This is a genomic window from Glutamicibacter sp. MNS18, from assembly GCF_026107515.2.
GTDB lineage: Bacteria > Actinomycetota > Actinomycetes > Actinomycetales > Micrococcaceae > Glutamicibacter.
The window spans coordinates 1-210,647 of sequence record NZ_JAPCHW010000002.1 but is presented as its reverse complement, the minus strand read 5'-3'; the positions used below and the strand labels follow the sequence as shown (position 1 = coordinate 210,647).

Genomic DNA, 210,647 nt, shown 5'->3' with positions numbered 1-210,647 from the left:
ATGTCTGAGGCGTTTTCCATGCTCTGTTCGGCCTGGTCTTTCTGGATGGTCATATCGTGTTTTCCTAGTCTCTTTCTATCAATTGACTAGGGGTCTTACACAATCCATCTGACAGGCTCTTACACCGGCATTATCGAGGGCTCCTCAGCCCTCCGGACGAGTTCCGCGTCGCGGCCGGGTGTGGCAGGTGTCAGGCAACCAGCAAGGCGACCACCACATAGGAGGTCAATGCACTGGCCAGTACCCACTCCGCGTTGGATCCGGTCTCCCCCAACACCGGAACCGCGATCCGCCCGTTGGCCTTCCAACATCCACCGACCACCGGAAGCCGGCGGAACCAGCGCGGCGCCCTGATCTTGATTGGCCACAGCCAGTTCACCCCACCGACGGTGAGCATGTCCCCCACGATATGCACGGCGGCGCCAAGCACCACGGCCAGGAAGAACCAGGACCGCTCATCGGGGGCGTTGACGCCCACGAACCCGGCACCGGCCAGGGCGATGACCCAACAGAACACTGCCGGCATGAACTTCATGGTTTTCACGGCGAAGGAGATCAGCAGGACCGCTAGCACGGCCGCACCCGGATAGACCACGCCGAACACTTCGGTGGCCATCGACCACTTGTCCGCAATCCAGGCCAACAAGGCAATGGCCAGGATCCCGATAATCGAGTGCGTGCCATTGCGGTGTCCCCCGGACACAGTGGCCACCACCTTGGTCACCACATTGGAAATCGGAGGCAGGGACCGGGCAATGGTCGCCGACTGGTGGTCGGCGTCCGGAAGCATCGCGGCACCGGCACAGACCATCGCCCCGGCCAGGGTTTCCCATTGGTTCATGTCGAACAGTCCAAAGCCCAGGTCCACCGGTCCAAGACTCACATTTGTCGTTATTGCCAGCCATGCGGCTGCGCCGCTCATGGCGTGGTGTCCACCCATCATGAGTTCAACCTTAGAACGTATGTACGACACTTACGGTGCACCGGCCGGGGTAACCTTAAACACATGTCAACCCTGAGAAAAGCGCGTAAAGAAGACTGTGCCGGAATCCTGGAGCTGATCCATGAACTGGCCGTCTATGAAAAGGAACCTGAAGCGGTGAAGAACACCGTGCGGGATCTGGAGGACCATCTGTTCGGGCACTCCCCGCAGGTCTTCGCCCATGTTGTCCAGGACGAGGCGGGACAGATCGTGGCGGTGGCCATCTGGTATCTGACGTATTCGACCTGGGAAGGACGCCATGGCATCCACCTGGAAGACCTGGTGGTCCGCGAGGCCGCCCGCGGCCAGGGTCACGGCACCGCCCTGCTGACCGAACTGGCGCGGATCGCCGTGCAGCGTGGCTACCGGAGGGTGGAATGGTCCGTCCTGGATTGGAATGAACCGGCCATCAAGTTCTACGACTCGATCGGCTCCTCCTCCATGGATGGCTGGACGGTGCGCCGTCTGGACGGAGAAGCCCTATTGGAGGTGGGAAGCCAATGCGCTACGGAGGAATGACCGTGACCGACCATTGGGTGCAGGTGCCGCTGGACCATGCGGCAGAAAACGGCGAGACAATCCGGGTGTACGCCCGGGAGGTGTCCACCGACGAGTCCAAGCCCTGGTTGCTGTACCTGCAGGGCGGTCCGGGCGGCAAGTCGCCGCGACCGGCGACCCTGTCGGGCTGGCTGGCCGAAGCGGTGAAACACTTCCGGGTGCTGCTGCTCGACCAACGGGGCACCGGGCTGTCCACCCCGGCCAACCGCCAGTCATTGGCGTTGCGTGGCGACGCGGCCGCCCAGGCGCATTACCTGGGGTTCTTCCGGGCCGATTCCATCGTCCGGGACGCCGAACTGCTACGCAACCAGCTGGGCATCGACAAGTGGAGCACCCTGGGGCAAAGTTATGGGGGCTTCTGCACGCTGACCTACCTGTCGCTGTTTCCGCAGTCCCTGGAGCGTTGCCTGGTGACCGGTGGACTGGCTTCCCTGACGGCGGATGCCGACACCGTGTACCGGGCCACCTACCAGCGGATGGCTGAACGCAACGAGGAGTATTTCTCCTGGTATCCGCGGGACCGCGAGGTGCTCGAACGCATCTACACTCATGTTCGCACCTTCCATGACGAGAGACTGCCCGATGGTCGGCTGGTGACCGTTCCGTTGGTGCAGATGCTGGGGCAGTACCTGGGTGGGAATACCCGGGTGCATTCGCTGCACCATGTGCTGGAGGAAGCCTTTGTCGACACCCCCGGCGGCCCCCGGCTGTCGGATACCTTCCTGGGAGTGCTCCATGAGCAGGCCAGCCGGGCAGCGAACCCGCTCTACGCGGTGATGCACGAGTCGATCTATGCCCAGGGCGCGGCCACCCGGTGGGCCGCCGAACGTGTGCTGGCCGAATTCGACCAATTTAACCCGGAAGCACCATGCCCGCTGTTGACCGGGGAAATGGTGTACCGCTGGTATTTCACCGAGGATCCGGCACTACGTCCCTTGGAGGAAACCGCGCGCCTGCTGGCCGAGCATGAGGGTTTCGGGCCGCTTTATGATCTGGAAGTGCTGGCAGGCAACACGGTTCCAGTGGCCGCGGCGGTGTACCACGACGACGTCTATGTCGACCGGGAGCTCTCATTGGACACCGCCGGCAAGGTCAGGGGTCTGCAAACCTGGGTCACCAAGGGGTTCCATCATGATGGAATCGCCGATGAAGGGGCCTACATCGTCAAGCGGCTGTTGGATATGACCAATGGCCAGGTACCGGCGGCCGAGCCGGAGACCAAGCCGGTCCAGGGGTAGGCAACGATCCGGGTCACCGCGAGGTTGAACCGTCCACGTGACGGGTCCGGAACAGGAAATGCCGGGTGGAATCATGGGATCCCACCCGGCATTTCCCTATCTGACGACGTTGCGGACTACTCGCCGTCCTTCAAGCTACCCTCGACTGTGGCCTTCTCGGCAGCCTCGGCTTCAGCCTTGGCCGCCGCGCGCTTTCCCAACGGCGTCCACAACGAGAGAACGGTGGCGATCACGATGGTCGAGGCGATCACGATCAGTGAGAACCCGGTGGTGATCTCCGGAACCCATTCGATCGGCTGGCCGCCGTTGAGGAAGCCCAGCTCGTTGTGGGTCAATGCGTGGAAGATCAGCTTCACACCGATGAAGGCCAGGATGAAGCTCAGTGCGTGCTTCAGGAACACCAGGCGGTTCATCAGCCCGCCGAGCAGGAAGTACAGCTGGCGCAGACCCATCAGGGCGAAGATATTCGCGGTGAAGACGATGAACGCGGACTGGGTCAAACCGAAGATCGCGGGAATCGAGTCCACGGCGAACAGCAGGTCGGTCATGCCGATGGTCACGAAGACCATCACCATCGGGGTGAACATGCGTTTGCCGTTCACGGTGGTGCGCAGCTTGTTTCCGTCGTAGTCCTTGGCGATCGGCAGCTTGCTGGTCAGCTTCTTGACGATACCCGATTCGCTGTCTTCTTCCTCGTCATCGTCCTTCATCTGGTGCCATGCGGTCCACAGCAGGAAGGCACCGAAGATGTAGAAGATCCACGACAGATGCTCGATCATCGCGGCACCGAGCAGGATGAAAATGGCACGGAGTATCAGGGCGATGATGATGCCGAACATCAACACTTCCTGCTGGTACTTACGCGGCACCGCAAAGCGGGTCATGATGATGATGAAAACGAACAGGTTGTCGATGGACAACGAGTATTCGGTGATCCAGCCGGCATAGAATTCCTGGCCCAGCTGGGGACCGGCCTGCCACCAGAGCACCGCACCGAAGATGATGGCCAGAGCGACGTAGAAGGCGACAAAAAGGCCGGCTTCCTTCATCGAGGGTTCGTGCGGCCGGCGTACCACGTACAGCAGATCCAAGAGCAGGATCACACACAGTGCAGCCAGCGAGATGATTTCAAATTGAAGGGTTAACCCTGAAGCGCCCACAGATGAGCAACCTTTCGTCGTAAGGGTATGGAAAAGGAACCGCAAGTCTCTCCGCCGTCATGGGCCCGGCCCATGTTCGGCTGCTGCATCCGGCGAAACTTCATTGTTGCGCGTGTTGACGTTCACAGCATTCGGGATACTCCCCTACGTACAAGGGTTCATTGTAGCCCACTTTCACACCAGTGGACACACGGCGATGCGCCGGCCCGGTGGTGTGCGACACAGGGCCGGACGCACTCTAGGATGGAATAATGGAACAGATCGAGACCGACGGCAGCGCGAATCTCAATGTCAGGCGCGGAACGCGGATCCATCTGCGCCTTCCTGTCACGCCGGGCAGTGGTCATCTCTGGACCTTGAGCGAATGCGGTTCGGGCTTAATGGTTGAACGGGATCGCCATCCCGACATCCCCGAAGCCGAACAGCACAAGAACACGGCAGGCTCCGCCCATGTCGCCGCCTTACGCGCCATCAGTGCCGGCTTCTGGCAGGTCGAGCTGCAACTGTCCAGGGCTTGGGAACGGCAGACCGCCGAAGTCCGGCGCTTCACCATTACCGTGACCTGAGGCGCACGGTTTTTCCTCTAGCTGTTCCGCTGGGAATGAGCCGCGATGCCATCGTGCACATCGGCATTGGACCGTTGCGTGTACCCGTTGGAGAAGGACTCACTTCAGCGAACTGCATGACCCCCGGCCCTCACGGGACGGGGGTCATGCAGTATCGGGAATCACAAGGCGGGCTGCGAGGCCTGTTCACCGGCAATGGTCGTGCCGGGTCGGTTCACGCCACCTGTCCTCCAGGTCACCGAAGAACGATCGTGATGGATTTATCGGCCCGGTTCACGCTGATGTGGTCTCCTTCGACTTGTCCGTTGGGCATTCCATTGGTATCCACCACCGGTTCCGTGGTCTGCGACGTGCCGCGGTCTTCTCCGGTGACCGTTTGGCTGTTGTCGCTGGTGCCCTGGGATTCATCCAGTGGGCCGGCGACGACCGGCTGCTCGGCACCCAGCGGGAACAGAGGTGCCCCCGGACGCCAGAAGGTGTAGCCCCAGTTGGCCGACCACGAGTACGACCAGCTCGACCGGTTGCCGTTGGCCTTGAGTAGCACGTTCGTGAATCTCACGTCGTTTCCACTACGGGCCAGCATGACCGGGCCTGGGTTTCCGGTGAAGCCGAACTGGTCGATCACCGTACCGTTGGTTCCGTGCGAACGGAACGTCAGCCCGTTGAGCCGGATGGTGTTGATGCCCGGGTTGTACATCCGGATGGTAGCCCTGATGTAGGTGTCACCGCCGGTTCCGAGGAACACCGGCGTGACCTGGATCGAGTACCAGATCTTGGCAGCCGCCTCCAATGCATGGCGCACATCAATCCGACCGAAGCCGAAGTGCTGGTCCCGGCCAGCCGAACCCAGGTCGCGGGCGGTCAATTTGATGATGTCTTCGACCTCCCAGGACCTCAAGGACGGATCCACCGAGAGGATCAGCGCCATGAGCCCGGCCACATGAGGGGTTGCCGAGGAGGTTCCGTTGAACGTGTTCACATAGTTGCCGGACGTGTAACCTCCGGCTCCCATGATGTCGGTCGTGGGAATCTTTACCCCCGGTGCCACCACGTCGACCTGCGGCCCGTAATTCGAACCCCACCAGTTCTCCCCGTCCAAACTGGTCTTGCTCTTGCGCTGGTCCCATTGGTTGCTCGCGCCAACGGCCATGAAGCCGCGGATGGATGGAGAGAGGTTCGCCGGGTAGATCACCCCGAGTACGTCGCTATTGCCGGTGGCCGCCGCGATCGGGGTGCCCCTGCCGCCACGCCCATTGGTCTGCCCGTAACGGAAGGCGTTGGTCACCACGGTGCTGGCGCCGCCACCGCCCCAGGAGTTGGAGAGCACATCTGCACCCAGGTCGACCGCCTTGCGGACACCGGCGGCAATGATGGCATCGGTTGTTGACCAGCTTTGACCCACTCCGTAGGCGATCCGGATATGCCGTACCCGGCAATTCGGCGCTACGCCGGCCACACCCTTGCCGTTGTTGGCGGTGGCCGCCGCGATTCCCGCACAGGCCACCCCGTGGCCGTCGCTCGGATTCGGTGTCGGGTCAGAATCGTTGAACCTGGCATCCCACCCGGGGGCCAGGGCATAGTCCTCATGGGCATTGCCACCTTCGTCGATGACGGCGATGGAGATCCCGGAGCTTCCCCGGGAAATATCCCAGGCCTCCGGGCAACGGATCTTGCTGATTCCCCACTGCAAGGACAGCAGCGGGTCGTTCGGGGTGTATGCCGGGGTACTGGCGTCCTCGACCTCTTCCCCGGTTTCCTGCGCCTGGGCCGCAAGCCGTGGGGTGACCCGAACGAAGTTCGGTACCGCGTATTCCACCGCTTCCAGCTCATGCATTGCGTTGGCCACGGCTACCGCCGAATCCTGTTCCCGCTCGGTGCGCACCAGCTGTGCCCCGGGTTCCGGGTAGTCTTCCTGGAGCGTGTGCAGGTGATACTTCGCCAGCAGTTTTACCGCTGCGTCGCTACCGGATTCGAATTTGACGATGAGTTCGCCGTGGTCGATCAGGGCACTTGTGCCCGGTTGTTCATGGGCCTCGGCGACCTCGTAGACGGCCGGGCCGTTGCCCTCTGCTGCCTGTACCTTCGCCGGCAATGCCAAGGGCGCGGCTCCGTCGGGAACCTTGAACAGGACAATGCCCTGGTCTTCCAAATGCATCGTCTCGACCGGGTCACGAAGGTCGGCTACACCCGCGGTGGACTGTGCGACCATGGCTGCGGCTTGCTCGCCGGTTGCGCGCACCGCCATGAAGTGGCTTGATGCCTGCAGCGGTATCCGCTGCCCGTCGGCGTAGTAGTAGGCCGTTGTCTGGTTGGTTTCAGACATTGTTCTGCTCCTTCAGGAGATTGGGTTCGTGGTGCGTCATTGCGCCACGTACTCCTAAGAGCCATCAGCCGCGCCTTTGATACATACCGGGAAAGAAATCCGGAAAATTCCAGCCCCGGATTTCAGGCGGGGTGTTCCAACTGCCAGTTCCCGCCAAACCAGCAGAAACTGCGCGCCAGGGTTTCCCGGCTGGCCGCGGCCAGGGCGGCGGGCCCGTTCTGCCCGGCTGCCAGTCGGCGGTGCAACTCGAGCATCGTGTCATGGGCCATGTCATCGGGAATATCGGTGAGCGGGGCAACGACCGCCTGGACGCCCATGGCCAGCAGGGAGGCAGTCAATCCCAGTGCCTCGTTTCCTGGGCGAAGCACTCCCTGTCCCATACTGCAGGCCGGCAGGACAACCAAGGACGCACGGATGTTGACCTGTTCCAGTTCGTGGGCAAAGAGTGAGCCGCCACGCAACTGCAGCGAGGAAAACAGGGGGCTTTCCTGGCGGTGCCGGCCATGGGCTGCGAGGTGGATTATGTCGCAGGTGGCCAGAGCGTGCTTGATCACGGCGGGTTCCGCCGGGATCTGTTGGGCGTCGGCCCAGCTGTCCGCCACGGCCATGCACTCCCGGGCGGCGTGGCGCAGGCCGGGTCCGGCGGCCACCGCGACCCGAGGCCGGGTGGAAAGCCTGACCGAGCAGGACACCCAGTCCCCGACGGAACGGCTGACCGTCACCGGGTGGTCTGCCAGCCGGGGCAACATCCCCCAGGGGAGGCGTTTGAGTTCGCCACTGGGCACCACGAGTAGCGGTTCGGGACCGATGTCCCCGGGCAGGAGCATGCGGTCAAGTTCCCGCATTGATCCGTCCAATGACTTCTGGACCCCCAGCGCCAGGGGTCCAGGCCGAACCCGCATTGCCGCGGTGGCAGCGGAAATCCCCTGCTGCACCAATCCGGCGATCTTCTCACGCGATCCAAGACCCTGCAATACCGCCGGCTGGCCCGGTTGAACGTGCACCAGGTGCAGTTGCCCGGAAGACCAGAAATAGCTGAGGACCTGAGTGGTACCAAGTTGCCGACGAGTCAGCCGACCTCTTTGCCCGGCCTGTTCGCTGGCGCGCCGTGTCCAGTGGATCTCACGCAGCTGCCTTTCGGACTGGCCGATGGCCCGACCCAGGTCGCTGGCATCTCGTCCTTTGGCGGTACGAAGCTGTTCGTGTTGGCGGCGCAGGTTGACCCAGAGAGCGGCTTCCTCGTTGTTCGACGGGGGCAATACCGAAGGGACCATGCCCAGGGCCGAGCGCCAACGTTCGGTGGCCATCAGCGCCGCCCAGCCCCGGGAAGTGGCCGCATGCTGGAAATCGAGCTCCATCAGGGGCTGCAGGTGAATACCCATGGCTGTTCGCAAGTCCAGGCTGGCCATCCCCGCTCGTGCTGCCCCGATATCCTGGGTTGCGGTGTGCAGCAGACGGCTCCGGGCCCTGGTAGTGGTTGCCACCGTCAGCTGGGCGTGCAATGCCAACAGCCTGGTTGAGAGGCTTGACGAGGAACGCATGCGGCGCAAGCTGTCCACGACCTGCCGGTCCGGGAGCAGCGGGGCATCTGCTCGTGCTGCCAGCACCAGCTGCAAGGCGGTGGCCTGATCCGCGATCCGGCCCCTTCCCGCTGCCCGGGCATCCACGGCCAGTTCGACGGCCTGGTCGACGAGGTTCCCGGCCTCCGCAACCGTGTCCGTTTCCGTGGCCATGGCCAATGCTTCCAGTTGCACCACGCGGGCTTCCAGTGCCCGGGTGGTTTCCCCGCGCTTGTCGCTCTCGATGACCACGTCCCTGGCCAATGCCGCGGCTTCACCGCTCTGGCCAAGGAGTACCAGGCAGCGGGCGTGCTCCAGCCTGGCCGTGGCCCATTCCTCGGCAAGTCCTCCCCTCCGGAGTTCCACACCGGCCCGTTCAAACAACTCGGCGGCTTCCTGGGCCAGACCGGCTTCCCGTAACACGCGGGCCCGATCGTGATGCAAGACGGCCCGATCAACATCCGTGTCCAGGGCATCGGCTTGGGCCATATACCGCAGTGCCTTGGGCAGATCCCCGCGCAGAAACTCGGTGAACCCGAGGTTGTGCATGGCGATGAAACGGTAGACCGGGTACTGTCCGGCCAGGGTCTCGGCCTGTTTGAGGTCTTCCACGGCTTCGGACAGTCTGCCCGCTTGCGAACCGATCGTACCCTTATTCAGCAACAGCCTGATCCGCTCATCAAGTGGTGAACTTTTCGAGTGGGCCAGCGCCAGGCGCATCTGTTCGAGAGCTTCCTCGTGATTTCCGGCGCGGGAGCTGAGCACCCCGGCCTGGATATGGGCCAGGGACCGCAGATCGTCGCGCCCCTGCAGCACCGGGTCCGAAAGGACACCGGCGATTTCCTCCAAGGCAGCCGGAAGCCCCAAGCGGTCACAGATCAACCAGGTGCCGCTGAGCCTGATGCGTAGGCCAAGCTCCATGGCCGCTTCGCCGGGCACGGTGGCCAGGAAGTTCCGGGCCTGGGCTAACAGGTCCTGCGCCTCGGCCAGACTGTATTTGGCAATGGCTTGGCGTGCCTGTTCATAGGCCGCTTGGGCCGCCGCCAACCGCTCCATGGTCGCCACCTCAAAATTCGACCACCGGGGTCAACACTGGTTTGGATTCCGGGTCCATGGGTTGGATCAGGAATCGGATCCTGCCGCGGGGAACCTTCCGCCAGGCCAGACGCCCGTTTGCATCGGACACGGCCCAACGTGACTCAGCGCCGAGGTACAACGCCACCTCGACTCCGCCACCGGTCACCCACGCATCAATCCTCAAGGTCCCTGCGCCATCGGTACTGGCGTTAACCATCAGCTGCATGGCGGAACTGGTGAACGTGACACTTTCAACGACCTCGGTTTCCGGCGAGCGCAGCACCCGGGCCTCGTCATCGAGTAGCGTGGCAAGTTCCGCGTCGAGTTCGGCCCACGTCAAGGCAACCAGCACACCCGCATTGAGTGATGCCGGGGGCGGGTCCAGGGAATCATACAGGTGGGCAATGCTGTCCAGGACGGCCGCGTCCTGTTCGTCCATGGGCTGTTCATGTGGATACTGGCTCATTTCGCACTCCAATGTGCGTCCGTTGATAGTGAGTTCCGCAAGGCTGCCAGGCAGCGGCCCCGGGTCGGTCCAATGGAACCGATCGGTATCCCCAGGATTTCCGATAGTGCCGCATAGTCCGGCGCTCCCCCGCGGCTGATGACGCGCAGGATCTGCTGGCAGCGTGGCGACAGCCTGGAGACGTGATCCCAGAGCATGCGTTGGGTCTCATCCTGGAGCAACAAGTCAACCGGGCCAACGCCGGGATCGGCTGGTTCGCAGCCGGTGTCCTGGTCATCCCAGGACTGCGATTTTCTCTCCATCCGGCTGATCTTCCACGCTTCTCGTCGCACCGTCGTTCCCAGCCAAGCCACCACGGCCTTGGGTTCGCGGATGTTCTCGGCATGATCAACCAGCAGCAGCCACGCGGTTTGCACGATATCCTCGGCATCGGGTCGTTGCAGGTTGCAGGAACGGGCCACGTGCCACAGCAAGGGATTAAGCAATCCCACCAATGGTTCGATCTTCTCCCGCTGCCCATCCCTGAACTGCTCAAAAAGTTCGGCAGCCTGGTCGACCAGCCGTCCCTGTCCGGTCATGGCCGATCCCACTCCAGACAATTCCCCAAGGCCTTCCAGGCGTGCTTCATGCGATCGGACAAGTCCGTGGAGGATGACCCACGCAAGTAACCGGCCAGCTGCGCGGCCAGCACCGGCGCGGCGAATGAGGTACCACTCCAGGACGCGAATCCACCGGAAAAGTCATCCACGTTCAACGTGGCGCGTTCGATCCCGGCATAGATCTGGGACGCGTAGGTCTGCCTGGCACCGATCAGGTTCGTGGGGATGGTTGAGATGACCGCTGCACCGGGACGGAAACAGCTGACCCAGGGCCCCTGGTTGCTGAAGTAGGCGATTGTGCGCAGATCCGGGTTCATTGCGCCCACGGTGACCAGGGGCAGGATCCCGGGGTCCGTGGGCCCCACGGCGAAGGCCGCGGGGAACATCGGGGCCGTCGTGCCGTTGTTGCCGGCCGAGGCAGTGACCAGCACCCCGTGACGGCCAAAGCCCTCCAGCAGGAGACGCAATGGGCCGTCGGACAATTCGTCTTCGGGGGCTTCGTGGTAGTAGCCCAACGAGAGGTTCAGTACGTCAATCAGCTCGTCGTCGTTGCCCGCAGCCAGGGCGCTGGCCTGACGGTGCAGCAATGCCGTCAGCGTCGCGAGCAGGCACGATTCGGCGACCACCCCGTCCCCGGTCATCACCGGGATGCCAAGGATCCGCGCCTCCGGGCAGATCTGGCGGATGACACCAGCGATAAACGTTCCATGCCCGGCACAGGGCGGAATCGACCCGTCCAGCGGGTTGCGCACCGGTTCTTGGACCTGGCAGCCGGGAATCGGTCCCTTCATTCCCAGTAGCTGCGGTCCTTGCCCGGGCATATTAACCAGGTCACCGTCCACATAGGCTTCCTCCGTGGCCGAGAACGGGTCCCCGTACCAGTCATGCGGCCCCAGGCCGGTGTCGGGCACCACGATGACCGGCGCGCGTTCGCCCCGCTGCGGTTTCCTGGCCGGGTCGGGGATGAGCAGGTGAACCGGGGCTCGGCCGCCGGTGCCCGGTAGCCCGTAGCTGGCTTCGGGAGTGGAGGCGACCCCCACATAGTGGGGAACCCCCACGTAGTAGGGAACCCCCACGTAGTAGGGGACGCCGCTGATGTTGTTCGCGGCGACCACGATGTGGTTCAGTCGCACACCGCGGGCAAATCTTCCGTCATGGACATGTCGCAGGTGGACCAACATGTCAAGCGCCTCGACCCCGCCAGGTTCGGGCCGGTCCTCTGCCAACGTCCATTCGAGTTTGTAGATCGGGGCCGTAACCTGTTCCAGGCGCGGGGCGCTACCGTCATCGCGTGGTTCCGCGGCAACACCCAACCTGGTGGCATTGAGGATCAATCCCTGCTCGCCCATGACCCTGCCGATTCCCGTAAGTTGGGAAACCGCTTCTTCAACCGTTGGCATGCTCAGCAACAGGCTGTCTCCGATATATGCCGTCGGGTTCCCCCCTGCTTGGCCGGAGAGGTGAATGTTCCATGCGAGGGAAACGTCCGGGGCAATCGGCAGGATAGGGTTGGGCGGCAGACCAGGTTCCTTGGAATCCCGCGGGATGTCGGATGGTTCAGACATGGTCGTTCCTCTCACATAGGCGTTCCATGTGATGAGGAGTGACTAGAACAGCAGTTGATACATCCGGGAGGAACTTTCCCGAAGCTGTCCCTGCTCCCTGGAATCGGGCCGGAACACCATTGGGGGTGCCGCGTCCCCGAACGATCTCCAACCCCTGTTCAAGAACACCGACGGGCAGTCCGGTTCAGGTCGCCGATCCGGGATCGCGCAGAATGTGGTTGTCGCTGCGAACCATACACCTCCCCGTCGGCAGTGCCGTGGCCGATTTCAGCTTCCGGTCCAAGGACCGAAAGGATATCGAACCGGTCACGCATTGCTCCACACTGTCTGGATACGTTCATCTATACCACGACGCCTCCATGGAGGATAGCGGATCCCAGCAGAACGACGGATCGGTGTATTGTGGCCAAGACCATCCACCAGGGTGGTCGCCACCCGCCCGGGCGGGGCAGGTACGCCAGCCGGCAGCGTGAGCACCGCCGATGATACACACAGCGGTTCAGCCCGTATCGGCTCAGGCGTGCCCGGCGCTCTTCATCTGGCGCAGTTCCTTCTTCAGCTCGGAAACCTCATCACGGATCCGGGCGGCCAGTTCGAACTGCAGCTCGGCGGCCGCCGCGTGCATCTGTTCGGTCATCTGCTCGATCTGTGACAGCAGGTCCTCGGCCGGCGCCGCGGCCAAACCGTCCTGGCGAACCTTCGAGGAGGCCGAGGTACGCTTGGCGTTCTTCGCCAACCGGTTGTTGTTCAGTAGTTCCTGGGTGTCCGCGTCCTCCCGTGCCAACTGGTCGGTGATATCCGCGATCTTCTTGCGCAACGGCGTCGGATCAATACCGTACTTCTCGTTGTGTGCCCGCTGGATCTCGCGGCGGCGGTTGGTCTCCTCGATCGCCTGGCCCATCGCGTCGGTGATCTTGTCCGCGTACATGATCACCTGGCCGGACACGTTACGTGCGGCACGGCCGATGGTCTGGATCAGGCTGGTGGCCGAGCGCAGGAAGCCCTGCTTGTCGGCATCCAGGATCGTCACCAGCGAGACCTCGGGCAGATCCAAGCCCTCACGCAACAGGTTGATGCCCACCAACACATCGAAGGATCCCATGCGCAGTTCACGCAGCAGTTCCACCCGTCGGATGGTGTCGACGTCCGAGTGCAGGTACTGCACCCTGATCTGGTGTTCTGTCAGGTAGGTGGTCAGGTCCTCGGCCATCCGCTTGGTCAGCGTGGTGACCAGCACGCGTTCATCACGCTCCACCCGGATACGGATCTCGTCGAGCAGGTCATCGATCTGGCCCTTGGTGGGCTTGACGATGATCTCCGGGTCGATCAGCCCGGTGGGACGGATGATCTGCTCCACCACACCATCGGACTTGCCCAGCTCGTATTTGCCAGGGGTGGCCGAGAGGTACACGGTCTGGCCGATGCGTTCCAGGAACTCGTCCCACTTCAACGGCCGGTTGTCCATCGCGGAGGGTAGCCGGAATCCGTGCTCCACCAGGGTGCGCTTGCGCGACATGTCCCCCTCGTACATGGCACCGATCTGCGGCACGGTCACATGGGACTCGTCGATCACCAGCAGGAAGTCGTCCGGGAAGTAGTCCAGCAGGCAGTGCGGGGCGCTGCCCTGTTCGCGGCCGTCGATATGCCGAGAGTAGTTCTCGATCCCGTTGCAGAAGCCCATCTGCTCCATCATTTCCAGATCATAGGTGGTGCGCATGCGCAACCGCTGGGCCTCAACAAGCTTATTCTGCTTCTCCAATTCGGCCAGCCGCTGCTGCAGCTCGTCCTCGATGGATTTGATGGCCCGGCCCATCCGATCGGCACCGGCCACATAGTGGCTGGCCGGGAAGATGTACATCTCGGTTTCCTCGCGGATGATTTCCCCGGTCACCGGGTGCAGGGTATGGATTGCCTCGATCTCGTCCCCGAAGAACTCTATGCGCACCGCCTGTTCCTCGTACATCGGGATGATTTCCACGGTATCCCCGCGCACCCGGAAGGTACCGCGGTGGAAGTCCATGTCGTTGCGGGTGTACTGCATAGCCACGAACTGGCGCAGCATCGCATCCCGGTCCAGTTCCTCGCCCTGGCGAACGGTGACCATTCCGGCCACATATTCCTCCGGGGTTCCCAGACCGTAGATGCAGGAGACCGTGGCCACCACTATGGTGTCACGTCGGGTCAGCAGGGAGTTCGTTGCCGAGTGCCGCAGGCGCTCGACTTCCTCGTTGATCGAGGAGTCCTTTTCGATGAAGGTATCGGTCTGCGGCACATAGGCCTCGGGCTGGTAGTAGTCGTAATAGGAGACGAAATACTCCACCGCGTTGTTCGGCATCAACTCGCGGAACTCGTTGGCCAGCTGCGCGGCCAGGGTCTTGTTCTGCACCAGCACCAGGGTGGGGCGCTGCACCTGTTCCACCAGCCAGGCGGTGGTGGCGGACTTGCCGGTACCGGTGGCACCCATCAACACGATGTCCTTTTCGCCGGCCTGGATCCGCTGGGTCAATTCGGAGATCGCCTGCGGCTGGTCACCTGCGGGGGTGTACTCGCTGATGACTTCAAACGGGGCAACGACGCGCTTGATCGGCTGTGCAAGACTCATGAGTCCAGCCTACGCCTTGCAACGGACGCTTGGGGCGGTAATCGCCATGGGTGAAGCCAGCCACCTGAAACCGGCCATTGGCCCGGAATAACGCCGCTGTAACACCCTGGTAACGGCTGTTTGGGAACATTGGACGCGGGCCGACTCGACGATGGATTCGGGAGGGTGGTCGGCGTGTCAGAGTTCAGCGTGATCCACGACGTGACAGTCCAGCTGCGCAACGATATCTTCAACGCCCTGCAAACTACCGCGGACACCGACTTCGGACTGGGCGGGGAGATCGAGCGGATCACCCTCGGCTCCCCTGCCGCGGAGCTCGATGATGACTGCGTGGCAAGCCTGTATCTCTACCGATTCGGAGTCAACCCGTCGCTGCGCAACCAGCAGGCCCAACCCGACAGGAACGATCCGGCGCTATTCCATTACCCTCCCCTGCCGTTGCAGCTGCATTACCTGTTTACCCCGCTGCTGGAGGATGAACGAACCAATCTGTTGCTGCTGGGCCGGGTCCTGCAATACGTCCACGACACGCCAATCGTCCGCACCCTCAACGGGGAGCTGATCGATGACAGCCATGGAGCGGCTCCACGGGTCCTTCGCCAGTTCCCCGAGGAACTTGAGCTGGAGCATCTCAATGGCCTGTGGGCGGCGTTCACCACTGCCCTGCGCCTTGGGGCCGGCTTGCGGGTGGAAACCGTGGCAATCGACAGCGCCCTTCCGCCACGCCAGCTGGCCCGGGCCATGCAGCTTATCCAGGCCACCGGATTGCGGGAGGACCGGCGATGACCCGTTTCCCCGATGCGGTGATCGGCATCCGCCAGGCCGTGGCCAGCGGACGAGTCAGCGACGCCATCAGCGATGAAGGGGTCGGGGGCTATGCCGCCAGCGTGCACTATCGTACGGATCGGGCCGAGGGCACTCTCCCACTGGTTTTCTCGTCTCTGTCCAACGGCTGGTTTGCTGCCCACCTGGCCTCCGGTTCGCTAACCCCGGAGCTGTCCGGGGCCGGGCAGGTGGAATTCACGCTCACCGTCGCCGCGCCCGGCTACCCTCCTGCCGAGGAGATCCTGCGGGTGCCGGGTAGCAGGTTCACGATCGAGGACGTCGATATCGAACAGGTACCGGGACTCGGGATCCGCAGGCTGGTTGGTCCCGCACTGGAATTCCGGGTGCAACTGCAGCCTGCCGCGGTGGCCCTGCGCGGAAGCGTCATCTACGAGCATGACCCGGAGCGCCCGGTCCCCGGTGCGAGAGTGACCGTGGCCCCCGCAGCCCCGGTGATTGCCGACGCGCACGGGCGCTTCACGATCCCGGCGCTACCGCTACTCGGCCTGGTCGAGGTGCAGGTCGAGGACGGCACCGATTCACAAACCCACCACCTGCCGGTCGACTACGGCCAACCGGTCAACGTGGCCACCTTGTCCCTGACCCCTTCGAATGTGGAGAACGACCATGGCTGAATATCTGGCGCCAGGCGTCTATGTTGAGGAAATCCCGTCAGCCAACAAACCCATCCAGGCGGCAAGCACCTCCACCGCGGGCATGGTGGGGATGACCGCCCGTGGGCCGGTAGGACGTCCCGAACTGGTGACCAGCCTGGGTGCCTACGCCCGGCTCTTCGGCGGCCGGCTGGACCCGGGAGCCTACCCTCCGGGCCGCGCCCTGCTTCCCTTTGCCGTGGAGGGCTTCTTCGCCAATGGCGGTTCACGGCTCTACGTGGTGCGTGTCGTCGGTGGCAATGCCCAGCATGCCAGCGCACCCTGCCATGTCCCACCGGCCGGTGCGTCCGGCACCGCCCTGCGTGCCCCCGCCGGTACCGGGGCGACCCAGATCGTGGTCGCCGACAACACAGGTTTCGAGGCCGAGACCCGGGTGCTGGTCGGCGGCGAGTCGCCGGAGATCGCCCGGATCGGGTTGGCGGACGCCGGGGACCGTCATGTCCTGGCCCGTGCGTTGCGCAGGGCCTTCCCGGCCACCAGCACGGTGACGGTCCAGGAGCTCACCGAGCTGCCGGTGCTGCTGGCCGAAGCGGCCGCAGCCGGTGCAGGCCAGCTGACCGTTGACGACAGTTCCCCGTTGGCCGCCGGGATGGATCTGGTGCTCTCGGCTCCCGGCGGAACCGGACCCGGTGAGGCGATCCAGCTGGCTGCGGTGGATGGCGACACGCACCGGCTGACCCTGGCCTGGCCGCTGTCCCACGGATTCGCCCCCGATGCCACCCTCTCGACCCTGGACGACTCGACGGATGCGGCCGAGGAGACGACCCTGGCCTCACGCGCCCTGGCCGGGTTGGATCCCGGCGTCCTGGAACTGCAGGAACCGGACGCCGCCGCCGAAGGAGCCTACCTGCGGCTTGGCGACGGCTCCGTCAGCGAAATCGTGCGGGTCCACTCCGTTGCCCACGCCATGTCATTGGCCGAACCATTGAGGTTCACCCACCAGACCGGCGGGCTGGTCACCACCCTGGCCGAGGCGTTGAGGGTCCATGCACGATGGCCGGGAGCATGGGGGGACAACCTGCGCATCACGGTGCGCCCCGCGGCGCTGGCCTCCACCTCCCTGGCCGAGGACCTGGAAACCGGCCAGCGGATCATGCGGGTCGGGAACGCGCTGGGCATCCATCCCGGATCTGTACTGGTGTGCTACCCCGCCGGGGCGGAACCCACAGCGGATGCCGAACGTGAGGTCCTGGTGGTCCAGGAGGTCGACCGGGGCGCCGGATCGGTCACCCTACGCGAAGCCCCGGCCATGCTGCACCCGGCCGGTACCGTGGTCAGCAGCCGCGAGTTCACCCTGCAGGTGGATCTCATGCAGGACGGGCGGAGCGCCGAATCCGAGACCTTCAGCAACCTCAGCCTGGATCCGCTGCATCCGAACTTCGCCGCGGCCGTGGTCGGCACCTGGGATCCGGAAGGCGCCATGGACGCGGGCCAGTCGGCGCTGGTGCGGCTGGCCGTAGCCGCCGCGGATCCACCCACCGCGGCACTGGTCAGCGGGCTTGAGCAATTCCTGCGGGACGGGGACGATGATGCGGCCTCGGTCGGCGAGGAGCAGTATGTGGGAACCGCCGCGGTCGATCCCGGACGACGCAGCGGCATCCAGGCGCTGGAGAACGAACCGACGCTGTCGCTGGTGGCCGTCCCGGGGATCACCGGGCTCGGGGTGCAACAGGCCCTGGTCGCGCACTGCGAGAAGATGCGCTACCGGTTCGCGGTGCTTGACGTGCCGGAGGGTGCCACACTGAATGAGGCCCGCGCCCACAGGCAGAATTTCGACTCCACCCGCGCGGCAATCTACTACCCGGATATCAGGATCGGCAATCCATTCGCCCCGGCCGGCTCGATGCTCTCCATCCCGCCCTCCGGGCATGTGCTGGGTGTGTATGCACGCACCGACACCACCCGCGGGGTGCACAAGGCCCCGGCCAACGAGGTGGTGGTCGGGGCCTTGGGCCTGGAGGTGGCGCTCACCAAGGGCGAGCAGGACATCCTGAACCCGATCAACCTGAACGTGCTGCGCGACTTCCGCAGCGAGAACCGCGGCATCCGCATCTACGGGGCCCGTGTGGCGACCAGCGACCCGGAGTTCAAGTACGTCAACGTGCGCAGGCTGCTGCTGTTCATCGAGCAGTCGCTGGACACCGGATTGCAGTGGGCGGTCTTCGAACCCAACGACAAGCCGCTCTGGGACGGGGTCAAGCAGTCCATCACCGGGTTCCTGGACACGGTGTGGCGTTCGGGGGCGTTGGAGGGCACCAAGCAGTCCGAGGCCTTCTTCGTGAACATCGGCTACAACGTGACCATGAGCCAGGCCGATATCGACAACGGGTTGCTGGTGGTCGAAATCGGGGTGGCACCGGTGAAGCCCGCCGAATTCGTGGTGGTGCGCATCAGCCAGAAGACCCGCGAAGCCACGGCCTAGCACCGGTGCACTAGCCAAGGAGTGAAGAGATGAGTCCACGCAATGACCCCTACGCCCAATTTAATTTCCTGGTGCTGCTCGACGGGGTCGCCTCGGCCGGTTTCACCGAGGTGTCCGGGCTGAATACCGAGTCCGACATCGTCGAGTACCGGGAGGGCAACTACGTCGGAGGGGTACACAAGCTTCCGGGTCTGGTGAAATTCGGCCAGCTCACCCTCAAGCGCGGCTACACGCTCAACCAGGATTTGTGGTTATGGCGCAAGACCACCCTGGAAGGTGCCACCGAGCGGCGCAATGGGGCGATCGTGCTGCTCGATGAGGCGCGCGAACCGACCCTGCGCTGGGAGTTCTTCGAGGCCTGGGTGTCCAAGTACGAGGGACCGGCCTTGAACGCCACCACCAGCGAGGCGGCCATCGAATCCATCGAGTTGGCTTTCGAGAACCTGCAGCTGGCCGAGTAGCACCATGGGCACCCTACCGCTGACCCCCGGCATCTACCGCCAACCCCTGGCTCCCGTACGGAGTCCGGGCCGGTTGGCGCGCGGGGATGTGCCCGCACTGTTGGGGTATACGCGGCGCGGACCGGTCGGAGCACCGGTGCGCATCTATTCCATGGAACAGTTTGAGCAGGTATTCGGTGCGGCCCCGGCACATGGGCACCTGTGGCCGGCAACCAAGGGGTTCTTCGAAAACGGCGGGCAGAGCGCCTACGTGATCCGGGTGGCCACCGACAGGGCGCACGCGGCATCCCTGTCCCTTCCGGCCAGCGGACCGGTACGCTGGCAGGTGGCCGCGTCCTTCCCCTGGTCCATGATCGATCCTCGGCGCCTGGCGGGCAGCGAACGGCTGGAAGCCGCAGGGTGGCTGGCGGTATTCGGCGAACAGCTGCGCCGCAGCGGCCCGCGCAGCGAAGATCCGGGAATCTGGGGGAACACGGTGGGCTTGCGGATCCGTCGCACCTCCGCCGCCCGGAGCCGGACGATTCCCGACACCCTGGATCGCGGTGCGGTCAGCCGGGTGACCACCCTGGCCTCGATCAGCAGGTATTCGGTACTGCAGCTGACCCAGCTCGCGGACTCCGGGGAAAGGCTCCAGGCCTACGCCCTCCCGGCGGCGGTCGATCCGGCGCGCAGCCTGATCCATTGGGAATCGGAAGCCTCCGTCCTGCCGTGCCGGCTGGACCGGGAGATGCGGATTGCCTCGGTCGATTTCTCCTTCGAATTCACCCGCGATGCCGTGGCCACCCAGCGTTTCGAGGCCCTGGCGGTGCACCCGCTGCACCCGAATTCCATCCTGCGCGTGCTCACCGGGCAGTGCAGGGACGCCGGGTTGCGCGCCATCCCGCGGCAACTCATCGCCGGCAACTGGGTTGAGACCGCGGATGAAGCAGCAGCCGGGGCCCTGGCGGGGATCGATTGGAGGAACGAGCTGACCTGGCCAGCCGAGGGCCAATGGCAGCTGGCCGGTGGCACCGACGGGTTGGAACAGGTCGCCGCGGCACACTGGGTGGAGGCCTTGGAAGAAGTGGCCCGGTTGGAGGATGCGGCCCTGCTCTGCTGCCCCGATCTGGTATTGGGCGGTACCGCGTCCCAGGCCATCGTCCAGGCTCTCCCGCATCCGGTGGATTGCGCGGACCTGGGCGAACGGCCCACCGCGATGCTCAGCGGTATCGTCAATGGGATCGAGGCCGATGGCAGGTCGCAACCACTGGCCGGGGTTCAGGTCCAGGTCGCCGGAACCGACCGGCGCACCAGCACCGGGGCCAACGGGCAGTTCACCCTGGGCGGTGTCCCCGATTCGGTGATGCTGCTCAGGTTGCGCCACCGCGACTACACTCCGTTGGACGTCCCGGCCCAGGGCACGCCCTTTACCAGCACCCCGCTGCTGGAACTGGCCATGTCCCGGTTGACGCTGCCGCGCGTGCTGGATCCCGATCAGATCCGTGAGGTGCAACGGGTGATGCTCGATTCCGGGGTGGTTGGCCCCTACAAGGTGGCTTTGCTTGATCCTCCCACCCCGGAGGCGACCATTCAACAGCTGGTGGCCTGGCGGGATCGGCTCGGGGAGGCTCCACGCGGGTTTTTCAGCGTGCCATGGCTTGTGCTGGCCGGCGCGGACGGGCAGGCCCAGTGTCCGCCCAGCGGACACGTGGCCGGGGCCTTTGCCGCCGCCGAGCTGGCTGCCGGGATCCACTATCCCGCCGCCAACCGGACCCTGCGCCACCTGCAGGCGGTGACGCTGGACATCGACGAGGTCATCCAGCAGGAACTGAACCCGGTGGGGATCAACCCGGTGCGCAGCTTCGAAGGACGCGGCCTGCGCCTGCATGGGGCCAGGTCCCTGTCCTTCGACCCGCAATGGCGGTTCATCACGGTACGCCGGCTCATCGACGCCATCGAGAAGTCGTTGCTTCGGTTGCTGGAACCGGTGGTGTTCGAACCTCACAACGAGCTGCTATGGCACTGCGCCAGCACCACGATCGAATCCTTCCTGGCCCGGCTGCACCGCGAAGGCATGCTCGCCGGGGCGAGCCAGGCGGCGGCTTTCGCCGTGCGCTGTGATGAACAGGTCAACCCGCAGCCATCCCGGGACGCCGGAAAACTGGTCATCGAGGTGGCAGTGGCTCCCACGGTCCCCTATGAATTCATCACCTTCCGCATCGGGCACGCCTTTGATGCCCTGTCCATCACCGAGGAGGCATGATGCGCCCGCTGCCGGCCTACAATTTCTACATCGCCCTGGCCGAGGCCGATGCGCCGGCCTACGCCCCGGCGCTGGCCGGACTAGCCGCAGTGGTGCTCGGTGGATTCAGCGAAGCCAGTGGACTGGAAAGCGAAATCCAGGTGGAGGAACGCCGGGCCGGCGGGGTGAATGACCGGGTCTTCCAGTTCCCCGGCCCGGCCGCTTTCCCCCATCTGGTCCTCACCCGCGGGGTCGGGTTCGGCGAGGACCTGTACCTGTGGCATGAACAGTTCCTGCGTGGTGAGGGGGTACGTCGCCACGGGATGGTGTTCCTGGCCAACGAACAGCGTATTCCGATCAAGGCCTGGAAGTTCGAGCACGGGATCCCGGTGAAATGGTCCGGCCCGGCGCTGAATGCCGCCAGCTCGGCCCTGGCCATCGAGAAACTGGAAATCGCCCACGAGCACATGTCGCTGGTGCTCAGCCCCGGCAAGGCCCTGGCCGCAGCGGCGGATGCGTTGGGGGTGTGAGATGGCGGTGGACCTGCGGATCAACAGCATCGAGGCGAATGTGACGCAACTCGATGACCGGCTGCTGCGCGATCCCGAATTCATCAGCAGGCTGGCCGCCGCGGTGCGTCGCGAGCTGGAACGCGATCAGGCACAGCTCAAACAGCGTGAGGCCGACCAGTCCCCCCGGGTGAAGAGGAGGCTGTAGCACCATGAAACAGCTGCAGCTGCAGGCCGTGGACGTGGACCGGCGCCCGGTGGGCGAACCGATCGTGGTGCCCTTTTCCCCCACCGAGCTGTCCTTCACCAAGGGCGCGAACTACGCCGAGGTGGCCATCCCGGGACTGGAATTGCCGTTGCTGCAGTTCGTGCGCGGTGAAGCCGAAACGATCAGCCTGGAATTGTTCCTGGACGCCTCGGCAGGCACCACCAGCGTCACCGAACTGGCGCGCAAGCTGTACAAGCTGGCCACCATCTCCCCCGAGCACCACAGTCCTCCGCTGGTAACACTTTCCTGGGGTTCCGGTTTCCCCGGCCCGTCCCTGGGCTCAAGCAACGAGGCGGAGAACAGCTTTACCGCCGTGGTGCTCTCGGTTACCCGCCGCTTCACCTATTTCGCGGCTGACGGTACCCCGCTACGAGCCGTGGTCACCCTGTCCCTCAAGCAATTCCTGACCTTGGCCGAACAGGTGACCGCACTGAACCTGCAGTCGGCCGACCACACCCGGATCCACGTGGTGCAGCAGGGCGAAACGCTGCCGCTGATCGCCTTCGACGCCTATGCCGATGCCGGGGCCTGGCCCGTCATCGCCACCCACAACAACCTGTCCGCCGTTCGCGACCTGCGGCCGGGCACACGTCTGGAGCTGCCGCCCCTGGGGGTGGGACCATGAGCCAGGGATTCTACGAGGACAGGAAATTCCACACCCCGGCCTTCCAGTTGCTGCTCAACGGGCAGGATCCCGGGCGCACCGTGGCCGGTGACGTGCTGGAGGTGCGGTTCACCGAGGAGCTGGGGGCCATCTCCTCCTTCGAGTTCACGCTCTATGACTGGGATCCGCACGCCGTGCGGCCGCGCTATTCCAGCCCGTGGGATGACCAGGGACGCCCGCTGCCGCAGTTCCCCGGTGACAGCCAGATGGTGCCGAATTTTGAGCCCGGGGCCCGTGTCGACCTGCGCTTCGGTTATGTCGAGGACGGGGATCTGCCGCTGATGCTGCGCGGGGAGGTCATCACCATCAGCCCCTCCTTCCCGGCCTCGGGTACCCCCACCTGCCAGGTGCGCGCCCTGGATGCGTTCCTGCGTTCCCTGCAGAAGGTCCATGTCGAGGGCAACTACGACGGCACCGACAAGGCCATCGTCGACCAGCTCTGCCGCCAGAACCAGGTCAACGTCAGGTGGGTGGAACCGGAAAGCGAGGGCGAGGAACAGCACAGCGTCGTGGTGGATGGCACGCTCTATGACGAGATCCAGACCCGCGTCGAGAACTACGGGTATGTGCTCTCGACCACCGGCGCCGAGGACTCCGAACTGCTGCTGGCCCCGTCCACGGCCGCCGGCAGCGAGCCGGTCCTGGAACTCCGCTGGGGCCGCACGCTCAAGGAGTTCACCCCGGTGCTCTCGGCCGCCGCCCAGATCTCCGAGGTGGTGGTGCGTCTGGCGGACCCCAACGCGCCGGAGGGGGAACGCCAGCTCGAAGTGGTGCGCCGGTTTTCCGATATCGGCGTGGATCCCGCGGCCATCGGGCCGGCCTCCGTGGCGGATCTGGAATCGGCGGTCACCGGGATTCGCGAGATCATCAAACCCGACGGGGCGCTGACCGAGGCGGACGCCATCAAGGCCGCCGATGCGCACCTGCACGAATTGGCCGGGCAATTGATCACCGGCACCGGTTCCACCGTGGGCCTGCCGGCCTTGCGCGCCGGCCAGGTGATCAGCCTGGCGGCCCTGGGTGCCCGTTTCGACGGGAACTACCGGGTGTTCAAGACCGTGCACACCCTGGGCGGCACCGGGTACTCCACCAGCTTCGAGGTGCGCAAGGAGGTGCTGGCCCCATGAGCGAGAACCTCTCACCGTCCCTGGTATTGGGTACCGTGGCCGAAATCCAGCGGGAAACCGACGGCCTGCAGGTGCGCCTGCAGCGGCTGGACCATCCCGAGGGGGTGTTGACCGACTGGCTGCGGGTGGCCTCGCCCATGGCCGGCAATGGCTACGGCTTCTGTTTCGTCCCCGAGGCCGGGGACCTGGCCGTGGCCGCCTTCCAGGGAGTGCGCCCGATCGTCCTCGGTTTCATCTACGGCGGCGGGTCCGCCACGGCCAGCACCGACCCGGTCGAACGGGTCATCTCCTCGGTGGACGGCAACGCCCTGGTCCTGGTCGACGGGCAGAACAGCGGAATCACGCTGCGTGACAAGCACGGAAACCAGATCGTCATGGACTCCTCCGGAATCAGCATCACCACCGACAAGGACCTGAACATCAGCGCCGGCGGCACCACCACCGTCCAGGGCACGACCGTGGAGCTGAACCCATGATCATCCAGCTACCGAACCAGCCGCACCTGGCCGCCAGCCTGGCCGCCGGGCCGGTGCAACGCGGGCAGGCACCGCACTACGCGCTGATCCTCAAGGGCGCCTACCAGCTGCCCGCGGCGGACGGGGACGGCATCCGCCAGATGGTCCCGGCCCCCGACCCCGCACATGCGGCCATCACCTTTGCCGACGAAGCGGGCACCGTGCACGGCACCGGCTACCAGTCGGATATGGCGCTGCGCAAGGCACGCTGCGACATCAGCATCGCCGGGTGGCTGGACACCCCGGCCGCCGGATCCCGCGGGATGGAAGGGTCCCTGTCCGTCGCCTCCCGGGTCTGGTTCACCCGCCGCACGGCGGACACCACGGCACCACCCGATGACCCGGACGCGGTGCGCAACCTCTTCGGCTGGCAACCGCGCACCCTGCCCCCGCGGGCCATCACCCCCGCGCCACCGGACGATGACCCCGTGCTCCCGGCCCACTACACGGCAGGGTTCGAAAACTCCCACCGCCGCACCGCCCCCTCGCATTCCCCGCACTTCCGGACCCCGGGTAACAACAACACCGCAGACCTGCCGGCGGGAAGCCTCATCGACATCCGCCAATGGCGGCACGGGAATGAAACGGAAGCCGCCAGCTACCGGCTGCGCTCACCGCACGCGCTGCTGTACACCGCGCAATTGCGTGCCTGGTGCGGCCACGGGCCGGATAAGGCCCGGCATTGGACGGTGGTCACCCAATGCCCGCTACGCTGCGACACCCTGGCCGTGTACCCCGCCGCACACCGCGCCGTGCTCCTGTGGCGCTGCGACTGGGACTCGACGCTGGTCCCGGCCGCCCACTGGCGCAAGGTCCAGGTCCTGGAAGGAAGTGGATGAGATGGGACAGCCGATCACGGTCACCGATGGGATCTGTTTCGCCTTTCCCGACATGCTGCTCACCCCGTCCCCCGGTGGGACGGATATCCCCGTGCCCTACCCGAACATCGCCCGGCTCTCCGAGGCGGAAGGCACCTCCCCCGATGTGCTGGCAGGCGGCAAGCCGGTGGTCCTGGAGGACAGTACGATCCCCAACTCCAGTGGTGGCGAGGCCGGAACCAGCGGGGGCGTCATCAGCGATACCCAGCTGGAGGAATGCAGCTTCACCGGATTCTCGGCCACGGTCAAGGCCAACGGCCGGGGCGTGGTGCGCCAAGGCGATCCCACCGAGCAGAATTCGGGCAACACCGTGGGCACCGTCATGGCCGGGGTCCCCACCGTCCTGGTGGGAGGCTGAGCATGAACGACATCATGGGCACCGGCTGGCGCTTCCCGATCCGGGTCAACGCCCGCGGCTCGCTGGACTGGTCCACCGGCGAGCAATCCGTGGCCGAAGCGGTGTGGATCATCCTCTCCACGCCACGGCGCTCGCGCATCATGGAGCCGTCCTTCGGCTGCGGCATCCACGACCGGCTGTTCACCCCGGACGGCCCGGGCACCCGGGCCGCCATCGAGGACGAGGTACGCCAGGCGCTGGTGCGCTTCGAACCGCGCATCGATGTGCTGCGTGTGGGCGCCACCGCCCACCAGGACCAGCCGAACATGCTGCTGATCGAAGTGGACTACCGGATCCGGGCGAACAACGCTGAAATGAACATCGTCTACCCGTTCTACCTGAACGAGGGATCGGGATGAGGAGTGCGAGATGACCCTGCCTGACCCGCCACTGGATACCCGCAGCTTCGCCGACCTGGTTGCCGAGGCGCGGGCCCGCATCCCGCGGTACACCCCCGAGTGGACGAACCTGAACGACAGCGACCCGGGTATGACCCTGGTCAAGCTGCATGCGTGGATGACCGAAACGATCCTGCACGAGCTGAACCGTGTCCCGGAATTGAACTACCTGAAGTTCCTGAAATTATTGGGTGTGCACCTGCGCCCGGCATCTCCGGCACGCGCCGAGGTGTGTTTCACCCCCGCCAAACTGGACAATCCCGATGACCCGCTGGTGGTACCGGTGCCCGCCGGGGCACAACTTGCCGTGGATGACCCTGATCTTCCCGTCGAGGTCCTGTTCGAGACCAACCGCACGCTCATGGCCCTGAACGCGCGGATCGCGGCACTGTTCGTGCCCTCCGGCCAGCCCGAACACCCCCACGTCATGGTCACCAGGTATACCGAGGACCTCTCCTGGCTGCCCGGGTTCCGGGCCGTCGACCCGCAGCAGCCGACACCGCTCTACCTGGGACTGCTGCTGCGTCCCCTGTTGGCCGGAGGCCAGCAATCGGCAGACTATGCCCTGGACCGGCTGCCGGCCGGCCCCCTGGACCTGTATGTCAACGCGGTGGCGGCCAACGATCCGGATCCGGCCGATCCGCTGACCCTGCCGGAACGGGCCACCCACACGTGCCCGCGCCCCGGGACGGACATCACGGCCGGGCACCTGCGCTGGCAGGTGTACACCGGGGGCATCCCCGCAGCGGCGGAATTCGGGGATCCGGACTCGCACAACTGGCAGGATGTCGCCCTCTCCCACGACGATTCGGGGGACTTCGCCCGCTCCGGGCACCTGGTCCTGGAGGTACCGGCCGGTGCCACCTCACTGAACCCGGCCTTGCTGCCCGAGGAATTCTGGGACTCGATGGGAGCCACCCGGCCACCGGGGGACCTGGGAGGATTGCTGGACATCCTGTCCGAGCCCGGGGTTCTGCAGGGCCTGGCCGACAAATGGCAGCGCCTGGGGGTGGCCGATGCCGAGGACACCCTCGCCCTGGCAGCCTGCGGGCAGACACCCACGGACGTCGAGGACAAACTCACGGCCCTGCCACCGAATACCGTGGATCCCACGGTGCTGACGCACGCCGAGTGGGTCGCGCTCTCCGAATCCTTCGAGGTGCCGCTGCCGCTGCATGACGGGAAACTGCGCGACCTGTACTGGTTCCGTGCCCTGCCGGTGCGCCCCTGGACGCTGGTCGATGCGCCACCGGTGCCGTTGGCCGGCTTGCACCTGAACACCGTGCCCGCCACCCAGGCGGTCACCCGGTTGGATGACAACCTGGGACGCACCACCGGCAGGCCGGGGCAACAACTGGTCCTGCCGCGAACCCCGGTCTTGGTCGATGCGCGAACCGGGACACCCGAACTGGAACTGGAGCTGGCATCCGGCACCGAGCGGCTAAGCTGGCGGATTCAACCGGACTTCACCCTCTCCGGGCCTGAGGATCGGCATGCGGTCCTCGATGCCGCCACCGGGACCATCACCTTCGGGGACGGCGAGCGCGGGTTGGTTCCCGAGGCCGGGTTGCAGGTCATCGCCACCCGCTGGCGCACCGGAGGCGGGGCGCTGGGCAATGTCCCGGCAGAGACCATCAGCAAGATCAAGGGCAGGATCCGCAATATCCAGGCGGCCGGCAATCTGCGGGCCTCCCGGGGTGGCGCGCCGGGTGAAACCCTTGAGCAGCTGATCCACCGGGCCCCGCAGCTGCTGCGGATCGGCGGGTTGGCGAACACCGCCGAGGACTTCGCGGATTTGGCGCTGCGCACCCCCGGCCAGAATTTCCATAGCGCCTATACGCTGGCCCGCCGGGTACCGGGCCGCCCGCCGGCGGATCCGCCGGGAAGCTTCGTGGAAAAGGACGGGGCCATCACCGTGGTGGTGTTGCCCGACTCCCCCGAACCGGCCCCGCAACCCGATGCCGAAGCGCTGCGTGCCCTGTGCGCCTGGCTGGAACCGCACCGCCTGGTGACCACCGAGCTGCACTTCACCGGACCGAGCTATACCCCGGTCACCCGCCTGTCGGTGCGTGTGGGCATCCGCCCCGGGCACGAACAGGCCCGGGTCATCGAGGACCTGTATACCGCGCTGCTGGACTTCCTGCACCCCTTGCGCGGCGGACCGGCCGGCACCGGATGGCCCTTCGGCTACGACATCCTCTACTCGGACCTTTTCGACGTGATGCTCGCCGTGCCGGGGATCCACCGGGCCCGTGAGCTGGTCGTCGAGCTGGCCGACACCACCCCGGTTCTCCCGGACGTGCTTCCCCTGGCCGCGGGTCACCTGCCGCTACTGGGGCGCAGCGCCATCGAGGTGGTGAGCGGTTATGAGTAGCCCGGTACGTCGCACGACGCTGCCCTACCTGCGGCTGGGCGGCAGCAGCGGCTGGAAGCCGCTGCTCGGATCCACCGCCCTTCAGCTGCGCGGCGAAGGCGTAACCCTTGGATACCCCGGTGCCCGGCGCATCCCGCTTTCCGAGGAACGGGGCAGCTTCGGTGGCGCCACCCTGGTGCGCGGCACCGCCATTTCTCCGACCGGTGAGCTGCTGGTGGCCGACCTGGCCCGGCGTACCATCGGGATCCATCGCCAGCCGGTTCCCGGGGCCGAGCCACCCGAAGCGGACTTCACGGATCTGTGGCCGGCGCGTCCGCTGCCGGTGGAACCCGGTGCCGGGCTGGACGAGCCGACGCATCCGCCCACCGACCCCTACACCCTGCTCGAACCGCTGGATCTGGCGTTCACCCCCGGCGGGGACCTGGTCATCGCCGATGCGGCTGCCGGCAGGCTGCTGGTGCTGGCGTGGCCGCGGGCCGCAGTGCGGGCGGTGATCACGCTGCCCGGCTGGCGGCCGGTGGCCCTGGCGGTTGATGCCGCCGGTGCCTGCCATGTGGCTGATGCACGGCACCACACCGTGCACCGTTTCGATTCCCGGTGGCGTCATGACCCCGGTTTCCCGCACCCGGATACGGTCCTGGGTGACCCGTGGCAGCTGGCCGCCGTCGCCCCGGCCTGCGCTCCGCCCGCCACCTGCACGGACTGCGGCTGCCAGGCAGGTTCCCACCCTGCCCGGCCGGTCCTGGCGGTGCTCGACGGAAAGCGAATGGTGTTGCTCGATTCCCGCGGACGGATGCTGCCCGGGCACACCCCGCTGCCGCCCCTGGTTCCCCCGGCGTTGCAGCGGGACGCCACCGGGGCACTGTCCTGGCCGGACCCGGCCTGGCCCGGACACCAGCCGCTGCGCTTCGGGCAGCTGGTGGTGGACCGCACCGGCAGGCATACCGGAACCGGGCTGGCGTTGTTGGCGGTGGCCCGCACCATGCGCCTACCGCAGGCCGGACGGTTGCGGCTGGGACCGCTTGCGGGCCAGGCACCGGGCTTCGCCTGGGATCGATTGGTCCTGGATGCCCGGATCCCGCAGGGCACCGAAATCCTGGTCAGCACCCTCAGCTCGGACAGCCCCCTGGAGCCGGAATCCCTGGATGAGGCGGGCGCCAGCTGGAGCCAGCCCATGGCGCTGGGTAGCGGCCAACCCACGGAACTGCTGGTGCACAGCCGGCCCGGCGCGAACCTGTGGATCGAGATCGAGCTGCGCGGCACCGGCTCGCTCACCCCGACGCTGCGTCGACTCGACGTGCACGCCCCGCGGCACAGCTCGCTGGCCATGCTACCCCCCGGCTACCGGCAGGAGCCGGACAGCGCCGACTTCCTGGACCGCTTCCTGTCCTACTTCGACACCGTGTTCGCCGAGGTGGAGGCCACGCACCGCAACGTCGCGGAGCTGCTTGATGCGCGCAGTGCCCCGGCCGGCGCCGCCCTGGACTGGCTGGGCAGCTGGTTCGGCCTGGACTTCGATGTGACCTGGGATGAGCCCACCCGTCGCCGGGTCATCGGCGAAGCGATGGCGTACCGCACCGAACGCGGCACGGTGCCCGGGATCCGCCGGCTGCTGCGCTGGCATACCGCACTGCCCGAACCCTGGCCGGCGGTCATCGAACACTTCCGGGTCCCGGCCGAGGCGGTGCCACCGGTGGGCGGCAGCGCCCTGGAGGATCCGGGTGCACCGCACCAGTGCACCATCGTGCTGCCTGCCTGTGCGGCACCTGCCGAGACGGACCGGCAACGGATCCGGGGCCTGTTGGCCGCCCACCTTCCGGCGCATGTGCGTGCCAGGGTGCGCTATATCCACCCGGGGGTGGTGATCGGGGCGCAATCCAGCGTCGGCGTCGATACACTGCTCGGCGGTGTCCCCGACGGAAACCTGGGCACCGGGCAGCTGGGCATCGATGCGGCCACCGCCCCGGGAGAACAACACGGTTTCTTGCCTGCTAGGAGTACATCATGTTGAACGAACCGAACGGTTCCTGCCTGCCCTGCGGCCTGCACGAACTCACCCGCAACAACTACTTCCCGGGCAAGTTCCTCACCGACCGGGACTTCGGCAACGAGCAGGACTACCATCGCGGCCACCGCCACCTGCACAATTCGCTGCTGCACGGCACCGGCACGGTCTGCGGGCTGAAGCTGATCCAGCATCCGGCGGAAGACTGCCGGCGCGAGTTCCTGGTCCTGGAACCGGGTATGGGGCTGGACTGCTGCGGCCGGGAAATCGTGGTGCCCGAAAGAACCCTGATCCCGGTGGCCGGGATGCTGGCCGCGGATGCGGACCTGGCCGCCCGGCTGGATGGCACCCGGCATCTGGTGGTGGGGCTTCAGGCCTGCGATGCGGGGGTGGAACCCGTCCCGGCGATCCTTCCCGGCTGCACCTCCGAAGGGGAAAACACCGATTACGGGCGCATTGCCGAACGCTACCGCCCGGTGTTGCGCGCGGTGGATCCTGGCGACCTGGTTCCCGACGACAACCCGGCGGTGGCCCGGCTGTCCTGGGTGCACACCATCACCCTCGGTGCCCAGCTTCCCCGGGCCCTGCATGCCAACGAGTCCGAGAACTGGCTGCAGCTGGGGGCCGATGCCCACACCGGCGGCTCGCACCTGTACCTGCATGCCGAACCCACCGGGGACCTGAAGGCGTTGCTGGAAGCTCCCGGGCAACTCAGCGACACCGCCTCGATCCGCGAAGCCCGGCTGCTGCTGGCCGCCGGGCAGGATCCTGCGGGACTGCCCGAGGGGTCGGCCGGAGGGATCGGTTTCTGGCATGCGGACACGGTCCGTGCCGACGGTGCACGCGCCGGGCTGCTCGCCCTGCAGGCACCGCTGATCCGGCTGGCCGTCTCACCCGGCAGCGGGGTGCTGTGCGTCCTGGAACTGATCAACGAGGACAGCGCACGGCTCAGTTCCTGGGCACCGGACCAGCTGATCGAATGGCTGGCTGCCGGCGGTGCCCCCGAGGACGCCCCGGCACCGATCGGCACCATGGACTTCGACCACGGTTTCGGGGATGAGCACAGTGCCGCGGCACGTGGCGCCGGTATGCTGCGTTTCAGCCACGACGGGCGGTTCCTGGCCCTTGCCGCCCCGGCCACCGAGGGCGAACAGCGCTGTTACCTGGTGGATGTCTCGGCCCTGAACGCCGGAGGCCTCACCCAGCAGCTTGCCGTGGCCACCGCGATTGAGGCGGGCACCAGCGTGGTCGCCCTGGACTGGAGCCTGGATGATTCCTACCTTTATGCGCTGTCCACCACCGAGGCCGAGGCACAACCGGCCATGGAATTGCACCGCTATGCGCGGACCGGGGAGGGCACCGAACTCGAACGCAGCGGACACGGGGTCCGGCTGGCGGGCACGCCGCGGGACCTGCGTATCGCGCCCACCGAGACGCGCGCCTACCTACTGCTCCGCGACCCGACCGGAATCACCCGGTTGACCACGGTGGACCTGGAACGGGTCAAGGCGGTGGAACCGGCCGAACCGGATGAGGTGCAACCCTCGGCCGATGCGATCCGCATCGACGGGGACGGGCGCAGCCTGGAGTTGACCGCCCACGGGTCCCGGTTGTACCTGGCTGCCGGGGATGCGGACGTGGAGCAGCCCCCGGACCGCGGGCTGGTGGCGGTGATCGAGATCCACGAGGATGACTGCTCGATCCACCTGGACCGGCAGCTCGATGGCTGCCCCGGTTGCCGGGGTGCATCCAATGGCTGCGGGTGCGGCGAGCCATCCCCGGAGCCGGGGCTCTCGATCATCCTGGGCCACCTGGCCAACTACCCGGCCGCTGAGCAACCTGTCATGGCCGATGCCGACACGGCCCAACCCGGCCAGGTGCCCATCGACAACTTCGGCTACCGCACACTGGTTCCCTCCGCGGCGACGTTGCGGGAAATCGTCAACTGCATGCTGCGCCGCGGAATCGATGTGGGTCCTCCCGGACCACGCGGCGATCCCGGCCGTGACGGGGCCGACGGCCAGGACGGAGCCGACGGCCGGGACGGAGCCGACGGCCGGGATGGAGCCGACGGGCTCGGTATCGACGGGGTGACCCTGGACTACCATGAGGAGCTGACCGACCCGAGGGTGGCGATCGTGGTCAGGGACCGGCTGAGGATCCTGGACATCGATCTGCCCGCACCGCGTGGCACGGGGCAAACCCCGGCGAATCCGATCATCGCGGCCAGCTGGGTCCACGGGGAAGCGTATGTGCCGCACTTCGGGAATTTCTTCGAGGACATGCACCAGATGGGCATCGCCCTGGCGTTCGAGTCGCCGGTGGACGCCGGGCCACTGATCCGTGAGGCGCGCCTGCAGCGCAATACGATTGCCTACCTGCAACGCCGTGTCGCCATCGATCATTCCAACTATGTGTGGGCCAATATCGATCGGGTTGAGCCCGTGCCATTGGCCCCGGACCTGGAAATCGACGGGACGCTGCTGCTGGACTGGGAGATTGACCGGGACAACGAGCACAGCCCGGGGTTGGCCCTGCTGGCCAACGATGTGAACTTCGAGCCCGGTGAGCTGTTGCGCGTGGAATTCTACGCCGATTTCCTTCTCGACGACCACGGGCGCGCGGTCGCCGGCGCCCACCTGGGCGGGACGCTGCCCACCGGCGGCGGTGGTCCGGGCGGCAGCTTCCGTTCCTGGTTCACCGTGCCGGCTGATCTCTAGGACCCGGCCATGGAAACCAACGACTACACGCCGGCGGCCCGTACCCATAACACCGTGAGCACCCCGTTGTACGCCGACGGCCAGGTCCTGAAGGCCGAGGACCTGGCCTTGGGGCAAACCGCCCGGGATGCCGAGTTCGCCCGGCTTCGCACCATGCTTCATGGCTGGGGTGTGGTCGCCGGTCTGCTGCCCCTGCAGGCCGATGGTGACCTGGTGATTTCCCCGGGGTACGGGGTGCTGCCCGGCGGCGGCGAACTGTACCTGCCCACTCCCCTGAGCATCCCGATGCCCTCTGCCAGCGAGCTGGCCAGACATTGCGGGGAGGTCTCCGGGGCCTGCGACTTGCCTGCCGGGGATAAGGTGCGCCCCGAAGCCGAGCTGGGTCCGCTCTGGCTGGCGGTCGGTGCCGGTGGGCAACCGGCCGAACCCCGGGCGGTGATCGGCAGGGATTGCGAACATCCCGCCAACGCCGCGCAGCCTACCCGCTTCTGCCACCAGGTGGGGCTGTATATCCTGTGCGAGCTTCCCGAAACCCACCGCGCCGTGGCCCAGCAGTGTGCCGACCTGTCGAGGTTCCTCTGTGCCGATCCCCCGTCCCCCGTGCCGCTGCCCGAACCCCTGGCGGACGGAGCGGATCTGTTGGTTCTCGGGCGGCTGGTCCCCGACGGCGAGGAAGTGACCGTGGACCTGCTCGACCGTCGCAGCCTGCTGCCCAACCACCTGCTGCAGGCCTGGTTGCAGTCGTGCCTGTGCCCGTTACTGGAAGAGCCCGACCCTGACCCGGATCCCAGGCCGGACCCCGAGCTCGTTTGGGATGGCCTGCTGGTGGAAATGCGCAGGCTGGGGCTGGACAGGCTTCCGCCCCGCACTCGCCCCGCCACGGTTCTGGGTTTGTACCTGCCTGACCCCTTCGAGCGGACCACTGCCGTGGAACGGTTGGACACCGCCGGAGTCCAGGGACCGGCCAGCTTCCTGGAATCCGATCCGGGGCTACTGACCCGGGTTGCGCGGATCACACCGGCCGAAGTCGATACCGCAGTCAAGGAACTGCACTGGATTCACCGACAGGTCAAGTTCTAGCCCACGGATCGGGACGCACGGAAGGTAGGTGAAGTCCATGGAAGAGCACCGGGTCCGCATCGGCCTGCTGGACACGCAGTTGCTCACCGTCGGCACCGGGCGGACGCTACCGCATGCCCTGGGTGATTCCCTGAACTCCGGGCTGCTGACCCTGCTGCCGGGCATGCTCGAGCCCATACTCGACCCACACCACGGCGTCATCCGGATCAAGTCGCTGTCCCTGGCTGTTTCGGCGGCCGGGACCGCGGACCCGGCCCACCTGGCAACCCTGCTCGCCGAGGCAATCACCCGGGGTGTGGACCAGGCCCTGGCACTGCACACACCGATGCTCGTCGCCTGGCCGACGCGGGAAAGCTACCTGGCACACTATGTCCGATACCGGTGGGGTGAGCGCCGGTTTCCCGCATGGTGTTTCGAGGAGTTCGCCGCTTTGGATGAACTGACGCCGGCCCAGGTACTGACCCACCTGGTGGGCTCGGATCCGGGCCTGCTCAGGGTCCTTGCGGCAGAGGATCCACGGGCCAGGACGCTGTCCCTGCTGGCTGGAGAGGATTGCCGCCAGTTGCTGGCCGAGCTGCTGCGGGAACCGGCAGGAACCCTGGCGGTGCCGCATCTGCTGCCCGGGCAATTGACCCTGCGGATCACGGGCACCGCACCCGGGGTCCTGGCCCGTCACACCCTCGAACTGCTCTTCGGTGTCCTGGCACGCCAGCCCTCTACCGTCCCCTGCGCACCGGCGGATCTGCTGCCCGCGGTGATGGCGGTGGTGGCGCTGGCGGCCTTGTTGACCCGGGATCCCCCACTCCCCACGGCCAGCCCCGATCCACCGGTGGATCCTGTCGACCGGTACCTGCACCGGATCGGCGACCTGCCGGCAGCGTTTCGGCAAGCCCTTCGCAGGGCCGGGTCCACGCCGGCGTTGCGCCAGCTGCTGCAACGCCAGCTACGTCAGGTGCGCGACCAACACACCCACGGCAGCCAGTCCGATAGCGCACCAGCGCACGCACCCCTACCTGGCCCGCCGACCTGGACCTCACCCCGTGCCGGCTGCGCCCTGCTGCTTCCGAGCCTGGTCGGCCACGGCTTCCACGAACTACTCGATACCCGGCAATTGAACCAGCTGGTGGTGGGAACCCTGGAGCCCGGGGACCGGAATACGGCCGGCAGCGACCCGTTGCTCACCGCGCTCATCCCCGCCGATCCGAGGCAGCCGGCCAGCCCGTGGCCGCCGATCCCCGCCCGGCTGGTCGAGCGGGTCCACCCCGACGCACGGGCGGTAGCCGGGCTGCCCGGTGCCGGTGGCTGGTCCGGGTTGCTGCTGGCGTTGTTCGCTTCCGGGCTACCGGGCCTGCGCCACAGTTCCGCCGACTACCTGCGCCGGCAGTTCCTGGCGGTCCCCGGGACGCTGAGGCTGACCGACCACGAGGCGACGGTGGAACTTGTCGGCCCGGACCTGGCCGTGGTGCTGGCCATGGGTGGGCTGCAGGGGCCGCAATTACCCATCCCGTGGTTGGCCGGGCGCCGATTGCAGCTGATCCTGGGTGGGCTGCGCCCATGAAAGAGGCCCCGGGTTCCACCGCCGACTGGCTCGGCCAGGCACTGCGCGTACTGGCCCTGGCATTGCGCCATGAGGTCGCCCTGGCCCGGACGCTGCGCGGCGACGGGCATACGGAGGGCTTCATGGGCCTGCTGCTATCCGCCGACGAGGCCGAGGCGCTACTGGCCGAAGCCAGCGGTCGCCTGCGCGTCTCGGGTACCGCGGCCTGTGCAGCCACCCTTGCCGGGCTTGAGGCACAGCTTGATGCCGCGCGCCGCACCGCGAGCTCAGACCCTTTTTGCACCCTGGCGCAGCACCTGGGCTTGGACGACCAGGCGAGCGATCTGCTGCTGCTGGCCTGCGCGCCGGCGCTGGACGCCCGCTTCGGCACGGTGTACGGCTACCTGAACAATGACATGGCCCGCCGGTACCTGACCCCGGAACTGGCCTGCCGGGTGCTCGAACACCGCGGGGCAACGCTCGGTTCGATCCGGGCACAGCTGGGCGAGGATAGTGCGCTGGGTCGCTGCGGGGCACTCCAGGTCGGCACCGAACGTCCCTGGATCCAGGCCCCGATCAGGCTCGATGAGCTCCTGCTCGATCGACTGCTCGGGCTGCCTGGCCACGGGTTCCCCCCGGCCGCTGGGGGAATTCCGCTGCCGCTGGCGGCCGGCACCACAGGTTCCCCGCCGCCGGCAGCTGGCATCTGGTTGGCCGCCGACACCCCCGACGGCTCCGGGGCGCTGACCGCCCTGCAGGCCGCCCAGGCGCTGGCTGACGGGCTGCTGCTGCTGGAACCCGAACAGTTCACCTCGCAGCCCGCCGAGATGCTGCCGTGGCTGCGCTCGGCCCTGCGCGAGGCCACGTTGAACCGGCTGCTGCCGGTCCTGCGGGGTTTCGACACCTTGCCACCGGCGCTTCGTACCCGGATCGCGGGTCTGCTTCGCCCCCCAGTGTTGATCCTGGCTCAGAGTCCCGCCGCATGGCAGGATGCCCAGCTGCGTTGCGATCCGCTGCCGGGCACCACCCTGACCCGCGCCGAGGCGGTGGACCTGTTGTTGGCCGCCTACCCGCACGGCAGCGAGCCGTTGCGCGGTTGGCTCTCACGCCTGCAACGGCTCGACCCGCTGGTGCTCGGACTGCTGCTTCAAACCCACCGGGACGAGGCCCAACTGCGCGCCGCGCTGCGCCAACGGCTGGGCCAACCTTTGGCCAAGCTCGCCGATCAGCTCACCGTCGGATACACCATGGATGACCTGGTCCTGCCCCCACGCACCCGCCAGGCGCTGGTCGAGTTGGCCACCTGGCATGGCACCGCACAGGTGGTGCGCGAACAGTGGAGGTTCGGCCAGGTCTTCGGACGCGGCAGCGGCACCACCGCGCTGTTCAAGGGTCCCTCCGGCACCGGCAAGACCATGGCCGCCGCGGCGGTGGGCGACGCGCTGGGGTTGCCGGTCTTCCGGGTGAACCTGGCCGGGCTGGTCTCCAAGTACATCGGCGAAACCGAGAAGAACCTGGACAGGCTGTTCGATGCCGCCGACGGCAGTGATGTGGTGCTCTTCTTCGACGAGGCCGACGCGATCTTCGGCAAACGCTCGGAGGTACACGACGCCCATGACCGCTATGCGAACCTGGAAACCGCCTACCTGCTCCAGCGGATCGAGCGCCACGCCGGGATCTGCATCCTGGCCTCCAACCTGCACCAGAACATCGACGAGGCCTTCGTCCGACGGCTCGACCTCGTCGTGGATTTCCCGGCCCCGTCCCAGGCGGCCCGAAAGCGGATCTGGCAACGCCTGAACCAAGGGCTGGCCCCGTTGGATGAACGGATCGACTTCGACCTGCTGGCCGAACGCTTCGAACTGACCGGCGGGGAAATCCGCAACTGTGTCCTGGCCGCTGCCCACCTGGCGGCCGCCGACGGGGCGGTGATCACCATGGACCTGCTGATGGCCTCGATCGCCCGGGAACTGGCCAAGGCGGGCAAGCCGATCAGGCGCACCGATTTCGGCGAGCACTACACCCATTCGCGCACCGGAAAGGGGGCATGATGGCTGGCGAGCAGGGCACCGGCACCCCACCGGTCCACGCGCCTTTACCACCGGCGCCGGCCCCGACACCCGGCACCACCACGGCGCCCACCCCGGCCACCGACACCGGTGCCGCCGGCACCGTGTACGGGTTACTGGAGGACGGGTCGTTTGTTGCCAAACTGGGCTCCGGACTGCGGCTGGGTGTCGAACAGCTCGCCCGACGCGAGGTCGATCTGTCGGCGCTCCCGCAGCCGCTCCCCGGGGTCAGGCTGTCCACGCTGCGCAAGGTCCGTGACCTGTACGAGTTGCACGGCAACCTGGTGGTCCCCTTCCTGCCGGCCACCGAACTGAGGATTCGCGTCAGGCCAGACGGGAGCGCCCGAATCCATGGACGGCTCAGGACCCGGCTCGCAGTTCCCGCGGTGGGCAATCCGCAACTGGAACTGGGGCTGGATGACACCGGGCAGCTGACCGGCTCCGTGGATTTCAGCGCGCTCACCCTGGTCCCCCGGGCCTGGCGTGCCACGGTCACCGGCTCGGGTCGACTCGAACTCGTGGCGGGCCGCTTCAGCGGCATGCTCCACGCCGATGTGGCCTACCCCAGGCTGGGGACGGCGAGCGCGGACATCGGGTTCGGCGCCGGGGGCGTGTTTACCGGTTCAGGGACCGTGAGCCTGACCCCGCCGTTCCTGGACGCTGTGACCGCCGTGCTGGCGGCGGATGCCGAGGGCAACCTCACTGGCGAACTGCAGCTTCAGGCCGGTGCCGCCACCTCGCCGTTACCGGGACTGGTGTTGGAAGCCGGGAGCATCCTGCTGGGCTACCGCAACCAGGAACCCTCGTTGTCGATCACGGACTTCGCCGCCAGCTACGCGGGTGTCGGCCGGGTGCAGGTGGCCTCCCTGGCCCTCTCCCGGCGTGCCCGTTCCTTGTCCGGCCGCGGTACCCTGGTGCTGGCGATCCCGGGGATGAATGAGGTCACCGGCCAGGTGCGGGTCAACGATTCCCAGGTCAGCGGGAGGCTGCGGCTGGGGGCCCGGGATTTCCCCGAGGGCTTGCCGCTGCGCAATGGGCAGATCACCATCACCCTGGCCGAGGACGGGCAACTGGGTTTCCGCGGACAGGTGGGCATCACCCTGGGCCCGGCCGGGGAAGGACAGCTGCAAGCCGGGTACGAGCAGGGTGTCCTGTCCCTGGGTGCCCAGGTGCGCTTGAGCGTCCCGGGCACCGAGGCGGTGAATGTCACCGTCAACTACGTGGACGGCGCGCTGACCGGGTCGGCTGATGCCGCGATCGACCCGGGGCTGGTTCCGGGTCTGTCCGGTGCGGTGCACATCGAATACTCGCAGGATCTCTGGAGCGGCTCAACAACCCTGAACTACTCGGCCGATGACGGCAAGCTGTCGGGCACCATCACCGTCACCGTCACCCAAACCGAGGACGGCACCCTCCAATTGGGCGGCAGCGGACGGGTCACCGCGCAGTTGCTGCCCAACCTGGCCGGTACGCTCACCGCCACGATCCTGCCCGAGGGCGGGGTGGACGTCTCGGGCACCATCGAGGTCACCGAGCCGATTGAACTCTTCGGCGAGAAGCGCACCGAGAAGGAACTGTTCTCCCACTCGCAGAACATCCCGCTGTGGGCCATGCTGGTCGCGGTCATCCGCATCCGGGCCGGGGTGCGCGCCGGCATCGGCCCCGGCGTGTTCCGCAACATCACCGTCACCGGTTCGTACACCATCGGCTCCACCGAAGCAGACCCGAGTTTCGTTCTCTCCGGAGAGCTGTTCATTCCCGCTTTCGTCGAAGGCTATGTGGCGTTCGGTGCCGGGCTGGGAGTGGATGTGCTCCTCGGGTCGCTGACCGGCGGCATCGAGGCCATGGGCACCGCCGGGATCTACGGGGCGATCAGCGTGATCCCGGAACTGGCCTACCGGGACGGCCAATGGTCCATTTCCGGGGTGGCCACCCTGGCGGCCGGGGCCCGGCTGAAACTGAGCCTGAACGCCTGGGCGGAGATCGAGGCGCTATGGATCACCGTGTGGGACAACACCTGGGAACTGGCTTCGGTCACCATGCCGATTGGCCCGGATCTGGCCCTGCAGGCCCGGATGAACTACATCTTCGGCCGGCCCGAACCACCCGAGCTGGAGTTCTCCTCCTCCGACATCGACTCCTCCTCGTTGATCCAGTCGGCCATGCCCGAGGATGGCCCCGCCCCGTCCGGGGCCCGTGAAGCCCTGGAGAACAAGGCAGAATGGCAGGGGGCGCTACGCGAACAACGGGCGGCAGCGGTTCCACCGGAGTTGGCCGCCCAAGCCCAACAGGGCGAGGCGGCACCGGCCGCGCCCCCGCGCCCGCCGCAGGGCAGTGGCCCACCGCCGGGTGCAGGCGCGGGCACGCCCGATGGCGAGAGCACCCAGCCGGAGGCCCCCGCCGAGACCGGGCCGGATGGCTCGCCGGGCACCCCGCCGGATGCCCCCGATGCCAACAACCCGGTCGCCCAGGCGGCGGCAACGGATGACACCCTGCCCGCCGCGCTGCCCGAGGAACAGCTGCCCAACACCGACCAACCCCGATTCGCCGGACCCATCACGCTGGCCACACTGGATGAGCCCCCGGTGCCCGCCGAACGGACAACACACCAGATGCACGAAGACCTCGAAGCGGCGGGCAAGACCCTCGACCTGGCCATCGCCGCATCCGCGGCCAGCGACGAGCTGGAGGGCTATTTCCCGCGGATCAAGAACCGCTTCCGGCTCGCCAGCCTGGGATACGAGGGAAATTTCGAGTCCGGGTTCGACATCGTGGCCAGGATCAATCCCGAACTGCACCGGACCACGCTGAAGGAACCGCTGCGTGGTACCGGGATCCTTGACGCGGCCGGTGACAACCACGTCACCAATGTGAGGTTCTCGGTGGACAGCAACGTCGGCGGCGGAGTGGTGGGTACCGAAATGGTCGCCAACCCGCTGGGCCCCGACCACCCCATGGGCACCCCTCCCTCGGGCAAGCAGGAGGTCATGGACCTGTTGGGAAGCCAATACATCCGCGGGCACCTGCTCAACGAGAATCTGGGTGGTCCCGGGGAGAACAAGAACCTGTTTCCCATCACCAGGAGCGCGAACGCCTTGCACAACACCCGGATCGAGACGGCGGTGAAGGATTGGGTGAACACCCAGCGCTACTGGGTCTGCTACGAGGTGCGTGTCGGGAACTACAGCGGCGTCCAGACCTCGGCAACCAGCGGGGAGAAATACATCAATGCCACACTGACCGCCAAGGCCCAGATCCTTGACCTGGATCTGAACCCCTGGCGGACCATCACCGCCACCATCGCCTCAACCTTCGATGCGCGGGCCGAGATCACCGGAGAATCGGATACCACCACCCCGGCCCACAGCCTGGCCGAACAAAGCCGCCGCGAGGTACGGGATGCGGATCGGGATGCCACCGTCCTGGTCCAGGCCGGTGATGCCAACGCGTTCCCGCAGAACATCAGGGACAACCTGGGCGACATGCTGAAGGTACACAAGAGCTGGGACAAGCTCAGGAAACACCTGGAAAAGGCTCCCACGATCGGCCCGTCCACCGCGTTGGTCCTGCAGCGTGCCTACCGGCAGACGGCGGCCAATTACGATGGAAGTACGGTGCATCTCTCGGATCCAACGGAGAAACGCCTGCTCACCATGGCTGTGGGCCATTGGGATTTCATCATGGCCGAACTGGCCAAATTGTAGCTTCCGGCCGCACGGGATCGACCCCGATGAAACCCGGCCGGACACCGCTACTTCCCGCGGCGCATCCCCTGCCGGATGACGACCCGCTTGGCGGTATTGGACATGAACCCGCCAAAGAACCCGCTGGTCAATACGGTCGCGGCGATCAGCCCGGCCAAGGCCAGCCAACCCGAGATATACACCACCGGTGAATACGGTCCATCCGAGGCGATGAACTCGCTGCGTCCACCGAAACCCAGCCACAGCACCAAGGCGGTGGCGAAGCAGGCCAGCATCAACCACTTGGAGATCTTCAGCGTATTTTTCATCAGGCCAGCTGGCTTTCGTAGATCTCGGTGACCTTGGCGTTCAGGTCCTCGATGCTCCCGTCGTTCAGGATCAGGATGTCGGCCACGGCGGCACGCTGCTCATCGGTGGCCTGGGCGGCCATCCGGGCCACCGCATCGGCCCGGTCCCAGCCGCGGTCCTCGATCATCCGGCGGATCCGCTCGTCGTGGGGGGCCTGGACCACCATGATCGTCTCGAAACGGTCCAGCTGGTCGCTTTCCACCAGTAACGGGATGTCCTCAACCACCACCTGGACACCATTGGCAATCGCCGCCTCGCGCTGCCGGTCGACTTCGGCGCGGACCAGCGGGTGGACGATGGCGTTCAGTTTCGCGCGTTCCCCCTGGTCGGCGAAGACCAACGCCCCCAATGCGGCACGGTCCAGCGTCCCGTCGTCGGCGAAGATGCCCGGGCCGAAGGTGTCCCGGATCCGTTCCAGCGCCTCTGTTCCGGGCTCGACCACCTGGCGGGCGATCACATCGGCATCGATGACCACCGCGCCGAGTTTGGTCAATTGCGCGGCGACGGCCGATTTGCCCGAGGCGATGCCACCGGTAAGTCCAACATGCTTCATGTCCCCCACCCTATAAACTAAGTCCAATGAACAGCAACGTTTCCGTGGCGAGTCGGTACACCACTCTTGCCGATGATCTGGCGCACGAGGTGGAGATCAAGCGCTCGCGCTTCATCACCTACCTCTACCGCGTCGAGTCCGAGGCGGCGGCGCGCACGAAGATCGCGGGCCTGCGCAAGACCCATTTTGATGCCCGCCACCACTGCAGCGCCTTCGTGCTTGGCGCGGACCGGATGGTCCAGCGTTCCTCGGATGACGGCGAGCCCTCGGGCACCGCCGGCATCCCGATGCTTGAGGCCCTGACCAAGCGGGATACCGGGCACGGCACCGATCTGAGCGACATCGTGGCGATCTGTGTGCGCTACTTTGGCGGGATCAAACTCGGCGCCGGCGGGCTGGTGAGGGCCTACTCGGATTCGGTGTCCCAGGCCCTGGATGCCGCCACGCTGATCACCCGGCAACGGATGCTGGTCCTGAAGGTGGCCGCCGCGCATGCACACGCCCCGCGTTACGAGAACGAGTTGCGCACGGCCGGATACCAGCTCGGAGCGACCGAATGGACGGCGGAGCATGCGCTCCTGGAGGTCGCGGTGGATGATGTCGCCGGCGCGCACCAGGATTTTTCGCAGTACCTCGCCACCCTCAGCGCCGGCATCGCGACCGCGGAAACCTGGGGCCACGAATGGGTCGATATCCGGTGAATGAACTACTCTCCGCCCTGAGCCGCTACCCGGATGTCCAGGCACCGAACCTGCACGCCGTGGACGCCGCCGACCGCCTGGTCCTGGATACCGTGCAGTCCTGGCCCGCCGAGGTGAGCGTACTGGGTGACAACTATGGTGCGTTGACCCTCGGCGCCCTGTCCCAGGGGGCCGCCCGGGTTCGGGTGCATACCGACTCATTGACCGCCCAACGGGCAATCACCGCCAACCTCGAACGCCTAGCACCTCAGTGGTTGTCCCGGGTCCAGCTGCTGCCCGCCGCCGAGGCGCTGGCCGGCGCCACCCTGGTACTGATGGTGCTGCCGCGCGGCCTGGATGTGTTGGATGAGTATGCCGCGGCCATTGCCACGCACGCCGATGAGCATGTTCTCGTCCATGCCGGGGGTCGGATCAAGCACATGAACCTGGGCATGAACCAGGTCCTCTCGGCCCATTTCGGTGAGCTCGACGTCTCCTTGGCCCGGCAGAAGTCGCGGGTACTCACCGTCCGCGAACCCCGGGAGGTGCGGCCGGCCGCGAAATATCCCGTACGCGCTACGCACACCGTGGCAGGGCACACGTTGTCCCTGGTCGCCGGAGCCGGCACCTTTGGCCAGGCGCGGCTGGATCCGGGGACCCGCCTGCTGTTGGAGAACCTCCCGGACCTTTCCGGCCACCGGGAACTGGTCGACCTGGCCTGCGGCAATGGCAGCATCGGCGTGTATGCGGCGCTGCTCAACCCGGAGTTGCGGGTGCAGGCCTCGGACCATTCGGCATCCGCCGTGCAATCAACGCTGGCTGCCGCCGAGGCCAACGGCCTGTCCGCCCGGATCACCGCCGTGCAGGATGACGGGCTGTCCCGGCTACCGGCCGCCAGCTCCCGACTGGTCACCCTCAATCCCCCATTCCACATGGGCAATACGGTGCATGCGGGGATCGCACTGAAATTGATCGACGAGGCGGCCCGGGTCCTGGCCGACGGCGGCAGGTTCATCTGCGTCTTCAACTCGCACCTGCGCTACCGTTCGGAGATCTCCCGCAGGATCGGGCCGACCAGCCAACTGGCACGCGATGCCAAATTCACGGTGCTGGCCGCCACCCGCGAACGTTAGGCGAGGCTCGGCCAGCTCGACGATGTGATCCACGTGGGGTCGGTGGATGCTCTAGGGCGATGCGGCCGCGCCCGGTGGGACACCGAAGCCCGTCCGGTGGATTCCCGATCGTCGATGAGGTGCTGAACTGCCGGGCAGACGCAGCCGGCCTTGCCCGAGCGGGCAGTGCCCTTTCCGCCCAGGCACGCATACGACGGATTCCACGGCGTGTTCCCGCGCTTCCGCTTCCGGCGACCGCTTCGTTCTTCCGAGGGGAACCGAACTACCTACCGGCGGAACGGTCCTCCGGTACGAAATAGGGGCGTTCACCCTCGACCCTGACCATCGCGCCCGCAATCCGGGCACCGGATAGCGGTGTACTGTTGAGCATCTCGCCCCGCGGCCCGGCGTCCCAGCTGACCTGCTCCAGCGATTCGTTGCCGACCCCGCGCCAGCGAATACGGCGGCCCTGACGGTTAAGCACCTCGCGCACCCGGTACGGGTAGATGTTGCGGCCATCGCGACGGTGGCCTGGTGCTGGATCGGTTCCTTCCATGAGCCGCACGGGACGTGATCCCCAACCGCTCAGCCCAAGGATCCGGATCGTGGAACCGACCGGGATCAGCTCGTCGTGGACGTGTTCGCCGAATATCCAGGGCTGGTTCGCCTGCTGGATCAGTTCACGCTGCCCCAGGGAGTTGACCGCCTCGATCCCGTGGGTCTCACAGTTATCGTCAACCTTGACGAAGCTATTGAGGAACTCATCATCCTCCTCGGGCTTCCGGTCTGGCTCCGGGGCACACGCACACCCGGCGGCCGCGGCCTCGCTACGCAGCACCACCCCACTGAGCGCACCGAAGCGGATCGGGGAGCCGAGCGCCGTGTGCACCGGAACACTGAGCACCAGGTGTCCAACGAAACGCCTGGCGATCACCCGGATCAGCACCAGCAGCACCCAGAACAGCAGTCCGGTCAACCCGTACACCAGGGTTTCCAGGTGCTCGGGATTGATCAGCTCCACCTGTAGCCGCGCGTCGCCCAGGAAACTCACCATTGCCTTGATGGCACCGAACGCTACCGCACCCGAGGCCAGTTTCGCCAGGCCCCGGTTGACCTCGTGACGGGCCGTACAGCGTTTGAGCTCGCCGGCGTCAATGGACAACTGCCGTGAAGCCTGCAGTCGCCAGCCACGGAGCAGCAGACAGAACCGGAAACCGGTTATCGCCGCGGCCAGTCCCAGGGTCAGGAAATACACGGCGAGCACCTGCAACGGGACGGCGAAAGGACCGTCCCGCAGCCCGGTGATATACAGCAGTGCGCCGGTGATGACCAGCGCCACCCACGGGGCCAGACGGCCTGCGGCCAGGCCCACAATGCTCAGGGTCACCAGGCCCACGATCATGGGCCAGGAACCGATGCGCCCGGAGACTGGTTCCATACCACCGACCATGAAGGACCAGATGAACAATCCCAGCAGGGGTATCCAGCTACCCGCAACCAGCACCCAGTCGGGAATGGTCCGGGGAACGGCCTGCCACTGATCCACGCTGACTTCATGGTAGGGGACGGTGAGACGACCGGGGGGACCTGCCACCCCAACCGATACCTGCTGGAGCATCGAACCCGCCCTTCCACTGGATGTGTCACCCGGTTTTTTCACCGGAATATACTAAGTTCAGGATAGTCGGGGCCTTTGGGTTGGGTGGTCAGCACGAAGGGCGATCTTTGAGAGGGTGACGGATCAGCATTCGGGATGATGAGCCGAGGATGCGGACCATACCGGAGGCTCCTTCGGGACCGGGAAGGATCACCGGCGACGTCGTGGGGCCCCCGGTTCCGGCCCACGTCCGGCATCGGGGGTTTCCCAGGTTGCGGTTAAAAGACCGATGGCGGGCCCCGCCCCGCAAGGGGGTGGACCCGCCATGGTTCAGCTGGCGTTACCTGCCAGCCGGCAACGACTAGTTGCCGGTCAGCTTCTCACGCAGTGCGGCAAGTGCCTCGTCCGATGCCAGGGTACCGGCATCAGCGGTGGCCACCGGCTCGGAGGAGTACGAAGCCGGAGCCGGCTCGGCCGGAGCCGATTCGGCGGTGGCGTCGGCGTTGAGGGCCTCGGCAACCTGCTTCTTGTGGGCTTCCCAACGCTCCTGCGCGGCAGCGTACTGTGCTTCCCATGCCGAACGCTGGGTCTCGAAGCCTTCGAGCCATTCGTTGGACTCCGGGTCGAAGCCCTCCGGGTACTTGTAGTTGCCCTCGTCGTCGTACTCTGCGGCCATGCCGTAGAGTGCCGGATCGAATTCGGTGCCCTCCGGGTCCACGCCTTCGTTGGCCTGCTTGAGGGACAGCGAGATGCGGCGGCGTTCCAGGTCGATGTCGATGACCTTGACGAACAGCTCGTCGCCCACCGAGACAACCTGCTCGGCCAGCTCGACGTGGCGCACGGCCAGCTCGGAGATGTGCACCAGGCCCTCGATGCCGTCTTCGACGCGAACGAACGCACCGAATGGAACCAGCTTGGTGACCTTGCCCGGGACAACCTGGCCCAGGGCGTGGGTGCGGGCGAAGGTCTGCCAAGGATCTTCCTGGGTGGCCTTCAGCGACAGCGAGACACGCTCGCGGTCCAGATCCACTTCCAGGACCTCGACGGTGACTTCCTGGCCAACTTCGACAACCTCTGATGGGTGGTCGATGTGCTTCCAGGACAGCTCGGAAACGTGCACCAGGCCGTCGACGCCACCCAGGTCCACGAAGGCACCGAAGTTGACGATGGAGGAAACAACGCCCGGGCGAACCTGGCCCTTTTCCAGCTTGTTGAGGAAGGTGGAGCGGACCTCGGACTGGGTCTGCTCAAGCCATGCACGGCGGGACAGCACCACGTTGTTGCGGTTCTTGTCCAGCTCGATGATCTTGGCTTCGATTTCCTGGCCGATGTATGGGGCCAGGTCGCGCACACGGCGCATCTCGACCAGCGATGCCGGCAGGAAGCCGCGCAGGCCGATGTCCAGGATGAGGCCACCCTTGACAACCTCGATGACGGTACCGGTAACGACGCCGTCCTCTTCCTTGATCTTTTCGATGTCGCCCCAGGCGCGCTCGTACTGTGCGCGCTTCTTGGACAGGATCAGGCGGCCTTCCTTGTCTTCCTTGGTCAGGACCAGGGCTTCGACGTTGTCGCCGACGGTGACAACGTCACCCGGGTCAACATCGTGCTTGATGGAAAGCTCGCGGGAAGGGATGACACCTTCGGTCTTGTAACCGATGTCGAGCAGGACTTCGTCGTGGTCGACCTTGACGACGGTGCCTTCGACGAGGTCACCATCGTTGAAGTACTTGATGGTGGCATCGACGGCGGCGAGGAAGTCCTCAGCAGATCCAATGTCGTTGATGGCAACGACTGGGGTGCTGTGCTTCTCGTTCGAGGTGATGGTCATGTAGTAGGGACTCCGATGTGGATAGATTATGGTCAGTCGAAACCCCGGAAGCCCCGGAATTTCGAACGGGTCAAGCGTACATGCGGACATGACAAGGCCATGACGCGCTGTTCAAGTCTACGCGCCCGGCGGACATCGGGTCAAAGCGGAATCCGCCAACAACGTCCCACCCTCTTTGTGAAGTTAACCACAATTGCGGAGGGTTCGGCTCCCGATGCCTCAGGCTTTCCGCACATCGCTAAGCCGCAGCAGGGCCAATTCCTGCTCCTGCAGCGATTCCAGTAACCTGGGCAACCCGGCGGCCATCCCTTCGCCGGTGTGCCCGTCCGGCTGGTTGAAGTGCCCGATCCCGACGTCGCCGGCCCCCATCGACCGCACCTGGGTCGCTACGGTGCCGGCCGGGAACGTCGCCCCGGCATCCAGGTTCACCGTGAAGTTCATCGGTACCAGTCCCAGGGCACGGGTGAGCTGTGCGCACAACTCGTCCATATGCGCGGTGCCGCAGCGGAAGAACCGCGCCTGGATGCCGAACTCCCCCGCCAGGTAGCGCTGGTTTTCCATGACCTCGTCATAGGCCTCGGCGATCGATCCGGTTCCCGGGATACCGTAGGCGCTCTGGCCGCGACTGGCCAGCGGTTGATGGGTGCTGCCGTGGTTGGCGATCTCGAACAGCGGGTCCGCGGCCAACTCGGTCACCAGGGTGGGGTTGGCTCGGGCCCAGCGCTGGTTGAGAAACAGCGTAGCCGGTGCCCGGTGCCGGCGCAGGGTGTCGAGCAGTTCCCCGTCGTACCCGTTGCCTTTCCCGCCCCCACAGGCATCGAAAGTCAGGGCCGCCCCGCGGGCGCCGTCCGGTAAGCCCAGTTGCACCCCGGTGACCTCCAGGCCGAAATCGCCTGCCGGACGCGAAGCGAACCGGTCGATGGCCGCTTGGCGCCCCAGCGGCTGCGGGGTGCTGCTGGCCGAGGGCCCGGGTGCGGGACCGGAGCTAGATGCTACCGGCAGCTGCGGTTCGGTGGTGCAGGAGGCCAGGGCCAGGGCGCCGACACCCAATGCGGCTCCCAGCAGGCTGCGGCGGCCCAGTCCGGTAGCGGGTAGGTCGTTCTCGGTCATATCCCTAGAAATCGGTGTAGCAGTACGGGGTCGTGCGGGTCGAAAAGATCCTATCCAGGGTGTCCAAGATCGCTGGATCTCCAGCTTCCAGCACCCCGGCGCCGGCCAGGTGGCTGGCGCTGCGGGTCCCCAGATAGAGGGTGGCCAGGTCCCGCACATCCAGTTGCGCATCAAAATCGCTGGCTTCCGGCAGGCGCGAGGCGTTGCCCTGCCCCTGGGATACCTCGACCAGCCAGGTCCCCGCGGCGTGGCCGAGCCGGTCCACCACTTTCAGCCGGATACTGCCATCGTTCAGGTAACCTCGCCCGGCCAGCGCCGCCGGCAGATCCAGGATGCGTAGCCAGAGGTGGTCCCAGAGCGAAAGGACCTTGTAGCTACGCGAATCAACCAATGCACTGGGCAGGACGTCACCCACCGGACCGTATCCGGTGACCTTCTTGATCAGGTCGTGGTCGCCCAGGTACTCGACCAGGTCACGGCGCACCGCGGGCGTGCTGGCACACAGCATGGCGATTTTCATCTGCGCCGGTTCCTGGTCCCAGCCGGCGAATCTGTAGGTCATGAACCCGTCGGGCTGCCCTTGGCCGTCCAGGTGCAGGGCGGCGCGCAGGTCCCTGGCCGGTTTCAGATCCTGGTAGTTTTGCCAACGCCCGGTGGCTTGCCCGTAGTCGAAGCTGGCGTTGCTCAGCGACCCGTGTGTGTTCCGGTGCTGTGCGGCCAGCAACTGGCAAACCTGCCCTTCCAGGGCGGAGGGGGCCAGCTCGATCACCGTACCGGTGCTCGGTGCCCGCATTCGCGCCCCGGTGGACACGTCCAGTTCGAAACGCACCCGTTCGGTGACCCTGCCGAAGCCGAAGCGTCCGTAGATGGTCGCCTCGGAGGCGGTCAGCGCCGCCAACGGGATCCGCGCGTCCACGGCCCGCTGCAGGTCCGCGGTGATCATCGCCCGCAGGATCCCGCGGCGACGGTAGGCCGGGGTGACGGTCACCGCACTGATCTGGTTTACCGGCAGCAGTGCTGGCCCTCCCACGTTGATGGTTCCGGGAAAGGCCAGGTAGGTGCCTACCGGCACGTCGGCGTGGAGGCTCGGTGCCACCGCGTCCTGGTCGTAGGCGGCGATGTAGACCGTCTGGTCGGCGACGTCCAGTTCGGTGAGCGTTTTCTGTTCCGCGTCATCGGACTCCGGCTCGTAGAACCCCCGGGCTATCGCCCGGGAGAAGGACGCGGCGCGGGCGCTGGGCACCCCGTCGGGCATTTCGGGCCCAAAGATCTCCACCCGGATGGTTCCCGGTTCGCTGCTGCCCATCTGCCCGCCCCTTTGGAGGTTGCCGATCATGGCTGGCCACGCCATCGCTTGCGTGGCCAGCACCTGGTTTCTAGTGTCCCGCCTCGTGCCAGGACCTGCCAACACCAGGCTGGACATCCAACGGGACCTTCAGCTCGGCGGCCCGGCCCATTTCCCGGGTCACCAGTTCCTGGACCGGTTCCAGCTCGCCCGAGGCGATCTCCAGGACCAGTTCGTCATGCACCTGCAGCAGCATCCGTGAACTGTAGCCGCCGGCCCGCAGTTCCTCGTCGATGCGCAGCATGGCCAGTTTAAGCAGGTCCGCAGCGGACCCCTGGATCGGGGCGTTCAGTGCCGCGCGCTCGGCGATATCACGCAACCGGCGGTCCGAGCTGTTCAGTTCCGGCAGGTAGCGGCGGCGACCGAAGATGGTCTCGGTGAAACCGTCCTTGCGGGCCGCGTCCACCACCGAGCGCAGGTAGGTGCGCACCGCACCGAAACGGTCGAAGTAGTCCTTCATCAGGGTCCGCGCCTCGTCAACCGAAATCTTCAGCTGCTTGGACAGCCCGAAGCTGCTCAGCCCGTAGGCCAGACCGTAGCTCATCGCCTTGACCTTGGAGCGCATTTCCGAGGAGACCTCTTCCGGATCCACGTTGAACACCCGCGAACCCACGTAGCGGTGCAGGTCCTCGCCGTTCTGGTAGGCCTCGATGAGCCCCTCGTCGCCGGAGAGGTGCGCCATGATGCGCATCTCGATCTGCGAGTAGTCCACGGTCAGCAGGGTTTCGTAGTCCTGGCCGACAACGAACACATCGCGGATGCGCCGACCCTCCTCGGAGCGGATCGGGATGTTCTGCAGGTTCGGGTTCAGGCTGGAAAGCCGTCCGGTCGCGGCGACCGTCTGCGCGTAGGTGGTGTGGATGCGCCCGTCATCGGCGATGGACTTGCGCAGCCCCTCCACGGTCTGGCGCAGCTTGATCGCATCCCGGTAGGACATCAGCGCCACCAGGAACGGGTGCCCGGTCTTGACCAGCAGGTCCTGCAGCGATTCGGCATCGGTGGTGTACCCGGTCTTGATCTTCTTGGTCTTGGGCAGTTCCAGTTCCTCGAAGAGCACCACCTGCAACTGCTTGGGGCTGGAGAGGTTCACTTCGTGGCCGATCGCCGCAAAGGCTTCGGTTGTCGCCTGCTCCACCTGGCCGGTGAAATGGTCGTACAGTTCATCGAGTTTCGTCCGGTCCGCCGCGATACCGGCCCGTTCCATATCGAACAGCACCTTGACCAAGGGCAGTTCCATATCCTTCATCAACTGGGCCGCGTGCTTCTCCTCAAGCCGTGCGGCCAGGAAACCGGAGAGTTCGTTGACCGCCTGGCACTGGGCCAGGGTGGCGGCCTTCAGTTCCTCGTCCACCCCCAGCCCGAGGTCGAGCTGGCCCTTCTTGTCGGGTTTGACCACCGGCACGGTGAGCTTCAAGTGGTACTGGGCCACATCGGCCAGGTCGTGGCTGCGCCGGTCGGGCTGGATCAGGTACGCTCCGATCAGGGTGTCATCCACCACCCCGTCCAGTACGAGCCCGCGGTCGGCCAGCAGGTGCATGGTGGCCTTGGCATCATGCAGCACCTTCGGCGCCGTGGCATCGGCCAGGTAGGCGGCCAGGGCCGCGTCAGTCTCGGCATCCGCCTCCCCCAGGACCACCCAGGCCGAGTCGGTGCCGTGGGTCAACGCCAAGGCGGCGGCTTCTCCCCCGGACACGGCCGGGTGGATCGCCACCTGGTTCCCGTCGGTGGCCTTCAGGAATTCGGCGATCGCCGCGGCCGAGGACAGTTCGGTGAGCGTGAACTGCACGACCTCGCGGTCGTCCTCCGCCTCATCCGCGGCAAACAGGTCGAACATGCGTTTGCGCAGGGTATTGAATTCCAGTGCGTCGAACAGGTTCTCAATGGCTTCGCGGTTGGGGTTTTCCAGCACGGCCTCGTCCAGGGTCACCGGCAACTCCAGGTCGCGGCGCAGTTCGTTCAGCCTGCGGTTGCGTTTGACGTTCTGAACGTGCTCACGCAGGCTGTCGCCGACCTTGCCCTTGATGGAGTCGATGTTCTCAAGGATTCCGTCCAGATCGCCATAGAGCCCCAGCCATTTCGCGGCCGTCTTGGGGCCCACGCCGGGCACGCCGGGCAGGTTGTCCGCGGTTTCGCCCACCAACGCGGCCAAATCCGAGTAGCGTTCGGGGCGTACGAAGTACTTGGCCTCCACCGCGTCGGCGTCCATCGGCGGGATATCGCTGATGCCCTTTTTCGGGTAGAGCACCAAGGTGGTCTCGTTGATCAGCTGGAAGGCATCACGGTCACCGGAAACCACCAGCACCTTAAAACCGGCGTTCTCGCCCTGGTGGGCTAGGGTGGCCAGGATGTCATCGGCTTCGTACCCGTCCAGGGTGATCGAAGGGATGTTCATCGCCTTCATGACTTCCTGGATCAGGTCGATCTGGCCGTAGAACTCCTCCGGGGTCTTATTGCGCCCGCCCTTGTACTCGGTGTATTCCTCGGAACGGAAGGTCGGGGTGTCCAGGTCGAAGGCCACAGCCACGTGAGTGGGCTTCTGCTGGCGGATCATGGTCAGCAGCATGGAGACGAATCCGTGCACTGCATTGGTATGTTGCCCGGTACTCGTTGCGAAGTTTTCCGCGGGCAGGGCATAGAAGGCACGGAAGGCCATTGAGTGCCCGTCGATAATCAGCAGTCGGCGGTCCGTGTCGGACGTCAAATTGGTTGTTTCACTCACCCTGCCAGCCTAGTGGCCATGGGCGACAATTTCACTTCCCGCACCGCGTGATCTTCGGATGGTGTCGGCTACCTGGCCAACCGGTAGCGCACCTCGCTCACCTGGCCATCGCGATCGATCCGATTAATGAACTCGAACCGGCTGCGGTTGCCGGAAGTGAACAGGTTGATCCCATCGCCCAGGACCACCGGCACCGTCACCAGGTGCAGCTCGTCAAGCACCGCTGATTCCAGGAACTTACCGGCCAGCTGCGCCCCACCGACAATCCAAACATCCTTGGTTCCGGCGCTTTGGGCGATATCTCGGGCCCATAGGGCCACGTCCCCGCGGACGAATGTCAGATCCGCGCCTTCGGTGGAGGGCAGTTCATGGTGGGTGAAAACCCATACCGGTTTGTCCCCGTACGGCCAGGGTTCACCGTCGCTGGCGAGCTTCTTGACCAGCCACAGGTAGGTTTCCCCGCCGAAGACCAATGCGCCGACGCCCGCGAAGAATTCCTCGTAGCTTTGACGCACCCCCGCCTCGTGGTTGAAAGCCTCAAGCCAGGACACGTCTCCGGTGGAATCGGCGATGAAACCGTCAATGGAGGCACCCACATAGTATTTGAAGCTCGTCATGGCTCTACTATATGGGTGCCTCCACTGCCGAAGGAAGTTCAGGTTACCTAGGCGATTTATATACCCAGGATGTTCCGGCTGAGTACCGGGACGATCAGCACGATACCGAAGAGCACGATCAGTCCGCAGACCCCGAAACTGGCGAAGGCGCCGGCGCGGTTCAGCTGCTCATGGCGGTGCTCGTCGCGGGCCACCGCCAACAGGCGCACCCCGAAGGAGTAGGCGCAGACGATCAGCAGTGCCGAAATCCAGGTGGTGATGGCGACAATCAGGAATGCTCCCCAGTCGATGCTCATTTCTTACCCCCCAGTTCTGCCTTCTTCTTTGCCTTGGCCGCGGCCTCGGCGGCGCGTGCCAGCTTGCGGCGTTCCTTCTTTGAGCGGATCTTCACAGCGGAGCCGGAGGTGTCGATATCCGAGATCGCGTTGTCATGGCCCACCACCTCGCGGCGCGAGAGGATCCAGAACAGCAGCAGGATACCCACACCCAGCACGCTGACAATGACCGTGCCGGAGGCACCCAGGCGCATCACCAGTGCGGCTACGGCGCCGACCACTGCGGCTGCCGGAAGCGTGAACAGCCAGCCCAGGCCGATGCGTCCGGCGGTTCCCCAGCGAACCGCGGCACCCTTGCGCCCCAGACCGGAACCGATCACCGAACCGGAGGCGACCTGGGTGGTGGACAACGCGAACCCCAGGTGCGATGAGGCGAGGATCGCGGAGGCGGTGGACACCTCGGCGGAGAATCCCTGTGCCGGCTTCACATCGGTCAGGCCCGAACCCATGGTGCGGATAATCCGCCAGCCACCGGTGTAGGTGCCCAGGGCGATCGCGAAGGCGCAGGTGGCGATGACCCAGAAGTGGGGCCCGGTGCCGGCTTCCTGCATACCAGCCGCGACCAGGGTCAGGGTGATGACGCCCATGGTCTTCTGCGCGTCATTGGTCCCGTGCGCCAGCGCCACCAGCGAGGATGAGAAGATCTGGCCGTATCGGAAACCGCCGCGCTTCGGCGAGGCGCCGGCCTGGCGTTTGGTGATGGCATAGGCCATCTTGGTGCACATATATGCCGACACGCCGGCGATCAGCGGGGCGCACAGGGCAGGCAGCAACACCTTGCTCATCAGCACGCCACCGTCGATGGCACCGAACCCGGCGCCGACAATTGCCGCACCGATCAGGCCGCCGAACAAGGCATGCGAGGAGCTGGAGGGCAGGCCCAGAAGCCAGGTCAGCACATTCCACAGCACCGCTCCCATCAGGCCGGCGTAGATCATTTCGGGTGAGATCAGCACACCCGAGTCGCCTTCCTTGATGATGCCACCGGAGATGGTCCGGGCAACCTCCGTGGACAGGAATGCACCAACGAGGTTGAGGACAGCAGCGAGCAGCACAGCCTTTTTGGGTGTGATTGCGCCGGTCGCGATTGGAGTGGCCATCGCGTTGGCCGTGTCATGGAAACCATTGGTGAAGTCAAAGAACAACGCCAGGGCAATGACCAGGACGACGATGAGCGTCAAATCCATTGAATACCAGCCTGAGGGTCGAACGGCTAAGGAAAATTTCTATCGGTCCCAACGCGCGCAAATCCCCCGAGAATGTAGGCGGGGCGGCAGAGGGCCAGTTCAATCATATGGCTCTGCGCCGATGAGTCAATCCGCCACTGCAACCGCCAAGGGGCAAACTTTCGGTGAAGTTCCGGTGAACACCGCCGATGTTATGAGGAAGCTAACACGGCTTCCGGGCCCAACCCGTGATCGACAGACGGTCGAGGATTCCCTGCCGACCAAAAAAATCCCCGGCAGAACAATCGAATGTTCTGCCGGGGATCAATGGCTTGGTGCCCAAGGTGGGACTCGAACCCACACATCTTTCGATACCGCATTTTGAGTGCGGCGCGTCTACCGATTCCGCCACTTGGGCTGGCACTTCTAGAATATTACTGGACGTTTTTTGGATTTCCTAATCGACGCGACCGAGTCACCCGCGATCTGTTTGCGCCAGCCAAGTAGAATTAGAAGAGAAACCCAAGAAATCTTGCCACACGCCAGCCAACGTTGCCTTCCGTGAGCCTGGACACAAACCCGTCAGTAGAAAAGGAAACACCATTGAGCGAGCTGCCTGACATCACCAAGATCCCCGCGGAAACACCAAGCCAGGCCCGTCGTGTCCTGGTGGCCGAGGACGAGACCCTGATCCGCCTGGATATCGTCGAGATCCTGCGCTCCGAGGGTTACGATGTGGTGGCCGAGGTCGACAACGGGGAAAGCGCCATCGAAAAGGCCCGCGAACTGAAGCCTGATCTGGTGCTCATGGACGTGAAGATGCCGGTGCTCGATGGCATCAGTGCCGCGGAGACTATCGTCAAGGAACGGATCTGCCCGGTGGTCCTGTTGACCGCCTTCAGCCAGAAGGAATTGGTGGACAGGGCCCGCGAGGCCGGGGCCATGGCCTATGTTGTCAAGCCGTTTACCGAGGCCGATCTCACCCCGGCAATTGAAATCGCCATTTCCCGCCATGACGAGTTGCGCGCCCTGGAAGAGGAAGTCGGCAACCTGGCCGAGCAGTTCGAGACCCGCAAGCTGGTGGATCGGGCCAAGAGCCTGCTGATCACCAAGATGGGTCTGACCGAGCCCGAGGCGTTCCGCTGGATCCAGAAGACCTCCATGGACCGCCGACTGAGCATGCGCCAGGTGGCCGAGACCGTGGTCGACCAGGTCAAGTAGGCCCACTGGGGCATCCGGCCGCCGGCCGGGCCATGAAGCCAGGCTGCGGCCTTCCCACCGGTAGCGGTGGGAAGGCCGCAGCCTTTTTCGCTACCCATCGTGCCCGCAGGCACGATGGCCATCGAGAGAACACAAAACCCCAGGCTTGTTGTCGATCAGCCGGGCCCGGAAGGTCACCTTAAAAGACCGCGGGTACCACACCCCCGTGTCAGGGGGCTGGTACCCGCGGATGCCCTGGGCTAGATGGAGGTGCCGCGCACGTTCTCCGGGGCCCATGGCCCGACCTTCTCGCGGTCCGGCATCGGCTTGCCGTCCACCAGTTGTCCGGCATCGGCCAGGTCACCGACCTTGTGGATGCGCAGCGAGTTCGTCGACCCGGCCTGTCCCGGAGGGGAACCGGCCGCAATGCACACGATGTCGTTGACCTCCGCCAGCCCCTCGGACAACAGCCGCTGGTCCACCTGCGCGGTCATCTTGTCGGTGTGGTCGGCGTATTCCACCAGGCGGGCCTGCACACCCCACATCAGGGTGAGGATATTGTAGGTCTGCGGAAGCGGGGTAAAGGCCAGCACCGGACGGTGCGGACGCAGGCGGGACAGGCGACGTGCCGAATCACCGGACTGCGTGAAGGCCACGATGTACTTCGCTTCGAGCTGGTCGGCGATTTCCACCGCGGCCCGGGTGATGGCCCCGCCACGGGTCCTCGGCTTGGAACCCAGGCGTGGAATCCTATCCAGCCCGTGCTCCTCGGTCGAGGCGATGATCCGCGCCATGGTGGCCACGGTCTCCACCGGGTACTTGCCCACCGAGGTCTCCCCCGAAAGCATGACCGCATCCGCGCCATCGATGACCGCGTTGGCGCAGTCCGAGGCCTCGGCGCGGGTCGGGGTTGGTGACTCGATCATCGATTCAAGGACCTGGGTGGCCACGATCACCGGCTTGGCCCAGCGGCGGGCCAGTTCGATGGCCCGTTTCTGCACCATCGGGACCTCCTCCAGGGGAAGTTCCACACCCAAATCGCCACGGGCGACCATGATCGCGTCGAAGGCGTCGATGATTTCCTCCAGCGCCGCCACGGCCTGCGGCTTCTCGATCTTGGCGATCACCGGAAGGCGGCGGCCTTCCTCGTCCATGATCTCGTGAACGCGGGAGATGTCCCCGGCGTTGCGCACGAAGGACAGGGCGACCATGTCCACCCCGGCGCGAATCGCCCAGCGCAGGTCATCCTCGTCCTTCTCACTCAGTGCCGGAACGTTGACCGCCACCCCGGGAAGGTTGATGCCCTTGTTGTTGGACACCTCCCCGCCGACGACGACCTCGGTCTCCACACTGGTCCCGTCCACGCCGACCGCGCGCAACTGGACCTTGCCGTCGTTGACCAGGAGCATGTCCCCGGGCTTCACGTCGCCGGGCAGACCCTTGAAGGTGGTGGAGCACAGGTTGCGCTCGCCTTCGATGTCCTCGATGGTGATGGTGAACTTCTCGCCGGGTTCCAGGATGTACTTCGCGTCGTCACGGAAACGACCGAGGCGGATCTTCGGGCCCTGCAGGTCGGCGAAGATGCCCACGGCGCGGGAAATTTCCCGTGCCGCGTTGCGGACATTCTCCAGGTTCTTGGCGTGTGTCGGGTGATCCCCATGGCTCATGTTCAAGCGGGCCACATCCACACCCGCTTGCAACACCGCCACGGTGTCCTCGTAGCTTGAAATCGAGGGTCCCCAGGTAGCAACAATCTTTGCGCGTCTCATACCGTCAGCCTAATTTGCCTTTCAAATTTCACGGTACGCCACGACCAACCACGGTGTGATCGAGTTCGTGGCGTACCTGTGATACTCACATGATGCTGATGGCACTATCGGTGGGTGCGACCGGAGCAGGCAACATGGTGCTCCCGGTAAGTTCGCGGTCCACCGCCGCGGCAACTGAACGTCCCTCGGCGATGGCCCACACGATCAGGGACTGGCCCCGACCGGCATCTCCGGCCACGAACATCGAATCGGTGTTCGTCCGGTAGTAGCCATCACGGGCGACGTTGCCCCGGTTGTCGAAATCGATACTGGCCTGTTCATCCAACCCGGAGGTTTCCGGTCCGGTGAACCCGAGTGCGAGCAACACCAGGTCCGCTTTGATGACCCGCTCGGTTCCAGGCTTCGGGAGGCGCTTGCCAGCGACAAATTCCGTCTCTGCAACTGTAACACCGATCACGCGTCCATGCTCACCATTGAAACGCACGGTGGAGGCCAAATAGGTGCGTTCACCCCCCTCCTCATGTGCCGACTGGACCTCGAAAAGCACCGGGGTCATCGGCCAGGGGTGGGCTTCACTGCGCTCGGTGGGCGGCTGCTTGCCGATCGCCAGGGTGGTGACACTGGCTGCCTGCTGGCGCAAAGCGGTGCCGATGCAGTCGGCCCCGGTGTCGCCCCCGCCCAGGATCACCACATGCTTGCCCTTCGCGTCGATCGCCGGGGCGCTCTTCGCTCCGGCCACCACCCGGTTGTTCTCGGTCAGGAACTCCATCGCGTGGTGTACCCCATCCAGTTCACGGCCCGGGACCGGCAGCTCGCGGGGTACGGTGGCCCCGGTGGCGACGATCACCGCGTCGTAGTCGCGGCGCAGCTCATCCCAGCCGATGTCCTTGCCGATGTCGATCCCGGTGCGGAAGATCGTACCCTCGGCACGCATCTGCTCCAGCCGGCGGTCGATGATGGCCTTCTCCAACTTGAAATCCGGGATGCCGAAGCGCAGCAGCCCGCCGATCGCCTCGTCGCGCTCATACACCGCCACGGTATGCCCCACCCGGGTCAGCTGCTGGGCCGCAGCCAGCCCGGCCGGTCCGGAGCCGACGATCGCCACCCGGTACTCGGTATGCCGTTCGGGCAGCACCGGGGTGAAGTCCCCGCCGTCCATCAGGTGCTCGGCCAGTTCGGCTTCCACCTGCTTGATGGTCACCGCAGGCTGGTTGATCCCCAGCACACAGGCCGCCTCGCACGGGGCGGGGCACAGCTTGCCGGTGAGTTCCGGGAAGTTGTTGGTGGACAGCAGCCGGGCGGCGGCCTCGTCCATGCGTCCCCGGTAGGTCAGGTCGTTGAACTCCGGAATCAGGTTGCCCAAAGGGCAGCCCTGGTGGCAGAACGGGATCCCGCAGTCCATGCAGCGTCCGGCCTGTGCCTTGAGCGTGCCCGCTTCCTGGCGCTGCACCACTTCCTTGTAGTCCATGATGCGCACCGGCACCGGGCGCTTGGGCTGGGTCACGCGTTCGCGTACCTTCAGAAAACCTCGTGGATCAGCCACGGGTCACCTCCAAAATCTTGCTCCACACTACCGGCGAGTCCGGGTTCTGCCCCGATGCGGTCGCCTGGTTGCGGATTTCCTCTACGGCCGCGAAGTCACGCGGGATGATGCTGGTCAGTCGCTGGCGGGTTTCGGCCCAGTCCAGGACCAGGCGTTGGGCCAGCGGTGAGGCGGTGCGGGCGATGTGCTCGGAGAGCAGCTGGTAGATCTGCCCTGCCTCGGCCTCGTCGATTGGGCGAACCAGCAGCTCTCCCCCGGCCGCGGCCAACGGGTTGAGCCGGGAGGGATCGAAGTCCAGCACCCAGGCGGCACCGCCGGACATGCCGGCCCCGAAATTGCGGCCCGTGGGTCCCAGGATCAGGACCCGGCCACCGGTCATGTACTCGCAACCGTGTTCGCCGATGCCCTCGGCGACCAGTGTGGCTCCCGAGTTGCGCACCGCGAAGCGTTCACCCACCTGGCCGTTGATGAACATCCGGCCACTGGTGGCACCATAGCCCAGCACATTGCCGGCAATCACCTGTTCATGCGGTTCGGAGGTGGTGGCCATATCCGGATGGATGGCGATCTGTCCGCCGGAGAGGCCCTTGCCCACGTAGTCGTTCGCGTCCCCGGTCAGCTCGATGCTGACCCCGGCCGGCAGGAACGCACCCAGCGACTGGCCGGCCTGGCCGGTCAGGTGCACCCGGATGGTGTCATCGGCCAGTTCCTCGATGCCGAAGGCCCGGGTGACGTGGTGTCCGAGCAGGGTGCCCACCGATCGGTCGGTGTTGGCCACCGTCGCGGTGATGTCCACGGTGCGGCGGTCGGCCAGCGACGACTGCGCCTGGGCGAGCAGCCGGGTGTCCAGGTGGGTCTGCAGCCCGTGGTCCTGGATGGTGGTACGGCGCCGGGCGGCCGGGGCCGCGGCCGGGACGTGGGTGATCGCCCCGAGGTTCAGCCCCGCGGCCTTGTAGTGCTCGGTGGCCGTACGGGTATTGAGCAGTTCGACCCGTCCGATGACCTCGTCCAGGGTGCGGGCCCCGAGCGAGGCGAGCAGTTCGCGCACCTCCTGGGCGATGAACTCGAAGAAGTTCACCACGAACTCGGCCTTGCCGGAGAAGCGCTCGCGCAGTTCCGGGTTCTGTGTGGCCACGCCCACCGGGCAGGTGTCCAGGTGGCAGACGCGCATCATGATGCAGCCGGAAACCACCAGCGGGGCGGTGGCGAAACCGAACTCCTCGGCCCCCAGCAGCGCACCGATGAGCACGTCGCGGCCGGTCTTCAGCTGCCCGTCCACCTGCACGGTGACCCGTTCGCGCAGGCCGTTGAGGATCAGCGTCTGCTGCGCCTCGGCCAGCCCGATTTCCCAGGGGGTCCCGGCATGCTTGAGCGAGTTCAGCGGGCTGGCCCCGGTGCCGCCGTCGTGCCCGGAGATGAGCACCACATCGGCCTTGGCCTTGGCCACCCCGGCCGCGACGGTACCGATCCCGGACTCGGAGACCAGCTTCACATGCACACGGGCGGAGGGGTTGGAGCATTTCGCGTCGTGGATCAGCTGGGCCAGGTCCTCGATCGAGTAGATGTCGTGGTGCGGTGGCGGGGAGATCAACCCCACCCCCGGGGTGGAGTGCCGGGTCTTGGCGATCCACGGGTAGAGCTTGGCGGCCATCAGCTGGCCACCTTCCCCCGGTTTGGCGCCCTGGGCCATCTTGATCTGGATGTCATCCGCATTGGACAGGTACAGGCTGGTTACCCCGAAGCGGCCGGAGGCGATCTGCTTGACCGCGCTGCGGCGTTCGGGGTCCAGCAGCCGCTCGGGATCCTCACCGCCCTCCCCGGTGTTGGATTTGGCACCCAACCGGTTCATCGCGATCGCCAGGGTCTCATGGGCCTCGGCGGAGATCGAGCCGTAGCTCATCGCCCCGGTGGCGAAACGCTTGACGATCTCGGACACCGGTTCCACCTCGTCGATGTCGATCGGCGTGATGCCCTCGGTGTTGAATTCCAGCAGCCCGCGCAGGGTCTTCAGTTCACGGTCCTGCCCGTTGACCGCATCGGTGTACTGCTTGAACACGTCGTAGCGGCGGGTACGGGTCGAGTGCTGCAGCCGGAACACGGTCTGCGGGTCGAACAGGTGCGGCGGTCCTTCGCGGCGCCACTGGTATTCACCCCCGGTTTCCAGTTCCTGCAGCTCGCTGGAGCCGAAATGCTCGGGGTAGGCCCGGGCATGACGGGCACCGGCCTCGGCGGCCACCACATCCAGTTCGATGCCGCCGAGCTTGCTCGCGGTACCGGTGAAGTACTGGTCCACCACACGCTGGGACAGTCCCACCGCTTCGAAGGTCTGCGCCCCGCAATAGGAGGAGACCGTGGAGATGCCCATCTTGGACATGATCTTCAGCACGCCCTTGCCCAGCGCCTTGATCAGGTTGGTCGCCGCCTGCTGGCCGTCCACCCCCGGGATCTGCTCGTCCAGGGCCATCTCCTCCACGCTTTCCAGGGCCAGGTAGGGGTTGATGGCGCTGGCCCCGTAGCCGATCAGCAGTGCGATGTGGTGCACCTCGCGGGCGTCCCCGGATTCGATGATCAGCGAAACCCGGGTGCGGTTCGAACTCTTGAGCAGGTGGTGGTGCACCGCGGAGGTCAGCAGCAGCGACGGGATCGGTGCCCAGCCTGCCGAGGAGTCGCGGTCCGAGAGCACCAGGTAGCGCACGCCACGGTTCACCGCGGCGGAGACCTTCTCGCAGATCTCCTGCAGCCGGGCGCGCAGCTCGGATTCCCCGCCGCCGGGACGGTAGAGACCACGGACCTTCAGGGTGATCTTGCTGCCCGTCTCGTCGCGCAGGTTGCTGATCTTGGCCAGCTGGTCGTTGGTGATCACCGGGAAGTCCAGGGCGATCTGCTGGGTATTGACCTGTTCCAGGCTCAGCAGGTTGCCATCCGGCCCGATGGAGGTGGCCATCGAGGTGACCAGTTCCTCACGGATGGCGTCCAACGGCGGGTTGGTGACCTGGGCGAAGGATTGGGTGAAGTAGTCGAAGAGCAGCCGGGGGCGTTGCGAAAGCACCGCGATGGGGGTGTCGGTGCCCATGGCGCCCAGCGGTTCGGCGCCGGTGGCAGCCATCGGGGCCAGCAGGATGCGCAGCTCCTCGGTGGTGTAGCCGAAGGTCAGCTGGCGCAGTTTGACCGAGGCGGAGGTGTGCCGCACATGTTCCAGGTCCGGGTAGTCGTCCAGGGTTTTCTTGTTCTGCGCCACCCACTGCGCCCAGGGCTTGGAGGCAGCCACCGCGGACTTGATCTCGTCATCCTCGATGATCCGTCCGGCGTCCAGGTCCAGGGCGAACATCTTGCCCGGCGCCACCCGGCCCTTGGACAGGATGTGTTCCTCGGCCAGGTCGATGACCCCGACTTCGCTGGCCAGCACCAGCAACCCGTTATCGGTCACCCACCAGCGTGCCGGGCGCAACCCGTTGCGGTCCAGCACCGCCCCGGCGATCTTCCCGTCGGTGAAGCAGACCGCGGCCGGCCCGTCCCAGGGTTCGATGAGCATCGCATTGTATTCGTAGAAGGCGCGCAGGTCCGCGTCCATGGCCTCGTCGTTTTCCCAGGGCTGCGGGATCATCATCATGATCGCCTCGGTGACATCGCGCCCGGAGAGCAGCAGCATCTCGGCCACCTCGTCGAAGCTGGCCGAGTCCGAGGCGCCGGGGGTGCATATCGGGAACAGTTCCTCGGGCACCTCGCCCAGCAGTTCGCCGGCCAGTTGCGACTGGCGGGCCCGCATCCAGTTGCGGTTGCCCTTCACGGTGTTGATCTCGCCGTTGTGCGCGATGGTGCGGAAGGGCTGGGCCAGCGGCCAGGAGGGGAAGGTATTGGTGGAGAAGCGCGAGTGCACGATCGCGCAACGCGAGGCGAACCGGGTATCGGAGAGGTCCGGGTAGAACGGCTCGAGCTGGGCGGTGGACACCATGCCCTTGTACACGATCGACTGCGAGGAGAAGGAGGCGAAGTAGATACCCAGCTTGTTGTGGGCGCGGCGGCGGATGCGCCAGCATGCGGCATCCAGGGCCCGGTTGCCCGGTTCCCCGTCTGCCGGGCCGACGAACACCTGGGCGATGTACGGCATGCAGGCCGCGGCGGAGGACCCCAGTACGTGGCGGTTCACCGGCACTTCGCGCCAGCCCAGCACCTGGAGGTTCTCGTCACCGGCCAGCAATGCCAGCTCGTCGACGGCTTCGGTGCGGGAGGCCGGTTCCTGGGGCAGGAAGGCCATGCCCACGGCGTAACCGCCGGGTGCGGGAAGGGGGAAGTCGGTGACCTGCCGCAGGTAGGCGTCGGGCAGGTGCAAGAGGATACCGGCGCCATCGCCGGTCCCGGCGTCGGCGCCGATGGCGCCGCGGTGTTCCAAACGGCGCAGGGCCGTCAATGCGTGGTTCACGATGTCATGACTGGCCTCGTTGTCGAGGCTGGCAATCATCGCCAGGCCGCAGGCATCCTTTTCGGCGCCGGGGTCGTACAGACCCTGGGCGCCGGGAAGCGCGGCGAAACGGGTGTAGGGCGAGGATGGCTCCCCGCCAAACCCTGGCGAGGCGTTCAGCTGGACTCCGGTCATACTCATGAAAGTGCCTTTCGTGCATGGTGCGCCGGGGAAGGGCTGCCAACGCACGACGAAGGGCTTTTCAACAACTTCTGCCTGGCGTTGCACGCCATTGCTCCAAGGACCCCGCAAGGCCGGTATCCCGGCGGGCCAGGATGTGCTCTGCCCGGGTGCACCAGGGGTCTTGGAACTTCCCCACCGCGTTGTGGTTGTGGTGCAACGTCACGCAAACCCGTCAGGGGTGTGGCTTGCCACACGCTGCATTGGGTCTCAAATATACGCCCGTTTTATTTCTTGGCGGTGACCATTTATGTTTCAGGCGTGTTAAAAACCCCGCCGCGGTTTCGATGGGATATCGAAACCGCGGCGGGGTCCGGGCCAATGGGGCCGGCCGGTCAGGACCGGGTCGGCGGGTCGTTCTCGGTGGGGTCCGCCTGATCGGTGGATTCGGTCTGCTCGACCCCACTATCCGCCGCCGGTACCGGGGAGCGCCCGGGCAGGTGGAAGTCATCGGCCTGCTCCCCGCGCAGCCGGCCCAGCGAGTAGGCCAGGCCGATCAGGGCGCCGATGACCAGCAGGATCGCCAGCAGCTGGTGGATGCGCAGATCCAGCGGCCCCACTCTGATCACCTCGGCGGCATCGATGCGGAACACCTCCATGATGGTGCGGCCGATGCCGTACCAGATCACGTAGCAGGCGAAGAGCGCACCGCGGCGCAGCCGGTACCTCTTGTCCAGGGCCAGCAGCAACACCACCCCGGCCACGTTCCACAGCGATTCGTACAGGAAAGTCGGGTGGAACAGGGTTTCGGCCGGCAGCCCGGGCGGGAAGTTGTAGTGGTCCGGGTCGATGCGCAGACCCCAGGGCAGGGTGGTGGGCGAACCGAAGAGCTCCTGGTTGAACCAGTTGCCCCAGCGCCCGGCGGCCTGGGCCAGCAGGATCCCGGGAGCCGCCGCGTCGGCGAAGGCCGACAGGCGTACCCCCGCACGTCGGCAACCGATCCAGGCGCCCAGGGCGCCGAAGGAGATCGCCCCCATGATGCCCAGTCCGCCAAGCCACAGCTGCGGGATCTCTGCCAGGTGCGCGCTGCCCCCGCCAAGCCCCAGGTAGTACTTCGGGTCGGTGATCAGCACATGGTAGAGCCGCCCGCCGATGATGCCGAAGGGGATGGCCCAGATCGTGATGTCCCACAGCGTGTCGGCGGTGCCGCCGCGGGCCCGCAACCGGCGGCCGGTCAGCCACAGTGCCAGCACGATGCCGGCCAGGATGCACAGCGCATAGGCGTGGATGGTCAGCGGCCCCAGGGAGATCTGCGACCATTCGGTGGGTGGGGACGGGATCGCGGCAGGGATCATGCCCGGGCGCTTCCGCTCAGTTCGGCGGCCAGGGCACCCACGGCAGGCACCCCGCCATCACGCAGCGCGGCGACCAGGGCGGTGCCCACGATGACACCGTCGGCGTACGCCCCGATCTCCTCCACGTGTTCCCGTTTGGATACACCCAGACCCACGCAGGCGTATTCGGCGCCGGCGGCATGGGCCGCGGCCACCACACCCTGCGCGGCGGAGGACACCTCGGAACGCGCCCCGGTGACCCCCATGACCGATACGCAGTAGACGAACCCGCTGGAGGCCGCAACGGTCATCTCCACGCGTTGCGCCGAAGAGCTCGGGGCGACCAAAAAGACCCGTTCCAGATCGTACTTCGCACTGGCTTCCAGCCACTCGCCGGCCTCGTCGGGCACCAGGTCCGGGGTGATCAGCCCGGCACCGCCGGCCTCGGCGAAGCGCCGGGAGAACTCGTCCACGCCCATCCGCAGTACCGGGTTCCAGTAGGTCATGACCATCACCGCGGCATCGCAGCGCGAGGTGATGCCCTGGATGATCTCGAAGATCTGGTTGACCTTGAACCCGTCGGCCAGCGCGGCGGTGGTGGCCTGCTGGATGACCTCGCCGTCCATGACCGGGTCCGAATACGGGATGCCGATCTCGATGATGTCCACACCGTTCTCGGCTACCGCCACGGCGGCCTCGATGGTGGTGGCCGCGTCCGGGAACCCGGCGGGCAGGTAGGCGATCAACGCCGGGCGGCCCTCGGCCTTGGCGGCGGCGATCTTCTGGGCACTGGTGATACGTGACATCTACTTGCCTTCCTGGGCGTCGGCGGCTTGGTCCTGCGCGTCATCAAGCAGGCCGAACCACTCGGCCGCGGTGTGTACGTCCTTGTCCCCGCGTCCGGAGAGGCTGACCACGATGACCACGTCCTGCGGCTTCGCCCCGGCAGCGATCTTGCGCCCGGCGACCTTGATGGTCCCGGCCAGCGCGTGGGCCGACTCGATGGCCGGCAGGATGCCCTCGGTGCGGCACAGCGCGCGGAAGGCGTCCATCGCCTCGGTATCGGTGATCGCCTCGTAGTGCACCCGGCCGATGTCTGCCAGGTAGGCGTGTTCCGGGCCGACGCCCGGGTAGTCCAGGCCGGCGGAAATCGAGTGCGATTCCACGGTCTGCCCGTCCTCGTCCTGCATCAGGTAGCTCTTCGCCCCGTGCAGCACCCCGGGACGCCCCAGGGTGATGGTCGCCGCGGTGCGTTCGGTGTCCACCCCGTCGCCGCCGGCCTCGAAACCGTAGATCTCCACCCCCGCGTCGTCCAGGAACCCGTGGAAGATGCCGATGGCGTTCGAGCCGCCGCCCACACACGCGGTGACCGCGTCGGGCAGCCGGCCGGCCTGTTCCAGGATCTGTTCGCGGGCCTCGTCGCCGATGACCTGGTGGAAGTAGCGCACCAGGGCCGGGAAGGGGTGGCCTCCGGCGGCGGTGCCCAGCAGGTAATGGGTGGAATCCACATTGGCCACCCAGTCGCGCAGGGCCTCGTTGATGGCGTCCTTCAGGGTCTGGCTGCCCACAGTCACCGGGATCACGGTGGCTCCCAGCAGCTCCATCCGGGCCACATTCAGCGCCTGCCGGCGGGTATCCTCGGCACCCATGTAGACCACGCATTCCATACCCATCAGTGCTGCCGCGGTCGCCGAGGCAACCCCGTGCTGGCCGGCACCGGTCTCGGCGATGATCCGGGTCTTGCCCATGCGCTTGGCCAGCAATGCCTGGCCGAGCACGTTGTTGATCTTGTGGCTTCCGGTGTGGTTCAGGTCCTCGCGCTTGAGGAAGATCCGCGCCCCGCCGCAGAACTGCTCGCCGAAGCGCTTGGCCTCGGTCAACAACGAGGGCCGTCCGGAGTAGTTCTTGTTCAGTTCGCGGACCTCGGCGATGAAGTCCGGATCGTTTTTCGCATCCTCGAAGGTGCGGGTCAGTTCGTCCATGGCTGCCATGAGGGACTCGGGCATCCATCGTCCACCGTACTGACCGAAGTACGGGCCACTGGCGTTTTTCAACGAGCCGTCGGAAGTGCTCATTGGTTCCCTCTTTTCTCGCAATATATGGGCAATGCCCCCACGGCGTTCGATGTTCGCAACGGGGGCATTACTGTCGTCCTTCAGTTCTGGCGCCGCGGCTTGGCTGCGCTGCCGGCCGCAATGAATTCCGCGACGGTGGCGCGCGGTTCGGCGTGTTTCACCAGCGCCTCGCCAACCAGGATGGCATCGGCACCGGCGGCCGCGTACTGCCTGACCTGCTCGCTGGATTCCACCCCGGATTCGGCGATGGTCACCGCGTCGGGTGGCAGCAGCGGAGCGAGCCGGGCGAAGGTGTCCGGGTCCACGTCCAGCGTCTTCAGGTTGCGCACGTTCACCCCGATGATCTTCGCCCCGGCCGCGACGGCCCGGCGGATCTCCTCCTCGGTGTGGGTTTCCACCAGCGCGTTCATCCCCAGCGACTCGGTCAGTTCGATGAACCGCAGCAGCGTGGCGTCATCCAGCGCGGCGACGATCAGCAGCACCAGGTCCGCACCGTGGGCGCGGGCCTCGTAGATCTGGTACTCGTCGACCGTGAAGTCCTTGCGCAGGACCGGGATCCGCACCGCGGCGCGCACCGCGTCCAGGTCCGCCAGCGATCCCTTGAAACGGCGCTCTTCGGTCAGCACCGAGATCACGCTCGCTCCTCCGGCCTCGTATTCCGCGGCCAGCTCGGCCGGGGCCGGGATCTCGGCCAGCGCGCCCTTGGACGGGGAACTGCGCTTGACCTCGGAGATCACCCGCAGGGTGGTATCGCGCTGGTCCTGCCGGGGGTGACCGCCCAACGCCGCATAGGCATCGAGCGCAGGGGCCGCGGCGGCGGCGCGCTGGATCATCGACCCGAGGTCGGTACGTGCACGTCGGGCGTCCAGGTCTTCCCGGACGCCCGCAATGATTTCGTCGAGAACACTCAACTTAGTGGCTGGCTCCGCTACGCGAACCGCCGACGCCGAAGCCGGCCTTCTTCATGACCCAGCCCATCAGCAGACCAAGGACCACCACGCCGCAGCTGATGTAGACCAGGGTGTGGGCGTGGTTGGCGAATGCGATGCCACCGACAATGAAGCCGATCGTCATGATCAGGACGCAGGTCCAGGCTGCAATCGAGTTTCCGTGCCCAACCTCTTCGGCAAAGATCGGGTCAATCTCGGTCTTCTGCGACATAACAGAACGTCTCCTTGGTTCTTACTACTTCTCATCCGCGCTTTTGGCACAAGGCGGGGGTTTAAGCTTCCGGCTCTATTCTGCCACCAGTTCGCGGCGAAGACACATTCAGGCTACGAACGTGTTGCGTTCACCGCGGCCGGTTCCTACCGTCCGGCGTCGGTGGGGTCCTCTCCGGAGGAAAGCTGCTCCCAGTCCGAAATGCTGTCGCGGCCCGCCGCGGGGCGTTCGGCCGCATTCGCCTCGGTGGGGGTGCGCTCGTATTTGGTGTTCTTGACCCACGACCCGGCAGCCAGCAGTACCGCCACCCCCTGGAGCAGGATCAGCACCCCGGCGACCACGGCCAGCATGGGCCAGGCGGTGGCCTCGTAACTGCCGGAGATGGTGCGCAAACCGGTGGCTTCGGCCACGGCGCCCGCCGCGGCGGCGGCCGGGTCCAGCGTGGCGCCCAGCCCCGCAGCGAGTACCCCGCCGCCGGCCAGCAGGTTAACCACGCCGATGATGTAGCGCGCCACCTTCCGGCCGATCAGCAGCGCCAGCGCCCCGGCCAGCACCACCACGCACAGCGCGGTGACCGCGGGTGCGGCCTGCGATCCGTCCACCACGATCTGCGGCATCTGCACCGTGGTGGCATCCACGGTGACCAGCACCCAGGTGCGTGTGGCCGCCCAGAGCCCGATCAGCGCGGCGGCCACCCCGAACAGGGCCACATTCTTCAGGCTCAACAATTTCGGCATTACAGTCCCCTGGTGGCGTCGGTGGCGTTGCGCATGGTGGCCGAGGCCCAGACCGCCCGCAACGGGGCGGCGGCCTTGTTGATGGTTTCCAGGGCCTCATCGGCCAACTGCGAGTCGTTAACGATCCCGCCGCCTGCCTGGACATAGGCCCTGCCGTTCTTCAGCAGCGCGGAACGGATGGTGATGGCCATATCCATATCCCCGGCGAAGTCCAGGTACCCCACGACCCCGCCGTAGACCCCACGCCGGTAGGGTTCGTACTTGTCCAGAAGTTGCAGGGCCCGGGGCTTGGGGGCCCCGGACAGGGTTCCGGCCGGGAAGGTCGCGGCCAGCACATCGTAGGCTTCCACATCCGGGCGGGTCTTGCCCACCACGTTGGAAACCAGGTGCATGATGTGGCTGAACCGTTCGACCTCCATGAACTGGGTGACCTCCACGGTCCCGGCCTGGCAGACCTTGGACAGGTCATTGCGCGAGAGGTCCACCAGCATCAGGTGCTCGGCGCGTTCCTTCTCGTCGTTGACCAGCGACTTCTCATGCAGCTGGTCCTCCTCGTAGTTGGCTCCGCGCGGTCGCGACCCGGCGATCGGGTGGGTGACCACATGCCCGTCGTTCACGGTCACCAGCGCCTCGGGCGAGGAGCCGACCACCTGGAACGGTTCACCGTTCTCGTCGACGAAGTTGTACAGGTACATGTAGGGGCTCGGGTTGGTGGCCCGCAACACCCGGTAGACATCCAGAGCACTGGCCCGGGTTTCCAGTTCGAAACGGCGCGAAACCACGATCTGGAACACCTCCCCGTCCACAATCGCCTGTTTCGATTCGCGGATCGCCTCCAGGTATTCGCTTTCGTCCCAGGAGTGGGTGACCGCGTCCATCAGCTGATCGCGTGGCACATCCGTTCCGGAAAGCACCGATGCGTTGGTGGGCAGGTGTTCATCGAGCTTGGCCAACATCGCATCCAGCCGGGCCACCGCGTCGTCGTAGGCTTCCTCCACGCGTTCATCGCTGCCGTCGAAGTTGATGGCGTTGGCGATCAGCGTCACGGTGCCCTCGGCCGCATCGTGGGCGGCCATATCCGCCACCAGGTTCATGCTCAGTTCCGGCAACTGCAAGTCGTCGGCAGGCGGGTTGGGTAGCTTCTCCCAATGCCGCACACACTCCCAGCCGATGAATCCGACCATGCCACCGGTCAGCGGCGGCATACCGGGAATCGGTTCGGTACGCAAGGTGCGAACGGTATCGCGCAACACCTCGACGCCGATCCCCCCGGTAGGCAGGCCAGCCGGGATATGCCCCTGCCAGTAGGCCTGCCCATCGCTGCGGGTGGACAGGGTGGCCGGGGAATTGACCCCGATGAAGGAGTGGCGTGACCAGACCCCGCCGGCCGCCGCGGACTCCAGCAGGAACGTGCCAGGACGACCCCCGGCGAGCTGACGGTACAACCCGATGGGGGTCAACGAATCAGCCAGCACCCTCACGGTCACCGGAATGACTCGACGGGTCTTGGCCATGGTCAGGAACTGCTCGCGGGTGGGTGAAATGCTACCGAGGTTATTCATCGACTTCTTCTTGAGGTGTTGATTTCGCTGGTTACCGGGGACGGGCAAATGTTAGTCCGGGCGCTGCCCGGTGACCACCGGCAGGTCGCGGCCGGTGAAGCAGGTGGGTGCACCGGTATGGCAGGCTGCGCCGACCTGGTCGACCCGGACCAGCAGGGCATCGCCATCGCAGTCCAGGGCCGCACCCTTGACGTATTGGGCATGGCCGGAGGTGTCGCCCTTGCGCCAGTACTCCTGGCGCGAACGCGAATAGAAGGTCACCCGTCCGGTCGTGAGCGTACGACGCAGCGCCTCGTCATCCATCCAGCCGAGCATCAGCACCTCAAGGGTGTCGAACTGCTGGACGATGGCAGCGAACAAGCCATTCGCATCACGCTTGAGACGGGCGGCAATTTCGGGGTCAAGCTGCGCTGGTTCAGAATCCGGAACCGCGCTTGAATTCGAAGTAGACATCCCCACAAGCATACTTGCTGGGCACGTCGCCGCAGCCCCGTGTGACAAGTCGCAAACCCTACCAATCAACGCAACATGGGCGGTTCGGCCCACACCGGGCAACAAGGCGTGCTAGGTTCAGAGGTGATGCACCTGGTACATGCTTCTCGACTCGCACTAGCTGAGGCCCTCTTGGCCGCTGGCCCCTCAGCCGATACCCTCTGTGCAGGATGGCAGGCCCGCCATCTGGCCGCCCATCTGGTTCTCCGGGAGAATTCCCCGCTCGGTGCAGGAGTACTGATCAAGCCGCTTTCGGGAAAACTCGAATCACGGCTGCAGGAACTGGCGAACGACGCCCGCAAACCGGAGAATTACATTGGCCTGGTCCGACGTTTCCGCGCCGGCCCGGGCAAGTACTCGCCATTTTCCATTGAGCGCATCAGCTCGGCGGCAAACCTGTCGGAATTCTTCATCCACACCGAGGACATCCGCCGTGCCCGAACCCAATGGGCCCCGCGTGTGCTGGACCGCGAATACACCGAAATGCTATGGCACGATCTGACCAAGCGGGCACGGATCTACTATCGCCACAGCCCGGTAGGTGTCATCCTCGCCCGTCCCAACGGCGAACATTGTGTGGCGAAGAAGGCCGCCAACCCGGTGACCATCACCGGCCCGGTGGCCGAGCTGCTACTGCATGCCTCAGGGCGTGGCGATAGCGCCCTCGTAACCTTCGAGGGCAGCGACGAATCGATCAAGTCGCTGAAAAAGGCCAAAATCGGTTTCTAAAGTACCGGCTGATAACTGGGATTAAGGCCTCGTGCCGAAAATCCAGTGCAACTGCGGAACCAACGGAGTCCCGACAGGTTATCAACAGTTTTCGACATACCCTCCCCATCGCGGTTCTTCCGGTCTAGGATGACGTTCAATCAAGGCGCCATGCGACGGCAACGGAGGTTCACTGATGTCCCACAGACTACGAAAGCTGCGTCTCCTGACGTTGCCCGCCGTTGCCGGTCTTGCACTTGCCTCCTGCCAGCAGGCAGACCCCGCCCCGGAACCTTCGGTAACAGCCACCGCTGCCAGTCCCAGTCCGGAAACCCCTACCCCCACGAGCTCCCCGGAACCAACTCCGAAGCCAGCGACTGCGGAAGGTCCTGCCGAGAATATTCCAGTTCCGGAAATGCCCGAGCTAGCCAAAGAGAACAGCAAAAATGGGGCCATGAGTTTTGCTGAGCACTATTTCGACATCATTAACTACAGCACGGCAACGACAACATCTGGCGAAATGAAGAAACTAACCAGCCGTGAGTGCGAACTCTGCGGTGAGAGATTCATTGACCCACTAGATACAGCTATCCTGAACGATGCATGGCAAGTAGGTGGAGAATATGAATTCCGACTAATCGACTTGTTGCAACCTTCGGAGAATAGAGCAGTAGCCATATTCGAATATTCATCTGAACCGCAGGCCATCTATCTCGATGCAAACGATCCTGTAGTTGAATGGGAAGCAGTAAACAATCGCGTTGTCTCCTTCGAGTTGGAATTCGACGATGGATGGGAAGTGGTGGGACTTGTTACTTCCGAAAATGAATAGTTTCGCACTAATAGGAGTCTTGTCTTTGATCATTCCCCACGTGATTGAAACTTACGAAGTTAAAGAGTTGCCGATCGAGTGCAGATTTGGTAGCCAGATGTCACCCGACGCTATTAAAAGCCAGGAAAAAACGTTGTCCCAAATTGAATATCAATCCTGATCGTTGGCACTATGAAAATAACCGGCAGATAAATCAGAATAATCCCAAGTACCGCGTAGAGCATTCCGAATCCTGCGGTAACAGTCCCGAAATCTTTGAAAATTGCTCAACTAATCCCGATGCGCAAAGATGTGCAGACGGGAGTTTCCCATTCATAGAGACAATTTTCGGCGTTGAAGGCGACGACGAAGGTCGGCTTATTTCGCAAGGTCCTCGTTGTCCGGGTGACCCGGCTCCAGGAGTTCCGTTCGACGAGATACTGGAAGAAATACGTATTACACCCGAACAATTTCGAAGCTTCCCCATCCAACCCGCAGAACTTATTAGCGATCCAGAACAGTTTTCGTTGCGCAACGGTCACACGCACCTTTGGGCGGAAAGCGAGACACAGAACTTCAACACAGTTATAGAAGGAATTTCTGTCGAACTCCGTGCCATCCCAATTCAATGGATGTGGGATTACGGCGACGGAACGAAGCGGAATCTGAATCACCCCGGCGAACCGGCACCGAACCACACGCTCCACCACGAAACCCCGACAAGCCATTCGTATACGGAAACCGGGATCTTCCAAGTCAATCTCACTACGCTCTACCGTGGGGAATTCAGGATCGTCGGCGAAGGATGGCAGTCCATCCCCGGCCAGGCCGCCGTACCCAGTGAGGCGGTCCCCATTGATGTGTGGCGCACCGAAAAGGAACTGGTTGCACCCGATGGGCAATAACCACGGCGTTAATATCGACAAGGCGCTGACCCCTTGTTCGGGGTACAGCGCCTTGAATCACGATTGCTTCTAGCGAACCGGGAATCCTGCTTCTCGAATCGCGTCCTTGACCGTGGCGATCATGTCGTCGGGACCGAAGTGGAAGATCGATGCGGCCAGCACCGCATCGGCCCCCGCCTCGATAGCCGGTGGGAAGTCCTCGGGTTTGCCCGCTCCCCCGGAGGCAATCAACGGAACACTGACCTCTGCGCGGACGGCACGGATCATTTCCAGGTCGAAACCGTCTTGCGTTCCATCGGCATCGATCGAGTTCAACAAGATCTCACCGACACCCCGCTCGGCCGCTTCCTTTGCCCACGCCACGGCGCAGGTACCGGTACCTGTTCGCCCACCATGGGTGGTGACTTCGTACCCGGAGGGGATTTCCGGATTATCCGTTCGCCGGGCGTCCAGGGACAACACCAGCACCTGGGAACCGAAGCGTTCGGTAATCTCGTTGATCACATCCGGTCGGCTGACCGCCGCGGTGTTGATCGAGGCCTTATCCGCTCCGGCACGCAGCAACCGGTCGACGTCTTCGGCGGTGCGTACCCCGCCCCCCACGGTCAACGGGATGAAGACCTCGTCAGCGGTACGGCCGACCACGTCGTAGGTGGTCTCACGATCCGAGCTGGATGCGGTGACGTCAAGGAAGGTGATCTCGTCGGCACCGGCCTCGTTATAGCGGCGCGCAAGCTCTACCGGGTCACCGGCGTCACGCAGCCCTTCGAAGTTGATGCCCTTCACAACGCGTCCGGCGTCGACATCCAGGCAGGGAATGACACGAATTGCAACGGTCATCGTTGTCTCCTTTGAGGTATGCCCAAACTAGATGCGGCAGGCGTGGATCTGGCTGACCAGGATCGCACGGGCACCCAGGTCGTAGAGCTCGTCCATGATGTTATTGGTCTGCGACTTGAGCACCATGGCCCGTACCGCACACCACTCCGAATCCTGCAGCGGCGAAACCGTCGGTGATTCCAATCCGGGAGTCAGGGCCGCGGCCTGGTCAACCTGGTCCTTGCGCACGTCGTAGTCCAGCATCACGTACTGGCGGGCAACCAGCACACCGGACAGGCGGCGGATCAACACCTCCAGGCCGGCGGGTTGATGAGCAGTACGACCCAGCAACACGGCTTCGGATTGCAGCAACGGCGGACCGAAGATCTCCATACCGGCGGCCTTGATGGTGTTGCCGGTCTCCACCACATCGGCGATCGCGTCGGCCACACCCAGACGGACCGAGGATTCCACGGCGCCGTCGAGGCGGACCACCGAGGCGTTGATGCCCGCTTCCTTCAGGTAGTGGTCAAGCAGGACATCGTAGCTGGTGGCAATGCGCTTGCCCTCCAGTTGTTCGGCCGTGGTGTAGGTTCCCACCGGGGCAGCGAATCGGAAGGCCGATTTGCCGATGCCCAGCGGTAGCAGCTCCTCGACCGCCTCGTCCACATCGGCATCCCGGTACAGGTCCCGGCCGGTGATACCCACATCCAGGATGCCGCGTCCGACATAGACCGCGATGTCGCGCGGGCGCAGGTAGAAGAACTCGACGTTGTTGTCCGCGTCGGTGATGACCAGTTCGCGGTTGTCGCGGCGCTGGAGGTAGCCCGCTTCCTTGAACATGGTCGAGGCAATTTCGGAGAGAGCACCCTTGTTGGGTAGTGCTACGCGAAGCATGTGAAACTCGTTTCTGTGCCGGCGCCTGGCAGGATGCTCACCTGCGGCGCCAAGGAAAGTGGATTGGCCGATGTCTGTGGCCGTCGTGCGTTGCCTGCCGCAGGCCCGTTAGGGGCACGCAGTGGCCGCTCGACGGCTACAAATGCTTGTAGATATCGGGAAGGTCCAGTCCCTTGGCGATCATCATCACCTGGAGGTGGTAGAGGAGCTGCGAGATTTCCTCGGCTGCCGCCTCGTCACTTTCGTATTCGCAGGCCATCCAGACTTCGGCGGCCTCCTCGACGACTTTCTTACCGATGCCGTGGATACCGGAATCGAGTTCAGTGACGGTACGAGAGCCTTCAGGGCGGGTTTGGGCCTTGAGCTTCAGTTCGCTGAAGAGCTCGTCAAAAGTTTTCACGAGATCTAGCCTAGCGTTTTTGGGTGCGCCGGTTCACTTCGGCGCACCCAATGTGACATTTTCGCCGCTGTTCTCCGGTCGGCTCAGGCCAGGGCGGCAACCGTCATCACGGCGGCGGAGAACGCCTCGTAGCCCTTGTCCTCCGCTGATCCTTCCAGCCCGGCACGGTCCACTGCCTGGGCCTCGTCGTCGCAGGTGAGCACCCCGAACCCGATCGGGGTGCGGGTGTCCAAGCTCACCTGTGTCAGGCCCATGGTGGCAGCCTGGCAGACGTAGTCGAAGTGCGGCGTCCCACCGCGGATGACCACGCCCAGCGCGATCACCGCATCGTACTTCTCGGCCAGCACCCGGGCGGCCACCGGCAATTCGAAGGAGCCCGGCACACGGACCAGGTCCACGGTGCCGATGTTCGCGTCCTTCGCCGCGCGCTGCGCACCGTTGATCAGCCCGTTCATGACCGTCTCGTGCCAGCTGGCGGCCAGGATCGCGACCTTCAGGTTCTTCCGGTCCAGTGCCTTGAGTTCCTCGGCGGTATTGGTCGGTGCTCCGTGCTTGCTCATATCGTCTCTGCTTTCAGTAGGAATGTGGTGGTGTCGGTGTTCGGCGGCACCGGGGTCAGAAGCTGGTCTTGGTATCCGGCAATTGCAGGTTGTGGCCCAGCCGCTGCTGCTTGGTGCGCAGGTAGCGTTCGTTTTCGGCCCGTGGGGCGATGTGGCTTGGCACCCGCTCGGTGACCTCGATGCCCGCCGCGCCAAGCTTGGCGACCTTGTCCGGGTTGTTCGTCAGCAACCGCACCCGCTCGATGCCCAGGTTCTGCAGGATCGAGACCACCGCGTAGTACTCGCGCGAGTCCACCGGCAGACCCAGGTGTTCGTTGGCATCGGCGGTATCCAGCCCGGTTTCCTGCAGCGAATAGGCCCGTAGTTTGTTCAACAGCCCGATGCCGCGCCCCTCATGGCCGCGCACGTAGATCAGGTGTCCGCCCTCGGCGGCGATCTGCTCCAGCGCCGCGTCCAGTTGCTCCCCGCAGTCGCAGCGGTAGGAGCCGAACACGTCCCCGGTGAGGCATTCGGAGTGGATGCGCACCAGCGGCGTACCGTCGGCCTGCGGGTCCAGCCCCGGGTGCGAGAGCACGATGTGCTCATGCCCCTCGACCATCGTGCCGCGGGCGGAGAACTCGCCGAAGGCGGTGGGCAGGCGCACCGGTTCGGTCAGTTCGATGGCGTCGTTGACCCGGCGCCAGCGGGCCAGGTCCTCGATGGAGATCAGCGGCAGGTCGTGTTCGGCGGCGAAGCCGCGCAGGTCATCCAGGCGCATCATGGATCCGTCATCGTGCACGATCTCCACCAGCACACCCACAGGTTCCAGCCCGGCACCCACGCACAGGTCCACCGCGGCCTCGGTATGCCCACGGCGGGCCAGCACCCCGCGCTCGTTGGCACGCAACGGGAAGATGTGGCCGGGGCGGGAGAGCTGCCTGGCGGTGGTGTCCGGCGCGGCCAGCAGCCGGGCGGTCAGCGCGCGGTCCGCGGCCGAGATCCCGGTGCTGATCCCCTCGGCGGCGTCACAGGAGACCGTGAACGCGGTACCCTTGGCGTCCTGGTTGATGCCCACCATGGGGGCCAGCCCCAGCTCATCGGCCCGTTCCGCGCCCATCGGCACGCAGATCACGCCCGAGGAGTAGCGGATGGTGAACCCCATCAGCTCCGGGGTGGCGAATTGGGCGGCGAAGATGATGTCGCCCTCGTTCTCACGGTCCTCGTCGTCCACCACCACCACGGCCCGGCCGGCGGCCATGGCGGCCAGTGCGGTCGGAATGGAGTCGAATTCCTTGGTGCTCATTGTGCGGCCTTTCCGAAGGCGGTCAGGCGTGCCACGTATTTGGCCAGCACGTCGACCTCGATGTTGATGTTGTCCCCGACCTGCCGTTCGCCCATGGTGGTCTCGCGCAGCGTGATCGGGATGATGCCCACTTCCACCCAGTGTTCGGGGGCGTCGGCCGGGGAAACGGCGGTGATGGTCAGCGAGATCCCGTCCAGCGCGATGGATCCCTTTTCCGCGGTCAGCGCCGCGTATTCGGCAGGCAATCCGATCCGGAAGGTGGTCCACTGGCCGTGGTCCTCACGCAGCAGCACGCTGCCGACGGTATCCACATGCCCCTGCACCACATGTCCATCCAGCCGTCCACCGGCCGGGGTGCAACGCTCGAGGTTGACACGTTGGCCTGGGCGCAGTGTCCCGGTGCTGGTGCGGCGCAGCGTTTCGCCCATCACGTCCACGGTGATCCGCTCCCCGTCGATGGCGGTGGCCGAAAGGCATACGCCGTTGATGGCGATGGACCCGCCGTGGGCGAAGTCCGCGGTATGTCCGGGGACCTGCAAGTGCAGGACGGCACTGTCCGTTTGCGGGTCGGCGGCCAGCTCCAGCACGGTTCCGGTTCCGCTGATGATTCCGGTAAACATGGTTCTACTCCTTCGGGTGGCTGCCGTTGGCCACCGGAACCGGCAGGGGTTCCAGGTGCAGCAGCACGTCGACTCCGAGCCGTTTGACCGCATCGTTCTGCGCGGCATCCAGCCGGAAATTCCGGGCTTGGCTAAGGGTGGTGACCGAGGGCAGGTTCACCGAGGCGGTGCCGCCGCCGATGATCACCGGGGCCTGGTAGCAGTACAGCTCGTCGGCCAGGTCCGCCTCGATGAAGGCGCTGGCCAGGGTGGCCCCGCCCTCGATGAGCAGGTGGCCGAAGCCCAGGTCCCGGGCGCGCGCCACCACCTCGAACACGTCATGGGTGCGCAATTGTTCCCAGTTCCCGTCATAGGCCAGGGCCAGCTGTTCGGGCAGCTGCCGGTGTCCGGCCACGATCCGGTACGGCTGGTGCTCGTGCAGTCCCCCGGCCGCGGTCCGGGCCGTCAAGCGGGGGTCATCGGCCAGCACGGTGCCGGTGCCCACCACGATCGCATCCACCTGGGCACGCAGCGAGTGCGCGTGGATCCGCGAGGCGTCACAGGTGATCCACTGGCTGGTTCCGTCCGGTGCGTTGATCCGCCCGTCCAGTGACTGGGCGGTCTTCACCGTGATGAACGGGCGGTTCTCCGCCTGGGCCTTGAACCAGCGGTGGTTCAGCTCCCAGCTGGCTGCATCCGCGGCATGGCTGACGGTGACCCCGGCCGAGCGCAGGTAGTCGGCCCCGCCGCTGGCGGCGGTTTCATCACGCACCGCATAGTGCACATGCCCGATGCCGGCCTCGGCGATCGCCTGCGAGCACGGGCCGGTCCGGCCCTGGTGGTTGCATGGTTCCAGGGTGACCACCATGGTCAGCCCGGCGGCGGCCTGCCGGCTGAGCAATCCCAGCCGACGCAGTGCATCGATTTCGGCATGCGGGTGCCCGGCACCCAGGTGGAATCCGGTGGCGATGACCCGGGCCTCGGCATCCAGGATGCAGGCGCCCACCAACGGGTTCGCCCCTCGTCGGCCGCGACCGGCGGCCTCCAGTGCGGTGCGTAATGCGCCCTTGAGCTGTTCGGCGGTGATCATTTGCTGCCCGCCTGGATGCGTGGATCGGGCATTTCGGTTTCGATGCTGGGTTTGTCGTTGTTCTTGGCCCGCATCCACACGAAGAATCCGACCAGGGTGAACACCCCGTAGAAGAGGTACATGAAGGCGCTGGCATAGTAGCCGGCGGAGAACAGCAACGGCACACCGACCACATCCACCGCCACCCAGATCAGCCAGAACTCCACCCAGCCCTTGGCCATGCCCCAGGTTGCAAGCAGCGACCCGACGAAGGTCCACGCGTCGGCCCAGACCGGCTCGTAGGAGCCCAGCATCCTGAAGAGCGGGGTCAGTGCGATGGTGCCGACAATCATCGCGGCAACCAGCCCGATCCGGGTGTGCTTCGAGGCCCAGCGCGGGGTGACGGCGCTGCCACCGGCATCGGCGGCCTGCTTCCAGCGCACCCAACCGTAGACGGCCACGGCGATGAACATGATCTGGCGCCCGGCCTGGCCGAGCAGGTTGGCGGTGTCGGCGTTGCCGAAGAGGCTGCCCAGGAATACGGTCAGCAGCAGCAGGTTGCCGATGATGCCCACCGGCCAGGCCCAGACCTTGCGGCGCATACCGCCAAAGGCACTGGCCAGACCGAAGATATTACCCACGACCTCACGCACCAGCAGCGCGGAGGAACCGATCGTGATATACGAATCGAAAGCTTCAATGAGCCACCGCAGAAAATCCATCATTACCCTTCTCGAAGCGGCGGCTCCGGGGGTACCTTATTTGATGTCCTGCGGTCGGCTAGACGAAACAGCTGCGCCACGGCAGCTGCCCGAAGAGGGACCAGTCAATCAAATTCGTGCTTCTCCCATCCAGACTTTAACTGTCGGTACCGGAATTCCACCGGTTCAACCAATCCGGTTCCCCTGTGGGGGTCCCGGCTCGGGTCGCGGACTATCACCGCCGGTTCGGACTTACACCGACCCCGGAGCACGTATTTTTCAGTTTGCTACTGTCGATTATGGCACACCTAGTGTGCCCCAAGCGCAAGATTGCGTAACACATCGATTTCCACCGATGGCTCCGGGGCGGAATACACCGCCGACCCGGCAACGAACACATCGGCCCCGGCTTCCACGGCCCGCAGGATCGTGTCCCGCGAGATCCCTCCATCCACCTGCAGGGCAATCGGCCTGCCGGAGCCCTCGATGGCGGCCCGTGCCCGGCGGATCTTGGGCAGCACCAGGTCCAGGAACTTCTGACCACCGAAACCCGGTTCGACGGTCATCAGCAACAGCATGTCCAGCTCGCCGAGCATATCCAAGTACGGTTCGACCGCGGTGGCCGGGCGCAGCGCCATCGAGGCCTTGGCTCCGGTCGCCCGCAGTTCGCGGGCCAGACGCACCGGAGCGGTGGAGGCCTCGGCATGGAAGGTCACCGAATCCACTCCCAGCTGCGCGTATTCCGGGGCCCAGCGGTCGGCGTCGGCGATCATCAGGTGGATGTCCAGCGGCAGCCCGGTGTTCGCGGCAATGGCTTCGACCACCGGCTTGCCCAGGGTCAGGTTCGGCACGAAGTGGTTGTCCATCACATCCACATGCACCGCATCGGCGGTGTGGATGCGTTGCAGTTCACTGGCCAGGTTGGCAAAGTCGGCCGACAGGATCGAGGGATTGATGCGCACCGGGTTGCTCTCCTTGGGGTGGGCCGCCGGCGTGGGCGGGCGGGGTGGTCGGTTCTAGGCGGTCTTGGTCAGCAACGCCATGAACATGGCGTCGGTGCCGTGGATGTGCGGCCACAACTGGACGGTGCTCCCCGCCCCCAGGGCCATGGCGGCCGGCGGGGTGCCGGGCAGCATCACCGAGGCCACCGCAGCCCCGGTGTCCAGCAGTGCTGCACTGGGATTCGCCTTCAGGAAATCCTCAACCACCAGCCGGGTTTCGGCCTGGTGGGGTGAACAGGTCACGTAGCCGACGACCCCGCCCACCCGCACCGCGTTGAAGGCAGCCTCCAGCAGCGAAAGTTGCAGTGCGGTCAGCTCCGGGATGTCCCGGGCGTTCTTGCGCCAGCGGGATTCCGGGCGCCGGCGCAGGGCGCCCAGGCCGGAACAGGGGGCGTCGACCATGATCCGGTCGTAGTCCCCCGCGTAGTCCGTGCCTGCGTAATCCCGCCCGTCCGCGCTGGAAACCATCCAGAAGTCCGCAGGCACCGCGGCCAGCGACTTCTCCACCAGCCGGGCCCGGTGTGCGGATGGTTCATTGGCGGTCAGCCGGGCATCGCGCTGCACCGCATAGGACCCGAGCACGGCGGCCTTGCCACCGGGGCCGGCGCACAAATCTAGCCAGTACCGGTCCTCGCCGGGCTCGGGCAGTGCCACCCGGGCCAGGGCGTGGGCCATGATCTGGCTTCCGGCGTCCTGCACCCGGACCGTACCTTCATTCACCCCCGGGACCCGGCTGACATCGCCGTGGCTGTACGTGGCCGAACCTTCGACCATGGTGCCGGGCTCCGCCCCGGACTCCAGCACGGGTGCCAACTCCCCCAACCCGGGCAATGCGATCAGGTTCACCACCGGGGCGGCGTTGTCCGCCTCCAGCAACTCGGTGATTTCCGTCGCCGGGCGGCCATGGGCCACCAGCCCCTGGCGCAGTGCACGCACGATCCATTCCGGGTGGGCGTGTTCCAGTCCGAGCCGTTGGCTTTCGCTGGTGGCACTGGCACCGACTTCCGCGCGCCAGGTATCCACTTCCTTGGCGCTGACCCGTCGCAGCACTGCGTTGATCAGCCCGGAGGGACCGGCACCGATCTGGGCGCGGGCCAGGGACACGGTCTCGTCCAGGGCCGCATGGTTCGGCACCCGCATCGCCAGCAACTGGTGGGCCCCAAGCCGGAGCGCATCGAGAACGGCCGGATCCAGTTCGGACAGCTCCCGGTCCACCAGGGTCGCCAGGATCGAATCGTAGAACCCCTGGGCGCGCAACGCCCCGTAGGCCAGTTCGGTGGCGAACCCGGCGTCGCGCTTGTCCAGGTGGTGGTCGCGGATCGCCTTGGGCAGCACCAGGTTCGCGTAGGCGTCCGCCGAGGAAACCTCGCGCAGCACCTTGAAGGCCACCAGGCGGGCGGGGTCGGAGGACCGCTTGCGCTGCGACGGGGCGGAGGTCGAATAGCGTCGCGGTCCGCCCTGCCCCCGGTTGCGGGTCCGCCCGCGCTCATTACGTCGTGGTTCATGGTTATTCGGCTGGCTCATGCGAAGCTCACTTCCGTGCCGTTCGCGAGCAGGCCACGGGCCCAGTCGGAGGCGTTCATCATCTTCTTGCCCGGGGGCTGAATGGTGGTCAGTTCCAGGGCCCAGGTGGCGGTTCCCACCAGCACCATGGGCTGCTTGCCCGGCTCGATGCGCAGCTGCCCGGCACCGAGACCGGTGACCTCACGGCGTTCGCGCAGCGGGCCGAACTTGTAGCGGGTGGTCCCGACCTGGGTCCACGGGCCGGGGAACGGGGTGGTGCCGTGGGCGCGGCGCCGGATCTCGGTGGCCGGGCGGGTGAAGTCCAGCTGCGCGTCAGCATCGGTGATCTTCGGCGCGTAACTGCCCGATCCGCTCTGCGGTACCGGCCGAGCCACCCCGGTCGCGATCGCCTGCAAGGTGTCCACCAACAGCTTCGAACCTGAGTGGCTCAGCCGCTCAAGCAGCACCCCGGCGGTGTCCATTGCGCCGATGGGCTCGGTCACCTGCCCGAAGACCGGACCGGTATCCAGCCCGGTTTCCAGCTGGAAGGTGACCGCACCGGTGATGTCATCACCGTAGATGATCGAGTGCTGCACCGGGGCGGCCCCGCGCCAATCCGGCAGCAGCGAGAAGTGCAGGTTGACCCACCCGTGGACGGGAACGTCCAGCGCCTTGTCCGGCACCAGTCCGCCAAAGGCGACGATGGCCGCGGCTTCCAATTCCAGTGCCGCCAACTGCGCGGTGACCTCCTCGTCGATCCGCGCGGCCTTGATGGTCCGCAGGCCCAGATCCGCGGCCCGTGCCGCCACCGGCGACGGGGTCAGCACACGTTTGCGCCCCAGCGGGGCATCCGGGCGGGTGAGCACCGCCGCGATCTCGAATCCGGCCTCGACCAGGTAATCAAGCGAGGTCACGGCCACTTCAGGGGTTCCGGCAAACAGGATCCGCATGACTTAACCCCCCAATCCGGCGCCGAAGCTGGAACCGAGGGCACCCGAGCGCTGCTGCACGGTGCTGGCCGTGGTCAACCGGTAATCGGTGGCGCGCAGCTTCTTCCACGCGGCCTTGCGATCCGCATCGGACAGGCGCTCGAGAAACAGGATTCCGTCCAGGTGGTCGGTCTCATGCTGGATGCAGCGCGAAAGCATCCCGTCGCCCTCCAACGTGACCGGATTACCGAACTTGTCCGAACCGGTGGCCCGGACATGGCGTCGCCGGGGCACCGGGGCCGAGATGCCGGGGATCGACAGGCAACCTTCGGCCACATCCGGCTGGAAGTCCTCGCTGAGTTCGAGGACGGGGTTGATGATATGCCCGCGCACACCATCGATCTGGTAGGTGAAGACCCTCAGGGAAACACCCACTTGCGGTGCAGCCAGACCGGCCCCCTCCACGTTTTCCATGGTTTCGTCCATGTCGTCAACGAGTTTTTGGATCTCGGGGCCGAATTCGGTGACCTCTTGCGCCCTGGTTCGTAGAACAGGATCCCCGATGATTCGAATTCCCAATACCGCCATAATCCGTGTGACGTCCTTTCAAGGTTGGCTTCAACGCAGTCCTTGGGGCCCAAAGCCCACCGAACCAGTCTACGGGAGTTGTTCTACGGTTCCCGGTGGCGGACCGATCTCGGTCAGGCCCTGACCGCTGCGCGCCAGCTCGTAGTGGGCCTTCCAGCTGCGGTGCAGGGCCCAGAACTTCGACCAGTATCCGGGCAAGGAAGCCGGTGGTGCCATGAAGGTCCGTGAACCGCCCTCGCCCAGCGCCACTGCCAGCAACATCACATCGGTGCCATAGGGCCAGGCTTCCCAAAGCCCGGCCACCGGGTCCACACTGCGTTCCTCCGCCTTGGCCGCGGCAACCAGCTGCATGATGACCTTTGCGTCGGGGCTCTTGACCTGCCCATCACGGTCGGTGCCCTTGGTTTTGTAGTCCACCAGCGCCAGCCGGCCACCGACCCGGGCGATCAGGTCGATGGTCCCGGCATAGCCCACCGTTTCGTTCCACACGGTGACCTCGGCAGCAATCGGCTCAACCCGGTAGTCCTTCCACCATGCTTCGAGGCTGCGCGCAAAGCCCAGTTCATCCTTCGCGGCCAGCTGTTCCCGTGAGGACCGCAGCTCATTGGGTTCGCCGAGTACCCCGAGCGCGAACTGCTCGGCATAGTCGTGGACCCGGTCTCCGCGGGTCGCGGTCTGGTCCCGGTACTGTTCCGATGCCGACGCCGATTCGCGCACCAGGCGACGCATTCGCGTCTGGTCACCCAACGCCTCGGCCAATTGCCCGTGCTCCGCCAGTGACTTGGCCGCCATATATCCGGCCCACCCGGTGAGGTCCATGTGCTCCACGCCGATGACGGTGGTTATCGAGGGCACCGATACCTGTCCGCCGACCTGCCGCGCGTACATGCGACCGAGTTCCGTTTGAGTTGCAAGTTTGGGGGTGGTCATAAATCGATCATGGCACATGCCGCGGCCCCTTCTCCCCAAGTCCGTGGGGAAATTCCGGAAGTTTTTCGCGGATTCCCGGGGCGGGATGGGGTTGTGAACCAGATCTCAGCCTTTCGATTTGGCGCTTCGGCATGATCTCGTATAGAGTTTTTACTCGTTGGAAAGACGCCGGAAACGGCAGATGAACAACCATTTTTTGCGGACATAGCTCAGCTGGTAGAGCGCAACCTTGCCAAGGTTGAGGTCGCGAGTTCGAACCTCGTTGTCCGCTCGCAAAAAGATCACCGAATCGGTTCGCCGATTCAACCCGGTTTCCGACCGGACATGGTGGGGTGGCCGAGAGGCGAGGCAGCGGCCTGCAAAGCCGTATACGCGGGTTCGAATCCCGTCCCCACCTCGCGTTTGGCGTGAAGCCAAAAGCAGTAGTCTTTTTTGCGCGATTGGCGCAGCGGTAGCGCGCTTCCCTGACACGGAAGAGGTCACTGGTTCGATCCCAGTATCGCGCACGGAACATTCATCCTCGGATGATTGCTCATGCGGACATAGCTCAGCTGGTAGAGCGCAACCTTGCCAAGGTTGAGGTCGCGAGTTCGAACCTCGTTGTCCGCTCGGAAGTTCCTGGGGTATCCTAGGTTCTTGGCCGAAGTTCTTCGGAATATCGGCGCGATTGGCGCAGCGGTAGCGCGCTTCCCTGACACGGAAGAGGTCACTGGTTCGATCCCAGTATCGCGCACGGAGCATTCATCGTATGATTGATGTTCTACATAATGCGGACATAGCTCAGCTGGTAGAGCGCAACCTTGCCAAGGTTGAGGTCGCGAGTTCGAACCTCGTTGTCCGCTCCAAAGCACAGAGGACCATCTGGATCAGGTGGTCTTCTTTGCTTTTCCGGCAGTATTCTCACCTCCTCCCGCAGTTCTGGAATCGCGCACCCGCAGCCGAGGGGACCTCCGGATTCTCGCGCTGAGCTGAATCTCGAAACGAAATTGTCGAAGTCCTTCCGGAGTCGTAAATATCGGTCTACGATTACCAGAGGAGTGGGAACGGCAGGTGTTCCCAGCGTTGATAAGGAGGTGGCCTTTTTGTCAAAATTTGACGAGCTAAAGGGCAAAGCCGAAGGACTAGCGCAAAAAGCTGGCCAGTTCGCCGCCGAGAATTCGGAAAAGGTATCCGAAGGCATCGAAAAAGCCGGGGACTTCGTCGACGCGAAAACCGGTGGAAAGTTCGCCGATAAAGTGGACGGTCTCCAGGACGGTGCCCAGGGCCTGCTGAATAATCTCAAGGGCGACAAAGCCTAGACTTTTTTGACGCGACAAGTCGGGCATCGCCCACAGCGCGTAGGGAGGCACCGGACCAGCGGTCCGGTGCCTTTCGCGTGCCCGATGCCGTATCACCTCCGGAAGTTGTTGCGATGCCCGGACATGAAGTTCACCAACCCGGCAATGACGGGCTAAGAATGTACTCATGCCCAAACAATGGTCTGCCCGCCGCGAGTCCCTGTTCTCCGCGGTGCTCGCAGGATTCATCACCACGCTTGTTGGTTTCACCTCGTCATTCGCCGTAGTCCTCACCGGATTATCCAACGTGGGCGCCACCGCGTCGCAAGCGGCCTCGGGGTTGCTCGCGCTGTCGGTGCTCACGGGATTGAGCAGCATCGTTCTTTCCCTGCGCCACCGCATTCCCGTGAGCATCGCCTGGTCCACTCCCGGAGCAGCCATGCTTGCCAGCATGGGGGCAGTGAATTTCGGGTTCAACCATGCCGTCGGAGCGTTCCTGGTCGGCGCCGGACTAATCGTCCTCTCCTCGTTGCTTCCGTTCATGCAGCGGCTTTTGGCCGGAATCCCGGTTCCGATCGCCCAAGGAATGCTGGCCGGGGTACTGATCCCCCTCTGCCTCAAGCCGTTCTCCGCTCTCGGCTCCATCCCGCTGCCTGCCGTCGTCATTCTGTTGGTGTTCCTGGCGACCCTTCGCCTGCTTCCACGGTATGCGGTGGCATTGACCATGCTCGCCGCGGTTCTAGTGGGGGTCTGGCACATTTCCACCACCGATACCTGGCATCTGGTCTCGACGATACCTTCGCTCCAATGGGTTGTCCCCGAGTTCAGTGTCGCGGCCATCGCGAGCATCAGCCTCCCGCTATTCATCGTTACCATGGCCTCGCAGAACATCCCAGGTGTGGCGGTGATGTCCTCGTTCAACTACCAGGTTCCCTGGCGTTCCTCGATGCTGGTCACCGGAACCGGTTCCGCGCTCGGCTCGGTCTTCGGCGGGCATGCAATTAATCTCGCAGCCATCACCGCGGCGATTCCCGCCGGTGACCAGGCAGGTCCCGACCGGAGCCTGAGATGGCGTGCGTCGGCCAGTTCGGGGGTGTTCTACCTGGGCTTCGCTGCCGCCTCGGCCCTCATCGCCTCGGTGGCCTCCGCATCACCGGCCGGCCTTTTTGAAGCCGCCGCCGGGTTGGCGTTGGTGGCAACGTTGGGTAACTCCTTGGCTGGTGCCGTACAGGAACCGGGATGGAGATTGAGCAGCCTAGTCACCGTGCTGTTCGCGGCCGGCAACGTGACCATCTGGGGTATTGGAGGAGCTTTTTGGGCGCTGGTCGCCGGCTTGGCAACGCACTGGATCGTCGAACGCCGCAGCACCGTACGGTAGTCCTCGGCGCAAGGAGTCCTGCCTCGTGTGCGGCATCCATTCGCGGTTTCCGCGCAGTTCTCCACAGCTGGTGCCCTTGTCTGCCAGTACTGCCGGTTCGGGCTTCAGACTCGATGGCATGGCACCGATTTCCCTATCCACCGCACTGGCCGTCCTCCGCGACGCCGTTCACGCCCACGGCGTGACATTCGATAGTGCCTTATTGAGTGAGCTCGGGAGCCTGGACACCGAGCTTTTCAGCTCCCTTGTCCAGGCCATGTCCGGCACCACGGATCCGCGGATCGCCCTGGAAATGGCCGAACTGGTTGAACGGCAATACCGTGCAGTACTTCGTGCCCAGCTATTCGCCATCGCCGCCTTGGAGGCCACCGGAGCGCACACCCTGACCATCGACGAGTACGACGCGATCCGAAGCGGCACCACCGACACCGCCGAGCCACCCGAGCACGTCAGCGGACGGGCGCACTACGTGGATACCAGCAGCCTGGTCGAATCCTGGCTGGGCATCAACCACTGGGAAGCCGACACCCGGGTGCAGGACACCCACCGGATGGTCGCCCGACGCACCATGTCCGGAACGGACGCCGCACCACGTTATGAGCGTCTGGCAGCGCTGTTTAACGACCCGGACCGGGATCCACGCCCAGCACGCGATGCGGCCCGGCGGATCGACAAGTTCGAACCCGCGGATCAGATCGACCAGGGCATCGCCCTGGCTCCCACCGCCTGTACCCCTGATGGGGTGCTCCTGGAAGAACACGCTGCGCGTATCCTGTCCGACCACCAGCTCACCACTGCTTCAACCAGGCTCGGTGAGCTCTTCACCGCCTACACCAAGACCCAGTCCGAGGTCGCCAAACCCGAAATCGGGATATTCAAGCGGCGGACCGTCCAAGGCGTCGACCAGTATCTGGTGCGCGTTGAAGGCACCGATGCCGAAGTTTGGCGGTCGATGCTGGCCCAGGCCGATAACCGTCGAACCCGGGCCGGACAGGCGGCCCGCGCCACCCAGCAGGCTCTCGAAAGCACGCCTGTCACCGAAGAATACACGGCGTCCGGACGTGAACCGGCTGACTCCGCTGGGCCGATCTCCAGCACGGCCGATGCTCCTCCCAGCCTTCGATCAGGGGAATACAATGCCACGCCTGCACCGGATGATGCCCCATGGCTGGTCAGCACGGATGCGCCACCACCATGGGCCGCCGCGGCCATCCAGGCAATCGTGCCGGAAGCCGCGACCGGCCCTGATCAGACCCCGGCAACCACCGATCCCGGGGCCACGGCGCCAGACTCTGCCGTTGCTTCCCCGATAGTTCCCGATGGCGAACACAACGTGAAAGACGAACCCGGACTTCCTGACCGCGAGCCGGAGCCGCCCCGGCGGCGACTGAATGCGATCATGGCACTGCTGACCCAGCGGTCCACTGGCGATGGGAACACCGCAACCATCGTTCCGAGCATCATCGTGACCATGACGCTCAAGCATCTGCTGGATCTGGCCACCGCGCACGGAATCACCACCCACGGGGTCAGGCTGGATGCCGGCGAACTACGCCAGATTCTGGTCAAGGCCAGAATCCTGCCGCATGTGCTCGGTGGTCAAAGTCAGGTCCTGGATGCCGGGCGTTCAAGACGATTCCACAGCAAGCCCATGCGCACGGCCTTATACGTCCAGGACCGGGGTTGCATCATGCCAGGGTGCACCTGCCCGCCGGAATTATGCGAGGCGAACCACTGGCCGGAAGGCGGCTGGGCAGGCGGCTGTGGGACCAGCGTGCGTGAAGGTTCACTGCTCTGCCCCCGCGAACACGACGATTTCCACGCAGGGAAGTTCAAGATGGTCATGCATAACGGGCTGCCCCATGTCCTGTTGCCACCGCATCTGGATCCGACCCAAACGCCCCAACGCAACAGATATTGGTTCCCCAACACCTTTGACGGCTCAGACCTGGTCGACGGGCCACCAAACCCGCCTGCGGATGAGGACGCGAGAAACGGCCCGTCCAGCGATCCCGCACCCTGCAGCTAGCGCCCATCTCGGCTAGCCTCTACCCGATAACAGCTCGGAACCCGGCAACTTCTGCGGTAGTGCGCTCCCGAGGGTCTAAGCCGCGCTTTCTCCGACTTGCCCCTCGCGCGCCAACGCGGTCAGGCGAGATACCGCGCGGAAGTACTTCTTTTGGTATCCACCCGACATCATTTCGGGAGTGAACAGGTCGCTGAAGGGCTTGCCGGAAGCGATGATCGGCACATCCTTGTCGTACAACCTGTCCGCCAGCACGACGAAACGCAGCGCGATGGACTGATCGGTGATGGTATCGACATTGTGCAGTACCAACACATCCGTGTCCGCCAGTAACTGGCGGTATCGACTGGGGTGGACCTTGGACATATGGGTCACCAGTTCATCGAAGTTGTCGACGGCCAGGGTGGCTTCGGGGTACCGTTCCCGGGCAAACTGCTCGATGTTCGAATCTTCCAACGGTTTTGGGGCCTCGGGCAGGCCGCGGTGGCGGAAGTCCTCGCCATCAACACGGTGCACATCGAACTGGTCCGATAGCGCCTTGATCTCACGCTGGAAATCAACTGCAGCGAACCGGCCTTCGCCCAACGCACCGGGCAAGGTGTTGGACGTGGCGGCCAATTTCACCCCGGCATCGGACAGTTCACGCATCAGGCGGCTCATCAGCACGGTGTCCCCCGGATCGTCCAGCTCGAACTCGTCGATGCACACCAGCTTGTATTGGCTCAGTACTTCAACGGTTTGCCGGAAGGACAGCGCACCGACCAGGTTCGTGTACTCCACGAAGGTGCCGAAGGACTTGGGCCCGGGGCTGGCATGCCATAGCGAGGCCAGCAGGTGGGTCTTGCCCACGCCGAAGCCACCGTCGAGGTAGATGCCGTTCTTGGCGGCCTTCTTCTTCCCGAACAGCTTCGACAGCACGCCACCGCCAGCGTTTTTCCCCACAGAATCGGCAAACTGCTGCAGCTTGGACACCGCCTCGGCCTGCGAGGGCTGCGACGGGTCCGGACGGTAGGTGTCAAAGGACACTTCACCAAAACGATATGAGGGATGGAAGCCGGCCAAAAGTTCCTCAACCGAGACGTTCGGGGTTGTTTCGGTCAGGTGGGTAATCGTGGCCATGCGCTCCATATATTCCTTCAATCCCGGTGCTCAACAGTGGTTCGGTCGCCTCACGGGCAGGTCCATCGGCCATTTTACCCCGAATATTCTGGGGATTTGTGGATGGATGTGACGTATGACTGCGCCACATGCGCGGTGTGGGGACTAATCTAGATAGCGAGTCCATCACTGGTGGGGCCCACCTATGAACCAGTGTCACAGCAATGCCGTAAGGAAAGTGAGCAATCCATGTCGCTACCCGTCGACTCGAACCCTGCCTATGCACAGTATGCGCATCCCGAGCGGTTGGTCTCCACACAGTGGCTGGCCGACCATCTGGGTGCCGAAGGGCTGGTGGTTCTTGAATCGGATGAAGACATCCTGCTGTACAACACCGGACACATCCCTGGCGCCTTGAAAATCGACTGGCACACCGAGCTGAATGACGAAGTGACCCGCGACTATGTTGACGGCGAGGGATTCGCCGCACTGATGTCGGCCAAGGGCATCACCCGTGAGAGCACTGTCGTTCTCTACGGGGACAAGTCCAACTGGTGGGCTTCCTACGCCCTGTGGGTTTTCACCCTCTTCGGCCACCGGGACGTTCGACTGGTGGATGGCGGGCGGGACAAGTGGATCGCCGAAGGACGTGAACTGGTCACCTCGATCCCCGTCCCCGCTGCCGCGGACTACCCGGTGATCGAACGCGACGATTCGAAGATTCGCGCCTTCCTGCCCGAGGTGTTGGACCACTTGGGTAAGCCGTTGATCGATGTTCGTTCGTTGGAGGAATACACAGGTGAACGCACTCATATGCCGGCCTATCCGGAGGAAGGTGCCTTGCGTGGTGGCCATATCCCGACGGCCGCCTCCGTGCCTTGGGCCCGTGCCGCTGCCGAGGACGGGACCTTCCGATCACGCACGGAACTGGAGCGGATCTACCTTGATGAGGCCGGGCTGTCCGCGGGTGACGAGGTGATTGCCTACTGCCGTATTGGTGAGCGTTCAAGCCACACCTGGTTCGTGTTGCAACACCTGTTGGGCTTCGAAAACGTTCGAAACTACGACGGGTCCTGGACCGAGTGGGGCAATGCCGTGCGGGTTCCGATCGTCAAAGGTGAAGCAGCCGGTGAACTACCAACCGGATTCGGAGAACGCCGATGAGCCCCATGCCGCAGAACCTGCGCGAGATCGTAGAGGAATTCACCGAAGTCCCGGAAGCCCAGCGCCTGGAACTGCTCTTGGACTTCTCCCGTGAATTGCCGCCCCTCCCGGAGCGCCTAGCCGATCATCCTGAACTCTTCGAGCAGGTTGTCGAATGCCAATCCCCGCTGTTCCTCGTGGTGGAAGTGGCCAACGACGCTGCGCACACCACAGGGTTGTACTTTTCCGCTCCCCCGGAGGCCCCAACCACCCGCGGCTTCGCCTCGGTTCTGGCCGCCGGGTTGCACGGCAGCAGCGCTGCGGAAATCCTTACCGTTCCCGAGGACATGCCCCAGCAGTTGGGCCTCACACGGGCACTGTCGCCATTGCGAATGCGCGGTATGAGTGCCATGCTGGCCCGCATCAAACGCCAGATCACCGAACAGTTGAACAGTTAGGTCGATGACGAGGAAAACCAAGCCCGCCACCACCCCGGCCACGGTCCAGCTGGACGAGGCCGGGGTGGTGTATGTGGCCCACAGTTATGATCACGATGCACGGTCCACCGAGTACGGTGCGGAAGCGGCCAGCTTGCTCGGGATAGACCCCGCGCAGATGTTCAAGACCCTCATAGTCAATTCCGGTCGGGATTTCGCCGTCGCGTTGGTGCCGGTGGCCGCTCTGCTGGATATCAAGGCCCTGGGCGTCGTGCTGAGCTTGAAGAAGCTGGGCATGGCGGATCCCGCCGCGGCGCAGCGGCGTACCGGTTACGTGCTGGGCGGGATTTCCCCGCTGGGGCAACGTACCATTTCGCCCACGGTAATCGATGCCTCGGCGGCGGACTGGGCGGATATCTATGTTTCCGGTGGACGCCGGGGTCTGAGCCTGCAGCTGTCCGCGCGGGACCTGGCACTGGTCACCGGCGCGCGTTTGGCGCCCATCGCCAATTTCATCGGCTAGGGGCGGCTATGATCGGCCAGCCGACCGGCCAGGAATTGGCTGATCGCCTCGTCGAAACCGTCCGGATCCACATTTGGTTCACGAGTGTGCCCGGCTCCGCTAAACGTTCGCAGCGTCACCAGATCGGGGCGCAGGCGAGCCAGCCGTTCGCTGGGCCCGATAGGTACGAATTCATCGTCGCGGCTGTGAATGATCAGGATCTGGTGTTGCAGTTCCGCGGCCCGCTCGACCCAGTTCAGGCGTTTCAGGTTGACCGGGGCAGCCAACCCGGTGATCCAGCGCCCCGCCCGGTTGCTGAGCAGCCATTGGGCGAATAGCCCCACCGTCTGCGGGATGCGGTTCAGCCGGGCCTGGTGCGAGAGCACATCCACCCAGTTGATTACCGGTCCGACGAGCATAATCGAATCGATCTGGTCGGCCAGGAATGAGCGGTTCGCCGCTTGCAGACTAATTGCCCCGCCCATGGACCAGCCCAGAAGAACAATCTGTTTCGCCCCCTGTGCCTGGGCGTAGCTGATTCCGCTCTCAACATCGTGCCATTCGGTGTCTCCCAGTCCGTAGCGTCCGTCGCCGGCGTTGGGGGCCAGACCGTCATTGCGGTAGCTCATAAGCAAGGCGCTGACCCCGAGTTTTTCGAAGGTGGGTAGGGCTCGAATTGATTCGGTCCGGCGTGCTCCGCGCCCATGGACACAGATGACCCAAACATCCGGATGGCTTTGGCCGCGGACCAGCCATGCCGGAGCCGGGCCCACTTCCAGCTCGATGTCCACCTCTTCGGCAGTGATCCCGATGTCGGAAGGATGTTCATAGAGGCTCCCGGACAAGTTGCCCCTCCGTGCCCCTTCCAACGTCCCGTAATAGGTGTGCAGCACCTTGCGGGCCACCAGGCGGGGTTTACCGGCCACAGGCTCAGGCCCCGAAAGACGCACGCAGCATTGCCCCGAATGTGTGAAGAGGCTATGCGCCCCAGCGGCCGCTGTTTCGGTGTCCCTGGCAAAGTGGACCCAGGTTTCGCCATCGGCATCGGTCACGATGTCCCGGATGATGTCGCGCCCGGTGTAGTTCAGTTCAGGTGTCACCACCCGTCGGGCAAAGTAGGCAGCCAAGGCCGACACACTGGCGGCAACCAGTGAGCCCGCGATCACTCCGATGCCGGTGCCCAGCAGGGTGGCGGGCACGGTCTTTCGTGGTTCCAGGGTGGTGACGATCTTAGCGGCCATGGTTTTATCCTCTCAAAGGATTCTGCGGGAATCATCCATCGCTTCATTGCGTTAAGTCAGGTATGAGTTCACAGTCAGATCGTAGCGATATCCAGTGGCAGGAGATCCTCACGCCCGAGGAATTCCATGTATTGCGCCAAGCAGGCACCGAACGCCCCTTCACCGGGGAATACTGGGACACCACCACTGAGGGGGTCTACGCCTGTCGCGCGTGTGGTTCCGAATTGTTCACCAGCAGTACCAAATTCGACGCCGGTTGCGGCTGGCCCTCCTTCTTTGCACCATTGGCCGAAGAGCGGGTTCGCTATATTTCCGACCAGTCCATGGGCATGAAACGGGTAGAGGTGCGGTGTGCCAGCTGTGATTCCCATTTGGGTCATGTCTTCGAAGGTGAGGGATTCGGCACCCCAACTGACTTGCGCTACTGCATCAATTCCCTGTCTTTGAGACTTCGCGGTTTCGAAGGATAACCGCCTGTGGTGGTCCCCGGCCGCAGCTCCCAAAATGGGTAAGAGTTACTTACTCTAACTAGGCTGAGCATTATGCATTCTTCTTTTGAGGCGTAGCGTGGAAGGTAATCGACTTCATACCGCCACGAATCGCTAAGAGGTGAAAACGTCATGACTCAGACTCCAATGCACCCGCAGGCCCAGGCCGCGGACCTAATCGAATCACGGGCCTGGACTTCCCTGAAAACTGCGGCCACCACGTTCCAGTCCCTGCAACAGAAGGACGGCTCGCTGGCCGACAGCGGACAGCTGACCGTTGCCCGGGGACTGCTTGACACGGTCATCGCCTCGGTGAGGGAACTCAGCGCACACTTTCCCCATGACGAGCGCTACCTGCACCAGCTGGTCCTCGATTTGGAACGCTGGTCCGCGGAAGGACTAGGAGTCCCCGACTTCCTGGACTCGCTGCTTGAGTTCCAGCCCCAGACCCAGCGTGTGGACGGGCTTCTGCACCTGGTGGTGTTCCCGATGTACACGCAGAACGGTTCAACCAACCGTTACCTGGAAGCGGTCCTTGTCCAGGTGATGTGGCCGGAATTCATTGCACAGCTGGAAGCATCGAACTATTCCAATGCCTTGTTTGTGCCGCTGCGTTTCCTGGATTTCACCCCGGGTTACGACACCAATTCAGCGGTCCTGTTCCCCGAATCCGTCGCCATCCGCCAGACGCCGAGCTTTACCTGGGGCGCGATCTTCCAGGATCGTGAAGCCGTTCGTTTCCGCAAGGTCCTGAAGGATGCGGCCGCGATCACCAACCTGGCTCTTCCCCCCGAGGCGTCCGAGCTGCTGGAAGACCAGAAGCTGGCCGAAGATACCTTCATCATGTGGGACTTGATCCATGACCGCACCCATATGCGCGGGGATCTGCCGTTCGACCCGTTCATGATCAAGCAGCGTATGCCGTTCTTCCTGTATTCCCTGGAAGAGCTTCGTTGCGATCTCACGGCGTTCCGGGAATGCGTGAAGATTTCCAGCGATGCCACGACCGATGAACGGACCCGTAAAACGGCCAGGCTGGTTCAATACGCCGTCGTGTTCGACCGCATCTTCCGCTTCGCCATCACCGGCAAGCGCGTCCGGAACTACGACGGTCTCGGTGGGCAGCTGCTCTTCGCCTGGTTGCACCAGAACCACGTGCTGCACTGGACCGATACCACGCTGAGCATCGATTGGGAACAGGTACCGGAAGTGGTGACCGCCTTGGGTGATGCCATCGACGAGCTGTACTGGAAGTCCATTGACCGGCCCAAGCTGGCCCACTGGTTGGCGGCCTACGAACTGGTCTCCGCCACGCTCACCCCGCATCCGGCATCGGTCTGGGCCAAGGGCCCTGATGCCCTGCCGTTGACAGCTCCGTTGCGTGAAATCACCGACCAGGTGATGGACGACGAGTTCCCGTTGTCGATGTTCTACGAGGCGCTGGAGAAGAAGATGAGGGCCACCATCGACTCCACCCGGGGCATGTACGGTGTGAGTTCGGTCTAGGCTCGGAGCATGGGACAACGCACACAATCACAACGAACCGTCTTGGTGGCCGGGGCGACCTCGGCCACCGGCATAGCCATCGCCCGGGCGCTGGCGGATCAAGGCTTCCGGGTATTGGCCGTCGGTTCTGATCAGCAACGCCTGGACGAACGCCTGAATTTCGTTACCGCCCGATACCAGGCGGACTTGGGGGACGAAACCCAGGTGGAACATTTGGCGCAACGGATCCACGCAGACTACGGACCGATCGATGCGCTATTCCACCTGGTAGGCGGCTGGCGCGGCGGCAAGGGCATCACCGGGCAGTCCACCGAAGACTACGAATACCTGCACCGCTCGGTCATGATGACCTTGCGTCACACCACCAAGGCCTTCTACCAGGACCTGGTCGACTCCCCCGCCGGGCGGCTGGCCATTATCAGCTCGCAGGCGGTCGCCACACCTATGCCGTCCAATGCCAACTACGGTTCCGTGAAAGCCTCCGCGGAATTCTGGGTCCAGGCCGTGGCCCGGGCCTTTTCCAAGCAGGCCCCGAACGCGGCAGCGGCGATCTGGGTCGTCAAGGCGCTCACCGACCAGCTGCCAGAGCACCCCGGCGGCCCGCTGTCCGGGTACACACACGTCGAGAGTGTGGCGGCGGCGGCGCTTGCACTGATCACCGCCGATCCCGCCACCGTCAACGGGCGCAGACAGACCCTGCCCGGTCTCGAATAAACCGGATTTGGTGATGTAGCGTGTCCTTGGAACCACACGAGCACTGACCGCCAAATCCATCCACTGCCCCCTGCTGCACCGCAAAGGAATGCCCACCAATGAGCCTCACCCACGACAGCACCATCCGCGGATTCGCCTCGGACAACTATTCCGGGGTTCATCCCGAAATACTCGAGGCCATTGCCCGCGCCAATGGCGGCCATCAGGGTGCGTACGGCGATGACCATTACACCGCCAGGCTCGATGATCTGGCCCGTGATTCGTTCGGCTCGGAGGCAGCAATCTTCCCGGTCTTCAACGGCACGGGGGCCAACGTCATCGCCTTGCAGTCGCTGTTGCCCCGGTGGGGCGCCGTGATCTGCGCGGCCAGCGCCCACATCAATGTGGATGAGAATGGGGCTCCGGAACGCATCGGCGGCATGAAGCTGCTTCCCGTCCCGACGCCCGATGGCAAGCTCACCACGGACCTGATCGACCAGGAAGCCTGGGGGTGGGGCGATGAACACCGCGCGCAGCCCCTGGCCGTGTCCATCACCCAAGCCACCGAGCTGGGCACCGTGTACACCCCCCAGGAGATCGAGACGTTAACCGCGCACGCCCACGCCAAGGGGATGCGTGTCCATATGGACGGTTCGCGTTTGGGGAACGCTGCGGCCTCGCTGGGTGTTTCGTTACGCGAACTGACCACCGACGTTGGGGTGGACATCGTCTCCCTGGGTGGCACCAAGAACGGCATGCTGCTCGGCGAAGGCGTGCTGACCCTGCATGCCGAATTGGCGGCAGACATGAAGTACCTGCGCAAGATGAACATGCAACTGGGCAGCAAGATGCGCTTCATCTCCGCGCAGTTGCTCGAGCTATACGGTACCGACCTCTGGCACCGTTCGGCCTCCCACTCCAATGCCATGGCGGCACAACTTGCCGACGCGGTGCGCGCAACCCGGGGTGCCGAACTGGTCTATCCGGTGCAGGCCAATGGCGTGTTCGCCCAGCTTCCCAACCCCGTTGCCGACCGGCTAAGGGAGACGTTCCGCTTCTACGACTGGGATCGGGCGGCCGGACATGTGCGGTGGATGTGCTCGTTCGACACCGCAGAATCCGACGTGCAGGCGTTCACCGCGGCCTTGGCCACGGAACTGGCTGCCCACAGCGGCAAGTAGGCGGTTCCGGCGTGCCGTAACCTGTCGCCGGGAAGGGTGCGCTTTAGACTCGAAGTGTGAACCGCGAGCAACAGCGTCCCCCAGTTCCTCAGGCCTTCACCCAGGCCCTGGCGGGGCTGTCGCGCGCCAAGGTGCGACAGGAACTGCGCATTATCGAGATCCCCGCACCACAGCGCCTGGCACCTTTCGCCTTGGCCCTGAGCGGTGAGGTCACAGCGGTCGCCCATCCGCGACACGGCGAGTACGGCAAGGAGTTTTCCAGGACACCCTTTCTGAGCGTTGATCAGGATCTGGCCACCGGCCGTTTTATCCTGCTCTATGACCCGGAAAGCCAGGACCTGTGGAACGGGAACTTCCGGGTCGTGACCTACATCCGTGCTCGACTGGACGAGGACATGGGGCAGGATCCAATGCTGGCCTCGGTGGCCTGGAGCTGGTTCGAAGATGCCTTGCGTGGACGCGAAGCGCCATACCACTCGGCCGGAGGCACAGCCACCCGGGTGATCTCCGAGTCCTTCGGCCAGCTGGCGCACGAGGAGACCAGCGTCGACGTCGAATTGCGCGTATCATGGTCACCCTCCGGCACCGACCTCGGGCCGCACCTGAGCGCCTGGGCCGATATGGTCTGCACCTTTGCCGGCCTGCCACCGCTACCGGATGGTGTGCAGCAACTGCCGATGCGCCGCCTTAGCTGAGTTCCGGGTGCAGGCAGGCATATGATGGAAAGATCATGAGCAGTCCTGAAACCGAATCCACAGAGCCAGTACTCACCGATCTGACTGCCCCCAGCCAGGGCATTCCCGAAGTGATCAATACCGCCCCCGGGCTGGATCGCGCGGTGCGATCCCTCAAGGCCGGTCGTGGCGCATTGGCGGTGGATACCGAACGCGCCAGCGGGTTCCGCTACGGGCAACGAGCTTTCCTCATACAAATCCGTCGGGAAGGTTCCGGCACCTGGCTGGTGGATCCCGAGGTCCTGGATTCGCTTGATCCGCTGGCCCGATTCATGAACGGCGAATCCTGGGTATTACACGCCGCCACCCAGGATCTCCCCTGCCTGAACGACGAGGGATTGTATCCACCCGAGCTGTTCGACACCGAGTTGGCCGGTCGATTGGCCGGTTACCCCCGGGTCGCACTGGGTACCATGGTGGCCGAACATCTGAACCTCAAGCTTGCCAAGGAGCATTCCGCTGTCGATTGGTCTACCCGCCCGCTGCCGGAATCATGGCTGAATTACGCGGCACTTGATGTGGAAGTGCTCCTTGAGCTGCGCGACCGGGTCAGCGATGTGCTTGACCAGCAGCACAAGCTGGAATTCGCCCGGCAGGAGTTCGATTACCTGCTCCAGCTTCCTGCCCCTGAACCGGTTGCCGAACCGTGGCGCAGGCTCTCGGGCATCCACAAACTGAAGAACCGCCGTTCCCTGGCCATTGCGCGCGAGCTCTGGCTGGCACGCGAGGCACTGGCCAAGTCCCGCGATGTCGCCCCTGGACGCCTGCTGTCCGACTCGGCGATCATGGTGGCAGTGGAGCACCGGCCGGGCTCGGTACCGCAACTGCTGCAAACCCGTGGCTTCCACGGACGCAGCGCCAAACGTGATGCCCCGCGCTGGCTTGATGCCATCTCCCGAGGCAAGAGCAGCAATGACCTGCCCGACGTGCGCCAACACGGTAACGGCTTACCCAATCCGCGGGCATGGACCGAAAAGAACCCGAAGGCGGCAGAACGCCTGGGTGCCGCCAAGCCGCTGGTCACCGAGGTCGCCGAGGACTGGAACATCCCGGCCGAGAATCTGCTGACCCCGAAGTTCCTGCGCCAACTCTGCTGGGAACCACCCGCGGGCATTTCCGCCCACTCCGTGGACGAGGCGCTGGCCGAACTCGGCGCACGCCCGTGGCAGCGGGAACTCCTGTCGGCCAAACTTGCCGCGGTCTTGGCCAAATAGCCCTTACCCGGCTCCGGGCTGCCCGCAATCCGTCCCGGATACCCCTGCCCAGTGACGCAAGGCACTTGCGCTTCAAGTTACCGATGAGTAACGTATGTTGTGGGTCACATGATCTACGTCCTTCCGATGTATCGGACCAATGGAACACAACAAGGAGCCACAACGGTGAGTGCTAACGATCCGAGAGTGCACACGGCGCTGAGCGACCGCGACGTCGTCTTCATCGACGGGGTGCGCACCCCCTTCGGCAAGGCCGGTGACAAGGGCATCTACCACGGAATGCGGGCCGATGACCTGGCCGTGAAAACCGTGCGTGAGCTGCTGCGCCGCAACCCCAACGTACCGGCACAGAAGGTCGACGAAGTGGCCATGGCCGCCACCACGCAGACCGGCGATCAGGGACTGACCATCGGACGCACCGTCGGGCTGTTGTCGGGGCTGCCCAAATCGGTTCCCGGTTACGCCATCGACCGGATGTGCGCCGGGGCGATGACCGCGGTCACCTCAACGGCTGGCGGCATCGCCTTCGGTTCCTACGATGTGGTCATCGCCGGCGGTGTCGAGCATATGGGCAACCACCCGATGGGAGCCGGCGCCGATCCCAACCCGCGGTTCCTGGCCGAAAGGATCGTCGACCCACAGGCCTTGAACATGGGAAATACCGCCGAGAACCTGCATGATCGGTTCCCGGCAATCACCAAGGAACGCGCCGACCGGTACGCGGTATCCAGCCAGAGGAAATTGGCCGCCGCCTACGAGGCAGGCCAGATCCAGCCCGACCTGGTGCCGGTGGCTTCCCGTCGCCCGGGCGAAGGCTGGAAACTGAATACCGCCGATGAACCCCCGCGCCCCGGAACCACCCTCGAAGACCTGGCCGACCTGCGCACCCCCTTCCGCGCCCACGGCCGGGTCACCGCCGGCAACGCTGCAGGGCTCAACGACGGTGCAACCGCGGCACTGCTCACCAGTGGCCAGGCGGCACGCGAATTGGGCCTGGCAGCGAGAATGCGCATGGTCTCCTTCGCCTTCGCCGGCGTCGACCCCGATGTCATGGGCTACGGCCCGGTGCCGGCAACGGAGAAGGCCCTGGCCAAGGCCGGGCTCGGGATCCAGGACATCGGACTGTTCGAGATCAACGAGGCCTTCGCGGTCCAGGTGCTTTCCTTCCTGGACCACTACGGTATCGACCAGGACGACCCACGGGTCAACCGCTACGGTGGCGCCATTGCCGTGGGCCACCCGCTGGCCTCCTCCGGGGTTCGCCTGATGACCCAGCTGGCGCGCCAGTTCGCCGAGGACTCCTCGGTACGTTACGGGATCACCACCATGTGCATCGGCCTGGGTATGGGCGGCACGGTGATCTGGGAGAATCCGCATCACCAGGATTTTGGGACCGAGGCTTAGGAATTTGGACATGACACATGACTTTGCGGCTGTCGCCGAACTGATGAAAGACGAGATCGTCACCCATTCGCTGGCCGAGGAGATGACACTGCCCAGCGGCAAGACGATCGTGCTGATCACCCTCGACAACGGGCTGGATCACACGAAGCCGACGACCCTGGGGCCGAACTCGCTGCTGGAACTGCGCGAGGTCCTCACCGGTTTGAAGCAGCGCGCCGCCGCCGGCGAGATCGATGCGGTCGCCCTCACCGGCAAACCCTACTTCCTGGTTGCCGGGGCCGATTTGTCGGCGGTGAGCAACCTGAAACGGGCCGAGGACGCGCGGGCGATGGCCGCTCTGGGGCATGCCACCTACGACCTGCTGGCCGATCTGGGCGTTCCCACATTCAGTTTCATCAACGGCCTGGCCCTGGGCGGCGGTTTGGAAATCGCTTTGGCCTGCACCTACCGCACGGTTTCGGCGGCGGCCGGTGCCCTGGGGCTACCCGAGTCCTTCCTCGGGCTGATCCCCGGGTGGGCCGGGATTTACCGTCTGCCGCGGCTGATCGGCCCGGAGGCCGGGCTGAAGGTCATCATCGAAAACCCCTGGAACAACAACCGCACGCTGTCCGGTCCGGCCGCCTACAAGCTCGGCGTTGCCGACGCATTGTTCGAACCGGCTGATTTCCTGGAGCAGTCGCTGCAGTTTGCGGACTCCGTGCTGACCGGGGATCACGTGGTCCAGCGCCCCAATACCGTGGATGACTCCACCGTGGAAGGAGCAGCACGGTTCCAAGCCGCGGCCGAGGTTTCGTACAGGTTCATCGAAACCAAGGTTTCCGGTGCGGCACCGGCCCCCTACAAGGCCATCGAGGTCTTCCGCGCCGGAATCGGGCGCTCCCAGCGCGAATCGGCGCGCCTGGAAATCGATGCGCTGACCGAGATGATGGCCACTGCCCAGTTCCATAACACCATCTACGGGTTCCTTGATCTGGTGCAGCGCCGGTCCAAACGACCGGCCGGTGCCCCGGATGCCAAGCTGGCCCGCCCGGTCACGAAGGTGGGCGTAGTCGGCGCAGGACTGATGGCCAGCCAGCTGGCGCTGCTGTTTGTCCGACGCCTGCAGGTACCCGTCGTGCTCACCGACCTTGACCAGTCCCGGATCGACAAGGGTCTGGGATACATCCACGGGGAACTGGACAAGCAATTGGCCAAGGGACGCATGAGCCAGGACTCCGTGAACCGGGCCAAGGCCCTGGTCTCGGGGTCTATCACCAAGGACGTCTTCGCCGATGCCGACTTCGTGATCGAGGCGGTATTCGAGGAACTGTCGGTGAAGAAGCAGGTCTTTGCCGAAGTCGAGGACGTGGTCCGCCCGGACTGCATCCTGGCCACCAACACCTCCTCGCTATCGGTGACGGAAATGGGCCGGGACCTGAAGCATCCCGAACGGCTGGTCGGTTTCCACTTCTTCAACCCTGTCGCCGTCATGCCGCTGCTGGAGATCTCCGGCACCGAATGGACCGACGACTCGACCCTGGCCACGGCCTTCAGCATGGGCAAGACTCTGCGCAAAACCTGCGTGCGCACCGCCGATTCCGCTGCGTTCGTGGTCAACCGCGTGTTGCTGCGACTGATGAGCGAAGTCCAGGCCGCATTCGACGAAGGTACCGATGCGCTTACCGCCGATACGGCGCTGAAACCGATGGGTCTGCCCATGACTCCGTTCACGCTGTTGGCCATGGTCGGTCTGCCGGTGGCCCAACATGTCAACGAGTCGCTGAATGCCGCCTTCGGTGAACGATTCACCGTCTCGAAAAATCTGCAGTCGCTGATCGACCACCAGATCAAGGCGTTGTGGATCGAGGACCAGAACGGACAGCAAGTCATCGATCCGAAGGCGACCTCGGTCATGGAATTCGGAAACAACCCGTCCTCGGCCGAGCAGGTGCTCATCCGGGTCCAGGATGCGTTGGCGCAGGAAATCGGCCTGTTGCTGGACGAAGGCGTGGTCGCCGAGCCGCAGGACGTGGATTTGTGCATGATTACCGGGGCCGGCTGGCCTCTGCATCTGGGCGGGATCACCCCTTACCTGGACCAGGTGGGTGCGTCCGAACGCGTGAACGGGAAGAAGTTCCACAGCTGACCCACACGCTACCCATGTGCCAAGGCACCCGGTGCAGCCGAATCGACGCGGCCTGCACCGGGTGCATTTCGGTTGCCGGCGAATCCTCTGCCAAGATGGAACATATGACTGAAGTACCTCACCCAGCGCGCCGCACCATCATGTGCGCCGCCACCCTTTTGGGAGCCACCGCCACACTCGCTGCCTGCGGAAACGGAGAATCCGAAGCCCCGGTCAACACCCCCGCCCCGATTCCGCAACCCATGGGCGAGGGTCAGGCTGTATTGTCCGCCGAGCAATTGCCGGTCCTGTCCCGTGCCCAGGTGGCCGCGAAGGACCCCGCGACCGGCCACGATATCGGGGTGCTGCTCTTCCGCAAGGACGAGCAGACCGTGCTGGCCTACTCCAACATCTGTACCCACCAGGGATGCGCGGTTGGTGTCAAGTCCCCCTCCAAGGACGACTTCTACTGCGCCTGCCACGGATCGCATTTCGAGCCCGATGGGGGAACCGCCACCGCGGGACCTGCCATGGGAGCATTGGTCCGCTACGGGTGCGCCATCGAGGGGCCGGATATCGTAGTTTACATTCCGGTCGAGGACGCCTAGACGGACGCGGGCGGGGACCCCGACCGCCGGAAATCCACCACGGTTCACAGCTTGGCCTGCCAAGATTATCGTATGAATAATTCGACGCCGCCCACCCGACGACTGGTTCTGGGCTCATCCGCGCTATTGGGCGGCACCGCCCTGATCACTGGTTGCGAGGGCACCTCCTCCCCCGCGCCTGCAACGGGCATCCCTTCACCCGCCGCAAGCGCACCCGAACCGTCCGGCGCTGGGCTGCCTGTCCTGCCCGCCGCCGAACTACCCGTCGGTTCCCGGCGGTCGGTCAAACTCACCGATCCGGACAGTGGCCGTGAACCCACAGTGCTGGTGTACCGCAGCACCGAACAGGACGTGGTGGCCTACTCCAATGAATGCCCGCACCAGGGGTGCGCGGTGAGCGGAGACTCCCCCGGCGAGGAGTTCCGCTGCCCCTGCCATGGATCGCGTTTTGCGCTGGCCGACGGTTCGGTTTTGGCCGGCCCTGCGCGAACGGGCCTGACCCGGTATGCGGCAGTCATCAGGGACGGGCAGGTCCTCGTTTTCCTCGGCGAATAGAACCGCGCAGGGCCTTGGCACGTCAGAACAGGGCCACGGCAGGTGGCGCGGCGAAAATTCCGTCCAGTTCGGCCCGTTCGGCTTCCGTGGGCACCCACCGCACCGCTTCGGCGTTGGCCCTGATCTGCTCGGGACGGGTCGCGCCTGCGATGACCGAGGCAACCGGTGTCTGTGCCGCCAACCAGGAAAACGCCAGTTGGATCGGGCTCAGGTCGCGTTCGGCAGCGAAGGAGGCGAACTTCTCCAATTGGTCGAAGTCGCTGGTCTGGACCAAATGCTGTCGGGCATGGGTCAGCCGGCTGCCTTGCGGGGCATGGCCCTTGGAGTACTTGCCCGTCAACAACCCATTGGCCAGCGGGAAGTAGGGAAGGACCCCTAAACCGAACTCCCTGGCCGCGGGTAATACCTCCAGTTCGGCCCTGCGGTCGATCAGGTTGTAGTGGTTCTGTGCCGAAATGAATCGCTCGGTGCCCATCTGCCGGGCCACGTATTCGGCTTGGGCGATCTGCCACCCGGTCCGGTTCGAATGTCCGATATATCGGACCTTGCCCGAGGCCACCAGGTCGTTGAGCGCACTCAGGGTTTCCTCGATGGGGGTGTTCGGGTCCGGCGTATGGAATTGGTAGAGGTCGATGTGCTCGGTTTGCAGTCGCCGCAGCGAGGCTTCCACGGCCCGGACGATATAGCGTCGGGAACCACGCGCACCGAAATCCGCGCCATTGACCCCTCCCATGTCCATTCCGAATTTGGTGGCCAGCACCACCTCATCGCGCCGCCGACCCAGGGCGCGGCCGATCCTCTCCTCCGACAAACCGGGCCGCTTTCCGTAGGTGTCGGCGACATCGAACAACGTGATGCCGGCGTCCAGTGCCGCGTTGATCACCTCGTTGGTGCCAGCCTGGCTTTCGGTGGCCGTGCCGGCACGGCCCAGGTTGTTGCACCCCAAACCAACGACCGATACGCTCAGGCCACTACGGCCCAGCTGGCGGAATTCCATCTCTACCCCTCTTCTTCCATAGTCCGTGCCGCGCGGTAGGTGCCGACACTCACTTCCAACCTAACCCCTGATCAGTGACTTCGAACTTATTAACGTCAAAATTCACTTCATTGCATATTTATCCATTAGACTGGGGGCATGTCTAAAGTCCTCACCAATCTCCCTGTTGGCGAACGCGTCGGTATCGCCTTTTCCGGCGGCCTCGACACCTCGGTCGCAGTCGCCTGGATGCGTCACAATGGCGCCATTCCCTACACCTACACCGGTGACCTCGGTCAGTACGACGAGCCGAATATCGATGCAGTCCCGGATCGCGCCCTGGAGTACGGCGCCGAAGCCTCACGCCTGGTGGACTGCAAGCCGGCGCTCGTCGAGGAAGGTTTCGCCGCACTGGCCTGCGGTGCCTTCCATATCCGTTCGGGTGGCAAGTCCTATTTCAATACCACCCCACTGGGCCGTGTCGTCACCGGCACGTTGCTGGTCCGCGCCATGCGCGAGGACGGAGTGGACATCTGGGGCGACGGGTCGACCTACAAGGGCAACGACATCGAGCGCTTCTACCGCTACGGACTGATGGCCAATCCTCGCCTGCACATCTACAAGCCCTGGCTTGACCCGAATTTTGTCACCGAACTGGGCGGGCGCCAGGAAATGAGCGAGTGGATGGTGGCCCACGGCTTCCCGTACCGCGATTCGGCTGAGAAGGCCTACTCCACCGATGCCAATATCTGGGGTGCGACCCACGAGGCCAAGACCCTGGAACTGCTGGACACCTCGCTGGAATCCGTTGAACCGATCATGGGCGTGAAGTTCTGGGACGATGCCGTCCAGATCAAGAGCGAAGACGTCAGCGTCACCTTCGAGGCCGGCCGACCGGTAGCGATCAACGGGCAGGAATTCGACAGTCCGGTGGCCTTGGTCAACGAAGCGAACCTCATCGGCGGCCGTCACGGCCTGGGTATGAGCGACCAAATCGAAAACCGAATCATCGAGGCGAAGTCCCGCGGTATCTACGAGGCACCCGGCATGGCGCTGCTGTTCATCGCCTACGAGCGCCTGGTCAACGCCATCCACAACGAGGACACCGTCGCCAGCTACCACAATGAAGGCCGCCGCCTGGGCCGCCTGATGTACGAGGGCCGCTGGCTGGACCCGCAGTCGCTGATGCTGCGCGAGTCGATCCAGCGCTGGATCGGTTCGGCCATCACCGGAACCGTGACCCTGCGCCTGCGCCGCGGTGACGACTACACGATCCTGGACACCGCCGGTGAGAACCTGAGCTACCACCCGGACAAGCTGTCGATGGAACGCGTCGGCGACGCGGCCTTCGGCCCGCTGGATCGTATCGGACAGCTGACCATGCGCAACCTGGACATCGCCGATTCCCGTGGCCGTCTGGAACAGTACGCGAACCTGGGCCTGGTTGGCGGGCACACCGCGGACCTGGTCGGTGCCCTGGAGACCGGTGGTGCCGAGGCCATCGCCGATGTCACCCCTGTCGCCGGGAATGAATTGGCGCAGGACCGCATCATCGAAAGCGCCGCTTTCGATGCCGGTACCGACTAGTTTCGGACCGAATCAGGCCAGTGGGGCCGGGATCGTCTACCTGATGATCCCGGCCCCACTTTTTGGTGCCGCACTGCTGTCCCGTGACACGGTATTGCCGGAGACGGAACGGATGGAACCGCCACTGCGCCGGAGCAGGTGTGTAGCCAGGCCGTTGCCGTGACCGGAGGCGGACGCGAAAAGCCCACGCCCAGACCCCAGGGCTCCCGTTTCAGGGGCCAGGCGGGCGCGTGTCTTCACCCGCCACGGGCCAGACCGGTCCGCCTCCGCCCTTAGGCTCCCGTACGTCTGCCCATAAGCCCGGTCACCAGCCGTTGAGCACGGCCAGCGATTGCAGGGCCAGCATGAATCCGATCAACGAGATCATGCGCAATGATCCATGGATCAGCTTTCCGCCGCGGCCTTCCCGGGACGGCAGCTTGAACGCCTCGTCGGCCAGCCAGGTGACCAGGGTCGTGAGCGTACCGACCAGCGCCTTCTGCTCCTCGGGCAGGTCCATGAGTCTGGCCAATGCGATGCCCAGCACGATGCCGAGAACGAGCTGGCCGGTGGTCAGCAGCGCTTTCCGGTGGCCCGGCCACCACTGGCGCCAGTGATCCGCTGCGGTTCTACCTGTCATCCGGTTCATTGGTCGATCCTGCGCCCGGCCCTAGGCGGAGACCAGGCCCACCAGCGAACTGACCGAGATGGTGAAGCCGATCAACGCCACGAGTTTGAGCAGCAAACCGATCCGCCCGGCCGTGCGCAGATTCCTGCTCGAGAAGTCCACCCCGTGTTCGATAACCCAGGCCACGATGCTGATGACCACACCGGTCAGCGCCAGTTGCGCGGCGGGCAGGTCGATGACCGAAGCCAGCCCCAAACCGAGGATGACACCGATGCTGGCCTGGAACACCAAGTGCATCGGTGTGCGGCTTTCCCCCAGACGCGATGTCTTGCGCCCGGTGCCGCGATCGTGCGAATTGCTCTGCAACATGTCTCCTCTTAGCTCGGGATGGGCCGAAACCGGCCGGGATTAGTCCAGCGAGAACGGCTTGGGTGGCAGCGGGTGGACCACCTTGGCGCGGTCCAGTCCGTCGTAGGCGGCGGTGGCAATGGTCATCTTGGTGAAGTCCAGTTTCGCTTCGCGGATGCAGACCTTGACGGCGGCCACGGCCAGCTTGGGTGCCGGGGACAGGATGCGCAGGTTCAGCTTGAAGCGGGCGAAGTCGCTGGATTCGACGGTACCCAGCCCGCGCCAGGCCAGGTGGGAGGTGAGCGCGTCGCTGGCCTTGTGCTCCAGGTAGCGGTCCCGTTCGGTGCCTGTCGCGCTCTTCAATGCGTACTGGACGATGATCCATGACTGCTGCTCGGCGGGGATCTCGGCGTACCCGTCCTCGGCGCATTGTTCCAGGAAGCCGGCGAACAATTCGTCGGCCCGGTCCATATCGACATCCTGCACCGTGCTGGTCTTCGACTGGTGTCCCACGGTGCCGTGGTTGATCACGAACTGGCCCAGGTCCTCGTTCTCGAACTGCTGGTACCAGGCCTCGCGGAACTGCAATTCGTTCTTCTCGTTCTCGCGGTAGGTACGGATGATCGCCATGTTTGGGTCCTTTGCGGGTCGTGGAATTCAGCGTTGGGTCGACAGCTTGCTGGCCCTGTCGAGCCACTGCCGTCGAAAGTCCTGGTTGAAGGGCGGCTCGTTGGTGTGCACACGGGCCAGGAGCTCATCGGCGGCCGTACGCATCGAAGATTGGAGCTCCTGGGGGTAGCGCATCTGGCGCGCATGGTCGATGAACTCGTCCTCGTCGTCCAGGTACAGCCCGCGGGACCCCGAGCGGATGACGTCCAGGTCCATGTCGATGGAGTTGACCTCCCAGCCGCCGGTGGGAAGCGGCTGCCAGCCGATCCTGGTGGACACGTCCAGATACAGGTCCATGTCCACGGCGTCGCTTGCGTAGAAGGTCCCCAACCAGGATCCTTCACGGGGAACCAGGCACAGGGCGGCGCAGTCGGCCAGGTGGGCCCGTCCGGGCCGGGAGACCAGCGAGCCCTCGGGCTGGTGGATCCAGTAGCCGTGCTCGTCGGAACCGAGCAGGTACCCGGGAACCACCCAGTGCGGGGCGCCGTTGTACTTCCAGGCCCGGGCGACGACCAGCTCGCCGGGGACAGAGGTGGACGGGTGCCGTGGCAACCCGTCGGGGCAGGCGTTGGCGCTCACAGCTTGGGGATCTGTCCGGTGGGCAGGTCCTGGCCCGGCAATGGGCGGGCGAAGGGGACCTTGGTCCCCAGCACCTGGGCCAGGGTGTCCTGGGCGACCTGCTGGGCGGTGAGTCCGACGCGTTCAAGCACCTCGGCGCGGGTTCCATGGGCCAGGAACTCGGTGGGAAGGCCCACCTCGTTCAGTGCCGTATCCACCCCGGCGGCACGCATTTCGGTGCGCAGCCGCGAGCCGATGCCGCCGGCGCGCACCCCATCCTCGATACAGACCACGATGCGGTGCCGCGCGGCCAGGGACACCACGGCCTGCGGGATGGGCAGGACCCAGCGCGGGTCGATGACGGTGACCGAGACCCCCTGGCTGTCCAGCCGTTCGGCGACATCCAGTGACAGTTCGCTCATCGCCCCGATCGAGACGATCAGCACATCCGGGGCGGACCGGTCCCCCATCCGGGCCAGGACGTCGATCCCGCCGGGCAACCGGTCAACTGCCTCGATTTCCGGGCCGACCGTGCCCTTGGAGAAGCGCACCACGCTGGGAGCATCCTCGATCGCCAGGGCCTCACGCAGTTCCTCGCGCAGCCGGGTGGCGTCACGCGGTGCGGCCAGATGCAGGTTCGGGATGATCTGGGTCAACGCCATATCCCACATACCGTGGTGGCTCGGCCCGTCCGGCCCGGTGACTCCGGCACGATCCAGCACGATGGTCACTCCGGCCTTGTGCAGGGCCACATCCATCAGCAGCTGGTCGAAGGCGCGGTTCAGGAAGGTGGCGTAGACGCAAACCACCGGGTGCAGACCGCCGAAGGCCAGACCGGCGGCGGTGGTCATGGCATGCTGTTCGGCGATGCCCACGTCGATGACACGCGAGGGGAAGGCGTCGGCCATTTTCTTCAATCCCACCGGCTGCAGCATCGCCCCGGTAATCGCCACGATATCCGGGCGTTCGGCGGCGATACGGGCGATTTCCTCGCCGAACACGTTGGTCCAGGACTGCGCCCCGCTGGTGGCCACCGGCACACCGGTCTGCGGGTCGATCACCCCCACCGCGTGGAACTGGTCGGCCTCGTCGCTGACCGCCGGGGCGTAACCGTGGCCCTTTTCGGTCAGCGCGTGCACCAGCACCGGGCCGGCGAACTGCCGGGCCTGGAGCAGGGCCTCCTCAACGGCCGCCTGGTTGTGCCCGTCGATCGGGCCGATGTACTTCAGCCCCAGGTCCTCGAACAGCCCCTGCGGCGCCCACCAGTCCTTGATGCCCTTCTTGGTGGCATGCAGGGACTTGTAGGTGAACTTGCCCATCGGCCCCGAGTCCTTGAGCTTGCCCTTGAGCTTGTCCATGGCGGTTTCGTAGGCCGGATGGGTGCGCACCTTGTCCAGTTGCTGGCGCAATCCGGAGAGCTGGTTGGCCAGCCCGCCGATGGTCGGTGCGTAGGAGCGGCCGTTGTCATTAACGACGATCACGGCCTTGCGGTCCTTGTCCGCGGCGATGTTGTTGACTGCTTCCCAGGCCATCCCGCCGGTCAGGGCGCCGTCGCCGACCAGGGCCACCGCATAGCGTTCGTCTTGCCCGTTCAGCGCATAGGCGCGGGAGATCCCGTCGATCCAGGACAGCGAGGAGGAGGCGTGGGAGGATTCGACGATGTCGTGTTCGGATTCGGCACGGTCCGGGTAGCCGGACAGGCCGCCCTGCTGGCGCAGCGTGGAAAAGTCCTGGCGCCCGGTGAGCAGCTTGTGCACATAGGACTGGTGGCCGGTGTCGAAAACGATGGAATCGGTCGGCGAGTCGAACACCCGGTGGATGCCCAGGGTCAGTTCCACCACGCCCAGGTTGGGTCCGAGGTGGCCGCCGGTCCGTGCCACGTTGTCGATCAGGAAGCCGCGGATCTCGGCGGCAAGTTCCTCAAGTTGTTCCAGGGTCAGCGCCCGCAAATCGGCAGGCTTCTTGATGGCCTTCAATAAAGACACTTACATCCCCTTCACATACTCGTCCTCGGTGGACCGGCAAAGTCCCCGCGAAACCTTAAGTGTAGCTTTGCCGGACCACTTCATTATCCGCCACCGGTACGCGGCACGGCGAATTGACGGGCCATGAGTTTGGCTACGCCGCGGGACTTCCCCTATCCAGCCGGACAGCGGCGGAACCGCACGGCCCACGGTGCTGGTCTTGCGCCTCGGAGTTCCGTGCCCGGCGCTGCTAGTAGACGTGGATGCTTCCGCCGTATCCCGGGGGTAGTCCGTGCCCCGAGGCCCAACCGGCCAGCAGCTCGTAGACCTCGGCCGTGGTCAGCGACTGGTCGCCGATGACATCCTGGTCCGGGGCGCTGGAGAGCCTGTCGGCCCGGACTCCGCGGCCCAGACGCATGTTGTAGGACCGCCCCTCGGCGATGATCGCCAGCTCCAGGCTGAGGTTCCCGTCGTTCAGGCGCTGACCCTGGGCGTAGCAGGTCACCGGGGCGTCGTCCTCGATCTGGTACATCTGCCCCGGCCCGGAGGCAAGGGCCAGCACATCGGCAAGCTGTTCGATCGATTCAAGGTGCGTCCACGGCGGCTCGTTCCCGGCCCACCAGTACAGCTCGCGGACCGGTTCATGGGCGGCCAGCAGGAGATTGAGTTCGTCGGTTTCATACCAGGCGCGGCCCTGCCCCAGCTGCAGGTCACGGGTGATGTGTAGGAGATTTCGCATGACCCGAGACTACCCGCGGACACCGACATTTGGCTTTGCCCGGGCGCAGACCCCTGCACCGGGCATTTTTCCTTCCCCCACCGGGCTCCGGTGGGTAAACTGTGCCTACCTCGGGCGCCGCGACAGGTGTGCCCGCTGGTAGCCAGGACCATCCGGGGGTGGGGTACATGGCAGGATCCCGGGCAGGGGAAGCATCGACCGAGGACACCGATGTGCTGGTGGTCGGTTCCGGGTTCGGCGGTTCGGTGGCCGCCTACCGGTTGGCCGATGCCGGCAAGCAGGTGGTGTTGCTGGAGCGCGGCCGCCCCTACCCGCCGGGTTCCTTTGCCCGCACCCCGGCGCAGCTCTCCCGGGCTTTCTGGGACCCCAGCGAAGGGCTGTACGGGTTGTTCGATGCCTGGACCATGCGCGGCTTGGAAGGCCTGGTCTCCGCGGGGCTCGGCGGTGGCTCGCTGATCTACGCCAATGTGCTGTTGCGCAAGGACGAGCACTGGTTCGTGCACGATTCCCCGTTGCCCGGCGGCGGCTACGAGAACTGGGCCTTCAGCCGGGCCGACCTGGAGCCGCACTACGCCCGGGTGGAACGGATGATCGGCACCAGCCCCTACCCCTACCAGGACACCGCCAAGACGCGGGCCTTCGAGGCCGCGGCCCGAAGCGCCGGCCACCGGCCGTTCCGTCCCCCGCTGGCGGTGAGCTTCGCCGCCGATGCGCACAGCGTCCCGGCGGCCGGCCGCGAACTGGCACCGGGGCCCTACCCGAACCTGCACGGCGCCATCCGGCAGACCTGCACCCTGTGCGGCGAATGCGACCTGGGGTGCAACACGGGGGCGAAGAACACCCTGGACCATACCTACCTCTCCGCCGCGACGGCCACCGGCCGTGCCGAATTGCGCACGCTGCACGAGGTCCGGGGTTTCAAACCCGAGTCCGATGGGCGGTGGCTGGTGCGGTATGTGGTGCACGACCCGCAGCAGCCACAGCCCACCGCTGCGCTACCCGAACACCTGATCCGCTGCCGGAAGCTGGTCCTGGCGGCCGGGAGCTTCGCGACCAGTTGGCTGCTGCTGCGCAACCGGGCCAGCCTGCCGGGAATCAGCCCGAGGCTCGGCACCGGGTTCTGCGGCAACGGGGACCTGCTCGGACTGGCGTTGAACGCCACCGAGAACCGGCACGGCGAGCGCGTCCCGCGGTCACTGGACGCCGGGCACGGCCCGGTGATCACCACGACTATCCGTGGCGCCGATACGGCGGACGGGACACCGGGTGCCGGGCGCGGGTTCTACCTGCAGGATGCCGGCTATCCCGGGTTCGTCAACTGGCTGATGGAGGCGAGCCAGGTTCGCTCCGCGCTGCCGCGTGTCGCCCGGCTCTCGGCACGGCTGATCGGCAACAGGCTGTTCATGGGGCACCGCAGCAATATTTCCGCGGACCTGGCCGCGGCGTTGGGGCCGGGGGTGTTCTCGGATACCTCCCTGCCGCTGCTGGGCATGGGGCGCGATGTGCCCGATGGGAGGATGTTCCTGCGCCGGGGACGGCTGGCCGTCGACTGGACCGTGGCCAGTTCCGAGGACTACTTCAACCGGGTGCGTGAGGCGATGACGGGGTTGGCCGGGCAGCTCGGTGCCGATTTCCAGGACAACCCGCTGTGGTGGGCCAAGCGCGTGATCACCGTGCATCCGCTGGGAGGCGCCCCGATCGGTGCCACATCAGACCAGGGGGTGTGCGATCCGTTCAACCAGGTGTTCGGGCTACCCGGATTGTATGTGGTGGACGGGGCGGCGATGCCAGGACCGGTGGGGGCCAATCCGGCATTGACCATCGCGGCGCTCTCGGACCGGGCCTGTGATCGGATGCTTGAGTGCTGGGACTCCGATGCGTCCCGGGTACACCCTAGCCCGCATCCCGGCCCCGACCCCGACGTTGACCTCGACCCCAAATTGGATCCGGGGCCGTCGCCGGCAACCGAGGCCACCGAGGCCACCGCCTCGAGCCTGTCCGAGCGCCGTGGGTTCCCCGGGCACCGCGAACCTACCGGGGCGCGCCCGGCAGTCTCGGACTCGCCACGGACCGTGGCCTTCACCGAGCAGATGAAGGGGTATTTCACCCTCGGGGTAGGTGATCCGGTACGGGCCGTGCAGGTGGCACGGTTGCGTGATCAGCGGATGATGTTCGAGCTGGTTATCGATACCGGTCCGCTGGAGCGGTTCCTGTCCGATCCCGCGCATCCGGGTACGGCCAGCGGCTTCGTGGATGCCGACCAGCTCGGTGGGCGCGTCGAGGTCGAACGTGGCTGGTTCAACCTGTTTGTCCCGGTCAGCGCCCGGCGCCGGTTGATGCTCTACCGCCTGCAGCTGACCAGTCCCGGAGGTCGGGAGCTGACCCTGGTGGGCTACAAGGACATCCACAACGACCCCGGACTGGATCCCTGGGCGGACACCACCACCTTGTATGTGCAGGTCCTTGACGGTTTCATCACCCCGCTGCAGCAGATGGCCGGTCCCGGCACCGGGTTGTTGCCCGCGGACGATGCCCGCGTGCTGGGTGCCGGGGTACTGCGGATCCGGCCGTTGGACTTCGCCCACCAGCTGACCACATTCAGAACCACCGGCCCCCGATCGGCCGCATCATTGGCCGACTTCGGCAGGCTGTTCCTCGGCTCGCTCTACCGCAGCTACCTGCGGCCTGGCCTCGCGAAGGTGGAGCCATGAGCCGGGCCGCGGGTGCCGAACCCGGTCTGCTGCTTGAACAACTCGCGCACCATGAGCGGCGGCTGGGTTTTAAACCCCAACCGGCGGTGCGGTGGCTGTCCCCGCCGCAGCTGATCCGTACCGGACTGCAGGCCCTGGCAGCCCATACCATCGCCGGCTACCTGGATAACCGCGAGACCCAGGCCGCCCTGCCGCAAGGGCTGCTGGACCTGGCCGGAGAGGAACCGCAGTCCCGCTGGATCGACTACGTGGCGGATTTGGGTGACGGTTTCGATGCAACCTACACCATTGCCTCGCTGCTGGCCCAACCCCGGCTGGCCGTGCGGGGCCCGGGACAGCCGGCCACCGTCCTGCCGCAACCGTTGCCACGGGGCAGCCTGCTGGTCATGGGCGGGGACCAGGTGTATCCCAGCGCCTCCAGCCGGGCCTACGAGGACCGGCTGATCGGCCCCTACCGGGCCGCGTGCGGGAGCGACCCGCCGACCGGGGCCCGGCTCCTGGCGTTGCCGGGCAACCACGACTGGTACGACGGGTTGGGTTCCTTCCTGCGTGTCTTCGGCCAGAACGCCAACATCGGACATTGGCAGACCTGGCAGTCCCGCGGCTACTTTGCCGCGCGGCTGGCCCGCTTCGGCCCGATGCGCGCCAACAGCTGGTGGCTGATCGGGTTGGACAGCGAACTGGGCAGCTACATCGACCGGCCGCAACTGGAGTACTTCGAGCGCGAGGTCAGCTCCCAGTTGCGCCCCGGTGACGCGCTGATCGTGTGCACCGCCACCCCCACCTGGGCGGCCACTGCCGGGGCTCCGGCACCGGATCCCGAGGCGAACAACTCGCTGCACTACTTCGAGAACCACTACCTGCTCAGGCGCCACACCGCCGACGGGACGGGTACCGAGCCGACCGGGGCGCGGATCCGGTTGCGGCTCAGCGGGGACAAGCACCACTACTGCCGGTACGTCGAACAGCATCCGGGCGCGCGTCCCGATGACCCGAGGGCCGAGCAGCTGGTCACCTGCGGGTTGGGCGGGGCCTATCTGATGGCTACCGACCAGCTGGCCGGGCAGCTCATCCTCCCGTCGCCCGAATCCCGGCTCCCCCACCCGGAGGCGGGCCGCATCGGCTACCGCCTGGCCGGAGCCCGTTTCCCCGACGCCCCGCAGGCCCGGAAACGCTACCTGCAGCTGCTGGCCCTGCCCGGCAGGTACGGGTTGCTGCGCCGCAACCCGTGGTTCGGGTTCGCCCTGGGCAGCGTGCACCTGGCGCTGTTCATCCTGCTCACCACGGTGCTTTCGGTGCTCACCGGGGATTCGCTGATCGAGCTGATCGGTTCCGGACGCGCCGGTGATGCCCTGTGGCTGCTGGGGTACTTCTACCTGCTGCCGATGCTGTTGCTGGGGGTGCTGCCGCGCTTCGGGCTGCTACCCCTGCCACGTCGCGGTCCCCCGACCGCGCCACCCAGGGACCCCCAGCCGATGCTGTTGCTTGCCGGGCAGCTGCTCGTTTCCGCCGCACTGTTCCTGCTGGTGCTGGCCCAACCCGTCACCCACCCGTTGCCCGATCGTGTGGAGGCGCTGGTGCTGGCCGTCACCATTTGGACCCTGGGCTACCTGGCCGGCTCGCTGGTCTTCGCCGCGCAGCTGGTGCTCGCCACCCCCGGCGAGGTCGGCAAGCTGAAGATGACCGGGCTGGCCTACGAGGGCGGCAAGGGCTTCATCCGGATTCGCTTGGACCCGGATGGCACCCTGACCCTCTATCCGCTGCTCACCGAGCAGGTCGTCCACCGCTGGGAGCTGGAGGAACTGCCTGGCACGCTGGTGGGAAGCCCCGGCTCGGTGCGCCCGGTTCCGGCCACTTCGCTGCCGGTCATGCACCTGCTCGAAGCGCCCGTCGTGATCAGCCCCGAGGGCTTCGCGGCACCGGAGGGGGCATGATGGACACCGAGATCATCCCCTTTCCCGCCGATGACGGTCTGCCGCTGAACCTGGTGCACGTCACCGGCCCGGGTCCGGCACCACGTGGCCCGGTGCTGCTGGTGCACGGGGCCGGGGTGCGGGCCGAACTGTTCCGTCCCCCGCTGCCGCGCACCCTGGTGGACGCGTTGCTGGAGGCCGGCTGGGATGTGTGGATGCTGAACTGGCGGGCCTCGATCGACCTGGAGCCGGTGCCCTGGACCCTGGATGAGGCAGCGGTCTTCGACCACCCGGCGGCGGTGCGAACCGTGCTGGCCGCCACCGGGGCCAGCGACCTGGTGGCCTTCGTCCACTGCCAGGGATCCACGTCCTTCACGATGGCGGCCGTGGCCGGTCTGCTGCCGCAGGTGCGCACCATCGTGAGCAATTCGGTGTCGTTGCATGTGCGCCTGCCGCCGGCCTCGCAGCTGAAGATCACCCGGCTGCTCCCGCTGCTTGGCGGATACACCGCAGCCCTGTCCCCGCGTTGGGGCTACAAGTCCGACGGCTACTTCTCACGCACCGTACGCGCCGCGGTACGCCTGACACACCGCGAATGCGACAACACGGTGTGCCGCCTGGTGAGTTTCACCTACGGGGCAGGCCGCCCGGCATTGTGGTCCCATGCCCAGCTGGATACGGCCACCCACGACTGGCTGGCCGGTGAATTCGGCGGCGCCCCGCTCAGCTTCTTCCGGCAGATGGCCCGCTGCGCGAGAACCGGATACCTGGTGCCCACCGGCACCCTGGAGCAGCTGCCGCGAAACCTGGTGGATCACCCTCCGGCCACCGAGGCCCGCTTCGTGCTGCTCTCCGGAACCGAGAACCGGTGTTTCCTGCCGGCCAGCCAGCAGCTCAGCCACCGGTTCCTGGACCACCACCGTCCGGGATACGACGCATTGCACCTGCTGCCCGGCTACGGGCACCTGGATGTGATCTTCGGGAAGAACGCCTGGAAAGACACCTACCCGCTCATCCTCAAGGAGCTGGCATCATGAGCCTGCTGTTACCCCCGCTGCGCGCCGCGCTGAACCTGCTTCCCCCGGCCCTGCCTCCCCGGCAGCGCCGGTTGACCGGGCAACATGCCACCGTCGACGGCATCAACTACGTGCTACCGGTGAACTCCGAGCCGTCCCCGGTGTTGATGACCGCATTCCCGGTCGATGCCAGGGCCGCCGCCCAGCTGCTGCCCAGCCCGGAGCTGCACCCGCTGCGGCTACCCGGGGGCAAATCGGTGCTGGTGGTCACCGTGATCAACTACCTGGCCACCGACATCGGCGCCTATATCGAGTTCTCGCTGGCCCTGGCGGTGACCCGCGGCCCCCGTCCGGCGCCGGCGCTGCTGCCGATGTTGCTGCAGAAGAGGCTGAACATGGGCCAGTACGTCATCGACCTTCCGGTCAGCACCGAAATCTCGGTCAAGGGCGGCAAGGGCATCTGGGGCATGCCCAAGCACCAGGCCAGCCTGGACTTCCTGGTCGACCGGGAGAGGATCTCCAGCGCCTACGAGATCAACGGGGTCAAGGGCGCTCTGGTGGACATCGACCGGCCGGCGGCCACGGCATTGCCGTTGAAGGTCGCGGCGGTGAACTACTGCAGTTTCCGTGGCATGCTGTACAAGTCCTCGATCTACTTCCAGGGCACCGCCGACGTATCCATCGGGCGTCGGGCCAGGGCACGGCTGGAGTTCGGGGACCTACCCCAGGTCGCGGCGCTGGCGCGGCTGGACTTCGAGGAACAGCCGCTGTTCACCTTGTACATCCCGGATTCCCACGGGGTGCTCGACGACCATTTCGAGGCGTGGTTCCAGTACGGGCCGGACGCGGCACCCCGCGGCGGTGACGGCCTGGAGTCGGTGGTGGACCTGGGGTTGGGCGAGGAATGGCCCGACCCGCCCCGACGTGAACGCAGCGTACGGCCATGACCACCGCCGTAGCCTGGGTGGCACTGGCCGTGGCCGTGGTCAACGCCTTCGGGGCATCGTTCTACATGGGCCTGATGCTGGTGCTGCGTTTCGTGTTGGGCACCGCGTTCCGCTCGCTGGATCCACACACCCTGCCGGTCTTCTTCAGCCAGCCGATCATCGGGGCCACGCGCTTCCTCAAGCGCATGTTCACCGTGTACTTCCTGTGTGCCCTGGCACTGCTCTGGTTCGGCTGGCCCGACCCCGCGGCGACCGGTTTCGCCGCCCTGTGCGTTCTGAGCTACGGCTACCTGGCCGTGTGGTTCATCTGGAAGATGCAGCCGGTCAACGACGAACTGATTTCCGGAACCGTCACCGATCCCGATGAGCTCGCACGGAAGGTGGACACCTGGATCTCGCTGAACCGGGTGCGGGTGGTGACCACCGTCATCTACTGGCTGGCCGCCATGGGATTCCTCGTCGCGGCCCACGACCTATGGGAGATACTGCCATGACAAACCGCGTGAAACAGGCTGCCGGGACACCGCCACACCGGCTACGGACATTCTCTGCCGGGATCGGGGCGGCGACCGTAGTCACCGGGGCCACCCAGGCCGCGGTCCCCGGCACGATGTTGCGTCTTGTCGGGGCGCAGGATTCGCCGGGAACCCGCCATCTGTTCGCCACCGTGGGCATGTTCATGGTGGTGGTCGGCGGTGCGCTGGCCCACGCCGCCTCCGCCCGCCGGGGGCCGCGCATCGTGTTGTTCTGGGCGATGCTCCAGAAGCTGGGGGCGGTAGCCGCGGTGGGCCTGGGCGTGCACCGCGGGGTCTTCGCCCGCCGGGCGCTGCTGGTGGCCGCCTTCGACCTCGTTTCCGCCGGGATTCTGGCCGCGCACCTGGCCAGCCGGTTGCTGGAAAGGCCCACCGGGAAGGCTCCCGGGGCATGAAACGCTCGCTGGTGCTCGCCGGGGGCGGCATGCGTGTAGCCTGGCAGGCCGGGGTGCTCAAGGCGCTGGAAGAGGTGGGCCTGGACTTCGACCATGTGGACGGAACCTCCGGGGGCATCCTGACCACCGCAATGTACCTCAGCGGGCAGGATGCCGATGAGATGATACGGCGTTGGACCCGGGTCAACGTGCGGGACTTCTCCGCAGCGCTTGCCCCCCGCCAGTACCTGCGCGGCCCTTGGAACCTGCCGGGGCTCAGCAGCCTGGCCGGGCTGACCGGCAAGCTCTTCCCGGCCATGGGTGTGGATATCGGCGCCATCAGGAACAACGCCACCCCGGGCACCTTCAACGTCGCCAATTTCACCGAAAAGCGCAGTATCGCGTTGCCGCACACCGCCGTCGATGCCGAACTGCTGGCCGCGGGCATGGCGCTGCCGGGCTTCATGGTGCCCTTGCACCGGGACGGGGCCACCTGGACCGATGCCGCCTGGATCCGCGATGCGAACATCACCGCCGCCCTGGAGCACGGGGCCGAGGAAATCTGGTTGATCTGGTGCGTGGGCAATTCCGCCTACTGGGGCGATGGGCCCCTGGAACAGTACGTGCACATGATCGAGATGAGCGCCACCGGCGGCCTGCTGGCCGATTTCGAACAAGCCCGCGCCGCCGGGAAGGACTTCATCCTGCACGTGGTCAAGCCGGAGCACCCGCTGCCCTTGGACCCGGTGTTCTATCTTGGGCGGATCAGCTCCTCCACGCTGATCTCCATGGGCTACCGGGACGCGGTCGCCTACCTTGAGGCGTGCACCCCGGACGGTGTACCGGCGGACTACACCTGCACAGCCATGACCGATGGACCGGTTGGCGTCAGCTGGAACGAGCAGCTGTCCGGGCGCTGGTTCGGGGTGCGGCTGACCGTGTGGCTGCCGCTGGATGAGGCAGAGCCCGGAACCGTCACCGGGTTCCTCACCGGGCGGCGAGGGAAGCCTCCGGTGCCCTTGGCCGCCGGATGCGTGGTGCGCACCTGCACCAGCTGGGAATACCGGGCGCGGGCCAGGGTCGATGGCCGCTGGGTTCCGCTGGTCATCCGCCGCGAGATCCCCGCCCAGGGGTCGATCTTCGACCAGCTCCCGCGGGCCGCGGCGGAGCTCGGCACCCGACGCGCGACGTTGCGCATGGGGCTGCGTGGACGGATCCGCATGGTCATCTCGCTGGAACCGTTCGGCGCGCATGGGGTCCGGCAGCGGATCTTCGCCGTCCGGGACACCCTGAGGATGCTGCGCTCCAAGAGCGGCTGAAATCCGGGATCCAACGGGTGGCCTTCAGCCCTCCGCGAGTCCCAGCGCATGGCTGAGCATACGCTGGGGCTGGCTTCAAAGTCCACGGCGCCAAGGCGGTGGGCGTAGATGACCGTGCCGATGGCTTCGTGCAGGCATTCGACCGGCCAGCAGCGTTTCTGCCGCGGGTCTCCGCCTGACCCTGCAGGAAGGCAGCCTCAAGTTCAAGGCTCCCAAGCCGTTGTTGGTTGGCCAGCCGGACCAGGTCGGTGGATGGTGCGCGGCAGTCGAAACGGCCGAAGTCGATGACCTTCAGGTTTCCGCGATCGCTCAACCAGTTGCGTGACTGCCGGTCGCCATGGGTGGTTGGTACCAGCAGGCCCGGTTGCGGCTGGTAGGCCCTGAGGACGTCGTAGGCCCGGCGTTCGTTCCCCGGGTCGATCCGGTGTTCCTGTCCCAGTCGTTGGAAGCTCACTGCCAGCAGCATCGACTCGTTCCCTGCGTCGAGCCGAGGTGTTCCCTGGTGCAGGATTCGCAGGGCGCGCCCGGCCTGCCGGTGGAATTCCGGGTCCAGTTCCCGCGTGGTGTGCTCGCTCAGGCGCCCGGGCAGGTAGTCGAGGATCATCAGCCTGGCCCGGGAATCGGAGAAACGCAGCGCGGCTCCGGCGCCTTTCAGGATGTAGTCGGCTCCCGGGGTGCGCAGTTGCCGGACCAGGGTATCGGTCTCATGCCAGGAGAGGTCGGCGGCCAGGGAGCAGCCCGGCAGCCAGCGTTCGACCACGTCCAGTGGCGCGGGTCCAGGAACTGCTCAAGGCGGAGTTCTCGACTCGTCATATCGCACGTCACTGCTTTCACCGTGGCAGGGCTGGTTGGCGGGCCCGGCGCACCTGGGCTGGTATTCGGTGCCCGCCAATTCTTGCACCATTAAATCCGTGAGACCCAAGGCCGGGGCCTTGGGTCTCACGGTGTTCCGGTGATGCGGAACTACCTGGGGTTCACGTCGATCAATGATCGAAGCGGGTTCCTTAGTTGGCGGCTGCGATCTGGCGCAGCACGTACTGCAGGATGCCACCGTTGCGGTAGTAGTCCGCTTCACCCGGGGTGTCGATGCGCAGGTCGGCATCGAACTCGGTGACCTTGCCGTCTTCGGCGGTGGCGGTCACCTTCAGGGTCTTCGGGGTGGTGCCGTTGTTCAGCTCGGTCACACCGCTGATCGAGAAGACCTCGGTACCGGTCAGACCCAGCGAATCGGCGGATTCGCCCTGCGGGAACTGCAGTGGCAGCACGCCCATGCCGATCAGGTTCGAGCGGTGGATGCGCTCGAAGGACTCGGTGATCACGGCCTTGACACCCAGCAGTGCGGTGCCCTTGGCTGCCCAGTCACGCGAGGAACCCGAACCGTATTCCTTGCCGCCCAGAACCACCAGCGGGGTGCCGGCGGTCTTGTAGTTCTCCGCGGCGTCGTACACGTACGACTGCGGGGCACCGTCCTGGGTGAAGTCGCGGGTGAAACCGCCCTCGACACCGTCCAGCAGCTGGTTCTTGATGCGGATGTTGGCGAAGGTACCGCGGATCATGACCTCGTGGTTGCCACGGCGCGAGCCGTAGGAGTTGAAGTCCTTGCGGTCCACACCGTTCTCGATGAGGTAGCGTCCAGCCGGGGTATCGGACTTGAACGAACCGGCAGGCGAGATGTGGTCGGTGGTGACCGAATCGCCCAGCTTCAGCAGCACGCGGGCGCCGTCGATGTCGCTGACCGCATCCGGGGTGGCCTTCATGCCCTCGAAGTACGGGGGCTTGCGCACGTAGGTCGAGGTTTCGGCCCACTCGAAGGTGTTGCCCGCCGGGGTTTCCAGCGCCTTCCAGCGGTCGTCGCCCTCGAAGACACCCTCGTAGCCCTTGGCGAACATCGCCTCGTCGATCGAGGAGTCGATGATCTCCTGGACCTCGGTCGGCGATGGCCAGATGTCCTTCAGGAAGATCTCGTTGCCGGCCTCGTCGATGCCCAGCGAGTCGGTTTCGAAGTCGAAGTCCATGGTACCGGCCAGGGCGTAGGCGATGACCAGTGGCGGGGAAGCCAGGTAGTTCATCTTCACGTCCGGGTTGATACGGCCTTCGAAGTTGCGGTTACCGGAGAGCACCGCGGTGGCGGCCAGGTCGTTGGCCTGGATGGCCTCGGAGATCTCGGCATCCAGCGGACCGGAGTTACCGATGCAGGTGGCGCAGCCGTAGCCGACGACGAAGAAGCCCAGCTCCTCCAGGTACGGCAGCAGGCCGGACTTCTCGTAGTACTCGGTGACGACCTTCGAGCCCGGGGCCACGGAGGTCTTGACCCATGGCTTGGACTTCAGGCCCTTCTTGGCGGCATTGCGGGCCAGCACGGCGGCGGCCAGCATCACCGAAGGGTTGGAGGTGTTGGTGCACGAGGTGATCGATGCGATCGATACCAGGCCGTGGTCCAGGGTGAAGCTGGTGCCGTCTTCCTTGGAGACCTCGACGGCGACCGACGGGCGGCCGGCGTTCTGGGTGTCGTTGGCGTCGGAGACGTAGTTGTGGATGTCCTTGCGGAACTGTTCCTTGGCGCTGGAGAGCTCGATGCGGTCCTGTGGGCGCTTCGGGCCGGCAATCGAGGGAACCACGGTGGACAGATCCAACTCGAGGTACTCGCTGAAGCGGATCTCGCGGTTCGGATCGTGCCACATGCCCTGTTCCTTGGCGTAGGCCTCGACCAGGTCGATGTTCTCCTGGCTGCGGCCGGTCAGGCGCAGGTAGTCCAGGGTGACCTCGTCGATCGGGAACATCGCGGCGGTCGAACCGAATTCCGGGGACATGTTGCCGATGGTTGCACGGTTGGCCAGCGGCACCGCGGCCACGCCTTCACCGTAGAACTCGACGAACTTGCCCACCACACCGTGCTTGCGCAGCATTTCGGTGATGGTCAGCACCACGTCGGTGGCGGTTGCGCCGGCCGGGATCGAGCCCGCCAGCTTGAAACCGACAACACGTGGGATCAGCATGGAGACCGGCTGGCCGAGCATTGCGGCCTCGGCCTCGATGCCGCCAACACCCCAGCCCAGCACACCCATGCCGTTGACCATGGTGGTGTGCGAGTCGGTACCCACGCAGGTGTCCGGGTAGGCGCGGAGCACGCCGTCCACCTCACGGGTCATCACGGTGCGGGCCAGGTACTCGATGTTGACCTGGTGCACGATGCCGGTGCCCGGGGGGACGACCTTGAAGTCGTCGAACGCGGTCTGGCCCCAGCGCAGGAACTGGTAACGCTCGCCGTTGCGCTGGTACTCGATCTCCATATTGCGCTCAACCGCACCGGCGAAGCCGAAGGTGTCGATCTGCACCGAGTGGTCGATGACCATCTCGGCCGGTGCCAGCGGGTTCACGCGGGTCGGGTCGCCGCCCAGGTCCTTGACGGCCTCACGCATGGTGGCCAGGTCAACAACGCAGGGAACGCCGGTGAAGTCCTGCATGATCACACGGGCCGGGGTGAACTGGATCTCGGTGTTCGGCTGGGCGTCCTGGTCCCACTGGCCCAGGGCGTTGACGTGGTCCTTGGTGATATTGGCGCCATCTTCGGTGCGCAACAGGTTCTCCAGCAGAACCTTCAAGCTGTAGGGAAGGCTTTCGGAACCCTCCACCTTGTTCAGTCGGTAAATTTCATACTCGGCTCCATTGACGTTCAATACGCCCTTGGCACCGAAGCTGTCCACATTGCTCACTGGGACTCCTCTCGCCAGACTTCATCTTGATGCACGCGCACACATTCATTCCAGTTAGGAATCCCTAACTGAGATCGTCATGCTTGTTCCGCGGCAGAGCTAGCTTCAGTCTAGCGTCTCAGCGGGATTTTTCCCTGCCGGACGGACCAAATCACGTTAAATTCGATGCGAAACGGCGAAAAGTGACATTTAGCGGCGGACAAACACGCCGATCGACTCCATATGGTGGGTATGCGGGTATAAATCGTGAACTTCGATGTGCCGTAATTCGTACCCGCGGGAGGTCAACCGCGCGGCATCCCGGGCAAAGGACGCCGGGTCGCAGGAGACATAGCAGATCCGCGGGACGGCGCTGGCGGCCAGTTCGGCGGCCACCGATTTGTCGATGCCGGCGCGTGGCGGGTCCAGGACCACCGCGTCGAGCCGTTCGCGTGCCACCGAGCGCAGCACCCGTTCCACCCGTCCGCGGATCACCCGCGCCTGCTGGAACTGGCGCAGGTTCTTCTTCGCATCACGATGGGTTCCCGGGGCCCCCTCGATGCTGAACACCATGCCCCGGTCCCCGACGGCCTGGGCCAGATGCGCGGAGAACAGACCCGCCCCGGCGTACAGGTCCGCGATCCGTTCCCCGTCGGTCGGCTCGCACAGCGCCAGTACGCGTTCGCTGAGCAGCGTGGCCGCCTGCCGGTGGATTTGCCAGAATCCCTCGCCGGTGATGCGGTAGTCGTGGCCGAGCACCCGTTCACCCAGCCAGGTCCGTCCGCGTTCCCGACGCAGTTCGCCTTGTCCATCGGCGGCGGCTCCCACGCCCTGGGAGAAGGCGGCGATACTGACCGTGGCGGGCAGCTGCGCGGCAACCCGGGCCGCGGCCCCCGGTTCCCGTTCGGCCAGCAGCACCAGCACGTCCTGCCGCCCGTCGCCGGAGACCGCCACCTCCACCCGGTCGATGCCGTGGTAGCTGGCCGCGTAGATCCCGCTGGCCTCGATCCCCCGGTGGGCCAGGGGCATCGCATCCAGCGTGGTGAGTCGGTGGCTGCGGTGGGCGCTCATGGCCAGCCGTCCGGCGGCATTCACCGTGTAGGCCATCCTGGTGCGCCAGTGCAACCCGTCGGTTTCACCCGGAGCCGGCTGCACCCCGGTGAAACCGGCGTCGGCCGCATCCAGCGACCCCAGGCGCCGCAACTGTTCGATGACGATTGCGGATTTCAGCTCCCGTTGGTGTGCCAGGGTGATGTGCCCGAATTCGGCGCCGCCCACCGGGTCCGCTCCGGCCAGCGCATTGGCCGGTTCCCAGAAGTGTGCGACCCGGTGGTCGCTGGGTTCGATGACCTCGGTGACATCGGCACGCCAGAAGGCGGCCTGCGGATCATCCTCGGTCAGCCGGGCCTTCACCAGTTCCCCGGGGATCGCATGGCGCACGAAGATCACCCGTCCCTCGTGACGGGCCACGCAGTGGCCCCCGTGGGCGATCGGGCCGATACGCAGTTCCAGGGTGTTGCTCGGGGGCATGAATGTTCCTTCGACGTGGTGAGAGTCTCGTGCTAGTGGGCGGAGGATTCCTCGGTGGTGCCGGCGGTCGTGCTCAGCAGCCGCCACGGTACCGAGGCGACCACCACCCCGGGCTCATGGTGCAACCGGTTCTTCACCCGCAACGCGGTCTGGTTGTGCACCAGTTGCTCCCACCAGTGGCCCACCACGTACTCGGGGATGTAGACCACCACCAGGTCGCGCGGGGATTCGCGGCGGATCGAGCGGATATGGTCGATCAGCGGATCGGCGATGGTCCGGTACGGCGAGGCCAGTACCGTGATCGGCACCGGAATTCCCAGCCGCTGCCAATCGGCAACGGTTCGTTCGGTCTTGGCCGATTCCACATCGACCATGATCGCCTCAAGCTTAGATGGTCGCGAGGCCCGGGCAAAGGCGATGGCCCGCAGCACCGGTTTACGCACCGTGGACACCAGCACCAGCGCGTGCACGCGGGAGGGCAGGGCCGCGGCTTCCTGGTCCTCGCCAACGGCCAGTTCACGGTCGACCTGCCGGTAGTGGCGGCTCAACGACTCCATGACGGCCATCAGCAGCACAATGCCCACCACGGCCAGCCAGGCACCGTGGGTGAAGCGCGTGACCAGCACCACGAGCAGCACCAGTGCCGAGAGCACCAGGCCCACCAGGTTCAGCAGGCGTTTGCGTTGCACCGAGGCGCGGGCCGTCCGGCCGGTGACCTGCACCAGCAACCGCGACCAGTGCCTGAGCATGCCGGCCTGGCTGAGCGTGAAGGAGACGAACACGCCCAACACGTACAACTGGATCAGGATGGTGACATCCCCGTCGAACGCGAAGATCACCGCGATCGCCGCCAGGCCCAGGGACAGGATCCCGTTGGAGAAGCCCAGCCGGTCGCCACGGGTGCGCAACTGGCGCGGCAGGTAACCGTCCCCGGCCAGGTGGCTGGCCAGGTTGGGGAAGGAATTGAAGGCGTGGTTGCCGGCCATCAGCAGCACCCCTACGGTCAGTACCGCCACCACCACCAGCCCGAGCCCGTAACCTCCGAACACCGCCTCGGCCAGCTGGGTGAGCACCGGAGCCTGGACGTAGTCCGCGCCCACCGCCTGGCCGTCGAGCAGCAGGCTGGCCTGCGGGTCGCTGACCACCTTGACCCCGGTGGCCCGGGCGAGCAACAGCGTGCCGAAGGTCAGCACGCCGGAAAGCAGGCCGATGGCCAGCAGGATACGCCCGGCGTTGCGGGCCCGCGGCTTGCTCAGCGTGTGCACATTGGAAATCGGCACCTCGATGCCGGTCAGCGCCGCCGAACCGGTGGAGAAGGCGCGCAGGATCAGCAGCGCCCCGGCCAGGCCCTGCAGTCCGGTGGCGAATTCCTGTTCCGGGCGGATTTCGAAGGCGGCGCTCGGCGCCTGCCCGAGTGAACCGGTCAGCGCCAGTACCGCGCCGACCGCGATCATCGCCAGCATCCCGCCGACAAACAGGTAGACCGGGATGGCCAGGGCCCAACGCCCCTTGCCGCGCCCGCGCAGGTTGCCGATGACCAGCACCGCCACGATCAGCGAGGCGATCACCGCCCGGGAATCGTTTAACGCCGGAAAGACCGCGGCCACGTAGTGCGCGGCGGAGGTACTGGAAACCGCCACGGTGAGCACGAAGTCCACCAGCAGGGCCGCGGCGACGGCGGTCCCGGATCTCGGCCCCAGGTTGGTGCGCACGATGTCGTAGTCCCCGCCGCCGGACGGATAGGCCGCCACCGACTGCCGGTAGGAGAAGACCAGCACCAGCAGGACCGCCAGCACCGCCAGCCCCACCAGCGGGGAGAGCAAGGTCGCCGCGACCCCGGCCATCGCCAGGGTCAGCAGGATTTCATCCGGCGCGTAGGCCAGCGAGGACAGGGCGCTGGAGGAGAAGATCGGCAGGGCGATCTTCGGCGGCAGCGGCTTGCGTTTCAACCGTTCGGTACGGAAGGGCCGCCCCACCAGGATCCGTTTGAGACCGTCGAACAAAGCAGGCACGCTCCCACGGTATAACAGCGCAGCGATCAGGCAGTAGTGACGCGGCGTGTGAAGTTTGCCGGGGCAAAACGTGGCACACTGTTTGCGTGCCGCAATTCGAGGATTGGCACGCACGGCGTAAGGAGTTTGGTGATGGCCCACTTCGTAATCATGGGCTGCGGTCGGGTGGGGGTGAGCCTGGCCCATACCCTGGACGGCTCGGGACATTCGGTCAGCGTGATCGACCAGGACGAACGGGCCTTCAACGCGTTGGGTGAACATTTCGGCGGGCAGAAGGTGACCGGGGTCGGATTCGATCGCGACACCCTTCAGGCCGCGCGCATCGAGCAGGCCTACGCCTTCGCCGCGGTCTCCAGCGGCGACAACTCCAATATCCTGGCCACCCGGGTGGCCCGCGAAACCTACAATGTTCAGCACGTGGTGGCCCGCATCTACGACCCGGGCCGGGCCGAGATCTACCAGCGGCTGGGAATCCCGACGGTCGCCGCGGTGCGTTGGAGCGCGGACCAGGTGCTGCGCCGGATCCTTCCGGAACATTCGATGCGCGGGGATTTCCGCGAATCCTCCGGCCGGCTGATGCTGACCGAGGTGGCCCTGCATTCGGCCTGGTACGGCCACCGGGTCAAGTCCCTGGAGCAGGCCGCCGGGATCCGCATCGCCTACCTGACCCGTTTCGGGGAAGGGATCATCCCGCAGGGCGATTCCCGTTTGCAGGGCGGGGACCTGGTGCACGCCATGATCCCCGTGGACCAGGTCAACGAGGTGGAAAAGATCCTGGCCGGGGCACCGAAACCGGCTGGCGAGCAGGAGGGGAACTTTCCGCGATGAAGGTCATGATTGCCGGAGCCGGCTCCGTGGGTTCGTCCATCGCCCGCGAGTTGCTGGGCAACGGGCACCAGGTGCTGGTCATCGACCGCAATGTCCGGCCCGAGGGCGATGCGATGTTGGCCCGGGCCGATTGGATCAGCGCCGATGCCTGCGAGCTGAGCACGCTGCAACGCGCCGGCCTGGAGGATTTCGACGTGGTGGTTTCGGCCACCGGCGACGACAAGGCGAACCTGGTGATCTCGCTGCTGGCCAAGAGCGAGTTCGGGATCCGGCGCACCGTGGGTCGGGTGAACAGCCCGAAAAACGAGTGGCTGTTCGACGATGCCTGGGGTGTGGATGTGGCAGTGAGCACTCCACGGCTGATGACCGCCCTGGTCGAGGAGGCGGTGGAGATCGGTGACCTGGTCCGGTTGCTGAGCCTGCACAGCGGAGCGGTGCACCTGATGGAGTTCACCGTGCCGCATGATTCGGCGCTCATCGGACGCACCATGGGACGGGTCCCCTGGCCTGCGGACACCACCATGGTCTCGGTGATCCGCGACAAGGCGCCGTTCCCGCCCAGCCGGGATGACGTGATCGAAGGCGGGGATGAGTTGTTTTTCCTCACCACCGAGGCCTCCCACGGGCGGTTGCGCGAGGTCTTACGCGAAACAGCGCGTTAGGGCCCCTGTACCCGGTCGGCCGACGGGGCGGCCGGACGTGAAATCATCCAGGCGAACCAGAGCCCCGCGGCGTAGAGCGGCACACCCATCACCAGCCGGCTGATACCCAGGGCCACCACCTGGTCGGTGAAATACAGCGGCAATTGCACCGCGAGGCGGGCGGCGAAGACCCCGACAAGGATCCAGGTGGCAACGTTGTAGCGTTTCAGCCTGGCGGCATCCTTGCGCCATTCGGTACCTTCCTGGCGCAGGAAACCGTAGAGCACCCCCACGAGCGGCCACTTGATCATGATGGAGACCAGCAGGGCCAGCAGGTAGGCGGCGACGATGAAGAACCCGGGGACATAGTAGTCCTTCGCCTCACCGGTGCTGCGTGCCGCGAAGGCGCAGATCAGGATGCCCACCAGGCCGCTGATCGATTGGGTGAGCGTCGAGCGTTTGGCCAGCCGCAACACCATGAACACCACGCCCACCACCACGGCCGCGATCAGGGCGGTATCCAGTTCTCCGGTGAGCGCGAACAGCAGCACAAACAGGAAACCGGGCAGGACGGTTTCGATGACCCCGCGCAGCCCGCCGATGCTGGCCATCACGTCGATCTGGCCGCTGGCGGTCTTGCTCAGGTGTGTGGACGAGCCCAGGCGTTCGGCCAGCGACGGCTCCGGCTCCCGGTCGCTGTGCTGGTCCTCGGGCTCTGGGTTGTGCTTCATGTTCCTCGTCTCGGCAGGCATCGGCGGGTTTACGGTTCAGTCGCGGCGGGAAGGATCAGGTACCGGGGGTTGTGGACGGTGGGGATGCGGTCGACCTGGCTGAGCATCCCCGAGTAGCGGATACGCACCCCGGGCTTGATACCCGGCACCTGCCTCTGCCCCATGAACAACAACCGCACATGCGGTATGGTTGCCCGCCGGGCACCGGGAGCGGAAAAACCGTCAACCACGGTGGCCAGCAGCCTGGGCTGCTCCCCCGCCGGCCCGTGGGTGACCGACTGGACGTAGCCGGTGTGTTCCACCCGGCCATGCGACGGCAACCGCTCCAGGTTCTCCAACGTGATCACCGGTGGGCCGGTGACCGGTTCGGCAACCCAGTGGTCAGGTTCCGCGTTCTTGCGCATACCCTTCCCCTTCCCCCAGGTGGATCGGGTTAGCCGATCTGGGTGATCTCCGGGCCTCGCTCGGGCCGTTGCACGGATGGTGCACCGGCAACCGGTTCGGCGCGGGTGGTGGCGTTCGACGGGACGTTCAGCGGCAGCAGTTCCTGCGGCGGCAATGGTTTCTCTCCGCGGTTCACCACCACACCGCGAACCAGTTCATCAACGATGCCGGCCGCCTGCTCATTGCTGATGGCTGCCCCGCCAATGACCACGCGCAGGAACCAGCGTGGACCGTCCACCCCGATGAAGCGCAGTGCAACGTGTCCGGCCCGCCCATCGGGCAATTGCTGTGGCACCTTGGCCAGCAGTTCCTTGCCCAGTTCACCCTCGCGGGTGAACAGTTCCCCCTTCTGCTTGCTGATGTCCTCGGCGATCTTGTTGCTGATCCCCGGCCAGAGTTCCTGGCTCTTGGAGCGGGCGAACGCCTGCAACTGAATCCGGGATTCGGCCACTTCCAGTGACAGGGAGATCACGCGCTTGGTTTTCTCCTCGACGTCCATCCGCACCTTCAACCCGGTCATCGGCTTGATCAGCAGCGAACCGAAATTCAGGTAGTCGTCGGGATTCTCGATGTCCTTGATATCCCAGGGGCCGGTGGCCGGCTCCTGGGGGGCGACCTGCGGCGCATCGGCACCGGCCTGCGCCGCCTGCTGTTCCTCGTCGGCGTCCGGTTGCACCTGGTTGCGCTTCTTACGCTTAAAAATCATTTCGTCCTTAAATCGCTTGGTTACAACCAAGGGTACTTAGTTCCCCTGGAACCCGCCTGTTGATCCGAATCCACCGGCCCCGCGTACCGACTGTTCGAGCGATTCGACGACGTGGAACCGGGCATGTTCCACCTTCTGGATCACCAATTGGGCGATCCGGTCCCCGCGGTTGACGGTGAAGCTGCTATCGGTGTCGGTGTTGAGCAGTGTGACCATGATTTCCCCGCGGTACCCGGCGTCCACGGTACCCGGCGCATTGACCACGGTTATCCCGTGCTTGGTCGCCAGCCCACTGCGCGGATGGACCAGTCCGACATACCCGTCGGGCAGAGCCATCGCGATGCCGGTGGGAACCAGTGCGCGCTGTCCCGGGGCGAGCTCAACGGATTCACGGGCGTGCAGGTCGGCCCCGGCATCGGACGGGTGCGCGTAGCTGGGGATCGGCAGCTGCTCATCGAGCAGCAGCAGCGAGATTTCGAGGGTCGGTTCACTCATCGGTGGTGTGTCATCTCCCGGGAAAGGCTTTGGTTCTGGTTGGTGGCGCCGTTCATCCGGTGTGACCGGCCGGGCCTACCTGAATAACTCTAGCGCGTTGTCTGGGTCACCAGCGGCGGCAAGGACACAGCTTGAGCGCCTAAGCTTGGAACCATGAGTACTGCGAGCCCAGCCGAACCAACCGTGCTGTATAACGAAAAACTCTGGCCTTCGGCCGGAACCTGGATCTGGCCACTGTTGCTGGCAGCGACCGCTGGCGTGGCGTTTGCCCCGATTGCCACCGGCTGGGGGATCCTGGCCGGGGTTGTGACCCTGGTGGCGCTGTGTGTGATCATGCTGCTCAATATCCCGCGGATTACCGTGACCACGGAGAGCGTACGTGTGGGACGGGCCACCATCGAGCGCCAGTTCATCGGTGAGGTGACCGGCTATCGCGGCGACGAGGCTTTCAAGCAACGTGGCCAGAAGCTGCACGGGTTGGCTTTCATGAACCTTCGCGGCTGGCTGGATGCCGTGGTCAAGTTGGAGGTCGTCGACCCCCGTGACCAGACCCCCTACTGGCTGACCTCCACCCGCCGCCCGGAGGAACTGACCCGTGCGCTGGGTGGGCTGATGGACGAGTACCGCCAGTCCGATGAGGCCGAACTCACCGAGTCCGATGCGGGTGAATCCCGGCCCGACGAATCCAGCTAGATACCGAACCAGGAATGCTTGACGGACAACCCGTCAAGCATTCCTGTTCGGGGATTGCCTGGATCCCCTGCCGTCCGGGAAACCCCGGGGGTCAGTCCTCGCATTCGGCACAGAAGAACTGGGCACCGTCCTGGCGGGCCAGCAAGGAACGGTGACGTACCATGAAGCACGAGGCGCAGGTGAACTCGTCGGCCTGTTCGGGCATGATCTCGACGCTGACCTCGTCCTGGTTGACTTCCGCTCCGGGTAGCAGGAAGCTCTCGGCCAGTTCGGCTTCGTCCTCGTCAACCAGGGATGCCTGGGTGGCCGTCTTTCCGGCATTGAGGCCAGCCAGCTGCTTGGCGGCTTCCTCGTCCCGGGAGGTGTCGCGCGGTGCATCGTAATCGGTGGCCATCGGGGTTACGTTCTCTTTTCCTTGGGAAGGTGCAACTGCTCGTTGCGGCAGATTACACCACGGTGGGCCTGCCTGTATAACCGAACCGGTGGCCAGGAATTCCCGGTGCGGCGGCCGGAGCATGCTTTTGGCCTCAAACTGCGAGGAATGTTTCGCCACACCCCTTGCGGTGGTAGGAATTCACGTCTATGAGTGGCAAAGTTTTATTCAGGCAATAAACCGGGTGGAGGGTAGTGATGCGTCAGCTGAGACTGGTAGGGATTCATGAAAATGGTTCCAGCCTGCAGGTCAGCAGTGACGACGGGATGAGCTTCGAGCTGCCCGTCGATGATGCGCTGCGTAGCGCCATGGCAGAAATTGCCCGGGCCCGTACACCACGCAACCGTGACCAGTCCCCGGATCACTCACCGCGTGAAATCCAATCACGGGTGCGGGCCGGGGCGTCGGCCTATGATCTTTCGGTGGAATGGGATGTGCCCATTGAGCAGATCCTGAAATACGAGGGCCCGGTTTTGGCCGAACGTGCCCATATCGCGGAACTGGCCCGCAGGGTCGAGGTCTCCGGACCGCAAACCGATGCCGAATACCGTGAGGCCTTTGGTGAAGAACCCGCCGACCTGGGATCGATGGTCTCGCACCGGCTGGGCCAACTGGGTATCGATCCGGACAATGTGGAATGGGACTCGTGGAAGGATCCCGAGGGCCAGTGGATGGTCACCGCGAAATTCTCCTCGCCGCTGCATGAGAGCAATGTCGAATCCCTCTCCGAGGGCAAGCAGTCCGATGACCATGACGTAGCCAAGTGGTCCTTCCACCCGCAACGCCGGACCCTGCGGAATCTGAACCGCTGGTCCCAGACCCTGAGCGAACAGGCTCCCCCGGAGTACTTCTCCGCCATCACACCGGTGGCCGTGGAACCCGAATCCGAAGCGGACAAGGGCGACGGTTCGGGCGAATCGGCGCAGAGCGAAGAACTGGTCGAGCTGCTCAACGCACGTCGCGGACAGCGCTCGGGCAAGGACGAGGGAACCGACGAACGGCTCAACGAGATCATCGACCGCAACCTGAACAAGTTCAACCAGGACGAAGACGATGAGGGTGTGCCCCACCTGCCGCAGACCATCTCCACCCGGACCTCGCAACTGACCGTGGTCTCCCATGAGCCCGGCTCCGGTGAGGACAAGGCAGAGACCGAGGATGACGCCAACCAGCGCAAGTCCAAACGCTCGTCGGTACCCAGCTGGGACGACATCATGTTCGGCCGGCGCAAGAAGGACTAGGTCGAAAACTGCCCCTGATGGGCAAAGCTCCCCGCAGGGCGGTCAGGAAACCACTCCGCGGGGAGCTTTCCTGTCGCGGTGCGCCCCGGTTAGGTGCGATGAACCAGCAGCGGGACCAGGCGTTCGGCAGCGGTCAACGAACCATGCTGCCCCACCATCTCGAAGGCGGTGGGGGCCACTCGCCGACCATCGTAGAACGCCACCGGTTCGCACGCCAGGATCATCAGATCCCCCAGACGACCGGCGACCCCCTCACGCAGTGAGCCGAACAGGCCGTAGTCGATGGCTTCCTTCCGGGTCAGCACCCAGGCCTTGGTTCCGTAACGGCGCAGCCATGCCTCGCGGACTGCGGACCTGGTGGCGTCGCTGGTCGAGGTGGCAAAGCTGAGCTGTACGCCGCGCGGCTCGCCACTGGTCAGTTCAACACCCTCGATCAGTTCCGGTTCCCGGCTGTAGTCGAACCGCTGGGATTCGGCGACGTCGACCATCCCGTGGTCCCCGGTGATCAACACGCTGGTGCCCTCCGGAAGCCGGGAAACCATGGTCTTGATGGTGTGGTCCAGTTCCTCCAGTGTTTCACGCCAGGCATCGGAATCCACCCCCGACTTGTGTCCCGTCTTGTCCAGCTCGTTGAAGTAGGTGTACACCAGCGCCTCCCGGTGCCTGGCGAACACCTCGGTGGTGGCCCGTGAACGTGCAGCCAGCGACGTGGCTGCGACGAACTCCGGCCCGCGCAGCGCCGCCCGGGTCAACGCCGACTTGGCGAAGATCCCCAACGACACGGTCGCCACGTGCAGTCCGTGCGCGGCGATCTGTTCGAACATGGTGGAATGGGGTTGCCAGGCTTCCGGATCCAGATCCGAGGGCCATCCCCCGAGCTGGTTCACGACCCGGCGGCGTGCGGGGTCAACCACGTCGTAGCCCAGCATCCCGTGGTCTCCCGGCGGGAGGCCGGTACCCAGGGTGCTCAACGAGGTGGCGGTGGTTGACGGGAACCCCGTGGTCAGCCGCTGCGCACGGTCAAAGAGACCGCGCAGGAACGGTGCATGGGCCAGGTTGGCCTTGAGCTGGTTCCAACCCAGGCCATCGACCATCACCAGATTCACCCGGCGGGTCCGGGCCAGGTTGAGGGTGTTGCCGAACCCCGGGATGCCCAGGGCGCTTGCCGCCGACGGCAGCACCTCAGCCAAGGTGTCCCGACCGTAGCCGGGCGGTGGGGGTAACTTCGTTGCAGGGGAGGGCTGATGCTGCTCGACCACGAAGTGCGCGCTCCTAGAAATCGGTTGCCTGCCGCAGGCGGACCGCGAAGCCGCGTGCCTTGTTGACCGCGCTCTGCCCATCGGCTTCGGCGCTGACCCGGATGACCAGGTCCTCGGGCTGGGCGGTACCGGTGGCCCCATGATCGGCGTCGCATTCCGGGTCCCCGCAACCTGCTGGCGCGATGTCCAGCCGGGTGGTGCCGTTCCAGGACAGGCCGAAGGTCAACTCGCGTACCTCTTCACCGGTACGGTAATGCTGGGGCTGGTGGAAGACGTAGCTGGTAGCCACCGAGGCGATGCGCTTGAGCGCGATCATTTCGGTGGATACCTGCGCCACGATCTCGCTACCGTGCTCATCGAGCTGCTGGTCGTCGACGTGGATGATGAACAGTGCCGAGTCGCTCAACACCAGCACGGTGATGTGGCGGTGGACTTCGGTGCGGTCGAAATGCGTTTCCAGGTGGACATAGTGGTCCAGCACCGGACGGGCGAACATCGCTTCGGCGAGTACGTCCTGGATCATCTGCGGATAGAAGCCTGCACGGATCAAGTCCTGCTGCAGGTCTGCAGCTGCGGTCGTCGGATACGATGGAGAGCTCATGGTTTAAGTTTACCCAGTTACCCCGACCATTACCTATGCGGATCTTCGGGCGGTGCGCCCCGCTGCGTCGAAAACACCGTATCCACCGGGGATTCGGGCTCCCCTGCCGGCTCCGGATGCAGTGCGGATCACCTTCCGGGCGCCACCGCGCGCTAGCTGCGCAGGGCCCTGCGGACGGAATCGGTGCGCTGTTCGGGGTTGCCCACCTGCACCTCGACAGCCAGCACGCTCAGCGAGTCCGCCGAGACCGTGACCGGCGAGAATTTCAGGATCGCGACCTCCGGGTGGTTGTCCTTGAGCAACGCCACCCGGTTCAGCAGGTCCTTCAGCCGATCCAGGTCGACTGCGGGCAGCCCCTGGTAGCCGAACAGCCGGGCGCTGCTGCGCGGACGGTGGAGCAGCGCATTCAGGTCCTGCACGGACAGCGGGGCCACGCCATGGGCCCAGTCATCCAGCAGGTTCACCGGGTCCCCGGCCAGGCCGAAGGAAAGCACCGGCCCCAACAAGGGGTCCTCCACGGCCCGGATCACACAGGCCTGACCCGCATCGGCCATCGACTGCACTTCCAGGTCGGCAACCCCCCACTGCCCCATGGCCTGCGACATGTGCTCGAAGTTGGCGCGCAGGGTCGACTCGTCGGTGATGTTCAACCGCACCCCACCCAGGTCAAGGCGTTGGCGCAGGTATTCGTCATTGGCCTTCAACGCCACCGGCCAGCCCAGCTTGTTGGCCGCCCGCACCGCCGCATCCGCATCGGGCACAATCACCGATTCGAAGACCGAGATCCCGTAGAACCGCAGCAACCCGGTGGCCTGGGCGTAGTCCAGTGTGCGCAGCGAGGTTCCCGGGATGCTCCGGGTCAGGGACCTGAGGTACTCCTCGGCCCCGTCCACATCGATGTCCTTGATCTGCGGAAGCGGGTCGTTGTCCACGTTCAGCCATTGCCGGTAGCCGTGGGCCTTGTCCAGGGCCCGCACCGCGCCGGCCGGCGAGGTGAAGACCGGGATCCGGTGGTGGACCCCGGTCTGGATGGTCCGGTCCGGGCGACCGGAAATCACGATCAGCACCGGTTTGGAGGCACCGGCAAATACCTGCAGTTCCTTCAGGATCGCCTCGTCGCGGATTCCGGGAACCGGCAGCAGGGCCACGATCAGGCTGTGGATGCTTTCATCGGCCAGTGCGGTGTCAATACGTTGGCGCAGCGTGGGCAGGGCGCGGGACTGCCCTGCGGAAAAGTCCAGTTCCCGTGGATCGGCGGATGCGGCCAGGGTGCGGGTCGCCGCCACATCGCAGATGACCTCGGCCAGTGTCAACGAGTTCGACAGCACCCGCACATTCGGCCCGGCGGGCACCGGTGAGGTGGAAAGCACCGTGGCCACGTCCATGAGCTCCTCGACCGAGCCCACCCGGATGACCCCGGCCTGGGCCAGTACCGCGTTCAGCGCGGCGGAAGGCGCCTGGCTGGTGCGCACCGAGTGTCCCGGGGGTAACCGCGAACCCATGACGTCGCTCTTGGCCACGATCACCGGTTTGGTTCGCGAAAGCCGACGGGCAATGCGCGAGAACTTGCGCGGGTTGCCGAAGGACTCCAGGTGCATGGCCACCACATCGGTGGCCTCGTCGTCCTCGAAATACTGCATGGCGTCATTGCCCGACACATCGGCCCGCAAACCGGCCGAGATCGCCGAGCTCAGGCCCAGCCCGCGTTGCATCTGCACCCCGTGGAGCAGCACGCCCATGGCTGCGGACTGCGAGAAGAAGCCGATGTTCCCCGGCTCCGGCAGGCTCTGGGCCACCGAGGCGTTGAGCTTGACCGATCCGCTGGTGTTCAGCAGTCCCAGGGAGGCCGGACCGATCACCCGCATCCCGTTGATCCGCGCGCGGGTGACCAGTTCACGCTGTGCCTGCAGTCCGCTTCCGGTTTCGTAGCCGGCGGTCATCACCAGCAGGCCCTTGACCCCGTGGGCGGCGCAGTCGTCCACCACCTGCGCGACCCGGTCCCTGGGCACGCAGATGATCGCCAGGTCCACCGGGCCGGGTACTTCGGTCAGCCGGCCATAGCTGGTCAGCCCGCCGATCTCGAAGGCCTGCTCGTTGACCGCATAGATCGCCCCCTGGAAGCCGGACTCGATCAGCCGGTTGAGCACATCGTGGCCCAGGGAGCCCCAGGACCGGCTGGCACCGATCACCGCCACCGCTGCCGGGGCCAGCAGACCGGCCACCGACTGCGCCTCGGCACGGTGTTCGCGCGCCTCCATCACCGAACGCGACTTGTCCGTCGGATCAATCGGGAAGACCAGCATCACCACGCCGTCCTCGAAGTGGCGGGCCACCGCGTACCCGGCTTCGGCGAACACCGTCAGCATCTTGCGGTTTTCGGGCAGGACCTCGGCGGTGAAGCGCTCGATCCCGTTTTCGCGGCCGGCCGCGGCCAGATGCTCGATCAGGATCGAGGCGATGCCGGTACCCTGGAAGTCGTCCGAGACGTTGAAGGCCACCTCTGCCTCGGTGGGGTCATCGAGCTGGTCGTAGCCGCCGATGCCGATGATCTTCTCCCCGCGCAGCACGATGAACGAGACCCGGGTGGTGTGGTCCACATTGGTGAACCGGTCCAGTTCCTTGGGGGTCAGCTGGGATTTGTACGTAAAATAGCGCAGGTAGACCGATGCCTCGGACTGGTGCTTGTGCATATCCTGCAGGGCCTGGGCATCAGCCGGGGTAATGGGCCGAAGGTGCGCTGTCGAACCGTCACGAAGCACAACATCCGCTTCCCAATGTGCCGGATATGCCGCAGAAACTCTAGGATCCACCATAAGCTAAACAATAGTGCGCGATACGGGGCTTCGGCCAGATGCGACGCACCACGGCACCCGCCGCGGTCATTCAACTTCTTATCCAGCAGTAGGTAGGAGCACGAACAGCTCAATGGCTCGCAAGAACACACCAGCGTTAGACGAGGACTTCGTCGAGAACATCGTCGACATAGACGTCACCAGCGAAATGGAAAACTCGTTCCTGGAGTACGCCTATTCGGTCATCTACTCACGCGCGCTGCCCGATGCCCGTGACGGGCTCAAGCCCGTGCAGCGCCGCATCCTCTTCCAGATGTCCCAGATGGGGTTGCGCCCCGACAAGGGGCATGTGAAGAGCGCGCGCGTGGTCGGTGAGGTGATGGGCAAGCTGCACCCCCACGGGGACGCGGCGATCTACGACGCGATGGTGCGCCTGGCCCAGGACTTCTCGCTGCGTCTGCCGCTGATCGATGGACACGGCAACTTCGGTTCGCTGGATGACGGACCGGCGGCCCCGCGTTATACCGAGACCCGGCTGGCCGCGGCCGCGGTGGCGATGACCGCGAACCTGGACGAGGACGTGGTGGACTTCGTCCCGAACTACGACAACCAGTTCATGCAGCCCGAGGTCCTTCCTGCCGCCTTCCCCAACCTGCTGGTCAACGGCACCACCGGCATCGCCGTGGGCATGGCCACCAACATGGCCCCACACAACCTCGGCGAGGTCATCGCCGCGGCCCGGCACCTGATCGCCAACCCGCAGGCCACCGTTGAGGAGCTGATGAAGTTCGTACCCGGACCGGATTTGCCCTCCGGCGGTACCATCGTCGGACTGGACGGGGTCAGGGACGCCTACCGGAGCGGCCGCGGGTTGTTCCGCACCCGCGCCAAGGTCACCTTGGAGAAGATCTCGGCCCGCAAATCCGCCCTGATGGTCACCGAGCTGCCCTACACCGTGGGACCGGAAAAGGTCATCCAGAAGATCAAGGACGGGGTGGGCAACAAGAAGATCGCCGGCATCTCCGATGTGGTGGACTTGACCGACCGCAGCCACGGGCTGAAGCTGATGATCGAATTGAAGAACGGGTTCAACCCCAATGCCGTGCTGGCCAGCCTGTACAAGCACACCCCGATGGAGGATTCCTTCGGCATCAACAACGTGACCCTGGTCGAGGGCCAGCCGCGGACCCTGGGGTTGCGTGAGCTGTTGCAGGTCTACGTCGAGCACCGTTTGGCCGTAGTGCGCCGGCGCACCGCACACCGGCTGGCCAAACGCGAGGAACGCCTGCACCTGGTGGAGGGCCTGCTGGTCGCGATCGTCGATATCGACGACGTGATCGCGATCATCCGCTCCTCGGACGCCACCGCCCAGGCCCGCGAACGGCTGATGCAGGTCTTCGACCTGTCCGAAGCCCAGGCCGGGCACATCCTGGAACTGCGTTTGCGCCAGTTGACCAAGTATTCGCGCATCGAGCTGGAAGCCGAGGCGGAGCAGTTGCGCAAGGAGATCGCCGAGCTGCGCGAGATCCTGGGATCCGACGAGCGGTTGCGCTCCGTGGTCTCCGACGAACTGGCCGAGGTGGCCCGGACCTTCGGCACCGAACGCCGCACGGTGCTGGCCAAGGACGCCACGCTCAAGCCGTTGCGCGGTACCGAGCTGCCCGAGGCGGTGGGGGTGGGCAAGAAGACCACCCTGGCCATGGAGGTGGCCGATCGCCCCTGCCGGGTCCTGCTTTCGGCCTCGGGCCAGCTGGGGCGCACCACCGATCGCGCGGCCGTGGACTTCACCGCCTCTCGGGCCAAGCACGATGTGCTGGTCTCACAGGTCGCCACCAGCACCCGCGGCGAGATCGGTGCACTGACCAGCACCGGGCGGATCATCCGGGTGTCGATGATCGATGTCCCGGTGCTGCCCGAAGGACACGGGTTCCCGCAACTGTCGCATGGGGTACCCGTCGCGGAATTCCTGAAGCTGCCCAAGAACGAGAAGCCGGTGGCCCTGGTGCCGCTGAACCGGGTACTGGCCCTGGGTACACGCCATGGCGTGGCGAAGCGGGTGAACCCCGACTACCCGCTGAACCGCGATGAGTTCGAGGTCATCACGCTCAAGGACAAGGACGAGGTCATCGGCGCCGCGGTGGCGGAGGAGGAGGACGAACTGGTCTTCCTCACCGCCGGTGCCCAGCTGCTGCGATTCGCCGCCTCGGCGGTCCGCGCCCAGGGCCGCACTGCCGGTGGGATGGCCGGGATCAAGCTGGCCGCCGGCGACCATGCCATTTTCTTCGGTGTGGTACCGCAGAACGACGAGTCCGCCGTCGTGGCCACGGTGGCGAACGGCTCCGATACGCTGCCGGGCACATCCGGGCAGTCGGTGAAGCTCACCGGGTTCGAGGAGTTCCCGGCCAAGGGCCGTGCCACCGCGGGGGTGCGTGCGCATCGTTTCACCAGGGGCGAGGACCGGCTGGTGCTGGGCTACGCCGGACCGGGCCCGGCCCGGGCCAGTTCCCCGGCAGGGGTGGTGCGTGCCCTGCCGACCGAGTACGGCAAGCGTGACGGTTCAGGCGCTCCCCTGGCCCAGTCCATCGCGATACTCGGTGGCATCCTGCCGCAGGAGACCGCCGCGGCCACCCGCGCCGCCGACCAGGCGCCGGCCCCGGTTGCCGTACCGGAGACGAAGATCGGCCACGAACTGGTCGAGGACACCTTGCCGTTCTCCGATGGCGGGGTCATCGTCAGCGACCAGTAGCCACCTCGGCAAGACCGCCCCTGGCCAGTGTTCCCACGGGTGGTCCTGGTGCTTGCCGGATCGGGGGCGCGGGTTTCACCCCACCGCGGCCATCGGCCGGGCCCGCAGCTGGATCCGGGCCTGGCAGTATCCGGCCAGTTCCTGGTCGTGGGTGATCAACACCACGGTTCGACCGGCGAGCGCGCGGCGTAATTCGGCCAGCAGCTCGCGCCCCTCCTCGCGGCCCAGGTGGGCGGTGGGCTCGTCCAGCAGGATCACCTGCCGGTCAGCGAGCAGCGCCCGTGCCACCGCCAGCCGGCAGCGTTGCCCACCGGAGAGGCTGTGCCCGCCGCTGCCGATCCGTGTCTGCAGTCCCTGCCGCTGGCTGGCGTACCAGGGGCCCAGCCCCACCCGGTCCAGGACCTGGAGCATCTCTTCCTCGCCAGGCAGCTCGCCCTCGACCCCGAGGGCCAGGTTCCGGGCCAGTGTCGAGTCGAAGAGGTGCGCCTCCTGGGGGCACCAGGCCACGGAGGTGAGCGCGCGGGCATCCAGCGGATGCGCTGCGCCGGCATCGTCGATGGCCTCGATCCGGCCCTCCAGCGGCTCCAATGCACCGAGCAATGCGGTGAGCAACGTCGACTTGCCCGCCCCGGAGGGGCCGGTCACCGCGGTCCAGCATCCGGGTTCGATCCGCCCGTCGAGCCCGCTGAACACCGGCTGGCCCGGTGCGTAGCCCAGGGCCAGCCGGTGCAATACGAAACCCCTGATCCGCGCTCCGCTGGCCGATGCCGGCCTGACGCCGGCGGTGTCCCGGTCGGTGATTCCCCGGCGGCCCAGGGCCGCCCGCAGTTCCTGCAGCCCGCGTCCTTGCTGGAGCGCGCTGATCCCCGCGGTCGCCGGTTCGATCAGCGCCAGCGCCAGCAGCGCCGCAACCCCGGTCAACTCCGCACTGACCTGTGAGAGGGCCACGCAACCCAAGGCCAGCAGCAGGATCGCCAAGGTGGCCAGCGCGGTGCCCACCCCGTGTCCCAGCGCGTGGGTTCCGGCCCGGCGCAGATTGCGGCGTTCGGCCTCCTCCAGCCGCTTCAGCCGGTGCTCCAGCGAACCATTGGCGCGCAGCGGGCCGCGGCTACGCAGGATGCCCAGCACCTGCTCGTTCACCCGCAACCGGTGCTCCATCTGCAGGGCCAGGTTCCGGCCCTCGATGCGACGCACCAGCGGGATGATGGCCGCCAGGATCAACCCCAGCACCAGCAGCCCCAGCAGGCCGAACTCCGGCTGGATCAGATACAGGACCCAGACGCCCAGCCCCCAGACGATGATCCCCTGCAACGGCGGGAAGATCACCCGGGCCAGCAGGTCGCGCAGCTCATCGACCTCGGCCAGCAGGAACCGCAGAACCACCGGCGAACGGGAAACGATTCCCCAGCGGCCCGGTTCGGCCACCATCGCGTTCCAGAGCTGCTCCCGCAACCGCCCGGCATAGCCCAGGACCGCATCGTGGATGGCCAGCTGTTCCACGTAGCGCAGGGCGGCACGTCCGATGCCCAGGGCGCGGACCATCACGATGGCCACCAGCAGGTGCAGTACCGGCGGCATGTAGCTGGCCTTGACGATCAGCCAGCCGCTGACCGCGGACAGGCCAACCGCGCAGAGCACCGAGAGGGTCCCCAGGGTCACGGCCTTGAGGCTGCCGCGTTGGGTGGCCAGGAGCGCACGCACCGGGTTGAACCCCTGCACTGCCGCCTCCTGCGCCGGTGGGATGTCCCACGGCTGGGTGTCGGCAGCCGGCGGCCGTGCTGCGTGGCTGCTCACCGGTGCGGGTGTCCGGGCTTCCGTGGCGTTCGGGTCCGGGGTGCCGGCCCCGAGCAGCACGTCGTGGCTGGCGATCAGTTGCGCGCAGTCGGCCGGTAGCGTGTCCAGCAGCGCCCGGACCGCGGCCGCGTTCGGTGCGTCCAGGTGGGCGGTGGGTTCATCGGCGATCAGCAGCCGGACCTGCGGGTCACTGCGCACCCTGGCCACCGCACGCAGCACCTCCAGCCGTCGCAGTTCACCCGGCGAGTACCCGGCGATGCTGCGCGGCAGCATATCCCCCAGCTGCAGTTCCTCGGCCAGGGTACGGACCAGGTCGCGCCCGGCGTGCGGCGCGTCCAGGGCAAGCTGCCCGCTGCCTGTGGTTTCGCTGAAGACCGGGTGCTGTTCGATCACGGCCAGCGACCCGCGGATGGCGACCTGTCCGCTGGCCAGCTGCGGATCCATGCCGGTGGAGCCGGCGGATTCGGCGATGGCCTTCAGCAGTGTGCTCTTGCCCGACCCGCTGGGCCCGTCCAGGACCCGGCGTTCACCTGGCTGCAGGGTCAGCCGGTAGCCGCGGAGGATCGGTTCCCGGTCGCGGTATCCCACGGTGAGGTCGCGGACCTGCAAGATGGCCTCGCCCTCGGCCTGCCCGGCAGCCAAGGGCATGCTCTTGGGTGTGGAGGTGAGCACCGTGTACTTCCTGTATGCGGCCAACCCGTCATCGGCGGCATGGTAGGCCGAGCCGACCTCGCGCAGGGCCGCAAAGACCTCCGGGGCCAGGATCAGCACGATCAGCCCCACGGCCAGCTCCATGTTGCCGCCGACCAGGCGCAGTCCGATGAAAACGGCGACCACGGCCACCGAAAGGGTGGAGATCAGTTCGAGCCAGAAGCTGGAGAGGAAGACCGTTTTCAGGTTTTCCATGGTGGCCTTGCGGTAGCGCTGCCCCAGTGCGGCGATGGCGTTGCCTTGGGCGCGGGCCCGTCCCAGCCCCAGTAACGCGGGCAGGCCCAGGGCCAGTTCGTACAGCTGGTGGGCCAGCGCATCGAGCCCCCGCTGGCTCTGTTCGACCTTCTCCTGGGTGTGCATGCCGATCAGGGCCATGAACAGCGGCACCAGGGGGGTGGTCAGCAGCAGGATCACGGCACTGGTCGGATCCAGGGTCAGGATGTACAGCCCGAGCAGCGGCGGGATCACCACGACGCTGACCATCGCCGGAATGAACTTGGTGAAGTAGTCATCGAGCTTGTCGATGCCGTGCGAGGCCAGGGTGGCGGTGACCGGTACCGAGAAGTCGCCTTCGGCGGCCAGAACGGTGGTGTTCCGGGCGGTGTGCCGGACCAGATGCGAACGCAGGCGCTCCTTGGCCCCCAGCCCCATACGCCGGGAGGCGACGTTCAGCCCCCAGCCGCCCAGGGCGCGCACTACCGCTCCGGAGATCCCCGCCCATGCCAGTGTCGTGGTGGAGACCGGGGCGGGCCCGGCCAACCCGGCGATCCAGGTCCCCAGCGCGAAGGCCAGCAGGATCAGCCCCAGGGCCTTGGCCGCCGACCATCCGGCAAGCAAGGCCAGTTGCCGGCGTTGCAGCAGCTCGGCGGGCAGGAATCGTACCGTGGCCATCATCTGTCCTTCGCGTTACGGGGGTTGGCTATTTCACCACCGCGGTGACCTGATGCACCTCGGGGATGTGGTTTTCGTGGATGCGCTTGCGGAATACCCAATAGCTCCAGGCCTGGTAGGCCAGCACCAGCGGGAGTCCGAAGGCGGCGACGATGCTCATCAGCTTGAGCGTGTACGCGCTGCTGGAGGCGTTGTACACCGTCAGGTTGAACGCCGGGTCAAGGGTCGAGGGCAGCACCACCGGGAAGACCGCGGTGAAGATCGTGGCAACACCCAGGACCAGGGCCACGCCCAGCCAGGTGAACGAATGCCCTTCGCGGCCCCTCTTGGCCGTACCCCAGGCGATCACCAGCCCGATCGCGGCCAGTGTCAGCAACCCCCAGGCGATGACCGAGTCGTTGCGGTAGGCCACCACCAGTGCCCAGAGCACCAGCGGCAGCAGCCCCAGCGGCATCCAGCGCACCAGCAGCACCCCGGAGCGCACGCGCATCGCCCCGTCGGTCTTCAACCGGAGGAATGCCAGCGCCTGGATCAGGCAGTAGCCCACAACGGCCAGACCGCCAAGTACCGCCTCCCAGCCGAACCACGCGAACGCCCCGCCGACGCGGTCGCCGTTGGCGTTCAGCGGCAAGCCCAGTGTGGTCAGGGCCAGCATCGCACCCACGCCGAAGGCTGCCACGAAGGAGCCCAGGCTCATCGCCAGGTTCCAGAGCCGCAGGCTGGTGGTGCCGCGTGCCTTGCCGCGGTATTCGATCGATACCGCACGGAAGATCAGGGCCGCCAGAACCAGGGCCAACGGGATGTAAAGTCCCGAGAACAGCGAAGCGTACCAGTGCGGAAAGGCGGCGAAGGTGGCCCCGCCGGCCGTCAGCAGCCACACCTCATTGCCGTCCCAGACCGGGCCGATGGTATTGAGCATGACCCGGCGTTCCCGGTCGTTGCGGGCCATGGTGCCCATCAGCATGCCCACGCCGAGGTCGAATCCCTCCAGGAAGAGGTAGCCGAGCCACAGTATGGCGATCAGCACGAACCACAGGGTTGGTAGCCATTCCATGTTTATCTCCGTTCCGTACCGCTAGTAGGCGAAGGCGAGCACGTCGCCATCGTGTTGATCCGGATCATTGGCGGAGTCGTCCTTTTCCTGGTGCAGTTCGGGCATCGCCGATCCGACCCCGCCACGGATGTAGCGGGTGAGCAGCACCAGTTCAACCACCAGCAGTACCCCGTAGATCACTGTCAGCAGGATCGTGGAGAACAGCATCTCCCCGGCGCTAACGGTCGGCGAGACCGCGGCCGCGGTGTACATGAAGACCTGGTCGACCCCGCCCATCTGGGGGTTGGGTGCCACCACGAAGGGTTGTCGACCCATCTCGGTGAAGATCCATCCGAAGGCGTTGGCGCCAAAGGGGGCCGCGATGCCCAGCACCGCCAAGCGGGAAATCCATTTGCTCTGCGGGACGGTACCCTTGCGGGTCAGCCACAGGGCGACCGCCGCAGCCACTGCGCTCAATCCGCCCAGGGTGATCATCAAGCGGAATCCCCAGTAGGTCACTTCCATCACCGGCAGGTAGTTGATTTCCTGTCCGGCATACTGGCCCAGGTACTCCTCGTCGGGATAGTGGGTGCCATACCGTTCCTGGTACTCGGGTATCAGCGTGTTGACCCCGCGGACCGGGGTCTCGAAGTCGCCGTTGGCGAGGTAGGAGAGCAATCCGGGCAGTTCGAAAACGGCCACGACATCGTCACAGCTGGTGGCCCCGTCACCGCGGATGTCCCCCAGTGTCAACACCGAGAACCCGGTGCCGTCATGGCAGGCCGCCTCGGCGGCGGCCATCTTCATGGGCTGCTGCTCGAACATCAGTTTGGCCTGCTCGTGCCCCGAGAACGCGACCCCTGCGAAGGAGACCACCGCGATCACGGCCCCGATCCGCAAGGAGGAAATCCAGACCTTGTAATCGGTCCTGTCCCGGGTACGGCCCTTGCCCGTACCTTCGCCGACGATGACCCGTCCGTTCACGTCCACCGAATCGATTCCCTCCGACCGGCGACGGTAGAGGTGGAACCAGGAGATCCCCAGCAGGAACCCGCCGGCCACGGCGAAGGCCCCGAAGATCGTGTGCGGGAAGGTCACCAGCGCGGTGTTGTTCGTGAACACCGCCCAGGCGTCGGTCATGACCGCCCGACCATCGACGATTTCAGTGCCCACCGGATGCTGCATCCACGAGTTGGCTACCAGGATGAAGTAGGCCGACAGGATGCTGGCCAGGGCGGCAGCCCAAATGGTGGCCAGGTGCAATTTCGGCGGGAGTTTCTTCCAGCCGAAGATCCATAATCCGAGGAACGTGGATTCCACGAAGAAGGCCAGCAGGGCTTCCATGGCCAGCGGCGCGCCGAAGACATCGCCCACGAACCGGCTGTATTCGCTCCACGCCATGCCGAACTGGAATTCCTGGACGATGCCGGTGGCCACGCCCATGATGAAGTTGATCAGGAACAGCTTGCCCCAGAACTTGGTCATGCGCAGCCATTGCTCGTTGCCGGTACGCAGCCATACGGTCTGCAGCACCGCGACAACCAGCCCAAGACCAATGGTCAGGGGCACCATCAAGAAGTGGTACACGGTGGTGATACCGAATTGCCACCGCGCGATCTCTAACGCATCCATCGCTACCTCAAGGTCACATACTGATTTCTACTTCATGTAGAAATGACATCTGGGTACACAATAACCAATTTCGACAGCTTGTAGAAATCCATCACCGACCCCATCCCTCCGCCCTTCCGGGATGGCCCGCCCGGTGGCCGCACCCGACAGGCCGGGGGCGCGGCAGTCGCACACCCGCTTCGGCGCCGCGGATTTCGAGGCCGCGTCGGCCTGTCGTGGCAGCCGGCGGCGACCGGCAGGGACCCGGAATGCCGCCGAATCCCCCGGCGCCGGGGCGGCTCGCGATCCACCGACAGGCGAGATTGTGATTTTTGTAACAACCTCCAGATCAGCTGTGATTTTTACGTGATGTAGAATAATTTCCGCATTCGCTATAAGATGGAATGCACAACACGTCTTTCGTTAATTCCGACGAAAGGCGATATGAGTACTACAAGCAAGTGAGGTACTGCCCAGTGGCTAGCCTTGGCGACCTGGAACGCTCAGTCATGGAACTTCTGTGGGACTCCGCAGAACCCCTGACCGCCAATGACCTGCGTGATGAGTTGGCAGCACCCGGAGAAACCGCGAAGGATCTCGCGGTCACCACGGTGCTGACCGTGCTTGCGCGCCTGGAAAAGAAGGGACTGGTGGTGCGTGAACGCAGCACCCGCCCACACCGATACAACGCCTCCTCGACCCGCGAGGATCACACCGTGAACCTTCTGAACGAGGCCCTGGGAACAGCGCAGGACCGCGAAGCGGTACTCGCCCGTTTCATCGGCGGCATTTCAGCCGACGAAGCAGCGACCCTTCGTGCTATCTTGGATGCACCGAAAACCGCTTAGTATCTCCCGGATTTAGAGGGCCGAGTGCTTCTCACCTCATACTTTCTCGCGGCGTTGGCTATCGCACTGGCGTGGCCAACGCCGCTGGCCTTGTCCAAAGCCAGCTGGCCCGCCCGCTCGCCGGTCGCCGCCGTCGTCCTCTGGCAAGGCATCGCGCTGGCCGGTGGCTTGTCCATGGTAGGTGCCATGCTGGTGTGGGGGCTGGACCCGCTGGGCGATGACCTGTTGACCGCCCTGCACCAGGGCTGGTTGCTGCTCCTCGGGGATCCCACGGTCACCTCCCCGGGTGTGGTGCACCTCTTTGCGTTGAGTGCCGCCTTCCTCTTCGGATTCCACCTGGTGCTCACGCTCATTCGTGCCACTTGGCGTACGTCACGTCAACGCAAGAAGCATCGGGAACTTCTCATGCTGCTCAGCAATCCCTCCTCGCTCAGCCCCAATACCCTGGTACTGGACCACGACACCCCTGTCGCCTACTGTGTACCCGGGTTGACCCGGTCGGTGACCGTACTCTCCCGCGGTCTGCTGGACCAGCTCTCCGAGGAGGAACAGCATGCGGTACTGGCCCATGAACACTCCCACCTGGAGCAACGGCATGACCTGTTGATCCTGGCTTTCACTGCCTGGCACGAGGCCTTGCCGTGGTTGCCCACCTCCCGGCTGGCCCTGGACGCCGTCCGGCAGCTGATCGAGATGCTGGCTGATGACCAGGCCCTGGATGAAGTCGAACGCCCGGTCCTGCTGCGGGCGATCGTCACCGTCGCCTCCGCCATTGCCCCGGGTCAGGGGCCGGACCAGCCGGCGGCACGCAGCGCCACGGCCGATCTGGAGGCCGTGCCGACCGGGGAATTGTCCTCCTCGCGGCTGCAACGCCTACTGGCCAATCCCAATCCGCTCTCGACTGCCCAACGCTCGCTGGTCTACCTGAGCACCACCCTGTTGCTGGTCATTCCCACAGTGTTGCTGGTCACCCCGCGCCTGCTGGGCTGAGCAAAGCGCCGGCAGACGCCTCCGGCCTGCACCCCGTGCTTTCGGGTGCAGGCCGGAGACATCGGGAACGGTTACACGTCGATGCGTTCGCGCTCCAGGCTTTCGGCACCGGAAATGATGAACTCCTTGCGTGGGGCCACATCCGACCCCATGAGCAGGTCGAAGATCTCCTCGGCCGCCTGGGCATGTTCGATGCCCACCCGGCGCAGCATCCGATGGCGCGGATCCATGGTCGTTTCAGCCAACTGGTCCGCGTCCATCTCACCCAGGCCCTTGTAGCGCTGGATCGGTTCCTTGTAGCGTTTGCCTTCGGCTTCGAGCTTGTCCAGCAGCCGCGTCAGTTCCGCCTCGGAATACGTGTACACCAGCTCGTTGGCCTTGGAACCGGAATTGATCACTTCGATCCGGTGCAATGGCGGGACGGCCGCATACACCCGGCCCTGCTCAATCATCGGACGCATGTACCGGTAGAACAGGGTCAGCAGCAGTGTGCGGATATGCGCACCGTCGACGTCGGCATCGGTCATCAGGATCACCTTGCCATAGCGCGCTTGGCCGATATCGAAGGTACGCCCCGACCCGGCACCGATCACCTGGATCATCGACGCGCATTCGGCATTGGACAGCATGTCCGCGATCGACGCCTTCTGCACGTTGAGGATCTTGCCGCGGATCGGTAGCAGCGCCTGGAAGTCGCTGGATCGGGCCAACCGGGCCGTACCCAGCGCGCTATCGCCCTCGACGATGAACAGTTCGGAACGTTCCGTCTCCTTGGTGCGGCAATCTAACAGTTTGGTTGGCAACGACGAGGATTCCAGGGCCGTCTTGCGGCGCTGCGTCTCCTTGTGCATGCGCGCAGAGACGCGGGACTTCATCTCGTTGACGACTTTCTCCAGCAGGGTCGCCGCCTCCTGCTTTTCCACCCTCTTGGACGAGGACAGCCGCTCGTTCAGCGCGTTCTCGACCACCTTGGCGACGATCTGGCGCACCTGCGAGGTTCCCAGGATCTCCTTGGTCTGTCCCTCGAACTGGGGTTCAGCCAATCGGACCGTGAGCACCGCGGTCATGCCCGCGAGGATGTCGTCCTTCTCGATCTTGTCCTTGGCACCGAATTTGAGTTTACGTGCGTTGGCATCCACGGCCTTGCGGAAGGACTTGATCAGCGCCTGTTCGAAACCGGTTTGGTGGGTTCCGCCCTTGGGCGTGGCGATGATGTTGACGAAGCTGCGGAAGGTGGTGTCGTAGCCGATCCCCCAACGCAGGGCCACGTCGACTTCGCACACACGCTGGACATCCTCGATATGGCTGCGTCCGGTGGAGTCGAACACCGGTACCTTCTCGTGGAAGGACCCGCTACCTTGGATACGCCAGACATCGGTGACCGCCGAATCGGAGGCGAGGAATTCCGCGAATTCGCTGATACCCCCGTCATGGTGGAAAACCTCTGAATAGGGGCCGTCCTCCCCCAGGGAACCGGGAAGTGCCCGTTCGTCTCGCAGGGAAATGCGCAAACCCGGAACCAGGAACGACGTTTGCCGGGCACGGTTTTGCAGTTCCTCATAGGAAAATCGTGCATCGGGGGTGAAGATGTTCTCGTCGGCCCAGTACCGGATACGGGTTCCTGTGACCCCGCGCTTGGCCTTTCCGATGATCTCGGGTTCGGTGGCCTTGTCAAAGGGCTCGAAGTTGGCATCGGCCCGCGGCTTGCCGCGGTCGGTGAAACGCCCGGGTTCCCCTCGACGGAATTGCATCCTGTAGGTCTTCCCACCGCGGTCCACTTCGACATCAAGCCGGGAGGACAGGGCGTTAACCACCGAGGCGCCTACCCCGTGCAGCCCGCCTGAAGCGTTGTAGGAGCCTCCACCGAACTTTCCACCGGCGTGCAGCTTGGTGAAGACCACCTCGATGCCGCTCAAGCCGGTCTTCGGTTCGATGTCCACCGGGACACCGCGGCCATCATCACGAACCTCCACCGAGCCATCGTTATGCAGGATCACTTCGATCGATTGACCGAAACCACCCAGGGCCTCGTCAACGGAGTTGTCGATGATCTCCCACAAGCAGTGCATGAGTCCGCGGGAATCCGTGGACCCGATGTACATGCCGGGACGTTTGCGTACGGCTTCCAACCCCTCGAGTACCGAAAGGTGACGGGCGTTGTAATTGTCGGCTTTGGCCACGTGGTTGCTAACTCCTACTCATGCCGGACGGTACGGGACTACCATCATTCTAGTCGTCATTGTGTTCGAACCCGGCCAGGATCACGGTTTCGTTCCGTGTAGCGACAGCGATATGAGGTTATCCACATCGGCTACGCGGTGAGCGAAAGCCAGACCGTTCAGGCATAAACTCCGAGCAAGAACTGGTTGTATTGAATACACCTAGATTTAAGGAGGCCGGCAATGACTACTACAACGGCAAGTCGTGAACTCAACGCCCTGGACCGGTGCGACCGCTGCGGTGCACAAGCCTATGTCCGGGCCGTGCTGGCTTCCACCAGCGGAGAACTGCTTTTCTGCGCACACCATGCGCGGTCGGTAGAGCCCAAACTCCGCCCGCTGACCTCGGAATGGCAGGATGAGTCCTCACGGCTCTACGAGAAGCCCAAAGTCGATATCAACGACTAGTCTGAGCTGAGAATTCCCAGCCGGATCAGCTGTGGGTCCTACCTCTGGTGGGGCCCACAGTCCTTTAAAGGCCAGGCCCCCTACCCCACGGCACGGTCCAACGACACTGGGGTTAAACTACCGGGGCGGTGGAAGGGAACCTTCCACCGCCCCGGTCTTCAGTCCGGCTAGTCCAGGTAGTCGCGCAGTACCTGGGAGCGTGACGGATGACGCAGTTTCGACATGGTCTTGGATTCGATCTGGCGGATGCGTTCACGGGTTACCCCGTACACCTTGCCGATTTCATCCAGTGTCTTAGGCTGGCCATCGGTCAGGCCGAAGCGCATGGCCACGACACCTGCTTCACGCTCGGAGAGTGTATCCAGCACCGAGTGCAGCTGCTCCTGCAGCAAGGTGAATGAGACCGCGTCGGCCGGAACCACCGCTTCGGAGTCCTCGATAAGGTCACCGAACTCGGAATCACCATCCTCACCCAACGGGGTGTGCAGCGAAATCGGCTCACGACCGTACTTCTGGACTTCAACGACCTTCTCCGGGGTCATGTCCAGTTCCTTGGCCAGCTCTTCCGGGGTGGGTTCACGACCCAGATCCTGGAGCATCTGGCGCTGTACACGTGCCAACTTGTTGATGACTTCGACCATATGTACCGGAATACGGATGGTACGGGCCTGATCGGCCATGGCGCGGGTGATCGCCTGGCGGATCCACCACGTGGCGTAGGTCGAGAACTTGAAGCCCTTGGTGTAGTCGAACTTCTCCACCGCGCGGATCAGACCCAGGTTGCCTTCCTGGATCAGGTCCAGGAACAACATGCCACGTCCGGTATAGCGCTTGGCCAGCGAGACCACCAGACGCAGGTTCGCTTCCAGCAGGTGGTTCTTGGCGATCTTCCCGTCGTGGATGATCTGTTCGTAATCCCACTTCAGACGCTGTTCCATGGAACCGTCGTCATTATTCAGCTTGTCCTGCGCGAACAGGCCGGCCTCGATACGCAGGGCCAGGTCGACTTCCTGTTCGGCATTCAGCAGGGCAACCTTGCCGATTTGCTTGAGGTAGTCCTTCACGGGATCCGCGGTAGCACCGGCCACCATGACCTGCTGCTGAGGCGCATCGTCATCCGATGAGGTCAGGACAAAGCCCTTGGATTCCTCCTCGGGTCCGGTTTCGACTTCGGCTTCCTCCGGGTTTCCGCCCGGACCGGCCACCTGGTCCTCGCCCTCGACGACGTCGTCCGTTTCCTTGGCCGTTGCGGCCTTCTTGGCTGGAGCCTTGGCCCTGGTTGCGCGTTTCTTCGCGACAGGTTCCTCTGCCACAGCCTCGGCGCCGGCCTCTTCGGCCGCGGTTGCGTTGGCAGCTTTGCGCTTAGCGTTCGTCTCAGTTGATGACACGAATAACCTTTCTCACGATGCGTCCCAGATGCACCTACCGGTAACACCACTATGACCCTGTCAAGTCCGAAGGCGGAGAATCGAGATTCACGCCAAGGCAGGAGTCGAATAGTTTCAACGTCGCTGCACCGTCTTTTGTTCCCGCCGTAGCTGGGAGTGTCAAGAGCAATCGGACCTAACCGGGTCTGTTGTCCCATTATCCACGAATTGACCCCTCGACACCACTTGAGTGCCGTGGCGCGCGCCGATCAGTCGAACTTCGCCCGCCAGGCACGACTCGGGTCGGTCGCCCACTGCGGCATGATCCCGCGAAGCAGCAACTGCTCGAGCAGTTGAGCCAACCGGTAGTCGGGCTCCACCGCGAGCGCGCTGCGTAACAAGGCCATCGACATGCTGCCTCGCCCCTTGGCCCACTCAACCCACGCCATCAGGCACAACAGTGCCGCGCGGCGTGACCCCTGGGCGACTCCCAGTAAATCACGGCAAATGTACCAGAGGTGGTCAATGCGATCCCACCGTGGACTATGCGGACCGCGCCCCAGCAGGAATTCCGACAAGCCAGCAACCGCCCCGTCCTTTTTCCCCTTGCCCAGACAAGCTACCGCTTCCACGGCGGCCGTGGTTCCTACCCCGGCCATATAGGGCAGGATGTCGCGCACCATCCGCAGATCCAGCCCCCGGATCAGCCTGGCCGGAACCGTCGGATCCTTGCGCATCAGCTGCTCCGCACTGTATGGATCCGCGCCCAGCACCGCAGCCCACATGTCGAGGCTGTCCAGGCAATCCCCGCCCATTGCCTCCAGTAAGCTGCGCACTTGCGCGGCGTTTGACCACTCCGGAACACCTTGCCCATCCCACGGCTGGCTCAGCGGGGCTGAACCAGCCAGCACCATCCGCAACGACGTCGGGTTCAACTCCGGGTGGGACAGGTCGAAGCACCCATGGTCTTGCGCTGTGGACAGGTAGTCCCACACCTGTCCATCGCCTTGGCACCACGCCTGGCACAAGGGGGTGCCTTGCTCCTCCAGGGCAGGGGCCAGATACTGCAGCAGCGAGTTCCACGGCAACTGCCCACCTCGGGCACTGCCGTGATCGGGGAAGATGGCACACAGAACGGAGGTGAGTCCCGGCAGTCGGCCCAGCATTTCGCACACCTGCACGACCCAACGTTGCTCCTCCCCCGGTTCCTCGTCCTTGGGCAGGTCCACACGCAGCGTGGCTTCGAGTTTCCGTTCGACCATCAGCAGGAGCACCACGGAACGTTCAGGATGGAATCCCAGCGCGTGCGGGATATAGGCCAGGATATCTTCGGCTCGCTCCAAGGAGAGCGGCTGGCGGTTCGGTGTAGTTGTCATGCCCCGAGCATGACCGGTGCACCAGCGTCGTTCTCAGCTGCATCCACCGATTGTGGAAAGCCGCTAGTTTCCGGGATCCTGCTGCTGGCGCCGTGCCTTGCGACGTGAAACGAGCATGCCGGTCACCCCCAATGCCACGAAGACCAACTGGACACTCAGTGCGATCTTGAATGAACCGAGGTTGTAGAGCTGCCCGTTTCCCCCGTTCCACTTGTGCAGCAGGTCCAGGACCAGGCCGATCAGGTACATGCACACGAAACCGCCGAGGAATCCGCCCACATTCACCAGTCCGGTCGCCGTGCCCATCAGGCTCGGTGGGTTGAAGGTTCGGGCGAAATCGAAGGATATCGCCGAAGCCGGGCCGCCGGCGGCGATCGCGATCATCAGGAGGATCAGCAACCATAGCGGAGCCGGACCGGGCCAGAGCAGCACGATGGCCCACATGGCGGTAATGAACGCGATGATCCCCAGGGCAAACTGGGAACGGCGCTGCGGGTACCGGGCGGTGAGCGCGCCGAGCACCGGGCCGAGGATGATGGCCACGACAACGAAGATCGACATCAGGCTGGATGCCACCGCTCCGGAGATCCCCTGCCCTTCCACCAGGAACGGGAAACCCCAGGTCAGCAGGAACACGTTGACCATGAATGCGGTGGTGAAGTGGGTGAAGAATCCCAGTCGCGTGCCCGCTTGGCGCCAAGCGGTCGCCAGCATCTGACCGGTTCCCAATCGCTCATTGGCGGGGATGCTGGGTCCGGGATACCCGTTGCGCACAAAGGCGGTGACCAGCAGCAGCGTGCAAAAGGCCAGGACCGAGAGCATCGCGAACGCCGGGGTCCAGCCGACCTTGACCAACATCGCATGGAACGGGAAGAGGCTGATCAGCTGACCGAGTTGCCCCACGGTACCGGTGACCTGGGTCAGCATCGGCAGGCGCGCACCGCTGAACCACATGGGAAGCAAGCGAAGCACCGACACGAACACCATCGCATCTCCTGCACCAACCAGCACACGTCCGGCCAGCCCTTGGGGCACATTGCCGGCAAAGGCCAGGAACCCCTGGCCGACCGTCATCAGGATCGCCCCGCTGGTAATCATGACACGCGGTCCGACCCGATCCAGGATCAGCCCAACGGGAATTTGTCCTGCCGAATAAACCACCAGCTGCACCACGGAGAACGTGGCCAAGATCGAGGCACTGGCGCTAAACCGTTCGGTGGCCTCCAGACCGGCGACACCGAAGCTGGTGCGCTGGGCGACGGCCGAAATATAGGCCAACAGGGCGACGGTATAGACCAGCCAGGATTTCCTGGAATTCAAAGCTCCATAACTCAAGGTCGTGGATCACCGGGATCATGGCTTGACCCCTCCGGCTCTTCAATCACCGGGTCGGGAAACCACTGGCCCACATCGCCAAGGTTTGCCAGGAAGGTCTCGGCGCTCGCCCCGATTTCCTCCGCATCGGGTACCTGCTGGTCGCTGTCCAGCAGCAGCGACCGGGTGGAGTGCTCCTGGGCGTGCGCATCAAAGCGTTTTTCGAAACCGGCCACCATCTGGCGAACTTCGCTGCTGGAATCGATCTGTTCGGCCAGTTGGCTCTCGATGGCCCGCCCCGCTTCGCGCAGGCGTTCGGTGGGCAAGGCCAGGTTCAGTGCCGCCCCGACGTATTCCAGCCCGGCCACGGCGACCGGCGGATACTCCGCCTCCGCCAGGTAGTGCGGGGTATGCAGCGAGTAGCCGACCACGTGGCGGCCGGCGTCGGCTAAGCGGATTTCGAGCAGGTCGGTGAAGGCGGCAGGCAGCTCGGCACTGGGCGCCCAGGTGGAGATTCCCTCGATCAGGTCCTTGCGGTTTCCGTGTGCGGTCACTCCCACCGGCCGGGTATGCGGCACCGGCATCGGCAACGAACTGGTCGAAGCCACCGGACCGATGTTGAACGCGTCAACCAGGCCCAGCAGCTGGGCGCAGAACTCCTCCCACAGCAGATCGGGTTCGACCCCGGTCAGGTACCAGAACTCGCGGTCCATCCCGTCGGTCATCAGATAGAGCTCGATCACCGGCTGCTGGTAGGCGGCGAAATGGTCACCAAGATAGGTCACCCGGGGGCGCTGCGCGGAATAACACACCAACTTGTCCGCGGTGAAACTGACCATCAGCTCGCCACGCAATTCAGCGAACAGCTCATTGTGGATCTGCAGGTGCGCCTGCCCGGCATCGCCGGCACCCTTGAGTGAAATGTACATCCCGAGCCCCTGCAGACGCGGGTCGTCGAGGTCATCGACCATGAACTTCATCAACGGTTGACTGGACATTGCACCCCACTTTGGTCTTGGAGCCCGGTTCTTCGCACCCAAGGCACACTTCAGCGTCCCATTCTATCCCCCCACCTGAGCATTCCGACTGTGAACTGGGGCACGCCACCGTTTGACTCGGCTACCATCTAGTAGTGGAAGTACGTGGGGAAGGTGTGAGAACGGATCACACCGGCCAACCCGCCACGCGATCCTCAGACCCTACAAAGGCTTAGAAGGAATGATTTCGTGATCAACTCCAGCGATCTCAAGCTGACCGCAATCGGAACAGACATCAAACGCAAGAACGCCGATGCCCTGGTGTTGGGCATCTACAAGAGCGAGGACAAGATCCATATCGCCGACTCCGTGCTGCCGGCCGCGAGCACCGCGCAGCTCGAGCAGGCCCTGAACGACCTGGGAGTGGCGGCCAAGGCCGACGAATTGACCCGTTTGCCCGGGGTCCAGGATTCCAAGGCCAAGGTCATCGGCTTCATCGGGCTGGGCGTCGACAGCCCGGCTGACCTCGATTCCGAAACACTACGCCGTGCCGCGGGTTCGGCCGCACGCCAGCTCACCGGGGTGAAGTCCGCCTTGTTCGCCCTGCCTGCCGGCACCGTGGAGCACGCGGCCGCAATCGCCGAGGGCATTGCCCTGGGCAACTACCGTTTCGAGAACTTCCGTTCGAAGAAGAACGAGAAGCCGGTACTCGGCGACGCAATCGTGGTCACCCCGGTGTCCGCCGACAAGCAGCTGCCAGCCGCACTGAAGCGCGCAGCGGTTATCGGCCGCGCGGTCCGCGCCACCCGCGACCTGATCAACACCCCCGCCAACGAGCTGTACCCCGAATCCTTCGCCAGCACCGTGCGCGACTACGCCAAGTCCCTGCCGTTGAAGGTCAGTGTGTACGACGAGAAGAAGCTTGCCAAGGACGGGTTCGGCGGGCTTTTGGGCGTGGGTGGCGGATCCGATCGAGCCCCGCGCCTGGTCAAGATCGAATACGCCCCGTCCAAGGCCGCCAAGCACCTGGCCCTGGTGGGCAAGGGCATCACCTTCGATACCGGCGGCATCTCGATCAAGCCCGCCGCGGGCATGCACGCCATGAAGTCGGACATGTCCGGGGCCGCAGCGATGTTCCAGACCATTGCCGCAGTGGCGGAACTGGGCCTTGACCTGAAAGTCACCGCCTGGCTATGCCTGGCCGAGAACATGCCAGGCTCGCGTGCCACCCGTCCTGGTGATGTGTTGAGCATGTACGGCGGCAAGACCGTCGAGGTGCTGAACACCGATGCCGAGGGCCGCCTGGTAATGGCCGACGGCCTGGTCGCGGCCAGCGAGGAGAAACCCGATGCGATCATCGATATCGCCACGCTGACCGGCGCCCAGATGCTCGCCTTGGGCCTGCGGACCGCCGGGATCATGGGCGAGGATACGCTGCGCGACGAGCTGGTGGCTGTCTCGCAACGGGTTGGCGAGCAGGCCTGGGGTATGCCACTTCCCGAGGAACTGCGCCCCTCCATCGATTCGCAGGTCGCGGACCTGGCCAATATCGGCGAACGCATGGGTGGCATGATGACCGCTGCGGTATTCCTGCAGGAGTTCGTCGGCGAGGTCGAAGGCCAGCGGATCCCCTGGGCTCATATCGACTTTGCCGGCCCGGCCTTCAACGAGGGCTCGGCCTGGGGCTACACCCCGAAGAACGGCACTGGATCACAGGTCCGCACGCTGATCGGATTTGCCGAGCAATTCGCCGCCAGTTAGGCCCTGGACCGAGTGAAAAACGACACCCTGGTGCGGGAGGCGTCACCGCCTGCCGCACTAGGTTTCGTGCAAAAATGAACTAAAAGCGACTTTTACCCGCTTCGAGGTGACTGTGAACCGCCTGCGGGACTAAGGTAAGTTTTGAAACATCACGGCATACTGTGCTGCGCCCCTTACAGGGAAGAAAGCGGCAGTTTGTCCCACCCGATCCCCGGTTGGCCAGAAGCCGACCAGATTAGCTATTACGAGGGAGCGTTCACGTGGCCGATTCGGCAGCAACGCAAGAATTCGATGTCCTCATCCTCGGCGGCGGTTCCGCTGGATACTCGGTAGCCCTGCGCTCCATCCAGCTGGGCTTCACCGTTGGCCTGATTGAGAAGGAAAAGGTCGGCGGCACCTGCCTGCACACCGGCTGCATTCCCACCAAGGCCTACCTGCACTCGGCTGAACTGGCCGAGAACGCCCGCGAAGGGGCCAAGTACGGCATCAACACCACCTTGGACTCCATCGACCTGGCTGCGGTTCGCAGTTACAAGGACGGCATCGTCGCCGGCAAGCACAAGGGCCTGACCGGCCTGCTGAAGATGAAGAAAATCAACGTCATCGAAGGCGAAGGCCGTCTGGTTTCGCAGGACACCATCGAGGTCAACGGCACCCGTTACAAGGGCAAGAACATCGTCCTGGCCACCGGCTCCACCTCCAAGACCTTCGGCCTGGAGATCGGCGGCCGCGTGCTGACCAGCACCGAGGCCCTGAACATGGATTCCCTGCCCAAGAGCGCCATCGTGCTCGGCGGCGGAGTCATCGGCGTCGAATTCGCCTCGGTCTGGAAGTCCTTCGGCGTGGATGTCACCATCGTGGAGGGTCTGCCGTCGCTGGTTCCGAACGAGGATCCGGCCATCATCAAGGTGCTGGAGCGTTCCTTCAAGAAGCGTGGCATCAAGTTCAACACCGGCGTCTTCTTCGAGAAAGTCGAACAGGATGACAATGGCGTGAAGGTCTCGCTGGCCAATGGCAAGGTCCTGGAAGCCGATATCGTCCTGGTCGCCGTGGGTCGTGGCCCGGTCACCGAGGGTTTCGGATTCGAGGAACAGGGCATCACCATCGATCGCGGCTTCGTGATCACCAACGATCGCCTGCACACCGGCGTAGGCAACATCTACGCCGTGGGCGACATCGTACCGGGACTGCAGCTGGCCCACCGCGGTTACCAGCACGGCATTTTCGTGGCCGAGGAAATCGCAGGCCAGAACCCGACCATCGTCGAGGACATCAACATCCCCAAGGTCACCTTCTGCGAGCCGGAGATCGCCTCGGTGGGTTACACCGAGCCGAAGGCCAAGGAGAAGTTCGGTGATGACCAGGTGGAGGTCTCCGAGTACAACCTGGCCGGCAACGGCAAGTCCTCGATCCTAGGTACCGGCGGCATCATCAAGATGGTCCGCGTCAAGAACGGCCCCATCGTGGGAGTCCACGGCGTGGGTGGCCGCATTGGCGAGCAGATCGGCGAGGCCCAATTGATCGTGAACTGGGAAGCCTACCCGGAGGACGTGGCCCAGCTGGTCCACGCCCACCCGACCCAGAACGAATCCCTGGGCGAGGCCGCCATGGCCCTGGCCGGAAAGCCACTGCACGGCTGATTCCCCGTGAGCCGCAAGCAGCGTGCCCGTCAACGGTACGCTGCTTCCTCGGCTAGGCTCGGGGGTAGCGCCTCCGTACAGAATTTTGGATCCGGTCCCGCCTCGGTTTGAGGCGGGACGCAATCGGACCATCCATACCGCATGAAATTTAGAGGAGATACGGGAAGATGTCTGAAACCGTAAACCTGCCCGCGTTGGGTGAGAGTGTTACCGAAGGCACGGTCACCCGCTGGCTCAAGCAGGTCGGAGACCGCGTTGAGGTCGACGAGCCGTTGGTGGAAGTGTCCACCGACAAGGTCGACACCGAGGTTCCGTCCCCGGTCGCCGGTGTGATCGAGGAGATCCTGGTGGCCGAGGACGAAGAGGCCGAGGTCGGCGCCCCGCTGGTGCGCATCGGCGACGGCTCGGGCTCCGAGGCTCCTGCCGCTGAACCTGCCCAGGCCGCCGAACCGGAAGAAGCACCGGCTGCACCCGCCGAAGAGGCGCCGGCCGCTCCGGCCGCAGCTACGGGCGAAGCCTCGGGCACCGAGGTCACCCTTCCTGCGTTGGGCGAATCGGTCACCGAAGGCACCGTCACCCGCTGGTTGAAGGAAGTCGGCGATGACGTCGCCGTTGACGAGCCGCTGCTGGAGGTTTCCACCGACAAGGTCGACACCGAGGTTCCTTCCCCGGTTGCCGGCAAGCTGCTGGAAATCCGTGTCAATGAGGATGAGGAAGCCGAAGTAGGCGCCGTCCTGGCCGTCATCGGTTCCGGTGCTACCGCACCGGCCAAGGAAGAAACCCCGGCTACTCCTGCCAAGCAGGAGGCGCCGGCCAAGGAAGAAGCTCCTGCCGCACCAGTGGCAGCGGCACAGGATGCAGCACCGGCGGCACCTGCGGCCAAGCAGGAGGCCCCGGCATCCGACTCCGCGTCGGCCGAGGCCGGCTATGTCACCCCGCTGGTACGCCGCTTGGCCAACCAGAACGACATCGACCTGAGCACCGTCTCGGGTACCGGTGTGGGTGGACGTATCCGCAAGCAGGACGTACTGGATGCCATCGAGGCCAAGAAGCAGTCGGCCCCGGCCGCTCCTGCTGCTGCCGCGGCACCCGCTGCCAAGACGGCCCCGGCAGTCGAGGTCTCCTCGCTGCGCGGCACCACCGTCAAGGCCCCTCGAATCCGCCAGGTAATCGCTCGCCGCATGCGCGAGTCGCTGGATGTATCCACCCAGCTGACGCAGGTCCACGAAATCGACATGACCCGGATCGTCAACCTGCGTGCCAAGGCCAAGGCCGGATTCAAGGCCACCAACGGGGTGAACCTGACCTACCTGCCGTTCATCGCCAAGGCCGTGGCCGAGGCGCTGAAGTCGCACCCGACGTTGAACGCCGAGTACGACGAGGACAAGCAGGAGATCACCTACCACAACGCCGAACATCTGGCGTTCGCGGTGGATACCGACAAGGGCCTGTTGGTTCCCGTGGTGTCCAACGCCGGGGACCTGAACCTGGCCGGGCTCGCCGGAAAGATTGCCGATGTCGCGGCCCGCACCCGCAACAACAAGATCGGACCGGATGAGCTGTCCGGCGGCACCTTCTCGATCACCAATATCGGATCGGTCGGCGCCTTGTTCGACACCCCGATCATCAACCAGCCGCAGGTGGCCATCCTTGGCACCGGCGCGATCGTCAAGCGTCCGATGGTCATCACGGATCCGGAAGGCAACGATTCGATCGCGATCCGCCACATGATGTACCTGTGCCTGACCTACGATCACCGTCTGGTTGACGGCGCGGATGCAGGTCGTTTCCTGCAGACCGTCAAGGCCCGGCTCGAAGGCGGCGCCTTCGAAGGTGAGCTTGGTCTCTAAGGTCTAGCTAAGTCGATCGGGTCAAAGCCCGTCCCCGTGCGCATCGGCGCCCGGGGGCGGGCTTCGGCTGTTTCTACATTTCGTCGAAGTCCACTAATCTGGAGTCATGACTTTCCTGCTTAGCATCCTGGTGATGTTCCATATTCTCGGTGCCGCCGCCATCTTCGGAGGCTGGCTGGCAAACTTCAAGACCCCAACCGTCAACATCTGGCAGTGGGTCGGAGCCCTGGTCCAGCTATTCACCGGCCTGGCGCTGGTCGGCCTGTTCGAAATGACCAAGGACCCGGGAGATTCGCTGAACCACATGAAGATCGCGGTGAAGCTACTCGTCAGCATCGCCATCGTGGTTGCCGCCTTTATCGGCCGCAAGAAGGTCAAGGCCGGTGAAGAAGTTTCCACCGGTATCGCACATGCCACCGGCGGGCTGGCCTTCGTCAATATCCTGGTCGCTACCCTCTGGAACTAGTTTCTCCGGACCTGGTGGGATCGTCGTTCGCGACGGTCCCACTTTCGTTTTCCCGCTGCAGCACCCTGGAGATTTGCCAGCCCTGCTGCCCGTACTGCAGTTCGAAGCGGACCCGCTCCCCCGCCCCGGCCTTGGCCTGATGCGCTGCTTGCACTTCTCCCCGAAAGTGGTAACTGTAGTGGCCGTGGAAACTCTCCCCGGAAATCACCACGACATCCGGATAGCCGCGTGCGGTCACCTCCAACTGTTCCAGGCTTGTCTGCAACCCCTGGATGGTGAGGCCCAGATCCTCCAGCTTGTCCAGCAATGCCAGATCCAACGCCAGCTGCTCCGATTTCTCGGTGTAAAGTTTCGCCAGGGCGTCGGCATCGGCTGAGGTCAAGGCCAGATCCCTGGCCCGGGTCAGCCGCACCAGTTCGGTCAGCAGCATTGCCTGGTCCTGGGCGCACGGCGGCAGTTGTGCATCGGACTGCATGGTGCAACTTCGCACCGGTTCCATCACCCCGGTCTGCGGCACATCCGTACCCGGCATCGCCGGATCGGAGTGCACCATGTGGCGCACACCCAGCCCCGTTCCTGTCATGAGCACCAGTCCGGCGGTGGCGGCCACCAGCAGCTTGCGGCTACCGGGAGTCCTCTTCAATCTCGCGGTTCGCGTTTCGGTGGCCTCAGCGGCATCCCTGCCACCGGCCGCCATTGGCGCTTTGCGGGTCCGGTTCTGCTTCCGGGAGCCGCGCAGCCTGCCACGCTGTGCCAGCGGATGGATGGTGGCCATCAAGTGGGTGGCGAATCCGGGAACCGACGAGGTCCAATTCAGCGCTTCGGCCTGGCCGGATGCGAAAAGCGCCCGGGCGAACTGTTCGGCACTCGGACGTTGTTCCGGGACCGAATCCAGGCTCTCAACCAGCAGATCCAGGATTTGCTCCGGCGCCGTGGGCACCACCAGGTTCACCGGAGAACGCAGTTCCGGAGGTTCGGGTACCTGGCCGCTGAGCAGATACCACAGGCATGCACCCAGGGCATAGACATCGGCCGCTCCGCTACCGTCAACGTAGCCGCCAACGGACACCTCCGGGGCGAGGAAGCCCGGGGTGCCGCCGGGATTCACATTGTCGATGAGCAACCTGGTTTCCTGGAAATCGGCGAGTTTGGGCATACCCTCGGCAGTGAGCAGGATATTGTTCGGCGAGATATCCCCATGACGAATCCCCTGCCGATGCAAGGCCTCTACCGATTGGGCGATTGGCGCCAACGCGGTGATCACCTCCCCCAACGGCAACGGGCCACGGGCTCGGACCATCTGCCCCAGGCTCCCACCCGGACAGTATTCGGCCAAGAGCGCCGGCCCCGCATCGGTGTCTAGCACCCCGTGGAAATCGATCAGGTGCTCTGCCCCCTCGACCCGCGCAATCTGCTGCATCGAGGCAACCGCTTCATGGTTGCCGATTAGCTTGATCACGCGGTACTGCTGATCGGATTCGCGCTGGACCAGCCAGACTTTGCAGTTTTCTTGCTCGTCCAGTGCCCGCACCGTCAGGTATCCCTCGCACTGCGGCCAGGCGAACGGGTCTGTGTCTTGTTCCATGCCTCATTTGTAGTACGTCAAACCGATTCCCGTTTAAGTTATCCACAACACATCCATGACGGTAATAACTCGAAGGTAAAGTTGATTAGGCGTACGCTGAAAGCCATGACGATCGAATTCGAACGAGTCGGTCTTGGCGAATCCTTTGTTCCTTACCTGGAAGCCTGGGATTACCAAAAACGCCTCCACGACGCAGTGGCAGCCGACGAACAAGGCCCTAAGATCCTGTTTCTGGAGCACGAGGCGGTGTATACCGCTGGACGGCGCACAGAAGACCAGCAATTGCCGCAGGACGGCACCCCCGTGGTTGAAGTCGACCGTGGCGGACAGCTAACCTGGCACGGTCCCGGCCAGTTGATCGGTTACCCGATCGTGAAGTTGGCCAAGATCAATGCCATCCGCTTGTACGTGGAAACCCTCGAAGAGGCATTGATGAACGTTCTGGACGAGCTGGGAATCAAAACCAGCCAGATCAAGGGGCGCTCAGGTGTGTGGGTCCCGGGTTCTAACGGAGCACAGGACCGCAAGATCGCGGCTATCGGCATCCGCATCAACCATGGCGTGACAATGCATGGTTTCGCCCTGAACTGTTCCAATACATTGGAACCCTATGAGCAGATCATTGCCTGTGGCATCACCGATGCCGGCGTTACCAGCATTTCCCAGGAATTGGGACGGACAGTCAACCCCATTGACGTGGCTGACCGTGTCCAGCAGGAGCTTGAGCGGCTCCTGGCCCCGCAAGTGGCCACGGCCCTGCCCACCTCCTAATCCCTTCCCTTCTCCCAGAAAGTAACAATCTTCATGAGTGTCGCACCTGAAGGCCGCCGCATGCTGCGAGTCGAGCAGCGAAATTCCAAGGTTCCGGTTGAACGCAAGCCCGAATGGATCAAGGCCAAGTTGAACATCGGCCCTGAATACGTGGGGCTGAAGAATCTGGTCAAATCCGAGGGATTGCATACGGTCTGTGAAGAGGCTGGCTGCCCGAACATCTTCGAATGCTGGGAAGACCGCGAGGCCTCCTTCCTGATCGGCGGCTCCGAATGTACTCGTCGCTGTGACTTCTGCCAGATCGACACCGGAAAGCCCTCTGCGCTGGATCGGTCCGAGCCGTTCAAGGTCGCCATGAGCGTGAAGAAGATGGATCTTCGCTATGCCACCGTCACTGGTGTGGCTCGTGATGACCTGGAAGACGAAGGCGTGTGGTTGTATGCAGAGACCGTGCGCCGTATTCACCAGTTCAATGAAAACACCGGTGTGGAACTGCTGATTCCCGACTTCTCCGGGAAACCGGAAAACCTGGACGAGATCTGCGACTCCGCACCCGAGGTCTACGCCCACAATGTGGAGACCGTACCGCGTATCTTCAAGCGCATCCGCCCGGCTTTCCGCTACGAACGCTCGATGGATGTCATTTCGCACGGCCGCAAGCGTGGGCTGATCACCAAGTCCAATTTGATCCTGGGTATGGGCGAAACCCGTGAGGAGATCTCGGAGGCAATGCGCGATCTGCACGAGGCCGGTTGCGACCTGTTGACCATCACACAGTACCTGCGTCCGACCGAACGCCACCTGCCGGTGGATCGTTGGGTGAAGCCGCAGGAGTTCCTGGACCTCCAGCAGGAGGCCGAAGAACTTGGCTTCCTCGGTGTCATGTCCGGGCCGCTGGTTCGCTCATCCTACCGTGCAGGTCGCCTCTGGGCGGGCGCGATGCGCAAGAAGGGTCGCGAAATTCCCGAGGCCTTGGCCCACATCGAGTCCTCGGGCAACACCCGTCAGGAAGCGGCGTCGCTGATTTCGAATTAGCCCCCATAAGCGGACTCACCGTGCCGACAGTACGTTCTGCCTTCTCCGGCCGCTTTGCCCGGAAGGGCATGACGCACTTTAGGAGTATCTCGGACCGTTGCGTATGGTACGTGCCCAAAGAACTCAGGTAGAATTAAGGAACTATGGCCAAAAACTCCGACAATGTCGCATCCGAAGGGGCTTCGCAATCCAAGCGAGGCCTGTTTTCGCGCAAACCAAAAGCTGAAAAGAAAAACAAGGAACCCGGTCGTCTGAAGCAGATGGGCCAGGTCTTCCAGATGACCCGCCGCAACGACCCCATGGTCGTCTGGTGGATGCTTCTGGCCGGACTTGGCGTGATTGCCGTGGGTCTTCTCATCGGCATCCTGATCCAGAACTGGATCACCATGTTGCTGATCTCGATCCCACTGGGTTTGCTGGCTGCGGTATTCATCCTTTCGCGACGCGCTGAAAAAGCGGCATTCACCCAGCTGGAGGGTCGCCCGGGTGCTGCAGGCGCCGCCATGAGCGTCCTGCGCCGCGGCTGGATCCTGAAGCAGGAGCCCGTGGCCGCGAACCGCCACCAGGACCTGCTGTTCATGGCAGTCGGGCGTGCCGGTGTCGTATTGGTGACCGAAGGACCCACCGGACGGGTACGTGAAATGGTCAGCTCCGAGCGCAAGCGGATCGGGCGCGTATTGCCGAACGTGCCGATCAGCGTGATCAACGCAGGCAATGACGAGCAACAGACCCCGCTGCACGAGGTGGGCAAGAAGATGAAGAAGCTTCCCAAGCAGCTGTCGAAGCTTGAGGTCAATGCCGTCGACAAGCGACTGACCACCCTCAGCGCCAACCGACTGCCGATCCCCAAGGGTATCGATCCGAACAAGGTTCGCCCCAGCCGCAGGGCCATGCGTGGCCGCTAGGAATTAACCAGGGCATTGAAGCCGTGTCAGGGAATTCGTCCCCGACACGGCTTCGGCTTTTAACTTCTCAGGTGGCGGCTTCCGGTTAGCGCACGTTGACCAAGACACTCTTGCCAGCCCGGTCATGCAGGCCGCGCTGGTCGGCATCGGCAACCAGTGCCGGGATCACCAAACACAGCAGTAGCGAACGCAACGCACCGACCCATGGCTTGATGGCCGTTCCATCCATGGACTGCACCTGCATTCCGAAGGTTCGGTGTCCGATGGAGTGTCCGGTGAAGCCGACCGTCAGCATCTGCCCTGCACAGAAGAGCAGTAACGTGGCCAATGAACTGGATTCGAAGAGCCACCAGCTGACGAGCATGGCCAAGGCCCAGTCAATGATGATCGCTCCGACACGCCGGGGGAACCGACCGATCGATCCGGGACCTTTTTCGGGACGTCCCAGGCGTTGGCCCGGCCATTCCTGGGCATTAAGTTGAGGTGGTCCTTCGAGCCAAGAACCTATGTCTTTTCGTTCCACAGCCCCAGTTTATCGGGCTTCCCTGTGAGCGCCCACCTGTGGTGTGTGCCGGCACGGTGAGCCTCACGTAACACTGGACGCAAAATCATGCCATGTAACGCGCAGGAAACAATCGAGACACCACTAAGAAACGGATTCTCGGTATTGTAGTGGGGTAGGCAAGGGCAAGCGATCATAATGTGACCGACTTGTTTACCGTTATATATACACCACAGGGAGTTACCTGCACATGTTTAAGAGTCCAGAAGAAGCTTTGGCGTACATTGCCGAAGAGGACGTGAAGTTCGTCGACGTTCGTTTCACCGATCTGCCGGGTGTGCAGCAGCACTTCAACGTCCCTGCCAAGTCGGTCGACGCTGACTTCTTCGTCACCGGCCAGCTATTCGACGGTTCATCGATCCGCGGTTTCGCCGGCATCTCCGAGTCCGACATGCAGCTGATCCCCGATGTGAAGACCGGGTTCATCGATCCGTTCCGCATCGAAAAGACGTTGGCCTTCAACTTCTCGATCATCAACCCGCGCACCGGGGAGCCCTACCACCGCGATCCGCGTGGCGTGGCCGAGCGCGCCGAGGCCTACCTGGAATCCACCGGCATCGCCGATACCGCGTTCTTCGCCCCGGAAGCAGAGTTCTTCATTTTCGAGGATGTCCGTTACGAGTCGAAGCCGGAAGGTGCTTTCTACAAGATCGATTCCGACGAGGCCCCGTGGAATACCGGACGTAAGGAAGAGGGAGGCAACCAGGGGTACAAGACCCCGTTCAAGGGCGGCTACTTCCCTGTCTCCCCCACTGACAAGCAGGCAGACCTGCGTGACGCCATCTGTGTCGAATTGGACAATGTGGGTCTTGACGTCGAACGCAGCCACCACGAGGTGGGTGCCGCCGGCCAGGCCGAGATCAACTACAAGTTCAACACCATGGTTCACGCCGCCGATGAACTGATGCTCTTCAAGTACGTGGTCAAGAACGTGGCCGATGCCTGGGGCAAGTCCGCCACCTTCATGCCCAAGCCGGTCTTCGGCGACAATGGCTCGGGCATGCACGTGCACCAGTCGTTGTGGTCCAACGGCGATCCCTTGTTCTACGACGAGAAGGGGTACGCCGGTCTCTCCGATACCGCCCGCTGGTACATTGGCGGCCTGCTCAAGCATGCGTCGGCGGTCCTGGCATTCACCAACCCGACCGTGAACTCCTACCGCCGACTGGTCAAGGGCTACGAGGCTCCGGTGAACATGGTCTACTCGCAGGGCAACCGGTCTGCAGGTATCCGTATCCCGATCACCGGCTCGAACCCGAAGGCCAAGCGCATCGAGTTCCGTGCACCGGATGCCTCCTCGAACCCGTACCTGGCCTTCGCAGCCCAGCTGATGGCCGGTCTGGATGGCATCAAGAACCGCATCGAGCCGGCCGAGCCGATCGACAAGGACCTCTACGAGCTTCCACCTGAGGAGGCCAAGGACATCCAGCGTGCCCCGGAGAACCTGGAGGAAGCACTGAAGGCCCTGGAAGCCGATCACGAATTCCTGCTTGAAGGTGGCGTGTTCACCGAAGACCTGATCCGCACCTGGATCGAATACAAGCGCGAGAACGAACTGAAGCCGCTGAGCCTGCGCCCGAACCCGTACGAGTTCGAGCTCTACTACGGCTGCTAGTCATTCCGGGAAGTTGATTCCCGATCAGCTCCCTTTCGCCCCGGGCCTGCCCGTCATTCATGACGGGCAGGCCCGGGTTGTTTCAGCGGGAGAACCACTGCCTCACACCCCGGAATCCGACTTTCCCTCACCGGGGTCTACCCAACTGCGGAGTTCTCACCTATGGTGTAGTGAATTGTGGCCGACGGCGCGAAAGCTGCTGGCGGTCCGACGTGTCTGCTTGGGGAGGGCTCGTGAAGAAGTCAAGGTTCGGCCGACGCTTGGCTAGCGCAATCATTCTGGTTGCATTCCTCACGGGTGCACTTTCTGGCTGCATCGTGGTGCATACCGATAACCCCAGTACCGCCCCTCCGCCGGTGGCACCGCCCGGCGAAACGACAAGCCCGCCTGCGGAACCGCCACCAGCCCCGGAGGATCCGAATCCAGAGCCACCCAAAACCTGGACCAGCATCGTAGCCTCCACCCGATCCGGCGTCGCCCATCTTTCTGCCGGGCAATGCGACGGCTATGGTGGCACTGGCACAGGTTTCTACATCGGGGACAATTTGATTATCACAGCGTCCCATGTCGTGCGGGATGCTTCCGAGGCCTATGTTCGGCTGCAGGACCAATATGTGGCCGCTGAACTCCTCGGGGTGGATCACAACCGTGAAATCGCTCTGTTGCGTACGTTACGGGACGTTGACGGACATGAATTTTCCTTTGCCAGCGACAACCCGTCTCACGGCGACGAAATCGGCATCATGGGGTTCCCGAGGAACAGCGATGTCGAAGATGCCGTCAAGTCCGACAATGCGTTCCAGTTCAATTACGGACGTCTCAGCGGGTTTGGCAGGACCCTGGGAGAAGGGCAATACGCCCTGACCGGACTGATGCAATTTGATGCATCCACCAATCCGGGAAACTCCGGTGGACCGTTGATCAATCTTGACGGGGAAATCGTTGGCCTCCATTACGGTTCCAACAAGTACGAGGGAGAACCCGGCGATGACGACTTCCGCATTGTCTCAGGAGAGGCGTTTGCCGTTCCCACTGCCGAGATCCGCCCGCTGGTCGAAGTCTGGAAGGCCCGCAACGAGGTCGTCGCATTCGACACCTGTTCCGGTAACGACTCAAGTGAATTCGCGATCATCAACGTCTTCAACTACTCGGAGCACCCGCTGGCCGAAGAACTGACCGAGCTGCTGGGAAGCCACGGCGAACTGATCAATTACGGATACTACGAGAGCGCATTCAAGAACCTGAGTAGCGACCTGCAGGAAAGGTCTGGCGGCCTGGAGCAATGGACCGCCGGGCACATCTCCACGTTCTGGACCGACATTTTCGTTTTCGACATCACCCACGAAGACAGCACGGCAACGGCCTCCGTGGTACTGGTAACCCAACAAGATGAGCAGTTCAGCCCCACCGACACAACGGGACAGACCTGTTCGGTATGGATCTTGGAATACGGCCTGATCCATGAGGGGTTCGGCTGGAAGATCGACAGCGCGCATCTCCCAATCACACCCGAGGCTTGTGACAGTGAATAGGCGATGCACCGATGCGCGCCAGGACGAGGCGTCCCCCACTGGGCCCAGGAGTCGTACCGGTCTACAACGCAAACTAGTACTCGATTTTGTCGGCTTTCTGTTGCCACCGGTCAAAGACCTTCAAGGCGTCGGGGCTGTCGACCTTGATGAAGGGGATGCTGCGCTCTAGCGGTTCCTTGGCCAGTTCGTCATAGATGAATGAATCATCGAACCCGATCCTTGCGGCGTCTTCCCTGGTATTGGCGAAGTACACCCGTTGCACGCGCGACCAGTAGATCGCACCGAAGCACATCGGGCACGGTTCGGAACTGGCATAGATCTCGCAGTCCGACAGATCGAAGGTGCCCAGCATTTCCGCGGCCATCCGCAGGGCACGCACCTCGGCGTGGGCGGTGGGATCGTCGGATCCTGTCACCCGGTTATAGGCCGCCGAGATCACCTCACCGGCACGCACCACGACCGCGCCAAACGGCCCGCCCTTGTCGCCGTCCATTCCGTCCTGCGCCAGCTGCACTGCGAGATCCATCATCTTCTGGTCCATTGTCTCCGACTTTCGCTGGGGATACCGTTGTCAGGTCGATACGAGCATCTCATACCGGCCCACTGGACGTCAGCCCCCGTCGGACGCTCAATAGCGCAGTGCCCGGAAATAGCGCCAGCGGGCGACCCTTTGGGCCACCAGCAGTCCGGGGAACAGGATCCGCCAGATTCCCCGCGGGGCACGGCGGGTCAGCGATCGGAGGGTCAATTCCACCCCGCGCGGTGTCAGCTGCGCAATGAATGCCTCCTCACCGCGGATCGGATGTCCCTCCAGGGCACGGTAGCTGAAGCCCACCCGGTCCGTTTTACAAACCACCTGAACCACTTCAACCGGTTCGCGAATCCGCAGGCCCGCCAGGGTCACCAGGATGAGCGGCCGTTGCCCCGCTTCGACCTCGACGGCGGGCCGGACACGGAAACCGCTGCGGGTCTTGATTTCCCAGCGCGATAGTCCTCCGGTGATCCGTTCCCAGTCATCCAGGGTGCCGATCAGTGCGGTCTCCTGCCAGGCTGTGAACCGGCCGCCTGGCGGTGACCAGCTGCGCAACCCCGGAGCCGTGAGAGCCCCGGAATCCGCCACGTCCGTCTTACCGGGAGCGGCCGATCCCATCAGTCCTCGAAGCCGTAGAATCGGCGTTCGAAGATCATGCGCGCCTGTCGCGTGGCCTTCAGGTAGTCGTCTTCAAGCTGATAGCCCTGGTTTGGTTCATAACCGCACCAGCGTCCCACGGCTTCCATATCCCGCGCCGAACGCGGTAGGACGTCACTAGACCGGCCGGACGTGATGATTTCGGCGCTGCGGATCCTGGTCGCCAGTACCCACGCCCGGTCCAGGACCTTGACCTCGGCCCGGGAGAGGATCTTCAGCTCGGCCAGGGTCCTGAGACCGTCACGGGTTGAGGTCGTGCGCAGCTCCGGATGGTCTTTGGCATGTTGCAGTTGGAAGAATTGAACCAACCACTCCACATCGGAGAGGGATCCGCGCCCCAACTTCAGGTGGAATGCCGGGTCGGCACCCCGAGGCAGCCGCTCGGCTTCCACCCTGGCCTTGAGCTTGCGGATCTCCTTGGTTTCCTGCTCATCCAGGGCCTGGCCGTACCGGATCGGGTCAATCAGATTCATGAAGTCCTGGCCGAGTTGTTGGTCTCCCGCCATCAGGCGCGCGCGCAGCAACGCCTGGCGTTCCCACACATCCAGCCACCGTGTGTAGTACTCGGTGTAGGACTCCAGGCTACGCACCAGGGCACCGGCCTTGCCCTCCGGCCGCAGATCCGCGTCGACCTGTAGCTTCACCTCGGCGGGGATCGCCGGCTTCAGTGGCCGTGAGGTTGCCGAGATCAACTCGGTGACGACTCGAAGGGCCTGTTCCTGGGCCCCCTGCGGATCGGCCGTTGGGCGTGGACGTTGGACGAACATGACATCGGCATCCGAACCGTAACCGATTTCGGCACCGCCTTGGCGGCCCATGGCGATCACGGCAATGTCCGTTTGGTGCCCATATTCGGCGGTGTCCTTCTCGACCAGAACCCGCAGGATCGAGCCAATGGTGACCGCATCGATATCCGACAGTGCGTGGCCCACTTCGCTGACGCTGAGCAGCCCCGCCCCGTCGGCCAACGCCACCCGCAGGAACTCCTTGCGCCGAGCCACGCGGACCTGGCGGATCGCGGTGCCGGACTGCTTGTTCCGCCGAATGATCGAATCGAACTGCTGGTCTAGGGATTCACGGCTCAACGGCGTGAGGTTCTGGTCATTGCCCAGCCAGGCGGCCGCGGTGGATTCCACGGCCAACAGGTCGGTCAGGAAGCGTGTGTTGGACAGCAACGAGCTCAATCGCTCCGCGGCCGCGTTGGTGTCGCGTAGCATGCCCAGAAACCAATGGGTCTTGCCCAGGGATTCGCTCAGCCGCCTGAAACCCAGGAGCCCCGCGTCCGGGTCAACGCCTTCGGCGAACCAGCCGAGCAGCACCGGCAGGAGCTGACGCTGCAACGCGGCAGTGCGTGATACCCCGACCGTCAAGGCCTCGATATGGCGCATCGCGGCCTTGGGATCCAGGTAACCCAGTGCACGCAGCCGCGCTTGGGCCGATTCGGGGGTCAACCGGACATCATCCGTGGTCAGGTTGGAGCTGGTGACCAGCAGTGGGCGGTAGAAGATCCGTTCATGCAGGGACCGGACCAACCGCTTGGTCTCGTTCCAGCGTCTCATCAGCTGTTCGGCACTGGTGAGCCGCACGTCCCCGGCACCGCGGATCGCTCGGGCCAAGACCCGTTGGGCATGCTCGGTTCTTGGCATCAAATGCGTCCGGCGCAGTTGGCCCAACTGGATCCGGTGTTCCAATAGGCGCAGGAACCGGTAGGCCGAGTCGAAATTCAACGCGTCTTCTCGACCGATAAACCCCAACTCGCTCAGCGCCTGGATCGCCAGTGTCGTGGTCGATACCTGCAATTCACTTTCGACCCGCCCGTGCACCAGTTGGAGCAGCTGGACAGTGAACTCAACGTCGCGCAGGCCTCCCGGCCCGAGTTTGATCTGCCATTCGACTTCGTCCTTGGAGATGTTGGAGTGGACCCGGCGGCGCATCTTCTGCACCGATTCCACGAACCCCTCGCGTTCCGAACTGGTCCAGACCAGCGGGCTGACCATGCGCTCGTAGCGTTCACCCAGCTCCCGGTCCCCGGCGATGCAACGGGCCTTGAGCAGGGCCTGGAACTCCCAGGATGCTGCCCAGCGCTGGTAGTAGGCCTCATGGGAGGCAAGGGTCCGGCTCAAGGCACCGTCCTTGCCCTCGGGGCGCAGGTTCGCGTCCACCTCCCACAACGGGGGCTCGCCACCGGTGAGCATGATGGACCGGGCGGTTCCGCTGGCCAGATGGGTGGCGATGTCCGCGGCATGGGATTCGCTGATATCCCCGATCCCTTGGTGGACGTAGATGACATCCACATCAGAAATGTAGTTCAGCTCGCGGGCACCGCACTTGCCCATGCCGATGATCGAGAAATTGACCTGGTCAACAGCGCTCTGCCCGAACTGTTCCGCCGCTTCGGCGCGGCTGACAGCCAGCCCGGCTTCCAATGCCGCGGCCGCCAGATCGGCGAGCTCGGCGGCCACGTCGGGCAGGATCCGCTGCGGTTCGGCCGATCCCAGGTCGCGGTAGGTCAGATCCAACAGGGCCATCCGGTAGGCGATACGCAGGGCGCGGCGGGCAGGCTCACCAGTGGTGGCGGCAACCCAATGCCCGGCGCTTGAGGGGTAGGCCTGCACCGATTCCAGCAGCTGCCGGCCCAGTTCCTGTTCGGTGCGCGCACGGAAGTACTGGTCCGGATTCGTGCTGACGATTTCCAAGGCCTGTGGCGAACGGATCAGGAACTCGCCCAAGGCCGAGGAAGCCCCCAGCAGCCGGATCAGCATCTGGCAGCTGTCCTGCCGGGAAAAGATCCGCGCGGCTTCAGGATGGCGCTCCACCAGCCTCAGGGCCAGCAGTAGCGCCTGGTCGGGGTCCGGGGCATGCGCCATGCTGCGCACGATCAGGTCCTGGTCCAGCCCCTCGAATTCACTGGACTCCAGGAACCCCTTTGCCCGGGACACTTCCAGAAACCCCGCATTAATCAGGTCCCGCGACGACGGTGTCATCTGCGCAAAGTCCTTCCCCCACTGATCCGCCACCGGATCATGGTGCTACCGGGCGCCTAGAGCATTCCCAGATATCGGTTCAGTTCAAAGGGCGTGACTTCCTGTCGGTATTCTTCCCATTCCGAGCGTTTGTTGGCCAGGAACGAATTGAACACCTGCTCCCCCAGGACATCGGCCATGAGTTCGGATTCCTCCATCGCCCGGATCGCCTCATGCAACGAGCCCGGCAACGGGTCGTGGCCCGAGGCCCGGCGTTCGGCCGTGGACAGGTTCCAGACGTCATCCTCGGTCGGGTCCTCCAGCTCGTAGCCTTCGTTGATTCCCTTCAGGCCCGCGCCCAGGATGCAGGCGTACGCCAGATACGGGTTGGCTGCCGAGTCGATGCCGCGGTACTCCACACGGGCGCTTTGCCCCTTGCCGGGCTTGTACAACGGGACCCGCAACAGGGCCGAGCGGTTGTTGTGGCCCCATGACAGGTGGCTGGGGGCTTCACCGCCACCCCACAACCTCTTGTAGGAATTAACGAACTGGTTGGTGACCGCGGTGATTTCCTTGGCATGCTGCAGAATGCCGGCGATGAAGGAGCGGGCCACATCCGAAAGCTGGTATTCGCGCCCGGCCTCGAAGAACGCGTTCGAGTCCCCCTCGAACAGCGAGAAGTGCGTGTGCATCCCGCTACCAGGCTGGTCGGCAAACGGCTTGGGCATGAACGTGGCATGCAGCCCCTTCTGCATGGCCATTTCCTTGATCACGGTACGGAAGGTCATGATGTTATCCGCAGTCTGCAACGCGTCCGCGTAGCGCAGGTCGATCTCGTTCTGCCCCGGACCGGTTTCGTGGTGGGAGAACTCCACCGAGATCCCCAGGGCTTCCAGGGTAGTGACCGACAGGCGCCGGAAATCCTGGCCGACACCGTCCGGCACGTGATCGAAGTAACCGCCGTTGTCGATGGGTACGGGGCGCCCGTCGGGACCCGGCTGGGCGGATTCCAACAAGTAGAACTCGATCTCCGGGTGCGTGTAGCAGGTGAACCCCATCTTCGAGGCCTCATCCAGCTGGCGCTTGAGCACATGGCGGGGATCTGCCGTGGACGGGGTTCCCTCCGGGGTGAGGATGTCGCAGAACATCCGGCTGGTCGGCTCCACTTCCCCGCGCCACGGCAGTATCTGGAAGGTAGCGGGATCCGGTTGCAACAACATGTCAGATTCATAGATGCGCGAAAGGCCCTCAATCGAGGAGCCGTCGAACCCCAGTCCTTCGGCGAAGGCGTCTTCCACCTCGGCCGGAGCCAACGCCACGGATTTGAGGGATCCGACAACATCGGTGAACCACAACCGTACGAAACGAACATCGCGTTCCTCGATCGTGCGCAGTACGAATTCCTGCTGACGATTCATCTCTACCCGCCTTGCATATCGGTTTCCGCCAGGTGCTGACTGCCGGGAGTTTACATATCCTGTTGCAAGACTATACTTTTTGTTCCCACTCGTCAGGAAGCAAAGCCGCGCCCAAGTGCGCTAAGGTTTTTTTATGTCACAACCCTATCTTTCCGACCCTGCCACGCGCCCTGCCCGGATCCGTATCGGTCATTTGGCCGAAGCGAAGCGGCGTGGCGAAAAGTTCTCCATGCTCACCTGTTACGACACGATGCTCGCGGAGATCTTCGACCAGGCGGGTATCGAGACCCTGCTGGTCGGGGACTCGGCAGCCAACACGGTGATGGGTTACAACTCCACGTTGCGTATCACCCTGGATGAAATGATCGTCCTGGCCAAGGCCGTGGTCAATGGCACCCAACGTGCCCTGGTCGTGGTCGATCTGCCCTTTGGCAGCTATGAACAATCCCCTGCGCAGGCGGTTGCCTCGTCGGTGCGGCTGATGAAGGAGGCCGGAGTCCATGCGGTGAAGGTCGAAGGCGACTCCCGCTACGCCCCGCATGTGGATGCCATGGTCGCTGCCGGGGTGCCGGTGATTGCCCATATCGGTTTTACCCCGCAGTCCGAACACGCCCTGGGCGGCTACAAGGTCCAGGGGCGGGGGGAGGCAGCCCAGAAGCTGATCACCGACGCCGTGGCCCTGCAGGACGCCGGCGCCTTCGCGGTGCTGATGGAAATGGTTCCCAGCCCCGTGGCTGCCGAGGTTGACGCGGCCTTGCGCGTACCGACCATCGGCATCGGCGCCGGCGCCTCGACCACCGGCCAGGTCCTGGTCTGGCAGGACATGCTCGGTCTGGGGTCCGCGCGGACCCCGCGCTTTGTGAAGAAGTACGCGAACCTGCGTGAGGTAATCAGCGGTGCCGTCACCGCATACCACCAGGATGTCAGCAGCGGGCAGTTCCCCAGTGCCGAATACGAATTCGACAAGTAGAAACCGGGCGGGACGGGGACGCTACTAGTACTAGTACTAGTACTAGTCCTCGTCTTCGTCTTCGTCCTGCTCGTCCCAGGCTGCATTGCGAGCCTGCACCTTGGCCATGGCCTCCTGGGCCTCGGCCGCCGTGTCGTAGGGTCCCAGGAGCTTGGACCAGTCGGACTGCGGGCCCTTCTCGATGCTCCCGGTGGAAACGTTGTACCAATACTGCCCCTCGCCGGGAATGGATGCCTGGCCCATGGTCTTACCTCCTGGAATCGTCTACCTGCAGCCAGCCTAGTGCCCGCGGACCGCTGCTGTCACCGCGTGCCGATTCGCGCTCCGAAGCCGACTAGTATTAATGGCATGACTACTGCTGCTACCGCCCCGATTGGCAATCTCACGCCCGGCACCGTCGGCCCACCGCTGAAGGTCCCGGCCGATATCGAACGTCCGGAATATGTGGGCAAGCCCGAACCGTCGGCCTACCGCCACCCAGATGTGAAGACCCCGGAAGTCATTGAACGCATCAGGGTGGCTTCGAAGATCGCCGCGCAGGCACTGGCCGAGGTGGGCAAGGCCTGCCAGCCCGGGGTCACCACCGCCGAGTTGGACCGGATCGGGCATGAATTCCTGATGGATCATCGCGCCTATCCCTCGACCCTGGGCTACCGCGGGTTCCCCAAGTCCCTGTGTACCTCGCTCAACGAGGTGATCTGCCACGGAATCCCGGACAGCACGGTCCTCACCGACGGCGACATCATCAATATCGACATCACCGCGTATATCGGCAAGGTCCACGGGGACAACAACGCCACGTTCCTGGTCGGGGACGTCGATGAGCAGTCCCGACTCCTGGTGGAACGGACCGAAATCTCCATGCAGCGGGCCATCAAAGCGGTCATGCCAGGCCGGGAAATCAACGTCATCGGGCGCACGATTTCCGCCTACGCCAAGCGCTTCGGCTATGGTGTGGTCCGTGATTTTACCGGGCACGGTGTGGGTGAAGCTTTCCATACCGGATTGATCATTCCGCATTATGATGCCGCCCCGGCCTACAATCAGCTGATCGAACCGGGTATGGTTTTTACTATTGAGCCGATGCTGACACTCGGAACCATCGAGTGGGACATGTGGGCCGATGGGTGGACTGTCACGACGAAGGACAGGAAACGAACCGCCCAATTCGAGCACACGCTGCTGGTCACCGACAATGGCGCCGAAATCCTGACCTTGCCTTAGCTGCGGCCTTTAACACCTATTTTCAGGCCGAGAGGAGCCTCATGGAGCAGATTGGTACGCCCGGGCAGCAATACGCCTATGGCATTGACGTTGGCGGAACCGGGATCAAGGGCGGGGTCGTGGACCTGTCCACCGGGGAACTGGTGGGTGAACGGTACCGGCTGCCCACCCCCAAGCCCGCCACCCCGGAGGCCGTCGCCGACGTGGTCGCCGAGGTCCTGGATGAACTGATGCGGCGTCCGGGCATGCCACCTGCGGCACCCATCGGCATCGCGGTGCCCGCCATTGTGCACCACGGGGTGGCCCGCTCGGCAGCCAACATCGATGAAAGCTTCATCGGCACCGACCTGTTGCACCTGTTCAGCAGCAAAACAGGACGAGATGTCGTGGTCCTCAACGATGCCGACGCCGCCGGGCTGGCCGAGGCCGCCTTCGGTGCCGGCCGGGCCGTTGAGGGAAGCGTGCTCATGCTGACCCTGGGAACCGGCATCGGCTCCGCCTTGCTGTTCAACGGCCAGCTGGTGCCCAACTTCGAGCTCGGTCACCTGGAATTCAAGGGGCAGGCCGCCGAGGTGGGGGCCAGCGCCTCGGCCCGGAAACGCGAGGATCTGTCCTGGGACGCGTACGCGCAACGGTTGGGTGAATACCTGGAACATGTCCAGTTCCTCTTCTCCCCCGAACTGATCATCCTCGGTGGCGGCGTGTCGAAGAATCCCGAGAAATTCGTTCCGCAGCTGCACCTGAATACCGAACTGGCCGTGGCCACCCATGCCAACAACGCCGGGATCATCGGGGCCGCATTGCACGGAAGCAACGCGGCCCGCTAGGGCGCGAACCGCACGAAGAGCCGCGGTGAACCAGCAACAACTGGTTCACCGCGGCTCTTCATTCGTCTGCGGTCGGTGGCGGTCCGCCGATTACTGTGCCGTCAGTGGACGCTGCTTTCCGGTAGGGCTTTCGGGACGTTCCTCACGCAGTTTCGCGATCGCCGTCTCGAAATCCTTCAAAGACTGGAAATCCTGGTACACGCTGGCGAAGCGCAGGTAGGCCACCTCGTCCAGGCGTTGCAGGGGTTCGAGGATCGCCAATCCGACCTGGTGCGCCGGGATCTCCGCGGCGCCGGACATCCTCACGGTTTCCTCGACTTCCTGGGCCAGGACCGCCAGGTCGTGGTCCGTTACCGGGCGCCCTTGGCAGGCCTTGCGCACACCGTTGATCACCTTGGTACGGGAAAATGGTTCGGCGGCCCCGGACTGCTTGACCACATTCAGGCTTGTGGTTTCGAGGGTGGTGAACCTCCGCGAGCATTCGGTGCACTGGCGTCGCCGGCGAATCGATACCCCGTCATCAGCCACACGGCTGTCGACGACGCGGGAGTCGGGATTACGGCAGTATGGGCAGTTCATCGCACCTCCAGGATGTGTTGGTAACGCCGATTGCTTCCCGGCACGGTTCTACAAAGAGTTAACCGACGTCACCTAACAGTTTATCGCCTATTTGGCTTGTCGTACCTGGACCGCGTCACCATGGGCCGGCAGATCCTCCGCCCGGGCCAGGTTAATGACATGCCCGGCCACCTCGGACAGCGCCTGCTCGTCGTATTCGATGACCTGGATGGCCTTGAGGAAGGTGTTCACGTTCAGACCCGAGGCATGTAGTGCGGTGCCGGAGGTCGGCAGCACGTGGTTGGACCCGGCGCAGTAGTCGCCCAAGCTCACCGGGGCAAAGTCGCCAACGAAAACTGCCCCGGCTGCGGTGATCCGCGAAGCCACCGAAGCCGCGTCATGGGTCATCACCTCAAGGTGTTCTGCCGCGTAGCCGTTGCACACCTCGAGACCCTGTTCCAGGTCATCAACCAGGATGATCGCCGACTGCTCCCCGCCCAGTGCCGTCTGCACCCTTTCGGTGTGCTTGGTGGAGGCCACCTGCTGTTCCAGTTCGATGCGTACCGACTGCGCCAGTTCCGGCGAATCGGTGACCAGCACCGCTGCGGCGTTTTCATCGTGCTCGGCCTGCGAGATCATGTCCGCAGCCACGTACCGGGGGTTGGCCGAGGAGTCGGCGAGGATGGCGATCTCCGTGGGGCCGGCTTCGGCATCGATGCCCACCACGCCCTTGACCAGACGCTTCGCGGTGGCCACAAAGACATTGCCGGGCCCGGAGATGACATCCACCGGTTCGATTCCTCCCCGGGGGTCGTCCTCCAGGTCCACACCGTAGGCGAAGGCGGCGACCGCCTGGGCGCCGCCCATGGCATGCACCTCGGTGATTCCCAGCAGCTTGGCCGCAGCCAGGATGGTGGGGTGCGGCAATCCGCCGAATTCCTTTTGCGGGGGGCTGGCCAGCGCCAGCGACTGGGCACCGGCGGCTTGGGCCGGCACCGCGTTCATGATGACCGAGGACGGATAAACGGCCAACCCGCCGGGAACGTACAATCCCACACGGCGGACCGGAACCCAGCGTTGGGTCACCGTGGCACCCTGGTCGTAGGACACCACCGCATCGGCGGGCACCTGGGCGAGTGCGAACCGGCGGGCGCGGGTGATGGATTCCTCCAGGGCCTCGCGGACCTTGGGATCAAGTTCGTCCAGGGCACGCTGCAGTTCGCCGGCCGGAACCAGCGTGTGCTCCAGGTTGACCCCGTCAAACCTGGCCGAGAGCTCCAGTAGGGCGCCCATGCCCTCGTGGCGCACGCGGTCGATGATTTCCTGCACCGCGTCGGCAGTGGTTTGCGAGTTGACCAAGGGGCGCGGTAAGCGGGACTTGAGCTGGGCGCGGCTGAATCGACGACCGCGCCAGTCGAGGGTGGCCAGCGTCGGGAATGTGGTGTCGGCTGTAGAAGTCACCTATCCAGCTTAACCGCGAGGCGCCCCGGCACGGTAATGGTTACCGCACCGGGTCGCGGATCCACGAGCTAGACGTCCAGGCAGGTCGGCCCCAACAGCACCTTCAGGTCCCCGAAAAGGGCCGGATTCGGGTTCACCCGGTAGTTCATGCCCAAACGCATCAACGACGTGCCACGTGATCCGGAAAGCTTGACCCGCACTTCGGTGTTGCCCCGGTGAGTGCGCAACACATCCCCCAGCTGTGCGACCAGCGATTCAGTGGCCTTATGTGTCGGGATGGCGATGACCACGGGCCCGGTGCCGGTGGCGTCCGAGAGCTCGGGGATCATCATTTCCTGGGCGTTCAGGGTGATCGAGCCGTCATCGCGCCGCTGCACCCGACCCTTGATGACCACAATCAGGTCATCGGCCAGCACCTCGGCGATGGGTTGGTAGGCAGCTCCGAAGAACATCACCTCCATGGAGCCGGAGAGGTCCTCGACTTCGCAGCGGGCGTACGGGTTCCCGCTCTTCTTCGCGATGCGTCGTTGCAGGCCATTGATCATTCCAGCAATCGAAATGATATGACCATCGGAGGGTCCGTCGTCGGAGATCACATGGGTGACGGACATGTCGGCGTACTGTTCCAGCGCCTGCCCCAGTCCCTGCAACGGGTGGTCCGAAACGTAGAGCCCGAGCATTTCCCGCTCGTACCCGAGCTTTTCCTTCTTGTCCCAGTCCGGCAGGTCGGGGATGCTCACGCTCATCGACGCGTCGCTGTCCTCGGCCCCCAGGGCGCTGAACAGGTCGAACTGGTTGGCCGCCTCATTGCGCTTGAGCTGGATCACCGAGTCGACGGCCTCTTCGTGGACCGCGACCAACGCACGCCGCGGGTGCCCCAGCGAGTCGAAGGCCCCTGCCTTGATCATCGATTCGATGGTGCGCTTGTTGCACACCACGGCCGGGACCTTGCGCAGGAAGTCGCTGAAGTCCGTGTAGCTGCCCTTTTCGGTGCGGGCTTCGACCATACCGTCCACCACATGGGCACCGACATTGCGCACCGCCCCCATGCCGAAGCGGATATCCTTGCCCACCGGGGTGAAGGTCAGTGCGGATTCGTTGACATCCGGTGGCAGCACGGTGATGCCGATGCGGCGGCATTCATTGAGGTACATCGCCAGCTTGTCCTTGTCGTCACCTACCGAGGTGAGCAGCGCCGCCATGTACTCGGAGGTGTAATGCTCCTTGAGGTAGGCGGTCCAGTAGGAGATGACGCCATAGGCCGCGGAGTGGGCCTTGTTAAACGCGTAGTCGGAGAACGGTAGCAGGATGGCCCACAGGGTATTGACCGCTTCATCGGAGTACCCGTTGTCATTCATCCCCTGCTTGAAGCCGGCGAACTGCTTATCCAGTTCCTCCTTCTTCTTCTTGCCCATGGCACGTCGCAGGATATCTGCCTGGCCCAGCGAATAGCCGGCCAGTTTCTGCGCGATCGCCATCACCTGTTCCTGGTACACGATCAGGCCGAACGTACCGCCAAGGATGTCCGCCAGCGGTTCTTCGAGCTCCGGATGGATCGGGGTGACTTCCTGCAGTCCGGTTTTGCGCAATGCATAGTTGTTATGCGAGTTTGCACCCATCGGTCCCGGGCGGTACAACGCGATCACGGCCGAGATGTCTTCGAAGTTATCCGGCTTCATCAGTTTCAGCAGCGACCGCATGGGACCGCCATCGAGCTGGAACACCCCAAGGGTGTCACCGCGGGCCAAGAGCTCATAGGCTCCCGGGTCATCCAGTCCGAGGGTTTCCAGGTCCAGTTCGTCGCCGGTATTCGCCCGAATGTTCTCGATCGCATCCGAAATGATGGTGAGGTTTCGCAGCCCCAGGAAGTCCATCTTGATCAAGCCCAGGCCTTCACAGGTCGGGTAGTCGAACTGGGTGATCACCTGGCCGTCCTGGATACGCCGCATGATCGGGATAACATCGATGATCGGATCCGAGCTCATGATCACACCCGCGGCGTGTACACCCCACTGGCGTTTCAGGCCTTCCAGCCCCTTGGCGGTCTCGAAGACCCTGGCGGCCTCCGGGTCGTTGGCGACCAGGTTGCGGAAGTCCGCGGCTTCCGAGTAGCGCTTGGCTTTCGGGTTCTCGATATCGTTCAACGGAATATCCTTGGCCATGACCGCTGGCGGCAACGCCTTGGTGAGGGTCTCACCCATGGAAAACGGGTAACCGAGCACCCGCGAGGAGTCCTTCAGCGCCTGCTTGGTCTTGATCGAGCCATAGGTCACGATCATGGAGACGCGCTCATCCCCGTATTTTTCGGTGACGTACTTGATCACCTCCGGACGGCGACGATCATCGAAGTCGACGTCGAAGTCGGGCATGGACACGCGCTCCGGGTTCAGGAAGCGTTCGAAGATCAAACCGTGCTGCAACGGGTCGAGGTCGGTAATCCTCATGGCATAGGCCACCATGGAACCGGCACCGGAGCCACGTCCGGGCCCGACGCGGATCCCGTTGTCCTTGGACCAGTTGATGAAGTCGGCCACCACCAGGAAGTAGCCGGGGAACCCCATCTTGATGATGACATCCAGTTCGTAGTCCGCCTGCCGGCGAACGTCCTCCGGGATACCGTCCGGGTAACGGTAGTGCAGCCCGCTGTCGACTTCCTTGATCAGCCAGCTGGTCTCGTCTTCCCCTTCCGGGCAAGGGAACTTGGGCATGTAGTTGGCGTTCGTGTCGAAGGAAACCTCGGCCCGTTCGGCAATCAAGAGGGTGTTATCGCAGGCTTCGGGCAGTTCGCGGAACAGATCGCGCATTTCGCGGGCACTTTTGAGATAGTAACCCGATCCGGAGAACGCGAAACGCTTCCCGCCTTGGTCGTAGGTCGGTTCATCGAGGGTTGACCCGGAGTTGATTGCCAGCAGCGCTTCGTGGGACTTCGCATCGGATTCATGGGTGTAATGCAGGTCGTTGGTAGCCAGCAAGGGGATCTGAAGTTCCCTGGCGAGGCGCAACAGGTCCTTGGTGATCCGTTTTTCGATCTCCAACCCGTGGTCCATGATCTCGCAGAAGTAGTTTTCCTTACCGAAGATATCCTGGAACTCGGCTGCGGCGGCCTTGGCTTCCTCGTACTGGCCCAGCCGAAGTTTCGTCTGCACTTCCCCCGAGGGGCACCCGGTGGTGGCGATCAGCCCATGGGAATACGTATTGAGCAGTTCGCGGTCCCAGCGCGGGTACTTACCGAAAACGGAGTCCAGCGATGCCAGGGAGCACCCCTTGAAGAGGTTGTTCATCCCCTCGTTGTTGTAGGACAGCAACGTCATGTGGGTGTATAGGCCACCACCGGAAACGTCGTCGCCTTTTTGCTTTTCCTCGGTCCGCCACTTCACGCGCTGCTTGTCGTCACGGGCCGTGCCCGGAGTGACATAGGCTTCGACGCCGATGATCGGTTTGATACCTGCACCGGTGGCCTGACGCCAGAAGTCGAAGGCGCCGAAGAGGTAGCCGTGGTCGGTGATCGCCATGGCTTCCATACCTTGACGATTGGCCTCTTCGAATAACTCTCCCAGGCGCGCCGCGCCGTCCAGCATCGAGTATTCGGTATGGGTATGTAGATGTACGAATCCGTCACGTGTTGCACTCACCCATCCAGTCTAGCCCTCGGTGGCTGGGCTGGCTGGGTCGGGCACGGTTGGGAAGCACACACCCGGATCCGGGCAGGGGATACGCTAGTAGGCGCCTTCGCGCAACAACTCCAATGCCCCGGCCAGGTCCGCGGGATACTCGCTGACGAACTCGACCCATTCCCCGGTGGCGGGGTGCGTGAAGCCCAGCCGATAGGCGTGGAGCCACTGGCGGGTCAAGCCCAGCGCGGCTGCCAAGTTCGGATCAGCCCCATAGGTCTGGTCACCGGCGCACGGGTGCCCGAAGGCGGAGAAGTGCACACGTATCTGGTGGGTCCGGCCCGTTTCGAGTTCGACCTCCACCAGACTGGCCCGCCCGAAGGCCTCTTCGACCTTGTAGTGGGTCACCGAATCGCGCCCCCCGTCCAGGACGGCGAATTTCCATTCGTAGCCCGGATGCCGACCGATGGGGGCGTCGATGGTGCCTTCGAGCGGGTCGGGCAACCCCTGCACCACTGCGTGATAGGTCTTTTTCGGGGTCCGTTCCTTGAACGCCCTTTTCAGTTCGGTATACGCGCGCTCGGTCTTGGCCACGACCATCAACCCGCTCGTTCCGACATCCAGGCGGTGCACGATGCCCTGGCGTTCCGGGGCCCCCGAGGTGGAGATGTTGTAACCGGTGGCGGCCAGAGCACCGACCACGGTTGGCCCAACCCATCCCGGCGAAGGGTGGGCGGCAACACCCACGGGCTTGTTGATGACCACGAAGTCCTCGTCATCGGCAATGATCTGCAGATCTTCCACGATCTCTACCCTAACTTTCAGTGGATCCTCGCGGGCCGGCAGATCAACAATCAGCCGGTCGGCGGTCCTGAGCTTGACCGATTTGGCCAGCTTCTTCCCGTTGAGCAGAACCAGACCGCCCTTGCACAATGCGGCGGCCTCGGAGCGCGGGATCTGCAAGGCGCGGGCGATAAAGGTGTCGCTGCGGTTGCCGGCCGCCGCCTCAGGCACGTCCAGTTCGTGGATTGCCGCCGGACGGTCCGCGCTCATTTGTCGTTGTCCTGCCCGGTGCGTTTGGCTGGCACGGATTTGGTGCCGTCCAGATTGATATTGCGAATCAGGAGGATGGCCACCGTGATCATGGAACAGACGATGAAGGAATCGGCTACATTGAAAATCGCAAAGCGCGGCACTGCGATCATGTCAACGACATGCCCGAACCCCAAGCCGGGATCGCGGAAGATCCGGTCAACGAGGTTGCCCGCCACCCCGCCAAGCAATGCGCCCAGGGTGATGGCCCAGGACAGGGTACGGACCTTGCGTATCAGCAGGTAACTCACATAGACAACCACTGCGGCCTGCAGCAAGGTGAAGATGATGGTGAAATTCTCGCCGATGGAAAACGCGGCTCCGGGGTTGAGGATGTAGTGGATATTCAGGAGTCCTGGAATAACCGGGAAGGACTCCCCCAGTTCCATGTTGGATTCGACATAGAGCTTGCTTGCCTGGTCCAGCACCAGTGCCACCAGCGCGATCCCGAAGCTCAATCCGAGAAAGCGTTTGGCCGTGGTGGGGCGTTCCGCTCCAGTGTTGTCTTCCATGTACACCCTTTTGATTACGTGTTTTAAACGTCAGTGGTGGTGACCGGATGTCCGGTCACCACCACTGACTGTACTGACTAACTGTTCAAGCCAGCAAACCGGTTCGGTTAGCCGTTCTTGGTAGTGCTGTCGATCGAGGCCTGCGACTCGAGGTCGCGCAACTGACCTTCGATGTAGGTCTTCAGGCGTGCACGGTAGTCGCGCTCGAAACCGCGCAACTGCTCGAGCTTGCGCTCCAGTACCGACTTCTGCTGTTCCAGGGCGGAGAGGGTCTTGCGGCTCTTCTCCTCTGCCTCGGTGACCATGGTGGTCGCTTCGGTCTTGGCATCGGCAATGATCTTGTCACGCTGTTCCACACCGGAAGCAACGTACTCGTCATGCAGTCGCTGAGCCATGGCCAGGACGTTGGCCGCCGACTCGGCGGTATCGGTACGACCTGGTGCCTCGGCTGCCGGAGCGGCCTTGGGTGCTTCAGGCTTCTTCTCAACAGCAGGCTTGGCAGCTGGTGCTTCGGCCTTCTTCTCCGCCGGCTTGGCGGCAGGGGTCTCGGCCTTCTTTTCCTCTGCCGGCTTGGCGGCAGGAGCTTCGGCCTTCTTTTCCTCTGCCGGCTTGGCAGCAGGTGCAGCCGCGACCGGCGCCGGTACGGACTGCTCCTTGGCGGAGGACACGTCCTCGCCCAGCGCCGCCAGGCGGCTGCGAAGTTCGTCGTTTTCAGCGTTCAGGCGACGTAACTCCACGACGATCTCGTCGAGGAAGTCATCTACCTCATCCTGATCGTAGCCTTCGCGGAACTTGGTCGGCTGAAACCGCTTATTGACTACGTCTTCTGGCGTCAAAGCCATTGGGTCACCTCAATACTGGGATCTCTTCCGCACGACCTAGGTTGCCCTGCGAAACACTTACCGTTATTCAATACTACGACCGGCGAAGTCGAAGCACCATTTTCTAAAGGATATAACGTTTCGGTCACTAAACACGAAATGCTGATCAGTGGCCGTGTCTTTTACTGTCGGATTTACCGGCTCAATCAGTGCCGGGCAGTCCTGTCGCCCGAAACCTGGAACCTAGATTCCAACTTGATAACCGAGGTTTCCCACGATTAGCTTTGCAATCATCACCACGATGAACAGTACCAAGAAGGACATGTCCAAGCGCAAGCCACCCAAGTCAAGCGGCTTTATCCGACGCCGCAGCCAGCGGAGCGGCGGATCGGTAATGGTCACAATTACCGTTGCAGCGACCAAAGCGATCCCCTTGGGGCGCCAGTGCCGTGCAAAACTTTCAGTAACATCCAACACAATCCGCATTAACAGCAGAATTTGCAGAATGCTCAGCGCGAGATAAAGAATCCCGAATAGCATCGTCGTGCGCTCGCTCCTTGGCAGCTAGCTCTGGTTGAAGAAGGTAGCCTGGGCCTCGGACTGCTTGCGGTCCTCCCCCAGTACCTCTACGGTAGCCGGTGAGAGAAGGAACACCTTGTTGGTGACGCGTTCAATGGAACCGTGAAGCGCGAAGACCAGGCCGGCAGAGAAGTCGACCAGTCGTTTGGCATCGGTCTCACCCATATCGGTGACGTTCATGATCACCGGGATACCGTCACGGAAATTCTCGCCAATGATTTTTGCATCATTGTAAGAACGAGGGTGCACGGTTGTTATCTGACGCAATTCGGAATCCTCATCCCTCACCGAAGGGGCACGCTTGATGGGAGTAACAGGAGCACGGTACTCGGTTTCCTGTTCGTAATGATCTGATTGCGGAATCGTGGCTTTGGCTGCCGGGATCGGGCGCACCGATTCTGCAGGCCGCTGGGGGGTTTCGTCCTCGACCACCCGTACCTGAGCCCGCTGCTCCGGTTTCTGTTGTGGAGTCTCTTCGTGCTCGACTGCATCAGCCAAGCCTAAATAGACCATTGCTTTACGTAGTCCGTCAGCCACGATAATCTCCTTTATTCCCGTACATGCAAGCCCAAGTGCATGATTCCGCTAATTCGACGCTACCGCACTGGATTCGGCTAGCGCAGTAAATCTGTGCCGAGACTTTGGTGTGTCGCAGCAGCTAGTGGTTCTTCCAGATAACTCCGGCAAAACGTCCACTCTCCGGATCGCGCCGGTAGGAAAAATACCCCTGGTTCTCCAGTGTGCATTGCCCGCTGAGGCGGACCGTGACACCCAGGTCGGCCAGTTGCTTTTCGGCGGCCCTGGGAAGATCCAATGCCGGGGTACCCCAGCTGGTGGTACTGGAGATCCCGGGCAGCGCCGCCTCGGACTGCACACGCATCGATTCGGGGACCTCGTAACAGGAACCGCAGATCGCCGGACCGATCACCGCCTCGATCTCCTCGGCCCCGAGCCGCCGGAATTGCCGGACGGTTTCCACCAGGATTCCGTCTAGTAGTCCCCGACGCCCGGCGTGGACCGCCGCCGTGGAGGATACCCCGGTGCTGCGGTTACGCCCCACGAAGAGCACCGGCAAGCAATCGGCGACCATCACGGCCAGTGGTTCGGCTGCGGTGGCGCTGATCAACCCGTCACAGGTCGGGGCCGTCTGCTCCGCCGGATCCTGCCCAGGCATTGTCGCAACTTCGCGGACCTGGGCCGAGTGGACCTGGTGCATGAAGTTCAGGGAAAAGCGAGGAACCCCGATCCGCTCTTCGAGCCTGGCGCGATGCTCCCGTACCGTGTACGGGTCATCATTCACGTGCAAGGCGAGGTTTCCCTCCGCCTGCGTCGTGAACGCCAAGTGAATCTGCGGATCGAGGTTCGATGCGTAATGTAGCACTGCTTTGACAGTCCCTGGCGGACTACTTCAGGAAGTCCGGTACGTCCAGGTCATCGTTGGATCCGTTCAGATCCGAGTCGACAACGTCGGGAAGGTCCTGGAAGTCCCGGGACGATTCCTCGGCCGGCTTGTTCTCGGTCACCGTGGCGGCAGCGGGTTTCTCGGCTGGCTTGGCCGATGCTGACGCGGCCGCGGGTTCCACGGCCGGCGGTGTGGTGATGGACTGTGCCGGCAGCTTGGCCATCGGCTTGCTGGTGGCGTCGACGGAGTCGAAACCAGCGGCAATCACGGTGACACGCGCCTCGTCACCCAGGGCGTCGTCGATGACGGCGCCGAAGATGATGTTGGCTTCGGGGTGCGCCACTTCCTGGACCAGCCGAGCGGCTTCATTGATTTCGAACAGGCCGAGATCCGAACCGCCCTGAATTGACAGCAGCACGCCGTGTGCGCCGTCAATGGAGGCTTCGAGCAACGGTGAGGCGATCGCCAGTTCGGCAGCCTTGACCGCGCGGTCTTCACCGCGGGCCGAGCCAATGCCCATCAACGCCGAACCGGCACCCTGCATCACGGACTTGACGTCCGCGAAGTCGAGGTTGATCAGTCCGGAGGTGGTGATCAGGTCGGTGATGCCCTGGACGCCGGAGAGCAACACCTGGTCGGCCTGGCGGAAGGCATCCAGAACCGAGACATTGCGATCGGAGATGGAAAGCAGACGGTCATTCGGAATGACGATCAGGGTGTCGACTTCATCGCGCAGCGCCTCGATGCCAGCTTCGGCGGAGTTGGCGCGACGGCGACCTTCGAAGGTGAATGGGCGGGTGACCACACCAATGGTCAGCGCCCCGAGCGACCGGGCGATGCGGGCGACAACCGGCGCACCACCGGTACCGGTGCCACCGCCTTCGCCAGCGGTAACGAAGACCATGTCCGCCCCGCGAAGGACGTCCTCGATCTCTTCTACATGATCTTCTGCCGCTTGGCGTCCGACATCCGGGTTGGCACCTGCGCCAAGTCCGCGGGTCAGTTCGCGACCCACGTCAAGCTTGACGTCGGCATCGCTCATTAGCAGGGCTTGGGCATCGGTATTGATGGCGATGAATTCAACGCCCTTCAATCCGACTTCGATCATTCGATTGACTGCGTTTACACCGCCACCGCCGATGCCGACGACTTTAATGACCGCGAGGTAATTCTGTGGAGCTGCCACGTCCCGCTTCCCTTGTTAGTTGTGCTACATGAATCACGAAACCAGCGCGAAACCTTCACCCTTAGCCTTAAGGTTCAGCTTCTGTCAAGCTATCGCTATTTAGAACGCTATGAGTCGAACCGGTTTTGTGCAACGACCGCTTGGGGGCGTGTCGTCTCTACTACGTTCCATCTTTCCAGAATTTTCGGCCAAGTTGCTTCTCCCACACCCACGGCGCGCCAGTTAATACGTAACCGGGTTTTCCGGATTGGAGATGTCGATGACCTTCGGAGGGTTCTCCGAGCTGTCCAGTTCCTCAAGGAAGATCTTGGCCACCTGGTTCTTCAGTGCGGGTTTGTTCTCGTCCCCCCAGATCAGGGAGCGTTTCTTGGGCAGGGCCAACTCCACGAAATCCGCCTGGGTCAAAGTCGCCGAGGAGATCTGTTCGATGACCTCGGTATCGATCGTGCTGAGGATCCCGGTCAGCAGCTGGAAGGCTTCGGGATCCTCGGTCCGTTCGGAGGCCGCGATGGTGGGAAGCTTGTACTCCTCGTCCTCACCCAGGTTCTTGAGCTTTCGCCCATCGGAAGACACCAGGTGACGGGCCTCGCCGTCAACCAGGATGGCCACCGGCTCGGCCTCGATCACCTCGACCACCAGGGTATCGGGCATCTGGGCCCTGACCACCAGCTCGTCGATGGCAGGCTGCTCCCCCACCAGGTCCTGCACCATGGACTCGGAAATCCGTGGCAGTGGGGTTCCTTCGAGTACCGCAAGCCGTTCACCCAGCTGTTCCCCGTCCACCAGGGTGGTCCCGGTGACCTGCACATGCTTCGCGGCGAGCAACGGGGTGAAACTCAGCACCAATACCGCAGCCAGGCTCAGCAGCACCACCGAGCCGGTGATGATCAGGATGAGCTTGCGGCGTTTGCGTTCCGGACTTTCGGGAAGCGGCAGGACCTTCGCCGTTTCAGTCACAACTGATCCTGCCTTAGCGCTGGTGGGTTTCAAGGGCTTCGACGATCCGTGGCCCCAGGTGGGTCACATCGCCGGCACCGATGGTCATGATCACATCCCCGGGGGCCGCCGATTCGACCACCCGGCTGACCGCCTGTTCGTTGTCCAGCACGGCACAGGGCACGGCGACACGGTCTGCAATCAACGCACTGCTCACCCCGTCGATCGGATTCTCACGCGCCGCATAGATGTCCAGGACGCTGACCGTGTCGGCCAGCGACAGCGCTTCGGCGAATTGCCGGTAGAACTCGTAGGTCCGGCTGAACAGGTGCGGCTGGAAAACCACATGCAACTGACCCTGATCGACCACGGCCCGTCCGGCGCGCAACGCCGCAGTCACCTCGGTCGGGTGGTGGGCGTAGTCGTCGAAAACCCTGATGGAGGCGACTTCGCCCTTGAATTCGAAACGGCGGGCCGCACCGGTGAAGCTGCCCAGGGCTTCCAAGGCCTCGTCCGCGTCCAGGCCCACATGCAGGCCCACGGCCAGTGCGGCGGTCGCGTTGAGAAGGTTATGCTCGCCGGGGATCCCCAGATTCAGCTCGCGGCTCTCACCGCTTCCCCACTCGACGGTAGCCACGAAACGGTCCCCTTCCGGGCGCGCATTGCCTAGCCGGCGGTCAGCCCAGTCGGAGAACCCGTAGGTCTGTACCCGCACTTCGGGGCGTTCGCGGCGCATCTGGCGGACCAGGTCGGCGGCTCCTGGATCATCGGCACAGCAGATGAGCAACCCGTCCTCGGGCAGCAGCCGGGCGAAGTCCACAAACGCCTGGTGCACAGCCTCGGCGGTGCCGTAATGGTCCAGGTGATCCGCCTCGATGTTGGTGACCGTGATGACATCGGGACGGTAGTTCAGGAAGGAACCGTCGGATTCGTCGGCTTCGGCCACGAAGATCGATCCCTGGCCCAGTTCCGCGTTGACACCCAGGCTGGCGATGTTGGCGCCGACGGCAAAGCTCGGGCTGGCTCCGACGCTGCGCAGCATGTGCGCGGTCAATGCGGTAGTTGTGGTCTTGCCGTGGGTTCCGGCCACGGTGATCGCATGGTGTCCTTCCATGGCCGCCGCCAGTCCCTCGGAACGGTGCAGGATACGCAGGCCACGGGCGAGGGCTTCATCGTATTCGGGGTTACCTGGTTTGATGATCGAGGAGATGATCACCGTGTCGGCGTCCATGAGGTTCCCGGCAGCGTAGCCCACGTTCACCCGGGCACCGCGGGCACGCAACTCATCCAGGACCGGCAGGTCCTTGGCATCGGTGCCGGAAACGGTGAGCCCGTGGTCCAGCAACAGCCGAGCGACCGCGGAAACACCAACGCCTCCGATGCCCAGCAGGTGCACGTTGCCCAGTTCGCTGATCTTGTCCTGCGCTTGCTCCGCCATTACTTACCTTCCTCAGTACTCGCCCGGTTGCCTGCGGCGAATTGGCCAATCACCTTGCGCGCCATGACCTCGGCGGCATCCGACCTCCCCTGGCTGGCTGCCGCGAGGGACATCTGTTCGAGTCTAGGCCGGTTGCCCAGCAATGGCACCACAGTTTGCGTGACATAGTCCAGTGTGAAGTCCCTGTCCTCGACCAGCAGGGCCCCGCCGGCCGCAACCAGCTCGCGGGCGTTGCGTTTTTGTTCCCCGTTGCCGATCGGCAACGGAACGAGGATGGAGGGCACCGCGGCCACGGCCAGCTCGCATACGGTCCCGGCGCCGGAACGGCAGATCATCAGATCTGCTGCGGCATACGCGTAGTCCATCCGATCCACGTATTCAACCTGGGTGTATCCCGCGGCGGCCAGCGGCCGGCCCTGGTCGTCAAGTACCGGTTTACCTCGGCCGGTGATGTGCACTGTGTGGATTCCGGCCTCGGCCAGGACCGGCAGACTGGCCTGGATCGCCTTGTTGATGCTCAGCGCGCCGGAGGAACCTCCGGTGACCACCAGCAATGGTTCCTGCCCGGTTATCCCGAAGTAGGCACGCGCCTCATCGCGCAGGGCAGCGCGGTCCATGGTGGCAACATGGCTGCGCATGGGCATGCCGATCTGTTCCGCGTTGGGCAGCCCGGTCTGCGTGAAGGTGGTGGCCACGACCTTGGCGTGTTTGGCGCCGATCTTGTTGGCCAGTCCGGCCACCGAGTTGGCTTCGTGGACGAAGATCGGCAATCCCATCCGCTTGGCGGCGAGATAGGCCGGAGTGCACACATAACCGCCGACCCCGATCAGTCCCTGCGCCTTTTCCTGTCGCAGGACCCTCGTGGATTCGCGCACTGCCTTGATGAACGCGAAGGGGAACTTGAACATATCCAAGGAAATGCTGCGCGGCATGGGGACCTTGGGAATCAGTTCCAGTTTGTACCCGGCTTCGGGCACCAGCCGGGTTTCCAGTCCCTGCGCAGTACCCAGCGCGGTAATCTGCGCCTGCGGTTGCTGCGCCACGATGGCATCGGCAATCGCAAGCATGGGTGAGATGTGGCCGGCGGTTCCCCCGCCGGCGACAACCAATCGGATGGGCTCGCTCATGATGCTGGACTGACTCCTTGTCCTAGATGGTGGGGTCCTCGCCGTGCCACCCGTCCCCGGGCCAGGGCACGCGTTTGGATCCCCCAAGCGTATGGGTTCTATTCTGCCGTGTTTGTCCCGGTCACGGGTTGCTTGGCCGCGGCGCGTTTCTGGTCGCGCGCGGAGCACAGGACGTAGCCCATGGCCAAGGTGACCGCGAGCATGGCCGAACCGCCGGAGGAAATGAACGGCAGCGGAACGCCGATGACCGGCAGCAGGCCGCTGACTGTACCCAGGTTGATGAAGGACTGCCCGACGATCCAGCTCATCAGGCAGGCCATCAGGATCCGCGTATACAGGTCGGTGGCACGCATCGCGATCCGGTACATGGCCAGGGCCAGTAGCCCGAAGAGTACCAGCACCAGCAATACCCCGATGAACCCGAATTCCTCGCCCAGGATGGAGAAAATGAAGTCGTTCTGGGCCTCGGGCACGTAGGACCATTTCATCCTCGACTGCCCCGGCCCCACCCCGAACCAGCCGCCCGAGGCGAAGGCCTGGATACCCATATTGGCCTGGTAGCACAGAGCATCCTGGGTGCCGCAGTCGATCCCCAGCCAGGCCAGGATACGCGCCCGGCGATTGCTGGACATCGCCACCAGCCCGGCCACCGCCACCAGCCCCGTGGCACCGAAGGCCAGCAGGTACTTCATGCGCAGCCCGGCCAGGAACATGGCGGTGGCCAGGATCAGGATGAGCACCAGTGCGGTACCCACATCGCGGCCCACCAGAACCAGCAGCAGCACCCCGCCGCCCATCGGGAGAAAGGCAGGGATGATGATGTGCTTCCAGTCGTGCAGCAGCGCCTGTTTCTTCTCCAGGATGAAAGCGCAGTACACGGCCAGCGCCAGTTTCGCGAACTCGCTGGGCTGGATGCGGAAACTTCCAATATGCATCCAGTTCCGGTTGCCCAACACGGCATAACCCAGCGGCGTGAATGCCACCGCCGCCAGCGTGGCCAGTGCCAGCAGGATGGCAGGCACGGCCAGTTTGCGCAGGGTCGCAGGTTTCAGGAACTGCATGCACAGCATCAGCACGATCCCCACGCCGGCCAGCGCCGCCTGGTTCAACGCCACGGTGAATCCATCGCGCCCACGGGCGATCGCCTCGACCGAGGCAGAGGACTGGACCATCAGCACCCCGAAGACCGCCAGCACGATGGTGCAGACCAGCACCAGGGTGTAATCGACCGAGGCGCTACCGCCGCCGCCGTTTTCCAGGCTGCTGAACATGCGTTTGAGCAAGGGGGTTTTCGAGTCGGAGCGGCTACGAGGTTTGCCGGTGCGTTTGTTCATCCGTTCCTCTCCCCGTTGCTCGATGGTGTCTAGTTTGTCTGCGTAGGTTCATCCATCAGATCACTGACTGCGCTGATGAAGGCGTTGCCACGCTGTGCGTAGGAGCTGAATTGATCCATGGACGCCGCCGCCGGGGCCATCAGCACGGTATCCCCGGCCGTGGCCAGGGTGGCCGCCTGGCGTACGGCCCGGGTCATCACCCGCGACCCGCTCGGGGCGGTGCCGTCGGGATCGGTGGCCGCGCTGGTGATGTCATGGACCGGTACCGTCGGGGCGTGTTCGGCCAGGGCCGCGAGCAGCGTGGCGTTGTCGGTCCCGATCAACAACACCCGTTGCAGCCGTTGTGCATGTTTGCTGACCAATGCAGCGTAGTCCACGCCCTTGGATACGCCCCCGGCGATCCACACCACCTTGCCGAAGGCGCTGAGCGAGGCATCGGCGGCGTGTGGGTTGGTGGCCTTGGAATCGTTGATCCACAGGATCTCATCGCGTCGGGCGACAGCCTGGATCCGGTGTGCTCCGGCGTCGAATCCGGTCAGTCCGCGGGCGACGGCCTCCGCCGGCACCCCGTAGGCCCGGGTTAGTGCGGCGGCGGCCGCGGCGTTCGCCGCGGTGTGCCGCGGCACGATCTGCCCGATCTGCTCCAATGCCACCAGTTCGGCGGCGCTGTTGCGCCGGTCCTCGATGAAGGCGCGGTCCACCAGCAGCCCCTCGACGATGCCCACCATGGACAGCCCCGGGGTATCGGTGGTGAAGCCGACGGCACGGCAGCCCTCGACGACATCGGCGTTTTCCACCATGGTGATGGTCTCGGGCGCCTCGTTGTTGAAGATCGCCGCGACCTGGGTGCGTTCGTAGATTCGGGCCTTGTCCTGCCGGTAGCCGTCGAACCCGCCATGCCAGTCCACGTGGTCCTCGGCCAGGTTCAGCACCACGGAGGCCAGCGGGGAAATACTGTGGGTGTAGTGCAATTGGAAGCTGGACAGTTCCACCGCCAGCACGTCGTACCCTTCCGGATCACGTACCGCGTCCAGGATCGGGGTGCCGACATTCCCCACGGCGATGGCCTTGTGCCCGGCCGCGAGCAGGATCGCTTCGGTCATGCCCACCGTGGTGGTCTTGCCGTTGGTCCCGGTGATCACCAGCCATTGGGGGCTCTTTCGTCCCTCGCAGCCCTGGACCCGCCAGGCCAGTTCGACATCGCCCCAAATGGCGATCCCCGCTTGCGTGGCTTCGGCCAGCACCGGATGGCGTGGGTTCCAGCCCGGTGAGGCGATCACCAGTTGGGGTTGCTGCCCGTCGACGCGTGGCAGGGCCGAGACATGCTCGGCTCCCAGCAACACCTGGTGGGCACCGACGATGGTGAGGGTCTCGGCCCGTTGCCGGGTCAGCTCATCGTCCTTGGAATCGATCACGGTAACCGTGGCCCCGAGTTCGATCAGCGTATCGGCGGCCGAGAAGCCGGTGACGCCCAGTCCGGCGACCACCACCCGCAGCCCCTTCCAGTCCGCGTCCCAGCTGGTCAATTTGTCCAATGATTCACTCACAGTGCGACAACCCATTCGGAGTAGAACAGACCCAGCCCGGCTGCCACGAACAGGCCTGCCAGGATCCAGAAGCGGACAACAACGTTTTCCTCGGACCACCCGGAGAGCTCGAAGTGGTGTTGCAAGGGAGCCATCTTGAACACGCGTTTGCCGCCGGAAAGCTTGAAGTAACCGACCTGGATGATCACCGACAGCGCGATCAGGACAAACAGACCCGCGATGATGACCAACAGCAGCTGGGTACGGGAGAGGATGGCCATGGCCGCCACGGCACCGCCAATGGCCAGCGAGCCGGTGTCACCCATGAAGATCTTGGCCGGCTTGGCGTTCCACCACAGGAAGGCAACCAGTGCCCCGGAGATGGTGGCGCCGAACAGCGCCAGGTCCTGCGGGTCACGCACCGTATAGCAGACCTCGGTCGCGTTGGCCAGGGAGCAGGCCTGGTTCTGCTGCCAGATCCCCATGAGGGTGTACGCACCGAAAACCATGATCGATGCGCCGGTGGCCAGCCCGTCCAGTCCGTCGGTGAGGTTCACGCCGTTGGTGGTGGCGGTGACAATGAAGTTCGACCAGATCACGAAAAGCACCAGGCCCAGCATCGGGCCGGCGAATGCCAGGTTGATCTCGGTATCGCGGAGGAAGGAGATCGCGGTGGATGCCGGGGTCAGTCCCTGGTCGTTGGGGAACTGCAAGGCCAGTACCGAGAAGCTGATACCCACCAGGGCCTGCAGTACGATCTTCTGCCAGGCACGCAGGCCCAGCGACCGCTTCTTGGCGATCTTGATGAAGTCGTCGAGGAAGCCGACCAAGCCCATTCCGCCAAAGAGCAGCAACACCAGCAGGCCGCTGGCGGTGATCCCCGCACTGGTTCGTCCCAGCGCCGCCAGGATCCCATGGGTGAGGAAGTAGCTGATGAACACCGATAAGATGATCACCACCCCGCCCATGGTCGGCGTCCCGGATTTCACCGAGTGCGAGTTCGGGCCGTCATCGCGGACCACCTGGCCGTACTGTTTCTTGGTCAGCAGCCGAATGTACAGCGGCATCACCACCATGGTCAGCACCAGGGCGATTCCTGCCCCCAAAATTAATGCGATCACGCTCCGCGGCCTTCCTGTGCCTGTGCAACGATGTCATCTCCGAGGAAACGCAGTCCGGCACCATTTGATGACTTGAACAATACAATGTCCCCCGGTCGAAGCTGTTCTTTAAGGAATTCTCTGGCTTCTTCCACATCGTGTACGTAATGCGCCTCGTCACCCCAGCTGCCTTCCAGGACGGCGGAGTTGTAGGCGGGTTTCGCTTCGGCGCCAACCACCAGGAGTTTCTTGATATTCATCCGCACCGCCAGGCGGCCGAGTACATCGTGTTCCAGAATCGAATCCTTGCCCAGTTCCAGCATGGCTCCCAGCACCGCCCAGGTGCGCCGGGCCCGGCCCTGTTCGTCGGGCAGGCCGAGTTCTGCCAGGGTCACCAAGGCGGCACGCATCGAATCCGGGTTGGCGTTGTAGGCGTCGTTGATGACGGTGACCCCATCTGCCCGTTCACTGCGTTCCATGCGCCAGCGGCTTCCGGCACCCAGCCCGTCCAAGGTGGCGGCGATCCGGCCGGGTGCCAGACCCAGCTCGTAGGCTGCGCTGGCCGCGGCGGCGATATTGGTCGCGTGGTGCCGCCCGAGCAGCCCACTGGTGACCCGGTGCGCGCTGCCATCAGGGAAGTTCAGCACCATGCCCACCCGTCCGTGCCGGTCGGTGCCGACCTCACTGGCCCAGACGGCGGCTTGCGCAGGTGTGGCCCCGGTGGTCCCGAAATAGGACACCGGCGCCGTGCTACGTGAAGACATCCGTGCCACACGGGCATCATCATGGTTCAACAGGGCGCGGCCGCCAGCGGGCAAGGCCTCGACCAGTTCACCCTTGGCTTTTTCGATGTTCTCCACGCCACCGAATTCGCCGGCGTGGGCGCTCCCGACACACAACACCACACCGATGTCGGGTTTCACCATCCTAGTCAGGTAGCTCAGGTGCCCGATCCCGGTAGCGCCCATCTCGATTACCAGGTACTTGGTGTCCTCGGTGGCGCTGAAAATCGTCAGCGGAACACCGACTTCACCGTTGTAGGAGCCGATTGGCCAGACCGTCGGGGCTTCCTGGGACAACAGCTTCGCCAGCAGGTCCTTGGTGGTGGTCTTTCCAGCCGATCCGGTGATCCCCACCACCACCGCCTTGTTGCGCGACTTCAGGTAGTCGACCACGTGGGCGGCGATCCGTCCCATGGCCACGACCGCATCGGCCACAATCACGGCGGGGTGCACCTGGCGTTGCTCGTCGAAGGTCTCGCGTTCGGCCAGTGCCGCCACGGCACCAGCGTGCAGGGCGGAATCGATAAAGGCGTGGCCATCGGAGAACTCTCCGGGCTTGGCCACAAAGAGGGCACCGGGGCCGACCTCACGGGAGTCGGTGGTGATGGCGGCGATCACCGTTGCGGGGTCGACCGTGGAGGTCGCCCGGCCACCGGTGATGGCAAGGATATCTTGGATGGACAGTTCAATCATGGCACTTAGGACTTTACACTCAGGCGGATTACTCGATGGATTGTGCGAAGGCGGAAACCGGGGTGTATCCGTGTTTGGCCAATGATTTGGCCAACTCCTCGCGGTCGTCAAGCGACACGTCAATTCCTGCAACTTCTTGGTAAACTTCGTGCCCCCGTCCGGCCACCAGGATGGCATCCTCGGCATTGGCCAAACTCACAGCGAACTCCACGGCTCGGTCGCGTGGCGCGACGTTGTGCAACTCGACCTCCAGCCCGTCGGCCTCGATGGCCTGCCGGGCTCCGGCTTCCACCTGGTCGCGGATCGGCCCCGGCGCCTCGTCATGAGGATCGTCATCGGTGACGATCACCACGTCGGCGTGCCGGGCAGCCACCGCGCCCATATCGGGCCGCTTGCTGGTATCGCGTTCACCGGTGGCTCCGAAAACAATGATCCGTCGGCCTGCCGCGGTTACGGGAAGCGAGTCCAGGGCCTTGGCCAGGGCATCGGAGTTGTGGGCGAAATCAACGACCGCAACCGGCCGTTCGGCGACCACCTGCATCCGGCCGGGAACAGACAGCGAAAACGGGTCCCGTGAATCCAGTGCCTGTTGCACGGCTGCGGGATCCGCACCACTGGCCAGCACCATGGCCAGGGCCAGTGCGGCATTGGCGACGTTGAATGCCCCTGGCAGCCCGGTGCGGGCCCGCAGCTGCACCCCATCCCGGCTGGCCAGGGTGAAAGTATGCCCCAGACCGCTGGCATGGATCGTGCTCACCGTCCAATAGGCATCGGCATTCGCGGCATCCAGGCTCAGTCCCTGCACCTCGATCCCCGCTTCGGCGGCCAGCTTGCGGCCGTAATGATCGTCAACCAATACCACGGCCCGCCGTGAACGTCCGGGGGTGAACAACCGGGCCTTGGTGGCGAAGTAGTCGTCCATGGACCCGTGCAGGTCCAGGTGGTCCTGGGTCAGGTTGGTGTAACCGGAGACGGCGAATTCCAGGCCGTCCACCCGCCCGTAGCTCAGCGAATGACTGGAGACCTCCATGGCCACCGAGTCCACGTCCTGCTCGGTCATCCGGCCCAGCACCCCGTGAAGCTGGGTGGCCTCCGGGGTGGTCAGGACGCTGGGGATGATCTTCCCGCGCGCCGACATCTCGATGGTGCCCACGATCCCGGTGGCCCTGCCCAGCGCTTCAAGCAGGGCACGGATCATGAAGGTCGTGGTGGTCTTGCCGTTGGTCCCGGTCACCGCGAACAGCTCCGGGGTGCGCAGGTTCGTGCCGTAGATCGTCGCTGCCACGGTGGCGGCCACCGCCCGGACATCGGTCACGACGGCGACCGGCACGCCAGGCTCCGGACCGATGATCTCGGATCCCCTGGTGTCGGTGATAACGGCCCGGGCCCCGTGCCGCAACGCCGCGGACAGGAACTGGGCACCATGGCGTTTGGCACCGGAAATGGCCAGGAAGACATCCCCGGGCTGGACTGTCTGCGGGTTCAGACTGACCCCGCTGATCTTCAAGTCGGCAGGTCCGGCCGTACCGGTCACCGCGTTGACGGCCTCGCAGATCGTTGGCCAGGCAACCGGCACCGGACTGCTGGGGCGCAGGTACCGTTCCAGATCGCGCGGTGTTTCCTGCTCGTGGTTTACCAAGGTTTTTTCTGTTCCTTACCGATGAAGACATTGTAGGTATCGGGTTCCGTGGAGGATGGCGGCACGTTGAAGGTGTTCAACGTGTGGCTCATGACCTCGGTGAAGGTATCGGCCACGGAGAACTGCTTCCAGTCGCCCTGCGGCCGGTACATCGTGGCAACCACCACGAATTGCGGGTCATCCAGCGGGGCGACCCCGGCGAAGGAATAGGTGTAGCCGTCATAGCCACCCGATTCCCCGGCGGCCTGACCGGTACCGGTCTTGCCTCCCACCCGGTAACCCGGAATCTTCATTTTAGTACCGGTGCCTTCCTCAACGACCGATTCCATGAGTTTAAGCATCTCGTCTGCTGTTGCCTTTTTCACAACCCGGGTTTCCTCGGGAACCGCGGCCGCCTCCTGGCTGCCGTCCTCGTTGATGTACCCCTCGATCAGGCTCGGTGCGATACGCACTCCCCCGTTGGCCAGGGTCTGGAAGATCGATGCGGTATGCAGCACGGTCTGCGAATAGCCCTGGCCGAACATGGTGGTGAACTGCTGGCGGCGATCCCAGGTGCCTGGTTCGGCCAATTGACCCTTGCTGGCGCCGTTCAGACCCAGTTGGATGGACTCGCCCAGGCCGAATTTGCGCATGTAGTCGTAGCGCTGCTGGTTGCCCAGGGTCTCGCCGACCATGACCGTACCGGTGTTGTAGGAACGGGCGAAGATCCCGGAGACCGTCATGTCGTAGGTGGCATGCGGCAGCGAGTCGTTGATGGTTTCGTTCTGCACGGTGTACTTGTTCGGCACCGTGAACTGGTCGGTGGGCTTGACCTTGCCGGCGTCGATGGCCGCGGCGAAGATCGCCGCCTTGCCGGTGGAGCCCGGTTCGAAGGCACGGGTGATGGAGACCGAACGGCGGAACTCGCCCGGGGTCGCCCCCGGGTCGTTGGGATCCATTTGCGCGGAATCGCCGATGGCCAGGATCTTGCCTGTCTTGACCTCCTCGACCACCACGGACACCCATTCGGCATCGAACTCGGCGCGTTTCTTCTCCGCTTCACGCTGGGCCACGAAGTTGATATCCGAGTCGATGGTCAGGTGCACATCCTGACCGTTGATGGCCGGCACCTCCTCGACATCCGCAACCGCGATGCGCACCCCGTCGGCACCCACCTCGATCTTGCGACTGCCGTCGGTGCCACGCAACCGGTCTTCCTGGCTCAGCTCTAGCCCTTCGGCTCCCACCACGGAGGTCTGGTCTTCGGAATTGCGCACAAAGCCGAGCAACGGGCCGGCAATGACCCCTTGCGGGTACTGGCGTTCACTGCGTAGCTGGGAAGCCAGGCGCGGCACACCGATCTCCATGACCTCGTTCTTGATCTCCGGGGTGACCCCCTTGGCGACCACCACATACCCCTTGGGCTTTTCACCATCGACAGGGATGATGGCTTCGGAGACCTGCGCAACATCCTGTTCCAGGATCACGGCGATTTCCTCCGCGGCCTGCTCGTAGGTCACCCGTTCGCGTTCGTTGGACCCATCCAGTTTCTTGCGGGAGTAGGTTTCCTTTTGCCCACGCTGGTCGATGACCAGGTCGTAGCGGTCCACGCTGACCGCCAGGATGGTGCCGTTGCGGTCGACAATGGAGCCGCGGGTCGGCGGAATCACCTGTTCGCGTAGGCGATCCTGTTGCGCCTTGTCGGCTACCTGCGCGGCATTGATGCCCTGGACATAGAACAGCCGTCCGGCAATGGCCAGCAGCGCGGCCAGCGACAGGATAAGAATCAGCCGCATTCGTCGTTTCGCTGTGTCAACGGTCGTTGGGTTCACGATCCAGCTCTTTCCCCTCAACTTATGGTTTGACAGCGAATGTTGCCGCCAGCTTCTAGCTTAGAAAGGGTTGACTAGTTTGCCGGGGATTTGACCGACGGAGCGGGAATCGTGCCGCCGTTCAGCTCCTGGCTATCGAATACCGGCCGACCATCGGAGGACTGTTCACGGACCTTCGGCTCGGTTGCGGCCGGCTTGGCGGCGGATGCCTCCTGCCCGCTGGTCTTGGCATCCGGCACCATGGCTTCGGCGCCGTTGCGTTTCTCCTCGGCGGCCTTCTTCTGGTTGGCTTCGGCGATCTTCGCGCTTTCGGCATCGTTGCTGGCCTTGGAACGGATGCTCTCGCCGGGCAGGGGTAGGCTGGCGTAGTCCGAGTTGGCGTCATCGGCCTTCGGGGCGGATTCGGCCTGCTGGCTGATGCTGGATGATTCCAGGTCCACCAGCCCCGGAGCAGCCGGGGCGACCAGCCCCAGTTCCTTGGCCTGCTTGGCCAGGGTCTGCGGGGCCGCCAAGGACTGGGCTTCCTTCAGCAGCGTCTGGTTCTCCTGGGACAACACCCGCTCCTGGTTACGCAGCGATACCATTTCGTACTGACGCTGGGCCACCGAGGTATTGAGCAACACCAGCGAGACGATGACCGCAAAGGCCAGCAGGACCAGCACCGAGACCATCAGGATCAGCGGCCGGCGACGCCGCTGATTGCTGTTGGGGACCAGGGAAAGGGTAATACGGCGTTTGGAATCAATAAAGGGAACTTCGCTGGCCGCCACCGGTTCTGGGCGCGCTACCTTGGCCGTTGCCCCATCCACCAGCTGCTGGGCAGCAAGCGCGGAGGTCTTCGGCAGTCGTCGCGGGGCACGTTGGCTCATGCTAGCTCCTCTTCAGGATGCGCTCCACAGCCCGAAGCCGGGCCGAGGCAGCGCGAGAGTTTTCAGCGATTTCCTCTTCGGTGGGTTTCTCGGTCCCCTTCGTGAGTACCTTGAATTCCGCCTTGTGTTCGTCTAGTTCGACCGGGAATCCCACGGGTGCCGAGGATGTCGATCCCTTGACGAAGAATTTCTTGGTGATCTTGTCTTCCAGCGAGTGGTAGCTCATCACCACGACGCGACCACCGGTGTTCAGGACGTCCATGGATGAAGGTATGGCCCGTTCCAACACGTCGAGCTCTTCATTGACCGCAATCCGCAGGGCTTGGAAGGTGCGCTTGGCCGGATGGCCGGAGGTTCGTGCTGCGGCGGCAGGGACAACAGAACGGATGACCTCCACCAGCTGGGCGGTGGTACTGATCCGCTGTTGCTCGCGGTGCTTCACGATCGCATGGGAAATTCGGCCGGCGAATTTGTCTTCGCCCCACTGCCGGATGATCCGTTGCAGTTCTTCCCTCGCCAAGTCGTTGACCAGGTCCTCGGCCGTAGGCCCCTCGGAGGTGTCCATGCGCATGTCCAGCGGCGCGTCATAGGAGTACGCGAAGCCGCGCTCGCGCTCATCTAGCTGCAGGGAGGAGACTCCGAGGTCGAAGAGCACGCCGTCTACACCGGTGAAGCCCAGGTCCTGGACCACCTCGGCGATTTCGTCGTACACAGCGTGGACCAGGTCGGTCCGTGCTGCGTAGGGTTCAAGCCGGGCCCCTGCCAAGGACAGGGCCTGCTCATCGCGGTCCAGCCCGATCAGGTGCAGGTTTTCAAATCGTTGCAACAGGGCCTCGGAGTGTCCTCCCATACCCAGGGTGCAGTCCACGACAACGGCTTGGCGGTTTTCGGCGTTGGCCCGTTCAATGCCCGGTGCCAGCAGATTGATGCAACGATCCAGCAGGACTGGAATATGCCGCTCTGATGTTGGCCGCGCGTCGCCGTTCGCTGGCATTGTGCCCCCTTGTCGCCGTGTCGTCGTGCTGGAATCAGATCCCCCTCCAACCCCAAGTGCGTGGCACGGTTCTGGCTCCGGGGAAGTGGAGTCAGACTCGTGCTGCCTTAAGGTGGCTGGAGATCTCATCCCAGCGATTTACCCCAGTATCGGAAGTTTCCCTACCCAAGGCCGGGTAGTTCATCCTCGTCCGTATCGGAGAAGGCTTCCTCCTGCTGCCGCAGGTATTCCTGCCAAGCCTCGGTGTCCCAAATTTCAATGCGGTTGCCTGCACCGATCACCGTGACTTCACGGTCAAGCGCCGCATAGGTACGAAGCATTGAAGGAATGGTGACCCGCCCCTGTTTATCCGGCACTTCATCCGACGCCCCGGACAGGAACACACGTGCGTAATCCCGAGCCCGGCGGGAGGACAGTGAAGCTTGCGCTAGTTGCTCGTGCTGCTTCTCGAATTCCCGCTGGCTGAAGACGTAGATGCACCGTTCCTGTCCGCGGGTCAGAACCAATCCGTAGGACAGTTCATCGCGGTATTTTGCAGGAAGAATCAACCTCCCCTTGTCATCAAGGCGCGGTGTATACGTCCCTAAGAACATGCACACCGCCTTTCACAAGAAGTGGTGATTCAGCCATCTCCCTCTACTACGCTCCACTTTACTCCACACCCCTCCACTGTCAACGCGCCAAAACCGGGTTTCGCCGTTAAATAGAGAAAAGATCCGCGAATTTTCAGGGATCTTTCAGTGGGGCTGAGGGTGGAGGGGTTTTGCTTCTGGACGGCCACGAGGCCGGCGAATGGACGCTGATTCCGCGTCTTTCCGGGTTTCCAACGGTAGATACCGGAGCGGTGGAGGAAAGTGGGGGCGCAAGGGGGCCAATGACGCGGCTGCCTGATACAGGGTGTTTCGATTGATTCCTAGGAGATTGCCCAGAATCGGTGGAGCGCAGAAGAAGTCATGTGATTTGCGGCAAACAAAAGGCACGATCCGATGGATCGTGCCTTTCACCTCTGATAAACGTGCCTTAGTGGCCGTTTTGGTCCCGCTTGCGCTGGTTCCATTTTTCTTCAAGACCGGTCATGAATTGCGAATTCCCGCGGCCGGTACCCTTCGCCCCACCGGGGGCCGAAGTGCCTCCGATCTTCCCCGTCGAAGACTTGGTCAGTGCCAAGGCCACTCCAGCAAACATCACGATGAATCCGATAACCCCGATAATGACCAGTTGCTGCGAAATACCGAAGATCAGCGCGCCAAGACCAATGATTACGACCAATGCACCCAGCGCGATATGCCGGGTGGAAAGCCTGCCGGTGTTCCCAGGCGCCTTCATATTGGAAGCAAAGCGACGATCTTCATGCAACTGCTTTTCCAGCTGTTCCAGCAGACGTTGCTCATGCTCGGATAGCGGCATCGTCCTCTCCTCCCAATCACTTCCATGACGGTTTGTACCGCCGTCACTTCATAGAACGTCCAGAAGCCGGGATTTGTTCCGGCTTATTCTTCTATGTACCTTCAAGGATAGTCTTTCAGGATGCCCGTCTGCTAGTTGATCTCGCATTCTGGTGAAACCTTAGGGTATTGATCATTCGTCGCTGGGCGATTTGGGCGCTTTGACCAACCTGGCGGGAGTCAGCCTCCCACCGGGAAACCGCAGTGCAATGGAATCGGCGACTTTTTCGGCTTCACGCGTTTTTTCCTCCATAGGGTCCAGACTCAGCTGAAGCCCGTTGTCACCATCAGCCAGTTTCTCCACTCTGACTCCGACCAGTCGCACGGCTTTCTCCAAGGGCTGGAGCTTCCTGAACAGTTCAACCACACCTTGGCTGATCTGCGAAGGTGAATCACTGGGAACCGGCAAGGTCTTAGAACGGTTAACCGTCGTAAAGTCCGCGTACTTGATTTTGATTCCCAGGGTTTCGGCAAGTTTCGAACTTCCGCGTAGCCGGGTGGCGACCTTATGGCTCAACTGAACCAGTTCGTCTTCAAGGTGTCGGGCATCCCACAGATCCGTGTCAAACGTATGTTCAGCGGACAATGATTTTTCCTTACGCACCGGCTCCACTTTCCTGTCATCGATCCCATGGGCCAATTGGTACAGGTTCTTCCCGTGCTCGCCGAAGCGCTGGATGATCGCGGCCTCCGGGAATGCCGCCAATTGGGCCACAGTCTCTATACCGGCCCGGTGCAGCTGTTCAAGGGTTCGTTGCCCTACACCCCACAAGGCACGCACCGGAAGCTGGTGCAGGAACTCCAGGGTACGCCCAGGGGCAACCACGACCAGCCCATCGGGTTTGGCGTGTTCCGAGGCCAGCTTGGCTACGAATTTGTTTCGGGCCACACCCACGCTCGCCGGAAGTCCAAGTTCGCTGGCCAGGTGACCCTTGATCATCCGGGCAATCGCGACCGGCCCTCCGAGCCGGCGCATGCTTCCAGTAACGTCCAGGAAAGCCTCATCGATGCTCAGCTGTTCGACCAATGGAGTAATCGTGGAGAAGTACTGCATGATGAGTGAGGACATCCGAGAATACGATCTGTGGTCCGGTTCGATGATCACGGCGTGTGGCGCCAGTGCCTGGGCTTGGGACATGGGCATTGCAGAGCGCACCCCCATGGACCGGCAGTTGTAGGATGCCGAGAGAACCACGCTGCGGCCAGCAGGGAAACCGACAATGACCTGCTTGCCGACCAGCTCGGGACGGGAGAGCAATTCTACGGAGACGAAGAACGCGTCCATGTCGACATGCAAAATGGCTCGCTCGGGCTTGGCGTTCATGTCCATAGTCTAGTGAGAGTGTCCGACACGTGGGTAGCGATCGTGAAGCCAGCTGGCGGCTGCATTTGCACTTGTCTGACCGGAAGTGAGTTCGCGGTAGAGTGGAGATATCCACTTCCCCCTTCGCTCCCCCAGAGAAATTGGATTCGAATGTCTTTGCCACAGTCCATCGTTGACCTTGCGCCTGAAGCTGAGAAGCTGACCCGGACTTACATGCAACGCGTGGCTGTCACCCTCGACGACTTCTTGGCTGAGAAGGCGCTAGAAGTCGGATCCATCACCACCAGTGCAGTGGCACTGGTGGATGCGATCAAGGCGCTCACTCGTGGCGGAAAACGACTTCGTCCGGCCTTTGCGTTTTGGGGATTCCTTGGTGCTGGTGGCCAGTCGGAAACCAATGACATAGTCAAAGTCGGTGTCGCTTTGGAACTCTTCCAAGCTGCCGCCTTGATTCATGATGACTTGATTGACCGTTCGGACACCCGCCGTGGTCAGCCCAGCGTCCATAAGCGATTCGAAGCCCAGCATCTTGAGCTACAGCTAGACGGGGATCCGGCTCATTATGGTGGGGCCAGCGCCATCCTCGCCGGCGACCTGTGCCTATCGCTCAGTGAAGAGGTCTTCGCTTCCGTCGAATCGGTAGGTCCGGCTGCCCGCAAGATTTTCAACCAGATGCGAACTCAGGTCATGGCCGGACAGTATCTGGATATCCTCGAGGAATCCGCCGGTTCGTCTTATGACCCCGCCGAGGCCGTCAAACGTGCACGTACAATCGTGCGCTACAAGTCCGCCAAGTATTCCACGGAGAATCCGTTCCTGCTCGGTGGCGCCCTGGCTGGTGCCGGGCCGGAACTCCTCGCGTCCTACCAGGCCTTCGCATTGCCTCTGGGTGAAGCCTTTCAACTCCGTGATGACGTACTGGGGGTATTCGGCGATCCTTCGGTTACCGGCAAACCTGCGGGGGATGACCTGCGTGAAGGCAAGCGCACAGAGCTGATCGCCCACGCTATGCTGCTAGCCGATACGGAATCCAAGAGCCTCATTGCCCGTCGCCTCGGGGCCCCGGATCTGAGGGACGACGAAGTCGAACAGATCAGCACGATTCTTCGAGAGTGCGGAGCCTTGGCCGAGACCGAGACCGATATTGCCCAATTGACCAATGACGCAATGGCGGCGATGTCCAAGATTCCCGTTCATGACCTCGCGCTGGCCGGAATGTCATTTCTTAGCGATGCCGTGACCAAACGGAGCAAATAGTCAACATTCGATAAAGTTCGACTGCCCACTCCTCAACGAATACCCGTTCAGACAAAAATTGACCCGTTGGCCAAGAACTTTGGCCAACGGGTCAATTGCATCTACCAGGCCATTGACTGTGCCCTGCGGCGAATCTCGGTTTTCCGCCCCGCTCGCAGTGCGTCCATGGGAGTTCCGGGCAAGGTGTCATCCTCGGTGAACAACCAGCGAACCGACTCTTCGTCGGTAAACCCTGCGTCCTGCAACACGCTCAGTGTCCCTTTGAGGCTCTCCACCACCTGACCATCCATGACGAATAGTGCCGGAACAGAGCGGACCCGTCGTTCCCCTACGCGCAGTGCGACGATTTTTCGGTCATCAATCAACCGGTGAATTTGGCGGATATCAACATCCAGCTCTTCAGCCAGATCCGGTAGCGCCCGCCATTCACCTACAAGGTTCTCAATTTCTTTCACCCTTAAAGGTTCCCACAATTTCGCCACGGCGTATAAAAAGATCGGGAAACCCCGTCCCACTGGTTTCCATGCGACTCACTAGTAGTGTAAATTTTCAGGTATCACTTTGATAACAATTGCAACACGATCCACATGAGCATCGACTGACTCATCGTGTTCGTCTTGCCGGCGTTTTCACCGAAGCCTTTAAAACGAGGAAGAATTCATGCCCCAAGTTTCGAATCGAGTCACCAAGAGTGCGCTAGGTGCCGTCGCTGGTGCTGCAATTCCCGCTGTTGTCCTGGGAAGCCTTGCAGCAGTCCCGGCGCAGGCCGCGCCTGTTGAGTTGCAGAGTTCCTCGCTTCTAGCACCCAAGGGTGTTACCGCTGAAACAGTGAAGATCGCCGAGGAACACATCAAGGCCAACTTGCTTGCCTCGCGTATTCCGACTCTTGGGTTTCCTGCACAGCAGCAGCTCAAGGAGATCAAAGTTGCCGAGGGCTCGTCACTGTGGACCCTGGCCCGGGAGTACGACACCACCGTGGCCGAGTTGAAGAAGATCAATGATCTTGACGGCGACCTGATCCGTGCGGGCCAGAAGCTCAAGGTCCCGGGCCAGCCGGAGAAGTCCTCGGCCGCAAAGCAGACCTCGACCAACGCCAAGGGCTCAACAAACCTGTCCGGCTCCAGCTACACCGTCAAGGCCGGCGACACCATGGGACACATCGCCTTGGCCCTGGGCGTCTCCCTGACCGAGGTCCGCAAAGCCGCAGGCAACCCCTCCGGCGACCGGATCACCATCGGACAGAAACTGAACTTCGGATCCAGCGGATCATCCTCAACAAAGCAGACCTCGACCAACGCCAAGGGCTCAACAAACCTGTCCGGCTCCAGCTACACCGTCAAGGCCGGCGACACCATGGGACACATCGCCTTGGCGCTGGGCGTCTCCCTGACCGAGGTCCGCAAAGCCGCAGGCAACCCCTCCGGCGACCGGATCACCATCGGACAGAAACTGAACTTCGGATCCAGCGGATCATCCTCAACAAAGCAGACCTCG

General features: G+C 64.4%; 178 protein-coding genes, 7 tRNA genes and 1 riboswitch. Of the genes, 81 read left to right on the top strand and 104 right to left on the bottom strand.

Annotated elements, in window-relative coordinates; all coding sequences use genetic code 11:
- Positions 1 to 190: 190 nt before the first annotated feature.
- Positions 191 to 943 (bottom strand): metal-dependent hydrolase, encoded by a 753-nt coding sequence (locus OK351_RS03545; RefSeq protein ID WP_265155974.1) that lies wholly within the window; start codon positions 941 to 943, stop codon positions 191 to 193.
- Between the two features lie 63 nt (positions 944 to 1,006).
- On the opposite strand from OK351_RS03545, the gene OK351_RS03540 reads away from it, so the two are divergent.
- Positions 1,007 to 1,501, top strand: coding sequence for a GNAT family N-acetyltransferase (locus OK351_RS03540; RefSeq protein ID WP_265155973.1), 495 nt, complete (start codon positions 1,007 to 1,009; stop codon positions 1,499 to 1,501).
- Complete coding sequence (locus OK351_RS03535) at positions 1,498 to 2,778, top strand: alpha/beta fold hydrolase (RefSeq protein WP_265155979.1); 1,281 nt, start codon at positions 1,498 to 1,500, stop codon at positions 2,776 to 2,778. Before OK351_RS03540 ends, OK351_RS03535 begins: the two co-directional genes overlap by 4 nt.
- A 116-nt stretch (positions 2,779 to 2,894) precedes the next feature.
- On the opposite strand, the gene OK351_RS03530 is transcribed toward OK351_RS03535, so the two are convergent.
- Entirely contained in the window at positions 2,895 to 3,938 is a 1,044-nt protein-coding gene (locus OK351_RS03530) for a TerC/Alx family metal homeostasis membrane protein (RefSeq protein WP_265155972.1), read from the bottom strand.
- 251 nt (positions 3,939 to 4,189) lie between these two features.
- On the opposite strand from OK351_RS03530, the gene OK351_RS03525 reads away from it, so the two are divergent.
- Positions 4,190 to 4,504 (top strand): protease inhibitor I42 family protein, encoded by a 315-nt coding sequence (locus OK351_RS03525; RefSeq protein ID WP_265155971.1) that lies wholly within the window; start codon positions 4,190 to 4,192, stop codon positions 4,502 to 4,504.
- A gap of 235 nt (positions 4,505 to 4,739) precedes the next feature.
- On the opposite strand, the gene OK351_RS03520 is transcribed toward OK351_RS03525, so the two are convergent.
- The 6 genes from OK351_RS03520 to uvrB form a co-directional block, all read right to left on the bottom strand.
- Positions 4,740 to 6,827 carry a S8 family serine peptidase gene (locus OK351_RS03520; RefSeq protein ID WP_265155970.1) on the bottom strand — a complete coding sequence of 696 codons (2,088 nt, stop codon included), beginning with the start codon at positions 6,825 to 6,827 and terminating at the stop codon, positions 4,740 to 4,742.
- A 122-nt stretch (positions 6,828 to 6,949) separates the two neighbouring features.
- A complete protein-coding gene (locus OK351_RS03515) occupies positions 6,950 to 9,442 on the bottom strand; it encodes a CHAT domain-containing protein (RefSeq protein WP_265155978.1) in 2,493 nt (830 codons plus the stop codon).
- Positions 9,443 to 9,452: 10 nt separating this feature from the next.
- A complete protein-coding gene (locus tag OK351_RS03510; protein WP_265155969.1) occupies positions 9,453 to 9,929 on the bottom strand; it encodes a hypothetical protein in 477 nt (158 codons plus the stop codon).
- The gene (locus tag OK351_RS03505) at positions 9,926 to 10,507 is read right to left on the bottom strand and encodes an RNA polymerase sigma factor (protein WP_265155968.1); all 582 of its coding nucleotides are present in this window, start codon (positions 10,505 to 10,507) and stop codon (positions 9,926 to 9,928) included. The genes OK351_RS03510 and OK351_RS03505 overlap by 4 nt, the downstream gene beginning before the upstream one ends.
- Positions 10,504 to 12,093 (bottom strand): S8 family peptidase, encoded by a 1,590-nt coding sequence (locus tag OK351_RS03500; protein ID WP_265155967.1) that lies wholly within the window; start codon positions 12,091 to 12,093, stop codon positions 10,504 to 10,506. The genes OK351_RS03505 and OK351_RS03500 overlap by 4 nt, the downstream gene beginning before the upstream one ends.
- 514 nt (positions 12,094 to 12,607) lie before the next feature.
- On the bottom strand, positions 12,608 to 14,695 hold the full coding sequence (gene uvrB / locus OK351_RS03495) for an excinuclease ABC subunit UvrB (protein WP_265155966.1): 2,088 nt from the start codon (positions 14,693 to 14,695) through the stop codon (positions 12,608 to 12,610).
- 174 nt (positions 14,696 to 14,869) lie between these two features.
- On the opposite strand from uvrB, the gene OK351_RS03490 reads away from it, so the two are divergent.
- From OK351_RS03490 to OK351_RS03395, 20 genes are read left to right on the top strand one after another with little or no spacing between them, the layout of a single operon-like run.
- Complete coding sequence (locus OK351_RS03490) at positions 14,870 to 15,481, top strand: Pvc16 family protein (protein WP_265155965.1); 612 nt, start codon at positions 14,870 to 14,872, stop codon at positions 15,479 to 15,481.
- On the top strand, positions 15,478 to 16,155 hold the full coding sequence (locus OK351_RS03485; RefSeq protein WP_265155964.1) for a carboxypeptidase-like regulatory domain-containing protein: 678 nt from the start codon (positions 15,478 to 15,480) through the stop codon (positions 16,153 to 16,155). The genes OK351_RS03490 and OK351_RS03485 overlap by 4 nt, the downstream gene beginning before the upstream one ends.
- Positions 16,148 to 18,616, top strand: a complete 2,469-nt coding sequence (locus OK351_RS03480) for a phage tail sheath subtilisin-like domain-containing protein (protein ID WP_265155963.1) — start codon at positions 16,148 to 16,150, stop codon at positions 18,614 to 18,616. Before OK351_RS03485 ends, OK351_RS03480 begins: the two co-directional genes overlap by 8 nt.
- Before the next feature lie 29 nt (positions 18,617 to 18,645).
- Positions 18,646 to 19,077, top strand: a complete 432-nt coding sequence (locus OK351_RS03475) for a phage tail protein (RefSeq protein ID WP_265155962.1) — start codon at positions 18,646 to 18,648, stop codon at positions 19,075 to 19,077.
- Positions 19,078 to 19,081: 4 nt separating this feature from the next.
- On the top strand, positions 19,082 to 21,319 hold the full coding sequence (locus OK351_RS03470) for a phage tail sheath C-terminal domain-containing protein (RefSeq protein WP_265155961.1): 2,238 nt from the start codon (positions 19,082 to 19,084) through the stop codon (positions 21,317 to 21,319).
- On the top strand, positions 21,316 to 21,828 hold the full coding sequence (locus OK351_RS03465) for a phage tail protein (RefSeq protein ID WP_265155960.1): 513 nt from the start codon (positions 21,316 to 21,318) through the stop codon (positions 21,826 to 21,828). The genes OK351_RS03470 and OK351_RS03465 overlap by 4 nt, the downstream gene beginning before the upstream one ends.
- 7 nt (positions 21,829 to 21,835) lie before the next feature.
- Positions 21,836 to 22,015, top strand: a complete 180-nt coding sequence (locus OK351_RS03460; protein WP_265155959.1) for a hypothetical protein — start codon at positions 21,836 to 21,838, stop codon at positions 22,013 to 22,015.
- 4 nt (positions 22,016 to 22,019) lie between these two features.
- The gene (locus OK351_RS03455; RefSeq protein WP_265155958.1) at positions 22,020 to 22,700 is read left to right on the top strand and encodes a CIS tube protein; all 681 of its coding nucleotides are present in this window, start codon (positions 22,020 to 22,022) and stop codon (positions 22,698 to 22,700) included.
- On the top strand, positions 22,697 to 23,866 hold the full coding sequence (locus OK351_RS03450; RefSeq protein ID WP_265155957.1) for a phage late control D family protein: 1,170 nt from the start codon (positions 22,697 to 22,699) through the stop codon (positions 23,864 to 23,866). Before OK351_RS03455 ends, OK351_RS03450 begins: the two co-directional genes overlap by 4 nt.
- Positions 23,863 to 24,342, top strand: a complete 480-nt coding sequence (locus OK351_RS03445; protein ID WP_265155956.1) for a phage baseplate assembly protein V — start codon at positions 23,863 to 23,865, stop codon at positions 24,340 to 24,342. Before OK351_RS03450 ends, OK351_RS03445 begins: the two co-directional genes overlap by 4 nt.
- Complete coding sequence (locus OK351_RS03440) at positions 24,339 to 25,220, top strand: hypothetical protein (protein WP_265155955.1); 882 nt, start codon at positions 24,339 to 24,341, stop codon at positions 25,218 to 25,220. The genes OK351_RS03445 and OK351_RS03440 overlap by 4 nt, the downstream gene beginning before the upstream one ends.
- Position 25,221: 1 nt before the next feature.
- On the top strand, positions 25,222 to 25,617 hold the full coding sequence (locus OK351_RS03435; RefSeq protein WP_265155954.1) for a DUF4150 domain-containing protein: 396 nt from the start codon (positions 25,222 to 25,224) through the stop codon (positions 25,615 to 25,617).
- Between the two features lie 2 nt (positions 25,618 to 25,619).
- Positions 25,620 to 26,015 (top strand): GPW/gp25 family protein, encoded by a 396-nt coding sequence (locus OK351_RS03430; protein ID WP_265155953.1) that lies wholly within the window; start codon positions 25,620 to 25,622, stop codon positions 26,013 to 26,015.
- 10 nt (positions 26,016 to 26,025) lie between these two features.
- Positions 26,026 to 28,428: a putative baseplate assembly protein gene (locus OK351_RS03425; RefSeq protein WP_265155952.1), complete on the top strand. Its 2,403-nt coding sequence runs from the start codon at positions 26,026 to 26,028 to the stop codon at positions 28,426 to 28,428.
- Positions 28,421 to 30,439, top strand: a complete 2,019-nt coding sequence (locus OK351_RS03420) for a phage tail protein (protein WP_265155951.1) — start codon at positions 28,421 to 28,423, stop codon at positions 30,437 to 30,439. Before OK351_RS03425 ends, OK351_RS03420 begins: the two co-directional genes overlap by 8 nt.
- Positions 30,433 to 33,153: a hypothetical protein gene (locus OK351_RS03415; RefSeq protein WP_265155950.1), complete on the top strand. Its 2,721-nt coding sequence runs from the start codon at positions 30,433 to 30,435 to the stop codon at positions 33,151 to 33,153. Before OK351_RS03420 ends, OK351_RS03415 begins: the two co-directional genes overlap by 7 nt.
- A gap of 9 nt (positions 33,154 to 33,162) precedes the next feature.
- Entirely contained in the window at positions 33,163 to 34,233 is a 1,071-nt protein-coding gene (locus tag OK351_RS03410) for a hypothetical protein (protein WP_265155949.1), read from the top strand.
- A 37-nt stretch (positions 34,234 to 34,270) separates the two neighbouring features.
- On the top strand, positions 34,271 to 35,791 hold the full coding sequence (locus OK351_RS03405) for a hypothetical protein (RefSeq protein WP_265155948.1): 1,521 nt from the start codon (positions 34,271 to 34,273) through the stop codon (positions 35,789 to 35,791).
- A complete protein-coding gene (locus tag OK351_RS03400) occupies positions 35,788 to 37,821 on the top strand; it encodes an ATP-binding protein (protein ID WP_265155947.1) in 2,034 nt (677 codons plus the stop codon). Before OK351_RS03405 ends, OK351_RS03400 begins: the two co-directional genes overlap by 4 nt.
- On the top strand, positions 37,818 to 41,543 hold the full coding sequence (locus tag OK351_RS03395; protein WP_265155946.1) for a DNA/RNA non-specific endonuclease: 3,726 nt from the start codon (positions 37,818 to 37,820) through the stop codon (positions 41,541 to 41,543). The genes OK351_RS03400 and OK351_RS03395 overlap by 4 nt, the downstream gene beginning before the upstream one ends.
- Positions 41,544 to 41,590: 47 nt before the next feature.
- Here the strand turns inward: OK351_RS03395 and OK351_RS03390 are convergent, their stop codons facing one another.
- Positions 41,591 to 41,851: a hypothetical protein gene (locus OK351_RS03390; RefSeq protein ID WP_265155945.1), complete on the bottom strand. Its 261-nt coding sequence runs from the start codon at positions 41,849 to 41,851 to the stop codon at positions 41,591 to 41,593.
- Positions 41,851 to 42,444 (bottom strand): dephospho-CoA kinase, encoded by a 594-nt coding sequence (coaE, locus tag OK351_RS03385; RefSeq protein WP_265155944.1) that lies wholly within the window; start codon positions 42,442 to 42,444, stop codon positions 41,851 to 41,853. Before coaE ends, OK351_RS03390 begins: the two co-directional genes overlap by 1 nt.
- Positions 42,445 to 42,470: 26 nt before the next feature.
- Between coaE and OK351_RS03380 the strand changes: the two genes are divergently transcribed.
- Both OK351_RS03380 and OK351_RS03375 read left to right on the top strand, forming a co-directional pair.
- On the top strand, positions 42,471 to 43,145 hold the full coding sequence (locus tag OK351_RS03380) for an IMPACT family protein (protein WP_265155943.1): 675 nt from the start codon (positions 42,471 to 42,473) through the stop codon (positions 43,143 to 43,145).
- The gene (locus OK351_RS03375; RefSeq protein WP_265155942.1) at positions 43,142 to 44,257 is read left to right on the top strand and encodes a class I SAM-dependent methyltransferase; all 1,116 of its coding nucleotides are present in this window, start codon (positions 43,142 to 43,144) and stop codon (positions 44,255 to 44,257) included. Before OK351_RS03380 ends, OK351_RS03375 begins: the two co-directional genes overlap by 4 nt.
- A 262-nt stretch (positions 44,258 to 44,519) precedes the next feature.
- On the opposite strand, the gene OK351_RS03370 is transcribed toward OK351_RS03375, so the two are convergent.
- The 9 genes from OK351_RS03370 to OK351_RS03330 form a co-directional block, all read right to left on the bottom strand.
- Positions 44,520 to 45,782, bottom strand: coding sequence for a hypothetical protein (locus tag OK351_RS03370; protein ID WP_265155941.1), 1,263 nt, complete (start codon positions 45,780 to 45,782; stop codon positions 44,520 to 44,522).
- A 412-nt stretch (positions 45,783 to 46,194) separates the two neighbouring features.
- Positions 46,195 to 47,664: a 30S ribosomal protein S1 gene (gene rpsA / locus OK351_RS03365; protein ID WP_265155940.1), complete on the bottom strand. Its 1,470-nt coding sequence runs from the start codon at positions 47,662 to 47,664 to the stop codon at positions 46,195 to 46,197.
- Positions 47,665 to 47,883: 219 nt separating this feature from the next.
- Positions 47,884 to 48,774, bottom strand: coding sequence for a polysaccharide deacetylase family protein (locus tag OK351_RS03360; RefSeq protein WP_265155939.1), 891 nt, complete (start codon positions 48,772 to 48,774; stop codon positions 47,884 to 47,886).
- 4 nt (positions 48,775 to 48,778) lie between these two features.
- On the bottom strand, positions 48,779 to 50,080 hold the full coding sequence (gene eis / locus OK351_RS03355) for a GNAT family N-acetyltransferase (RefSeq protein ID WP_265155938.1): 1,302 nt from the start codon (positions 50,078 to 50,080) through the stop codon (positions 48,779 to 48,781).
- Between the two features lie 70 nt (positions 50,081 to 50,150).
- Positions 50,151 to 52,772: a DNA polymerase I gene (gene polA, locus OK351_RS03350; protein ID WP_371931369.1), complete on the bottom strand. Its 2,622-nt coding sequence runs from the start codon at positions 52,770 to 52,772 to the stop codon at positions 50,151 to 50,153.
- 134 nt (positions 52,773 to 52,906) lie between these two features.
- A complete protein-coding gene (locus OK351_RS03345) occupies positions 52,907 to 53,455 on the bottom strand; it encodes a dihydrofolate reductase family protein (RefSeq protein WP_265155936.1) in 549 nt (182 codons plus the stop codon).
- Between the two features lie 56 nt (positions 53,456 to 53,511).
- On the bottom strand, positions 53,512 to 53,751 hold the full coding sequence (locus OK351_RS03340; RefSeq protein ID WP_265155935.1) for a hypothetical protein: 240 nt from the start codon (positions 53,749 to 53,751) through the stop codon (positions 53,512 to 53,514).
- Complete coding sequence (locus tag OK351_RS03335) at positions 53,748 to 54,977, bottom strand: inorganic phosphate transporter (protein ID WP_265155934.1); 1,230 nt, start codon at positions 54,975 to 54,977, stop codon at positions 53,748 to 53,750. Before OK351_RS03335 ends, OK351_RS03340 begins: the two co-directional genes overlap by 4 nt.
- Positions 54,978 to 55,289: 312 nt before the next feature.
- Positions 55,290 to 55,374 (bottom strand) — tRNA-Leu (locus tag OK351_RS03330).
- Positions 55,375 to 55,559: 185 nt separating this feature from the next.
- Between OK351_RS03330 and OK351_RS03325 the strand changes: the two genes are divergently transcribed.
- Positions 55,560 to 56,177 (top strand): ANTAR domain-containing response regulator, encoded by a 618-nt coding sequence (locus tag OK351_RS03325; RefSeq protein WP_265155933.1) that lies wholly within the window; start codon positions 55,560 to 55,562, stop codon positions 56,175 to 56,177.
- Between the two features lie 239 nt (positions 56,178 to 56,416).
- Here OK351_RS03325 and pyk read toward each other — a convergent pair whose 3' ends face one another.
- The 11 genes from pyk to hisI form a co-directional block, all read right to left on the bottom strand.
- Positions 56,417 to 57,925 carry a pyruvate kinase gene (gene pyk / locus OK351_RS03320; protein ID WP_265155932.1) on the bottom strand — a complete coding sequence of 503 codons (1,509 nt, stop codon included), beginning with the start codon at positions 57,923 to 57,925 and terminating at the stop codon, positions 56,417 to 56,419.
- An 85-nt stretch (positions 57,926 to 58,010) separates the two neighbouring features.
- Positions 58,011 to 59,468 (bottom strand): glutamate synthase subunit beta, encoded by a 1,458-nt coding sequence (locus OK351_RS03315; RefSeq protein WP_265155931.1) that lies wholly within the window; start codon positions 59,466 to 59,468, stop codon positions 58,011 to 58,013.
- A complete protein-coding gene (gene gltB, locus OK351_RS03310; protein ID WP_371931367.1) occupies positions 59,461 to 64,068 on the bottom strand; it encodes a glutamate synthase large subunit in 4,608 nt (1,535 codons plus the stop codon). The genes OK351_RS03315 and gltB overlap by 8 nt, the downstream gene beginning before the upstream one ends.
- Positions 64,069 to 64,442: 374 nt before the next feature.
- The gene (lgt, locus tag OK351_RS03305; protein ID WP_265155930.1) at positions 64,443 to 65,402 is read right to left on the bottom strand and encodes a prolipoprotein diacylglyceryl transferase; all 960 of its coding nucleotides are present in this window, start codon (positions 65,400 to 65,402) and stop codon (positions 64,443 to 64,445) included.
- Complete coding sequence (gene trpA / locus OK351_RS03300) at positions 65,399 to 66,187, bottom strand: tryptophan synthase subunit alpha (RefSeq protein ID WP_265155929.1); 789 nt, start codon at positions 66,185 to 66,187, stop codon at positions 65,399 to 65,401. The genes lgt and trpA overlap by 4 nt, the downstream gene beginning before the upstream one ends.
- Entirely contained in the window at positions 66,188 to 67,456 is a 1,269-nt protein-coding gene (gene trpB, locus OK351_RS03295) for a tryptophan synthase subunit beta (protein WP_265155928.1), read from the bottom strand.
- Positions 67,457 to 67,536: 80 nt separating this feature from the next.
- Positions 67,537 to 68,367 (bottom strand): indole-3-glycerol phosphate synthase TrpC, encoded by an 831-nt coding sequence (trpC, locus tag OK351_RS03290; RefSeq protein WP_265155927.1) that lies wholly within the window; start codon positions 68,365 to 68,367, stop codon positions 67,537 to 67,539.
- Between the two features lies 1 nt (position 68,368).
- Positions 68,369 to 68,617, bottom strand: a complete 249-nt coding sequence (locus OK351_RS03285) for an HGxxPAAW family protein (RefSeq protein WP_265155926.1) — start codon at positions 68,615 to 68,617, stop codon at positions 68,369 to 68,371.
- Positions 68,618 to 68,763: 146 nt separating this feature from the next.
- The gene (locus OK351_RS03280) at positions 68,764 to 69,354 is read right to left on the bottom strand and encodes a Trp biosynthesis-associated membrane protein (RefSeq protein WP_265155925.1); all 591 of its coding nucleotides are present in this window, start codon (positions 69,352 to 69,354) and stop codon (positions 68,764 to 68,766) included.
- Positions 69,354 to 70,916, bottom strand: a complete 1,563-nt coding sequence (locus OK351_RS03275) for an anthranilate synthase component I (protein ID WP_265155924.1) — start codon at positions 70,914 to 70,916, stop codon at positions 69,354 to 69,356. Before OK351_RS03275 ends, OK351_RS03280 begins: the two co-directional genes overlap by 1 nt.
- Positions 70,917 to 70,967: 51 nt before the next feature.
- Positions 70,968 to 71,369 (bottom strand): phosphoribosyl-AMP cyclohydrolase, encoded by a 402-nt coding sequence (gene hisI, locus OK351_RS03270; protein WP_265155923.1) that lies wholly within the window; start codon positions 71,367 to 71,369, stop codon positions 70,968 to 70,970.
- Positions 71,370 to 71,495: 126 nt separating this feature from the next.
- Here hisI and OK351_RS03265 point away from each other — a divergent pair, with 126 nt between their 5' ends.
- The 3 genes from OK351_RS03265 to OK351_RS03255 all read left to right on the top strand — a co-directional run bounded on the left by OK351_RS03265 (position 71,496) and on the right by OK351_RS03255 (position 73,832).
- Positions 71,496 to 72,137: a TIGR03085 family metal-binding protein gene (locus OK351_RS03265; RefSeq protein ID WP_265155922.1), complete on the top strand. Its 642-nt coding sequence runs from the start codon at positions 71,496 to 71,498 to the stop codon at positions 72,135 to 72,137.
- A 175-nt stretch (positions 72,138 to 72,312) separates the two neighbouring features.
- Entirely contained in the window at positions 72,313 to 72,948 is a 636-nt protein-coding gene (locus OK351_RS03260) for a DUF6318 family protein (RefSeq protein ID WP_265155921.1), read from the top strand.
- 143 nt (positions 72,949 to 73,091) lie between these two features.
- On the top strand, positions 73,092 to 73,832 hold the full coding sequence (locus OK351_RS03255) for a PKD domain-containing protein (RefSeq protein ID WP_265155920.1): 741 nt from the start codon (positions 73,092 to 73,094) through the stop codon (positions 73,830 to 73,832).
- Positions 73,833 to 73,901: 69 nt separating this feature from the next.
- On the opposite strand, the gene hisF is transcribed toward OK351_RS03255, so the two are convergent.
- The 13 genes from hisF to OK351_RS03190 form a co-directional block, all read right to left on the bottom strand.
- A complete protein-coding gene (gene hisF / locus OK351_RS03250; RefSeq protein ID WP_265155919.1) occupies positions 73,902 to 74,672 on the bottom strand; it encodes an imidazole glycerol phosphate synthase subunit HisF in 771 nt (256 codons plus the stop codon).
- 27 nt (positions 74,673 to 74,699) lie between these two features.
- On the bottom strand, positions 74,700 to 75,548 hold the full coding sequence (gene hisG / locus OK351_RS03245; RefSeq protein ID WP_265155918.1) for an ATP phosphoribosyltransferase: 849 nt from the start codon (positions 75,546 to 75,548) through the stop codon (positions 74,700 to 74,702).
- Positions 75,549 to 75,684: 136 nt separating this feature from the next.
- Positions 75,685 to 75,948, bottom strand: a complete 264-nt coding sequence (locus tag OK351_RS03240) for a phosphoribosyl-ATP diphosphatase (protein ID WP_265155917.1) — start codon at positions 75,946 to 75,948, stop codon at positions 75,685 to 75,687.
- Positions 75,949 to 76,031: 83 nt separating this feature from the next.
- Complete coding sequence (gene ribH, locus OK351_RS03235; protein ID WP_265155916.1) at positions 76,032 to 76,508, bottom strand: 6,7-dimethyl-8-ribityllumazine synthase; 477 nt, start codon at positions 76,506 to 76,508, stop codon at positions 76,032 to 76,034.
- 55 nt (positions 76,509 to 76,563) lie between these two features.
- Positions 76,564 to 77,790, bottom strand: a complete 1,227-nt coding sequence (gene ribB, locus OK351_RS03230) for a 3,4-dihydroxy-2-butanone-4-phosphate synthase (protein WP_265155915.1) — start codon at positions 77,788 to 77,790, stop codon at positions 76,564 to 76,566.
- The gene (locus OK351_RS03225) at positions 77,787 to 78,410 is read right to left on the bottom strand and encodes a riboflavin synthase (RefSeq protein WP_265155914.1); all 624 of its coding nucleotides are present in this window, start codon (positions 78,408 to 78,410) and stop codon (positions 77,787 to 77,789) included. Before OK351_RS03225 ends, ribB begins: the two co-directional genes overlap by 4 nt.
- Before the next feature lie 4 nt (positions 78,411 to 78,414).
- Positions 78,415 to 79,479 (bottom strand): bifunctional diaminohydroxyphosphoribosylaminopyrimidine deaminase/5-amino-6-(5-phosphoribosylamino)uracil reductase RibD, encoded by a 1,065-nt coding sequence (gene ribD, locus OK351_RS03220; protein ID WP_265155913.1) that lies wholly within the window; start codon positions 79,477 to 79,479, stop codon positions 78,415 to 78,417.
- Complete coding sequence (pnuC, locus tag OK351_RS03215) at positions 79,476 to 80,180, bottom strand: nicotinamide riboside transporter PnuC (protein ID WP_265155976.1); 705 nt, start codon at positions 80,178 to 80,180, stop codon at positions 79,476 to 79,478. Before pnuC ends, ribD begins: the two co-directional genes overlap by 4 nt.
- 113 nt (positions 80,181 to 80,293) lie before the next feature.
- A riboswitch (FMN riboswitch) is annotated at positions 80,294 to 80,434 on the bottom strand.
- Positions 80,435 to 80,467: 33 nt separating this feature from the next.
- Positions 80,468 to 81,121 carry a ribulose-phosphate 3-epimerase gene (rpe, locus tag OK351_RS03210; protein WP_265155911.1) on the bottom strand — a complete coding sequence of 218 codons (654 nt, stop codon included), beginning with the start codon at positions 81,119 to 81,121 and terminating at the stop codon, positions 80,468 to 80,470.
- Between the two features lie 54 nt (positions 81,122 to 81,175).
- Positions 81,176 to 82,684 carry an RsmB/NOP family class I SAM-dependent RNA methyltransferase gene (locus OK351_RS03205; protein WP_265155910.1) on the bottom strand — a complete coding sequence of 503 codons (1,509 nt, stop codon included), beginning with the start codon at positions 82,682 to 82,684 and terminating at the stop codon, positions 81,176 to 81,178.
- Complete coding sequence (locus OK351_RS03200) at positions 82,681 to 83,613, bottom strand: methionyl-tRNA formyltransferase (RefSeq protein ID WP_265155909.1); 933 nt, start codon at positions 83,611 to 83,613, stop codon at positions 82,681 to 82,683. Before OK351_RS03200 ends, OK351_RS03205 begins: the two co-directional genes overlap by 4 nt.
- Positions 83,614 to 83,616: 3 nt before the next feature.
- Positions 83,617 to 84,180, bottom strand: a complete 564-nt coding sequence (gene def, locus OK351_RS03195) for a peptide deformylase (RefSeq protein WP_265155908.1) — start codon at positions 84,178 to 84,180, stop codon at positions 83,617 to 83,619.
- Between the two features lie 69 nt (positions 84,181 to 84,249).
- Positions 84,250 to 85,110 carry a PD-(D/E)XK nuclease family protein gene (locus tag OK351_RS03190; RefSeq protein WP_265155907.1) on the bottom strand — a complete coding sequence of 287 codons (861 nt, stop codon included), beginning with the start codon at positions 85,108 to 85,110 and terminating at the stop codon, positions 84,250 to 84,252.
- 198 nt (positions 85,111 to 85,308) lie between these two features.
- On the opposite strand from OK351_RS03190, the gene OK351_RS03185 reads away from it, so the two are divergent.
- From OK351_RS03185 to OK351_RS03145, 9 genes are all read left to right on the top strand, one after another.
- A tRNA-Gly gene (locus tag OK351_RS03185) sits at positions 85,309 to 85,381 on the top strand.
- Positions 85,382 to 85,436: 55 nt separating this feature from the next.
- Positions 85,437 to 85,507 (top strand) — tRNA-Cys (locus OK351_RS03180).
- Between the two features lie 37 nt (positions 85,508 to 85,544).
- A tRNA-Val gene (locus OK351_RS03175) sits at positions 85,545 to 85,616 on the top strand.
- Between the two features lie 30 nt (positions 85,617 to 85,646).
- A tRNA-Gly gene (locus tag OK351_RS03170) sits at positions 85,647 to 85,719 on the top strand.
- 52 nt (positions 85,720 to 85,771) lie between these two features.
- A tRNA-Val gene (locus OK351_RS03165) sits at positions 85,772 to 85,843 on the top strand.
- Between the two features lie 36 nt (positions 85,844 to 85,879).
- Positions 85,880 to 85,955, top strand: a tRNA-Gly gene (locus OK351_RS03160).
- A gap of 237 nt (positions 85,956 to 86,192) precedes the next feature.
- On the top strand, positions 86,193 to 86,408 hold the full coding sequence (locus OK351_RS03155) for an antitoxin (RefSeq protein ID WP_371931366.1): 216 nt from the start codon (positions 86,193 to 86,195) through the stop codon (positions 86,406 to 86,408).
- A gap of 166 nt (positions 86,409 to 86,574) precedes the next feature.
- Complete coding sequence (locus OK351_RS03150) at positions 86,575 to 87,765, top strand: benzoate/H(+) symporter BenE family transporter (protein ID WP_265155906.1); 1,191 nt, start codon at positions 86,575 to 86,577, stop codon at positions 87,763 to 87,765.
- 118 nt (positions 87,766 to 87,883) lie between these two features.
- Positions 87,884 to 89,794, top strand: coding sequence for an HNH endonuclease signature motif containing protein (locus OK351_RS03145; protein ID WP_265155905.1), 1,911 nt, complete (start codon positions 87,884 to 87,886; stop codon positions 89,792 to 89,794).
- Between the two features lie 75 nt (positions 89,795 to 89,869).
- On the opposite strand, the gene zapE is transcribed toward OK351_RS03145, so the two are convergent.
- Positions 89,870 to 90,910 (bottom strand): cell division protein ZapE, encoded by a 1,041-nt coding sequence (gene zapE / locus OK351_RS03140; protein WP_265155904.1) that lies wholly within the window; start codon positions 90,908 to 90,910, stop codon positions 89,870 to 89,872.
- A gap of 228 nt (positions 90,911 to 91,138) precedes the next feature.
- On the opposite strand from zapE, the gene OK351_RS03135 reads away from it, so the two are divergent.
- From OK351_RS03135 to OK351_RS03125, 3 genes are read left to right on the top strand one after another with little or no spacing between them, the layout of a single operon-like run.
- Complete coding sequence (locus OK351_RS03135; RefSeq protein ID WP_265155903.1) at positions 91,139 to 92,053, top strand: sulfurtransferase; 915 nt, start codon at positions 91,139 to 91,141, stop codon at positions 92,051 to 92,053.
- A gap of 5 nt (positions 92,054 to 92,058) precedes the next feature.
- Positions 92,059 to 92,490, top strand: a complete 432-nt coding sequence (locus OK351_RS03130) for a SufE family protein (protein ID WP_371931368.1) — start codon at positions 92,059 to 92,061, stop codon at positions 92,488 to 92,490.
- Positions 92,491 to 92,494: 4 nt separating this feature from the next.
- The gene (locus OK351_RS03125; protein WP_265155901.1) at positions 92,495 to 92,992 is read left to right on the top strand and encodes an aminoacyl-tRNA deacylase; all 498 of its coding nucleotides are present in this window, start codon (positions 92,495 to 92,497) and stop codon (positions 92,990 to 92,992) included.
- On the opposite strand, the gene OK351_RS03120 is transcribed toward OK351_RS03125, so the two are convergent.
- Complete coding sequence (locus OK351_RS03120; RefSeq protein ID WP_265155900.1) at positions 92,989 to 94,212, bottom strand: alpha/beta hydrolase family protein; 1,224 nt, start codon at positions 94,210 to 94,212, stop codon at positions 92,989 to 92,991. The two genes, OK351_RS03125 and OK351_RS03120, sit on opposite strands and share 4 nt — an antisense overlap.
- A 62-nt stretch (positions 94,213 to 94,274) precedes the next feature.
- On the opposite strand from OK351_RS03120, the gene msrB reads away from it, so the two are divergent.
- The 10 genes from msrB to OK351_RS03070 all read left to right on the top strand — a co-directional run bounded on the left by msrB (position 94,275) and on the right by OK351_RS03070 (position 104,699).
- Complete coding sequence (gene msrB, locus OK351_RS03115; RefSeq protein ID WP_265155899.1) at positions 94,275 to 94,682, top strand: peptide-methionine (R)-S-oxide reductase MsrB; 408 nt, start codon at positions 94,275 to 94,277, stop codon at positions 94,680 to 94,682.
- A gap of 150 nt (positions 94,683 to 94,832) precedes the next feature.
- Entirely contained in the window at positions 94,833 to 96,206 is a 1,374-nt protein-coding gene (locus OK351_RS03110) for a DUF6421 family protein (protein ID WP_265155898.1), read from the top strand.
- A 9-nt stretch (positions 96,207 to 96,215) separates the two neighbouring features.
- Positions 96,216 to 96,920, top strand: a complete 705-nt coding sequence (locus OK351_RS03105) for an SDR family NAD(P)-dependent oxidoreductase (RefSeq protein WP_265155897.1) — start codon at positions 96,216 to 96,218, stop codon at positions 96,918 to 96,920.
- Positions 96,921 to 97,018: 98 nt separating this feature from the next.
- Positions 97,019 to 98,080 carry a threonine aldolase family protein gene (locus OK351_RS03100; protein WP_265155896.1) on the top strand — a complete coding sequence of 354 codons (1,062 nt, stop codon included), beginning with the start codon at positions 97,019 to 97,021 and terminating at the stop codon, positions 98,078 to 98,080.
- A 56-nt stretch (positions 98,081 to 98,136) separates the two neighbouring features.
- Positions 98,137 to 98,775, top strand: a complete 639-nt coding sequence (locus OK351_RS03095; protein WP_265155895.1) for a DUF3000 domain-containing protein — start codon at positions 98,137 to 98,139, stop codon at positions 98,773 to 98,775.
- A gap of 35 nt (positions 98,776 to 98,810) precedes the next feature.
- Positions 98,811 to 100,028 carry an HRDC domain-containing protein gene (locus OK351_RS03090; RefSeq protein ID WP_265155894.1) on the top strand — a complete coding sequence of 406 codons (1,218 nt, stop codon included), beginning with the start codon at positions 98,811 to 98,813 and terminating at the stop codon, positions 100,026 to 100,028.
- A 165-nt stretch (positions 100,029 to 100,193) separates the two neighbouring features.
- Positions 100,194 to 101,432 (top strand): thiolase family protein, encoded by a 1,239-nt coding sequence (locus OK351_RS03085; RefSeq protein WP_265155893.1) that lies wholly within the window; start codon positions 100,194 to 100,196, stop codon positions 101,430 to 101,432.
- A gap of 10 nt (positions 101,433 to 101,442) precedes the next feature.
- On the top strand, positions 101,443 to 103,557 hold the full coding sequence (locus OK351_RS03080; RefSeq protein WP_265155892.1) for a 3-hydroxyacyl-CoA dehydrogenase NAD-binding domain-containing protein: 2,115 nt from the start codon (positions 101,443 to 101,445) through the stop codon (positions 103,555 to 103,557).
- Between the two features lie 104 nt (positions 103,558 to 103,661).
- The gene (locus OK351_RS03075; RefSeq protein ID WP_265155891.1) at positions 103,662 to 104,144 is read left to right on the top strand and encodes a Rieske (2Fe-2S) protein; all 483 of its coding nucleotides are present in this window, start codon (positions 103,662 to 103,664) and stop codon (positions 104,142 to 104,144) included.
- Between the two features lie 72 nt (positions 104,145 to 104,216).
- A complete protein-coding gene (locus OK351_RS03070; protein ID WP_265155890.1) occupies positions 104,217 to 104,699 on the top strand; it encodes a Rieske (2Fe-2S) protein in 483 nt (160 codons plus the stop codon).
- Between the two features lie 22 nt (positions 104,700 to 104,721).
- Here OK351_RS03070 and OK351_RS03065 read toward each other — a convergent pair whose 3' ends face one another.
- On the bottom strand, positions 104,722 to 105,696 hold the full coding sequence (locus tag OK351_RS03065) for an aldo/keto reductase (protein ID WP_265155889.1): 975 nt from the start codon (positions 105,694 to 105,696) through the stop codon (positions 104,722 to 104,724).
- A gap of 138 nt (positions 105,697 to 105,834) precedes the next feature.
- Here OK351_RS03065 and argG point away from each other — a divergent pair, with 138 nt between their 5' ends.
- Positions 105,835 to 107,262 carry an argininosuccinate synthase gene (argG, locus tag OK351_RS03060; protein ID WP_265155888.1) on the top strand — a complete coding sequence of 476 codons (1,428 nt, stop codon included), beginning with the start codon at positions 105,835 to 105,837 and terminating at the stop codon, positions 107,260 to 107,262.
- Positions 107,263 to 107,566: 304 nt separating this feature from the next.
- Here the strand turns inward: argG and OK351_RS03055 are convergent, their stop codons facing one another.
- The 6 genes from OK351_RS03055 to OK351_RS03030 form a co-directional block, all read right to left on the bottom strand.
- On the bottom strand, positions 107,567 to 107,881 hold the full coding sequence (locus tag OK351_RS03055; RefSeq protein ID WP_265155887.1) for a hypothetical protein: 315 nt from the start codon (positions 107,879 to 107,881) through the stop codon (positions 107,567 to 107,569).
- Positions 107,882 to 107,911: 30 nt separating this feature from the next.
- On the bottom strand, positions 107,912 to 108,238 hold the full coding sequence (locus tag OK351_RS03050; RefSeq protein WP_265155886.1) for a hypothetical protein: 327 nt from the start codon (positions 108,236 to 108,238) through the stop codon (positions 107,912 to 107,914).
- Between the two features lie 39 nt (positions 108,239 to 108,277).
- Positions 108,278 to 108,847, bottom strand: a complete 570-nt coding sequence (locus OK351_RS03045; RefSeq protein ID WP_265155885.1) for a hypothetical protein — start codon at positions 108,845 to 108,847, stop codon at positions 108,278 to 108,280.
- Between the two features lie 27 nt (positions 108,848 to 108,874).
- Positions 108,875 to 109,465 (bottom strand): YgaC family protein, encoded by a 591-nt coding sequence (locus OK351_RS03040; RefSeq protein ID WP_265155884.1) that lies wholly within the window; start codon positions 109,463 to 109,465, stop codon positions 108,875 to 108,877.
- Positions 109,462 to 111,429 carry a 1-deoxy-D-xylulose-5-phosphate synthase gene (gene dxs, locus OK351_RS03035; protein ID WP_265155883.1) on the bottom strand — a complete coding sequence of 656 codons (1,968 nt, stop codon included), beginning with the start codon at positions 111,427 to 111,429 and terminating at the stop codon, positions 109,462 to 109,464. The genes OK351_RS03040 and dxs overlap by 4 nt, the downstream gene beginning before the upstream one ends.
- 229 nt (positions 111,430 to 111,658) lie before the next feature.
- Complete coding sequence (locus OK351_RS03030) at positions 111,659 to 112,147, bottom strand: hypothetical protein (protein ID WP_265155882.1); 489 nt, start codon at positions 112,145 to 112,147, stop codon at positions 111,659 to 111,661.
- Positions 112,148 to 112,314: 167 nt separating this feature from the next.
- Between OK351_RS03030 and OK351_RS03025 the strand changes: the two genes are divergently transcribed.
- The 7 genes from OK351_RS03025 to OK351_RS02995 are packed head-to-tail and all read left to right on the top strand — an operon-like array spanning position 112,315 to position 120,960.
- The gene (locus OK351_RS03025) at positions 112,315 to 114,858 is read left to right on the top strand and encodes an FAD-dependent oxidoreductase (RefSeq protein WP_265155881.1); all 2,544 of its coding nucleotides are present in this window, start codon (positions 112,315 to 112,317) and stop codon (positions 114,856 to 114,858) included.
- A complete protein-coding gene (locus tag OK351_RS03020) occupies positions 114,855 to 116,792 on the top strand; it encodes a hypothetical protein (RefSeq protein ID WP_265155880.1) in 1,938 nt (645 codons plus the stop codon). The genes OK351_RS03025 and OK351_RS03020 overlap by 4 nt, the downstream gene beginning before the upstream one ends.
- Entirely contained in the window at positions 116,789 to 117,808 is a 1,020-nt protein-coding gene (locus OK351_RS03015) for an alpha/beta hydrolase (protein ID WP_265155879.1), read from the top strand. The genes OK351_RS03020 and OK351_RS03015 overlap by 4 nt, the downstream gene beginning before the upstream one ends.
- The gene (locus tag OK351_RS03010) at positions 117,805 to 118,734 is read left to right on the top strand and encodes an acetoacetate decarboxylase family protein (RefSeq protein ID WP_265155878.1); all 930 of its coding nucleotides are present in this window, start codon (positions 117,805 to 117,807) and stop codon (positions 118,732 to 118,734) included. The genes OK351_RS03015 and OK351_RS03010 overlap by 4 nt, the downstream gene beginning before the upstream one ends.
- A complete protein-coding gene (locus OK351_RS03005; RefSeq protein ID WP_265155877.1) occupies positions 118,731 to 119,228 on the top strand; it encodes a DUF1772 domain-containing protein in 498 nt (165 codons plus the stop codon). Before OK351_RS03010 ends, OK351_RS03005 begins: the two co-directional genes overlap by 4 nt.
- Complete coding sequence (locus tag OK351_RS03000; RefSeq protein WP_265155876.1) at positions 119,225 to 119,662, top strand: hypothetical protein; 438 nt, start codon at positions 119,225 to 119,227, stop codon at positions 119,660 to 119,662. The genes OK351_RS03005 and OK351_RS03000 overlap by 4 nt, the downstream gene beginning before the upstream one ends.
- Positions 119,659 to 120,960: a patatin-like phospholipase family protein gene (locus OK351_RS02995; RefSeq protein WP_265155875.1), complete on the top strand. Its 1,302-nt coding sequence runs from the start codon at positions 119,659 to 119,661 to the stop codon at positions 120,958 to 120,960. The genes OK351_RS03000 and OK351_RS02995 overlap by 4 nt, the downstream gene beginning before the upstream one ends.
- On the opposite strand, the gene OK351_RS02990 is transcribed toward OK351_RS02995, so the two are convergent.
- The 4 genes from OK351_RS02990 to OK351_RS02975 form a co-directional block, all read right to left on the bottom strand.
- Positions 120,866 to 121,720 (bottom strand): phosphotransferase, encoded by an 855-nt coding sequence (locus OK351_RS02990; RefSeq protein ID WP_265155874.1) that lies wholly within the window; start codon positions 121,718 to 121,720, stop codon positions 120,866 to 120,868. The two genes, OK351_RS02995 and OK351_RS02990, sit on opposite strands and share 95 nt — an antisense overlap.
- Positions 121,721 to 121,964: 244 nt before the next feature.
- On the bottom strand, positions 121,965 to 124,673 hold the full coding sequence (gene acnA, locus OK351_RS02985) for an aconitate hydratase AcnA (RefSeq protein WP_265155873.1): 2,709 nt from the start codon (positions 124,671 to 124,673) through the stop codon (positions 121,965 to 121,967).
- Between the two features lie 189 nt (positions 124,674 to 124,862).
- Positions 124,863 to 126,182 (bottom strand): class I SAM-dependent RNA methyltransferase, encoded by a 1,320-nt coding sequence (locus tag OK351_RS02980; protein WP_265155872.1) that lies wholly within the window; start codon positions 126,180 to 126,182, stop codon positions 124,863 to 124,865.
- Positions 126,183 to 126,214: 32 nt separating this feature from the next.
- Entirely contained in the window at positions 126,215 to 128,194 is a 1,980-nt protein-coding gene (locus OK351_RS02975; RefSeq protein ID WP_265155870.1) for an APC family permease, read from the bottom strand.
- A 132-nt stretch (positions 128,195 to 128,326) separates the two neighbouring features.
- Between OK351_RS02975 and OK351_RS02970 the strand changes: the two genes are divergently transcribed.
- Together OK351_RS02970 and OK351_RS02965 are read left to right on the top strand one after the other, a co-directional pair.
- Positions 128,327 to 129,022 carry a potassium channel family protein gene (locus OK351_RS02970; protein ID WP_265155869.1) on the top strand — a complete coding sequence of 232 codons (696 nt, stop codon included), beginning with the start codon at positions 128,327 to 128,329 and terminating at the stop codon, positions 129,020 to 129,022.
- Positions 129,019 to 129,684 carry a potassium channel family protein gene (locus tag OK351_RS02965; RefSeq protein WP_265155868.1) on the top strand — a complete coding sequence of 222 codons (666 nt, stop codon included), beginning with the start codon at positions 129,019 to 129,021 and terminating at the stop codon, positions 129,682 to 129,684. Before OK351_RS02970 ends, OK351_RS02965 begins: the two co-directional genes overlap by 4 nt.
- Here OK351_RS02965 and OK351_RS02960 read toward each other — a convergent pair.
- Genes OK351_RS02960 through dut form a run of 4 tightly spaced genes read right to left on the bottom strand, consistent with a single transcriptional unit; the run spans position 129,681 to position 132,039 of the window.
- Positions 129,681 to 130,394 carry a DUF3159 domain-containing protein gene (locus OK351_RS02960; protein ID WP_265155867.1) on the bottom strand — a complete coding sequence of 238 codons (714 nt, stop codon included), beginning with the start codon at positions 130,392 to 130,394 and terminating at the stop codon, positions 129,681 to 129,683. The two genes, OK351_RS02965 and OK351_RS02960, sit on opposite strands and share 4 nt — an antisense overlap.
- Before the next feature lie 29 nt (positions 130,395 to 130,423).
- Positions 130,424 to 130,798, bottom strand: coding sequence for a hypothetical protein (locus OK351_RS02955; RefSeq protein ID WP_265155866.1), 375 nt, complete (start codon positions 130,796 to 130,798; stop codon positions 130,424 to 130,426).
- Positions 130,799 to 130,827: 29 nt separating this feature from the next.
- A complete protein-coding gene (locus tag OK351_RS02950) occupies positions 130,828 to 131,544 on the bottom strand; it encodes a DUF3710 domain-containing protein (protein WP_265155865.1) in 717 nt (238 codons plus the stop codon).
- Positions 131,545 to 131,580: 36 nt separating this feature from the next.
- A complete protein-coding gene (gene dut / locus OK351_RS02945) occupies positions 131,581 to 132,039 on the bottom strand; it encodes a dUTP diphosphatase (RefSeq protein WP_265155864.1) in 459 nt (152 codons plus the stop codon).
- 153 nt (positions 132,040 to 132,192) lie between these two features.
- On the opposite strand from dut, the gene OK351_RS02940 reads away from it, so the two are divergent.
- Positions 132,193 to 132,732: a DUF3093 domain-containing protein gene (locus OK351_RS02940; RefSeq protein WP_265155863.1), complete on the top strand. Its 540-nt coding sequence runs from the start codon at positions 132,193 to 132,195 to the stop codon at positions 132,730 to 132,732.
- 91 nt (positions 132,733 to 132,823) lie between these two features.
- Here the strand turns inward: OK351_RS02940 and OK351_RS02935 are convergent, their stop codons facing one another.
- Positions 132,824 to 133,126, bottom strand: a complete 303-nt coding sequence (locus OK351_RS02935) for a DUF4193 domain-containing protein (protein ID WP_265155862.1) — start codon at positions 133,124 to 133,126, stop codon at positions 132,824 to 132,826.
- A gap of 236 nt (positions 133,127 to 133,362) precedes the next feature.
- On the opposite strand from OK351_RS02935, the gene sepH reads away from it, so the two are divergent.
- Positions 133,363 to 134,406 carry a septation protein SepH gene (sepH, locus tag OK351_RS02930; protein WP_265155861.1) on the top strand — a complete coding sequence of 348 codons (1,044 nt, stop codon included), beginning with the start codon at positions 133,363 to 133,365 and terminating at the stop codon, positions 134,404 to 134,406.
- 89 nt (positions 134,407 to 134,495) lie between these two features.
- Here sepH and OK351_RS02925 read toward each other — a convergent pair whose 3' ends face one another.
- The 3 genes from OK351_RS02925 to OK351_RS02915 all read right to left on the bottom strand — a co-directional run bounded on the left by OK351_RS02925 (position 134,496) and on the right by OK351_RS02915 (position 139,079).
- Positions 134,496 to 135,665 (bottom strand): alkaline phosphatase family protein, encoded by a 1,170-nt coding sequence (locus tag OK351_RS02925; protein WP_265155860.1) that lies wholly within the window; start codon positions 135,663 to 135,665, stop codon positions 134,496 to 134,498.
- 13 nt (positions 135,666 to 135,678) lie between these two features.
- A complete protein-coding gene (locus OK351_RS02920) occupies positions 135,679 to 136,266 on the bottom strand; it encodes a DUF5998 family protein (RefSeq protein ID WP_265155859.1) in 588 nt (195 codons plus the stop codon).
- A 152-nt stretch (positions 136,267 to 136,418) separates the two neighbouring features.
- Positions 136,419 to 139,079: a bifunctional acetate--CoA ligase family protein/GNAT family N-acetyltransferase gene (locus OK351_RS02915; protein ID WP_265155858.1), complete on the bottom strand. Its 2,661-nt coding sequence runs from the start codon at positions 139,077 to 139,079 to the stop codon at positions 136,419 to 136,421.
- A 112-nt stretch (positions 139,080 to 139,191) separates the two neighbouring features.
- Here OK351_RS02915 and OK351_RS02910 point away from each other — a divergent pair, with 112 nt between their 5' ends.
- Complete coding sequence (locus tag OK351_RS02910) at positions 139,192 to 141,804, top strand: DNA gyrase/topoisomerase IV subunit A (RefSeq protein ID WP_265155857.1); 2,613 nt, start codon at positions 139,192 to 139,194, stop codon at positions 141,802 to 141,804.
- A 75-nt stretch (positions 141,805 to 141,879) separates the two neighbouring features.
- Here the strand turns inward: OK351_RS02910 and cydC are convergent, their stop codons facing one another.
- The 3 genes from cydC to OK351_RS02895 are packed head-to-tail and all read right to left on the bottom strand — an operon-like array spanning position 141,880 to position 147,865.
- The gene (gene cydC / locus OK351_RS02905; protein WP_265155856.1) at positions 141,880 to 145,203 is read right to left on the bottom strand and encodes a thiol reductant ABC exporter subunit CydC; all 3,324 of its coding nucleotides are present in this window, start codon (positions 145,201 to 145,203) and stop codon (positions 141,880 to 141,882) included.
- Positions 145,204 to 145,228: 25 nt separating this feature from the next.
- Positions 145,229 to 146,254 carry a cytochrome d ubiquinol oxidase subunit II gene (cydB, locus tag OK351_RS02900; protein WP_265155854.1) on the bottom strand — a complete coding sequence of 342 codons (1,026 nt, stop codon included), beginning with the start codon at positions 146,252 to 146,254 and terminating at the stop codon, positions 145,229 to 145,231.
- Between the two features lie 21 nt (positions 146,255 to 146,275).
- Positions 146,276 to 147,865 (bottom strand): cytochrome ubiquinol oxidase subunit I, encoded by a 1,590-nt coding sequence (locus OK351_RS02895; RefSeq protein WP_265155853.1) that lies wholly within the window; start codon positions 147,863 to 147,865, stop codon positions 146,276 to 146,278.
- Between the two features lie 455 nt (positions 147,866 to 148,320).
- Here OK351_RS02895 and OK351_RS02890 point away from each other — a divergent pair, with 455 nt between their 5' ends.
- The gene (locus tag OK351_RS02890; protein WP_265155851.1) at positions 148,321 to 148,692 is read left to right on the top strand and encodes a BlaI/MecI/CopY family transcriptional regulator; all 372 of its coding nucleotides are present in this window, start codon (positions 148,321 to 148,323) and stop codon (positions 148,690 to 148,692) included.
- A gap of 24 nt (positions 148,693 to 148,716) precedes the next feature.
- On the top strand, positions 148,717 to 149,682 hold the full coding sequence (locus OK351_RS02885) for a M56 family metallopeptidase (protein ID WP_265155850.1): 966 nt from the start codon (positions 148,717 to 148,719) through the stop codon (positions 149,680 to 149,682).
- A 71-nt stretch (positions 149,683 to 149,753) separates the two neighbouring features.
- On the opposite strand, the gene OK351_RS02880 is transcribed toward OK351_RS02885, so the two are convergent.
- Complete coding sequence (locus tag OK351_RS02880; protein WP_265155849.1) at positions 149,754 to 151,862, bottom strand: DNA gyrase/topoisomerase IV subunit B; 2,109 nt, start codon at positions 151,860 to 151,862, stop codon at positions 149,754 to 149,756.
- A gap of 222 nt (positions 151,863 to 152,084) precedes the next feature.
- Between OK351_RS02880 and OK351_RS02875 the strand changes: the two genes are divergently transcribed.
- Positions 152,085 to 152,309, top strand: a complete 225-nt coding sequence (locus OK351_RS02875) for a DUF7455 domain-containing protein (RefSeq protein ID WP_265155848.1) — start codon at positions 152,085 to 152,087, stop codon at positions 152,307 to 152,309.
- Positions 152,310 to 152,476: 167 nt separating this feature from the next.
- Here OK351_RS02875 and OK351_RS02870 read toward each other — a convergent pair whose 3' ends face one another.
- From OK351_RS02870 to OK351_RS02855, 4 genes are all read right to left on the bottom strand, one after another.
- A complete protein-coding gene (locus OK351_RS02870) occupies positions 152,477 to 153,697 on the bottom strand; it encodes an RNA polymerase sigma factor (protein WP_265155847.1) in 1,221 nt (406 codons plus the stop codon).
- A 248-nt stretch (positions 153,698 to 153,945) separates the two neighbouring features.
- Entirely contained in the window at positions 153,946 to 155,052 is a 1,107-nt protein-coding gene (locus OK351_RS02865; RefSeq protein ID WP_265155846.1) for a DUF4192 domain-containing protein, read from the bottom strand.
- Positions 155,053 to 155,115: 63 nt separating this feature from the next.
- Positions 155,116 to 156,372, bottom strand: a complete 1,257-nt coding sequence (locus tag OK351_RS02860) for an MFS transporter (protein WP_265155845.1) — start codon at positions 156,370 to 156,372, stop codon at positions 155,116 to 155,118.
- An 11-nt stretch (positions 156,373 to 156,383) separates the two neighbouring features.
- On the bottom strand, positions 156,384 to 157,364 hold the full coding sequence (locus OK351_RS02855) for a proteasome assembly chaperone family protein (protein WP_265155844.1): 981 nt from the start codon (positions 157,362 to 157,364) through the stop codon (positions 156,384 to 156,386).
- 228 nt (positions 157,365 to 157,592) lie between these two features.
- Between OK351_RS02855 and OK351_RS02850 the strand changes: the two genes are divergently transcribed.
- From OK351_RS02850 to OK351_RS02835, 4 genes are all read left to right on the top strand, one after another.
- On the top strand, positions 157,593 to 159,104 hold the full coding sequence (locus OK351_RS02850; protein WP_265155843.1) for a leucyl aminopeptidase: 1,512 nt from the start codon (positions 157,593 to 157,595) through the stop codon (positions 159,102 to 159,104).
- 260 nt (positions 159,105 to 159,364) lie between these two features.
- Positions 159,365 to 160,744 (top strand): dihydrolipoyl dehydrogenase, encoded by a 1,380-nt coding sequence (gene lpdA, locus OK351_RS02845; RefSeq protein ID WP_265155842.1) that lies wholly within the window; start codon positions 159,365 to 159,367, stop codon positions 160,742 to 160,744.
- A gap of 167 nt (positions 160,745 to 160,911) precedes the next feature.
- Positions 160,912 to 162,594, top strand: coding sequence for a 2-oxoglutarate dehydrogenase, E2 component, dihydrolipoamide succinyltransferase (gene sucB / locus OK351_RS02840; RefSeq protein WP_265155841.1), 1,683 nt, complete (start codon positions 160,912 to 160,914; stop codon positions 162,592 to 162,594).
- Between the two features lie 106 nt (positions 162,595 to 162,700).
- On the top strand, positions 162,701 to 163,060 hold the full coding sequence (locus OK351_RS02835; RefSeq protein ID WP_265155840.1) for a hypothetical protein: 360 nt from the start codon (positions 162,701 to 162,703) through the stop codon (positions 163,058 to 163,060).
- Here the strand turns inward: OK351_RS02835 and OK351_RS02830 are convergent.
- Complete coding sequence (locus OK351_RS02830) at positions 163,044 to 164,645, bottom strand: serine/threonine-protein kinase (RefSeq protein ID WP_265155839.1); 1,602 nt, start codon at positions 164,643 to 164,645, stop codon at positions 163,044 to 163,046. The genes OK351_RS02835 and OK351_RS02830 overlap by 17 nt on opposite strands.
- A 105-nt stretch (positions 164,646 to 164,750) precedes the next feature.
- Between OK351_RS02830 and lipB the strand changes: the two genes are divergently transcribed.
- The 3 genes from lipB (at position 164,751) to OK351_RS02815 (ending at position 167,356) form a co-directional block, all read left to right on the top strand.
- Positions 164,751 to 165,416: a lipoyl(octanoyl) transferase LipB gene (gene lipB / locus OK351_RS02825; RefSeq protein ID WP_265155838.1), complete on the top strand. Its 666-nt coding sequence runs from the start codon at positions 164,751 to 164,753 to the stop codon at positions 165,414 to 165,416.
- 33 nt (positions 165,417 to 165,449) lie between these two features.
- Complete coding sequence (gene lipA / locus OK351_RS02820; protein WP_265155837.1) at positions 165,450 to 166,451, top strand: lipoyl synthase; 1,002 nt, start codon at positions 165,450 to 165,452, stop codon at positions 166,449 to 166,451.
- 143 nt (positions 166,452 to 166,594) lie between these two features.
- Entirely contained in the window at positions 166,595 to 167,356 is a 762-nt protein-coding gene (locus OK351_RS02815; RefSeq protein WP_265155836.1) for a DUF4191 domain-containing protein, read from the top strand.
- 85 nt (positions 167,357 to 167,441) lie between these two features.
- Here OK351_RS02815 and OK351_RS02810 read toward each other — a convergent pair whose 3' ends face one another.
- Positions 167,442 to 167,879, bottom strand: coding sequence for an RDD family protein (locus OK351_RS02810; RefSeq protein WP_265155835.1), 438 nt, complete (start codon positions 167,877 to 167,879; stop codon positions 167,442 to 167,444).
- Positions 167,880 to 168,108: 229 nt separating this feature from the next.
- Between OK351_RS02810 and glnA (OK351_RS02805) the strand changes: the two genes are divergently transcribed.
- A complete protein-coding gene (gene glnA, locus OK351_RS02805) occupies positions 168,109 to 169,533 on the top strand; it encodes a type I glutamate--ammonia ligase (protein ID WP_265155834.1) in 1,425 nt (474 codons plus the stop codon).
- Between the two features lie 260 nt (positions 169,534 to 169,793).
- Complete coding sequence (locus OK351_RS02800; protein WP_265155833.1) at positions 169,794 to 171,065, top strand: S1C family serine protease; 1,272 nt, start codon at positions 169,794 to 169,796, stop codon at positions 171,063 to 171,065.
- Positions 171,066 to 171,138: 73 nt separating this feature from the next.
- Here OK351_RS02800 and OK351_RS02795 read toward each other — a convergent pair whose 3' ends face one another.
- From OK351_RS02795 to glnA (OK351_RS02780), 4 genes are all read right to left on the bottom strand, one after another.
- Complete coding sequence (locus OK351_RS02795) at positions 171,139 to 171,594, bottom strand: nucleoside deaminase (RefSeq protein WP_265155832.1); 456 nt, start codon at positions 171,592 to 171,594, stop codon at positions 171,139 to 171,141.
- Positions 171,595 to 171,693: 99 nt separating this feature from the next.
- On the bottom strand, positions 171,694 to 172,215 hold the full coding sequence (locus OK351_RS02790; protein ID WP_265155831.1) for a DUF1990 family protein: 522 nt from the start codon (positions 172,213 to 172,215) through the stop codon (positions 171,694 to 171,696).
- Positions 172,215 to 175,238: a bifunctional [glutamine synthetase] adenylyltransferase/[glutamine synthetase]-adenylyl-L-tyrosine phosphorylase gene (locus OK351_RS02785; RefSeq protein ID WP_265155830.1), complete on the bottom strand. Its 3,024-nt coding sequence runs from the start codon at positions 175,236 to 175,238 to the stop codon at positions 172,215 to 172,217. The genes OK351_RS02790 and OK351_RS02785 overlap by 1 nt, the downstream gene beginning before the upstream one ends.
- 56 nt (positions 175,239 to 175,294) lie before the next feature.
- Entirely contained in the window at positions 175,295 to 176,635 is a 1,341-nt protein-coding gene (gene glnA, locus OK351_RS02780; protein WP_265155829.1) for a type I glutamate--ammonia ligase, read from the bottom strand.
- 133 nt (positions 176,636 to 176,768) lie between these two features.
- On the opposite strand from glnA (OK351_RS02780), the gene panB reads away from it, so the two are divergent.
- Complete coding sequence (gene panB, locus OK351_RS02775; RefSeq protein ID WP_265155828.1) at positions 176,769 to 177,605, top strand: 3-methyl-2-oxobutanoate hydroxymethyltransferase; 837 nt, start codon at positions 176,769 to 176,771, stop codon at positions 177,603 to 177,605.
- Positions 177,606 to 177,647: 42 nt separating this feature from the next.
- Here panB and OK351_RS02770 read toward each other — a convergent pair whose 3' ends face one another.
- A complete protein-coding gene (locus tag OK351_RS02770; protein WP_265155827.1) occupies positions 177,648 to 177,848 on the bottom strand; it encodes an SPOR domain-containing protein in 201 nt (66 codons plus the stop codon).
- 105 nt (positions 177,849 to 177,953) lie between these two features.
- On the opposite strand from OK351_RS02770, the gene map reads away from it, so the two are divergent.
- Positions 177,954 to 178,829, top strand: coding sequence for a type I methionyl aminopeptidase (gene map / locus OK351_RS02765; protein ID WP_265155826.1), 876 nt, complete (start codon positions 177,954 to 177,956; stop codon positions 178,827 to 178,829).
- Between the two features lie 41 nt (positions 178,830 to 178,870).
- Entirely contained in the window at positions 178,871 to 179,656 is a 786-nt protein-coding gene (gene ppgK, locus OK351_RS02760; protein WP_265155825.1) for a polyphosphate--glucose phosphotransferase, read from the top strand.
- A 90-nt stretch (positions 179,657 to 179,746) separates the two neighbouring features.
- Here the strand turns inward: ppgK and nrdR are convergent, their stop codons facing one another.
- The 24 genes from nrdR to dinB form a co-directional block, all read right to left on the bottom strand.
- Positions 179,747 to 180,235, bottom strand: a complete 489-nt coding sequence (nrdR, locus tag OK351_RS02755; RefSeq protein WP_265155824.1) for a transcriptional regulator NrdR — start codon at positions 180,233 to 180,235, stop codon at positions 179,747 to 179,749.
- Between the two features lie 87 nt (positions 180,236 to 180,322).
- Positions 180,323 to 181,675 carry a histidinol dehydrogenase gene (gene hisD, locus OK351_RS02750; protein WP_265155823.1) on the bottom strand — a complete coding sequence of 451 codons (1,353 nt, stop codon included), beginning with the start codon at positions 181,673 to 181,675 and terminating at the stop codon, positions 180,323 to 180,325.
- 68 nt (positions 181,676 to 181,743) lie between these two features.
- Complete coding sequence (gene dnaE, locus OK351_RS02745; RefSeq protein WP_265155822.1) at positions 181,744 to 185,307, bottom strand: DNA polymerase III subunit alpha; 3,564 nt, start codon at positions 185,305 to 185,307, stop codon at positions 181,744 to 181,746.
- 84 nt (positions 185,308 to 185,391) lie between these two features.
- Positions 185,392 to 186,339: an RluA family pseudouridine synthase gene (locus OK351_RS02740; protein WP_265155821.1), complete on the bottom strand. Its 948-nt coding sequence runs from the start codon at positions 186,337 to 186,339 to the stop codon at positions 185,392 to 185,394.
- On the bottom strand, positions 186,336 to 186,890 hold the full coding sequence (gene lspA / locus OK351_RS02735; RefSeq protein WP_265155820.1) for a signal peptidase II: 555 nt from the start codon (positions 186,888 to 186,890) through the stop codon (positions 186,336 to 186,338). The genes OK351_RS02740 and lspA overlap by 4 nt, the downstream gene beginning before the upstream one ends.
- 107 nt (positions 186,891 to 186,997) lie before the next feature.
- Positions 186,998 to 187,732, bottom strand: coding sequence for a DivIVA domain-containing protein (locus OK351_RS02730; RefSeq protein ID WP_265155819.1), 735 nt, complete (start codon positions 187,730 to 187,732; stop codon positions 186,998 to 187,000).
- A 222-nt stretch (positions 187,733 to 187,954) separates the two neighbouring features.
- A complete protein-coding gene (locus OK351_RS02725) occupies positions 187,955 to 188,251 on the bottom strand; it encodes a YggT family protein (RefSeq protein ID WP_265155818.1) in 297 nt (98 codons plus the stop codon).
- 24 nt (positions 188,252 to 188,275) lie between these two features.
- Positions 188,276 to 188,827, bottom strand: a complete 552-nt coding sequence (locus tag OK351_RS02720) for a cell division protein SepF (protein ID WP_265155817.1) — start codon at positions 188,825 to 188,827, stop codon at positions 188,276 to 188,278.
- A 121-nt stretch (positions 188,828 to 188,948) separates the two neighbouring features.
- Positions 188,949 to 189,671 carry a peptidoglycan editing factor PgeF gene (pgeF, locus tag OK351_RS02715; RefSeq protein WP_265155816.1) on the bottom strand — a complete coding sequence of 241 codons (723 nt, stop codon included), beginning with the start codon at positions 189,669 to 189,671 and terminating at the stop codon, positions 188,949 to 188,951.
- Between the two features lie 22 nt (positions 189,672 to 189,693).
- Positions 189,694 to 190,878: a cell division protein FtsZ gene (gene ftsZ / locus OK351_RS02710; RefSeq protein WP_265155815.1), complete on the bottom strand. Its 1,185-nt coding sequence runs from the start codon at positions 190,876 to 190,878 to the stop codon at positions 189,694 to 189,696.
- 222 nt (positions 190,879 to 191,100) lie between these two features.
- Positions 191,101 to 191,835 (bottom strand): cell division protein FtsQ/DivIB, encoded by a 735-nt coding sequence (locus OK351_RS02705; RefSeq protein WP_265155814.1) that lies wholly within the window; start codon positions 191,833 to 191,835, stop codon positions 191,101 to 191,103.
- 13 nt (positions 191,836 to 191,848) lie between these two features.
- Positions 191,849 to 193,252: a UDP-N-acetylmuramate--L-alanine ligase gene (murC, locus tag OK351_RS02700; RefSeq protein WP_265155813.1), complete on the bottom strand. Its 1,404-nt coding sequence runs from the start codon at positions 193,250 to 193,252 to the stop codon at positions 191,849 to 191,851.
- Positions 193,252 to 194,379, bottom strand: coding sequence for an undecaprenyldiphospho-muramoylpentapeptide beta-N-acetylglucosaminyltransferase (gene murG / locus OK351_RS02695; protein WP_265155812.1), 1,128 nt, complete (start codon positions 194,377 to 194,379; stop codon positions 193,252 to 193,254). The genes murC and murG overlap by 1 nt, the downstream gene beginning before the upstream one ends.
- A 98-nt stretch (positions 194,380 to 194,477) precedes the next feature.
- Positions 194,478 to 195,713: an FtsW/RodA/SpoVE family cell cycle protein gene (locus OK351_RS02690; protein WP_265155811.1), complete on the bottom strand. Its 1,236-nt coding sequence runs from the start codon at positions 195,711 to 195,713 to the stop codon at positions 194,478 to 194,480.
- 29 nt (positions 195,714 to 195,742) lie between these two features.
- Positions 195,743 to 197,275: a UDP-N-acetylmuramoyl-L-alanine--D-glutamate ligase gene (murD, locus tag OK351_RS02685; protein ID WP_265155810.1), complete on the bottom strand. Its 1,533-nt coding sequence runs from the start codon at positions 197,273 to 197,275 to the stop codon at positions 195,743 to 195,745.
- Positions 197,257 to 198,360 (bottom strand): phospho-N-acetylmuramoyl-pentapeptide-transferase, encoded by a 1,104-nt coding sequence (gene mraY / locus OK351_RS02680; RefSeq protein WP_265155809.1) that lies wholly within the window; start codon positions 198,358 to 198,360, stop codon positions 197,257 to 197,259. The genes murD and mraY overlap by 19 nt, the downstream gene beginning before the upstream one ends.
- Positions 198,357 to 199,814, bottom strand: a complete 1,458-nt coding sequence (gene murF, locus OK351_RS02675; protein WP_265155808.1) for a UDP-N-acetylmuramoyl-tripeptide--D-alanyl-D-alanine ligase — start codon at positions 199,812 to 199,814, stop codon at positions 198,357 to 198,359. The genes mraY and murF overlap by 4 nt, the downstream gene beginning before the upstream one ends.
- A 28-nt stretch (positions 199,815 to 199,842) precedes the next feature.
- The gene (locus OK351_RS02670) at positions 199,843 to 201,453 is read right to left on the bottom strand and encodes a UDP-N-acetylmuramoyl-L-alanyl-D-glutamate--2,6-diaminopimelate ligase (protein WP_265155807.1); all 1,611 of its coding nucleotides are present in this window, start codon (positions 201,451 to 201,453) and stop codon (positions 199,843 to 199,845) included.
- Positions 201,447 to 203,228, bottom strand: coding sequence for a peptidoglycan D,D-transpeptidase FtsI family protein (locus OK351_RS02665; RefSeq protein WP_265155806.1), 1,782 nt, complete (start codon positions 203,226 to 203,228; stop codon positions 201,447 to 201,449). The genes OK351_RS02670 and OK351_RS02665 overlap by 7 nt, the downstream gene beginning before the upstream one ends.
- Positions 203,229 to 203,338: 110 nt before the next feature.
- Positions 203,339 to 204,133, bottom strand: coding sequence for a cell division protein FtsL (locus tag OK351_RS02660; protein WP_265155805.1), 795 nt, complete (start codon positions 204,131 to 204,133; stop codon positions 203,339 to 203,341).
- A gap of 1 nt (position 204,134) precedes the next feature.
- On the bottom strand, positions 204,135 to 205,127 hold the full coding sequence (gene rsmH / locus OK351_RS02655) for a 16S rRNA (cytosine(1402)-N(4))-methyltransferase RsmH (RefSeq protein ID WP_265155804.1): 993 nt from the start codon (positions 205,125 to 205,127) through the stop codon (positions 204,135 to 204,137).
- A 161-nt stretch (positions 205,128 to 205,288) separates the two neighbouring features.
- On the bottom strand, positions 205,289 to 205,720 hold the full coding sequence (mraZ, locus tag OK351_RS02650; protein ID WP_265155803.1) for a division/cell wall cluster transcriptional repressor MraZ: 432 nt from the start codon (positions 205,718 to 205,720) through the stop codon (positions 205,289 to 205,291).
- Positions 205,721 to 206,147: 427 nt separating this feature from the next.
- A complete protein-coding gene (locus OK351_RS02645; protein ID WP_265155802.1) occupies positions 206,148 to 206,534 on the bottom strand; it encodes a DUF3040 domain-containing protein in 387 nt (128 codons plus the stop codon).
- Positions 206,535 to 206,705: 171 nt separating this feature from the next.
- Positions 206,706 to 207,896, bottom strand: coding sequence for a DNA polymerase IV (gene dinB / locus OK351_RS02640; protein ID WP_265155800.1), 1,191 nt, complete (start codon positions 207,894 to 207,896; stop codon positions 206,706 to 206,708).
- A gap of 150 nt (positions 207,897 to 208,046) precedes the next feature.
- On the opposite strand from dinB, the gene OK351_RS02635 reads away from it, so the two are divergent.
- Positions 208,047 to 209,153, top strand: coding sequence for a polyprenyl synthetase family protein (locus tag OK351_RS02635; protein WP_265155799.1), 1,107 nt, complete (start codon positions 208,047 to 208,049; stop codon positions 209,151 to 209,153).
- Positions 209,154 to 209,254: 101 nt separating this feature from the next.
- Here OK351_RS02635 and OK351_RS02630 read toward each other — a convergent pair whose 3' ends face one another.
- A complete protein-coding gene (locus OK351_RS02630) occupies positions 209,255 to 209,608 on the bottom strand; it encodes an Rv2175c family DNA-binding protein (RefSeq protein ID WP_265155798.1) in 354 nt (117 codons plus the stop codon).
- Between the two features lie 373 nt (positions 209,609 to 209,981).
- Here OK351_RS02630 and OK351_RS02625 point away from each other — a divergent pair.
- Positions 209,982 to 210,647: LysM peptidoglycan-binding domain-containing protein (locus OK351_RS02625; RefSeq protein ID WP_265155797.1), on the top strand; the 666-nt coding region annotated here is incomplete at its 3' end.

What these genes read in the sequence shown, in the direction of transcription:
- OK351_RS03545 (WP_265155974.1), bottom strand. Translation starts at nt 943, where the DNA reads ATGATGGGTGGACACCACGCCATGAGCGGCGCAGCCGCATGGCTGGCA.
- OK351_RS03540 (WP_265155973.1), top strand. Translation starts at nt 1,007, where the DNA reads ATGTCAACCCTGAGAAAAGCGCGTAAAGAAGACTGTGCCGGAATCCTG.
- OK351_RS03535 (WP_265155979.1), top strand. Translation starts at nt 1,498, where the DNA reads ATGACCGTGACCGACCATTGGGTGCAGGTGCCGCTGGACCATGCGGCA.
- OK351_RS03525 (WP_265155971.1), top strand. Translation starts at nt 4,190, where the DNA reads ATGGAACAGATCGAGACCGACGGCAGCGCGAATCTCAATGTCAGGCGC.
- OK351_RS03520 (WP_265155970.1), bottom strand. Translation starts at nt 6,827, where the DNA reads ATGTCTGAAACCAACCAGACAACGGCCTACTACTACGCCGACGGGCAG.
- OK351_RS03515 (WP_265155978.1), bottom strand. Translation starts at nt 9,442, where the DNA reads ATGGAGCGGTTGGCGGCGGCCCAAGCGGCCTATGAACAGGCACGCCAA.
- OK351_RS03510 (WP_265155969.1), bottom strand. Translation starts at nt 9,929, where the DNA reads ATGAGCCAGTATCCACATGAACAGCCCATGGACGAACAGGACGCGGCC.
- OK351_RS03505 (WP_265155968.1), bottom strand. Translation starts at nt 10,507, where the DNA reads ATGACCGGACAGGGACGGCTGGTCGACCAGGCTGCCGAACTTTTTGAG.
- OK351_RS03500 (WP_265155967.1), bottom strand. Translation starts at nt 12,093, where the DNA reads ATGTCTGAACCATCCGACATCCCGCGGGATTCCAAGGAACCTGGTCTG.
- uvrB (WP_265155966.1), bottom strand. Translation starts at nt 14,695, where the DNA reads ATGAGTCTTGCACAGCCGATCAAGCGCGTCGTTGCCCCGTTTGAAGTC.
- OK351_RS03485 (WP_265155964.1), top strand. Translation starts at nt 15,478, where the DNA reads ATGACCCGTTTCCCCGATGCGGTGATCGGCATCCGCCAGGCCGTGGCC.
- OK351_RS03480 (WP_265155963.1), top strand. Translation starts at nt 16,148, where the DNA reads ATGGCTGAATATCTGGCGCCAGGCGTCTATGTTGAGGAAATCCCGTCA.
- OK351_RS03475 (WP_265155962.1), top strand. Translation starts at nt 18,646, where the DNA reads ATGAGTCCACGCAATGACCCCTACGCCCAATTTAATTTCCTGGTGCTG.
- OK351_RS03470 (WP_265155961.1), top strand. Translation starts at nt 19,082, where the DNA reads ATGGGCACCCTACCGCTGACCCCCGGCATCTACCGCCAACCCCTGGCT.
- OK351_RS03465 (WP_265155960.1), top strand. Translation starts at nt 21,316, where the DNA reads ATGATGCGCCCGCTGCCGGCCTACAATTTCTACATCGCCCTGGCCGAG.
- OK351_RS03455 (WP_265155958.1), top strand. Translation starts at nt 22,020, where the DNA reads ATGAAACAGCTGCAGCTGCAGGCCGTGGACGTGGACCGGCGCCCGGTG.
- OK351_RS03450 (WP_265155957.1), top strand. Translation starts at nt 22,697, where the DNA reads ATGAGCCAGGGATTCTACGAGGACAGGAAATTCCACACCCCGGCCTTC.
- OK351_RS03445 (WP_265155956.1), top strand. Translation starts at nt 23,863, where the DNA reads ATGAGCGAGAACCTCTCACCGTCCCTGGTATTGGGTACCGTGGCCGAA.
- OK351_RS03440 (WP_265155955.1), top strand. Translation starts at nt 24,339, where the DNA reads ATGATCATCCAGCTACCGAACCAGCCGCACCTGGCCGCCAGCCTGGCC.
- OK351_RS03435 (WP_265155954.1), top strand. Translation starts at nt 25,222, where the DNA reads ATGGGACAGCCGATCACGGTCACCGATGGGATCTGTTTCGCCTTTCCC.
- OK351_RS03430 (WP_265155953.1), top strand. Translation starts at nt 25,620, where the DNA reads ATGAACGACATCATGGGCACCGGCTGGCGCTTCCCGATCCGGGTCAAC.
- OK351_RS03425 (WP_265155952.1), top strand. Translation starts at nt 26,026, where the DNA reads ATGACCCTGCCTGACCCGCCACTGGATACCCGCAGCTTCGCCGACCTG.
- OK351_RS03420 (WP_265155951.1), top strand. Translation starts at nt 28,421, where the DNA reads ATGAGTAGCCCGGTACGTCGCACGACGCTGCCCTACCTGCGGCTGGGC.
- OK351_RS03415 (WP_265155950.1), top strand. Translation starts at nt 30,433, where the DNA reads ATGTTGAACGAACCGAACGGTTCCTGCCTGCCCTGCGGCCTGCACGAA.
- OK351_RS03410 (WP_265155949.1), top strand. Translation starts at nt 33,163, where the DNA reads ATGGAAACCAACGACTACACGCCGGCGGCCCGTACCCATAACACCGTG.
- OK351_RS03405 (WP_265155948.1), top strand. Translation starts at nt 34,271, where the DNA reads ATGGAAGAGCACCGGGTCCGCATCGGCCTGCTGGACACGCAGTTGCTC.
- OK351_RS03400 (WP_265155947.1), top strand. Translation starts at nt 35,788, where the DNA reads ATGAAAGAGGCCCCGGGTTCCACCGCCGACTGGCTCGGCCAGGCACTG.
- OK351_RS03395 (WP_265155946.1), top strand. Translation starts at nt 37,818, where the DNA reads ATGATGGCTGGCGAGCAGGGCACCGGCACCCCACCGGTCCACGCGCCT.
- OK351_RS03390 (WP_265155945.1), bottom strand. Translation starts at nt 41,851, where the DNA reads ATGAAAAATACGCTGAAGATCTCCAAGTGGTTGATGCTGGCCTGCTTC.
- coaE (WP_265155944.1), bottom strand. Translation starts at nt 42,444, where the DNA reads ATGAAGCATGTTGGACTTACCGGTGGCATCGCCTCGGGCAAATCGGCC.
- OK351_RS03380 (WP_265155943.1), top strand. Translation starts at nt 42,471, where the DNA reads ATGAACAGCAACGTTTCCGTGGCGAGTCGGTACACCACTCTTGCCGAT.
- rpsA (WP_265155940.1), bottom strand. Translation starts at nt 47,664, where the DNA reads ATGACCATCACCTCGAACGAGAAGCACAGCACCCCAGTCGTTGCCATC.
- OK351_RS03360 (WP_265155939.1), bottom strand. Translation starts at nt 48,774, where the DNA reads ATGACCGAGAACGACCTACCCGCTACCGGACTGGGCCGCCGCAGCCTG.
- eis (WP_265155938.1), bottom strand. Translation starts at nt 50,080, where the DNA reads ATGGGCAGCAGCGAACCGGGAACCATCCGGGTGGAGATCTTTGGGCCC.
- polA (WP_371931369.1), bottom strand. Translation starts at nt 52,772, where the DNA reads ATGGCCTTCCGTGCCTTCTATGCCCTGCCCGCGGAAAACTTCGCAACG.
- OK351_RS03345 (WP_265155936.1), bottom strand. Translation starts at nt 53,455, where the DNA reads ATGACGAGCTTCAAATACTATGTGGGTGCCTCCATTGACGGTTTCATC.
- OK351_RS03340 (WP_265155935.1), bottom strand. Translation starts at nt 53,751, where the DNA reads ATGAGCATCGACTGGGGAGCATTCCTGATTGTCGCCATCACCACCTGG.
- OK351_RS03335 (WP_265155934.1), bottom strand. Translation starts at nt 54,977, where the DNA reads ATGGATTTGACGCTCATCGTCGTCCTGGTCATTGCCCTGGCGTTGTTC.
- pyk (WP_265155932.1), bottom strand. Translation starts at nt 57,925, where the DNA reads ATGAGACGCGCAAAGATTGTTGCTACCTGGGGACCCTCGATTTCAAGC.
- gltB (WP_371931367.1), bottom strand. Translation starts at nt 64,068, where the DNA reads ATGAGTATGACCGGAGTCCAGCTGAACGCCTCGCCAGGGTTTGGCGGG.
- lgt (WP_265155930.1), bottom strand. Translation starts at nt 65,402, where the DNA reads ATGATCCCTGCCGCGATCCCGTCCCCACCCACCGAATGGTCGCAGATC.
- trpA (WP_265155929.1), bottom strand. Translation starts at nt 66,187, where the DNA reads ATGTCACGTATCACCAGTGCCCAGAAGATCGCCGCCGCCAAGGCCGAG.
- trpB (WP_265155928.1), bottom strand. Translation starts at nt 67,456, where the DNA reads ATGAGCACTTCCGACGGCTCGTTGAAAAACGCCAGTGGCCCGTACTTC.
- OK351_RS03285 (WP_265155926.1), bottom strand. Translation starts at nt 68,617, where the DNA reads ATGTCGCAGAAGACCGAGATTGACCCGATCTTTGCCGAAGAGGTTGGG.
- OK351_RS03280 (WP_265155925.1), bottom strand. Translation starts at nt 69,354, where the DNA reads ATGCCGAAATTGTTGAGCCTGAAGAATGTGGCCCTGTTCGGGGTGGCC.
- OK351_RS03275 (WP_265155924.1), bottom strand. Translation starts at nt 70,916, where the DNA reads ATGAATAACCTCGGTAGCATTTCACCCACCCGCGAGCAGTTCCTGACC.
- hisI (WP_265155923.1), bottom strand. Translation starts at nt 71,369, where the DNA reads ATGTCTACTTCGAATTCAAGCGCGGTTCCGGATTCTGAACCAGCGCAG.
- OK351_RS03265 (WP_265155922.1), top strand. Translation starts at nt 71,496, where the DNA reads ATGCACCTGGTACATGCTTCTCGACTCGCACTAGCTGAGGCCCTCTTG.
- OK351_RS03260 (WP_265155921.1), top strand. Translation starts at nt 72,313, where the DNA reads ATGTCCCACAGACTACGAAAGCTGCGTCTCCTGACGTTGCCCGCCGTT.
- hisF (WP_265155919.1), bottom strand. Translation starts at nt 74,672, where the DNA reads ATGACCGTTGCAATTCGTGTCATTCCCTGCCTGGATGTCGACGCCGGA.
- hisG (WP_265155918.1), bottom strand. Translation starts at nt 75,548, where the DNA reads ATGCTTCGCGTAGCACTACCCAACAAGGGTGCTCTCTCCGAAATTGCC.
- ribH (WP_265155916.1), bottom strand. Translation starts at nt 76,508, where the DNA reads ATGAGCAAGCACGGAGCACCGACCAATACCGCCGAGGAACTCAAGGCA.
- ribB (WP_265155915.1), bottom strand. Translation starts at nt 77,790, where the DNA reads ATGAGCACCAAGGAATTCGACTCCATTCCGACCGCACTGGCCGCCATG.
- OK351_RS03225 (WP_265155914.1), bottom strand. Translation starts at nt 78,410, where the DNA reads ATGTTTACCGGAATCATCAGCGGAACCGGAACCGTGCTGGAGCTGGCC.
- ribD (WP_265155913.1), bottom strand. Translation starts at nt 79,479, where the DNA reads ATGATCACCGCCGAACAGCTCAAGGGCGCATTACGCACCGCACTGGAG.
- pnuC (WP_265155976.1), bottom strand. Translation starts at nt 80,180, where the DNA reads ATGGATTTTCTGCGGTGGCTCATTGAAGCTTTCGATTCGTATATCACG.
- OK351_RS03205 (WP_265155910.1), bottom strand. Translation starts at nt 82,684, where the DNA reads ATGAGCCAGCCGAATAACCATGAACCACGACGTAATGAGCGCGGGCGG.
- OK351_RS03200 (WP_265155909.1), bottom strand. Translation starts at nt 83,613, where the DNA reads ATGCGGATCCTGTTTGCCGGAACCCCTGAAGTGGCCGTGACCTCGCTT.
- def (WP_265155908.1), bottom strand. Translation starts at nt 84,180, where the DNA reads ATGGCGGTATTGGGAATTCGAATCATCGGGGATCCTGTTCTACGAACC.
- OK351_RS03190 (WP_265155907.1), bottom strand. Translation starts at nt 85,110, where the DNA reads ATGACCACCCCCAAACTTGCAACTCAAACGGAACTCGGTCGCATGTAC.
- OK351_RS03150 (WP_265155906.1), top strand. Translation starts at nt 86,575, where the DNA reads ATGCCCAAACAATGGTCTGCCCGCCGCGAGTCCCTGTTCTCCGCGGTG.
- OK351_RS03145 (WP_265155905.1), top strand. Translation starts at nt 87,884, where the DNA reads ATGGCACCGATTTCCCTATCCACCGCACTGGCCGTCCTCCGCGACGCC.
- zapE (WP_265155904.1), bottom strand. Translation starts at nt 90,910, where the DNA reads ATGGCCACGATTACCCACCTGACCGAAACAACCCCGAACGTCTCGGTT.
- OK351_RS03135 (WP_265155903.1), top strand. Translation starts at nt 91,139, where the DNA reads ATGTCGCTACCCGTCGACTCGAACCCTGCCTATGCACAGTATGCGCAT.
- OK351_RS03130 (WP_371931368.1), top strand. Translation starts at nt 92,059, where the DNA reads ATGCCGCAGAACCTGCGCGAGATCGTAGAGGAATTCACCGAAGTCCCG.
- OK351_RS03125 (WP_265155901.1), top strand. Translation starts at nt 92,495, where the DNA reads ATGACGAGGAAAACCAAGCCCGCCACCACCCCGGCCACGGTCCAGCTG.
- OK351_RS03120 (WP_265155900.1), bottom strand. Translation starts at nt 94,212, where the DNA reads ATGGCCGCTAAGATCGTCACCACCCTGGAACCACGAAAGACCGTGCCC.
- msrB (WP_265155899.1), top strand. Translation starts at nt 94,275, where the DNA reads ATGAGTTCACAGTCAGATCGTAGCGATATCCAGTGGCAGGAGATCCTC.
- OK351_RS03110 (WP_265155898.1), top strand. Translation starts at nt 94,833, where the DNA reads ATGACTCAGACTCCAATGCACCCGCAGGCCCAGGCCGCGGACCTAATC.
- OK351_RS03105 (WP_265155897.1), top strand. Translation starts at nt 96,216, where the DNA reads ATGGGACAACGCACACAATCACAACGAACCGTCTTGGTGGCCGGGGCG.
- OK351_RS03100 (WP_265155896.1), top strand. Translation starts at nt 97,019, where the DNA reads ATGAGCCTCACCCACGACAGCACCATCCGCGGATTCGCCTCGGACAAC.
- OK351_RS03090 (WP_265155894.1), top strand. Translation starts at nt 98,811, where the DNA reads ATGAGCAGTCCTGAAACCGAATCCACAGAGCCAGTACTCACCGATCTG.
- OK351_RS03080 (WP_265155892.1), top strand. Translation starts at nt 101,443, where the DNA reads ATGACACATGACTTTGCGGCTGTCGCCGAACTGATGAAAGACGAGATC.
- OK351_RS03075 (WP_265155891.1), top strand. Translation starts at nt 103,662, where the DNA reads ATGACTGAAGTACCTCACCCAGCGCGCCGCACCATCATGTGCGCCGCC.
- OK351_RS03070 (WP_265155890.1), top strand. Translation starts at nt 104,217, where the DNA reads ATGAATAATTCGACGCCGCCCACCCGACGACTGGTTCTGGGCTCATCC.
- OK351_RS03065 (WP_265155889.1), bottom strand. Translation starts at nt 105,696, where the DNA reads ATGGAATTCCGCCAGCTGGGCCGTAGTGGCCTGAGCGTATCGGTCGTT.
- argG (WP_265155888.1), top strand. Translation starts at nt 105,835, where the DNA reads ATGTCTAAAGTCCTCACCAATCTCCCTGTTGGCGAACGCGTCGGTATC.
- OK351_RS03055 (WP_265155887.1), bottom strand. Translation starts at nt 107,881, where the DNA reads ATGACAGGTAGAACCGCAGCGGATCACTGGCGCCAGTGGTGGCCGGGC.
- OK351_RS03050 (WP_265155886.1), bottom strand. Translation starts at nt 108,238, where the DNA reads ATGTTGCAGAGCAATTCGCACGATCGCGGCACCGGGCGCAAGACATCG.
- OK351_RS03045 (WP_265155885.1), bottom strand. Translation starts at nt 108,847, where the DNA reads ATGGCGATCATCCGTACCTACCGCGAGAACGAGAAGAACGAATTGCAG.
- OK351_RS03030 (WP_265155882.1), bottom strand. Translation starts at nt 112,147, where the DNA reads ATGCGAAATCTCCTACACATCACCCGTGACCTGCAGCTGGGGCAGGGC.
- OK351_RS03025 (WP_265155881.1), top strand. Translation starts at nt 112,315, where the DNA reads ATGGCAGGATCCCGGGCAGGGGAAGCATCGACCGAGGACACCGATGTG.
- OK351_RS03020 (WP_265155880.1), top strand. Translation starts at nt 114,855, where the DNA reads ATGAGCCGGGCCGCGGGTGCCGAACCCGGTCTGCTGCTTGAACAACTC.
- OK351_RS03015 (WP_265155879.1), top strand. Translation starts at nt 116,789, where the DNA reads ATGATGGACACCGAGATCATCCCCTTTCCCGCCGATGACGGTCTGCCG.
- OK351_RS03010 (WP_265155878.1), top strand. Translation starts at nt 117,805, where the DNA reads ATGAGCCTGCTGTTACCCCCGCTGCGCGCCGCGCTGAACCTGCTTCCC.
- OK351_RS03005 (WP_265155877.1), top strand. Translation starts at nt 118,731, where the DNA reads ATGACCACCGCCGTAGCCTGGGTGGCACTGGCCGTGGCCGTGGTCAAC.
- OK351_RS03000 (WP_265155876.1), top strand. Translation starts at nt 119,225, where the DNA reads ATGACAAACCGCGTGAAACAGGCTGCCGGGACACCGCCACACCGGCTA.
- OK351_RS02995 (WP_265155875.1), top strand. Translation starts at nt 119,659, where the DNA reads ATGAAACGCTCGCTGGTGCTCGCCGGGGGCGGCATGCGTGTAGCCTGG.
- OK351_RS02980 (WP_265155872.1), bottom strand. Translation starts at nt 126,182, where the DNA reads ATGCCCCCGAGCAACACCCTGGAACTGCGTATCGGCCCGATCGCCCAC.
- OK351_RS02970 (WP_265155869.1), top strand. Translation starts at nt 128,327, where the DNA reads ATGGCCCACTTCGTAATCATGGGCTGCGGTCGGGTGGGGGTGAGCCTG.
- OK351_RS02965 (WP_265155868.1), top strand. Translation starts at nt 129,019, where the DNA reads ATGAAGGTCATGATTGCCGGAGCCGGCTCCGTGGGTTCGTCCATCGCC.
- OK351_RS02960 (WP_265155867.1), bottom strand. Translation starts at nt 130,394, where the DNA reads ATGAAGCACAACCCAGAGCCCGAGGACCAGCACAGCGACCGGGAGCCG.
- OK351_RS02955 (WP_265155866.1), bottom strand. Translation starts at nt 130,798, where the DNA reads ATGCGCAAGAACGCGGAACCTGACCACTGGGTTGCCGAACCGGTCACC.
- OK351_RS02950 (WP_265155865.1), bottom strand. Translation starts at nt 131,544, where the DNA reads ATGATTTTTAAGCGTAAGAAGCGCAACCAGGTGCAACCGGACGCCGAC.
- dut (WP_265155864.1), bottom strand. Translation starts at nt 132,039, where the DNA reads ATGAGTGAACCGACCCTCGAAATCTCGCTGCTGCTGCTCGATGAGCAG.
- OK351_RS02940 (WP_265155863.1), top strand. Translation starts at nt 132,193, where the DNA reads ATGAGTACTGCGAGCCCAGCCGAACCAACCGTGCTGTATAACGAAAAA.
- OK351_RS02935 (WP_265155862.1), bottom strand. Translation starts at nt 133,126, where the DNA reads ATGGCCACCGATTACGATGCACCGCGCGACACCTCCCGGGACGAGGAA.
- sepH (WP_265155861.1), top strand. Translation starts at nt 133,363, where the DNA reads ATGCGTCAGCTGAGACTGGTAGGGATTCATGAAAATGGTTCCAGCCTG.
- OK351_RS02920 (WP_265155859.1), bottom strand. Translation starts at nt 136,266, where the DNA reads ATGAGCTCTCCATCGTATCCGACGACCGCAGCTGCAGACCTGCAGCAG.
- OK351_RS02915 (WP_265155858.1), bottom strand. Translation starts at nt 139,079, where the DNA reads ATGGTGGATCCTAGAGTTTCTGCGGCATATCCGGCACATTGGGAAGCG.
- OK351_RS02910 (WP_265155857.1), top strand. Translation starts at nt 139,192, where the DNA reads ATGGCTCGCAAGAACACACCAGCGTTAGACGAGGACTTCGTCGAGAAC.
- cydC (WP_265155856.1), bottom strand. Translation starts at nt 145,203, where the DNA reads ATGATGGCCACGGTACGATTCCTGCCCGCCGAGCTGCTGCAACGCCGG.
- cydB (WP_265155854.1), bottom strand. Translation starts at nt 146,254, where the DNA reads ATGGAATGGCTACCAACCCTGTGGTTCGTGCTGATCGCCATACTGTGG.
- OK351_RS02895 (WP_265155853.1), bottom strand. Translation starts at nt 147,865, where the DNA reads ATGGATGCGTTAGAGATCGCGCGGTGGCAATTCGGTATCACCACCGTG.
- OK351_RS02875 (WP_265155848.1), top strand. Translation starts at nt 152,085, where the DNA reads ATGACTACTACAACGGCAAGTCGTGAACTCAACGCCCTGGACCGGTGC.
- OK351_RS02865 (WP_265155846.1), bottom strand. Translation starts at nt 155,052, where the DNA reads ATGACAACTACACCGAACCGCCAGCCGCTCTCCTTGGAGCGAGCCGAA.
- OK351_RS02855 (WP_265155844.1), bottom strand. Translation starts at nt 157,364, where the DNA reads ATGTCCAGTCAACCGTTGATGAAGTTCATGGTCGATGACCTCGACGAC.
- sucB (WP_265155841.1), top strand. Translation starts at nt 160,912, where the DNA reads ATGTCTGAAACCGTAAACCTGCCCGCGTTGGGTGAGAGTGTTACCGAA.
- OK351_RS02835 (WP_265155840.1), top strand. Translation starts at nt 162,701, where the DNA reads ATGACTTTCCTGCTTAGCATCCTGGTGATGTTCCATATTCTCGGTGCC.
- OK351_RS02830 (WP_265155839.1), bottom strand. Translation starts at nt 164,645, where the DNA reads ATGGAACAAGACACAGACCCGTTCGCCTGGCCGCAGTGCGAGGGATAC.
- lipB (WP_265155838.1), top strand. Translation starts at nt 164,751, where the DNA reads ATGACGATCGAATTCGAACGAGTCGGTCTTGGCGAATCCTTTGTTCCT.
- lipA (WP_265155837.1), top strand. Translation starts at nt 165,450, where the DNA reads ATGAGTGTCGCACCTGAAGGCCGCCGCATGCTGCGAGTCGAGCAGCGA.
- OK351_RS02815 (WP_265155836.1), top strand. Translation starts at nt 166,595, where the DNA reads ATGGCCAAAAACTCCGACAATGTCGCATCCGAAGGGGCTTCGCAATCC.
- glnA (WP_265155834.1), top strand. Translation starts at nt 168,109, where the DNA reads ATGTTTAAGAGTCCAGAAGAAGCTTTGGCGTACATTGCCGAAGAGGAC.
- OK351_RS02795 (WP_265155832.1), bottom strand. Translation starts at nt 171,594, where the DNA reads ATGATGGATCTCGCAGTGCAGCTGGCGCAGGACGGAATGGACGGCGAC.
- OK351_RS02790 (WP_265155831.1), bottom strand. Translation starts at nt 172,215, where the DNA reads ATGGGATCGGCCGCTCCCGGTAAGACGGACGTGGCGGATTCCGGGGCT.
- OK351_RS02785 (WP_265155830.1), bottom strand. Translation starts at nt 175,238, where the DNA reads ATGACACCGTCGTCGCGGGACCTGATTAATGCGGGGTTTCTGGAAGTG.
- glnA (WP_265155829.1), bottom strand. Translation starts at nt 176,635, where the DNA reads ATGAATCGTCAGCAGGAATTCGTACTGCGCACGATCGAGGAACGCGAT.
- panB (WP_265155828.1), top strand. Translation starts at nt 176,769, where the DNA reads ATGTCACAACCCTATCTTTCCGACCCTGCCACGCGCCCTGCCCGGATC.
- OK351_RS02770 (WP_265155827.1), bottom strand. Translation starts at nt 177,848, where the DNA reads ATGGGCCAGGCATCCATTCCCGGCGAGGGGCAGTATTGGTACAACGTT.
- map (WP_265155826.1), top strand. Translation starts at nt 177,954, where the DNA reads ATGACTACTGCTGCTACCGCCCCGATTGGCAATCTCACGCCCGGCACC.
- ppgK (WP_265155825.1), top strand. Translation starts at nt 178,871, where the DNA reads ATGGAGCAGATTGGTACGCCCGGGCAGCAATACGCCTATGGCATTGAC.
- nrdR (WP_265155824.1), bottom strand. Translation starts at nt 180,235, where the DNA reads ATGAACTGCCCATACTGCCGTAATCCCGACTCCCGCGTCGTCGACAGC.
- OK351_RS02740 (WP_265155821.1), bottom strand. Translation starts at nt 186,339, where the DNA reads ATGAGCGCGGACCGTCCGGCGGCAATCCACGAACTGGACGTGCCTGAG.
- lspA (WP_265155820.1), bottom strand. Translation starts at nt 186,890, where the DNA reads ATGGAAGACAACACTGGAGCGGAACGCCCCACCACGGCCAAACGCTTT.
- OK351_RS02730 (WP_265155819.1), bottom strand. Translation starts at nt 187,732, where the DNA reads ATGGCTTTGACGCCAGAAGACGTAGTCAATAAGCGGTTTCAGCCGACC.
- OK351_RS02725 (WP_265155818.1), bottom strand. Translation starts at nt 188,251, where the DNA reads ATGCTATTCGGGATTCTTTATCTCGCGCTGAGCATTCTGCAAATTCTG.
- murC (WP_265155813.1), bottom strand. Translation starts at nt 193,252, where the DNA reads ATGGCGGAGCAAGCGCAGGACAAGATCAGCGAACTGGGCAACGTGCAC.
- murG (WP_265155812.1), bottom strand. Translation starts at nt 194,379, where the DNA reads ATGAGCGAGCCCATCCGATTGGTTGTCGCCGGCGGGGGAACCGCCGGC.
- OK351_RS02690 (WP_265155811.1), bottom strand. Translation starts at nt 195,713, where the DNA reads ATGAACAAACGCACCGGCAAACCTCGTAGCCGCTCCGACTCGAAAACC.
- murD (WP_265155810.1), bottom strand. Translation starts at nt 197,275, where the DNA reads ATGGGTTGTCGCACTGTGAGTGAATCATTGGACAAATTGACCAGCTGG.
- murF (WP_265155808.1), bottom strand. Translation starts at nt 199,814, where the DNA reads ATGATTGAACTGTCCATCCAAGATATCCTTGCCATCACCGGTGGCCGG.
- OK351_RS02665 (WP_265155806.1), bottom strand. Translation starts at nt 203,228, where the DNA reads ATGCGGCTGATTCTTATCCTGTCGCTGGCCGCGCTGCTGGCCATTGCC.
- OK351_RS02660 (WP_265155805.1), bottom strand. Translation starts at nt 204,133, where the DNA reads ATGAGCCAACGTGCCCCGCGACGACTGCCGAAGACCTCCGCGCTTGCT.
- rsmH (WP_265155804.1), bottom strand. Translation starts at nt 205,127, where the DNA reads ATGCCAGCGAACGGCGACGCGCGGCCAACATCAGAGCGGCATATTCCA.
- mraZ (WP_265155803.1), bottom strand. Translation starts at nt 205,720, where the DNA reads ATGTTCTTAGGGACGTATACACCGCGCCTTGATGACAAGGGGAGGTTG.
- OK351_RS02645 (WP_265155802.1), bottom strand. Translation starts at nt 206,534, where the DNA reads ATGCCGCTATCCGAGCATGAGCAACGTCTGCTGGAACAGCTGGAAAAG.
- dinB (WP_265155800.1), bottom strand. Translation starts at nt 207,896, where the DNA reads ATGAACGCCAAGCCCGAGCGAGCCATTTTGCATGTCGACATGGACGCG.
- OK351_RS02635 (WP_265155799.1), top strand. Translation starts at nt 208,047, where the DNA reads ATGTCTTTGCCACAGTCCATCGTTGACCTTGCGCCTGAAGCTGAGAAG.